210 protein-coding genes, 6 pseudogenes and 1 riboswitch (1 of these 217 running past the window's edge) are annotated in these 225,974 nt (G+C 73.0%); of the genes and pseudogenes, 77 read left to right on the forward strand and 139 right to left on the reverse strand.

Going from position 1 to position 225,974, the window contains the following annotated elements; all coding sequences use genetic code 11:
• Positions 1-501: 501 nt before the first annotated feature.
• The 3 genes from dapF to KBX43_RS04040 are packed head-to-tail and all read right to left on the reverse strand — an operon-like array spanning position 502 to position 3,006.
• Positions 502-1,377 (reverse strand): diaminopimelate epimerase, encoded by an 876-nt coding sequence (dapF, locus tag KBX43_RS04030; protein ID WP_210883298.1) that lies wholly within the window; start codon positions 1,375-1,377, stop codon positions 502-504.
• Between the two features lie 7 nt (positions 1,378-1,384).
• Positions 1,385-2,290 (reverse strand): tRNA (adenosine(37)-N6)-dimethylallyltransferase MiaA, encoded by a 906-nt coding sequence (gene miaA, locus KBX43_RS04035; RefSeq protein WP_104114425.1) that lies wholly within the window; start codon positions 2,288-2,290, stop codon positions 1,385-1,387.
• Positions 2,287-3,006, reverse strand: coding sequence for a hypothetical protein (locus KBX43_RS04040; RefSeq protein ID WP_210883300.1), 720 nt, complete (start codon positions 3,004-3,006; stop codon positions 2,287-2,289). Before KBX43_RS04040 ends, miaA begins: the two co-directional genes overlap by 4 nt.
• Before the next feature lie 205 nt (positions 3,007-3,211).
• Between KBX43_RS04040 and KBX43_RS04045 the strand changes: the two genes are divergently transcribed.
• The gene (locus KBX43_RS04045; RefSeq protein WP_064447113.1) at positions 3,212-4,420 is read left to right on the forward strand and encodes a DUF349 domain-containing protein; all 1,209 of its coding nucleotides are present in this window, start codon (positions 3,212-3,214) and stop codon (positions 4,418-4,420) included.
• Positions 4,421-4,751: 331 nt separating this feature from the next.
• Entirely contained in the window at positions 4,752-6,374 is a 1,623-nt protein-coding gene (locus tag KBX43_RS04050) for a cellulase family glycosylhydrolase (RefSeq protein ID WP_210883302.1), read from the forward strand.
• Positions 6,375-6,468: 94 nt separating this feature from the next.
• On the opposite strand, the gene miaB is transcribed toward KBX43_RS04050, so the two are convergent.
• A complete protein-coding gene (gene miaB / locus KBX43_RS04055; RefSeq protein ID WP_210883304.1) occupies positions 6,469-7,968 on the reverse strand; it encodes a tRNA (N6-isopentenyl adenosine(37)-C2)-methylthiotransferase MiaB in 1,500 nt (499 codons plus the stop codon).
• A 52-nt stretch (positions 7,969-8,020) separates the two neighbouring features.
• Here miaB and KBX43_RS04060 point away from each other — a divergent pair, with 52 nt between their 5' ends.
• Positions 8,021-8,248, forward strand: a complete 228-nt coding sequence (locus KBX43_RS04060) for a DUF2277 family protein (RefSeq protein ID WP_043325723.1) — start codon at positions 8,021-8,023, stop codon at positions 8,246-8,248.
• A gap of 79 nt (positions 8,249-8,327) precedes the next feature.
• Here KBX43_RS04060 and KBX43_RS04065 read toward each other — a convergent pair whose 3' ends face one another.
• Positions 8,328-8,807: a hypothetical protein gene (locus KBX43_RS04065; protein WP_043325725.1), complete on the reverse strand. Its 480-nt coding sequence runs from the start codon at positions 8,805-8,807 to the stop codon at positions 8,328-8,330.
• A 212-nt stretch (positions 8,808-9,019) separates the two neighbouring features.
• Positions 9,020-10,009, reverse strand: a complete 990-nt coding sequence (gene selD, locus KBX43_RS04070; protein WP_210883306.1) for a selenide, water dikinase SelD — start codon at positions 10,007-10,009, stop codon at positions 9,020-9,022.
• A 198-nt stretch (positions 10,010-10,207) separates the two neighbouring features.
• Here selD and KBX43_RS04075 point away from each other — a divergent pair, with 198 nt between their 5' ends.
• From KBX43_RS04075 to KBX43_RS04090, 4 genes are all read left to right on the forward strand, one after another.
• On the forward strand, positions 10,208-10,963 hold the full coding sequence (locus KBX43_RS04075) for an amino acid ABC transporter ATP-binding protein (RefSeq protein ID WP_030504151.1): 756 nt from the start codon (positions 10,208-10,210) through the stop codon (positions 10,961-10,963).
• Positions 10,964-11,013: 50 nt separating this feature from the next.
• Positions 11,014-11,949 (forward strand): glutamate ABC transporter substrate-binding protein, encoded by a 936-nt coding sequence (locus tag KBX43_RS04080; RefSeq protein WP_121685686.1) that lies wholly within the window; start codon positions 11,014-11,016, stop codon positions 11,947-11,949.
• A gap of 78 nt (positions 11,950-12,027) precedes the next feature.
• Positions 12,028-12,684, forward strand: a complete 657-nt coding sequence (locus tag KBX43_RS04085) for an amino acid ABC transporter permease (RefSeq protein ID WP_013284735.1) — start codon at positions 12,028-12,030, stop codon at positions 12,682-12,684.
• A complete protein-coding gene (locus KBX43_RS04090; RefSeq protein ID WP_209960448.1) occupies positions 12,681-13,553 on the forward strand; it encodes an amino acid ABC transporter permease in 873 nt (290 codons plus the stop codon). The genes KBX43_RS04085 and KBX43_RS04090 overlap by 4 nt, the downstream gene beginning before the upstream one ends.
• Positions 13,554-14,579: 1,026 nt before the next feature.
• Here the strand turns inward: KBX43_RS04090 and KBX43_RS04095 are convergent.
• From KBX43_RS04095 to KBX43_RS04135, 9 genes and pseudogenes are all read right to left on the reverse strand, one after another.
• Positions 14,580-14,756 (reverse strand): hypothetical protein, encoded by a 177-nt coding sequence (locus tag KBX43_RS04095; protein ID WP_209960446.1) that lies wholly within the window; start codon positions 14,754-14,756, stop codon positions 14,580-14,582.
• Between the two features lie 744 nt (positions 14,757-15,500).
• Entirely contained in the window at positions 15,501-17,267 is a 1,767-nt protein-coding gene (rny, locus tag KBX43_RS04100; protein ID WP_030504155.1) for a ribonuclease Y, read from the reverse strand.
• Positions 17,268-17,824: 557 nt separating this feature from the next.
• Positions 17,825-18,679 carry a 3-keto-5-aminohexanoate cleavage protein gene (locus KBX43_RS04105; protein WP_307851466.1) on the reverse strand — a complete coding sequence of 285 codons (855 nt, stop codon included), beginning with the start codon at positions 18,677-18,679 and terminating at the stop codon, positions 17,825-17,827.
• Positions 18,680-18,778: 99 nt separating this feature from the next.
• Positions 18,779-19,471, reverse strand: coding sequence for a regulatory protein RecX (locus tag KBX43_RS04110; RefSeq protein WP_210883308.1), 693 nt, complete (start codon positions 19,469-19,471; stop codon positions 18,779-18,781).
• Positions 19,472-19,482: 11 nt separating this feature from the next.
• Entirely contained in the window at positions 19,483-20,532 is a 1,050-nt protein-coding gene (recA, locus tag KBX43_RS04115; protein WP_013284729.1) for a recombinase RecA, read from the reverse strand.
• 185 nt (positions 20,533-20,717) lie between these two features.
• Positions 20,718-20,918 (reverse strand): DUF3046 domain-containing protein, encoded by a 201-nt coding sequence (locus KBX43_RS04120; RefSeq protein WP_030504158.1) that lies wholly within the window; start codon positions 20,916-20,918, stop codon positions 20,718-20,720.
• A pseudogene (locus KBX43_RS04125) lies at positions 20,909-22,221 on the reverse strand (MFS transporter). Before KBX43_RS04125 ends, KBX43_RS04120 begins: the two are co-directional and overlap by 10 nt.
• Before the next feature lie 67 nt (positions 22,222-22,288).
• A complete protein-coding gene (locus KBX43_RS04130; protein ID WP_043325741.1) occupies positions 22,289-23,431 on the reverse strand; it encodes an acyl-CoA dehydrogenase family protein in 1,143 nt (380 codons plus the stop codon).
• Positions 23,432-23,451: 20 nt separating this feature from the next.
• Positions 23,452-23,910 (reverse strand): hypothetical protein, encoded by a 459-nt coding sequence (locus tag KBX43_RS04135; RefSeq protein WP_210883310.1) that lies wholly within the window; start codon positions 23,908-23,910, stop codon positions 23,452-23,454.
• A 148-nt stretch (positions 23,911-24,058) separates the two neighbouring features.
• Between KBX43_RS04135 and KBX43_RS04140 the strand changes: the two genes are divergently transcribed.
• Positions 24,059-24,709, forward strand: a complete 651-nt coding sequence (locus KBX43_RS04140) for a 4a-hydroxytetrahydrobiopterin dehydratase (protein ID WP_210883312.1) — start codon at positions 24,059-24,061, stop codon at positions 24,707-24,709.
• Between the two features lies 1 nt (position 24,710).
• Here KBX43_RS04140 and KBX43_RS04145 read toward each other — a convergent pair whose 3' ends face one another.
• Positions 24,711-25,409 carry a UdgX family uracil-DNA binding protein gene (locus tag KBX43_RS04145; protein WP_210883314.1) on the reverse strand — a complete coding sequence of 233 codons (699 nt, stop codon included), beginning with the start codon at positions 25,407-25,409 and terminating at the stop codon, positions 24,711-24,713.
• A gap of 81 nt (positions 25,410-25,490) precedes the next feature.
• Entirely contained in the window at positions 25,491-26,828 is a 1,338-nt protein-coding gene (locus tag KBX43_RS04150; protein WP_210883321.1) for an aminotransferase class I/II-fold pyridoxal phosphate-dependent enzyme, read from the reverse strand.
• Between the two features lie 38 nt (positions 26,829-26,866).
• Between KBX43_RS04150 and KBX43_RS04155 the strand changes: the two genes are divergently transcribed.
• Both KBX43_RS04155 and leuE read left to right on the forward strand, forming a co-directional pair.
• The gene (locus tag KBX43_RS04155) at positions 26,867-28,114 is read left to right on the forward strand and encodes a bifunctional pyridoxamine 5'-phosphate oxidase family protein/GNAT family N-acetyltransferase (RefSeq protein ID WP_210883323.1); all 1,248 of its coding nucleotides are present in this window, start codon (positions 26,867-26,869) and stop codon (positions 28,112-28,114) included.
• Positions 28,111-28,773 carry a leucine efflux protein LeuE gene (leuE, locus tag KBX43_RS04160; RefSeq protein ID WP_043325749.1) on the forward strand — a complete coding sequence of 221 codons (663 nt, stop codon included), beginning with the start codon at positions 28,111-28,113 and terminating at the stop codon, positions 28,771-28,773. The genes KBX43_RS04155 and leuE overlap by 4 nt, the downstream gene beginning before the upstream one ends.
• Before the next feature lie 61 nt (positions 28,774-28,834).
• Here the strand turns inward: leuE and KBX43_RS04165 are convergent, their stop codons facing one another.
• The 10 genes from KBX43_RS04165 to KBX43_RS04210 form a co-directional block, all read right to left on the reverse strand.
• Positions 28,835-29,764: a sporulation protein gene (locus KBX43_RS04165; protein ID WP_043325751.1), complete on the reverse strand. Its 930-nt coding sequence runs from the start codon at positions 29,762-29,764 to the stop codon at positions 28,835-28,837.
• Between the two features lie 101 nt (positions 29,765-29,865).
• Positions 29,866-30,930 carry a hemolysin family protein gene (locus KBX43_RS04170; protein WP_209960432.1) on the reverse strand — a complete coding sequence of 355 codons (1,065 nt, stop codon included), beginning with the start codon at positions 30,928-30,930 and terminating at the stop codon, positions 29,866-29,868.
• Positions 30,927-32,282 carry a hemolysin family protein gene (locus tag KBX43_RS04175; protein WP_210883331.1) on the reverse strand — a complete coding sequence of 452 codons (1,356 nt, stop codon included), beginning with the start codon at positions 32,280-32,282 and terminating at the stop codon, positions 30,927-30,929. Before KBX43_RS04175 ends, KBX43_RS04170 begins: the two co-directional genes overlap by 4 nt.
• A 163-nt stretch (positions 32,283-32,445) precedes the next feature.
• On the reverse strand, positions 32,446-32,781 hold the full coding sequence (gene mnhG / locus KBX43_RS04180; RefSeq protein WP_166455486.1) for a monovalent cation/H(+) antiporter subunit G: 336 nt from the start codon (positions 32,779-32,781) through the stop codon (positions 32,446-32,448).
• Positions 32,778-33,041, reverse strand: a complete 264-nt coding sequence (locus KBX43_RS04185) for a monovalent cation/H+ antiporter complex subunit F (protein ID WP_043325758.1) — start codon at positions 33,039-33,041, stop codon at positions 32,778-32,780. Before KBX43_RS04185 ends, mnhG begins: the two co-directional genes overlap by 4 nt.
• The gene (locus KBX43_RS04190) at positions 33,038-33,688 is read right to left on the reverse strand and encodes a Na+/H+ antiporter subunit E (protein ID WP_209960431.1); all 651 of its coding nucleotides are present in this window, start codon (positions 33,686-33,688) and stop codon (positions 33,038-33,040) included. Before KBX43_RS04190 ends, KBX43_RS04185 begins: the two co-directional genes overlap by 4 nt.
• Positions 33,685-35,190 carry a Na+/H+ antiporter subunit D gene (locus KBX43_RS04195; RefSeq protein WP_043325762.1) on the reverse strand — a complete coding sequence of 502 codons (1,506 nt, stop codon included), beginning with the start codon at positions 35,188-35,190 and terminating at the stop codon, positions 33,685-33,687. The genes KBX43_RS04190 and KBX43_RS04195 overlap by 4 nt, the downstream gene beginning before the upstream one ends.
• On the reverse strand, positions 35,187-35,666 hold the full coding sequence (locus tag KBX43_RS04200; RefSeq protein WP_043325764.1) for a Na(+)/H(+) antiporter subunit C: 480 nt from the start codon (positions 35,664-35,666) through the stop codon (positions 35,187-35,189). Before KBX43_RS04200 ends, KBX43_RS04195 begins: the two co-directional genes overlap by 4 nt.
• A complete protein-coding gene (locus tag KBX43_RS04205) occupies positions 35,663-38,497 on the reverse strand; it encodes a Na+/H+ antiporter subunit A (RefSeq protein ID WP_166455487.1) in 2,835 nt (944 codons plus the stop codon). Before KBX43_RS04205 ends, KBX43_RS04200 begins: the two co-directional genes overlap by 4 nt.
• Positions 38,498-38,731: 234 nt before the next feature.
• The gene (locus tag KBX43_RS04210; RefSeq protein ID WP_030504176.1) at positions 38,732-39,052 is read right to left on the reverse strand and encodes a hypothetical protein; all 321 of its coding nucleotides are present in this window, start codon (positions 39,050-39,052) and stop codon (positions 38,732-38,734) included.
• Between the two features lie 178 nt (positions 39,053-39,230).
• Here KBX43_RS04210 and KBX43_RS04215 point away from each other — a divergent pair, with 178 nt between their 5' ends.
• Genes KBX43_RS04215 through KBX43_RS04225 form a run of 3 tightly spaced genes read left to right on the forward strand, consistent with a single transcriptional unit; the run spans position 39,231 to position 45,349 of the window.
• Positions 39,231-43,982, forward strand: a complete 4,752-nt coding sequence (locus KBX43_RS04215) for a DEAD/DEAH box helicase (RefSeq protein WP_210883344.1) — start codon at positions 39,231-39,233, stop codon at positions 43,980-43,982.
• Positions 43,983-44,012: 30 nt separating this feature from the next.
• A complete protein-coding gene (locus KBX43_RS04220) occupies positions 44,013-44,516 on the forward strand; it encodes a GNAT family N-acetyltransferase (RefSeq protein WP_210883346.1) in 504 nt (167 codons plus the stop codon).
• Positions 44,513-45,349 (forward strand): S-adenosyl-l-methionine hydroxide adenosyltransferase family protein, encoded by an 837-nt coding sequence (locus tag KBX43_RS04225; protein WP_247677160.1) that lies wholly within the window; start codon positions 44,513-44,515, stop codon positions 45,347-45,349. Before KBX43_RS04220 ends, KBX43_RS04225 begins: the two co-directional genes overlap by 4 nt.
• Before the next feature lie 103 nt (positions 45,350-45,452).
• On the opposite strand, the gene KBX43_RS04230 is transcribed toward KBX43_RS04225, so the two are convergent.
• Positions 45,453-46,703, reverse strand: coding sequence for a hypothetical protein (locus KBX43_RS04230; RefSeq protein ID WP_166455490.1), 1,251 nt, complete (start codon positions 46,701-46,703; stop codon positions 45,453-45,455).
• Positions 46,704-46,811: 108 nt separating this feature from the next.
• Between KBX43_RS04230 and KBX43_RS04235 the strand changes: the two genes are divergently transcribed.
• Positions 46,812-47,603, forward strand: coding sequence for a DNA-formamidopyrimidine glycosylase family protein (locus KBX43_RS04235; RefSeq protein ID WP_064447098.1), 792 nt, complete (start codon positions 46,812-46,814; stop codon positions 47,601-47,603).
• Between the two features lie 169 nt (positions 47,604-47,772).
• Complete coding sequence (locus tag KBX43_RS04240; RefSeq protein ID WP_210883349.1) at positions 47,773-51,399, forward strand: multicopper oxidase domain-containing protein; 3,627 nt, start codon at positions 47,773-47,775, stop codon at positions 51,397-51,399.
• 309 nt (positions 51,400-51,708) lie between these two features.
• On the opposite strand, the gene KBX43_RS04245 is transcribed toward KBX43_RS04240, so the two are convergent.
• The 7 genes from KBX43_RS04245 to KBX43_RS04275 all read right to left on the reverse strand — a co-directional run bounded on the left by KBX43_RS04245 (position 51,709) and on the right by KBX43_RS04275 (position 57,851).
• Positions 51,709-52,482: a hypothetical protein gene (locus KBX43_RS04245; RefSeq protein WP_043325768.1), complete on the reverse strand. Its 774-nt coding sequence runs from the start codon at positions 52,480-52,482 to the stop codon at positions 51,709-51,711.
• A gap of 16 nt (positions 52,483-52,498) precedes the next feature.
• A complete protein-coding gene (locus KBX43_RS04250; protein ID WP_030503385.1) occupies positions 52,499-53,350 on the reverse strand; it encodes a PspA/IM30 family protein in 852 nt (283 codons plus the stop codon).
• 127 nt (positions 53,351-53,477) lie between these two features.
• Positions 53,478-53,918 (reverse strand): helix-turn-helix domain-containing protein, encoded by a 441-nt coding sequence (locus KBX43_RS04255; protein WP_043325770.1) that lies wholly within the window; start codon positions 53,916-53,918, stop codon positions 53,478-53,480.
• 210 nt (positions 53,919-54,128) lie between these two features.
• Positions 54,129-54,674: a CinA family protein gene (locus KBX43_RS04260; protein ID WP_043325772.1), complete on the reverse strand. Its 546-nt coding sequence runs from the start codon at positions 54,672-54,674 to the stop codon at positions 54,129-54,131.
• 71 nt (positions 54,675-54,745) lie between these two features.
• Positions 54,746-55,327: a CDP-diacylglycerol--glycerol-3-phosphate 3-phosphatidyltransferase gene (pgsA, locus tag KBX43_RS04265; protein ID WP_187693674.1), complete on the reverse strand. Its 582-nt coding sequence runs from the start codon at positions 55,325-55,327 to the stop codon at positions 54,746-54,748.
• A 47-nt stretch (positions 55,328-55,374) separates the two neighbouring features.
• On the reverse strand, positions 55,375-56,877 hold the full coding sequence (rimO, locus tag KBX43_RS04270) for a 30S ribosomal protein S12 methylthiotransferase RimO (RefSeq protein WP_043325775.1): 1,503 nt from the start codon (positions 56,875-56,877) through the stop codon (positions 55,375-55,377).
• A 50-nt stretch (positions 56,878-56,927) separates the two neighbouring features.
• On the reverse strand, positions 56,928-57,851 hold the full coding sequence (locus KBX43_RS04275; protein ID WP_210883351.1) for an ornithine cyclodeaminase family protein: 924 nt from the start codon (positions 57,849-57,851) through the stop codon (positions 56,928-56,930).
• A gap of 96 nt (positions 57,852-57,947) precedes the next feature.
• Positions 57,948-58,013, forward strand: a riboswitch (guanidine-III (ykkC-III) riboswitch).
• Between the two features lie 57 nt (positions 58,014-58,070).
• On the opposite strand from KBX43_RS04275, the gene KBX43_RS04280 reads away from it, so the two are divergent.
• Both KBX43_RS04280 and KBX43_RS04285 read left to right on the forward strand, forming a co-directional pair.
• Positions 58,071-58,385 carry a multidrug efflux SMR transporter gene (locus KBX43_RS04280; RefSeq protein ID WP_043325778.1) on the forward strand — a complete coding sequence of 105 codons (315 nt, stop codon included), beginning with the start codon at positions 58,071-58,073 and terminating at the stop codon, positions 58,383-58,385.
• 88 nt (positions 58,386-58,473) lie between these two features.
• Positions 58,474-58,716 carry a hypothetical protein gene (locus tag KBX43_RS04285; RefSeq protein ID WP_043325780.1) on the forward strand — a complete coding sequence of 81 codons (243 nt, stop codon included), beginning with the start codon at positions 58,474-58,476 and terminating at the stop codon, positions 58,714-58,716.
• A 64-nt stretch (positions 58,717-58,780) separates the two neighbouring features.
• Here the strand turns inward: KBX43_RS04285 and KBX43_RS04290 are convergent, their stop codons facing one another.
• On the reverse strand, positions 58,781-61,237 hold the full coding sequence (locus KBX43_RS04290; RefSeq protein WP_043325782.1) for a DNA translocase FtsK: 2,457 nt from the start codon (positions 61,235-61,237) through the stop codon (positions 58,781-58,783).
• 113 nt (positions 61,238-61,350) lie between these two features.
• Here KBX43_RS04290 and KBX43_RS04295 point away from each other — a divergent pair, with 113 nt between their 5' ends.
• Both KBX43_RS04295 and KBX43_RS04300 read left to right on the forward strand, forming a co-directional pair.
• A complete protein-coding gene (locus KBX43_RS04295; RefSeq protein WP_043325784.1) occupies positions 61,351-61,830 on the forward strand; it encodes a YbjN domain-containing protein in 480 nt (159 codons plus the stop codon).
• Positions 61,827-63,473 carry a YbjN domain-containing protein gene (locus KBX43_RS04300; protein ID WP_124779015.1) on the forward strand — a complete coding sequence of 549 codons (1,647 nt, stop codon included), beginning with the start codon at positions 61,827-61,829 and terminating at the stop codon, positions 63,471-63,473. Before KBX43_RS04295 ends, KBX43_RS04300 begins: the two co-directional genes overlap by 4 nt.
• Positions 63,474-63,560: 87 nt before the next feature.
• On the opposite strand, the gene KBX43_RS04305 is transcribed toward KBX43_RS04300, so the two are convergent.
• The 6 genes from KBX43_RS04305 to KBX43_RS04330 all read right to left on the reverse strand — a co-directional run bounded on the left by KBX43_RS04305 (position 63,561) and on the right by KBX43_RS04330 (position 70,689).
• On the reverse strand, positions 63,561-65,111 hold the full coding sequence (locus KBX43_RS04305) for a S1 family peptidase (RefSeq protein WP_210883353.1): 1,551 nt from the start codon (positions 65,109-65,111) through the stop codon (positions 63,561-63,563).
• A 174-nt stretch (positions 65,112-65,285) separates the two neighbouring features.
• Positions 65,286-66,974: a ribonuclease J gene (locus tag KBX43_RS04310; protein WP_043325788.1), complete on the reverse strand. Its 1,689-nt coding sequence runs from the start codon at positions 66,972-66,974 to the stop codon at positions 65,286-65,288.
• A 51-nt stretch (positions 66,975-67,025) separates the two neighbouring features.
• Positions 67,026-67,952, reverse strand: coding sequence for a 4-hydroxy-tetrahydrodipicolinate synthase (dapA, locus tag KBX43_RS04315; RefSeq protein ID WP_043325790.1), 927 nt, complete (start codon positions 67,950-67,952; stop codon positions 67,026-67,028).
• A 52-nt stretch (positions 67,953-68,004) separates the two neighbouring features.
• The gene (gene thyX, locus KBX43_RS04320; RefSeq protein ID WP_043330542.1) at positions 68,005-68,742 is read right to left on the reverse strand and encodes an FAD-dependent thymidylate synthase; all 738 of its coding nucleotides are present in this window, start codon (positions 68,740-68,742) and stop codon (positions 68,005-68,007) included.
• Positions 68,743-68,876: 134 nt separating this feature from the next.
• Positions 68,877-69,470, reverse strand: a complete 594-nt coding sequence (locus KBX43_RS04325) for a DUF2752 domain-containing protein (protein ID WP_307851468.1) — start codon at positions 69,468-69,470, stop codon at positions 68,877-68,879.
• The gene (locus tag KBX43_RS04330; protein WP_043325793.1) at positions 69,460-70,689 is read right to left on the reverse strand and encodes a winged helix-turn-helix domain-containing protein; all 1,230 of its coding nucleotides are present in this window, start codon (positions 70,687-70,689) and stop codon (positions 69,460-69,462) included. Before KBX43_RS04330 ends, KBX43_RS04325 begins: the two co-directional genes overlap by 11 nt.
• Before the next feature lie 79 nt (positions 70,690-70,768).
• Here KBX43_RS04330 and KBX43_RS04335 point away from each other — a divergent pair, with 79 nt between their 5' ends.
• Complete coding sequence (locus tag KBX43_RS04335) at positions 70,769-71,314, forward strand: GNAT family N-acetyltransferase (RefSeq protein WP_043325794.1); 546 nt, start codon at positions 70,769-70,771, stop codon at positions 71,312-71,314.
• Here KBX43_RS04335 and KBX43_RS04340 read toward each other — a convergent pair.
• Entirely contained in the window at positions 71,219-72,523 is a 1,305-nt protein-coding gene (locus tag KBX43_RS04340; RefSeq protein WP_140946192.1) for a glycosyltransferase family 87 protein, read from the reverse strand. The two genes, KBX43_RS04335 and KBX43_RS04340, sit on opposite strands and share 96 nt — an antisense overlap.
• 35 nt (positions 72,524-72,558) lie before the next feature.
• Here KBX43_RS04340 and KBX43_RS04345 point away from each other — a divergent pair, with 35 nt between their 5' ends.
• Positions 72,559-73,152 carry a GNAT family N-acetyltransferase gene (locus KBX43_RS04345; RefSeq protein ID WP_064447090.1) on the forward strand — a complete coding sequence of 198 codons (594 nt, stop codon included), beginning with the start codon at positions 72,559-72,561 and terminating at the stop codon, positions 73,150-73,152.
• A 191-nt stretch (positions 73,153-73,343) separates the two neighbouring features.
• On the opposite strand, the gene KBX43_RS04350 is transcribed toward KBX43_RS04345, so the two are convergent.
• The 7 genes from KBX43_RS04350 to truB all read right to left on the reverse strand — a co-directional run bounded on the left by KBX43_RS04350 (position 73,344) and on the right by truB (position 81,126).
• Positions 73,344-73,814, reverse strand: a complete 471-nt coding sequence (locus KBX43_RS04350; protein ID WP_210883355.1) for a GNAT family N-acetyltransferase — start codon at positions 73,812-73,814, stop codon at positions 73,344-73,346.
• Positions 73,815-73,889: 75 nt separating this feature from the next.
• Positions 73,890-74,651 (reverse strand): 4-hydroxy-tetrahydrodipicolinate reductase, encoded by a 762-nt coding sequence (dapB, locus tag KBX43_RS04355; protein WP_064447088.1) that lies wholly within the window; start codon positions 74,649-74,651, stop codon positions 73,890-73,892.
• A gap of 108 nt (positions 74,652-74,759) precedes the next feature.
• Positions 74,760-76,100, reverse strand: a complete 1,341-nt coding sequence (locus KBX43_RS04360; protein ID WP_199495900.1) for a pitrilysin family protein — start codon at positions 76,098-76,100, stop codon at positions 74,760-74,762.
• 153 nt (positions 76,101-76,253) lie between these two features.
• Positions 76,254-78,611 (reverse strand): polyribonucleotide nucleotidyltransferase, encoded by a 2,358-nt coding sequence (locus KBX43_RS04365; protein ID WP_043325800.1) that lies wholly within the window; start codon positions 78,609-78,611, stop codon positions 76,254-76,256.
• Positions 78,612-78,831: 220 nt separating this feature from the next.
• Complete coding sequence (rpsO, locus tag KBX43_RS04370) at positions 78,832-79,101, reverse strand: 30S ribosomal protein S15 (RefSeq protein WP_013284678.1); 270 nt, start codon at positions 79,099-79,101, stop codon at positions 78,832-78,834.
• 181 nt (positions 79,102-79,282) lie between these two features.
• Positions 79,283-80,209, reverse strand: coding sequence for a bifunctional riboflavin kinase/FAD synthetase (locus tag KBX43_RS04375; protein WP_210883363.1), 927 nt, complete (start codon positions 80,207-80,209; stop codon positions 79,283-79,285).
• Between the two features lie 32 nt (positions 80,210-80,241).
• Positions 80,242-81,126 (reverse strand): tRNA pseudouridine(55) synthase TruB, encoded by an 885-nt coding sequence (gene truB / locus KBX43_RS04380; RefSeq protein WP_043330544.1) that lies wholly within the window; start codon positions 81,124-81,126, stop codon positions 80,242-80,244.
• A 108-nt stretch (positions 81,127-81,234) separates the two neighbouring features.
• Between truB and KBX43_RS04385 the strand changes: the two genes are divergently transcribed.
• The 3 genes from KBX43_RS04385 (at position 81,235) to KBX43_RS04395 (ending at position 83,592) form a co-directional block, all read left to right on the forward strand.
• Entirely contained in the window at positions 81,235-82,230 is a 996-nt protein-coding gene (locus KBX43_RS04385; protein ID WP_209960415.1) for a hypothetical protein, read from the forward strand.
• Positions 82,231-82,272: 42 nt separating this feature from the next.
• Entirely contained in the window at positions 82,273-82,566 is a 294-nt protein-coding gene (locus KBX43_RS04390) for a hypothetical protein (RefSeq protein WP_043325804.1), read from the forward strand.
• Positions 82,567-82,650: 84 nt separating this feature from the next.
• Positions 82,651-83,592, forward strand: coding sequence for a hypothetical protein (locus tag KBX43_RS04395; protein ID WP_209960413.1), 942 nt, complete (start codon positions 82,651-82,653; stop codon positions 83,590-83,592).
• 7 nt (positions 83,593-83,599) lie between these two features.
• Here the strand turns inward: KBX43_RS04395 and KBX43_RS04400 are convergent, their stop codons facing one another.
• From KBX43_RS04400 to rimP, 12 genes and pseudogenes are all read right to left on the reverse strand, one after another.
• Positions 83,600-84,922 carry an MATE family efflux transporter gene (locus tag KBX43_RS04400; RefSeq protein WP_069089330.1) on the reverse strand — a complete coding sequence of 441 codons (1,323 nt, stop codon included), beginning with the start codon at positions 84,920-84,922 and terminating at the stop codon, positions 83,600-83,602.
• Positions 84,923-84,969: 47 nt separating this feature from the next.
• Positions 84,970-85,290: a hypothetical protein gene (locus KBX43_RS04405; protein ID WP_199495902.1), complete on the reverse strand. Its 321-nt coding sequence runs from the start codon at positions 85,288-85,290 to the stop codon at positions 84,970-84,972.
• Between the two features lie 475 nt (positions 85,291-85,765).
• Positions 85,766-85,975, reverse strand: a complete 210-nt coding sequence (locus KBX43_RS04410) for a DUF6186 family protein (RefSeq protein ID WP_176722875.1) — start codon at positions 85,973-85,975, stop codon at positions 85,766-85,768.
• Complete coding sequence (locus KBX43_RS04415) at positions 85,975-86,382, reverse strand: hypothetical protein (RefSeq protein WP_043325811.1); 408 nt, start codon at positions 86,380-86,382, stop codon at positions 85,975-85,977. Before KBX43_RS04415 ends, KBX43_RS04410 begins: the two co-directional genes overlap by 1 nt.
• Before the next feature lie 136 nt (positions 86,383-86,518).
• Positions 86,519-87,565, reverse strand: coding sequence for a bifunctional oligoribonuclease/PAP phosphatase NrnA (locus tag KBX43_RS04420; protein ID WP_210883365.1), 1,047 nt, complete (start codon positions 87,563-87,565; stop codon positions 86,519-86,521).
• A complete protein-coding gene (gene rbfA / locus KBX43_RS04425; RefSeq protein ID WP_113971781.1) occupies positions 87,562-88,044 on the reverse strand; it encodes a 30S ribosome-binding factor RbfA in 483 nt (160 codons plus the stop codon). Before rbfA ends, KBX43_RS04420 begins: the two co-directional genes overlap by 4 nt.
• Positions 88,045-88,224: 180 nt before the next feature.
• Entirely contained in the window at positions 88,225-88,518 is a 294-nt protein-coding gene (locus KBX43_RS04430) for a DUF503 domain-containing protein (protein ID WP_043325814.1), read from the reverse strand.
• Between the two features lie 41 nt (positions 88,519-88,559).
• Positions 88,560-89,603: a TRM11 family methyltransferase gene (locus tag KBX43_RS04435; RefSeq protein WP_210883367.1), complete on the reverse strand. Its 1,044-nt coding sequence runs from the start codon at positions 89,601-89,603 to the stop codon at positions 88,560-88,562.
• 82 nt (positions 89,604-89,685) lie between these two features.
• Complete coding sequence (gene infB, locus KBX43_RS04440) at positions 89,686-92,691, reverse strand: translation initiation factor IF-2 (protein WP_069089329.1); 3,006 nt, start codon at positions 92,689-92,691, stop codon at positions 89,686-89,688.
• Between the two features lie 93 nt (positions 92,692-92,784).
• Positions 92,785-93,121, reverse strand: a pseudogene (locus tag KBX43_RS04445) (YlxR family protein).
• A gap of 15 nt (positions 93,122-93,136) precedes the next feature.
• Entirely contained in the window at positions 93,137-94,180 is a 1,044-nt protein-coding gene (gene nusA / locus KBX43_RS04450) for a transcription termination factor NusA (protein WP_030503423.1), read from the reverse strand.
• Entirely contained in the window at positions 94,177-94,833 is a 657-nt protein-coding gene (gene rimP, locus KBX43_RS04455; protein WP_043325821.1) for a ribosome maturation factor RimP, read from the reverse strand. Before rimP ends, nusA begins: the two co-directional genes overlap by 4 nt.
• A gap of 263 nt (positions 94,834-95,096) precedes the next feature.
• Here rimP and KBX43_RS04460 point away from each other — a divergent pair, with 263 nt between their 5' ends.
• The 7 genes from KBX43_RS04460 (at position 95,097) to KBX43_RS04490 (ending at position 101,518) form a co-directional block, all read left to right on the forward strand.
• Complete coding sequence (locus tag KBX43_RS04460; RefSeq protein WP_210883583.1) at positions 95,097-95,546, forward strand: hypothetical protein; 450 nt, start codon at positions 95,097-95,099, stop codon at positions 95,544-95,546.
• Positions 95,543-95,986: a ferritin-like domain-containing protein gene (locus KBX43_RS04465; protein ID WP_166455505.1), complete on the forward strand. Its 444-nt coding sequence runs from the start codon at positions 95,543-95,545 to the stop codon at positions 95,984-95,986. The genes KBX43_RS04460 and KBX43_RS04465 overlap by 4 nt, the downstream gene beginning before the upstream one ends.
• A gap of 69 nt (positions 95,987-96,055) precedes the next feature.
• Positions 96,056-96,637 (forward strand): PadR family transcriptional regulator, encoded by a 582-nt coding sequence (locus KBX43_RS04470; RefSeq protein ID WP_030503427.1) that lies wholly within the window; start codon positions 96,056-96,058, stop codon positions 96,635-96,637.
• Between the two features lie 19 nt (positions 96,638-96,656).
• Positions 96,657-97,388: an ABC transporter ATP-binding protein gene (locus KBX43_RS04475; RefSeq protein ID WP_174533537.1), complete on the forward strand. Its 732-nt coding sequence runs from the start codon at positions 96,657-96,659 to the stop codon at positions 97,386-97,388.
• Positions 97,385-100,063 carry an FtsX-like permease family protein gene (locus KBX43_RS04480; protein ID WP_210883369.1) on the forward strand — a complete coding sequence of 893 codons (2,679 nt, stop codon included), beginning with the start codon at positions 97,385-97,387 and terminating at the stop codon, positions 100,061-100,063. Before KBX43_RS04475 ends, KBX43_RS04480 begins: the two co-directional genes overlap by 4 nt.
• A gap of 153 nt (positions 100,064-100,216) precedes the next feature.
• Positions 100,217-100,684 carry a nitroreductase family deazaflavin-dependent oxidoreductase gene (locus KBX43_RS04485; protein WP_043325828.1) on the forward strand — a complete coding sequence of 156 codons (468 nt, stop codon included), beginning with the start codon at positions 100,217-100,219 and terminating at the stop codon, positions 100,682-100,684.
• Between the two features lie 105 nt (positions 100,685-100,789).
• Positions 100,790-101,518: a nucleotidyltransferase domain-containing protein gene (locus KBX43_RS04490; RefSeq protein ID WP_187693830.1), complete on the forward strand. Its 729-nt coding sequence runs from the start codon at positions 100,790-100,792 to the stop codon at positions 101,516-101,518.
• A gap of 13 nt (positions 101,519-101,531) precedes the next feature.
• On the opposite strand, the gene KBX43_RS04495 is transcribed toward KBX43_RS04490, so the two are convergent.
• Together KBX43_RS04495 and map are read right to left on the reverse strand one after the other, a co-directional pair.
• Positions 101,532-102,248 (reverse strand): VIT1/CCC1 transporter family protein, encoded by a 717-nt coding sequence (locus KBX43_RS04495; protein ID WP_030503432.1) that lies wholly within the window; start codon positions 102,246-102,248, stop codon positions 101,532-101,534.
• A complete protein-coding gene (gene map, locus KBX43_RS04500) occupies positions 102,245-103,102 on the reverse strand; it encodes a type I methionyl aminopeptidase (RefSeq protein ID WP_043325831.1) in 858 nt (285 codons plus the stop codon). The genes KBX43_RS04495 and map overlap by 4 nt, the downstream gene beginning before the upstream one ends.
• A 94-nt stretch (positions 103,103-103,196) precedes the next feature.
• Between map and KBX43_RS04505 the strand changes: the two genes are divergently transcribed.
• Positions 103,197-103,511: an STAS domain-containing protein gene (locus KBX43_RS04505; RefSeq protein WP_187693829.1), complete on the forward strand. Its 315-nt coding sequence runs from the start codon at positions 103,197-103,199 to the stop codon at positions 103,509-103,511.
• Positions 103,512-103,533: 22 nt separating this feature from the next.
• On the opposite strand, the gene KBX43_RS04510 is transcribed toward KBX43_RS04505, so the two are convergent.
• The 6 genes from KBX43_RS04510 to KBX43_RS04535 all read right to left on the reverse strand — a co-directional run bounded on the left by KBX43_RS04510 (position 103,534) and on the right by KBX43_RS04535 (position 113,055).
• A complete protein-coding gene (locus KBX43_RS04510) occupies positions 103,534-104,688 on the reverse strand; it encodes an aromatic acid exporter family protein (protein WP_210883371.1) in 1,155 nt (384 codons plus the stop codon).
• Between the two features lie 147 nt (positions 104,689-104,835).
• A complete protein-coding gene (locus KBX43_RS04515) occupies positions 104,836-108,504 on the reverse strand; it encodes a SpoIIE family protein phosphatase (RefSeq protein WP_187693827.1) in 3,669 nt (1,222 codons plus the stop codon).
• 204 nt (positions 108,505-108,708) lie between these two features.
• Positions 108,709-109,419: a gamma-glutamyl-gamma-aminobutyrate hydrolase family protein gene (locus KBX43_RS04520; protein ID WP_043325834.1), complete on the reverse strand. Its 711-nt coding sequence runs from the start codon at positions 109,417-109,419 to the stop codon at positions 108,709-108,711.
• Positions 109,416-110,183, reverse strand: a complete 768-nt coding sequence (locus KBX43_RS04525) for a 3-oxoacyl-ACP reductase (RefSeq protein ID WP_043330553.1) — start codon at positions 110,181-110,183, stop codon at positions 109,416-109,418. Before KBX43_RS04525 ends, KBX43_RS04520 begins: the two co-directional genes overlap by 4 nt.
• A 5-nt stretch (positions 110,184-110,188) precedes the next feature.
• The gene (locus tag KBX43_RS04530; protein WP_369830124.1) at positions 110,189-111,535 is read right to left on the reverse strand and encodes an aldehyde dehydrogenase; all 1,347 of its coding nucleotides are present in this window, start codon (positions 111,533-111,535) and stop codon (positions 110,189-110,191) included.
• Between the two features lie 155 nt (positions 111,536-111,690).
• Complete coding sequence (locus tag KBX43_RS04535) at positions 111,691-113,055, reverse strand: glutamine synthetase family protein (RefSeq protein WP_187693654.1); 1,365 nt, start codon at positions 113,053-113,055, stop codon at positions 111,691-111,693.
• Between the two features lie 86 nt (positions 113,056-113,141).
• On the opposite strand from KBX43_RS04535, the gene KBX43_RS04540 reads away from it, so the two are divergent.
• Positions 113,142-114,314, forward strand: coding sequence for a sorbosone dehydrogenase family protein (locus KBX43_RS04540; protein ID WP_210883373.1), 1,173 nt, complete (start codon positions 113,142-113,144; stop codon positions 114,312-114,314).
• Between the two features lie 31 nt (positions 114,315-114,345).
• Here the strand turns inward: KBX43_RS04540 and KBX43_RS04545 are convergent, their stop codons facing one another.
• On the reverse strand, positions 114,346-114,594 hold the full coding sequence (locus tag KBX43_RS04545; protein WP_043325839.1) for a hypothetical protein: 249 nt from the start codon (positions 114,592-114,594) through the stop codon (positions 114,346-114,348).
• On the reverse strand, positions 114,594-114,887 hold the full coding sequence (locus KBX43_RS04550) for a hypothetical protein (RefSeq protein ID WP_307851469.1): 294 nt from the start codon (positions 114,885-114,887) through the stop codon (positions 114,594-114,596). The genes KBX43_RS04545 and KBX43_RS04550 overlap by 1 nt, the downstream gene beginning before the upstream one ends.
• Positions 114,888-115,257: 370 nt before the next feature.
• Here KBX43_RS04550 and KBX43_RS04555 point away from each other — a divergent pair.
• Both KBX43_RS04555 and KBX43_RS04560 read left to right on the forward strand, forming a co-directional pair.
• Positions 115,258-116,080 (forward strand): annotated as a pseudogene (locus KBX43_RS04555) (helix-turn-helix domain-containing protein).
• Positions 116,067-116,267, forward strand: a complete 201-nt coding sequence (locus KBX43_RS04560; protein ID WP_043325844.1) for a DUF397 domain-containing protein — start codon at positions 116,067-116,069, stop codon at positions 116,265-116,267. The pseudogene KBX43_RS04555 and the gene KBX43_RS04560 overlap by 14 nt, the downstream one beginning before the upstream one ends.
• A 13-nt stretch (positions 116,268-116,280) precedes the next feature.
• Here the strand turns inward: KBX43_RS04560 and KBX43_RS04565 are convergent, their stop codons facing one another.
• The 6 genes from KBX43_RS04565 to pcaF form a co-directional block, all read right to left on the reverse strand.
• Positions 116,281-116,658 (reverse strand): nuclear transport factor 2 family protein, encoded by a 378-nt coding sequence (locus KBX43_RS04565; protein WP_043325845.1) that lies wholly within the window; start codon positions 116,656-116,658, stop codon positions 116,281-116,283.
• A 30-nt stretch (positions 116,659-116,688) separates the two neighbouring features.
• Positions 116,689-118,263, reverse strand: a complete 1,575-nt coding sequence (locus tag KBX43_RS04570; RefSeq protein WP_043325847.1) for an amino acid permease — start codon at positions 118,261-118,263, stop codon at positions 116,689-116,691.
• A 262-nt stretch (positions 118,264-118,525) separates the two neighbouring features.
• Positions 118,526-119,026 (reverse strand): DUF456 domain-containing protein, encoded by a 501-nt coding sequence (locus KBX43_RS04575; protein ID WP_043325848.1) that lies wholly within the window; start codon positions 119,024-119,026, stop codon positions 118,526-118,528.
• Between the two features lie 90 nt (positions 119,027-119,116).
• Positions 119,117-121,267 carry a bifunctional diguanylate cyclase/phosphodiesterase gene (locus tag KBX43_RS04580; protein WP_210883375.1) on the reverse strand — a complete coding sequence of 717 codons (2,151 nt, stop codon included), beginning with the start codon at positions 121,265-121,267 and terminating at the stop codon, positions 119,117-119,119.
• A 4-nt stretch (positions 121,268-121,271) separates the two neighbouring features.
• Positions 121,272-122,090: an SAM-dependent methyltransferase gene (locus KBX43_RS04585; RefSeq protein ID WP_064447258.1), complete on the reverse strand. Its 819-nt coding sequence runs from the start codon at positions 122,088-122,090 to the stop codon at positions 121,272-121,274.
• 115 nt (positions 122,091-122,205) lie between these two features.
• The gene (gene pcaF, locus KBX43_RS04590) at positions 122,206-123,411 is read right to left on the reverse strand and encodes a 3-oxoadipyl-CoA thiolase (RefSeq protein ID WP_113971791.1); all 1,206 of its coding nucleotides are present in this window, start codon (positions 123,409-123,411) and stop codon (positions 122,206-122,208) included.
• A gap of 87 nt (positions 123,412-123,498) precedes the next feature.
• On the opposite strand from pcaF, the gene KBX43_RS04595 reads away from it, so the two are divergent.
• The 4 genes from KBX43_RS04595 to KBX43_RS04610 all read left to right on the forward strand — a co-directional run bounded on the left by KBX43_RS04595 (position 123,499) and on the right by KBX43_RS04610 (position 127,682).
• Positions 123,499-124,464 carry a glutathione S-transferase family protein gene (locus KBX43_RS04595; protein ID WP_043325853.1) on the forward strand — a complete coding sequence of 322 codons (966 nt, stop codon included), beginning with the start codon at positions 123,499-123,501 and terminating at the stop codon, positions 124,462-124,464.
• A complete protein-coding gene (locus tag KBX43_RS04600; protein WP_043325855.1) occupies positions 124,457-125,125 on the forward strand; it encodes a DUF998 domain-containing protein in 669 nt (222 codons plus the stop codon). Before KBX43_RS04595 ends, KBX43_RS04600 begins: the two co-directional genes overlap by 8 nt.
• Before the next feature lie 136 nt (positions 125,126-125,261).
• Positions 125,262-126,542, forward strand: coding sequence for a dicarboxylate/amino acid:cation symporter (locus KBX43_RS04605; protein ID WP_181373726.1), 1,281 nt, complete (start codon positions 125,262-125,264; stop codon positions 126,540-126,542).
• A 72-nt stretch (positions 126,543-126,614) separates the two neighbouring features.
• A complete protein-coding gene (locus KBX43_RS04610; protein ID WP_064447067.1) occupies positions 126,615-127,682 on the forward strand; it encodes an NADH:flavin oxidoreductase/NADH oxidase in 1,068 nt (355 codons plus the stop codon).
• A gap of 82 nt (positions 127,683-127,764) precedes the next feature.
• Here the strand turns inward: KBX43_RS04610 and KBX43_RS04615 are convergent, their stop codons facing one another.
• The 6 genes from KBX43_RS04615 to KBX43_RS04640 form a co-directional block, all read right to left on the reverse strand.
• Positions 127,765-131,250: an ABC transporter ATP-binding protein gene (locus KBX43_RS04615; protein ID WP_210883377.1), complete on the reverse strand. Its 3,486-nt coding sequence runs from the start codon at positions 131,248-131,250 to the stop codon at positions 127,765-127,767.
• A 90-nt stretch (positions 131,251-131,340) separates the two neighbouring features.
• The gene (locus tag KBX43_RS04620) at positions 131,341-131,934 is read right to left on the reverse strand and encodes a TetR/AcrR family transcriptional regulator (RefSeq protein ID WP_030504220.1); all 594 of its coding nucleotides are present in this window, start codon (positions 131,932-131,934) and stop codon (positions 131,341-131,343) included.
• A gap of 10 nt (positions 131,935-131,944) precedes the next feature.
• Positions 131,945-134,095, reverse strand: a complete 2,151-nt coding sequence (locus KBX43_RS04625; RefSeq protein WP_210883379.1) for a YhgE/Pip domain-containing protein — start codon at positions 134,093-134,095, stop codon at positions 131,945-131,947.
• The gene (locus KBX43_RS04630) at positions 134,092-134,808 is read right to left on the reverse strand and encodes an ATP-binding cassette domain-containing protein (RefSeq protein WP_210883381.1); all 717 of its coding nucleotides are present in this window, start codon (positions 134,806-134,808) and stop codon (positions 134,092-134,094) included. The genes KBX43_RS04625 and KBX43_RS04630 overlap by 4 nt, the downstream gene beginning before the upstream one ends.
• A 93-nt stretch (positions 134,809-134,901) precedes the next feature.
• Positions 134,902-135,741 carry a DUF4081 domain-containing GNAT family N-acetyltransferase gene (locus tag KBX43_RS04635; protein ID WP_043325861.1) on the reverse strand — a complete coding sequence of 280 codons (840 nt, stop codon included), beginning with the start codon at positions 135,739-135,741 and terminating at the stop codon, positions 134,902-134,904.
• A 76-nt stretch (positions 135,742-135,817) separates the two neighbouring features.
• A complete protein-coding gene (locus KBX43_RS04640) occupies positions 135,818-137,044 on the reverse strand; it encodes an MFS transporter (protein WP_064447064.1) in 1,227 nt (408 codons plus the stop codon).
• A 121-nt stretch (positions 137,045-137,165) separates the two neighbouring features.
• Between KBX43_RS04640 and KBX43_RS04645 the strand changes: the two genes are divergently transcribed.
• A complete protein-coding gene (locus KBX43_RS04645) occupies positions 137,166-137,753 on the forward strand; it encodes a PadR family transcriptional regulator (protein ID WP_030504225.1) in 588 nt (195 codons plus the stop codon).
• A 48-nt stretch (positions 137,754-137,801) separates the two neighbouring features.
• Here KBX43_RS04645 and KBX43_RS04650 read toward each other — a convergent pair whose 3' ends face one another.
• A complete protein-coding gene (locus KBX43_RS04650; protein ID WP_210883383.1) occupies positions 137,802-138,620 on the reverse strand; it encodes a class I SAM-dependent methyltransferase in 819 nt (272 codons plus the stop codon).
• 129 nt (positions 138,621-138,749) lie between these two features.
• Here KBX43_RS04650 and KBX43_RS04655 point away from each other — a divergent pair, with 129 nt between their 5' ends.
• Positions 138,750-139,424, forward strand: coding sequence for a helix-turn-helix domain-containing protein (locus tag KBX43_RS04655; protein WP_210883385.1), 675 nt, complete (start codon positions 138,750-138,752; stop codon positions 139,422-139,424).
• 57 nt (positions 139,425-139,481) lie between these two features.
• On the opposite strand, the gene ispG is transcribed toward KBX43_RS04655, so the two are convergent.
• From ispG to KBX43_RS04680, 5 genes are all read right to left on the reverse strand, one after another.
• Positions 139,482-140,657 carry a flavodoxin-dependent (E)-4-hydroxy-3-methylbut-2-enyl-diphosphate synthase gene (ispG, locus tag KBX43_RS04660; protein ID WP_030504228.1) on the reverse strand — a complete coding sequence of 392 codons (1,176 nt, stop codon included), beginning with the start codon at positions 140,655-140,657 and terminating at the stop codon, positions 139,482-139,484.
• Between the two features lie 9 nt (positions 140,658-140,666).
• On the reverse strand, positions 140,667-141,914 hold the full coding sequence (locus tag KBX43_RS04665; RefSeq protein WP_043325866.1) for an RIP metalloprotease: 1,248 nt from the start codon (positions 141,912-141,914) through the stop codon (positions 140,667-140,669).
• Positions 141,911-143,125 carry a 1-deoxy-D-xylulose-5-phosphate reductoisomerase gene (gene dxr, locus KBX43_RS04670; RefSeq protein WP_210883387.1) on the reverse strand — a complete coding sequence of 405 codons (1,215 nt, stop codon included), beginning with the start codon at positions 143,123-143,125 and terminating at the stop codon, positions 141,911-141,913. Before dxr ends, KBX43_RS04665 begins: the two co-directional genes overlap by 4 nt.
• 154 nt (positions 143,126-143,279) lie before the next feature.
• Positions 143,280-144,509, reverse strand: a complete 1,230-nt coding sequence (locus KBX43_RS04675) for a PP2C family protein-serine/threonine phosphatase (protein ID WP_210883388.1) — start codon at positions 144,507-144,509, stop codon at positions 143,280-143,282.
• Between the two features lie 62 nt (positions 144,510-144,571).
• Entirely contained in the window at positions 144,572-145,117 is a 546-nt protein-coding gene (locus KBX43_RS04680) for a GNAT family N-acetyltransferase (protein ID WP_043325869.1), read from the reverse strand.
• A gap of 51 nt (positions 145,118-145,168) precedes the next feature.
• On the opposite strand from KBX43_RS04680, the gene KBX43_RS04685 reads away from it, so the two are divergent.
• The gene (locus KBX43_RS04685; protein ID WP_043325870.1) at positions 145,169-146,011 is read left to right on the forward strand and encodes a YhjD/YihY/BrkB family envelope integrity protein; all 843 of its coding nucleotides are present in this window, start codon (positions 145,169-145,171) and stop codon (positions 146,009-146,011) included.
• Between the two features lie 10 nt (positions 146,012-146,021).
• Here the strand turns inward: KBX43_RS04685 and KBX43_RS04690 are convergent, their stop codons facing one another.
• Positions 146,022-147,191, reverse strand: coding sequence for an alkaline phosphatase PhoX (locus KBX43_RS04690; protein WP_210883397.1), 1,170 nt, complete (start codon positions 147,189-147,191; stop codon positions 146,022-146,024).
• A 104-nt stretch (positions 147,192-147,295) separates the two neighbouring features.
• On the reverse strand, positions 147,296-147,715 hold the full coding sequence (locus tag KBX43_RS04695) for a 50S ribosomal protein L7/L12 (protein WP_210883400.1): 420 nt from the start codon (positions 147,713-147,715) through the stop codon (positions 147,296-147,298).
• Between the two features lie 66 nt (positions 147,716-147,781).
• Here KBX43_RS04695 and KBX43_RS04700 point away from each other — a divergent pair, with 66 nt between their 5' ends.
• On the forward strand, positions 147,782-149,392 hold the full coding sequence (locus tag KBX43_RS04700) for an NAD(P)/FAD-dependent oxidoreductase (protein ID WP_210883401.1): 1,611 nt from the start codon (positions 147,782-147,784) through the stop codon (positions 149,390-149,392).
• A 56-nt stretch (positions 149,393-149,448) separates the two neighbouring features.
• Here KBX43_RS04700 and KBX43_RS04705 read toward each other — a convergent pair whose 3' ends face one another.
• A complete protein-coding gene (locus tag KBX43_RS04705) occupies positions 149,449-150,087 on the reverse strand; it encodes a TMEM175 family protein (RefSeq protein ID WP_210883585.1) in 639 nt (212 codons plus the stop codon).
• 107 nt (positions 150,088-150,194) lie between these two features.
• Positions 150,195-151,763 (reverse strand): Rieske 2Fe-2S domain-containing protein, encoded by a 1,569-nt coding sequence (locus KBX43_RS04710; RefSeq protein WP_166455525.1) that lies wholly within the window; start codon positions 151,761-151,763, stop codon positions 150,195-150,197.
• Positions 151,764-152,010: 247 nt separating this feature from the next.
• Between KBX43_RS04710 and KBX43_RS04715 the strand changes: the two genes are divergently transcribed.
• Entirely contained in the window at positions 152,011-152,235 is a 225-nt protein-coding gene (locus KBX43_RS04715) for a hypothetical protein (RefSeq protein WP_082931019.1), read from the forward strand.
• 69 nt (positions 152,236-152,304) lie between these two features.
• Here KBX43_RS04715 and KBX43_RS04720 read toward each other — a convergent pair whose 3' ends face one another.
• The 11 genes from KBX43_RS04720 to KBX43_RS04770 all read right to left on the reverse strand — a co-directional run bounded on the left by KBX43_RS04720 (position 152,305) and on the right by KBX43_RS04770 (position 173,185).
• The gene (locus KBX43_RS04720; RefSeq protein WP_069089228.1) at positions 152,305-153,495 is read right to left on the reverse strand and encodes a DivIVA domain-containing protein; all 1,191 of its coding nucleotides are present in this window, start codon (positions 153,493-153,495) and stop codon (positions 152,305-152,307) included.
• Between the two features lie 22 nt (positions 153,496-153,517).
• Positions 153,518-154,663 (reverse strand): 23S rRNA (adenine(2503)-C(2))-methyltransferase RlmN, encoded by a 1,146-nt coding sequence (rlmN, locus tag KBX43_RS04725; protein ID WP_104113933.1) that lies wholly within the window; start codon positions 154,661-154,663, stop codon positions 153,518-153,520.
• A 104-nt stretch (positions 154,664-154,767) separates the two neighbouring features.
• Positions 154,768-156,108, reverse strand: coding sequence for a phosphatidate cytidylyltransferase (locus KBX43_RS04730; protein ID WP_210883403.1), 1,341 nt, complete (start codon positions 156,106-156,108; stop codon positions 154,768-154,770).
• A gap of 251 nt (positions 156,109-156,359) precedes the next feature.
• Positions 156,360-156,917 (reverse strand): ribosome recycling factor, encoded by a 558-nt coding sequence (gene frr / locus KBX43_RS04735; protein WP_043325889.1) that lies wholly within the window; start codon positions 156,915-156,917, stop codon positions 156,360-156,362.
• An 87-nt stretch (positions 156,918-157,004) separates the two neighbouring features.
• Positions 157,005-157,772 carry a UMP kinase gene (pyrH, locus tag KBX43_RS04740; RefSeq protein WP_043325891.1) on the reverse strand — a complete coding sequence of 256 codons (768 nt, stop codon included), beginning with the start codon at positions 157,770-157,772 and terminating at the stop codon, positions 157,005-157,007.
• 158 nt (positions 157,773-157,930) lie between these two features.
• On the reverse strand, positions 157,931-158,758 hold the full coding sequence (gene tsf / locus KBX43_RS04745) for a translation elongation factor Ts (RefSeq protein ID WP_030504245.1): 828 nt from the start codon (positions 158,756-158,758) through the stop codon (positions 157,931-157,933).
• Between the two features lie 130 nt (positions 158,759-158,888).
• The gene (rpsB, locus tag KBX43_RS04750; protein WP_043325892.1) at positions 158,889-159,740 is read right to left on the reverse strand and encodes a 30S ribosomal protein S2; all 852 of its coding nucleotides are present in this window, start codon (positions 159,738-159,740) and stop codon (positions 158,889-158,891) included.
• A 328-nt stretch (positions 159,741-160,068) separates the two neighbouring features.
• Positions 160,069-161,133: a hypothetical protein gene (locus tag KBX43_RS04755; protein WP_210883407.1), complete on the reverse strand. Its 1,065-nt coding sequence runs from the start codon at positions 161,131-161,133 to the stop codon at positions 160,069-160,071.
• A gap of 292 nt (positions 161,134-161,425) precedes the next feature.
• Positions 161,426-161,758, reverse strand: coding sequence for a hypothetical protein (locus tag KBX43_RS04760; protein ID WP_158559959.1), 333 nt, complete (start codon positions 161,756-161,758; stop codon positions 161,426-161,428).
• Positions 161,759-161,790: 32 nt separating this feature from the next.
• Positions 161,791-172,602 (reverse strand): LamG-like jellyroll fold domain-containing protein, encoded by a 10,812-nt coding sequence (locus tag KBX43_RS04765; RefSeq protein ID WP_210883409.1) that lies wholly within the window; start codon positions 172,600-172,602, stop codon positions 161,791-161,793.
• A 79-nt stretch (positions 172,603-172,681) separates the two neighbouring features.
• Complete coding sequence (locus KBX43_RS04770; protein WP_210883413.1) at positions 172,682-173,185, reverse strand: hypothetical protein; 504 nt, start codon at positions 173,183-173,185, stop codon at positions 172,682-172,684.
• A 243-nt stretch (positions 173,186-173,428) separates the two neighbouring features.
• Between KBX43_RS04770 and KBX43_RS04775 the strand changes: the two genes are divergently transcribed.
• The 3 genes and pseudogenes from KBX43_RS04775 (at position 173,429) to KBX43_RS04785 (ending at position 176,659) form a co-directional block, all read left to right on the forward strand.
• Positions 173,429-173,788 (forward strand): YraN family protein, encoded by a 360-nt coding sequence (locus tag KBX43_RS04775; protein WP_069088764.1) that lies wholly within the window; start codon positions 173,429-173,431, stop codon positions 173,786-173,788.
• 1 nt (position 173,789) lies between these two features.
• A pseudogene (locus tag KBX43_RS04780) lies at positions 173,790-175,220 on the forward strand (YifB family Mg chelatase-like AAA ATPase); the annotation flags it as partial.
• Positions 175,221-175,240: 20 nt separating this feature from the next.
• A complete protein-coding gene (locus KBX43_RS04785) occupies positions 175,241-176,659 on the forward strand; it encodes a recombinase family protein (protein WP_210883416.1) in 1,419 nt (472 codons plus the stop codon).
• 125 nt (positions 176,660-176,784) lie between these two features.
• Here KBX43_RS04785 and KBX43_RS04790 read toward each other — a convergent pair whose 3' ends face one another.
• Positions 176,785-177,339 (reverse strand): hypothetical protein, encoded by a 555-nt coding sequence (locus KBX43_RS04790; protein WP_210883418.1) that lies wholly within the window; start codon positions 177,337-177,339, stop codon positions 176,785-176,787.
• A gap of 159 nt (positions 177,340-177,498) precedes the next feature.
• On the opposite strand from KBX43_RS04790, the gene KBX43_RS04795 reads away from it, so the two are divergent.
• The 16 genes from KBX43_RS04795 to KBX43_RS04870 all read left to right on the forward strand — a co-directional run bounded on the left by KBX43_RS04795 (position 177,499) and on the right by KBX43_RS04870 (position 188,307).
• Complete coding sequence (locus tag KBX43_RS04795) at positions 177,499-177,702, forward strand: helix-turn-helix domain-containing protein (protein WP_210883421.1); 204 nt, start codon at positions 177,499-177,501, stop codon at positions 177,700-177,702.
• A complete protein-coding gene (locus tag KBX43_RS04800; protein ID WP_210883424.1) occupies positions 177,692-177,841 on the forward strand; it encodes a hypothetical protein in 150 nt (49 codons plus the stop codon). Before KBX43_RS04795 ends, KBX43_RS04800 begins: the two co-directional genes overlap by 11 nt.
• A gap of 2 nt (positions 177,842-177,843) precedes the next feature.
• Positions 177,844-180,465 carry a phage/plasmid primase, P4 family gene (locus KBX43_RS04805; RefSeq protein ID WP_210883426.1) on the forward strand — a complete coding sequence of 874 codons (2,622 nt, stop codon included), beginning with the start codon at positions 177,844-177,846 and terminating at the stop codon, positions 180,463-180,465.
• Positions 180,462-180,668, forward strand: a complete 207-nt coding sequence (locus KBX43_RS04810; RefSeq protein ID WP_210883428.1) for a hypothetical protein — start codon at positions 180,462-180,464, stop codon at positions 180,666-180,668. The genes KBX43_RS04805 and KBX43_RS04810 overlap by 4 nt, the downstream gene beginning before the upstream one ends.
• Positions 180,665-181,285, forward strand: a complete 621-nt coding sequence (locus KBX43_RS04815) for a hypothetical protein (RefSeq protein ID WP_210883430.1) — start codon at positions 180,665-180,667, stop codon at positions 181,283-181,285. Before KBX43_RS04810 ends, KBX43_RS04815 begins: the two co-directional genes overlap by 4 nt.
• A complete protein-coding gene (locus tag KBX43_RS04820) occupies positions 181,282-181,704 on the forward strand; it encodes a hypothetical protein (RefSeq protein WP_210883433.1) in 423 nt (140 codons plus the stop codon). The genes KBX43_RS04815 and KBX43_RS04820 overlap by 4 nt, the downstream gene beginning before the upstream one ends.
• Positions 181,701-182,126 (forward strand): helix-turn-helix domain-containing protein, encoded by a 426-nt coding sequence (locus KBX43_RS32025; protein ID WP_210883436.1) that lies wholly within the window; start codon positions 181,701-181,703, stop codon positions 182,124-182,126. Before KBX43_RS04820 ends, KBX43_RS32025 begins: the two co-directional genes overlap by 4 nt.
• Positions 182,127-182,141: 15 nt before the next feature.
• The gene (locus tag KBX43_RS04830; protein WP_210883439.1) at positions 182,142-182,414 is read left to right on the forward strand and encodes a hypothetical protein; all 273 of its coding nucleotides are present in this window, start codon (positions 182,142-182,144) and stop codon (positions 182,412-182,414) included.
• 17 nt (positions 182,415-182,431) lie between these two features.
• Positions 182,432-183,292 (forward strand): hypothetical protein, encoded by an 861-nt coding sequence (locus KBX43_RS04835; RefSeq protein WP_210883441.1) that lies wholly within the window; start codon positions 182,432-182,434, stop codon positions 183,290-183,292.
• Positions 183,292-183,465 carry a hypothetical protein gene (locus KBX43_RS04840; RefSeq protein WP_210883443.1) on the forward strand — a complete coding sequence of 58 codons (174 nt, stop codon included), beginning with the start codon at positions 183,292-183,294 and terminating at the stop codon, positions 183,463-183,465. Before KBX43_RS04835 ends, KBX43_RS04840 begins: the two co-directional genes overlap by 1 nt.
• Complete coding sequence (locus tag KBX43_RS04845; RefSeq protein ID WP_210883445.1) at positions 183,462-183,632, forward strand: hypothetical protein; 171 nt, start codon at positions 183,462-183,464, stop codon at positions 183,630-183,632. The genes KBX43_RS04840 and KBX43_RS04845 overlap by 4 nt, the downstream gene beginning before the upstream one ends.
• A 3-nt stretch (positions 183,633-183,635) precedes the next feature.
• Positions 183,636-183,977, forward strand: a complete 342-nt coding sequence (locus KBX43_RS04850; RefSeq protein WP_210883447.1) for an HNH endonuclease signature motif containing protein — start codon at positions 183,636-183,638, stop codon at positions 183,975-183,977.
• A 178-nt stretch (positions 183,978-184,155) separates the two neighbouring features.
• Complete coding sequence (locus KBX43_RS04855) at positions 184,156-184,560, forward strand: hypothetical protein (protein WP_210883450.1); 405 nt, start codon at positions 184,156-184,158, stop codon at positions 184,558-184,560.
• The gene (locus KBX43_RS04860; RefSeq protein ID WP_210883452.1) at positions 184,547-184,861 is read left to right on the forward strand and encodes a hypothetical protein; all 315 of its coding nucleotides are present in this window, start codon (positions 184,547-184,549) and stop codon (positions 184,859-184,861) included. The genes KBX43_RS04855 and KBX43_RS04860 overlap by 14 nt, the downstream gene beginning before the upstream one ends.
• Entirely contained in the window at positions 184,845-185,129 is a 285-nt protein-coding gene (locus KBX43_RS04865; RefSeq protein ID WP_210883454.1) for a hypothetical protein, read from the forward strand. Before KBX43_RS04860 ends, KBX43_RS04865 begins: the two co-directional genes overlap by 17 nt.
• Before the next feature lie 298 nt (positions 185,130-185,427).
• Positions 185,428-188,307, forward strand: a complete 2,880-nt coding sequence (locus tag KBX43_RS04870) for a phage tail tape measure protein (protein WP_210883456.1) — start codon at positions 185,428-185,430, stop codon at positions 188,305-188,307.
• 3 nt (positions 188,308-188,310) lie between these two features.
• Here the strand turns inward: KBX43_RS04870 and KBX43_RS04875 are convergent, their stop codons facing one another.
• Entirely contained in the window at positions 188,311-188,781 is a 471-nt protein-coding gene (locus KBX43_RS04875; protein ID WP_210883457.1) for a hypothetical protein, read from the reverse strand.
• A gap of 153 nt (positions 188,782-188,934) precedes the next feature.
• Between KBX43_RS04875 and KBX43_RS04880 the strand changes: the two genes are divergently transcribed.
• Positions 188,935-189,441, forward strand: coding sequence for a hypothetical protein (locus tag KBX43_RS04880; RefSeq protein ID WP_210883460.1), 507 nt, complete (start codon positions 188,935-188,937; stop codon positions 189,439-189,441).
• 15 nt (positions 189,442-189,456) lie between these two features.
• On the opposite strand, the gene KBX43_RS04885 is transcribed toward KBX43_RS04880, so the two are convergent.
• The 10 genes from KBX43_RS04885 to KBX43_RS04930 form a co-directional block, all read right to left on the reverse strand.
• A complete protein-coding gene (locus KBX43_RS04885) occupies positions 189,457-189,633 on the reverse strand; it encodes a hypothetical protein (protein WP_210883462.1) in 177 nt (58 codons plus the stop codon).
• An 84-nt stretch (positions 189,634-189,717) separates the two neighbouring features.
• Positions 189,718-189,975: a hypothetical protein gene (locus tag KBX43_RS04890; protein WP_210883469.1), complete on the reverse strand. Its 258-nt coding sequence runs from the start codon at positions 189,973-189,975 to the stop codon at positions 189,718-189,720.
• A 78-nt stretch (positions 189,976-190,053) separates the two neighbouring features.
• Complete coding sequence (locus KBX43_RS04895) at positions 190,054-190,263, reverse strand: hypothetical protein (protein ID WP_210883471.1); 210 nt, start codon at positions 190,261-190,263, stop codon at positions 190,054-190,056.
• A gap of 147 nt (positions 190,264-190,410) precedes the next feature.
• Entirely contained in the window at positions 190,411-192,555 is a 2,145-nt protein-coding gene (locus KBX43_RS04900; protein ID WP_210883473.1) for an FtsK/SpoIIIE domain-containing protein, read from the reverse strand.
• A 73-nt stretch (positions 192,556-192,628) separates the two neighbouring features.
• Positions 192,629-192,778: a hypothetical protein gene (locus tag KBX43_RS04905; protein WP_210883475.1), complete on the reverse strand. Its 150-nt coding sequence runs from the start codon at positions 192,776-192,778 to the stop codon at positions 192,629-192,631.
• Entirely contained in the window at positions 192,775-193,629 is an 855-nt protein-coding gene (locus KBX43_RS04910) for an ABC transporter permease (protein WP_210883477.1), read from the reverse strand. Before KBX43_RS04910 ends, KBX43_RS04905 begins: the two co-directional genes overlap by 4 nt.
• Positions 193,626-193,973: a hypothetical protein gene (locus tag KBX43_RS04915; protein ID WP_210883479.1), complete on the reverse strand. Its 348-nt coding sequence runs from the start codon at positions 193,971-193,973 to the stop codon at positions 193,626-193,628. The genes KBX43_RS04910 and KBX43_RS04915 overlap by 4 nt, the downstream gene beginning before the upstream one ends.
• Positions 193,970-194,149: a hypothetical protein gene (locus KBX43_RS04920; RefSeq protein WP_210883481.1), complete on the reverse strand. Its 180-nt coding sequence runs from the start codon at positions 194,147-194,149 to the stop codon at positions 193,970-193,972. The genes KBX43_RS04915 and KBX43_RS04920 overlap by 4 nt, the downstream gene beginning before the upstream one ends.
• Positions 194,146-194,307: a hypothetical protein gene (locus KBX43_RS04925; RefSeq protein ID WP_210883483.1), complete on the reverse strand. Its 162-nt coding sequence runs from the start codon at positions 194,305-194,307 to the stop codon at positions 194,146-194,148. Before KBX43_RS04925 ends, KBX43_RS04920 begins: the two co-directional genes overlap by 4 nt.
• Positions 194,307-194,891, reverse strand: a complete 585-nt coding sequence (locus KBX43_RS04930) for a hypothetical protein (RefSeq protein ID WP_210883485.1) — start codon at positions 194,889-194,891, stop codon at positions 194,307-194,309. Before KBX43_RS04930 ends, KBX43_RS04925 begins: the two co-directional genes overlap by 1 nt.
• 80 nt (positions 194,892-194,971) lie before the next feature.
• On the opposite strand from KBX43_RS04930, the pseudogene KBX43_RS04935 reads away from it, so the two are divergent.
• From KBX43_RS04935 to KBX43_RS04945, 3 genes and pseudogenes are all read left to right on the forward strand, one after another.
• A pseudogene (locus KBX43_RS04935) lies at positions 194,972-195,082 on the forward strand (hypothetical protein); the annotation flags it as partial.
• Positions 195,079-196,257 (forward strand): DNA-processing protein DprA, encoded by a 1,179-nt coding sequence (locus KBX43_RS04940; protein ID WP_210883489.1) that lies wholly within the window; start codon positions 195,079-195,081, stop codon positions 196,255-196,257. The pseudogene KBX43_RS04935 and the gene KBX43_RS04940, both read left to right, overlap by 4 nt.
• A 259-nt stretch (positions 196,258-196,516) precedes the next feature.
• Entirely contained in the window at positions 196,517-196,903 is a 387-nt protein-coding gene (locus KBX43_RS04945; RefSeq protein ID WP_064447049.1) for a hypothetical protein, read from the forward strand.
• 33 nt (positions 196,904-196,936) lie between these two features.
• On the opposite strand, the gene KBX43_RS04950 is transcribed toward KBX43_RS04945, so the two are convergent.
• On the reverse strand, positions 196,937-197,278 hold the full coding sequence (locus KBX43_RS04950) for a hypothetical protein (protein ID WP_043325899.1): 342 nt from the start codon (positions 197,276-197,278) through the stop codon (positions 196,937-196,939).
• A 426-nt stretch (positions 197,279-197,704) separates the two neighbouring features.
• Here KBX43_RS04950 and KBX43_RS04955 point away from each other — a divergent pair, with 426 nt between their 5' ends.
• Positions 197,705-198,631 (forward strand): tyrosine recombinase XerC, encoded by a 927-nt coding sequence (locus tag KBX43_RS04955; protein WP_210883593.1) that lies wholly within the window; start codon positions 197,705-197,707, stop codon positions 198,629-198,631.
• Between the two features lie 49 nt (positions 198,632-198,680).
• Positions 198,681-199,862 (forward strand): aminotransferase class V-fold PLP-dependent enzyme, encoded by a 1,182-nt coding sequence (locus KBX43_RS04960; RefSeq protein ID WP_210883491.1) that lies wholly within the window; start codon positions 198,681-198,683, stop codon positions 199,860-199,862.
• Between the two features lie 57 nt (positions 199,863-199,919).
• Here the strand turns inward: KBX43_RS04960 and KBX43_RS04965 are convergent.
• A pseudogene (locus KBX43_RS04965) lies at positions 199,920-200,456 on the reverse strand (murein hydrolase activator EnvC); the annotation flags it as partial.
• Positions 200,457-200,650: 194 nt separating this feature from the next.
• Between KBX43_RS04965 and KBX43_RS04970 the strand changes: the two are divergent.
• Both KBX43_RS04970 and KBX43_RS04975 read left to right on the forward strand, forming a co-directional pair.
• Entirely contained in the window at positions 200,651-201,310 is a 660-nt protein-coding gene (locus KBX43_RS04970; RefSeq protein ID WP_210883493.1) for a methyltransferase domain-containing protein, read from the forward strand.
• Positions 201,307-202,413, forward strand: coding sequence for a sulfite oxidase (locus KBX43_RS04975; RefSeq protein WP_210883495.1), 1,107 nt, complete (start codon positions 201,307-201,309; stop codon positions 202,411-202,413). The genes KBX43_RS04970 and KBX43_RS04975 overlap by 4 nt, the downstream gene beginning before the upstream one ends.
• 25 nt (positions 202,414-202,438) lie before the next feature.
• Here KBX43_RS04975 and KBX43_RS04980 read toward each other — a convergent pair whose 3' ends face one another.
• From KBX43_RS04980 to proS, 12 genes are all read right to left on the reverse strand, one after another.
• Complete coding sequence (locus tag KBX43_RS04980; protein WP_011905215.1) at positions 202,439-202,762, reverse strand: DUF2469 domain-containing protein; 324 nt, start codon at positions 202,760-202,762, stop codon at positions 202,439-202,441.
• Positions 202,759-203,634: a ribonuclease HII gene (locus tag KBX43_RS04985; RefSeq protein ID WP_210869551.1), complete on the reverse strand. Its 876-nt coding sequence runs from the start codon at positions 203,632-203,634 to the stop codon at positions 202,759-202,761. The genes KBX43_RS04980 and KBX43_RS04985 overlap by 4 nt, the downstream gene beginning before the upstream one ends.
• A complete protein-coding gene (locus tag KBX43_RS04990) occupies positions 203,628-204,095 on the reverse strand; it encodes an NUDIX hydrolase (RefSeq protein WP_210883497.1) in 468 nt (155 codons plus the stop codon). The genes KBX43_RS04985 and KBX43_RS04990 overlap by 7 nt, the downstream gene beginning before the upstream one ends.
• 90 nt (positions 204,096-204,185) lie before the next feature.
• Positions 204,186-204,818, reverse strand: a complete 633-nt coding sequence (lepB, locus tag KBX43_RS04995; protein ID WP_043325910.1) for a signal peptidase I — start codon at positions 204,816-204,818, stop codon at positions 204,186-204,188.
• Positions 204,815-205,699, reverse strand: coding sequence for a signal peptidase I (lepB, locus tag KBX43_RS05000; RefSeq protein WP_064447043.1), 885 nt, complete (start codon positions 205,697-205,699; stop codon positions 204,815-204,817). The genes lepB (KBX43_RS04995) and lepB (KBX43_RS05000) overlap by 4 nt, the downstream gene beginning before the upstream one ends.
• Positions 205,700-205,867: 168 nt before the next feature.
• Entirely contained in the window at positions 205,868-206,227 is a 360-nt protein-coding gene (gene rplS, locus KBX43_RS05005; protein ID WP_013284591.1) for a 50S ribosomal protein L19, read from the reverse strand.
• Positions 206,228-206,370: 143 nt separating this feature from the next.
• The gene (trmD, locus tag KBX43_RS05010; protein WP_043325913.1) at positions 206,371-207,159 is read right to left on the reverse strand and encodes a tRNA (guanosine(37)-N1)-methyltransferase TrmD; all 789 of its coding nucleotides are present in this window, start codon (positions 207,157-207,159) and stop codon (positions 206,371-206,373) included.
• A gap of 27 nt (positions 207,160-207,186) precedes the next feature.
• Positions 207,187-207,726, reverse strand: coding sequence for a ribosome maturation factor RimM (gene rimM / locus KBX43_RS05015; RefSeq protein ID WP_043325915.1), 540 nt, complete (start codon positions 207,724-207,726; stop codon positions 207,187-207,189).
• A complete protein-coding gene (locus tag KBX43_RS05020; RefSeq protein ID WP_026268109.1) occupies positions 207,726-207,986 on the reverse strand; it encodes an RNA-binding protein in 261 nt (86 codons plus the stop codon). Before KBX43_RS05020 ends, rimM begins: the two co-directional genes overlap by 1 nt.
• Positions 207,961-208,416, reverse strand: a complete 456-nt coding sequence (rpsP, locus tag KBX43_RS05025; protein ID WP_013284587.1) for a 30S ribosomal protein S16 — start codon at positions 208,414-208,416, stop codon at positions 207,961-207,963. The genes KBX43_RS05020 and rpsP overlap by 26 nt, the downstream gene beginning before the upstream one ends.
• Positions 208,417-208,658: 242 nt before the next feature.
• Positions 208,659-209,306, reverse strand: a complete 648-nt coding sequence (locus tag KBX43_RS05030; RefSeq protein ID WP_064447254.1) for a DUF402 domain-containing protein — start codon at positions 209,304-209,306, stop codon at positions 208,659-208,661.
• Positions 209,307-209,382: 76 nt separating this feature from the next.
• Complete coding sequence (gene proS / locus KBX43_RS05035; protein ID WP_187692518.1) at positions 209,383-210,789, reverse strand: proline--tRNA ligase; 1,407 nt, start codon at positions 210,787-210,789, stop codon at positions 209,383-209,385.
• 92 nt (positions 210,790-210,881) lie between these two features.
• Between proS and KBX43_RS05040 the strand changes: the two genes are divergently transcribed.
• Complete coding sequence (locus KBX43_RS05040) at positions 210,882-211,457, forward strand: TetR/AcrR family transcriptional regulator (protein WP_043325918.1); 576 nt, start codon at positions 210,882-210,884, stop codon at positions 211,455-211,457.
• A 26-nt stretch (positions 211,458-211,483) separates the two neighbouring features.
• Here the strand turns inward: KBX43_RS05040 and KBX43_RS05045 are convergent, their stop codons facing one another.
• The 8 genes from KBX43_RS05045 to ftsY form a co-directional block, all read right to left on the reverse strand.
• On the reverse strand, positions 211,484-212,563 hold the full coding sequence (locus KBX43_RS05045; protein WP_064447040.1) for an amidohydrolase family protein: 1,080 nt from the start codon (positions 212,561-212,563) through the stop codon (positions 211,484-211,486).
• An 18-nt stretch (positions 212,564-212,581) separates the two neighbouring features.
• Positions 212,582-213,163 carry a Uma2 family endonuclease gene (locus tag KBX43_RS05050; protein WP_124778950.1) on the reverse strand — a complete coding sequence of 194 codons (582 nt, stop codon included), beginning with the start codon at positions 213,161-213,163 and terminating at the stop codon, positions 212,582-212,584.
• A 66-nt stretch (positions 213,164-213,229) separates the two neighbouring features.
• A complete protein-coding gene (gene ffh / locus KBX43_RS05055) occupies positions 213,230-214,783 on the reverse strand; it encodes a signal recognition particle protein (protein WP_043325921.1) in 1,554 nt (517 codons plus the stop codon).
• Positions 214,784-214,969: 186 nt separating this feature from the next.
• Positions 214,970-217,234, reverse strand: coding sequence for a [protein-PII] uridylyltransferase (locus KBX43_RS05060; protein WP_210883499.1), 2,265 nt, complete (start codon positions 217,232-217,234; stop codon positions 214,970-214,972).
• Between the two features lie 17 nt (positions 217,235-217,251).
• Entirely contained in the window at positions 217,252-217,590 is a 339-nt protein-coding gene (locus KBX43_RS05065; protein ID WP_174537509.1) for a P-II family nitrogen regulator, read from the reverse strand.
• A gap of 25 nt (positions 217,591-217,615) precedes the next feature.
• Entirely contained in the window at positions 217,616-218,911 is a 1,296-nt protein-coding gene (locus KBX43_RS05070; protein WP_231915538.1) for an ammonium transporter, read from the reverse strand.
• Between the two features lie 227 nt (positions 218,912-219,138).
• A complete protein-coding gene (locus KBX43_RS05075) occupies positions 219,139-220,002 on the reverse strand; it encodes an aminoglycoside phosphotransferase family protein (protein WP_174537508.1) in 864 nt (287 codons plus the stop codon).
• An 8-nt stretch (positions 220,003-220,010) separates the two neighbouring features.
• Entirely contained in the window at positions 220,011-221,192 is a 1,182-nt protein-coding gene (ftsY, locus tag KBX43_RS05080) for a signal recognition particle-docking protein FtsY (RefSeq protein WP_043325927.1), read from the reverse strand.
• A 148-nt stretch (positions 221,193-221,340) separates the two neighbouring features.
• Between ftsY and KBX43_RS05085 the strand changes: the two genes are divergently transcribed.
• From KBX43_RS05085 to KBX43_RS05105, 5 genes are all read left to right on the forward strand, one after another.
• Positions 221,341-223,053: an alkaline phosphatase D family protein gene (locus KBX43_RS05085; protein WP_069088767.1), complete on the forward strand. Its 1,713-nt coding sequence runs from the start codon at positions 221,341-221,343 to the stop codon at positions 223,051-223,053.
• Positions 223,054-223,066: 13 nt separating this feature from the next.
• Positions 223,067-223,492: a MarR family winged helix-turn-helix transcriptional regulator gene (locus KBX43_RS05090; RefSeq protein ID WP_043325928.1), complete on the forward strand. Its 426-nt coding sequence runs from the start codon at positions 223,067-223,069 to the stop codon at positions 223,490-223,492.
• A gap of 110 nt (positions 223,493-223,602) precedes the next feature.
• Complete coding sequence (locus KBX43_RS05095; RefSeq protein WP_069088753.1) at positions 223,603-225,192, forward strand: MDR family MFS transporter; 1,590 nt, start codon at positions 223,603-223,605, stop codon at positions 225,190-225,192.
• 2 nt (positions 225,193-225,194) lie between these two features.
• The gene (locus tag KBX43_RS05100; protein WP_043325931.1) at positions 225,195-225,683 is read left to right on the forward strand and encodes a universal stress protein; all 489 of its coding nucleotides are present in this window, start codon (positions 225,195-225,197) and stop codon (positions 225,681-225,683) included.
• A gap of 62 nt (positions 225,684-225,745) precedes the next feature.
• Positions 225,746-225,974 carry the 5' portion of a DinB family protein gene (locus tag KBX43_RS05105; RefSeq protein ID WP_064447034.1) on the forward strand. 299 nt of this gene lie beyond the right edge of the window, so the window shows 229 of its 528 coding nt (coding positions 1-229); the start codon lies at positions 225,746-225,748; its stop codon lies beyond the right edge, outside the window.

The following is a 225,974-nucleotide window of genomic DNA, read 5'->3' on the forward strand; positions in this document are numbered from 1 at the left end:
ACCCATCGGCTACCTCCACCTCAACCCCGACAAGAACTACATCCCCCTCACCCCCACCCCCACGATCCACAACCCCTGACACATCTATCGGGACTTCCCGTTGACACATGTCCCGGGACATGACAGCAGCCAGAGGGACCCTAATCTTCCAAGATCCACAACAGCGCCCCACCCCGAGGGGGACAAGTCGGACACATGACCCTTCACCCCGGCTTGCTCGACTCCACTTCCCCGAAGTGGCGGCATCATCACCCTTGATCAACACCAGTTCCCCGAAGTGGTGCCATCAGAGGCTCCGCGACACCACCACTTCGGCGAGCTGGTGTTGATCATGCCGGGCGGCAGCGCGCCAGGGCGGGATGGTACGGACAAGGCCCCGCGCGCCAGGGCCGCGAACATCCCAAGTTGACCAAGGAGTTCGTGTCACTGGGACGCCGGAAATCCCCCGCAAACTCCTTGATCAACCGCGAAGGGGAGGTGCCGCAGACGGAGAGGGCGCGGTCAGGGGGTCAGGGCGGACGGGGTCAGGGTGCCGGTGGCCACCAGGACCGCCGGGCCCGACAGCCAGCACGAGTCGGCTGTCACGGTGACCGTCAGGCGTCCGCCCGGTACGTCCACCGCCACCGTGCCGGTGTCGAGCCCGGCGTCGCGCAACGCCACCGCGCCGACCGCGCACGCGCCGGTGCCGCAGGACAGTGTCTCGGCCGAGCCGCGCTCGTAGACCCGCATCAGCACGTGCGCGTCGGCGCCGGTCACCGGCTCGCCGGGCGTGGTGAACTCCACGTTCACCCCGGCCGGGAAGGTCCCGGCGTCCACCTCGGGCGCGCGGGTCAGGTCGAGGCCGGTCAGCTCCAGCGCGGCGGGCAGCGCGCACACCAGGTGCGGGTTGCCGACGTCCACTGCGGCACCGGGCAGCGTCAGCCCGCCGAGCGTGGCGGTCGCCGTGTCGTACAGCCGGGGGCGGCGCATCTCGACCGCCACGTCCGCGCCCTCGACCCGGGCCCGCACCAGACCGGCGCGGGTGGCGATGGGCAGCGTCCCGCCCGACGAGGACGAGGACGAGGACGACGAGGACGAGGCCGCGGCCAGCGAACGGTCCAGCAGGTAGCGGACGAACACGCGGGCCCCGTTGCCGCACATCTCGGCGAACGAGCCGTCGGAGTTCCAGTAGTCCATGAACCACTCGGCCTCGCCGGCGAGCGCGACGCCCTCGGGGTGCTTGGCGGCGCGTACGACGCGCAGCACGCCGTCGCCGCCGAGGCCGCGCCGCCTGTCGCAGAGCGCGGCCACCAGGCCGGGTGTCAGGTCGAGCGTGCCGTCCGGGTCGGGCAGGATGACGAAGTCGTTGCCGGTGCCGTGACCCTTTGTGAACTCCACGCCCCCATCATGGCCGATGCTCGGCGACCACCCGCAGGGCAGTGTCGAGAAACCCGGGCGACGCCGAGTCCAGCCAGTGCACGCGCGGGTCACGCCGGAACCAGGAGCGCTGCCGGCGGACGAACCGGCGGGTCGCGCGGACGGTCTCCTCGTGCGCCTGCGCCTCGGTCAGCTCCCCGGCCAGGAACCGCAGCACCTGCTGGTAGCCGAGCGCCCGGCTGGCAGTACGGCCCTCGGGCAGCCCTTCGCCGACCAGCGCCCGCACCTCGTCGACCAGGCCGTCGGCCCACATCCGGTCCACCCGCAGCGCGATCCGCTCGTCCAGCGACGCGGTGTCCAGGTCGACGCCGAGCTGCACCGACGGGTAGTACGGCGTGGGCGACGGCAGCGACGCGGTGAACGGCGCGCCGGTCAGCTCGATCACCTCCAGCGCCCGCACGATCCGCCGTCCGTTCGTGGGCAGGATGCTCGCCGCCGCCCCCGGGTCCGCCTCGGCCAGCCGCGCGTGCAGCGGCAGCGGGCCGACAGCGGCCAGCTCCGCCTCGAGCCGCTGCCGCAGCGCCGGGTCGGTGCCGGGGAACTCGAACTGTTCGAGCACCGCCCGCACGTACAGCCCGGAGCCGCCGACCAGCAGCGGCACCCGCCCCCGGGCCAGGATGTCGTCGACGGCCGCGCGGGCCAGCGCCTGGTACTCCGCGACGCTCGCCGGCTCGGTCACCGGCCAGATGTCCAGCAGGTGATGCGGCACACCCTCGCGTTCGGCCGGCGTCAGCTTCGCGGTGCCGATGTCCATGCCCCGGTAGAGCTGCATCGAGTCGGCGTTGACCACCTCGCCGCCGAGCGCGTGCGCCAGCGCGATGCTCAGCGCCGACTTCCCGGCCGCGGTCGGCCCGACCACCGCCACGACGGTCATGCCCGCTCCCAGTTCGCCACGAAGTAGGCCACGCCGTAGGGCGCGCTGTGGTAACCCAGCTCACCCCGCCAGTCGCCGCCGGCCGCGTCGACCGCGCCGGCCAGCACCTGCCACGGCGCGCGCCCGGCAACCCGCAGCTGCGCCGACAGCACCGGGTCCAGGTCGCGCAGCGCCGCCGTGTCCGCGCCGGCCAGGGCAACCGCAACCCCTTCGTCGTACGCCTCGGCGCGCGGATCGTCGTACCCCGGCGCCTTGACGCCGCGGCAGGCGGACCCGTCACCGAGCACGAGCAGCGCGACCCGCGGATCGTCGTCGGCGATCAGGCTCGCGCCGAACGCCGCGCACTCCGCCGGTGTGGCGTCGTGGGCCACCGACCGGGCCAGGCGGGGCAGCTCGGTGCCGGAACGGTTGAGCAGCCAGGCGCCGACGGTCAGGCTCAGCGGCAGGCGCTCCGCGCCGGAGCAGGAGATCTTCCACAGCCGCACCGGCCGGTCCAGCCCGAAGCCGCGCAGGGAACCCCAGTCGGCGGCGTTGAACCGGACGGTCTCCGGCCCTGCTCCGACGAGCAGGACCGCCTCGGGCCCGGCGGCGAGCAGCCGCGCGACAGCGGCGTCGGCGGCGGCGCGCAGGTCGTCCAGCTCGGGCGCGGCGGCACCGGCCAGCTCGGGCACGATAAGCGGCGGATGGGGGCAGACTGCGGCGGCGACCAGTGGCACGCCCCCAAACCTATCGGGATCCGCCGGTGCGTCCCCGCGCCGATCCGGTCATCGAGGGCGTACGACACCGTATGGTCACGGTCGACGGCAGGCGCTCGACACGGACCGGGTCGGACCTGTGACAATGCCGGGAGAAAGTTTGCTGCGCCGTGGCGGCGATTCGAGGGGACTGTCCCCTCGACGCCGGGAGAACGAGGATGGGCACATGAGCGACTGGACTGCCTTCGGACGGGTGGACGAGGACGGCACCGTCTACGTCAAGACGACCGAGGGCGAGCGGGTGGTCGGATCCTGGCAGGCGGGCGCACCGGAGGAAGGGCTCGCCCACTTCGCCCGGCGCTACGCCGATCTGGTGACCGAGGTCGACCTGACCGAGGCCCGGCTCAACTCGGGCGCGGCTGATGCCGGCCACTCCCTGACCACGATCCGGCGGATCCGCGGTTCGCTGGCCGAGGCGCACGTGGTCGGTGACCTCGACGCGCTGGCCGCCCGGCTGGACAAGCTCGCCGTCGTCGCCGAGGAGAAGGCCGGCGAGGCCAAGGCGGCCCGCGAGGCCGCCCGCGGTGAGGCGCTGGCGCGCAAGACCGCCCTGGTCGAGGAGGCCGAGAAGCTGGCGGCCGAGTCGACCGGCTGGAAGACCGCCGGGGACCGGCTCAAGGAGATCCTCGACGAGTGGAAGACCATCCGCGGCGTCGACAAGAAGACCGACGGTGAGCTGTGGAAGCGGTTCGCCGCCGCGCGGGACGGCTTCACCCGCCGCCGGGGCGCCCACTTCGCCTCCCTGGACCAGCAGCGCAAGCAGGCGCAGACGGTCAAGGAGGAGCTGGTCGCCGAGGCGGAGAAGCTCAAGGACTCCACCGACTGGGGCGTCACCGCCGGGCAGCTCAAGGACCTGATGGCCCAGTGGAAGGCCGCGCCGCGCGCCGCCAAGGAGGCCGAGCAGAAGCTCTGGGAACGGTTCCGGGCCGCGCAGGACGAGTTCTTCAGCCGGCGCAGCGAGGTCTTCTCGGCACGCGACAACGAGCAGCGCGCCAACCTGGAGCGCAAGCAGGCGCTGCTGGCCGAGGCCGAGGCGCTCGACGTCGACGCCGACCCGAAGGGCGCCCAGGCGAAGCTGCGGGAGATCCAGGCGCAGTGGCACGAGGCCGGTCGCGTGCCCCGCGAGGCCGCGTCCGGGCTGGAGCGCCGGCTGCGGGCCGTGGACGACAAGGTCCGCGAGGTGATGGACTCGGCGTGGCGGCGTACCTCCAAGGAGGACAACCCGCTGCTGGCGCAGATGCGCGCCCAGGTCGCCGAGGCCGAGGACCGGCTGGCCCGGGCCCAGGCCGCCGGTGACGCCCGCCGGATCAAGGAGGCCGAGCAGGCGCTCGCGTCGAAGCGGCAGTTCCTCCAGCTCGCCGAGCAGGCCGGCTGACGCACGCACCCCGGCCGGGCAGGCCGGCGGACAGACACATCGGGTGAGCCCCCGGCCGTTCCGGCCCGGGGGCTCACCTGCGTCCGGGCCGGGTTGACGCATCGAGGCGGGCTGATCAGAATGAGCGGCGGAGCCAGGTTCAGGCACCGGCACGAGGGCACCGACGGCTGATCTCGCCGTCGACGGTCGCCGGTGCGACATCTCGCGGTTGGCCGTCCACACGACACGGCCCGGCGCGCGCTGCGCGCGTACTCGATGACGAGCGGGACGTGCCTCCTGGTCCTGCCGCCCGCGGCGCCTGCGCGGCGCGGGCATCCGAAGTGGAGCTCCCATGCACCGACGCACCGCCCTCGGCGGCGCCCTGACAGCGCTCGCCACCGCTGCGGCCGGCGTTCTCGTCGCCGCCGCCGTCTCCACCACACCGGCCGCCGCGGCGGCCGGTGGCACCGGCACCGGTTACCTGCACACCAGCGGCAACAAGATCGTCGACAGTACCGGCGCGACAGTCCGGCTGACCGGCATCAACTGGTTCGGGATGGAGACCGACAACAAGACGTTCCACGGGCTGTGGTCGAGCAACCCGTGGCGTGGCCAGCTCGACACCATGGCCCGGCTGGGCTACAACACGCTGCGGATTCCGTACTCGAACGACGCGCTCAAGTCCGGCGCGACAGCGACCGGCATCAACGACTTCGTCAACCCGGACCTGATCGGGCTCTCCCCGCTGCAGATCCTCGACAAGGTCATCGACTACGCGGGCAGCAAGGGGATGCGGGTCATCCTGGACCGGCACCGGCCCACGTCGGCCGGGCAGTCGCCGCTCTGGTACACCTCGACCGTCTCCGAGGCGACCTGGATCAACGACTGGAAGATGCTGGCCCAGCGGTACGCCGGCAACACCACAGTGATCGGCGCGGACCTGCACAACGAGCCGCACGCCGAGGGCACCAACCCGGCCGCCACCGGCGCCTGCTGGGGCTGCGGCGACACCGCGCGGGACTGGCGGCTGGCCGCCGAGCGGGCCGGCAACGCGATCCTCGGCGTGCAGCCGAACTGGCTGATCTTCGTGGAGGGCGTGAGCTGCCCGAGCGGCGGCCTGTCGAACGTCTGGGACAACGACCCCAGCAACGACGAGGACTGCGGCTGGTGGGGCGGCAACCTGTCCAAGGCCGGGCAGTTCCCGGTCCGGCTGAACGTGGCCAACCGGCTGGTCTACTCGCCGCACGAGTACGCCACGTCGGTCTACCGGCAGGCCTGGTTCGACGACCCGACGTACCCGGCGAACATGCCGGCCATCTGGGACAAGTACTGGGGTTACCTGTACAAGCAGAACATCGCGCCGATCATGATGGGCGAGTTCGGCACCACGCTGCAGGACCCCAAGGACAAGATCTGGCTGCAGAACCTGATGGCGTACACCGGCACCGGCGTGAACGGCATGTCGTTCACGTACTGGTCGTGGAACCCGAACTCCGGTGACACCGGCGGCATCGCCAACGACGACTGGACCACTATCAACCAGCCGAAGCAGGACATCCTCACGCCGTACCTGATCCCGCCGACCGGCGGTGGCGGCACCACCAGCCCGTCCCCGACCGGCACGCCGAACACGTCACCGGCGCCGACCACCCCGCCGCCTCCGGTGACCGGTGGCTGCACCGCCACCTACAAGCAGATCAACTCCTGGGCGGGCGGCTTCCAGGGTGAGCTGACGGTCAAGAACACCGGCACCGCCGCGGTGAACCCGTGGTCGGCCACCTGGACCTGGCCGTCCGGGGTGACGCTGGCGAGCGGTTGGAACGCCACCGTCACGCAGTCCGGCACCACTGTGACTGCCGCCGCGCCGGGCTGGGCGTCGTCGCTGGCGGCGGGCGCGTCGGTCACCGTCGGCTTCACCGCCAACGGCACCGCCGCCGCCCCCGCCACGGTCAAGCTCAACGGCACCGCCTGCTGACCGTGCAAGGAAGGGCCCCTTATTAACGCCTGCGGTAGAGGAAGGGCCCCCTTTTAACACCGAGTGTTAAAAGGGGGCCCTTCCTTGCATCCGGTCAGTGGGCGGCGCAGCCGCCGGTGGGAGCGGGTGCCGCGGCCGGCGCGCCGATCGTCGGCAGGCCCAGCAGCACCCCCGGGGTACGCGGAACCTGTCCCGCCTCGGCCGCGTCACCGGCCCGGGTACGCCGGTGTGCCAGCGGCGCACCGTCGGCGTTCAGGTGGTGCGGTGCGGCGTACGTGACGACTGTGTGCACGATGTCGCCGGGGCGGATCTGCCCGGCCAGCTCACCGGTGGCGAAGTGCACGAGCCGGCCGTCGCGGGCACGGCCGGACATCCGGCCGGTACGCTCGTCCTTGCGGCCCTCGCCGACCGCCACCAGCACCTCGACGGTCTCCCCGACCAGCTTCTTGTTCTCCGCCCAGGTGATCTCCTCGACGCAGGCGATCAGCCGCTCGTAGCGCTCCTGCACGACCTGCTTGGGCAGCTGCCCGTCCATGGTGGCGGCCGGGGTGCCGGGGCGCTTGGAGTACTGGAACGTGAACGCCGAGGAGAACCGCGCCTCCCGGACCACGTCGAGCGTGCGGGCGAAGTCGGCCTCGGTCTCGCCGGGGAAGCCGACGATGATGTCGGTGGTGATCGCCGCATCCGGCATCGCCGCCCGGACCTTCTCGATGATCCCCAGGTACTTTTCCGACCGGTACGAGCGGCGCATCGCCCGCAGCACGTCGTCCGAGCCGGACTGCAGCGGCATGTGCAGCGAGTGGCAGACGTTCGGCGTCTCCGCCATCGCGGCGATCACGTCGTCGGTGAAGTCCTTCGGGTGCGGGCTGGTGAACCGCACCCGCTCCAGCCCGTCGATGTCGCCGCAGGCGCGCAGCAGCTTGCCGAAGGCGTACCGGTCGCCGAACTCGACGCCGTACGAGTTGACGTTCTGCCCGAGCAGCGTCACCTCCAGCACGCCGGCGTCGGCGAGCGCGCGCACCTCAGCGAGGACGTCGCCGGGGCGGCGGTCCTTCTCCTTGCCGCGCAGGGAGGGCACGATGCAGAACGTGCAGGTGTTGTTGCAGCCGACGGAGATCGAGACCCACCCGGCGTACGTCGACTCGCGCCGGGTCGGCAGCGTGGAGGGGAACACCTCCAGCGACTCCAGGATCTCCACCTCGGCCGCGGCGTTGTGCCGCGCCCGGTCCAGCAGCGCCGGCAGCGCGCCGATGTTGTGCGTGCCGAAGACGACGTCCACCCAGGGCGCCTTGCGGACGATGTCGCCCCGGTCCTTCTGGGCCAGGCAGCCGCCGACGGCGATCTGCATCCCGGGGTGCTTGGCCTTCACGGGGCGCAGATGACCCAGGTTGCCGTAGAGCCGGTTGTCGGCGTTCTCCCGGACCGCGCAGGTGTTGAACACCACCACGTCGGGCTGCTCGTCGGCCTCGGCGGCGCGCACGTACCCGGCGTCCTCGAGGAGGCCGGAGATGCGCTCGGAGTCGTGCACGTTCATCTGGCAGCCGTACGTACGCACCTGGTAGGTGCGCGGGCTGCCCGCGGCTGCGGTAGTCATGACCCGGACAGCGTATCCGGGTGGAGCTGATCGGATCGAACGAGGAGGAGCCGTGTGCCGGAGCATCAAGACCCTGCGTGAGCCGTACGTCCCGGTGGTGACCGAGGAGGACATCCGCGCCGCCGCGTTGCAGTACGTCCGGAAGATCTCCGGATTCCGTACCCCGGCGGCGCACAACGCGGCCGCGTTCGACGCCGCGGTGGACGCCGTGGCCGCCGCCACCGCGACGCTGCTCGACCAGCTCGTGGTGCGGGGCCAGCAGCCGGCGACCCGGGACTGAGCCCGGGGCCGCCACGGCTCGCCGCCGGGCGGGGGCACGGCGGCGAGCGCCGGTCACCGCCTCCGGCCGGCGCTCGCGGTCAGGCGGCGGCGAGCGCCGGGGCGACCGTGTCGGGAGCCCAGCGGGAGCGGTGGCACTGCGACCAGCCCCGGCAGCGCGGGTCGGCCTGGGTGCAGAGCCGGTGGTGGCTGAGCACCTCGCCGTCGTCGGTGTCGGCCACGTCGAAGTGCACCGGGCGGATCGTGCCGTCCGGCGCGAACAGCAGGTGCCGGCCGGCGTCGAGGGTGTCGTCGCGCATCAGGCAGTTGCGGCCCAGCAGCCGGGCCAGCGCCGCGAGCGCGGGCAGCTCGGCCAGGCTCTCGGGCACGCCGTAACAGTCGACCACGGTGCCGTACAGCCCGGGCGCCTCCCACACGTCGCAGACCACCGCGTACGCGGGGAGCCGCATCGGGTCGGCGACGGCCATGGGCATCACCACCCGGCCGAGCGCCTCGGCCAGTGCCGGGTAGACCTCCACCGGCTCGCCGCCGTCGATTCTCCAGTTCCACAGCTCGGTCATGCCGCCTCCTCGCCGCGCTCGTTTCCACCGGCCTCCGGATCGGGCCCTACTGACGATGGTGGGGGGCATTTGCCCTCAGCCGGGCGCAAGTTACCGGTCTGTGACCATTCCGGGCAAAATTCCCTCGGGCGACGTTGCCCAGAGTAGCTGGAAGATGACAGTTTATCGGGTACGGTGCCGCGTTCGCGTTCCCGCCGCGCCCACCGGCGCGTTCAGCGAACCCGGATCAGGTGCTCCGAGGCCGGCAGCAACTCACCGATGACGGTCCCACCCGGCACCTCACCGGCGACCAGCAGGCCGCCCGAGGTCTGCGCGTCGGCCAGCAGCAGCCGCTCTCCCTCGTCCGCGTCGCCGAAGTCCGTCCACGGGTTGACCCAGTCCAGGTTGCGCCGGGTGCCGCCGCTGACGTACCCGTCGCGGATCGCCTCCCGCGCGCCCGGCAGGTACGGCACCGCCGCCGCGTCGATCGCCACCGTGAGGCGGCTCGCGCGGGCCAGCTTCGAGGCGTGCCCGAGCAGGCCGAAACCGGTCACGTCGGTGCCGCAGCGGATGCCGGCGGCCACCGCCGCGCGGGCCGCGTCCCGGTTGAGCCGGGCCATCGACTCGACCGCCTCGGGGAAGCGCTGGCCGGTCTGCTTGTGCCGGGTGTTGAGCACGCCCACGCCGAGCGGCTTGGTCAGCGACAGCGGCAGCCCGGCCCGCCCGGCGTCCAGCGTGATCAGCTCCTCCGGCCGGACCACGCCGGTGACCGCCAGGCCGTACTTCGGGCCGTCGTCGTCCACGCTGTGCCCGCCGGCCAGGTGGCAGTTCGCCTCCCGGGCCACGTCCAGACCGCCGCGCAGCACCTCCCGGGCCATCTCCGGCGGCAGCACGCCGCGCGGCCAGCAGAGCAGGTTGAGCGCGACGAGCGGGGTGCCGCCCATCGCGTACACGTCGGAGAGCGCGTTGGCGGCGGCGATGCGGCCCCAGTCGTAGGCGTCGTCGACCACCGGGGTGAAGAAGTCGGCGGTGCTGACCAGGCCCGTACGCTCGTCCAGCCGGACCACCGCGGCGTCGTCGCCGTTCTCCAGCCCGACCAGCAGGTCGGCCGAGCCGCCGGTCGCGCCGAGGCCGGCGACCATCGCCTCCAGCTCGCCCGGAGGGATCTTGCAGGCGCAGCCGCCACCGCGGGCGTAGTCGGTCAGCCGGATCGGGTCGGTCATCACCTCATGATCTCTGGCCAGCGCCTTCGGCGCCACTCGGCCCACCCGGACGGCGACAAAATTCGGACGTGCCGGTATGCAGGTGACCGGTGTTACCGCTCCGTGACCATCTGAGTTGCGTACTGCCACATCACCCCGCCTACAGTTGCCCAACCGGGGGTCGATCGACCCCCAATTCCGGCATGGACGACAGGGACGGTGGACGACGTGACGACGGGCGACCCGCTGATCGTGCTCGACGGGGTCAACAAGTGGTTCGGGCCGCTGCACGTGCTCGACGACGTGTCCCTCTCCGTCGGCCGGGGCGAGGTGGTCGTGGTGATCGGCCCGTCCGGCTCCGGCAAGTCGACGCTGTGCCGCACGATCAACCGGCTGGAGCCCATCGACAAGGGCACCATCACGTTCGACGGGCAGCCGCTGCCGGCCGAGGGCAAGCCCCTGGCCAAGCTGCGCAGCGAGGTCGGCATGGTCTTCCAGTCGTTCAACCTCTTCGCCCACAAGACCATCCTGGAGAACGTCACGCTGGGGCCGGTCAAGGTGCGCAAGGAGAAGCCGGCCGCCGCCCGCGAGCGCGGCCTGGCGCTGCTCGACCGCGTCGGCATCGCCAACCAGGCGGACAAGTACCCGGCGCAGCTCTCCGGCGGTCAGCAGCAGCGGGCGGCGATCGCCCGCGCGCTGGCCATGCAGCCCAAGGCGATGCTCTTCGACGAGCCGACCAGCGCGCTGGACCCGGAGATGGTCGGCGAGGTGCTGGACGTGATGACGTCCCTGGCGAGCGAGGGCATGACCATGGTCGTGGTGACCCACGAGATGGGTTTCGCCCGGCACGCCGCCAACCGGGTGGTCTTCATGGCCGACGGGCAACTGGTCGAGGACGCGCCGCCGGCCGAGTTCTTCGCGAACCCGCGCAGCGAGCGGGCCAAGGACTTCCTCTCCAAGATCCTCACCCACTGAGCGTCCGTAGTGGAGTCGTCCCGTCGACTCCGTCGAAGAAGGAGATGAGTATGCGTTACAAGCGCGTGGCGGCGGTGGCCATGATGGCCTCGCTCGCCCTGTCCGCGGCCGCCTGTGGCAAGGAGGGGGACCCCGCTCCCAGCGGCGGCGGCAACGCCAGCGGTGGAGCCCAGGGCGACAGCTGCAGCAGCTCGGGCGTGACCTTCACCCCCAAGACGGACGCCAACGTCGCCGGCAGCCCGGCCTTCGAGAAGATCAAGTCGGCCGGCAAGGTCGTCATCGGCGTCAAGTTCGACCAGCCGAACCTCGGCTACAAGGACGCCCAGGGCAAGCGCTGCGGCTTCGACATCGAGATCGCCCAGTACGTCGCCAGCACCCTCGGCGTCGACCCGGCGAAGATCGAGTACAAGGAGATCGCGTCCGCCAACCGCGAGACCGCGATCAAGGGTGGCGAGATCGACTACTACGTCGGCACCTACTCGATCACCGACAAGCGCAAGAACGACGTCTCCTTCGCCGGCCCGTACTTCGTCGCCGGCCAGGACCTGCTGGTCCGCAAGGACGAGTCGTCGATCACCGGCAAGGACACGCTCAAGGGCAAGAAGGTCTGCTCGGCCACCGGCTCCACGCCGATCCAGAAGATCCGCGACGAGGGCCTGACCGAGGGCGAGAACATCGTCGAGTTCAAGACCTACTCCGAGTGCGTCTCGCAGCTGCTCGACAAGAAGGTCGACGCGGTGACCACCGACGACGCCATCCTCAAGGGCTACGCCGCGCAGAACCCGGACGAGCTCAAGGTCGTCGGCCAGCCGTTCAGCACCGAGAAGTACGGCATCGGCCTGCCGAAGGACGACAAGGCGCTGCGTGACTACGTGAACGACCAGATCGAGGCGGCGTTCACCGACGGCACCTGGAAGAAGATCTACGACGGCACGCTCGGCAAGTCCGGCTCGCCGGCCACTGCGCCGCAGCTCGAGCGGTACTGACGGTCCGCACCGACGTCGGACCGGGCGGGGAGGTCCTCCTCCCCGCCCGGTCCCGTCTGGAGAGAGTGAGAGCGAGGTATGGGCGAGTTCTTCCGCGTCCTGACGGACAACGCGAGCCTGTTCCGCGAGGGGTTCTACAACACCGTCAAGCTGTTCCTGATCGCCGGCGTCGGCAGTCTCGTCCTCGGCATGCTGCTCGGCGCGATGCGGGTGTCCCCGGTCCCCGCGCTGCGGGCGTTCGGCGCCACCTACGTCAACCTGGTGCGCAACACTCCCCTGACGCTGGTGTTCGCGTTCCTCGTCTTCGCGGTGCCGAAGCTGGACGTCAACATCGACTACTTCAACAGCGCCTGCATCGCGCTGATCGCGTACACCTCGGCGTTCATCTGCGAGGTGGTCCGCTCCGGCGTGAACACCGTAGCCACCGGACAGGCCGAGGCGGCCCGCGCGCTGGGCATGACATTCGCCCAGGTGCTGACGCTGATCGTGCTGCCGCAGGCGCTGCGGGCCATGGTCCCGCCCATGATGAGCGTGCTCATCGCCATGCTGAAGAACACCACGATCGCCGCCGGCTTCTCCGTGCTGGAGGCCGGCGCCATCCCGGCGTACATGTCGGAACGGGGTGAGCCGCAGTTCATCGTGCTCACCTGGATCGTGATCGGCTTCCTGATCCTGATCATCCCGCTGGTGGTGCTCCAGCGGATCCTCGAGCGCAAGTGGGCGGTGGCCCGGTGAGCAGCAGCAGCGTCCTCTACGACATCCCCGGCCCGAAGGCCCGCAGGCGCAACCGGATCCTCGGCGTCGTCTCGATCGCGGCGATCGTCGCGCTGATCGCGTTCGTGGTCTACAAGTTCGACCAGACCGGCCAGTTCGAGGCCCGCAAGTGGGAACAGTTCCAGTACGCGGCCGTGCAGCGGGAGCTGCTGAACGGCCTCTGGGCCACGCTGAAGGTCGCCGCCGTCGCCACCGTGCTGGCACTGCTGTTCGGCGCGTTCTTCGCCAGCGCCCGGCTCAGCGACAAGGTGTTGTTCCGGGCGCCCGCCACGTTCGTGGTGGAGCTGTTCCGGGCCATCCCGCTGCTGATCCTGATCTTCTTCGGCTACTACGTGCCGTTGCAGTACGGCTGGCCGATCGACAAGTTCTGGGCGCTGGTCATCGGGTTGACGCTCTACAACGGCTCGGTGCTGGCGGAGATCTTCCGGGCCGGCATCAACGCCGTGCCGTACGGGCAGTCCGAGGGCGCGTACGCGATCGGCATGCGCAAGAACCAGGTGCTCCGACTGATCCTGCTGCCGCAGGCGTTCCGGTCGATGCTCCCGGCGATCGTGAGCCAGCTCGTCGTCCTGCTCAAGGACACCGCGCTCGGCTTCATCATCACGTACCCGGAGCTGCTCTTCGTGGGCAAGCAGATCGGCGGCCGGCTGGCGTTCGGTCTGCCGTACGTGCCGACGTACCTGGTCGTCGCGGCCATCTACATCAGCATCTGCGGCCTGCTGTCGGTCCTGGCCTGGTGGTTGCAGAAGCGGCTGACCCGGCTACCGAAAACGGCCGGCAAGGTTGTCGCGGCGCGAGACGCCAGCGCGGACGTCTCGCGCCCGGAATGATATGCCGCGCCCCTGCATTGATTCGATCGATGGCTACGTCCCATACGGCAGGGCCGACCTGTTCAGAGCATTCGACCGGCTGGTCAATTGCGAAAACGCATCCATGCCATCGTCAGCGGCGGCCGGCCGATCCGCTCGCTGGTGGGCGTGCAGTCGTTGTGGAGTGACAACTACGTCTGGAGGTTACCCAGCAACGCGCAGCGGCCGGGGCGGCGGTGGCCGACGCGGACGCACGGTAGTGCAGGCCGCCCGTGCCCACAGCATCTCCTCGCCGATTGTCGTAGCCGCTTCACCGCCCACGCCGCTGCGCTGTTGCCGACCGAGTCTGGGCCGGTCGTAGCGCTCGGCATCGACGAGGTCCGCCGAGGCAAAGCCCCGCTGAGCCTGGGATGAGCAGGCCGCCCTCGTGAACCACGACTGGGACCGGTGGCATGTGGGCTTCTCGGTCTGTCCGGCGGCCCTGTGTCGGCTCCGCCTGAAACTGGCGGAGCCGACACAGATTCTAGCGGCACCGAACCACAGGTCATGGCCGCCCTACGCAACGCGGCCATCAGCGCATTTCGCCTTAACGGATTCCATCATCGCCGCTGCCAATCGGCATCCGTCCGCCGACGGCACCCGCCCACTAGCCCTGCTCGGTAGCACGTAACGACAGCCAAGGCCCTGGCAACATAGAGACCACCAGCCCCATATCGACCGCCTGCCAACCGCCCCCTTCACGGCATCCAGACCACCGTGACCAGCAGATACTCGACTACGCGTGACCCTGACTCAAACGCCGCGGCCGAACCCAAGACGCGAAGCCGACGCCTTCCCTCAGCAACTTTCCGGAGTTGCTCCAGCTAGCAATCCCTTGACCCTGGCAAGTGCATCACATAGGCTCGCGTCAGTAGCTGTCAGTGCAGCCGAGAATTTATCGGCAGCAGCAAGCAGCGGCTAGCGTAAATACAACGGGGGTGGCAGCGGGAAAGTCTCAATCATTGCCCGGGTGCAGCGTCCGCAAAAGCAATGAGGCATTGGAGCCGATTAATCGATGGTGGTCAGAAGATTTCTCTTATCGTTAATTCGTATCTCAGCGGTGGCAACCGTCGCAGCCGGCACGGCATTTACGCTGTCTCCCTCAACAGCCAGCGCCGCTACTTCCTCTTCCTTCTGCGAGACCTGGGTTTCCAGCGACCGATTTGCGATGGCCCGGTGCAACACGCCGACAAGCTATCGAATCGAGGCGCGGTGCGAGGAGAATTCAGGCGCAACGTACACCGCTTACGGAAATTGGGTCTCCAACAACTCAACCTCCTATGCACAGTGCCACGAATATGCATGGGTGATTGAGCGCTGGGTCAAATTCGCCACCTAATCCCACTCAAGCCGACGAGAATCTGACGTGAGGACTTCCAATGAAGCTAAGAAGAATTCAACTCACAGCACTTTCAGCATTGACGCTTCTCGCCACCAGCGCCGCCACCGTCGTCACGACCTCCCCCGCCATGGCTGCGGGCTGCTACACGAGCCTTGTCAACGACAGGACCGCCAAAGGCTACTGCACTGGAACCAAAAGTTACCAGGTCTACGTCAGGTGTGAGGAGAATTCGGGACACGAATACACAGCTGCGGGCTCACTCGCCTGGGGTGGCACGGACTCGTACGCAACCTGCCATGAGTATGCCTGGGTGATTGACCGGTGGATGATTCAGCTCTGACGTCTCCCTACCCGCCTGCACCTGACAACGTCAAGTGACATCATCACGATCGCTGGCATCACGCAGATAGGCACGGGGCGGAAGGTGCAATTGCATCTTCCGCCCCGTGCGCCGGTCTACGGCGCCTTCCCTGGCTCCAGCCATTGGGGCCTATCGGAGCTACCAGATCGAACACCCAGTGCAACAATGCTATTCGTACGCTGCAACACAAGCGCGGCAATGCCCTGGCGTCTGTATCGTGTGTACCTCAGCGGGCGATCTCGGTGACCCGGGACTCGCGCACCACGGTCACCCGGATCTGACCCGGATAGGTCAGCTCCTCCTCGATCTGCTTGGCCACGTCCCGGGCCAGCACCGCCGCGCCGATGTCGTCCACGTCGTCGGGCTTGACCATCACCCGGATCTCCCGGCCCGCCTGCATGGCGAAGACCTTCTCCACGCCCAGCTTGCCGGCTGCGATCTCCTCGATCCGCTCCAGCCGCTTCACGTACGCCTCGAGGCTCTCCCGCCGCGCGCCCGGCCGCCCGCCCGAGCAGGCGTCCGACGCCTGCGTCAGCACCGCCTCGATGGTCTGCGGCGGCACCTCGTTGTGGTGTGCCTCGATGGCGTGCACCACGTCCTCGCTCTCGCCGTACTTGCGGGCCACGTCCGCGCCGATGATCGCGTGGCTGCCCTCCACCTCGTGGGTGAGCGCCTTGCCGATGTCGTGCAGGAACGCGCACCGCTTGATCGTCGGCACGTCCAGCCGCAGCTCGGCCGCCATCACGCCGGCGATGTGCGCGGTCTCCACCAGGTGCTTGAGCACGTTCTGCCCGTACGAGGTGCGGTAGCGCAACCGGCCCAGCAGCGTCACCAATTCCGGGTGGATCTCGGTGATGCCGACCTCGACCAGCGCGTCCTCGGCGGCCCGGTGGCACAGCTCCTCCACCTCCTGCCGGGCCAGGTCGTAGACCTCCTCGATCCGGTGCGGGTGGATCCGGCCGTCCAGGACCAGCTTCTCCAGCGTGACCCGGCCGACCTCCCGGCGTACCGGGTCGAAGCAGGAAAGCAGCACCGCCTCGGGGGTGTCGTCGATGATCAGGTTGACGCCGGTGACCGACTCGAAGGCGCGGATGTTGCGCCCCTCCCGGCCGATGATGCGCCCCTTCATCTCGTCACCGGGCAGGTGCAGCACGCTGACCACGCTCTCCGCGGTCTGCTCGCTGGCGACCCGCTGGATGGCGTCCACCACGATGTTGCGGGCGCGCTGCTCGGCGCTACCCCGCGCGTCCGCCTCGATCTCCCGGACCAGCAGCGCGGCCTCCCGCTTCGCCTGCCCCTCGATCGACTCGACAAGCTCGGCGCGGGCCGCGTCGGCGGTCAGGCCGGCCACCCGCTCCAGCTCCCGGCGGCGCTGCTCCTCCACCTCGGTCAGCGTCCGCTCCCGCTCGGCCAGGGCGGCCTCCCGGGCGGCGAGCGCCGCGGTGGCGGCGGTGAGCTGCCGTTCCCGCTCGGCCAGCCGCTCCACCTCCTCGGTGTGCAGCCGTTCCCGCTCGTCCATCCGGGCGGCCCGGCGTTCCACCTCGGCCGCCTGCTCCCGGGTGGTGGCGGCCAGCACCGCCACCTCACGCTCGCCGCTGCGCCGCGCGGTGGCGCGCAGCTGCTCGGCGTCCGCCTCGGCCTGCTTGTGCGCGCGCTCCAGCACGGTGTCCGCCTCGGCGCGGGCGTCGTCGAGCACCCGCCGCGCCTCGGCCCGGGCCGCCTTCGCCTCCGCCTTCGCGGCGGCCGCCTCGGCCCGCGCCGCCGCGGCCGCGGACTTCGCCACGTCGATGGTGCTGTTGGCCTCGCTGGCGGCGGTCCGCAGCGCCGCGAGGGACTGCTCCTGCCGGTCCTTCTCCGCGATGAAGGCCGGATCCTCCGGCGCGGGCGCCAGGCTGAGCCGCTTGAGGGTACGCACGCCGAACAGCACGGCGCCGACCACCACCACGACGAGCAGCAGCACCACCACGAGGAGAACGATGTCGAAGGCGCTCATCGAACCGCTCCGCCGGCCCGGCCGGCGTTGCCGGCTCGTCGATACCCGGTGGCCGGGCTGTCGCCCGCCGATGCGGGGTCGGGGCCGTGTGGCAGACCGCCGGTGAACCTGTGCCGCCCCGCCATGGCCGCCTCCCCCTGAACGTCGGCGCCGCAGGACACGCGCGAAGGACACGCGCCTGCGGCTCTGTACGCCCGACCGGAGCGGCTGGTTCTGGGCAGCTTTCCGTCGGCGGTGACCCGCGAGGGGCACCGCTGGCGGCCGGTTGCAGTTGTCGGAGGCTCCGAAAGGTTCCGGAGCTTCCGTCAAGGGCCGGTGTAGCTGGCCAAAGTGATGCTGTTCTGTTACGAGATCTATGTTGTGCGCTTAGCCTGCGCTGGTCGGGCAAAGTGAGCCTGTATGGCGAGGCTAGGTCGCGAGGGGCCGTTCGGTCAAGAAGTCATGATCAAACCACCCGGACGGAGAGAAGTTACAGCGTCACTCATTGGTGATCAGATGCCGGACAGGCCCGGACAAACCTCGCCGTCCGGCACCACCACTCGCCGCTCCCGACCTGCTCAGGCCACCTCCCCCATCGACGCCGCCCACCACTCCCCCGCACGATCATGAGGTTGACGGGCGCGATCATGAAGTTGGCCTGGACAAAACGGACGGCAAGTGCCGTCAACTTCATGATCAACGGGGCAGGGGCGGTCGGGGTGGGGGGGGCAGTGGGGGGCGAGGGTGCGGGCTGTGGTTACCAGGGTGGCGTTGTCGGGGGCCTGGGTGCCGTCGGGCAGCAGCAGCGTGTCCTCCAGGCCGATCCGGGTGTGCAGACCCCGGCGGACCGCCTCGGCGTAGACCGGCCAGGTGGCGGGCCCCTCGCCGTGCAGCAGCACCGGCGGGCGCTGGTCGGGCAGCGCGGCGAGGATCGCCGCCGCGTCGGCGAGCGCCGTCTCGACCTGTTCGTCCATGCACTCGACCAGGATCCGCCCGGTGGGCGCGGACCAGCGGCGCCAGGCGTCGACAGCCGCCGGCGTCCACAGGCCGGCCTCGACCATCACGCCGCGCTCGTGCAGGGCGGCGGCGACCTGGGCCGCTCCGGGTTCGTGGGCGTTGACCGAGGCGAAGTCGGGCAGCACCGTCCAGGCGCGGACGGCGGCGACCCGCTCGGCCGGGTCCGGGACGATCCAGGCGCCGGTGCTCACGCCCACCGGCAGGCCGGGACGGGAAGCCCGGATGGCGGTGACCGCAGCGGCGATCACCGCCGGGTGGAGCGACTCGGCGCCGGTGTCGTCGCGCGGGTGCACGTGCACCGCCGCCACCCCGGCGGCAGCGCAGCGCACCGCGTCGGCGGCCAGTTCGGCCGGGGTGAGCGGTACGGCGGGGTGCTCGTCCCGCCGCCGGGTGCCGTTGAGACATGCCTTCAGCACGGTGTGCGCCTCCCCTCGGGGCGGCGGCCGCGACACCGGCCGCCGGTCGGTCAGTCAGTCGACGGCCGGTCGGTCGGTCGACGGCCGGCCGGCGGTCGGTCAGTCGAGCCGGCGGGAGTCGAGATCGTGCTCGGCGTCGGCCATCGCGTCGGCGTCGATGTGCTCGGCGAACTCGGCCGCCTCGGCACTCTGCGCGGCCAGCGCGTCCTTCACCGCCCGGATCGCCACCCCGGCCGGATAGCCCTTGCGCGCCAGCATGCCGACCAGACGCCGGAACACCGCGTCCGGCTCACCCCGGGTGCTGCGCAGCTTGCGGTCCACCAGGACACGGGCGGTCTCCGCCTCGGTCTCCTCGTCCAGGTCGTCCAGTGCCGCGCCGGCCACCTCGCCGTCGACGCCGCGCTGGCGCAGCTCGTTGGCGAGCGCCCGGCGGGCCAGCCCACGACCGTTGTGCCGGCTGCTCACCCAGGCACGGGCGAAGGCGGCGTCGTCGACGATGCCCACCTCGTCGTACCGGTCGAGGACCTGCTCGGCGACCTCCTCGGAGATGCCGCGCCGGGCCAGCGCGCCGGCCAGCTCGGCCCGGGTACGCGGGCGCACCGCGAGCTGCCGCAGGCAGATCTCCCGGGCCAGCTCGGCCTCGTCGCGCGGCGGAGCCGGAGCCTCCCCTGCGTCGGGCTCCGCCGCGCGATCACGGCGTCCCCGGCGGGGCCGGGGCGTACCTGTGGCGTCGCCCGTACGGGGAGGACTGGCATCCCAGCCCCGGCCCGTACGGGCGCGTCGTCCTGCCACGGGTCAGCGGATCAGAAGTCGACCGGCGGCAGTTCCGGGCCACCGGCGGCGTCGCCCGCACCACCGGTGCCGACGCCGAGCTTCTCCAGGATCTTCTTCTCGATCTCGGCCGCGACGTCCGGGTTCTCGCGGAGGAACTCGCGGGCCTTCTCCTTGCCCTGGCCGAGCTGGTCACCGTCGTAGGTGTACCAGGCGCCGGACTTGCGGATGATCGCCTGCTCCACGCCGACGTCGATCAGCGAGCCCTCGCGGGAGATGCCCTTGCCGTACATGATGTCGAACTCGGCCTGCTTGAACGGCGCGGCGACCTTGTTCTTCACGACCTTGACCCGGGTGCGGTTACCGACCACGTCGGTGCCGTCCTTGAGGCTCTCGATGCGGCGCACGTCGAGCCGGACCGAGGCGTAGAACTTCAGCGCCCGGCCACCGGTGGTGGTCTCCGGGCTGCCGAACATCACGCCGATCTTCTCGCGGAGCTGGTTGATGAAGATCGCGGTGGTGCCGGTGTTGTTGAGCACGCCGGTGATCTTCCGCAGCGCCTGGCTCATCAGCCGGGCCTGGAGGCCGACGTGACTGTCGCCCATCTCGCCCTCGATCTCGGCGCGCGGCACCAGGGCCGCCACCGAGTCGATCACGATGATGTCGATCGCGCCGGAGCGGACCAGCATGTCGGCGATCTCCAGCGCCTGCTCGCCGGTGTCCGGCTGGGAGACCAGCAGGGCGTCGGTGTCGACGCCGAGGGCCCGCGCGTACTCCGGGTCGAGCGCGTGCTCCGCGTCGATGAACGCGGCGATGCCGCCGGCCCGCTGGGCGTTCGCGACCGCGTGCAGCGCGACGGTGGTCTTACCGCTGGACTCCGGACCGTAGATCTCGACCACCCGGCCGCGCGGCAGACCGCCCACGCCGAGCGCCACGTCGAGCGCGATGGAGCCGGTCGGGATGACAGCCGTCTGCACGACGGGCCGCTCCCCCAGCCGCATCACCGAACCCTTGCCGAACTGCTTGTCGATCTGAGCGAGAGCAAGGTCGAGCGCCTTCTCCCGGTCAGGCCCTGCTGCCATCGTTGCCACCCCTGCCTTCGCCGGCGTCTTTCCTGAGCTTCGCGTCACGCGGGACACGCTAGGCGCTGGGTCCGACAGAAAACCAGCCGACGGGCCGTGAGCTGTGGACGAGCACCCCGCTGTGGACAATAGCCGAACAGGTGTACGACTGGGCAAGCGACACGCGGGATCGATGAAAAGGCTGCTCAGCGTAGTCGGGCGGGCACCCGGTCGGGGTACGCGGCGACCACGGCGCGCCACACCACGTGCGTTTGCTCACCGGCCGCGAGCGCCTGCTCGATGGTCCGCCCACCGAGCTGGGACAGCACCTGGTCCCGGGCGATGCTGGCCGCGTAGCCGGGCCCGAACGCCTCCTCCAGCCGCGTCCAGAAGTCGGTCAGCCGCACGTGTTCAGTCCTCCTCGTCGAGTGGCGCCGGGCCGGGACGGCGCAGCGCCAGCGCCACCAGCGGCACCACGGCGATCGCCGCCAGCAGGGTGAGCGTCGGGTACCCCACGGCCCGCATCACGAACCCGCTCGCCGCCGCCGCGCCAGCCCCGGCCAGCCCCATGAGCAGGTCGGACAGCCCCTGCACACCGGGCCGGTCGGCGGTCGGCACCGACTCCGACAGCAGCGTCGAGCCCGCCACCATCGTGCCCGACCAGCCCAGCCCGAGCAGCGTCAGCCCCACCGACAGCGGCGCCGTGTGGTGCCCGGCGGTGCCGGAGACCGCGCACGCGGCCAGCAGCAGCGCCACCCCGCCGAGGATCACCGGCCGCCGGCCCACCCGGTCGGTGAGCCACCCCACCACCGGCGACAGCGCGTACATGCCGGCGATGTGCAGGCTCAGCACCAGGCCGACCACCGGCAGCACGTCCTCGTCGGAGTGCCACTCGCCGAGGTGCACCGGGGTCATCGACATGACAGCGACCATCACCAGGTGCCCCACCGCGACAGCGGCGATGCCGAGGCGGGCGGCCGGCCGCCCGCGTACCGTGCGCCACGCGGCGACCATGCCACCGCGGCGGGTGACCGCCGGCGCGGCGCCCGGCGCCGGCTCGGCCGCCGCCAGCCGGCGCGCGGTGAGCAGCGGGTCCGGCCGCAGCAGGACCAGGAGTACGACGGCGGTCAGCGTGAACGCGACGGCGCTGAACGCGAACGGGCCGGACAGCGCCGGCAGGCCCCAGCCCCGGGTGGTGTCGTCGGCGAGCGCGGCGAAGTTCGGCGCGGCCACCGCACCGATGGTGGTGGCCCACACGACCAGCGAGAGCTGCCGCCCCCGGCGCTGCGGCTCGGCCAGGTCCACCGCCGTGTAGCGGGCCTGGAGGTTGGCCGCCGTGCCGCCACCGAACAGCAGCATGCCGACGAAGAGCAACGGCACCAGGCGCGTCACGGTGGCGACCACCACCAGCACGCCGCCGACCGCGCCGACCGCGTACGCGAGAACCAGGCCCGGTCGCCGGCCACGCGCGGCCATGAGCCGGGTGACCGGGATGGCGAGCAGCGCGGCGCCGACCACCCCGGCGCTCTGCGCGAGCCCGGCCAGGGCGGTGCCGGCGACCCGGGCGGCGAGCAGCGCGCCCACCGAGATGCCGATGGTGACGCCGATGCCGCCGATGATCTGGGTGAGGAACAGCAGCCGGACGGTACGCCGCTGGATGCCGGCGACGTCGGGCCGGGGCGGGGCCGGCGCGGTCAGGTCGGTGGACATGCGCGCTCCTGGTGGGACGGGTGCCCCATCCTCCCGCACCGGCCCGCCCGGCCGGCACCCGGTTTCGCTACAGGCCGAGGCCCCGGCCGATGATCTCCTTCATGATCTCGGTGGTGCCGCCGTAGATGGTCTGCACGCGGCTGTCCAGCCACGCCTTCGCCACCGGGTACTCCGCCATGAAGCCGTAGCCGCCGTGCAGCTGCACGCACCGGTCGGCCACCTTGGTCTGCAGCTCGGTGGTCCACCACTTGGCCTTCGCCGCGTCGGTCACCGACAGGCGGCCCGCGTTGAACTCGGCGACGCAGTGGTTGACGAACGTGCGCGCGATGGTGACCTCGGTGTCCAGCTCGGCCAGCAGGAACCGGTTGTGCTGGAACCGGCCGATCGGCCGCCCGAACGCCTCCCGGGAGCGGGCGTACTCGATGGTGAGCGCGAGCAGCTTCTCGCAGGCCGCCACCGCGGCGACGGCGATGCTCAGCCGCTCCCGGGGCAGGTTGGCCATCAGGTGGTAGAAGCCGTGGTTCTCGGTGCCGATCAGGTTCTCCGCCGGCACCCGGCAGTCGTCGAAGAACAGCTCGGCGGTGTCGTTGGCCTTCAGGCCGACCTTGGCCAGCCGGCGGCCCCGGCTGAAACCCGGCGTGCCGCTCTCCACCACGACCAGGCTCACCCCGTGGGCGCCCTGGTCCGGCGCGGTCTTGACCACCACGACCACCAGGTCGGCCATCTCACCGTTTGTGATGAAAGTCTTCTGCCCGTTGAGGACCAGGCTGTCGCCGTCACGGACCGCGCCGGTGCGGATGCCGGCCAGGTCGCTGCCCGCGCCCGGCTCGCTCATCGCGATCGCGGTGACCAGGTCGCCGGAGCAGAAGCCCGGCAGCCAGCGCTTGCGCTGGTCGTCGGTGGTCAGCTCGGTCAGGTACGGCGCGACCACGTCGTTGTGCAGCCCGAACCCGAGGCCCGAGCACCCGGACGCGACGATCTCCTCGTCGAGCACCGCGTTGAACCGGAAGTCGCGCTGCCCGCCGCCGCCGTACTCGGGGTCGACGTCGGGGCCGAGCAGCCCGGCCGCGCCGGCGGCCCGCCACACCTCCCGGTCGACGATCCCGTCGGCCTCCCAGCGCTCGTGGTGCGGCACCGCCTCCCGGGTCAGGAACCGGCGGCACAGGTCACGGAACTCGTCGTGGACGGGTTCGTAGAGATGCTGCTCCATGCCGGCAAGTCTGGCACCGCTCACCCGCCCCGGACAGGGGCGAGCGCCGCTCGCAGCCGGCGCTCCCGCCAGCCGGTGCGTACGGCCACCGCCAGCACCACGACCAGGGCGAGCCCGAACCCGGCAGCGGTCGCTTCCCACCCGATGCGGACCGCGAGCACGATCAGCGGGCCGAGCAACACGACGCCACCGGCCGCCCCGAACAGCGCGCCCCGGCGTATCGCGGCGAGGTTGTCCGCCACCGCCGCACGCCCCTCCTCGTCGGCGGGCGGTTCGCCCCGCCGCAGCGCGGTCTCGGCGATCGCCCAGGCGGCGGCCCGCTCCGCCTCGGCGCCGCGTGGTTTCTGAAGCCAGTTCACCCCGAAGAACATGAACCCGTAAATCACCGCGCCCAGCCCGGCGCGGACCACCGCGACCTGCACGGACCCGTCCCGCTCCCAGAGCCGGATGGCCAGCCACACGGCTCCGGAGAACGCCATGGAGGTCACGTAGGGGCCGGGAGCGCCGAACCGGAGAAGCTCCACGCGAGGCCGGGGTTCCGCCATGCCGGAGCCGTACCCACACGCACCGTTGGGCAATCCTCTATGGAGGGTGGCGACCGGGCGAAGCGCAGGCCAGGATGGCCGGATGGGCACACTCACGGGGAAGCAGGTGGCCGAGGCCGGGCTGGACGGGTGGACGTACCTGCTGGGGGCATTGCAGACGCGCATCCGTACCCCCGATTTCGCGGCCGGGCTGGCGTTGGTGGCCGCGGTGGGCGCGGAGGCCGAGCGGGTCGATCATCATCCCGATCTGGACCTGCGCTACACCCACGTGGACGTGCGGCTGTGGTCGCACGACGTGGGCGGGGTGACGCAGCGTGACCTGCGGCTGGCCCGGTTCGTCTCGGGGCTGGCCGCGGACTCCGGGCTGACCCTGTCGGCCGCCGGGCTGGCCCGGCTGGAGCTCGCGCTCGACACCCCGGAGCACGCGGCGGTGCTGCCGTTCTGGCGGGCGGTGCTGGCGCCTGGCGCGCCGCCCGGCCCGGGCGCCGACGAGGTACGCGACCCGGACGGCGTGCTGCCCACGGTCTGGTTCCAGCGCTCCGGCCGGGACGAGCCCCGGCAGCGGTGGCATCCGGACGTGTGGGTCGACCCGGCCGAGGTGGACGCGCGCATCGCCGCCGCGCTGGCGGCCGGCGGGACGCTGGTCAGCGACGCGGAGGCGCCGAGCTTCTGGGTGCTGGCCGACCCGGACGGCAACCGGGTGTGCCTGTGCACCTGGCAGCAGCGCGCCTGACTCAGCGCAGCGCCTTGGCGGCCACCTTCAGGTCGGCGACCAGGCCCTCGTATGCGACGTCCTGGTTGTCGGCGCGCAGCACCGCCGACGGGTGGATGGTGGCGAGCAGCCGGGCCGCCGGGGCGTCGGCGACCGCGCCCGTCCGGTCCACCGGCACCCGTTCGAAGTCCTCCGGGCGCTGGGCGGCGGCGGGCCAGGGCAGCAGCTCGCCGCGTTGCTTCGTCACCCGGAAGCTCGGGCCGAGCAGCGCCTTGGCGGCGGTGGCGCCGAGCACCACCACGATCTCCGGGCGCAGCCGGGCGAACTCGGCGACCAGCCAGGGCCGGCAGGCGGTGACGTGCACCCGGTCCGGGGTCTGGTGGATGCGCCGATTGCCGCGCAGCTCGAACCGGAAGTGCTTCACCGCGTTTGTGAGGTAGATCTGGGCCGGGTCGAGCGCCGCGTCGTCGACGGCCTTGCGCAGCAGACGCCCGGCCGGGCCGACGAACGGCAGGCCCTTCTGGTCCTCGATGTCACCCGGCTGTTCGCCGACGAAGACCACGCGCGCGTGCTCGTCGCCGCGGCCGAAGACGGTCTGGGTGGCGTCCCGGTACAGCTCGCAGCCCCGGCAGTCGCCCGCCGCGGCGCGCAGTTCGTCGATGGTGTCCGCCGACGGCGGGATGAACTCCTGCGCTCCGGGTGCGCTCTCGGTCTCGGCCATGCCGATCGTTCTACCCCGTCCGGCGGCGCGCACGCGAGTGGCCCGCCGCGCTCGCCCGGAGGTGTTAAGAAGGGGCCCCTCCTATACCGAATGCGTTAAGAAGGGGCCCTTCCTTCCGGCGGTGAGCGCGTCGGCGAGCGCGGGGATGTCGGCCTCGTCCAGCGCGCTCACCGAGACGCGCACGGCGGGGCCGGCCGCGATCCGGTAGAGCCGGCCGGGCGCCACGGCCCATCCGGCGTCGCGCAGCGTCGTGACCGTCACCGTCTCGTCGGGCACCGGCACCCAGACGTTGATCCCGGTACGCCCGTGCGCGGCCACCCCGCGCGCGGCAAGCGCGGCCACCAGCCCGTCGCGCCGCCGGTCGTAGCTGTCCGCCGCGCGCCGTACCAGCCCGGCGGTGGCCGGGTCGCGCCAGAGCGACACGACCAGCCGTTGCAGCACCGTGGACACCCAGCCGGCGCCGACCCGCGCCCGGCCGGCCACCCGGGCCACTGTGGCCTCGTCGCCGGCCAGCACCGCGAGCCGCAGGTCGGGCCCGTAGGGCTTGCTCACCGACCGGACGAACGCCCACGCCGGGGTCGCCCCGGCGAGCGGATGCAGGGGTACGCGGGCCAGCTCGGCGGCGTGGTCGTCCTCGATCAGCAGCAGGTCGGCGCGGCCGTCCAGCAGTGTCCGCAGCGCGTCGGCCCGGTCGGTGGAGACGGCCGCGCCGGTCGGGTTCTGCGCCCGGCTGGTCACGACGAGCGCCCGGACCCCGGCGGCCAGCGCCGCGCGGACGCCGCCGACTGTGGGGCCGTCGTCGTCCACCGGCACCCCGACGGTACGCAGCCCGAGCGCGGCGATCAGGTCGAGCAGGTTGGCCCAGCCCGGGTCCTCCACCGCCACCGCGTCGCCGGGGCGCAGGTGCGCGGCGAGCAGCCGTTCGATGCCGTCGAGCGCGCCGCCGGTGACTGTGAGCTCGCCGGCCGGGACCCCGTCCGCGGCGAGCCGGTCCGTCGCCAGGGCGGCCAGGTCGGGCAGCACGGCGTCGGTGGCGTACCCGCCGGGGGGTCCGATGTCGGCGGCGAGCGCGGCGAGGTGCGGCCCGAGCGGGGGCAGCAGCCGGGGGTCGGGCTGGCCGGCGGAGACGTCGCGGCCGCCGGGCAGCGGCGGGGGCAGCAGCGCGGCGCGGCGGGCGGCCACCGGTGGGCGGGGGCGGACCCGGGTGCCGTGCCGGCCGGCGGTCGCGACCAGGCCACGTTGCCGCAGTTCCTGGTACGCCTTCGCGACGGTGGCCGGGCTGACGCCGAGGTCGGCGGCGAGCGCCCGGACGGCGGGCAGCGCGTCGCCCGGCGCGAGGTCACCGCTGCGGATGCCCGATTCGACGCTGGCCGAAATCGCGGCGGAGGTCGAGCCGGTGACCTGATAATGTGCTGCCACAGTTTTGGAATTGTACTAGAACAAAGGTGGGATGTCACATGTACCCTCCGACCCCCCGCACCACGGCCAGCCGCGTCCGCGACCGGATGCGCTACGACGCGGCCACCGCGCACGCGCTGCTCGACGAGGCGTACCACTGCGCGCTGTCGTTCACCGTCGACGGCGAGCCGCGCGTCCTGCCGACCCTGCACGTGCGCGTCGGCGACACGCTCTACCTGCACGGCTCCACCGGCAGCCGGCCACTGCTGGCCGCCCGGGGCGAGGCCGGGCTGCCGGTCTGCGTCGCCGTCACCCACCTCGACGGGCTGGTCTACGCCCGGTCGCAGTTCCACCACAGCGCCAACTACCGGTCCGTGGTGGCGCACGGCACCGCCCGGCTGGTCGAGGACGCGGACGAGAAGGCGGCGGTGATGACCGCGCTGATCGAGAAGGTGGCCACCGGGCGCTCCGCCGAGAGCCGCCCGCCGAACCGGCGCGAGCTGGCCGAGACGGCGGTGCTGGCGCTGCCGCTGCGGGAAGTGTCGGTACGGGTGCGCACCGGCGGAGTCAACGACGACCCGGCCGACGAGGCGCTGCCGTACTGGGCCGGTGTGGTGCCGCTGCGGCTCACGCCGGGCCGCCCCGAGCCCGCCCCCGGAGTGAGCGCGCCGGTGCCGGCGTACCTGCGGGCGGCCCGCTCGCCGTGGCACGAGCCGGCGGTGCTGCGCGGCGAGCACGTGGTGCTGGAGCCGCTCGACCTCGCCCACGCCGACGAGCTGCACGCCGCCACCGACGACCCGCAGGTGTGGCAGCACCTGGGCGGTACGCGGCCGGCCGACGCCGACGAGATGCGCCGGGTGATCGGCGGCTACCTGGACGCGCAGGAGCGCGGCGAGCAGGTGTGCTGGGCGCAGCGCTGCGCCACCACCGGCGCGGTCATCGGCACCACCTCGTACTACGAGATCGACCCGGTACGCCGGTCGCTGGCGATCGGCTACACCTGGCTGGGCCGCCCCTGGTGGCGTACCGGCGTCAACACCGAGGCGAAGCTGCTGCTGCTGGGCCGCGCCTTCGACGAGCTGGACGCGGTGCGCGTGGTCTGGCACACCGACATCCGCAACGAGCGCTCCCAGCGAGCCATCGAACGGCTCGGCGCGAGCCGGGAGGGCGTGCTGCGGCAGCACAAGCAGCGCGCCGACGGCTCCTGGCGGGACACCGTGCAGTACTCCATGCTCGCGCAGGAGTGGCCGAGCGCACAGGCCAGCCTGCGGGAACGTCTTCGCGCGGCGGCCCCCGTGGCGTCATGATGTCCGGCGTGCTGGGGATCACCGACATCTGGACGTACGTGCTGGGCACCGTGGCGATCGTGCTGCTGCCCGGACCGAACTCGCTCTTCGTGCTGGCCACCGCCGCCCGCCGGGGCGTGGCCACCGGTTACCGGGCCGCCGCCGGGGTGTTCGTCGGCGACGCGGTGCTGATGTTCCTCTCCGCCGCCGGGGTGGCCTCGCTGCTCCAGGCGTACCCGCCGCTCTACCTGGTGATCAAGTACGCCGGCGCGGCGTACCTCGGGTGGTTGGGGCTGGCCATGCTGCGCGGCGCGTGGCGGCGCTGGCGCGACCGCAACGACCCGGCCACGCCGCGCCTGATCGACGAGGTCGAGCCGGCCGGGCCGCAGGAGCCGTTCCGGCGGGCGCTGGTGATCAGCCTGCTCAACCCGAAGGCGATCCTGTTCTTCGTCTCGTTCTTCATCCAGTTCGTCGACCCCGGGTACGCCTGGCCGGCGCTGTCGTTCCTGCTGCTCGGGCTGATCGCGCAGGTCGCCAGCGCGCTCTACCTGACCGCGCTGATCTTCACCGGCACGTTCCTGGCGGCCCAGTTCCGGCAGCGCCGTCGGCTGGCCGCGACCGGGACCACGGCGGTGGCGATGCTGTTCCTCGGCTTCAGCCTCAAGCTCGCCGCCGGCTGAGGTGTAAGGAAGGGCCCCTTCTTAACGCCTCCGGCATAGGAAGGGCCCCTTCTTAACAAGATCACGTGCCGTCGCCCCCACCGCCACCGCCGCCGATGCCCGCGCCGCCGGCCGTGCCGCCGAGCCCGTAGCCGGGCGCGACCGGCCGGTCGGGCGGGCGGCTGACGTGCGCCGACTCGCGGATCGTGGCCGACCAGTCGGCGTGCGCCGCCGCTGCCGCGTGCCGGTCGATGGCGTGCCGCAGCCAGCCGTCCACAGTCGCCACCCAGTCCCGCTGGTCGGCACCGGCGTGCCAGATCCGGAACCGGCTGATGCTCTGGTGGGTGATCCCGGCCAGGGAGAGCCGCCGGTCCAGCCAGAGCAGCACCTCCATGCCGGCCGAGTCGGTCAGCATGATCATTTCGAGTTCGGTCATCGGGCCGGCGTAGAGCGGGGCGGCCCAGAAGCCGTACCACTGCTGGAACGGCAGCGTCTGCTCCACCCCCGGCAGGCGTCCCTCGCGCAGCCCGGCCTGCCGGATCGCGAAGCCGAGCGTGTCCAGCGCGGCGAGCACGTGCTCCTGGGAGGGCAGCGGGTGGATCAGCACCGGCACCATCGCGCCCTGGTCGACCTCCGGATCCACCGACACCTCGGTGCGCAGCCCGGTACGCAGGCTCAGCAGCGGCACCCCGCCGTACGTGGTCACCGGTGACTCCCACGGCAGCGGCACGGCGAACTCGACGGCGCGCCGTCGTCCGGCCGGCACCACGAACCGGCCCGCGATCGTCCACGTCTGGAACTGCACCAGGCGGCGCGGCGCCTCCGGGTCCTCCGGTTCGACCTGGGTGACCAGGCCGAGCCGGATGTGCCGGACCGGTACGTCCGATCCGCCGGCGCTGAGCGTCACCCGGCCCGGCAGGCGCAGGCCCGGCCGGGTGCTCGGATTGGGCAGCGTGGTGCTCACCGAGAGCCCCGTCCAGGCGGAGTCCCGCGACACCCCGGTCAACCGCATGCCGGGGCATTCCCGCTGCCCGCCGGGCCATGCCCGGCGGAACGGACGCCGGCCCGGCGAGGTGGTCTCCCACCTCGCCGGGCCGGTACGGATCATGACGGTCAGCGCATCCGGCGGCCTCGCGGCACCGGGTCGGTCTCGTCGTCGAACTCGCCGATGACCTCCTCCAAGAGGTCCTCCAGCGCGACGAACCCGATGGGCCGGGTCGGCCCGCCACCGTTGCTCACCAGCGCGAGCTGCGCCTGCTGCGCCCGCATGGCGGCCACCGCCTCGGTCACCGACGCCTCGGCCGGCAGCGTGAAGGCGTTGGTCATCAGCTCGTCCGCGGTCGCCGGGCGGCCGGTGGTGACGGCACGCACCGCCTCGCGTACGTGCACCAGGCCGCACACCTCGCCACCGGCGTCGACCACGGCGAGCCGGGACCGGCCGCTGTCGCGGGAGACGTGCTCGATCCGCTCGGCGGTCTCGCCGCGGCCCACCGTGACGATCCGGTCGAACGGCTCCATCACCTGCGCCACAGTGGTGCCCTGAAGCTCCAGCATGCTGCTGAGCAGCTGGTGCTGCTCGGCGCCGAGCAGCCCGTGCTCCCGGGACTGCTCCAGCAGGATGCGCAGCTCGTCCGGGCCGTGCACCTGGGCGAGCTGGTCCTGCTGCTGCACGCCGAACAGCCGCAGCATCGCGTTGGCGAGCCCGTTGAGCACGGAGAGCACCGGCCGGACGATCCGGGCGAAGGCCCGGAACGGCAGCGCCAGCAGCGTCGCCGAACGCTCGGCGTCGGTGATCGCCCACGACTTCGGGGCCATCTCGCCGACCACCAGGTGCAGGAACGTCACCAGGGACAGCGCGAACACCAGCGCGACCACGTGGCTGGCCGCGGTGGGCAGGCCGACCGCGTGCAGCAGCGGGCTGATGAGCCGTTCGATGGCCGGTTCGGCCAGCGCGCCCAGACCCAGCGTGCACAGCGTGATGCCGAGCTGCGCGCCGGCCAGCATGAGGCTCAGCTCGCGGACGCCGTCGAGCGCCGCGCGGGCGGCCCGGCCGCCACCGGCGGCCGACTGCTCCAGCCGGTACCGCTTGGCCGCGACGAGCGCGAACTCGGCGGCCACGAAGAATCCGTTGAGCGCGAGCAGCACCACGGAGAAGAACAACGCGAACCCGGGGGTCATGCCGCTCCCTCCCCGGACACGTCGGCGGTGGACCGCAGCCGTACCGAGTCGGCCACGTGCCGGTCCACGGCGAGCACCTCGACCAGCACCCGCGGGCCGGAGGCCGGCTCGTCGCCGTCGGCGGCGACCGCGATCTCCAGCCGGTCACCGACCTCGGGCACCCGGCCCAGCTCCCGCATCACCAGACCGGAGAGCGTGTCGTACTCGGGCGCCTCGGGCAGCTCGATGCCGGTGCTGTCGGCGACCTCGTCGATGCGCCAGCGCGCCGGGACGACCCAGGAGCCGTCCTCCTGCCGCGCCGCGGCCCGGTCCGGCGGGTCGTCCTCGTCGCGGATCGGCCCGACCAGCTCCTCGGCCAGGTCCTCCAGCGTGATCACGCCGGCGAAGCCGCCGTACTCGTCGACCACGCAGGCGAGCTGCCGGTGCCCGGACCGCAGCCGGTCGAGCACCGTCGGCAGCGGCAGCGTCTCGGGCACCAGCAACGGGGGTACGGCCACCGCGTCGACCCGGGTGGTCGCGCGCTGCGCCGGGGGCACCCCGAGCACGTCGGCGATGCCGACCACGCCGATCAGGTCGTCGACGCCCTCGGCGCCGCGCACCGGGAACCGGGAGTGGCCGGTGTCCAGCAGCTCGACGATGCGGCTGACCGGCTCGTCGGCCCGCACGGTGTGCACGTCGACGCGGGGCACCATCGCCTCGCCGGCGGTCAGCTCCCGGAAGTCCAGGCCCCGGTCCAGCAGGTCGGACATCTCGGCGTCGAGGTGCCCCTCCTCCCGGGACTCGGCGATGATCTGCTCCAGGTCCTGCGGGGTGGCGCCGCTGGGCAGCTCCTCGATCGGCTCGATGCCGATGCGGCGGAGCAGCCGTACCGCGGCCCGGTCGAAGAGCGTGATCAGCGGGCCGGCGATCTTCAGGTACATCAGGGTGGACCGGGACAGCGCCCGGGCCAGCGGCTCGGCGCGGGCGATGGCCAGGTTCTTCGGGGCCAGCTCACCCAGGACCATCTGCACCACTGTGGCGATGACCAGGGCCAGCGCCACCGACAGCGGCAACGCCACCGCGCTGGAGATGCCGGTGAGGCCGAGCAGGTCGGCCAGCCCGGCGCCGAGGAACGGCTCGGCGACGTAACCGACGAGCAGGGCGGTCACGGTGATGCCCAGTTGGGCGCCGGACAGCATGAACGAGAGCCGCGCGGTGACCTCCAGGGCCCGGGCCGCGGCACGATCGCCACCGTCGGCGAGCTGCTTGAGCTTGCCCCGGTCCACGGCGACGTAACCGAACTCCTGGGCCACGAAGTAACCGGTGGCGGCGGTGAGCACGATGATGAGAAGGAGACCGACGAGGATCAGCACGGGAGGTTCAGTGCTCCCGGGGTCGTCGGGGAGGGAATTCGCCGGGTATGACCCGGCCGGCTACTGCTGCCCTCCGGGGCAGGAGAGTCGATCATGCGGCCCATTTTATCGGTACCGGCTGGACGTCCGCTGAGGGTGCCGGGAACCCTCCCCCACGTCCGGTTCACCGCCCGGCGAGCTCGTCCACGTCCAGCAGGCTCCGGTCGACCCGGCCGGACCGGTAGGCCGCCCGGCCGATCATCTGCGCCGCCACCGGCGCGGTGGAGAGCTGGAAGATCGCCACCAGGACCAGCATGCCCAGGTCCGAGGGGGTACGCAGACGCAGCGCCAGCCCGGCCAGCAGCAGCAGGACGCCCAGCACCTGCGGCTTGGTGGCCGTGTGCATCCGGTCCAGCACGTCCGGGAAGCGGACCAGCCCGATGCCGGCGATCAGCCCCAGCACCGCCCCGGCCAGCAGCAGCGCTCCACCCGCCCAGTCCGCGACGGCAGCGACGCTCACGATTCACCCCGGACCGCGAAGCGCACCAGCGACACCGAACCGATGAAGCCGAGCAGGGAGAGCACCACGAGCACGGGCAGCGTGGTGGCATGCCGGTTCACGGCGGCCTCCGCCCCCACCGCGGCGAGCATCGCCGTCAGCAGCAGGTCGGCGCCGACGACCCGGTCGAGCAGGGACGGGCCGCGGTAGATGCGGGCCAGGGCGAGCAGCGCGGTGGCCGAGAGCAGCACGGTGAGCGCGACGGCGAGCAGGACTGTCACGGGTGGTTCCTCCGTTCGGCGGGTTCGAGGTCGAGCCGGCGTACCTCGGCGGGAGATCCGATGGCGCGGACGATGCGCCGTTCGACGGCGAGCACGCGCTCGCGGCTGCCGGTGATGTCCTCGGGGCCGCGCACGTCGAGCACGTGCACGTAGAGCACGCCCGCGGCCCGGTCGACGTCGATGATCAGCGTGCCCGGCACCAGCGAGATCACCTCGGCGGTGAGCGCCAGGTTGAGGTCGGTACGCACGCGCAGCGGCACCGCGATGATGGCGCCGCGCGGGCGGTAACCGAAGCGCAGCGCCACGGCGGCCACGTGCAGGCTGGCGCTCACCAGCTCCGCGATGAAGGTGATCAGGAAGACCAGCAGCGCGCGGGGGCGGAACCGGCCGCCGAACGTGACCGGCGGCAGCGGGAAGAACAGCAGCACGGCCGCGCCGACCACCAGCCCGGCGATGAGGTTGCCCACTGACACGTCGCCCCACAGCAGCAGCCACGCGGCGACCAGCCAGCCGAGCGCGAGCGCCTGGTCGCGGCGCCGCCCACCCCGGCCCACCACCTGAATCGGCACGTCGGGCTCGGGCGCGGCCCGGGGTACGCCGGTCGGCTCCCCGGTCGCGCCCCCGCCCGGGGGCAGGTCGTCGGTCATGGCACGTCCCGGGGCAGGACCGCCCGCACGTACGGGGTGCGTTCGCGCAGGTCGGTGGCCGCGTTCGAGGTGACCTGGAACAGCGGCCCGGCCGCCAGCGTGAACAGCACGCCGAGCGCGACCAGGGCGGTGGTGGCGCCGACCATCAGGCCGGGCAGCCGGGCCGGCACGGTGGTGGAGGCCAGCCGGGGCGCCCGCCAGAACGCGATGTTCCACACCCGGGAGGCCGCGTAGAGCGTGAGCAGGCTGGTCAGCGTGCCGGCCCCGACCAGCACGGCGGGCAGCGTCCCGCCCGCCGCCACGCCGGCCTGGAGCAGACCCAGCTTGCCGAGGAAGCCGGAGAACGGCGGGATGCCCGCCAGGTTCATCGCCGGGACGAAGAAGAGCACGCCGAGCATCGGGGCGACCCGCGCCAGCCCGCCGATACGGCGCAGGTCGGTGCTGCCCGCCCGCTCCTCGACCAGGCCGGCGACCAGGAACAGCGTGGTCTGGATGGTGATGTGGTGCACCACGTAGAAGATCGCCCCGGACAGGCCGGCGACGCTGCTCAGCGCCACCCCGAAGATCATGTAACCGATGTGGCTGACCAGCGTGAACGACAGCAGCCGCTTCAGGTCCGACTGGGCCACCGCACCGAGGATGCCGACCACCATGGTCAGGCCGGCCACCACCATCAGCAGGCCGGCGACCTGGCCGCCGGGGAACAGCAGCGTCTCGGTGCGGATGATCGCGTACACGCCGACCTTGGTGAGCAGGCCGGCGAAGACAGCGGTCACCGGCGCGGGCGCGGTCGGGTAGCTGTCCGGCAACCACGCCGACAGCGGGAACACCGCCGCCTTGATCCCGAACGCGAGCAGCAGCATCAGTTGCAGCGTCAGGCGTACGCCCGACGGCAGCGCGTCCAGCCGGCCGGCGAGCTGCGCCATGTTCAGCGTGCCGGTGGCGGCGTACACCAGCCCCACCGCGGACAGGAACAGCAGCGACGACAGGATGCTGACCACCACGTACGTCGATCCGGTGCGCAGCCGCACCTCGGTGCCGCCCAGCGTGATCAGCACGAAGCTCGCGGCGAGCAGGATCTCGAAGCCGACGAAGAGGTTGAACAGGTCCCCGGCCAGGAAGGCGTTCGTCACGCCCGCGGTGAGCACCAGGTACGTGGGGTGGTAGATGCTCACCGGCGCGGTCTCGCCGGTCTCCCCCCGGCCCTGGCCGATCGAGTAGAGCAGCACGCACAAGGTCACCGCTGAGGAGACCAGCACCATCAGCGCCGCCAGCTGGTCGGCCACCAGCACGATGCCCACCGGCGCCGGCCAGCCGCCCACCTGCACCACCACCGGCCCGAACCGGTACGCCTCGACCAGCAGCACCGCCGCCACCACCAGGACGCTGGACAGGCAGAGCACGCTTATCGACCGCTGCAGGCGGGGCCGCCCGGACAGCAGGAGGGTGAGCGCCGCGCCGAGCAGCGGCACCACCACCGGCAGCGGCACGAGCCCGCTCATGTCTCACCGTCCCGGCGCAGCCGCCGGCGGGCCGGCTCCGGGTCCACCTGCTCCGGGTCGTCGTCCGGGCCCTCGCCGCCGTGGTCCGCGGTCGACACCTCGTTACTCTCGGCGAGCCGGACGATCTGCCGGTCCTCCAGGTCGTCCTGCACCTCGTCGTCGCCGCTGGTGTACCAGCTGCGGTACGCGACGGCGAGCAGGAACGCGGTCAGCCCGAACGTGATCACCACTGCGGTGAGCACCATGGCCTGGGGCAGCGCGTCGCTCATCTCACCCTGCGGGGAGGAGCCCACGAACGGTGCGGCGCCGGCTCGCCCGCCGAGCAGGATGAGCAGGTTCACGCCGTTGCCGAGCAGGATGATGCCGAGCAGGATCCGGGTCAGGCTGCGTTCCAGCAGCAACGTGACACCGGCGGCGACGAGCACCCCGACCGCCAGCACCAGCACCAGCGTCGGACCGGCCGCCCCCCTGGTCATGTCGGGCCGTCCCGCTGGACGATCAACCCGCGCCCCGCCTCACCGGCGGCCTCCACGTGCCGGTCCACCTCGGCGCCCAGGCTGCGCAGGATGTCCAGCACCAGCCCGACCACCACCAGGTAGACGCCGATGTCGAAGAAGAGCGACGTGACCAGGTAGAAGTCGCCGATCACCGGCAGCCACAGGCCGACCTTGACGCTCTGCAGCACGTCGCCGGTCAGCGCCAGCCCGAGCACCCCGCTGCCGACCGAGATGCCCAGACCCGCGCCGAGCACGGTGCCGGCCCCGACCGGTGCCGCCTCGGCCAGCTCGTACCGGCCGCCGGCCAGATAGCGCAGGGCCAGCGCGAGGCCCGCCACCAGGCCGCCGGCGAAACCACCACCGGGGGCGTTGTGCCCGGAGAAGAGCAGGAACAGCGAGAAGATCAGTACGGTGTGGAAGATCAGCCGGGTGACCACCTCGAACACGATCGAGCGCCGCCGCTCCGGCAGCGTCTGCCCGCCGCGCAGCCACACCGTGCGCCGGTCACCGGCGCGCATCGCGACCGGCCGCGGGCGGCGCGGACGCGGCCCGGTGCGGGAACGCTCGTAGATCAGGCTGGCCACACCGGTCGCGGTCACCACGAGCACCGAGATCTCCCCCATGGTGTCCCAGGCCCGGATGTCCACCAGGGTCACGTTCACGACGTTGCGGCCGTACCCCTCGACGAGGGCGAGCTGGGGGAAGTCGGCGGAGATCGACGGCGCCCGGCGCGCTCCGGCCGCGGTCAGCGCCAGGCCGGCCATCACCACGCCGGCGGCGATCCCGATGCCGCGCCGCACCCAGCGGCTGCGGCGCAGCGGACGGGCCGAGAAGCGTTCCGGCAGCCGGCGCAGCACCAGCACGAACACGGCGATCGTGGCGGTCTCCACCAGGAACTGGGTCAGCGCCACGTCCGGCGCGCCGTAGAGGACGAACATCATCGCGGTGCCGTAGCCGGTGACCCCGACCAGCAGCATCGCGGTGAGCCGGCGACGCGCGCCGACCGCGAGCAGCGCAGCCACCGCGATCACCACGGCGACCACGAGCTGGGCCGGGTTGTCCCACACCGCCAGCTCGACCCGCCACGGCGCGGTGGCGAGCATCGCCCCGCCGGGCACGAACACCAGCGCGAGCAGCACCGTACCGAGGTACTGCGGCAGCGAGCCGCGCTGGGTGGCGCCGGTGACCTCGATGGCGAGCCGGTCGAAGCCGTGCGTCACCCACTCGTACCCCTGGTTGCCGCTCACCGGCGAGCGCAGCCGCGCCAGCGCGGGCGCGAGCGGGCCGCGGACCAGGTGCAGCGCCGCGCCGCCGGCCAGCACGAGGGCGGAGAGGCCGAGCGCCGCGGTCGGCCCGTGCCAGAGCGCCAGATGCTCCTCGACCGGTCCGAACAACTCCGCGTACGGCTCGAACAGGCCGCTCAGCCACCCGGCGGCCGGACCGGCGGCGAGCCCGGCCACGGCGAGCAGCGCCGGGGGTACGAGCATCACGGCCGGTGGCCGGGCCACCTCCGTGTCCGCGACGCCGGGCCGGGTCCCGAACGCGCCCCAGACGAACCTGATGCTGTACGCGACGGTGAGCGCGCTGCCGGCCACCAGCACGGCGAGCACGAACGGGTCGCCGGTGAACGCGGCGAGCACCGACTCCTTGGCCACGAACCCCAGCAGCGGCGGCACGCCGGCCATCGAGGCGGCGGCGAGCGTGGCGACGATCGCCAGCAGCGGCGCGGCCCGGCCCACCCCGGACAGGTCCCGCAGGTCACGGGTGCCCGCCTCGTGGTCGAGGATGCCGACGACCAGGAACAGCGCCGCCTTGAACAGCGCGTGCGCCGCCAGCATCGCCACGCCGGCCAGCGCCGCCTTCGGGGTGCCCGCCCCGAACAGCACGGCGAGCAGTCCGAGTTGGCTGACCGTGCCGTACGCCAGCAACAGCTTCAGGTCGGTCTGCCGCAGCGCCGCCCAGCCGCCCAGGACCAGCGAGAGCAGCCCGGCGACGACGGTGACCGGCCGCCACGGTCCGGCCGCAGCGAGCGCCGGGCCGAGCAGTCCGATGAGGAAGATGCCGGCCTTCACCATGGCCGCCGCGTGCAGGTACGCGCTGACCGGTGTCGGCGCGGCCATCGCCACCGGCAGCCAGGCGTTGAACGGGAACACCGCCGACTTCGCCAGCGCGCCGGCGAGGACGAGCAGCACCGCCAGCGCCAGGTATCCGCCGCCGGGCAGCGGCGCGGACGCCACCGACGACCAGCGGTAGCCACCCGCGTGGTGACCGAGCATCAGGAACCCGACGAGCATCGCCAGGCCGCCCAGCGTGGTCACGGTGAGCGCCTGCGCGGCCGCCCACCGGCTGGACCGGCGCTCGGTGCTGTGCCCGATCAGCAGGTACGAGAAGACGGTGGTCAGTTCCCAGAAGACGTAGAGCAGCAGCAGGTCGTCGGAGACGACGAGGCCGAGCATCGCCCCGGCGAAGGCGACCATGACGGCGGCGAACCGGGCCAGCCCGACCGACCCGGGTTCGAAGTAGCGGGCGGAGTAGACGAGCACCAGCGCGCCGACGCCACCGACCAGCAGCAGCATCAGCCAGGACAGCGTGGTGACCCGCAGCGCCACGTCGAACTGCAGCTCCGGGATCCACTGGTACGTCTCGACGACCGCGCCGCCGTCGCGTACCGCCCCGGTGTGGGCCGCCGCCCAGACCGCGGTGGCGGCCGGGGCGAGCGCGAGCAGCAGGCAGGCGCGTGGACCCCACCGGCGGACCAGCAGCGGGGCGAGCAGCGCCGCCACCAGGTGCACGATCAGCAGGACGAGCACGCGTACTCCCGGTCGAGGTGACAGCGCGCCGGAACACGCTGGGACACAACCGATCAGACGTCACAACCAACCCCAACCGCGCCCTTTTCCCCAAAAGCCACCCATCTCCCCCCCACCCACCCCACCCACCTTCTCGCGGTGATCAAGGAGTTTGTGTCCGGAGCAGGCTGGTGCGGTGACACGAACTCCTTGATCAACGCGGAGTTCGGGCACCGGTCAGGTCGGGTGGGCCGGTCAGGACAGGGCGGTGGAGTCCAACTGGCGGGCGGCCCGGTCGACGGCGCGCTGGGCGACGGCGAGGGACCGCAGCGGCAGCCGGGCGTCGCGGCTCTCCCGGCGCTGGACGAAGTAGTGCACGGCGGCCCGCACGCGCGCCCGGTCGGCGGCACTGGAACGGGCGGTGGCGAGGATCATCTCGCGCAGCCGCCGGGCCAGTTCCTCGGCCAGTTCGAGGTCGGGACCGCGCAGCCCGGCGCGGAGCGCGGCCAGCCGGCCGTCGACCTGACGGAGGAGCAGGTCGGTGCCGGGCCCGAAGCCTCGTTCCTCGACGGTCATCCACGCCTCCAGCCCACGCCGCATCGCGAGTGAAGTTACTTTATGTTGCAGTGCACAAGCAACCAGTTAAGTAAGACTTAACGGAATAACCACCCATTTCCCTCCCTGAGCGTCGTCGCCGGGACAGATCGCTCCGGCGAGGCGGCCGGATGTCACACCGGCGCGGCAGGATGGGGTCGTGGCGGACGAGGTGACCCGGTCGGGCGGGGTGCTCCAGGAGTTCGGCGCGGCGACCCGGGAGTGGTTCACCGCGGCGTTCGCCGCGCCCACCCCGGCCCAGCAGGGCGCCTGGCACTCGGTGGCCGCCGGGCGCAACGCCCTGGTCGTCGCGCCGACCGGCTCCGGCAAGACGCTCGCGGCCTTCCTCTGGTCACTGGACCGGCTCGCCAAGGAACCGCCGCCGGCCGACCCCCGCCGACGCTGCCGCGTGCTCTACGTCAGCCCGCTCAAGGCGCTCGCCGTCGACGTCGAACGCAACCTGCGCGCCCCGCTCACCGGGATCCGCCAGGCCGCCGCCCGGCTCGGCCTGGCCCCGCCCGACGTCACCGTCGGCATGCGAACCGGGGACACCCCGGCCGACGAGCGCCGCGCCTTCGCCCGCACCCCGCCGGACATCCTCATCACCACGCCCGAGTCCCTGTTCCTGCTGCTCACCTCCGCCGCCCGCGACTCGCTGCGCGGCGTGGACACGGTCATCCTGGACGAGGTGCACGCGGTCGCGGGCACCAAGCGCGGCGCCCACCTCGCGCTGTCCCTGGAACGCCTCGACGCGCTGCTGGAGCGGCCCGCCCAGCGGATCGGGCTCTCCGCCACGGTCCGGCCGATCGACGTGTGCGCCCGCTTCCTCGGCGGCGCCCGCCCGGTCGACGTGGTGCAGCCGCCGGCCGACAAGACCATCGAGGTGAGCGTCCAGGTCCCGGTGGAGGACATGACGCGCCTCGACGAGCAGGAGCCACCGGAGGACGACCTCGGCGGGCTCGCCCCCCGCCGCCCCTCGATCTGGCCGGCCGTCGAGGAACGCGTGTTCTCGCTGATCCGCGCGCACCGGTCCACGATCGTGTTCACCAACTCCCGGCGCAGCGCCGAACGGCTCTGCGCCCGCCTCAACGAGCTGGCCGCCGAGGAGTTGGAGGCGGCGTCCGCCCCGGATGGCAGCCGCGTGGCCCGGGGCGGGGAGCCGGTGCGCGTATCCGATCTGCTGCCCGGCGTCGACGGCCCGCCGGCCGGCGACGAGGCCGGGCTCGACGACGCCGACGGGCTCGGCCCGATGTCCGGCGGCGGGCCGGCCGACGGGAGCCGGGCCCGGCGCGGGGCGGAGGCGTTCGGCGGGCCGGTGGGGCCGGTGCGCGCGCCGCGGCAGCCGGCCGAGGTGATGGCGCAGTCCGGCGCGGCGACCGGGGCCCCGGCGGTGATCGCGCGGGCGCACCACGGCAGCGTGTCCCGGGAGGAGCGCAAGCAGATCGAGGAGGCGCTCAAGTCCGGGCGCCTGCCCGCCGTGGTGGCCACGTCCAGCCTGGAGCTGGGCATCGACATGGGCGCCGTCGACCTGGTGGTGCAGATCGAGGCGCCGCCGAGCGTGGCCGCCGGGCTGCAACGGGTCGGGCGGGCCGGGCACCAGGTGGGCGCGGTCTCGCGCGGCGTCGTCTTCCCCAAGCACCGGGGCGACCTGCTCTCCTGCACGGTGGTGGCCGAGCGGATGGGCGCCGGGGCGATCGAGGAGCTGCACTACCCGCGCAACCCGCTCGACGTGCTGGCCCAGCAGATCGTCGCGATGGTGGCGCTGGAGCCGTGGCGGCTCGGCGACCTGGCCGTGCTGATCCGCCGGGCGGCGCCGTTCGCGGAGCTGCCCGACTCGGCGCTGCACGCGGTGCTCGACATGCTCTCCGGGCGCTACCCGTCCACCGCGTTCGCCGAGCTGCGGCCGCGGCTGGTCTGGGACCGCGCCACCGACGTGCTGACCGGCCGGCCCGGCGCCCAGCGGCTCGCCGTGACCAGCGGCGGCACCATCCCCGACCGGGGCCTGTTCGGTGTGTTCCTGGCCGGCGCCGAGCGGGCCGCCCGGGTGGGTGAGCTGGACGAGGAGATGGTCTACGAGTCCCGGGTGGGTGACGTGTTCCTGCTCGGCTCGTCGTCCTGGCGGATCGAGGAGATCACGCCCGACCGGGTGCTCGTCTCCCCCGCGCCGGGGCAGGCGGCCCGGATGCCGTTCTGGAAGGGCGACCAGCTCGGCCGTCCGGTCGAGCTGGGCCGGGCGATCGGCGCCCGGGTCCGGGCGCTGCTGCGGCAGTCCGACGCCGACGCGGTGGCGGCGCTGCGCGCCGGTGGGCTGGACGACTGGGCCGCCGGCAACCTGATGAACTACCTGCGCGAGCAGAAGGCGGCCACCCGGTCGCTGCCGGACGACCGGACGGTGGTGGTCGAACGGTTCCGCGACGAGCTGGGCGACTGGCGGCTCGCCGTGCACTCGGTGCTCGGCGCGCGCGTCAACGGGCCGTGGGCGCTCGCGATCGGCCGCCGGCTGGCCGAGCGGTACGGCGTGGACGCCCAGGTCATGCCCTCCGACGACGGCATCGTGGTGCGCCTGCCGGACACCGCCGAGACGCCGCCCGGCGCCGACGTGGTCGTGTTCGAGCCGGACGAGATCGCCCAGCTGGTCGAGGAGTCGGTGGGCACGTCCGCGCTGTTCGCATCCCGGTTCCGCGAGTGCGCGGCCCGGTCGCTGCTGCTGCCCCGCCGTGACCCCCGGCGGCGGCAGCCGCTGTGGCAGCAACGCCAGCGGGCCGCGCAACTGCTCGACGTGGCCCGCGAGTACGCCGACTTCCCGGTCACGCTGGAGGCCGCCCGCGAGTGCCTCCAGGACGTCTTCGACCAGCCCGCTCTGGCCGAGTTAATGCGTGACCTGGCTGCCCGCAAGGTACGCCTGGTCGAGGTGGAGTCCGAGCGCCCGTCGCCGTTCGCGCGGTCGCTGCTGTTCGGGTACGTCGGCGCGTTCCTCTACGAGGGCGACGCCCCGCTGGCCGAGCGGCGGGCCGCCGCGCTGGCGCTCGACTCCGGGCTGCTCGGCGAACTGCTGGGCCGGGTCGATCTGCGGGAGCTGCTCGACCCGGAGGTGCTCGCCGAGACCGCCCGTCAACTGCGCTGGCGCACCGAGCAGCGTCGGCCCCGCGACCCGGAGGACGTGGTCGAGCTGCTGCGCGTGGTCGGTGACCTGAGCAGCGCCGAGCTGGCCGAGCGGGGCGTGCCGGAGTCCTGGGCCGACGAGCTGGCGGCGGCGCGGCGGGTGCTGCGGGTCCGGATCGCCGGCGAGGACCGCTGGGTGGTCGTGGAGGACGCCGCCCGGCTGCGCGACGCGCTCGGCGTGGCGCTGCCCGTCGGGGTCGCCGAGGCGTACCTCGCGCCGGTGGCCGATCCGCTCACCGACCTGGTCGCCCGGTACGCCCGCACGCACGGCCCGTTCGCGGCGGCCACCTGCGCGGCCCGGTTCGGGCTCGGCGTGTTCGTGGTGGAGCAGGCGCTGCGGCGGCTCTCGGCGAACGGCCGGGTGGTCTCCGGCGAGTTCGCCCCGGACACGGTGGGCACGCAGTGGTGCGACGCGGAGGTGCTGCGCCTGCTGCGCCGCCGCTCCCTGGCCGCCCTGCGCCGGGAGATCGAACCGGTGCCGCCGCGCGCGCTCGCCACGTTCCTGCCCCGCTGGCAGCAGGTCGGCTCGTCGGCCCGGGGCGTCGAGGCGGTCGCCGCCGCCCTCGAACAGTTGCAGGGCGTGAACGTGCCGGCGTCCGCGCTGGAACGCCTGGTGCTGCCCGCCCGGGTCGCCGACTACTCTCCCGCCCAGCTCGACGAGCTGTGCGCCAGTGGTGAGGTGGTGTGGGCCGGCGCGGGCGCGATCTCCGGCGGCGACGGGTGGGTGACGCTCGCGTACGCCGACGTCGCCCCGCTGCTGCTTCCCCCGCCGGACGAGGCGCTGACGCTGACCCCGCTGCACGAATCAGTGCTCGACGCGCTCGCCGACGGGCAGGCGCTGTTCTTCCGGTCGCTCTCCGACCGGGTCGGCGCCACCGACGACGCCGCCCTGTCCGGCGCGGTGTGGGACCTGGTGTGGGCCGGTCACCTCACCAACGACACGCTCGCCCCGCTGCGGGCCGCGCTCGGCGCGGGCGGGGCGCACCGGTCCCGGCCGTCGGCGCCGCGCACCCGCTACCGCCGGCCCGGCCGGGTGGCGCTGCCCAGCCGGGGCGGCCCGCCCACAATGGCCGGCCGCTGGTCCCGGCTGCCCGAACGCGACAGCGACCCCACCCGGCGCGCTGCCGCGCTCGCCGACCTGCTGCTGGAGCGGCACGGCGTGGTGACCCGGGGCGCGGTCGTGGCCGAACAGGTCACCGGCGGTTTCGCCGCCGTCTACCCGGTGTTGTCCGCGCTGGAGGAACGCGGGGCGGCACGGCGCGGCTACTTCGTGGAAGGGCTGGGCGCGGCACAGTTCGCGGTGCCCGGCGCGGTCGACCGGATCCGGGCGCTCGCCGACGACTCCCAGGGCCGGGGCGGCCCGGCGGTGGTGCTCGCCGCCACCGATCCGGCGAACCCGTACGGCGCGGCGCTGCCCTGGCCCGAGCGCGTGGTCGACTCGGGGGACGGCGCGGCACCGGCCACCGGGCATCGGGCCGGGCGCAAGGCGGGCGCGCTGGTCGTCCTGGTCGGTGGTGACGTGGTGCTCTACGTGGAGCGGGGCGGCCGGACGATCCTGTCGTTCACCGACGACACCGACACGCTCGGCGCCGCTGGCAAGGCGCTCGCCGACGCGGTGCACTCCGGAGCGCTCGGCGCGATCTCGGTGGAACGCGCCGACGGCGAGGCCGTGCACGCGTCCCCGCTGCGCGACGCGCTCACCGCCGCCGGTTTCCGCGCCACCCCGCGCGGCCTGCGGCTGCGCGGCTGACCGCCCGGCCGCCGCGGTTAGGGTGTGCCGGTGGCCTCGATCCGGGTACGCCAGGCGCGCGACGAGGACCGCGCGGCGCTGGCGGCGTTGCACGAGCGGGAGTGGGGCGGGCCGATCGTGGTGGTCCACGACACCCGCTACGACCTGAGTGACCTGCCCACGCTGGTGGCGGTGGACGAGACCGGCGGGTTCGCCGGGGCGCTGGCGTACCGGGTCGACGCCGACGGGCTGGAGGTGGTCAGCCTGGCCGCGGCGGCACCGGGCAACGGCGCGGGCACCGCCCTGCTGGCCGCCGCGCAGGAGACGGCCACCGCCGCCGGGGCGGACCGGATCTGGCTGGTCACGACGAACGACAACCTGGGCGCGCTGCGCTTCTACCAGCGCCGGGGGCTGCGGATCGTCGCTGTGGACGCGGGCGCTGTCGACCGGGCCCGCGCGGTCAAGCCGACGATCCCGGAGGTCGGGGCGGACGGCATCCCGCTGCACGACGAGTTGCGCCTGGCCCGGCGCCTGACCGGGGCGGACCAGCGATGAGCGGTCCGGGCCGCACGACGCCGGACGACACGCGACCGACGGGCGGCGGTCCGAACTGTGTCTCGCTGACCACCGACTACGGGCTGGCCGACGGGTTCGTGGCGGCGTGCCACGGGGTGCTGGCCAGGCTCGCCCCGGCTGTCCGGGTGATCGACGTGACGCACCTGGTGCCGCCGGCCGACGTACGCCGGGGCGCGGCCGTGCTCGCGCAGACAGTGCCGTACCTGCCGTGGGGCGTGCACGTGGCGGTGGTCGATCCGGGTGTCGGCACCGCACGCCGAGGCATCGCGCTGGCCGCGCCCGGCGGGCTGCTGGTCGGGCCGGACAACGGGCTGCTGCTTCCGGCCGCCGAGGCGCTCGGCGGGGTGAGCGCGGCGGTGGAGCTGACCAACCCGGACTGGCTCGGCCCGGCCGTCTCCCGCACGTTCCACGGGCGGGACGTGTTCGCGCCGGTCGCCGCGCGGCTGGCGCTGGGCGCGCCACTGGCCGAGGCCGGTCCGGCCGTGGATCCGGGCACGCTGGTCCGGCTGCCGGAACCGGTGGTCCGCGCCGAGCCGGGCAGCCTCACCGCCGAGGTGCTGACCGTCGACCACTTCGGCAACGTCCAGCTCGCCGCGCCGGGCACGCTGCTCGACGGCCTGCCGCCCCGGGTGCTGGTGAACGGCCGGGAGGCGGTCCACGGCCGCACGTTCGGCGACGCCCCGCCCGGCGCCCTGGTGGTCTACGTCGACTCCGCCGGCCTGGTCGCCGTAGCGGTGAACACCGGCCGAGCCGCAGAAACCCTCCACACCACCCCCGGCGCCCTCCTCACCCTCACCACCCCCCACCCTTGACCCCCGCGATCTTGCAGTTGGCGCCCCGGCACAGAGGACAAATGCCCCACCGAAAGGGCCGAAACTGCAAGATCAACGGGGGTCAGGGGGCGAGAGGGCAGGGTCAGCAGCGGGGGACGGTGCCGCCGTAGATCGAGGACAGGTACGCGTGGCTGACGTAGGTGCCGCCGACCAGGCGGTACCACCTCGTCGTGGTGCGATAGGTACCGGTGATCTTCTGCCCGGTCACGTAGCACTGCACCGGCACCTGGGCGTACGTGGCGGCCAGGCCGCGGCTCGCGTACGAGGTGCCCGCCCCGGCGCGCAGGTTCAGCGGCCCGGAGCCGACGATCGCTCGCGCCCCGCCACCTGTCCACAGCAGCGTCACGTCCACCCACGCGTTGTCGGTGAGCCGCAGCCCGTCCCAGAACGTCCCGTCGGCCAGGTCCAGCCCGGCCGGGTTGCGCACGGTGCGTCCGAACTGGTCCAGCCCGCCGTTGTAGTTGCTCTGGTACGCCGCCTGGGCCTCGGGCCGCCCGCGCGGCAGGTCCTTCCAGTTCTCCCGGATCGACGACGGGTTCCACCAGTCGTCGCGGGTGTTCCACGGGCCGACGTCCCAGACCGGGGCGTACTCGCAGCGGCTTCCGCTGGTGGTGCAGACCTTGACCGTGTAGTCGCCGGTGCCACGCGGGGACAGTCCGCGCCGGCTGGGCAGCGCCGCGAAGTGGTCCCGGGCGCGTACGGTGTGCCCGTTCGCGGTGGTGCCGCCGACCAGGCCGATCCGGGTCGCGTACACCCGGTAGGTGAGCGGGGCGGCCGGCTGGACCGCCGTGGTGGCGGCCGAGTCGGCGGCGAGCGTCAGCCCGGTGACGGTGGCCTCCGAGGCGGCGTCCCGGGTGGTCAGCACGACGCGCGCCTGCACCCGGCGGACCGGTTCGTCGAACACGGCCTCGGCGGCGTCGCGCCACTCGGTCCAGCCCCGGGCGCGCCAGCCGCGCACCTGGGCCACCGCCGTACCCCCGTCGCCGGTGCGGGCGGTGAGCCGGGCGCGTACCCGGGTGGCGGGCCGGTCCAGGACGCGCGGCGCGGAGAGCAGGATGCCCTCGGCGACCGGACCGCCCACGGCGGCCGGGCGGGTGCGGGCGGAGGGGCGGGGATCGGCCAGCCGGAGGCGGCCGGAACGCCAGGCGACGTTGACGTCGTCGCCACCGGCGACGGCGAGGTCGACGGACCAGCGTTCGGGGTCGGGCGCGCCGGCGCGAGCCGGCACGGCGGTGGACGGGTGCGCGGCCGACGCGGGCGTGCCGGGCAGTCCGGCGGCCACGGTGAGCAGGGCAGTCAGGGCGACGACGATACGACGTCCGGAATGAGCCATCAGCATTCTCCTCAGAACCCCCTGATCGTTGCGTTTCCGCTGATCAAGTGGAACCTCAGTACAAATGGCGACACATGCGAATTCTGTTCGGTAGGGAACAATGGCGGGGTGCCCGAAGGCGACACCGTCTGGAACACCGCGCGCGTCCTGGATCGCGCGCTGGCCGGGGCCCGGCTCACCGGGTCCGACTTCCGCGTGCCGCAGCTCGCCGCCACCGACCTGACCGGCTGGACCGTGCGCGAGTCGGCCAGCCGGGGCAAACACCTGCTGCTGCGCCTCACCGCGCCAACCGCAGCGCAGTGGACGCTGCACTCGCACCTGCGGATGGACGGCGCATGGCGCGCCTACACCCCGGGTGAGCGCTGGACGGCGCGACCGGCGCACCTGATCCGCGTGGTGCTCCGCTCCCCTGGCGCGGTCGCCGTCGGCTACCACCTGCACGAGCTGGCGCTGGTGCCGACAGCCGAGGAGCTGTCGCTCGTCGGTCACCTCGGCCCGGACCTGCTCGGCCCGGACTGGGACGCCGACGAGGCGGTACGCCGCCTGGCCGCCGAGCCGGAACGCACCATCGGTGAGGCGCTGCTCGACCAGCGCAACCTCGCCGGGGTGGGCAACCTCTACAAGTGCGAGGTGCTGTTCCTGCGCGGGGTGTCCCCGTGGACGCCGGTGGGCGCGGTGCCGGACCTGCCGGGCACCGTCGCGCTGGCGCAGCGGCTGCTCGCGGCGAACCGGGGCCGCTGGACGCAGAGCACGACCGGGGTGCTGCGCCGGGGCGGCACCAGCTACGTCTACGGCCGCCGGGCCCAGCCGTGCCGGCGCTGCGGGACGGCCATCCGCAAGGAGGAGCTGGGTGAGCGGGTCACCTACTGGTGCCCGGTCTGCCAGCCCGACCGCTCCTGACGTGGAACTTCCACGAAACGCCAAAGATCGCCGAGATAGGGACGATTGGGTACTTCCGTCCCACCCCCGTGGCGTCGCATGCTGCGATTGACCGCTCACCGATCGTCAGCAGCGCGTACGCCCGCCACGCCGGGGTGTCGGCCGGCGCGCCCCGACCCCGGGGAGAGCCATGGTGCTGTTCCGCAGACTCCGGCCGGGACGGCCGGACCGGGCCGGAGTCGCCGAGGAGACCGCGTTCGCCGGTTCCGCGGCGCGGGGCGTTCCCGCCGCGCGCGCCGGCGACGAGGAGCCGGGGACCACCCCGGCGAGCCTGGACCCGGCAGCCGTCCCGCGCCTGTTCGGCCCGGTGCCGAACACCGCCGCCAGCCCGCTGCCCACGCTCGACGCCGACGGCCGCCCGGCGCCGGGCACCGGCATCCGCAAGTTCGTCGACCCGCTGCCGCTGCCTGGGCAGCCCGCCACCGACGGGCTCGGCGCCCGCCTGCCGGTAGCGGTCCCGGACACCATCACCTGGCCGGGCTGCGACTACTACGAGATCGGCCTCCAGGAGTACGCGCAGCGCCTGCACCGCGACCTGCCGGCCACCCGGCTGCGCGGCTACCGGCAGCTCAACCTGGGCACCGACGCCGCCGGCCACAACACGGTCAGCCCACCGGACCGCCCCTGGCACCTCGGCCCGATGATCGTCGCGCGGCGGGGCCGCCCGGTCCGGATCAAGTTCATCAACCAGCTCCCCACCGGACGGGCGGGCGAGCTGTTCCTGCCGGTGGACGAGACTGTCGACGGGGCCGGCGCCGGCCCGCTGGACGGTCCCGCGCCGTACCCGCAGAACCGGGCCGTGCCGCACCTGTCCGGCGCGCAGACCGGGTGGATCAGCGCCGGCAACCCGTGGCAGTGGGTGACCCCGGCCGGCGAGATCACCCCGTACCCGGCCGGGGTGGGTGTCACCCCGGTGCCGGACATGCCGCCGCCCGGCGCGGGCGCCACCACGCTGTACTTCCCGAACGAGCAGAGCGGCCGGCTGATGTGGCTGCACGACAACACGCTCGGCCTGTCCCGGCTCACCGTCTACTCTGGGCAGATCGCGCTGTACCTGCTCACCGACCCCGCCGAGGACCGCCTCGTGGACGACGGCGTGCTGCCCGCGGAACAGTTCCCGCTGGTGATCGAGGACAAGACGTTCGTACCCGACGACGCGCAACTCGCCGCTCAGGACCCGACCTGGGACCGGGACCGCTGGGGCGCCAAGGGCAGCCTCTGGCACCCCCACGTCTACCAGCCCCGGCAGAACCCGTACCGGCTCACCGGCGGCAACCCCACCGGCCGCTGGGACTACGGCCCGTGGACCCACGACCCGGACGGCGGCGCCAGCCCGTGGGTCGCCCCGGTGCCGAACCCGCACCACGACCCCGACGCCGACCCGGACGAGCCGCCGCTGGCGCCCGCCGTGCCGCACCCGTCGGCGGTGCCCGAGGCGTACGGGGACACCCCGCTCGTCAACGGCGTGGCCTACCCGTACCTGGAGGTCGCCCCGCGCGCGTACCGGTTCCGGATCCTCAACGCCTGCGCGGACCGGGCGCTGAACCTGCAGCTCTACCGGGCCGCCTCGGACGGCCCGATGTGGGCCGACGACGGCAGCCCGGCCGACCCGGACGCCGGCGAGGTGCCGATGGTCGAGGCGGTACGCGCGCCCGGGCGGCCCGCGTACTGGCCGGTGGACGGGCGCGACGGCGGCGTGCCCGACCCGGCCGCCGCCGGACCCGACCTGATCCAGATCGGCAACGAGAGCGGGCTGCTCCCCGCCCCGGTGGTGCTGGCCAACCGGCCGGTGGACTACCGCTACGACAGGCAGGACCCGACGGTGCTCAACGTGGACGGCCACGCGCTGCTGCTGGCCCCCGGCGAGCGGGCCGACGTGATCGTGGACTTCGCCACCGTGCCGCCGGGCAGCACGCTCATCCTCTACAACGACTGCCCCGCGCCGCTGCCCCGGTTCGACACGCGCTACGACCACCACACCGGCGCGCCCGACCGGACCGGCTCGGGCGGGCTGCCGCCGACCCGGCCCGGCTACGGCCCGAACACCCGCACGCTGCTCCAGATCCGGGTCACCGGCACACCGGCCGAGCCGTACGACACGCGCCGGCTCGCCGACCGGCTACCAGGGGCGTACCCGCACAGCCAGCCGCCGCCGATCGTGCCGCAACCGGCGTACGACGCCGCGTTCGGCACCCACACCCCGCGTCCGACGCTCGTCGGCGCGCGGGACGGCTCGGTCACGTTCACCCCGCCCGGCGCGGCGGCCCCGGTCACGCTGCCGCTGGCGGTGAAGTCGGTCGGGCAGGTGTTCGAGCCCCGGCACGGCCGCGCGGTGGGCCGGCTCGGAGTCGGCCACCCGGTCAGCGGGCCGCTGCTGCCGGCCACGCTGCCGCTGGGCCCGGTGGAACCCGCCACCGAGGTGCTGCACGCCACCGACCCGGCCGTGCCGGTCGGCGCGCCGGGCGACGGCACGCAACTGTGGCGGATCGTCGGCGACGCGCCGCGCACCCATCCGGTGCACATCGAGGGCTGCGACGTGCAACTGGTCAACCGGGTCGGCTGGGACGGCACGCTGCGCCCGCCCGAGCCGGGCGAGCTGGGCTGGAAGGACACCGTCCGGGTCAACCCCCGGGAGGACGTCGTGGTGGCGCTGCGTCCCGTACCGCCGCCCCTGCCGTTCAAGATCAGCGACAGCGTACGGCTGCTCGACCCGTCCCGGCCCGCCGGCGCGCGGCTGGACGCGAGCCCGGTCAGCCCGGCCGACGGCCGCCCCGCCACGGTGGTCAACCAACTCGTCAACCTGGGCTGGGAGTACCGCTGGCAGACCCGCTCGGCGGGACTGCGCGACCAGGGCATGAGCCGTCCGCTGGTGCTGCGGGTGGCACCCAAGGCGCCCACCGGGCTGACCGCCACCCCGGCGCCCGGCAGCGCCACCGCGCTGCCCGCCATCGCGCTGACCTGGACCGGCAACGGCAGCCGCCCGGTGCCCACCAGCCACCTGCTGCAACGCGCCACCGACAGCGCCTTCACCGCCGGGCTGACCGAGATCACCGTGGCCGCCACCGCGACCCGCTACACCGACGCGACAGTCACCCCCGGCGTCACCTACCACTACCGGATCCGCGCCGAGAACGCGGTGAGCTGCTCGTCCTGGTCGAATGCCGTACCGGCGGCGGTGCGTCTGGCCGCGCCGGCCCGGCTCACCGCGGCGGTGCCGCCGACCGCGCCGCTGCGGGTGGCGCTGCGCTGGGCGAACCACTCCTTCGCCACCGGTGTGGACGTGCAGCGCGCCACCAACCCGACGTTCAGCAGCGGCCCGGGGACCACCGCCATCGCCGTGGGCGAGAACCACGTGGACCCGGCCGTCGCGCCGGACACCACGTACTACTACCGGGTACGCACGACGTACCTCGGCGCGGCGTCCCCCTGGTCGACAGTGGCCCGGGTGACCACCCCGGCCCGGCCGACGACGCCCACGGCGGTGAGCGTCATCGCGAGCGCGCCGGGACCGGACACCGCCACCGTGACGCTGAGCTGGTCGGCCGAGACGCCGGCCGGACCGGGCGCCGGCTTCATCGTGCAGCGCGCCACCGACGCCGCGTTCACCAGGGAGCCGGCCACGTTCCGCGTCACCGGCCGCGGCTTCACCAACACCGGCCTGGCGCGCTCCACCACCTACTACTACCGAGTACGCACGACGAACGTGGTTGGCACGTCCCCCTGGACCCCACCAACCCCCATAACCACCCCCACCTAGCCCTCCCTCTCAGGGTCGATCATGAAGTTGACGGCAGTTTCCGAGATCAACAACACCGCCAACCTCATGATCACCGGCGCTGGCGGGGCGATGGGCGGGTGTGGGGGTGCCTGACCGCGAGTTGCCCGCCCGGGCAGACCGAAGCCCTCCGCCCGCCCCCTGTCCGCGCCGGTGATCAAGGAGTTGGTGTACGGATTCGGCCCGCCTCAGGACACAAACTCCTTGATCAACGCGGGGGACGATCAGCGCGCGGGACGATCAGCGCGCGGGACGATCAGCGCGCGGACGATCGGCGTGCGGCGGGGGCGGTCAGCGTCCGGGCTGGGGGGCTCGGAGGGGGGTGCGGAGTTCGGCCAGGGCGGAGGCCACCCCGTGCAGCAGGTCGGTGGCCTCGGTCAGCCGCGCGGCGGCCGGGTGCGCGGTGTCGGGACGGGCGTCCTCGGCTACGTAGCCGGCGGCGGCCACCACCAGCCGCTCGTACGCGGCCACCCCGTCCTCCAACTGGGCCACCAGCGTGGCGTGCACCTCGTCCAGCGTGCTCTGCGGGGTCAGCTTCGCCGCGCGTTCCACGCCCGCCACCCGGTTCGCCAGCTCACGCAGCGAACGATCGGCCTCGGCCGCCTCCCGGACCGCCGGCTCGGCCAGCCCGGTCAGCCGTCCGGCGAGCCCGGCCAGGGTGAGCGCGGCCCGGTCCAGCCGTGCCCACGGCTCGGCCGCGGCGGTGCCGCGCAGCGCCATGCGGGAGCGGACCCGGCGTACCTCGGCCAGGACACCCGGCCCGACGGGCAGCCGCTCGACGGCGGCGACCAGCCGGGCGCGGGAGCGGGCGGCGGCCTCCGCCGGGTCGAGGGCGGGCGGCGCCGGCACTGCTGCGAGCGCCCGGTGGTCGGCCCAGCGCCAGGCGGCGATCGCGATGGCGCTGCCCGCGGCACCGGCCCAGGCCGCATCCGGCAGGCCCAGTCCGGCGTACGGGGTGAGCACCGCCGCGGCGCCGCCGAGCCCGCCGGCCAGCACGCTCCACCGTCGCGCCGAGTTGCGCAGCCTGCGCAACCTGCGGAAGTGTCGGGCCCGTTCGTCCGCCATGGTGTCCGCCCCTCCGTCAGCCGGTCGTGCTCTCCCCGGTGCCGCGTTCCCGGCTCATGCTGGCCCGGATCTCGTCGAGCCGGGCCGCGGCGGCCGGGTCGGCCGGCTGCCCGACGGCGGGGGTCTCCTGCCGGCCACCGAGCTGCTCGCCGGCCATGCTCGACCGGATCTGTTCCAGTCTCGCCGATCCGGCCGAGTCGAGCGTGGCCTTCTGGATCTCCAGCATCCGGCCCTCGACCGAGTTGCCGGCCAGCTCGGCGCGGCCCATGGCGGTGGCGTAGCGGCGTTCGATCCGGTCGCGGACCTCGTCGAGCGACGGGGTGTTGGCGGGCGCGGTGAGCGACGACATCGACTCCAGCGAGCGGGCCACGCTCTCCTGCATCTTGGCCTGCTCCAGCTGGCTGAGCAGCTTGGTGCGCTCGGCCAGCTTCTGCTGGAGGATCATCGAGTTGTTCTCGACCGCCCTGCGGGCCTGGGCGGCCGCGCCGAGCGCCTGGTCGTGCAGCGTCTTGAGGTCCTCCAGGGCCTGCTCGGCGGAGACCAGCTGGGTGGCCAGCATCTGGGCGGTCTGCTCGTAGCGCCCGGCCTCGGCCTCGTCGCCCCGGCCCCGGGCCTGGTCGGCCACTGCGAGCGCCTGCCGCGCGTTGCCCTGGAGCTGTTCCACCTCGGTCATCTGCCGGGACAGCTTCATCTCCAGCTGGCGCTGGTTGCCGATCACCGCGGCCGCCTGCTGCACCAGCGCCTGGTGCTGGCGCTGCGCCTCCTCGACGGCCTGCTGGATCTGCACCTTCGGATCGGCGTGCTCGTCGATCTTCGCGCCGAAGAGCGCCATCAGGTATTTCCAACCCTTGACGAACGGGTTAGCCATCTCCGCCTCGTCCCCTCAGTAGCGTCGCGCCTACATCGTTCCAGCCGGACGCCACTCCGGCACCCGTACGCTCCTGATCAACAGTACGACGCGGACGCCAGCACCGCCCACGACGCGACAGCCGGGGTCAGGCGGCGCAGACCACGTCCCGCTCCGCGGGGCGTACCCGGGTGCTGCGCAGCGTGGCCTTGAGCGGCGAGTCCTGCCGGACCTGGACGGCGACCGCGCCGTCGGTGGTGACCTGCCGGACACCGCGGTTGGTCGCCTTGCGCACGGCGGCCGTGGCCACCGGGGCCGGCTCGTCGGCCACCGGGACCAGCACGCCGGGCATCTGCTCGGCGAGGGCGACGGTGTCGCTCACCTCGCGCAGCAGTTCCGACAGGCGGGCGCCGAGCGCGTCGCAGATGGCGGCCAGCAGCTCGCTCGACGGTTCCTTCTGGCCGCGTTCGATCTCGGAGAGGTAGCCCAGGCTGACGTTGGCGGCGGACGACACCTCGCGGAGGGTGCGGTGCTGCCCCTGCCTGCGTGTCCGCAGCGCGTCACCGATCACCCGGCGTAGCAGGACCATCGCACCTCCCCCTGGACGGGACCACCATGCCCGGCCGAGCCGCGCCGGGCGCCGGACGCGGAAACCGCTCCGGCGCCGACGGCGACCGTCGGAGCCTTCCCGCAACCGTACCCGTTGGTTGCCACGACGACATCCCACCCCGCCTCTGAAAATCCGTGCGGATCGGCCGGCCGGCGGGCCCGCGGCCGGGCGTGTCGGCGCCGGGCCGGCTCATCGGGGGCCGACCCCCGCCGCCTCGGCGGCGTCGGCGTCCTCGGGGAGCTGGATGCGGTCGGCGAGCAGCCGCAGCGCCTCGATCACCACGGCCGAGCGGATGTGGTCGCGGCCGCCGTCGAGGTCGAGCCGGCGTACCTGCGTGCCGTCCGGCCCGGCGACCGCCACGTAGACCAGGCCGACCGGCTTGCCGTCCTGCGGCTCCGGCCCGGCGACGCCGGTGGTGGCCAGGCCCCAGTCCGCGCCGCACCGCTGCCGTCCGCCCTCGGCCAGGGCGGCGGCCACGTCGGGGTCGACCGGGCCGCGCTCGGCCAGCAGGTCCTCCGGTACGCCGGCGAGCGTCGCCTTGAGTTCGGTGGCGTAGACCACCATGCCGCCCCGGTAGATCGAGCTGACCCCGGCGATCTCCACGACCGCCGCGGCGAGCAGCCCGCCGGTCAGCGACTCGACGGTGGCCAGCGTCTGGCCGCACTCGTGCAGGCGGTGCACGACGGAGGCCGCCGGGTTGCCGGCGGGCCGCTGGTGTCTCTCGTCGGTGTCCATGCCCGCCCTCTCTTCCCGCGCCAGGGCGGCTTACTCTTCGGCCGCCCGGAGCGACGAGCCGGCTGCCCGGGTCAACGGGCCGGACGCCGCAGCCGCAACGCCTGGGCGATGTAGTCGAAACCGGTGACCACGGTGACCACCACCGCCGCGCCCATGATCCACGGACCGATCGCGGCGAGCGCCTCCGGCATCGGCCAGAGGTACCAGGTGATCGCCAGGATCTGCAGCGCCGTCTTGACCTTGCCGCCCCGGCTGGCCGCGATCACGCCGTGCCGGATCACCCAGAAGCGCAGCCCGGTGATGCCCAGCTCACGGGCGAGGATCACCACAGTCACCCACCAGGGCAGGCGGTCGTAGACGGAGAGCAGCACCAGCGCGGCGCCGGTGAGCGCCTTGTCGGCGATCGGGTCGGCGACCTTGCCCAGCGAGGTGACCAGCTCGAACCGGCGGGCGATCCAGCCGTCGACCAGGTCGGTCGCCGACGCCACCACGAAGATCAGGCAGGCGGCCATCCGCCAGCCCGCGTGGGTCATCGCGGACGCGACCACGGTGGCCGCGAAGACGGGCACCAGCACCAGGCGCGCGCCGGTCAGCACATTCGCCGCGTTGAGCAGCGGTACGGGGGCGGCCGCCGTCGACTCCGCGCCCGTCATGTCCCGCATCGCCCCACGTGGCTTCCCCGCTTCGTCCGGGCCCGCCGTCACCGTACCGCGCCGGGCGCCGCCGAGATCATCTCATCCGGTACGGCGACCAGGTCCACGCCCTCGGTGGCGGTGACGGTGGCCCGGACCAGGTCACCGGGGCGCAACGCGGCCAGGTCGACGCCGCCGCCGACCGGCGCGACGAGCGTGGTCGAGCCGTCGACCTCGGGCGCCTGGTGGGCGGCCCGCCCCTCCACCACACCGTCGGCGACCGAGTCCACCAGCACCTCCACCGTCGCGCCGAGGCGCTCCTCGGCGCGCTGCGAGCAGAGTTCGTCGGCCAGCGCGCTGAGCTTGTCGTACCGCCGCTTGATCGTGGCGGCGGAGACCTTGCCGGCCAGGCCGGCGGCCTCGGTGCCGTCCTCGTCGCTGTAGTCGAACATGCCGATCGCGTCCAGCCGCGCCTCGGTCAGGAACCGGACCAGCTCGGCCACGTCCTGCTTCGTCTCGCCGGGGAAGCCGACGATGAAGTTGCTGCGCGCGCCCGCGTCCGGCGCCAGCGCGCGGGCGGAGGCGAGCAGCTCCAGGAACCGGTCGGTGGAGCCGAAGCGCCGCATCCGGCGCAGCACCGGCTCGCTGGAGTGCTGGAACGACAGGTCGAAGTACGCGGCCACGCCGGGCGTGGTGGCGATCACCTCGACCAGGCCGGGCCGGGTCTCGGCGGGCTGGAGGTAGCTGGCGCGGACCCGCACGATGCCGTCGATCGCGGCGAGTTGCGGCAGCAGCTTCTCCAGCGCGCGCGGGTCGCCCAGGTCCTTGCCGTACGAGGTGGAGTTCTCGCTGACCAGCACCAGCTCGCGGACGCCGGTCTTGGCCAGCCACTCGGCCTCGGCGAGCAGCTCGTCCGGGGTACGCGAGACGAACGCCCCGCGGAACGCCGGGATGGCGCAGAACGCGCAGCGCCGGTCGCAGCCGCTGGCGAGCTTCAGCGAGGCCACCGGGCCGGTGTCGAGCCGGTGCCGCAACACCTGCCGCAGGTGGGCCGGGGTGTGCGCGTCGGTCTCCGGCGCGACCCGGGCCGGGGTGCCGTGCCCGGGCAGCGACACCGCCGCGTCGCGGCGCTTCACCGGGGTCAGCGGCAGCAGCTCCCGCCGGTCGCGGGGGGTGTGCGCGCCGATCGCCTCGCCGGCGAGCACCGAGTCGAGCCGGGCGGCGATGTCCGGGTAGTCGTCGAAGCTGAGCACGGCCTGCGCCTCGGGGAGGCTGTCGGCAAGCTCACGGCCGTACCGCTCGGCCATGCACCCGGCGGCGACGACCTTCGCGCCGGTGTCGGCGGCGGCCAGCAGCGTCTGGATCGAGTCCTGCTTGGCCTTCTCGACGAAGCCGCAGGTGTTCACCACCACCACGTCGGCGCCCTCGCCGTCGGTGGTGACCTGCCATCCGTCGGCGTGCAGCCGGGCGGCCAGCTCCTCCGAGTCGACCTCGTTGCGGGCGCAGCCGAGGGTCAGCAGGGCGACCCGGCGCCCGTCGGATTGCGGGGTGGAGGAGGTGGCAGACACCATCCGAGGGTACCGGGCCGGTTCCGTACCGCCACGCCGCCCGTCCGGCACGCTCAGCGGGCGGGAGCGGCCACGCGGGCCAGCCGGTCGAGCAGGAACACCTCGGTGCCGGCCAGGCCGGTGGAGCAGAAGACCGAGATCTGGTCCGCGCCGGTCCGGCCGGGGACCGCCCCGGCCAGCACCGCGCCCAGGTCGCGCAACCGACCGGCGTACGGCTCGACGGCGGCGAGCATCGGCGGCACGTACGCGGCGGCCTGCCCCGGCGAGTCGGTGACCAGCAGGTCGGCGGCGTCGAGCAGGTCGGGGCCGAACTCGTGCCGGTCGGTCTGCTTGAAGCCGACGGTGTTGACGTGCGTGCCGGGGGACAGGTCGGCGGCGTCGATCACCGGGACGGTGCTGGTGGTGGCGAGCACCACCACGTCGCGGTCGCGCACCGCGGCGGCGGCCGAGCCGACGGCGCGGGCCGGCAGGCCCAGCTCGGCGCGGACCCGGGCGGCGAACGCCTCCCGCCGGGCCGCCGAGCGGCTGTACACGGTCACCTCGCGCAGCGGCCGGACCGCCGCGGCGGCCCAGACCTGGGTCCACGCCTGCCGGCCGGAGCCCACCACGCCGAGCGTGGCGGCGTCCGCGCGGGCCAGGGCGTCCACCGCCACGCCACCGAGTCCTCCGGTACGCCGCGAGCCCAGCTCCTCGCCGACGGCGATGGCGCGTACCGCGCCGGTGGTGGCGTCGTGCAGCACGACCAGTTGACCGCTCTCCGGGTGGCCGAACGTGTCGTAGGAGCGGAAGCCGTACCACTGCCCGGTGAGGTGACCGGCGGTGAGCACCATCCGGCCCCCGCCCAGCGGCGCGGACGCCCGGGGCGGGGCGATGAGCCGCCCGGCGTATGCGGCCAGCAGCGCGTCCCGCATGGCCGCGACGGTGAGCGGGGCGTCCACGGCGGCCGCGACGTCGTCGTCGGAGAAGAGCACGGTCATGCCTTCCATCGTGCAACCTGAAGTTGACGTCAACTCCACCCATGGTGGGCTTTCTCACCCCGCCGCCCGTTCCGCCCGGCCGGTGCTACCGTCGGCCACGACGGCCCGCGGGCCGTCCCGGACGAGTGGTGGGCGTACCCGGTCAGGCCAAGACGCCCCGCGTGACCCGACCGTCGCCCGGCCCGCTCCACGCCGGGCCCGCCCGTCAGAGGTGATCTCATGGCCTGGCTCGTACTGGTGCTCTCCGGACTCCTGGAGACCGCGTGGGCGATCGCGCTCGATCGCAGCGCCGGCTTCACCCGTCCCCTCCCCTCCGCCGTCTTCGGCGTCACGCTCGTCGGCAGCATGGCCGGCCTGGCGTACGCGCTGCGCGACATACCGGTCGGCACCGGCTACGCGGTGTGGGTCGGCATCGGCGCGGTGGGCACCGCGCTGGTGGGCATGCTCGCGCTCGGCGAGCCGGTCAACCTGCCGCGCGTGGCCTGCCTGCTGCTGGTGGTCGCCGGCGTGATCGGATTGAAGTTGTTCGCCTGATCGATGCCGCATCCGGTTTGGACGACGCGGCGGCCGGGGTACCGGATCTTTCGTTGACCGGTAGCGAGATCACTCACGGAGGAACCCCATGGCCGACATCCACGCCAGCGCCCGTCCGCGTACCAACGCCGCCCGGATCTGCACGATCATCGCGTTCGTCTTCGCGGCTCTCGCGATCTTCCTGTCCCCGCTGATCTTCGGCGTCCTCGGCCTGATCCTCGGCATCGTCGGCGCCGTCCTCGGCGACAAGCCGCTGGGCTGGTACGCCGCCGCCGCGAGCGTGGTCGGCGCGATCATCGGCGCCGTGCTCGTCGCCGCGCTGCTCAACTGAGCCGGAAACCGCCGACGGCGGCTCCCACCTGACGGTGGGGGCCGCCGTCGTCCGTCGTGGGACGTCAGTCCTCGCCGCCGCGCAGGCCGGCCAGGACCTCCTCCAGCTCGTCCGGCTTGACCAGCACGTCGCGGGCCTTGGAGCCCTCGGACGGCCCGACCACGCCGCGGGTCTCCATCAGGTCCATCAACCGGCCCGCCTTGGCGAAACCGACACGCAGCTTGCGCTGGAGCATCGAGGTCGACCCGAACTGCGAGGTGACCACCAGCTCGACCGCCTGCACGAGCAGGTCCAGGTCGTCGCCGATGTCCTCGTCGATCTTCTTCTTGCTGTCCTGCGCCGGGGCGAGCACGTCCGGGCGGAACTCCGGCTCCCGCTGGTCCTTGCAGAACTTCACCACGTCGGCGATCTCGCGCTCGGTGACCCAGGCGCCCTGGATTCGCTGCGGCTTCGACGCTCCCATCGGCAGGAACAGGCCGTCGCCGCGGCCCAGCAGCTTCTCCGCGCCGGGCTGGTCCAGGATGACCCGCGAGTCGGCGAGCGAGGAGGTGGCGAACGCGAGCCGGGACGGCACGTTCGCCTTGATCAGGCCGGTGACCACGTCCACCGAGGGCCGCTGGGTGGCCAGCACCAGGTGGATGCCGGCGGCGCGGGCGAGCTGGGTGATCCGGACGATGGAGTCCTCCACGTCGCGCGGCGCGACCATCATCAGGTCGGCCAGCTCGTCCACGATCACCAGCAGGTACGGGTACGGCCGCATCTCCCGCTCGCTGCCCGGCGGCGCCTTGATCTCGCCGTTGCGCACCTTGCGGTTGAAGTCGTCGATGTGCCGGACCCCGTTGGCGGCGAGGTCGTCGTAACGCATGTCCATCTCGCGGACGACCCACTCCAGCGAGTCGGCCGCCTTCTTCGGGTTGGTCACGATCGGCGTGACCAGGTGCGGGATGCCCTCGTAGCCGGTCATCTCGACCCGCTTCGGGTCGATCAGCAGCAGCCGCACCTCGTCCGGCGTGGCCCGGGTCAAAATGGACACAAGCAGACTGTTGAGGCAACTCGACTTGCCCGCGCCGGTGGCGCCCGCGATCAGGATGTGCGGCATCTTCGCGAGGTTGGCCACCACGTAGCCGCCCTCGATGTCCTTGCCGAGCGCCACCACCATCGGGTGGTGGTCGCTGGTCGCCTCGCGGGAGCGCAACACGTCGCCGAGCGACACGTTCTCCGGGTCGGTGTTCGGGATCTCCACGCCGACCGCGCTCTTGCCCGGGATCGGGCTGAGGATGCGCACGTCCGGCGACTTCACCGCGTACGCGATGTTGCGGGACAGCTGGGTGATCCGCTCGACCTTCACGCCCGGGCCCAGCTCCACCTCGTACCGGGTGACCGTCGGGCCGCGGGTGAACCCGGTGACCGCGGCGTCCACGTCGAACTGCTCGAAGACGCCGGTCAGCGCGGCGATCACCTCGTCGTTGGCCTTGCTCCGGCTCTTCGGTTTGGCGCCGCTGCCGAGCAGGTTCGCCGGCGGCAGCGTGTAGTCGCCGGCCAGCCCGGTGAGCGCGAGCTGCTCGGCGCGGGTGGGCAGCGGCGAGTGCTCCGGCGGCTCGACCGGCTTGCGGTTCGCCGGCACCCGCGGCGGCTTGCGCGGCAGCACGAGCGTCTCCTGGAGGTCGACGCCGGCCAGTTCGTCGTCCGGGTCCAGCGGCTCCAGCGGCGACGGCATCCGCTTCGCCGGCCGCTTACGGGCCGGTTTCGCCGCCGCCTCGGCCTCGGCTTCCTCCTCATCGTCCTCGGGCGCGGCCGGGTCGGCGCGCAGACCGAGCCGCTCCGGGATCTTGTTGATCGGGGTCGCGGTGACCACGAGCAGGCCGAACACCAGCAGCAGGAGCAGCAGCGGCATCGCCACCCACGCGGTCACCGCCGACTTCAGCACGTCGCCCACGCCCGCGCCGATCAGGCCGCCGGCGTAGTCGCGCTGGACCTCGTCGACCGGGTTCTGCCCGATGTGCAGCATCGAGGCGGTCGCCAGCATCATCGAGCCCCAGCCGACCAGGCCGCGACCGCGGTGCTCGGGGTCGGCCGGGCTCCGCATCAGCCGCCACGCGCCGACCATGAACAGCACCGGAAGGATTATCGAGATGGCGCCGATGAACAGCCGTACGGTGTCGGCCAGGTGCCGGCCCACCGGCCCGGCGCCGCCGCCCCAGATGCCCACCGCGCTGAGGATGGCCAGGCCGAACAGCAGTAGCCCGGCGCCGTCGCGGCGGTGCTCCGGATCCAGCTCCCGGGTGGACGCGGCCTGCCGGCCGGCGGCCCGGAACGCCCAGCCCACCGTGTGGGCCAGTCCCATCCAGACGGCGCCCGCGGCACGGCCGACGAACGCGGCCGGGGCCGGCCCGCGGCGCGCCGGCCGCCGCGCCGGTTTCCGCGCCGCCGCCTTCTTCGCCGGTTGCCGGGCGCGGTTGTTCGTGGTGCCACGCGGCGACGCGCCGCGCCGCCGGCTCGCCTGAGAGGTACGGCCCGCCATAGAGTCACGGTAACGGCGGCACCCGGTGGAACGCCGCTTTTCCGGGTCGTGTCCGCGCGTCGCAGCACGGGTCGGACCGTCGTTTGTGTTATTCGCCTCAGAAGGGATGCCCGATGGCGTCGCCGGAGATCGAGGACGGTCCGGACGGTCCGCTGACCGGACACCCCCAGGCGCTGCGCCCGCTGACCGGCGAGCTGATCGCCGCCGTGCTGGCCCACCGGGGGTACGCGGTGGTCGAGGAGCCCGACGGCGCGCTCGTGGGCCGCTGGGAACGGAACCTGATCTGGTTCCACCGCCGGGGCGCGGCAGGTGAGCTGCTCCAGGTACGCACCGTCGTCGCGCCGCACTTCGGCATCGAGCACGTGCCCGAGCTGCACGCCTTCTGCAACAGGTGGAACCACGACCGGCTCTGGCCCAAGGCGTACGTGCACGTGGCCGACGACGGGTCGGCCCAGATCTGCGGCGAGGTCACCACCGACCTGGAGCGCGGCGTCACACCGCACCAGCTCGACCGGCTGGTCGACTGCGGTGTCACCACCGGCTGTCAGCTGGCCGCCGCCGTCGCCGAGCTGACCGGCGGGACGCTCCGATGACCACGGCACGCGACCGGGGGCTGGCCGCCGCGCTCGCCGACGCCCGGGACCGGCCCGACGGCGAGGAGCGCTGCGCCGAGCTGGAGCGGATCGCCTCCCGCGCGGACGCCACCGGTGACCCGCGTACCGCCCTGTCGGCGCGGTTCGCGCTGGTCGAGGCGTACCTGCACCTGGGTGAGCGGTGGCGCGCGGTGGAGCCGGTGCGGCGGATGCGGGAGACGGTGGCCCGGCACCCCGGGCTGCTGGACGCCCGCCCCGACGAGCTGACCCGGCTGCGCCGGCACCAGCGGCAGGCGGTGGAGGCGCTGTTCGGCACGCCCCGGGTGGGCCTGGATCAGGCCCGGTCCCTGTTGGACACGCTCGCCGGGGAGCTGGGCGAGGACGCCGCGCCGGTCGCGGAGCTGCGCTGCCGCGTCGCCGACCACCTCGGCGACGAGCCGGCGGCCCGGCGGGCGTACGAACGCTGGTCGGCCGCCGACGCGACGGACCCGGTGGGTGGCTGTGCGGGGTGCGCCCCGGCGCGGCGGGCCGACCTGCTGGCCGGGTGGGGTGACCCGGAGGCGGCGCTGGCGGCGCTCGCGCCGGCGCTGACCGGCTGGGTCGAGCCGCAGGGGCCACCGACCCGGCGGGCCGAACGGCAGACCGCCGCGACAGTGGCGACGACCTGCACCGACCAGCCCGAGCGGGCGCTCACCGTGGGACTGCTGCCGTGGCTGCGCACCGGCGCGGTGACCGAGGCGGCCCGGGCGCACGTACGCGCGTACCGCCGGCACCGCCGGGAACGGGCCGCGTTTCCGCTGCTCGCCGCGCACCTGCGCTTCTGCGCGCTGGGCGGCTACCTGCATCGCGGGCTGGAGGTGCTGACCGAGCAGCTGCCCCGGCTGGACCGCCCGGCCGACGACCTGTCCGCGATGGAGTTCGCCGCGGCCGGCGCGCTGCTCTGCGGGCTGGCCGCCGAGGCGGGGCTCGGCGGGCGGCGGATCCACCGCCCCGGGCACGGTTCCCGGCCGGCCGCCGAGGTGGACGTGGCGACACTCGGGGCGCAGCTCCAGGCGCTGGCCACGGCGCTCGCCGGCAGCTTCGACGCCCGCAACGGCACCGGGCACCAGTCCGGCCGGATCGCCTCGTGGCTGGCCGAGCGGCCGCTCGCCGCGCCGGTGTCGCTGGCCGCCGAGAGCGAGTTCGACGAGGAGCCGGAACCGGACCCGGCCGAGCCCGGCCCGCCCGGCCCGGAGGAGCCCGCCCCGCTGGACGCGGCGCTGCTCGCCGCCGCGCTCGACGCCCGGGGCGAGCCGTACTCGCCTGAGCCGGACGGCACACTCGTCGGGCGGTGGGGCGAGGCCACGATCCAGTTCCGCCTGCTCGGCCGCCACGGTGACGTGCTGCACGCCCGCGTGGTGGCGCAGCGGCGGCTGCCGGCCGAGCGGCGCGCCGAGGCGTACGCCTTCTGCAACGCCTGGAACCACGACCGGCTGCTGCCCGCCGCCTACGTGCACGAGCCCGGCGACGGAACGCTGGTGCTGGCCGCCGGCGTCTCCACGGACCTGTCCTGCGGGGTCGCCCCGGCGCAGCTGGAGGTGCTGGTGGCCGCGGCGGTACGCACCGGCGCGGCGTACGCCGAAGCGGTCGCCGCCCTGGCCTGAGCCGCCGAGCCGACCGGCCGGTCCGCGACGCGGCGCGGCCCCCGACCACCGGGCGGTGGTGGTCGGGAGCCGCGGTCGGTGCGGCGGTCAGCGGGCGGAGAACGCCAGCGTGTACTCGCCGGAGCCGGACAGTCCGGTCACCCGGTACCGGTAGGCGCCGGCCGGGCCCTCGACGGTCAGCCGGGCCACACCGTCGGCGCTGGTGGCGCGGGCGACGGTACGGAACGCGCCGTTGGTGAAGCGTTGCAGCTCCAGCGTCACCCGGACACCGTCCGGCGCGGCCAGGCACGCCTCCTGGGTGCCGCCCGGCACCCGGAAGAAACGCCCGTCCGGCTGCACCTGGACCCGCCCGGCGGCGATCCGGCCGCTCCGGCTCACCTGGCCGGCGCACTCGGTGTCAGCGGCCGGCGGGGTCGGCGGGACGGTCGCCGGCGGGGCGGTCTCCCCGCCACCGGCGGGCGGCTGCGTCGGGGCCGGCTGGCCACCGGCGGTGACGAGCGTGAGGTTGTTGCGCTGGAGGATCTCGTTGACCGGCTGGAAGAACGTGACCCCGCCCCGGGTGCAGTCGCCGGAGCCGCCGGAGGTGACGCCCTGCGCCTGGTCGCCGGAGAGCCACGCGCCGCCGGAGTCGCCCGGCTCGGCGCAGACGTTCGTCCGGGTCAGCCCGGTGACAGTCCCCTCCGGATAGTTGACAGTGGCGTTCTTGGCCTGGACCAGGCCGCAGCGGGTGCCGGTGGTGGAGCCGGACCGGCAGATCGAGGCCCCGACCGGCGCCTCGGTGGAGCCGTTGACCGCCACCGTGCGGCCGTCGCTGAAGTCGGTCACCACGCCCTGCGGCGTCCAGTCGCCGTTTACCCGCACGAACGCCCAGTCGTCGCCGGGGAACGAGGAGGCCGCGAACGTGCCCTGGGCGACCCGGTTGGATCCGGTGGTGCGGTCCCCCGGCCGGCCGCAGTGCCCGGCGGTGACGAATCCGCCCACCACCGAGAAGCCGACCGAGCAGCGGCCGGCGTTGTTGATGAAGAAGGCGTCGCCGCCCCGCACGTCGAACAGCGGGCGCGGGGCCTCGTCGGCGGTGCGTACCCGGACCATCGCGGTCTTCGACCCCGCGGTGGCGGCGAACCGGCGGCCGTCGGCCTCCGCGCCCGGACGGGCGACCACCACCACCGTGTTGTCGGTCACGTCGACGTACCAGCCGGCGATGTCCGGGCTGGCCGCGCCGCCCGCCGCGTCGAGCCGGGACTTCACCGCGTCCAGCTCGGCGACGCCCCGGGCGACCCGCTTCGGGACCGCGCCGGCCGCCTTGACCCGCGCCTCGCCGGCCGCGTCGGCCACCGCCACGGTGAGCGTCGCGCCGTCCGCGCTGAGCCAGCTGCCCCCGTAGCCGGCACCGAGTTCCGCACGCAACCGGGTGACCGTGCCGGCCGCCCACCGCTCGGTGCGCAGCCGCTTCACCGCCTGGTCACGGGTGAGGGAGAGGTCGCGGCCCATCGCGTCCAGGACCTCCGGGGCGACGCCGTCGGTGGCCGGCGCGGCCCGCCGGGGTTCCTCGCCGGCGAACGACGGTACGGTCACCGCCGCCGTCAACCCGGCCGCCGCCACCAGTACGCCGATGGCTGTCATCCGTCTGCGGTCCATCCGCCACGCTCCTCCCGGCCGGCGCAGGGGCACGCCGGCCGTCCCGGAGTACGGAGACGGACGCCGATCGGATGAGGGTTACCGGAGGGTTTCGACGCGGCGTGTCGGGACGTACCCGGAAAGCGACGGCGCCGGCCCACCGTGAACGGTGGACCGGCGCGCGGCGCGGTCGGGTCAGACCTCGACGACTGTCGGGACGATCATCGGCCGACGGCGGTACGCGTCGTTGACCCAGCGTCCGACGGTGCGGCGGACGATCTGCTGGAGCTGGTGCGGGTCGGTGATGCCGTCCGCGGCGGCCCGGTTCAGCGCCTCGGTGACCAGCGGAACCACCGCGTTGAACGCGGCCGGGTCCTCGGAGAAGCCCTTCGCCGAGACGGTCGGCCCGGCGACCACCTTGCCGGTGACCGAGTCGACCACGACCGTCGCGGCGATGAAACCGCCGTCGCCGAGGATCCGCCGCTCGGTGAGCAGCGACTCGCTGACGTCGCCGACGGCGAGGCCGTCGACGTAGACGTACCGGCTCTTGACCCGGCCGACCAGGCTCGCGCGGCCCTCGACCAGGTCGACCACGTCGCCGTCCTCGCAGAGCACGACCCGGTCCGGCGCGACGCCGGACTCGATGCCGAGCCGGGCGTGCGCCCGCAGGTGCCGCCACTCGCCGTGCACCGGCATCAGGTTGCTCGGGCGGACGACGTTGAGCAGGTAGAGCAGCTCGCCGGCCGGGGCGTGGCCGGAGACGTGCACCTTCGCCACGTCCTTGTGCACCACCACGGCGCCGGCGCGGGCCAGCCGGTTGATCACCCGGTAGACCGAGGTCTCGTTACCGGGCACCAGCGAGGACGCCAGCACCACGGTGTCGCCGGGCGCGATGGTGATGTGCCGGTGGTCGCCGCTGGCCATCCGGCCCAGCGCGCTCATCGGCTCGCCCTGCGAACCGGTGGACATCAGCACGATCTGCTCGGGCGGCAGGTTCGTGGCCTCCTCGATCCCGACCACCAGGCCGGGCGGGATGTTCAGCAGGCCCAGGTCGCGGGCGATGCCCATGTTGCGGACCATGGACCGGCCGATCAGCGCCACCTTGCGGCCGTGCTCGACCGCCGAGTCGAAGACCTGCTGCACCCGGTGCACGTGCGAGGCGAACGAGGCGACGATGATCCGCCCCTTGGCCTTCGCGAAGATCGAGTCGAGGACCGGGCCGATCTCCTTCTCCGGCGTGACGAAGCCGGGGATCTCCGCGTTCGTCGAGTCCGACAGCAGCAGGTCGACGCCCTCGGCGCCGAGCCGGGCGAACCCGGCCAGGTCGGTGATCCGCCCGTCCAGCGGAAGCTGGTCCATCTTGAAGTCGCCGGTGTGCAGCACCAGGCCGGCGGGCGTACGGATGGCCACCGCCAGCGCGTCCGGGATCGAGTGGTTCACCGCGAAGAACTCGCACTCGAACGGGCCCAGCCGTTCCCGGCCGCCCTCCCGCACGGTCAGCGTGTACGGCTGGATCCGCCGCTCGGCCAGTTTCGCCTCGACCAGCGCGAGCGTGAACTGGGAGCCGACGAGCGGGATGTCCGGCTTGTGCGCGAGCAGGTACGGCACCGCGCCGATGTGGTCCTCGTGGCCGTGCGTGAGCACGATCGCCTGCACGTCGGCCAGCCGGTCCAGGATCGGGCCGAAGTCGGGCAGGATCAGGTCCACGCCCGGCTGCTCGACGTCGGGGAACAGCACCCCGCAGTCGACGATGAGCAGCTTGCCGTCGTACTCGAAGACGGTCATGTTCCGGCCGATGGCGCCGAGTCCGCCGAGCGGGATGATCCGCAGGCCGCCCTCGGGCAGCGGCGGGGGCAGCTCACCCTCGATGTGCGCCTCGGTCACGCGTCACCTCATTCTGCGACGCCGTCGCGCGGCGTCCGTCGTGTCGTTTGTTCATTCGGGCAGGGGCAGGCCCGCCGCCGCGCAGTCGGCGCGCAGCTGGGCCAGTTCGTCGCCGGTGGCGTCCACCAGCGGCGGTCGCACCGGGCCGGCCGGGCGGCCCTGGGCCGCGAGACCCGCCTTGACCAGGATCGTGCCCTGGGTGCGGAAGATGCCGGTGTAGAGCGGCAGCAACTGCCGGTGCAGCGCGAGCGCCCGGGCGTTGTCGCCCGCCTCGAACGCCTCGATCATCTGCTTGGTCGGCGCGCCGGTGAAGTGGGTGGAGGTGCCGACCACGCCGACCGCGCCGATCGACAGCATCGGCAGGGTGAGCGCGTCCTCGCCGCTGTAGAACGCGAGGTCGCTGCGGGCCAGCACCCAGGAGGTGGCGGTCAGGTCGCTCTTGGCGTCCTTCACGGCCACGATGCGGCCGTGCTCGGCCAGCTTCACCAGCGTCTCGGTGGCGATCTCCACGCCGGAGCGGTGCGGGATGTCGTAGAGCATGACCGGCAGGCCGGTGGCGTCCGCGACGGTGGTGAAGTGACGCAGCAGCCCGGCCTGCGGCGGCTTGTTGTAGTAGGGCGTCACCACCAGCAGGCCGTGCGCGCCGGCCTTCTCGGCCTGGGTGGCCAGCTCGACTGTGTGCCGGGTGTCGTTGGTGCCCACCCCGGCGACGATGCGGGCCCGGTCGCCCACCGCCTCGGCCACGGCGCGGATCAGCGACTCCTTCTCCGCGTCGGTGGTGGTCGGTGACTCACCGGTGGTGCCGTTGAGGACCAGCGCGTCGTTGCGCTGCTCGTCCACGAGGTACTCGGCCAGCCGGGCGGCGCCGGCGAGATCGAGCCCGCCGTCCGGCGTGAACGGGGTCACCATGGCCGTCATCACTCGCCCGAACGGGCGCGACGCGCCCCGGCTCGGGGCGGCGGAGTGGTCGTGCGTCATGCTCACAACCTAGCGGACGACCACCGGTGACCCGGCGGCGAAGGGCGACAGGTCACTCGGCGTACGGGGACGCCGCCACCTCGGTGCCGTCGGGCAGGGTGGAGATCTCGAAGTCGGCGAACACGTTCGGCGCGACGCTCTTGAGCTGCCGCAGGCACTCCACCGCCAGCTCGCGGATCTCCACGTCGGCGTGCTCGGTGGCGCGCATCTTGACGAAGTGCCGCCACGCGCGGTAGTTGCCGGTCACCACGATCCGCGTCTCGGTCGCGTTCGGCAGCACCGCCCGCGCCGCTTGGCGCGCCTGCTTGCGGCGCAGCGTCGGGTTGGGCTCGTCGGTGAAGCGGGCCTCCAGCCCCTCCAGCAACTCGGTGTACGCCCGCACCGCCGCATCGGTGGCCTCGACGAACTTCTTGTGCAGCTCCGGGTCGTCGGCGATCACCGACGGCTCGACCATCGCCGCGTCCCGCTCCGGCACGTAGCGCTGGGAGAGCTGCGAGTAGGAGAAGTGCCGGTGCCGGATCAGCTCGTGCGTGAACGACCGCGACACGCCGCTGAAGTAGAAGCTCACCGAGCCGTGCTCCAGCACGCTCAGGTGGCCGACCTCCAGGATGTGCGCCAGGTAGCCCGCGTTGGTGGCGGTGGCCGGGTTCGGCTTCTTCCAGCTCTGGTAGCAGGCCCGGCCGGCGAACTCGGCGAGCGCCTGCCCGCCGTCGGCGTCGGTGGACCAGGGCACCTCTTCGGGCGCCTGGAACTGGGTCCACGCGATCAACTTGACCTGGGGCTGCACCATCTCCGGCATTCCTGGGACTGTAGTTGGCCCTCGCCCGGCGCGGAAATCGGGCGCGCGGCCGACCGGCCGCCCAGCTCAGCCCGGGTGTCCAAGATCTCCCGGCCCTCGCGTCAGCGCGGTCCCTCGGCGGGGGGCTAGACGTAGAGCGAGGTGAAGGGCGCCCACGGCAGGTTGCGGGCCACCGAGAAGACCCCCCAGGCGGCCAGGAACAACCCGATCGCCTTGGGGCTGAACCGCGGCTCGGGCAGCTTCCAGCCGAACGCCCGGTTGCCGGCCCAGGTCACGAAGAGCCAGGTCAGGAACGGCAGCGCGAACACGAACAGGAAGTGGTGCCGGACGGCGGCCGGCAGGTCGCCGTGCAGCACGTACCAGAGCGCGCGGGTGCCGCCGCAGCCCGGGCAGTCGAGCCCGGTGGTGAGCTTGAGCAGGCAGGTCGGGCGGGCGTCCGGGTCGCTCTGCGTCGGGTTGCTGATCATCGCGTACGCCAGGCCGAGGACGACGCAGCCGAGCGCGGCCAGCGGCACCGCCCAGCGCGGGGCGCGGGCGTGCAGGCGCAGGACCATACGGGTGAACCGGTCGGTCTCGACCGGCTGGTACGCGACCGGGTACGGCCCCTGCCACGACCCGTCGGGAGCGTGCGGCCCAGCGTGGACGTGCGGCTCACTGTGGGCGTGCGGGTCGGGCTCGGTGGCAGGCCGGTCAACGCTCGTCACGCGCTCACCGTACACCGGCCACGCCCACCAGCGCGGCGGCCAGCGGCCCCGCGAGGTCGCCTGCGGCGGGCGGGGCGACCGCGTCCAGGCCGAGCCACCCGGCCAGCCGGTACAGCTCGGCGGCGAGCGCCACAGCGGTCTCCCCCGGGTCGGCGCCCGGCTCGACCCAGGCGGCCGGCACCAGCAGCACGCCGGCCTTCCGGTCGGCCTTGAGATCGACCCGGGCGGTGAAGCGCTCGCCCTGGCGGAACGGCAGCACGTAGTAGCCGTACACCCGCTGCGGCGCGGGCACGTAGATCTCGATCCGGTAGGTGAAGCCGAACAGCCGCTCCGTGCGCGCCCGCTCCCAGACCAGCGGGTCGAACGGGCTGACCAGCGTGTTCCCGCGTACCCAGCGGGGCATCCGGGCGTCGGCGTGCAGATAGGCGGGGTGCCGCCAGCCCTGCACGGTGACCGGGGTCAGCTCGCCCGCCTCGACCAGGTCGGCCACCGCCTGCCGCGCCCCGGCCACCGGCAGCCGGAAGTAGTCGCGCAGCTCCGGCTCGGCGGCCACGCCGAGGCAGCGGGCCGCGATCGAGACGAGCGTCCGGTACGCCTCGGCGTCGGTCGGGGTGGGCGCGTCCAGCACGGCGGCCGGGAGCACCCGCTCGGGCAGGTCGTAGCGGCGGGCGAACGAGTTGGTGCGCTCGGCGGCGGTGACCTCGCCGGCCCAGAACAGGAACTCCAGCGCCCGCTTCACGGCGGACCAGTTCCAGCCCCAGTTGCCGGTCTCCCGGGGCGCGTCGTGCTCGATCTCGGCCGCGGTCAGCGGGCCCCGGGCGGCCACCTCGTCGCGGACCCAGGCGACCAGCCCGGGCTGCTCCTGGGCGATCCGGCGCATGCCGCCCCACGCCTCGTCGCGGGCCTTCGCCATCCGCCAGCGCAGCGCCGGGTGCAGCCCGACCGGCACCAGCGACGCCTCGTGCGCCCAGTACTCGAACAGCTCACGCGGGCGGCGGTAGGCGGCGGTGTCCAGCAGCGCGGTCGGGTAGGGCCCGAGCCGGCTGTAGAGCGGCAGGTAGTGCGCCCGCTGGAGCACGTTCACCGAGTCCATCTGGATCAGCCCGACCCGGTCGAGCACCCGGCGCAGGTGCCGCCGGGTGGGCACGCCGGCAGGCGCCGGGTCGGCGAAGCCCTGGGCGGCCAGGGCGATCCGGCGGGCCTGGGCGAGGGAGAGCGATTCCGGTACGGCCATCGCCGGCGACCCTAATCCAGCGGTACGACACCGGGAGCGGCGGCTGGACCGATCGCCCGTCGGGGCATAGAACGGACAGATGCTCTCCATTCGCCGGGAGGAACCGGACGACGCCGAGGCGATCGCCCGGGTGCACGTCCACGGATGGCAGTCCGGTTACGCCGGGATCATGCCCACGGAGGTGCTGGCCCGGCTGAACCCGGCCGCCTGGGCCCAGCGCCGCCGCGACCTCGGCACCGCCGACCCGGAGCACCCGTTCACCACGCTCGTCGCCGAGGACGGCGGCACGATCGTCGGGTTCACCACGTTCGGGCCGTACCGGAACAACCAGGACCGCGGCGACCTGGACCCGGCGCACGGTGAGCTGTTGGCGATCTACGTGGAGCCCGCGTACTGGGGTTCGGGTGTCGCCCGGACGCTGCTCGCGGCGGCCCGGGACGGCCTGGCCGAGCGGGGCTGGACCGGGTACCGGCTCTGGGTGCTCGCCGACAACGCCCGGGCGCGCCGCTTCTACGAGCGGGCCGGACACTCACCGGACGGCGAGGAGTCCACCTATCCGGTGCCGCTGTCCGGCGGACTCCCCCCGCTCCTGCTCCGCGAGCTGCGCTACACCGCCGGAGGCTGACCCGGCCGGGACCTCCCCGCCGGGACGCCCACCGCCGTCCGGGGTGAGCCAGCGCCGGATCGGCAGCCCCAGCAGCAACGCCAGACTGATCCACACGTACGTGTTGCTGCCGAGGAAGCCGTCCACGCCGGTGAAGTCCTTCTCCCAGGCCCAGACGATCCGGCTGCATAGCAGCGCGTACCCGACCAACGCGGCGGCCAGCAGCAGACGGCGCCGCCGGCGGCGCGCGGGCGCCGCCATGCCGTTGTCCACGAGCAGGATCAACCCGGGCAGCAGCCACACCAGGTGGTGCACCCAGGTGACCGGGCTGACCAGGCACATCACGGCGCCGGTCAGGGCCAGGCCGGTGGCCTCGTCGCCGGCGGCCACCGCCGCCCGCGACCGCCACGCCCACACCACGAGCGTCAGGAGTACGAGCGCCAGCCAGGCGATCGTGCTGGGGTGCTGCGGGTCGAGCCGGGCGACCACCCCGCGCAACGACTGGTTGGAGACGAACGCCAGTTCACCGACCCGGTCGGTGTTCCACAGCGCCTCGGTCCAGAACTCCCGGGAGGCGTCCGGGAAGAGACCGGCGGCCACGAGCGTGGCGACGGCAGCCGTGCCGACCGACGTGGCGGCGGCCCGCCAGCGGCCGGTGACCAGCAGGTAGACGATGAAGATGCCGGGCGTCAGCTTGATCGCGGTGGCCAGGCCGATGCCCACGCCCGCCCAGCGGCTGCGGGCCGGCAGCAGCCACAGCAGGTCCACCGCCACCAGGAACAGCAGCAGCATGTTGACCTGGCCGAAGTTGACCGTCTCGCGCATCGGCTCGTACGCGGCGGCCAGGCACAGCGCGACGGCGAGGGCGAACCAGCGGGTCCAGCCGGAGCGGCGGGCCACCGGGTCCAGCAGCCGCCAGATCACCACGGCGCTCGCCAGCACCGTGAGCGTCACGCTCACCACGATCGCGGCGTTCCACGGCAGGTACGCCATCGGCAGCATCACCAGCGCGGCGAACGGCGGGTAGGTGAAGCCGTACTGGGTGCCGGGGCGCAGGAAGTCGTAGATCTCCCCGCCGTCACGCGCCCAGTAGGTGAGCGCGCCGTAGTAGACCTGCAGGTCGAAGAAGCCGTGCCGCACCGCCGCCACGGACAGGAACACGGTGACCGCCGCGGCGAGCGCCGCCACGGCGACGGCCTGCGTGATCGTGCGCCCGGCACCCTGCGCCACCGTCACCCTCCTCGCCCTGCGTAGGCTCACGTGCCATGGCTGCAGGCTACGTCCGGCCCGCGCGTCCCGAGGACGCCGGCGAGATCGCACGCGTCCAGCTCGCGACCTGGCGGGTCGCGTACCGCCGGATCCTGCCCCGGCACGTGCTCGACAACCTGGACGAGGCGTACCTCGCCCGGCGGTGGAGCGCGGCGGTGCAGGAGCCCCCCTCGGGCGCGCACCGGGTGCTGGTCGCCGTCGAGGAGGCGGCGCAATCCTATCTGGTGGGGTTCATCGCCTCCGGTCCGGCCGACGCCGAGGCGCTGGCTCCCGGTGAGCCGGCCGATGCGCTCGCGTCGGGCGTCGCGGCGGTGACGGACCTGCTGGTGGAGCCCCGGTGGGGGCGGCGCGGGCACGGCAGCCGGCTGCTCGCCGCGGCGGTCGAGCACTGGCGCGCCGACGGGCTGACCCGGGCGGTGGCGTGGGCGTTCGACGCCGACGCGGCGACCCGCAACTTCCTCGGCTCGACCGGCTGGGAGCCGGACGGCGCGACCCGCGCGCTGGACGTGGACGACATGCTCGTCCCCCAGCTCCGCTTCCACGTGGCGGTCCCGGAATCCGCTGACGAAAATCCTTCAGCCGACCGATGAGTTCCCGCCCGGCCGCCGGTCCACCCTCACGTGGGTGGGCCGGCGGTCCCGGCACGGGGCAGGACCGCCACCCCACCCCCTCACCGCACCACCCCACCCCCACTGCGTCGATCATGAAGTTGGCGGCAGTCGGGGAGATCGAAAAGGCCGCCAACCTCATGATCGACCGGGGGCAAGCTCGGGGGTGAGGGTCAGGCTGGGGGGAGGAGCTCGGCTACCAGCTCGTCGTCCTCGAACGCGCCTGTGGGGTGAAAGCCCAGGGACGTGTAGAGGGCGGCGGCGGGCTTGTTGTCGGGGTGGTAGCTCAAGCGGATCGGCCGGCCCGCCTCGGCGAGCCAGTCGGCGATCGTCCGCACCGTCGCGCGGCCCAGCCCCCGGCCCTGCTCGGCGGCGTCGATCACCATGCCACCGATCCAGCGCGACTCGTCGTCGTCCACGCCCCACATGACATGGCCGACGACAGTCTCGTCGGCGTAGACGGCCAGCGAGTTCCAGACGTCCGAGCGTTCGGTGAGAAGCAGGTAGCGGGCGGCGAGCGCGGCCACGAAGGCGCGCTGGTCGTCGTGCGGCGCGACGTCCGCCACGGCCCGCCAGTTGTCGTCGTCCACCGGGCGCAGCGTCACCCGGCGGCCGGTGCGGTCGGATTGTCCGGAATCGATCATGGAAAGCAGCCTAGGTCGACGCCCCCGACCAGGCAAAACGGTTTCCCGCAGCAGGCCGGGGGCACACCGCGGCAGTCAGTCGAGCAGGGCGTCCAGGCCGACCGTGAGACCGGGCCGGCGGCCCACCTCGCGGACCGCGAGCAGCACGCCGGGCATGAACGACACCCGGTCGTACGAGTCGTGCCGGATGGTGAGCGTCTCACCAGTGGTGCCGAACAGCACCTCCTGGTGGGCGACCAGGCCGGTGGCGCGCACCGCGTGCACGCGTACCCCGTCGATGTCGGCGCCGCGGGCGCCGGCCACCTCGTCGCGGGTGGCGTCCGGCACCGGCCCGAGCCCGGCGTCGGCGCGGGCCGCGGCGATCAGCCGAGCCGTGTGGGTGGCGGTGCCGCTCGGCGCGTCCAGCTTGCGCGGGTGGTGCTGCTCGATGATCTCGACCGACTCGAAGTGCCGGGCCGCGCGCGCGGCGAACTGCATCATCAGCACCGCGCCGATGCCGAAGTTGGGGGCGATCACCACGCCCACGCCGGGACGGCCGGCCAGCCACTCGCGTACCTGGTCGAGCCGCTGCTCGGTGAAGCCGGTGGTGCCGACCACCGCGTGCACGCCGTTCTCGACGCACCAGCGCAGGTTGTCCATGACCGCGTCGGGAGTGGTGAAGTCGACGACCACCCCGGCGCCCGCCTGCGCCACAGTGGCCAGATCGTCGCCCTGGTCGACGGCCGCGACCAGCTCCAGGTCGGCGGCGGAGTCGACCGCCTTGCAGACCTCCATGCCCATCCGGCCCCGGGCGCCCAGCACACCGACCCGGGCCACCGTGTTCTGCTGCTCAGTCACGGGCCACAACCTATCCCAGCCCGCACGGCGCGGTCCGGCGGACCGCACCGACGCCCGGCATCCGGCGAACCGGCGCGGCCGACACCCGGCCGACCGGACCGCCGCCGCTCAGCGGTCGACGGTGAAGCTGCCGGAGTCGAACGGGCCCACCACGGCCAGCGACATCGGCCGGCCGAGCAGCTCGGCGGCGAGCGTGTTCACGTCGTCGAGGGTCACCGCGTCCACCCGGGCCAGCAGGTCGTCCACCGGCATCAGGTTGCCGTAGAGCAGCTCGCCCTTGGCGAGCCGGCTCATCCGCGAGCCGGTGTCCTCCAGCCCGAGCACGAACGAGCCCTTGCTCATCCCCTTGCCCCGGGCCAGTTCCGCCTCGGTGATCCCCTCGGCGGCGACCCGGGCCAGCTCGGCGCGGGTCAGGTGCAGCACCTCGTCCACCTTGCCCGGAGCGCAACCGGCGTAGACGGCGAACACGCCGCTGTCGGCGTACTGGCTGGCGTAGGAGTAGACCGAGTACGCGAGGCCGCGCTGTTCCCGGATCTCCTGGAACAGCCGGCTGGACATGCCGCCGCCGAGCACGTTGTTGAGCACGCCGAGGGCGAAGCGCCGCTCGTCGGTGCGGTCGATGGCCGGGCAGCCGAGGACGACGTGCGCCTGCTCGGTCTCCTTCGGCTCGACGAGCGTGGTGGCCGGCTTGGTGCGTACCCCCGGGGTGGACGGGCGGTGCGACGCCGGCGCCGCCGGGTCGGTGTCCAGCGGGGTGCCGCGCAGCGCCTGCCGGACCAGCTTGACCACCGCGGCGTGGTCGAGGTTGCCGGCGGCGGCGATCACGATCCGCGGCGGGGTGTAGCGGCGGCGGTAGAAGCCCTGGATCTGCCGCCGGCTCATCGGCGTGACGGTCTCCTCGGTGCCGGAGATGAGGCGGCCCAGCGGGTGGTCGCCGTAGACGGCGCGGGTGAACAGGTCGTGCACCTCGTCGCCGGGCTCGTCGTCGTGCATGGCGATCTCTTCGAGGATGACGCCGCGCTCGGTCTCCACGTCGGACGGGGTCAGCACCGAGTCGGCGACCAGGTCGCACATGACGTCGATGGCCAGCGGCAGGTCCTCGTCCAGCACCCGCGCGTAGTAGCAGGTGTATTCCTTCGTGGTGAAGGCGTTGGTCTCGCCGCCCACCGCCTCGATCTGGGACGAGATCTCCAGCGCGCTGCGCTTGTTGGTGCCCTTGAACAGCAGGTGTTCCAGGAAGTGCGCGGCGCCGGCCTGCGGGCCGGTCTCGTCGCGCGACCCGACCGCCACCCAGATGCCGAACGACACGCTGCGCATGGCCGGGATCGCCTCGGTCAGCACCCGCAGCCCGCTGGGCAGCACGGTACGGCGGACGGTGCCGCCGAGCGGGTCGTCGCTGAGCGTCCGGGTGACCGCGCGGGCGGCCGAACCCGGCCCGGTCGACGTCACCCCCCGTCCCGTCGAGGCGGCTGACGAACTCACGAGCACCTGCTCTCCGGATGACGAGGGACGGCGGGACGTACGACGGCTCCAGCTCGCGCAGGCGACCTGGAGCCGTGGTCCGGCCCGGGTGACGCGGACGTCACCCGGGCCGGCGGTGGATCAGCTGTGCCGGGTCCGGCGACGCGGACGGGACTCGCCGCCGCCCTCGCCGCCCTCGGAGCGGCGCTCGCCGCGCTCCCGGTCGCCACCCCGGTCACCCCGGTCACGCGGGCCGCGGTCGCCGCCGCGGTCCCGGCCCGACGGACGGTCGCCACCCTCGGCGGCGGCCGGCGCCTCGGCGCCCTCCGGGCGGATCTTGTCCAGGTAGATCTTGCCGCGGGCGTCGATGTCCGCGATCTCCACCTCGACCTTGTCGCCGACGTTGAGGAAGTCCTCGACCTTCTCGACCCGCTTGCCGTCGCCCACCTTGGAGATGTGCAGCAGGCCGTCGCGGCCCGGCAGCAGCGAGATGAAGGCGCCGAACGCGGCGGTCTTCACCACGGTGCCGAGGAACCGCTCGCCGACCTTGGGCAGCGTCGGGTTGGCGATGCCGTTGATCCGGTCCACCGCGGCCTGGGCCGCCGGCCCGTTTGTGGCGCCGACGTAGATCGTGCCGTCGTCCTCGATGGAGATCTCGGCGCCGGTCTCGTCCTGGATCGCGTTGATGGTCTGGCCCTTCGGGCCGATCACCATGCCGATCTTGTCGACCGGGATCTTCACGGTGGTGACCCGCGGCGCGTAGTCCGACATCTCGGCCGGCGCCTCGATGGCCCGCTGCATCACGTCGAGGATGGTCTGCCGGGCCTCGTGCGCCTGCTGCAGCGCGGCGGCCAGCACGTCCGACGGGATGCCGTCGAGCTTGGTGTCGAGCTGGAGCGCGGTGACGAAGTCACGGGTGCCGGCGACCTTGAAGTCCATGTCGCCGAACGCGTCCTCGGCGCCGAGGATGTCGGTCAGCGTCACGTACTGGGTCTTGCCGTCGACCTCGTCGGAGATGAGGCCCATGGCGATGCCGGCGACCGGCGCCTTCAGCGGCACACCGGCGGAGAGCAGGCCCAGCGTCGAGGCGCAGACCGAACCCATCGAGGTGGAGCCGTTGGAGCCGAGCGCCTCGGAGACCTGCCGGATGGCGTACGGGAACTCCTCGCGCGAGGGCAGCACCGGGATCAGCGCCCGCTCGGCGAGCGCGCCGTGGCCGATCTCGCGCCGCTTCGGCGAGCCGACCCGGCCGGTCTCACCGGTCGAGTACGGCGGGAAGTTGTAGTTGTGCATGTAGCGCTTGCGGTTCTCCGGGGACAGCGTGTCCACCATCTGCTCCATGCGCAGCATGTTCAGCGTGGTGACGCCCAGGATCTGGGTCTCGCCGCGCTCGAACAGCGCCGAGCCGTGCACCCGCGGCAGCACGCCGACCTCGGCGGTCAGCGGGCGGATGTCACGCGGGCCGCGGCCGTCGATGCGGACCTGCTCGCGCAGCACCCGGTTGCGGACCTCGGACTTGGTCAGCGAACGGAACGCGGCGGACAGCTCCTTCTCGCGGCCCTCGAAGCGGCCGGTCAGCTCCTCGGCGACCTTGGCCTTGATCCGGTCCAGGGCCTCCTCGCGGTCGGCCTTGCCGGCGATCTTCAGCGCCTCGGCGACCTCGGCGCGGGCCACCTCGGCCACCGCGTCGTACGCGTCGTCCTGGTAATCCAGGAAGATCGGGAACTCGGCGACCGGCTTGGCGGCCACCTCGGCCAGCTCGCTCTGCGCCCGGCACAGCTCGCGGATGGCCGGCTTGGCGGCCTCCAGGCCGCTGGCCACGATCTCCTCGGTCGGCGCGGTCGCGCCGCCCGAGATCAGGGTCACCGCGTTCGGGGTGGCCTCGGCCTCGACCATCATGATCGCGACCTCGCCGTCGGCCAGGGTGCGGCCGGCCACGACCATGTCGAACGTGGCCCGCTCCAGCTCCTCCAGGGTCGGGAAGGCGACCCACTGGCCGTCGACGTGCGCGACCCGGGTCGCGCCGATCGGGCCGGAGAACGGCAGGCCGGACAGCTTGGTCGACATCGAGGCGGCGTTGATCGCCACCACGTCGTACGGGTGCTGCGGGTCGAGCGCCAGCACCGTCTCGACGACCTGGACCTCGTTGCGCAGGCCCTTGACGAACGACGGGCGCAGCGGCCGGTCGATCAGCCGGCAGGTGAGGATGGCGTCCTCGCTGGGCCGGCCCTCACGGCGGAAGAACGAGCCGGGGATCCGGCCCGCGGCGTACATCCGCTCCTCGACGTCCACGGTCAGCGGGAAGAAGTCGAACGACTCGCGCGGCTGCTTGCCGGCCGTGGTGGCGGAGAGGACGACCGTCTCGCCGAGCTGGGCGACGACGGAGCCGGCGGCCTGGCGGGCCAGGCGGCCGGTGGAGAAGGTGATCTCACGGGTGCCGAAGGACCCGTTGTCGATCACCGCGGTGCGGGATTCGGTGCCGAGGTTGGTCTCGGTCATGTGCTGTGGTGCTCCTTCGCGTCGTCGGCCGACGACACGGGAACTGCTCAGGCGGCCGGTCTTCGATCGAAGCGCCCGGGTGGGCCGGCGTCGTGCCGGGATGCCCGGGGGCCACTACCGGAGACCGGTGCTGACCGGCTCCCTCTTCGGGTGTCGCGCGGCCGGGTTCTTCGGTGGTACTGCAACGGGGGAGCGGCCAGGCGGCCACTCCCCCGTCAGGTCATCGGCGCAGGCCGAGCCGCTCGATGAGCGACCGGTAGCGGTTGATGTCCTTCTTCTGGACGTAGTTCAGCAGCCGGCGGCGCCGGCCGACCAGCAGCAGCAGCCCACGGCGGCTGTGGTGGTCGTGCTTGTGCACCTTCAGGTGCTCGGTGAGCTCAGCGATCCGCTTGGTCAGGACCGCGACCTGCACCTCGGGCGAGCCGGTGTCGCCCTCGGCGGTCGCGTACTCCTGGCGGATCTTGGCCTTGGCTTCCTGGTCGAGCGCCATGTTCTCCCTGTTTCGTGGGTCATTCGATGAGGTCCGGAGCGGTCGTGGTGACCGGTGCAACGGACCGGTTCCTCGCACCCGCGGCGTCGTGCAGGCACGCGAGGCCCCCGTCGGTCAGCCGACGTCTCCGCCAGCCTACCAGCCCTCGGGCCGGACGGCCGGTCAAGGTCGCCCGAGCGGGTCAGGACACCGCCCGGCGGGTGCGCTCCACGTCCTCGGCGATCTGGGCCACCAGCGGCTCGATCGCGTCGTACGTCCGCTGCTCGCGCAGGTGCGCCACGAAGTCCAGGGCCAGCCGCTCGCCGTACAGGTCGCCGGTGAAGTCCAGCGCGTACGCCTCCACCCGCCGTTCCCGGCCGGAGAACGTCGGGTTGGTGCCGATCGACACGGCCGCGGCGAGCGGTTCGCCGTCGCGGCGCACCAGGCGGGCCGCGTACACGCCGTCGGCGGGCACCGCCGCGTACCTGTGGGTCAGCAGGTTGGCGGTGGGGTAACCCAGCTCACGTCCGCGCTGGTCGCCGCGGACCACCACGCCCTCGACCCGGTGCGGGCGGCCGAGCGCCGCCGCCGCCGCGCCCACGTCGCCCGCGTCGACGCAGGACCTGATGTACGTGGAGGAGAAGACCGTCCCCGCCTCGGCGACCAGCGGCGCGCCCTCGACGGCGAAGCCGAAGGTGCGGCCGAGCCGTTCCAGCAGCGGCACGTCCCCGGCCGCCCGGTGCCCGAACCGGAAGTTGTCGCCGACCACCACGAGCGCGGCGTGCAGGTGCTCGACCAGGACGTCGTGCACGAACGCCTCGGGTGGCAGCCGGGAGAACTCGACCGTGAACGGCACCACGCAGAGCACGTCCACGCCGAGCGCCTCGATCAGCTCGGCCTTGCGCGCCGGCTCGGTGAGCACCGCCGGGTGCGAGCCCGGGCGCACCACCTCGGCCGGGTGCGGGTCGAACGTCACCACCACCGACTTGACGCCCAGCTCCCGGGCGCGCGCCACGGTGTGCCCGATGGTGGCCTGGTGCCCCCGGTGCACGCCGTCGAAGACGCCGATGGTGACCACTGAGCGTCCCCAGCCGCCGGGCGCCGCCTCGTACCCCCGCCACTGCTGCATGCCGTTCCTCCCCCTGTCCGCCCGCGCGCCGTTCAGGCCGGGGCCAGCACGATCTCCGCGCGGGCCCGACCGTCCCGCTCGCTGACGATAGCGATCAGCCCGCCCGCCGGGTCGAAGACCGCGTACGGCCCGGTGATCCCGGCCGGGGTCAGCGGCCCGCCGTGGGAGAGCACCCGGGTCTCGTCGGCGGTGGCGTCCCGGCGCGGGAAGAACCGCGCGGCGGCGGCGTCCAGCGGCAGGTTCACCACGTCCGGCGCGCGCTGCTCCAGCTGGTCGAGCGTGGCCGCCTCGGCGAGCGTGAACCCGCCGACCGCGGTGCGGCGCAGCGCGGTGAGGTGGCCGCCGACGCCGAGCGCGGCCCCCGCGTCGCGGGCCAGCGCCCGGATGTACGTGCCGGACGAGCAGGTCACGTCCACGTCCACGTCCACCACGTCCGGGGCGTCCCGGCGGATGTCCCGCACGTCCAGCCGGGAGACGGTGACCCGGCGGGCGGGCAGCTCGACCGTCTCGCCGTCACGGACCCGCTTGTACGCCCGCTGGCCGTTGATCTTGATGGCGCTGACCGCGCTCGGCACCTGGTCGATCTCGCCGGTGAGGGCGGCCAGCGCGGCGCGTACCCCGTCGTCGGTGACCGCGCCGGCCGGGGTGGTCGCGACCACCTCGCCCTCGGCGTCGTCGGTGACGGTGGCCTGCCCCAGCCGGATCGTCGCGGCGTAGCTCTTGCCGGCGCCGATCACGTACGTGAGCAGCCGGGTCGCCCGGCCCACCCCGATCACCAGCACGCCGGTGGCCATCGGGTCCAGCGTGCCGCCGTGCCCCACCCGGCGGGTACGGGCCAGCCGGCGGATCCGGGCCACGACGTCGTGCGACGTCATGCCGCCGGGCTTGTCGACCACGATCAGACCGTCTGTGCTCACGACCGCCAAGCCTGCCAGACGGCGCCGATCCTCCCTGCGGGGGATACCGCCCTGCTTCGGCGGGGTGTCAAGATCGTGCGCCCCCGCCCCGTCTGCCCGGGAAGTCCGATGACCGATCACCGTTCCGTCCCCGATCCCCACGCCACCGATGGCCCGTCGGAGGACACGCTGGGTCGGGTACCCGAGTGGCTGCGCCAGCCCGCGCCCGAGGTCGAGCCGGGCCGCGGCGACCGCCTGCGGATCGCGCTCGGCGGGCACTCCGGCAAGCTGCTCGGCGGCGTGGTCGTGCTGGCGCTGCTCGCGTTCTTCGGGCTCGTCGGCGGCCTCGGCTACCAGGGCTTCCAGCGCTGGCGGGAGCCGCCCGCCGAACACCCCACGGTGAGCCTGCCGGTCGGTGAGCAGGCGTCCTCGTCGGCCTCGCCGCCACCGGCCGCCGGCCCGTTCGACGGCACCCCGGCAGCCGGCTTCCCCGAGGGCACGGCCGGGATCGCGCTGCCCCGGGCCAAGCGGACCGGCGCGTTCACCGAGAAGCAGGTGGCAGACACGCTGGCCAAGGTACGCAAGGCGCTGATCACCGCCCGGCTGGACCGCACGTTCTTCACCGCGAAGGACCCGGAGCGGCTGGTCCGCCAGTTCGCCCCGGACGCGCGGGCCGGCGTACGCGACGACTTCCCCACCGGCGAGGCGGGCACCTACTCGACCCGGCTCGCCCCCGGCGCCCGGCTCACCGACGACGAGCCCCGGGTCAAGGGCCGGATCAGCTACCGGGCGACGAAGGACCGGGACGGCATCCGCATCCTGGAGGTGACCACGAACTTCGTCTGGGCGTACGCGTTCTCCACCACCCGCCCCGCCCCGGGCGCCGGCGTGGTGGTGGTCCACGACACGGTGAAGTGGAGCGTGCCGCACCCGGCCGACGTGACCACCGCCTCCGCCGGGCTGTGGATCGAGCGGGCCGACTCGTACGCCTCCAACATCGACTGCGTCGCGCTGGACAAGGGGCTGCTCGCGCTGGGCCGGCCCTCGCTCGCCGGTCCGGCCGACCCGGACCCGGACGCGGTCTTCGACCCGGACAAGACGGTCGACCTGCCGGACACCTGCTGACCCGCCCACCTCACCACGCCACCCCGCGGTAGGAGCCTTTCGATGAGCGACGCCCCGCCACCGCACCGCGCCCGGGTCGACCTGCCGGACTGGATGCGCAATCCGGAGCCGCCCCGCCGTACGCTCGGCCGCCGCCTGTCCGGCCTGGTCGACGGTGTGCCGGCGCTGGCGGCGGCGCGCCACCGGATGTGGGCCTGGCAGGGCCGGACCCGGTTCGGCGAGCGGCACCCCACGATGGCCGCGATCGGGTCGTTCGTGTTCGTCCTGGTGACCGCGACGCTGCTGGTCGTCGGCACGCTCTACCTCGGGTGGGCGATCCGGCAGGGGCGGATCTGACCGGCACGGAAACGGGACAGCGGGATCGGCGGCCGGGTGCGATGATCATGCGCCCCCTGCCCCTGCACCCCTCTGGAACGCCGCATGAGCACCGAAGACGGGACCACACCGCCCGAGCCGGATCCCTACGCCGTCGCCTCCCGGGGCGCGGAGATCCAGCTGCCGAGCTGGATGACCGGCGCGGACGCGGACGTCCCGCTGACCCGCGGCGAGCGCTTCCGCATGGTCTGGTCGCGGCAGCGCGGCAAGCGCCGCGTCGCCTTCGTGGTGGTGCTGGCGCTGGCGCTGATCGGCGGCACGGCCGTGCTCGGCCGGGTCACCGTCGACCGGGTACGGTCCGGCACCGCCGCCGCGGCGTCGGCCGAAGCCAGCCCGTCGCCGGTGCCGCTCAGCCGGGTGGGCGAGCCGCGCGACCTGTTCGCGGGGACCATCGGCGCGGACTTCGCGGTGGGTGAGGCCGGGATCGTCCTGCCGGAGGCCACGGCGCGGCCCCCGTTCACCGCCCGCGAGGTGGCCGCGGCGCTGACCCGGGTCCGGGCCGCGCTGGTCCAGGCCCGGCTCGACCTGTCCATGATCCTCGGCGACACGGAGCCGTTCCTGGCGCTGCTGGCGCCGGCCGCGCGCGCTCAGCTGCGTACCGACTTCGAGGACTTGTCGTTCGTGAACTACGCCACCCGGATCGGCTCGCAGGACAGCGCGGACGAGATCCGGGTCCGGGGTGAGATGCGCTACCGGGCCGTCACCGGCGACGACGGCCGGCCGATCCTGCGGATCACCACAGAGTACGTCTGGATGTACGCGTTCGACGTGCCGCGGACGACACCGGGCCGGGCCGGGATCGCCGCCATCCGTGACCGGGTCGTCTGGGAGGTCCCCCACCCCGAAGGGTTGCCGGCGGCGAAGCGCGGGCTCTGGCTCGTCTCCGCGCAGGCGAGCACGAACAACGTCGACTGCGCCCGGCTGGACGAGGGCTTCTTCGTGGTCGAGCCGTGGATGGGCGGCCCCGGTTCGTTCCAGCCCTGCTGACCCGGCGTCAGCGGACCGCGCCGACCACCGCCCACGCGCCCGAGCGCATCCGCAGCAGCAGGCCGGCCAGCCGCAGCACCACGAACAGCGTCAGCCCGGCCCAGATCCCGCCCAGCCCGAGTTCCAGCCCGTACGCCAGCCAGATCGCCGGCAGGAACCCGCCGAACGCGCACACGATGGTGAGGTTGCGCAGGTAGCGCACGTCGCCCGCGCCGATCAGCACCCCGTCGAGCGCGAACACCACGCCGCCGATCGGCTGGAGCGCGACGAACCAGGGCCAGGCCGTCATGGCCTGCTCGCGTACCTGCGGATCGGAGCTGAACCACGACGGCACGACGCCGGCGCCGGCGGCGATCAGCACCGCGAAGGCCACGCCGCACAGCCCGCCGAGCAGCGCGACGCGGCGGGCCAGGAACCGCGCGCCGGCCGCGTCGCCGCCGCCCAGCGCGGCGCCGACCAGCGACTGCGCGGCGATGGCCAGCGCGTCGAGCACCAGCACGGTGAAGAACCACAGTTGCAGGGCGATCTGGTGCGCGCCCACCGCGGCGGCGCCGAAGCGGGCCGCGACGGCGGTCGCGGACAGGAAGCTGGCCTGGAACGCGACACCGCGCACCAGCAGGTCCCGGCTGAGCACGAGCTGCTGACCGATCACCCGGGGCCGGGGCCGCAGCGAGACCCGCTCGCGCACCAGCGCGGCCGCGAACAGGACGCCGGAGAGCGTCTGCGCGATCGCGTTCGCCACCGCCGAGCCGACCAGCCCGAGCCCGGCCGGATAGACCAGCAGCGGGCAGAGCACCGCGGAGAGCAGGTTGGGGCCGAGCACGAACAGCAGCGGCCGGCGGGTGTCCTGGATGCCGCGCAGCCAGCCGTTGCCGGCAGCGGCGAGCAGCAGGCCGGGCGCGCCGAGCGCCGCGACCCGCAGCCATCCGGCGGCGGCGTCGGCCACCTCGCCGGGGCCGCCGACGAGGGTACGCGCCAGCGCGCCCCCGCCGATGCCGATGGCGACCGCCACCAGCACTCCGGTGGCCAGCGCGAGCCAGGACGCCTGCACGCCCTCGGCCACCGCGGCGGCCCGGTCCCCCGCCCCGAAGCGGCGGGCCGAGCGCCCGGTGGTGCCGTACGCGACGACGGTGCCGACCCAGGCGGTGAGCGTCATGACGGTGCCGCCGACGGCGAGCGCGGCCAGCGGCACCCGCCCGAGGTGACCCACCACTGCGGTGTCGACCAGGACGTAGAGCGGCTCGGCGGCCAGCACCACGAGGGCGGGCAGCGCGAGCGTGGCGATCCGCCGGGGTGTGGCGGCGGTGGCGGGGGCGGCAGTCGTGCTCATCGACGCCGATCCTGGCACGCTCCCGGTAAGGTCCGCAAGGCGGGGGGCTACTTACTTGCGTCGGCCAGGAACCGGGCCGTGTCACGCCGCAGGCAGCGCAGCCGGGAGGTGTCGCAGAGCACCAGCAGGTCGGCGCGGGGCAGCCGGAGGTCGAGCGTGCTCGCGTAGTTGCCGTCCATCACCCAGGCCGGGCGGGCGGCGAGCGCTGCCACCTCGGCGCGGAAGTCCGCCGGGGCCGGTGCGGTCCAGCCGGGGCGCCAGTAGTGCCGGTCGAGGTGGATCAGCGGAAGGTCGAGTCGCCGGGCCAGTTCACCGGCGAGCGTGCTCTTGCCGGCGCCGGAGGCGCCGACGACCAGGATGCGTCGCACCGGGTGACGGTAGCGCCGTCCGGCACGGCGGTCGGTCCCGAGCGGCGGTGACGTCGGCGTCGGGCCACGGGTGCGGCCCGGCCGGCGTCACCGCCGGACGGCGTACGTCACTGACGGGTGTCCATCGAGGTCTGCAGCGCGCGGCGCATCTGCTCGCGCGCCTCGTCGGTGGTGGTCTCGGTCTGCGGCTTGCGCTTGCTGGGCATCTGAGGTCCTTCCAGGGTGCGGTCCGCCGGACACGGCGGCCCTACGGGCGCCCGGCTGCGGTCCGGGATCACCGGAGCGGCTCGCCTGGCAGCGTGAGCCCGGGTCGGTCTGACCCTGGAGGGAGGCGAGGCCGGGTGCGGCAGCACCGCCCGTGACCAGCGCCGCGAAGCGCCGGCCCTCACCCAAATTAACGTTCACTTTCCAGATGCTGCCCACAGTTCCCGAAATGCGGAAAGATCAACCTCGTCGTCCGGCTCGGCCGGCCGCGTCAGCGCGCCAGGAAGTGCCAGCCCAGCCACCACCAGAAACCGAACAGGCCGATCCGCCCGACCGGCACCGGGCCCACCTCGTACCGCATCACGAAGGCGCAGACGTCGGCCAGCGACGGGACCCGCGAGCCCTCCCGGCGCGCCACCCATTCGACGACCGCGAACAGCACGAGCGAGACCAGAAACCCGCCGATCGCCAGTGCCCGCATCATCGGCGCACCAGTCCCCAGAACGTGGACAGCCACGCGAACCAGGCCGCCGAACGGATCACGCTGTCCTCCAGCAGCGGATCGGCCAGCCGGGAGAGGGTGGGGAAGTCGTCACCCGCCGCCGCCATGAACGTCGCCCCCTCGAAGACCCCGAAGACGGTCACCGGCACCAGCCACCAGAGCGCGACCGACGGCAGCCGGCGGGGCGCCGGGCGCCGGGGCACCCGGTTGCTCAGGCCGACCCAGATCAACCCTCCGCCGGTGGTGAGGATGTAGAGGTTGGCCGCGGTCGAGAAGGACGGAAGTTGACCGCCGACCAGGGACAAGCAGATCAGCACCGGCACGGAGACGACCGGCCGGTCCCAGGCCCGGGGCGCCTCGACGGTGAGCTCACGGGGATGATCCATCACCCGATTGTCCCCAGCGTCACGCACGGCGGAAAGGCTGGCACGCCTCGTAATCCCTGGAAAAGCCGCCGATCAGCTCACACTTCCGATCATCGCCGCGCCTCGGCCCGGCAGAAATATCAGCACAATTCCTCTTTTAGGGGGCTACCAGCGTTGCGGTAGCGAGTTCGGCCCGGATCCGTCCGACCAGCTCGTCGAGCGCGCCCCGCCCGGTGAAGCCGGCCGCGAACCGGTGCCCGCCACCGCCCAGCGCCACCGCCACCGCGCTCACGTCCACCGCGCCCTTGCTGCGCAGCGACACCGCCCACTCGGCCTCGCCCGCCTGCTTGATCACGCAGCTCACGTCCGCCTCCTCGGTGCACCGCACCGAGTCGATGAGCGCCTCCAGCACGTACGCCGGCTGGTCGTGCCGGACCAGGTCCTCGCGGGTCGCGTACGTCCAGACGAGCCCGTGCCCGGCGGCGGCCGCCGGTTCCAGCGTGGCCCGGCCGAGCACCTCGCCGAACAGGCGGACGGCGCCGAACGGGCGGGTGTCGAACACCCGCCGGGAGATGTCGCCGGGCCGGATGCCGGTAGCCAGCAGACGCGCCGCCATCCGGTGCACGGCAGGCGTGGTCGCCTCGAAGCGGAACGAGCCGGTGTCGGTGGTCAGCGCAACGTAGAGCCCGGTCGCCACCTCCGCGTCGAGCGTCGCCCCGAGCCGGTCCAGCAACTCCAGCGCGACCACCGAGGTGGCGGCGGCGTGCGGGTCGACCAGGTTGATCCGGCCGAAGCCGGTGTTCGAGGCGTGGTGGTCGAGCACCAGCGAGGTGCCCGCCGTGTCCAGCCGGCCCACCAGGTCACCCAGCCGCGACTCGCTCGCCGCGTCGAAGCAGATCACCAGATCCGGATCGGGGTACGTGTCGTCCTGCGGCACCAGCAGTTCCACGCCGGGCATCCAGCGGAACGGCTCGGGCACCTCCGGCGGGCCGGGGAAGGTCGCCTGGAGATCGCGTACGCCGAGCCGTCGCAGACCCAGCCCGAAGCCGAGCATGCTGCCCAGCGCGTCCCCGTCCGGGTTCACGTGGCAGATCAGCAGCACCCGCGCGTCGGCGGGAAGGTCGCGTACCGCCGCGACGGCCGCCGCCCACTCCGCTTCGGCCGGGCCGGCCGGCAGGCCACCCGCGACGGCGACCTCGGTCACCGGCGGTCGCCCTCGCGCGGCTCGTCGGCGGCGGCCGGCTCGTCGTCCGCGGCGTCCTCGTCGTCCTCGACCCGGTACGGCTGGGCGTCGCCCGCGTACGAGGACTTGGCGGCCAGCCGCTGCACCTCGGCGTCGGCGGTACGCGCTGCGGCGAGCAGGTCGTCGATGTGCTTGACCTGGTCCTGCACGTCGTCGAGGACGAAGGTCAGCGTCGGCGAGTGCCGCAGCCCGAGGGCCTTGCCGACGGTGCTGCGCAGCATGCCCTTGGCGCTCTCCAGCGCGGCGGCGGTGCTCGCCTGGGCCGCCGCGTCACCGAGCACCGTGTAGAAGACGGTGGCGTCGCGCAGGTCGGCGGTGATCCGGGCGTCGGTGATCGTGATCATGCCGAGCCGGGGGTCCTTGATCTGGCTGCGCACCACCGACGCGACGAGTTCCCGGATACGCTCCGCGTGCCGGCGAACCTTTGCCTGATCCGTCATGTCCCCACCTCCGGGATCACCTGTACCGATGACGGCGCCGGGTCACCGTGCGACCCGGGCCGTCGGCCGGAGACGGCGGGCGCGTGGGCGCCGCCGGGTCCGACCGCCCAACGCTGAAGAACACTACCCGCGTCCCACCGGACCTCACGCGGCACGGGCGGAGTACCGCGCGACGCGCCGTCAGTCGTCCTCGCCGTGCAGGCGACGGCGCACCGACAGCAGTTCGGTCTCCGGGCGGGCGGCGACCAGCCGCTCACAGGAGTCGAGCACCTCGCGGACGTGGGCCGGCTCGGCGGCCACCACCGCCACCCCGATCTCGGCCCGGCCGTGCAGGTCGAGCGCCCCCACCTCGGCGGCGGAGACCTCGAACTTGCGCAGCGCGGCGACGATCGGCCGGACGTAGGACCGCTTGGCCTTCAGGGACCGGGAGTCACCCGGGAGCAACAGGTCGAACAGTGCGGTTCCGGTATACACGGCGAGCAACGGTACGCCGGGTGGCGCACCCCGGCACGCGATTAAGGCGCGACCGCCACCAGCACGTCCCGCTCGATCGCCTGGTCGACCCGGTGGGCGAAGTCACCGAAGCCGGGGCCGTCGAGCACGCGCAGCCCGGCGTCGGCCAGCACCGCCTCCGCCTGCGCCCGCGGCGCCACGTGGGTGTTCCAGGACAGCCCGAGCGCGCCACCGGGGCGCAGCAGCTCCCGCCACACCGGCACGGCCGCGCTGAGCAGTTCCAGCGGGCTGCGGGACAACCCCTGATCGGTACGGCTGCCGTGCGCCACCCCGTACGGCGCGTCGGTCACGATCACGTCGGCGCAGCGGGGGCGCAGCGCCTCGCGGGCCCGGGTGGTGTCGGTGTTCAGCACGGTTACCCGCTGGGTGGCCCCGGCCCGGTGCTCGTCCCGCGACGGCGCGAGCACCGCCTCGAACCGGCGGGCCACCAGCTTGCGGTCCCGGCGCACCGACGTCGACTCGGTGGTGTGCTTGAGCCGCTTTCGGCGCAGCCAGGTACGCAGGAACGTCGCGTACGCGTCGACGTCCTTGCTGTCGCGCTCGACCCCGATGCCGTCGTAGCCGTACATCAGCGCCTGGTTGAGCGTGGTGCCCCGGCCGCAGAGCGGGTCCAGCACCACCACCGGCCCGTCCAGCATCCGCGGCGCGGCGGCGGAGGCGAGCACTGTGACGTTGAGCAGCAGCCGGGTGAACTGCTCGTTGGTCTTGCCGGCGTACTTGGGGATGGTGATCAGGTCGGAGTCGTACCGGGCCAGCGGGCGCAGCGGCACCGGCCGCAGCAGGTCGTCACCGACCCGCTCGAACAGCGCGTACGCCGCCGACAGGTTCGCCAGGTGGGCCAGGTCCCGCTCGCCGAGTCCGGGTTCGGGGGCGGTGAACGTCAGGTACTCCACCCCGCCGATCCGGGTGGCCTCGGCGTCGCCCGGCACCACGTCGAGCACGCCGGAGCCGGCGAACACGGCCAGTTCGGCGCGGGCCAGCCGGGCCGCCGCGTCGGCGTAGACGCGGTTGGCGGAGGGGGCGAGGAGCAGCGCGTACCGGATCACGCCGCAGATTGTCGCAGCCTGCGGAAACGGCGACGGCCGGGGCCCGAAGGCCCCGGCCGCCGGCCGGTCGTACGTGTGGAACTCAGGCGCGCGGCTTCTCGCGCATCTCGAACGTCTCGATGACGTCGCCGACCTGGACGTTGTTGTAGCCGCCCAGCGTCAGACCACACTCGAAGCCCTCGCGGACCTCGGTCGCGTCGTCCTTGAACCGCTTCAAGGAGCTGATCGTGAGGTTGTCCGCCACGACCGCACCGTCCCGCAGCAGCCGCGCCTTGGCGTTGCGGCGGATGAGGCCGGACCGGACGATACAGCCGGAGATGTTGCCGATCTTGGACGAGCGGAAGACGTCGCGGATCTCCGCGGTGCCCAGCTCGACCTCCTCGTACTCCGGCTTGAGCAGACCCTTGAGCGCGGCGTCGATCTCCTCGATGGCCTGGTAGATGACCGTGTAGTACCGGATCTCCACGCCCTCGCGGTCGGCCATCTCGCGGACCTTGTTCGAGGCCCGCACGTTGAAGCCGATGATCGTGACCGCCTCGGACGAGGCGCTCGCGAGCATGACGTCGCTCTCGGTGATCGCGCCCACGCCCCGGTGGATGATCCGAAGCTGGACCTCCTCCGGGATGTCGAGGTTGAACAGCGCGTCCTCGAGCGCCTCCACGGAACCGGAGACGTCGCCCTTGAGCACCAGGTTGAGCGAGGTCTTCTCGCCCTCCTTGAGCTGCTCCATGAGCGTCTCGAGGGTGGCCCGGCCACGGGAGTTGGCGAACGACGCCGCCCGCCTCCGCGCCTGCCGCTGCTCGGCGATCTGCCGCACGGTGCGGTCGTCCTCGGCGGCCAGGAAGGTGTCACCCGCACCCGGCACCGTGGTCAGACCCAGCACCATGACCGGACGCGCCGGACCGGCCTCGTCGACCGGCTTGCCGTTCTCGTCCAGCATGGCCCGCACGCGGCCGTGCGCCCCACCGGCGACGATCGAGTCACCGGCGCGCAGGGTGCCCTTCTGCACCAGCACGGTCGCCACCGCGCCACGGCCCTTGTCCAGGTGCGCCTCGATCGCGACACCCTGCGCCGGCCCGTCGATCGGAGCGGTCAGCTCCAGCGACGCGTCGGCGGTCAGCAGCACGGCCTCGAGCAGTTCCTCGATGCCGATGCCGGGCTTGGCCGCCACGTTGACGAACATGGTGTCGCCGCCGTACTCCTCGGCGACCAGGCCGTACTCGGTCAGCTGCTGGCGGACCTTGTCCGGGTTCGCCTCGGGCTTGTCGACCTTGTTGACCGCGACCACGATCGGCACGTCCGCCGCCTTGGCGTGGTTGAGCGCCTCGATGGTCTGCGGCATCACGCCGTCGTCCGCCGCCACCACCAGGATCACGATGTCCGTGACCTGGGCGCCACGGGCACGCATGGCGGTGAACGCCTCGTGACCCGGGGTGTCGATGAACGTCACCGCGCGGTCCTCGCCCTCGTGCGGGACGTGGACCTGGTAGGCGCCGATGTGCTGGGTGATGCCACCCGCCTCGCCGGCCACCACGTTCGCCTTGCGGATCGCGTCGAGCAGCTTGGTCTTACCGTGGTCGACGTGACCCATGACGGTCACGACCGGCGCACGGCTGACCAGGCGGTCCGCCGCGACCTCGGCGTCGAGGTCGATGTTGAACTGCGCGAGCAGCTCGCGGTCCTCGTCCTCCGGGCTGACGATCTGCACGTCGAAGCCGAGGTGCTCACCCAGCAACTGCAGGGTCTCGTCGGAGCACGACTGGGTCGCCGTCACCATCTCGCCCAGGTTGAACATCTCCTGGACCAGCGAACCCGGGTTGGCGTTGATCTTGTCGGCGAAGTCCGACAGCGAGGCGCCACGGGACAACCGGACGACCTGACCCTGACCGCGGGGCGCGCCCGAGGACATGGTCGGGGCCGACAGGTTGTCGAACTCCTGTCTGCGCTGCTTCTTGGACTTGCGACCGCGGGTCGGGCGACCGCCCGGACGCCCGAAGGCACCCGCAGCGCCACCGCCACGGCCACGACCGCCGCCACCGGGACGGCCACCGCCGCCGACCGGACCACCCGGACGGAAACCACCGCCGGGAGCACCGCCACCGCCGCCGGGACCGCCGCGGTAGCCACCGCCACCGCCGCCACCACCGGGACCGCCGCGGTAGCCACCGCCACCGCCGCCACCACCGGGTCCGCCGCGGTAGCCACCGCCACCGCCACCGGGACGACCGGCGCCACCACCGGGTCCGCCACGACCGCCACCGGGGCCGCCGGGACGGCCGGTGGTCGGACGCTGGCTCGGCATCGAGGCCGGGCTCGGCCGCGGCGGCATCGACGCCGGGCTGGGCCGCGGCGGCATGCCGGCCGGGCTGGGACGGGGACCGCCCGCACCGGCGGCCGGGGGCCGCTGCTGCTGGCCGCCCTGGATGCCGAACGGGTTGTTACCGGCGCCGCGCGCCGGCGGACGACCGCCGGGCCGGGCACCGGGGCCCTGACCCTGGCCCGGACCGCCGGGGCGACCGGCGGCCGGGGAACCCGGACGCGGCGGCATGGCGTTCGGGCCGGGACGCGGGCCGGGACGGGGACCGCCCTCGGCCGGAGGCTCCCGGCGTACGGTCTCGCGCTGCTGCTGGCGGGCGGCCTGCGCGGCCTTGACCGCGGCCTCCTGCTCAGCCTTCAGCGCGGCGGCACGCGCTTCGGCGGCCGCCACTTCGATGTCGTGCGCGCTCGCCGGCTTGGCGACCGGAGTCGCCGGCTGCGGCGGGCCGGGGACCGGGCCCTTGGGCTTCGGTCCAGGGGTCGGCGCAGCCGGACGCCGGGGCGGCATCGGCTTGGCCGAGACCCGGGGGGCACCCGGGGTCGGGGTGGGCGTCGGGGTCGGTGCCGGACCGCTGGGCGCGGCAGCCGGCGGGCCGGCGGGCGCCGACGAACCGGCTACGAAGGCGCTACGCAGCCGCCGGGCGACAGGCGCCTCGACGGTGCTGGACGCGGACTTCACGAACTCGCCCATTTCCTTGAGCTTGGCGAGAACGGTCTTGCTTTCGACCCCGAGCTCCTTGGCAAGCTCGTGTACGCGGGCCTTTCCTGCCACTGCACTCCTCACTCCGAGGTCGTGCGGGCAGCACCCGCAGCGACCTCACTCGTGCACTTGAAGCCTGGTCATTTCAGGGACTTCATCGTGTGCTCATGTCGGTCGTCCTACCTTGCTAGCGACCCTCGACCGGTCGGGCTTGACCGGTCGTCGGGGGTTGCGCGTCGACGTGCTCCGCAAGCGCACCGTGGTCAGGAACCCCGGTGAGGCGCAGTGCCCGCCCGAAGGCGCGACGCCGCACCGCCTGCGCGAAGCAGGCCGGATCAGGGTGCATGTTCGCTCCCCGACCCGGCAGTCTGCGGGCCGGATCGGGCCTGAGACTGATGTGACCAGCCTCGTCACCGATCGCGACAACCCGCAACAACTCGCTGGCCGGCGCCCGTTTCCGGCAGCCCACACAGGTGCGCTCCGGAATCGCGCGTCGTGCCACTGAGTAAGTCTACCCCTAGCCGCCGGAGATCGCGCCGCCCGGCTCCGGGACGTGATCAGCTCCGCCCCGGCTCTGCGGGGCCGCGGTCTCCGCGTCGGACCGGATGTCGATGCGCCAACCGGTCAGGCGGGCCGCCAGGCGGGCGTTCTGCCCTTCCCGGCCGATCGCGAGCGAGAGCTGGAAGTCCGGGACCGTCACCCGGGCGGTACGGGAGGCCAGGTCGACCACCTCGACCCGCAGCGCCTTGGCCGGCGACAACGCGTTGCCGACGAACGTCGCCGGGTCGTCCGACCAGTCGATGATGTCGATCTTCTCGCCGTGCAGCTCGCTCATCACCGCGCGGACCCGCTGCCCCATCGGGCCGATGCAGGCGCCCTTGGCGTTGACTCCGGACGCGGTCGAGCGGACCGCGATCTTCGTACGGTGACCTGCCTCACGGGCGATCGCGCCGATCTCCACGGTGCCGTCGGCGATCTCCGGCACCTCCAGCGCGAACAGCTTCTTCACCAGCGCCGGATGCGACCGGGACAGCGTGATCTGCGGGCCGCGCATGCCCTTGGCGACGTGCACGACCACGCAGCGGATCCGCTCGCCGTGCTCGTACCGCTCGCCCGGGACCTGCTCGGACTGCGGCAGGACACCCTCCAGCTTGCCCAGGTCGACGCTGACGATGCCCTTCTCCCGGCGCGTCTCGTGCGCCTGCACCACGCCGGTGACCAGGTCACCGTCGCGGCCCACGTACTCGCCGAAGTGCACCTCGTCGGTGGCCTCCCGCAGCCGTTGGAGGATCACCTGCTTGGCGGTCATGGCGGCGATCCGCCCGAAGTCGTGCGGGGTGTCGTCCCATTCCCGGGTGACGGTGCCGTCGGCGTCGAGCTCCTGCGCGAAGACCGAGGCGGCCCCGCTCTTGCGGTCGATCTCCACCCGGGCGTGCGACTCGGCGCCGTCGGTGTGCCGGTAGGCGGTCAGCAGCGCGGTCTCGATCGCCGCGAGGATCGTGTCGAACGGGATCTCCCGCTCGCGCTCCAGGGCGCGCAGCGCCGCGAGGTCGATGTTCACCTCTCCTCGTCCTCCAGATCTTCGTCGTCGTCGGTGTCTGTGTCGTCGCCGAGGTCCTCGTCGGCCAGGTCGTCCAGGCGGCTGAACTCCACCTGGACCCGGCCGGGCCCGAGCTCGGCGTACGGGTGTGCCACGGGGCCGGCGTCGGTCTCCAGCTCCACGCGCTCGTCGTCGGCGGCCGTGATCCGGCCGGTGAGCTGGCGGTCCCCGGCGTCGCCGCGGACGGTGACCTTGACCAGCCGGCCCACGTTGCGCCGCCAGTGCCGGGGCAGGGTGAGCGGGCGGTCCACGCCGGGCGAGCTGACCTCCAGCTGGTACTCGCCGGCCACGATGTCGCCGCCGGACTCCTCCGCCGCGTCCAGGGCCGCCGACACCGCGCGGGAGATGTCCGCCACGGCGTCCAGGTTGATCCCGCCGTCGGCGTCCACGATCACCCGGACCACGTGCCGCCGTCCGGCGCGGGAGACGGAAAGGTCCTCCAGGTCGTAGCCGGCCGCGGCGACGACCGGTTCGATCACCTCGCGCAGCCGGTTGCGGCGCGCGTTCAGATCGCCACGGGGTGCGCCGCTGCGCTCCGCGCCGCGGGGGCCGTCGGACCGGCGGGGCCGCCCGGCGGGCCCCGTCGGCCGGGTGGCACGGCCACGCTGCGTCATTCCGCGCACCTCTCCTGCTGTTGCCACGACCCGCGGGCCGTGTTGTCCCGGGCCGGTGCGGGCGGTCGGCCCGCCATACCGGCACGCCACCGGGGCGTCCGCGCCCGGTGGTTGCGCAGAGCGTAACGCTAACGGCCGCGGACGGACCCGGCGGCGCACCGAGACCCTGACCCACGAGGCGGCGCGAATGGTGTTGACTCTGTCAGGTGGGGACCGGCAGAACACCATCCGACCAGGTCAGAGCGGGGCATTCCCGGCGCTGGCTGCTGCGCGCCGGAGGGCTCGTGGCGCTCGGCGGCGCGGCCGCGCCGCTGACCGGTTGTGATCTTTTCGACCGCGACCAGGAGCCACCGGCGCCTGATGCGCTGGAGCCGCTGGCCGCCGAGGCGCTGGCGCTGGAGGCCCGCTACCGGGCCGCCGCCACCGCCGCCCCGGCGCTCGCCGAACGGCTCACCCCGATCGCCGACGCGCACAAGGCGCACGCCGAGGAGCTACGCCGGGTCATCGGCCGACCGGCTCCCTCCGGCACACCGGCGGCCGCCGGCTCGGCGAGCGCGCCCGCGCCCGACGCCGTGCTCACCGAGCTGCGTCAGGCCGAGCAGGAGGGCCGGACCAACGCGGCGAAGGCCTGCGCCGAGGCGCCGGCCGAGCGGGCCGCGCTGCTCGGCTCGATCGCCGCCGCGCGGGCGACCCACGTGGAGGCCCTGAAGTGAACAACCCGACGACCGGCCCGGCCCAGGCCCTCGCCGACGCGCTCGCCGCCGAGTACGCGGCGATCTGGGCGTACGGGGTGATCGGCGTGCACCTCACCGGCGCGGCGCGGACGGCGGCCCGGGCCGCCGAGGCGGCGCACCGGTCCCGCCGCGACGCGCTGCTCCTGCAGCTCGCCGAGGGCTCCGGGCAGGTACCCGCGGACCGGGCCGGGTACGCGCTGCCCTATCCGGTCACCGACCGGGCGGGAGCGCTGCGGCTGGCGGTGGAGATCGAGGAGCGGACCGCCGGGCACTGGCGGGCCGCGCTCGCGCACACCAGCGGCGTGGAGCGGAACACGGCGCTCGCCGCGCTCACCGACTGCGCGCTGCGGGCCAGCCGCTGGCGGCGTACGGCGGGCGTGACACCGGTCACCGTTCCGTTCCCGGGCCGCCCCGCCTGAGCGCGACGCCGGTCACCCGGCGAAGCTTCCCGGTTGCGCTGCGCATACCAGGTATGCATACTCGCGGTCATGTCCATCCGTCACGGCCTGCTCGCCCTTCTCGAACGCGGCCAGATGTACGGCTATCAGCTCCGTGCCGCGTTCGAGGAGTCCACCGGGTCGACCTGGCCACTGAACATCGGGCAGGTCTACACCACGCTGGCCCGGCTGGAACGCGACGGACTGGTGCGCCCGCTGCCGGAGAACGAGAGCGGGCAGCGGCCGTACGAGATCACCGACGCCGGACGGGCGGACCTGGCGATGTGGTTCGCCACCCCGATCAGCCGCGCCGACCGTCCCCGCGACGAGTTGTCGATCAAGCTGGCGCTGGCGTTGACCACGCCGGGCGTCGACGTGCGGGCGGTGGTGCAGACCCAGCGCACCGCCACCATGCGCGCGCTTCAGGAGTTCACCCGGTTGAAGTACACGAGCGACAAGCCGGAGGATCTACCCTGGCGGCTGGTGCTGGACGCGATGATCTTCCAGACCGAGGCCGAGGTGCGGTGGCTCGACCACTGCGAGACCAGCCTGGTCCGGCACCGCCCGGCGCCGATCCGGGCGGTCGACCACCCCGAGGCGGTGGACCGGGCCGGCGACGAAGCCCGCCGGTGAACCGGCACGGGAGGCGCTGATGGACCCGATCGACGGGGTGCTGGAACTGCGGGACGTACGCCGTACCCACGGCGCCGGTGAGGCCGCCGTGCACGCGCTGCGCGGCGTGAGCCTGACCGTGCGGGCCGGGGAGCTGGTGGCGGTGATGGGCCCGTCCGGGTCCGGCAAGTCCACGCTGCTGGCGCTGGCCGGTGGCCTGGACCGGCCCACCGGCGGCGAGGTGGTGGTCGAGGGCGAGGCGCTGGTCGGGCTGTCCGCCCGGGAGCTGGCCCGGCTGCGCCGCCGCCGGATCGGGTACGTCTTCCAGGATCTGAACCTGCTCGGCAGCCTGACCGCGGTGGAGAACGTGGCGCTCCCCCTGGAACTGGACGGCGCCGGCGTACGGGCGGCCCGCCAGTCGGCCCTCGACGCGCTGCGCGAGGTCGACCTGGAGGACCTGGCCGACCGCTTCCCGGACCAGATGTCCGGCGGCCAGCAGCAGCGGGTGGCGATCGCCCGGGCCCTCGTCGGCGAACGCCGCCTGGTCCTCGCCGACGAGCCGACCGGCGCGCTGGACTCGCAGACCGGTGAGGCGGTGCTGCACCTGCTACGCCGCCGGGTCGACGCCGGGGCGGCCGGGGTGCTGGTCACCCACGAGGCCCGGCACGCCGGCTGGGCGGACCGGGTGGTCTTCCTGCGCGACGGGGTGATGGTCGACTCGACCGCCCCGCTGATCGGCGTCGACCACCTGCTCAGCGGCAGCCTCCGGTGACCGGCGGCCGCCTCGCCGCCGTACGCGGATCGTGGCGGACCGCGCTGCGGATCGCCCGCCGGGAGGCCCGGCGGTCCCGGCGGCGCACGCTGCTGGTGCTGGTGATGATCGCGCTGCCGGTGCTCGGCCTCAGCTTCGCCGCGGTCAGCTACGACATGTCGGATCTGACCCGCGCCGAGCGGATCGAGCGCCAGCTCGGCGGCGCCGACGTGGCGCTGCGCTGGGACAGCCTGACGGCGGTGACACAGGACGCCTGGGGCGAGTCGGCCTGGCCGGTCCAGGGCGAATGGGTCGGCCGGACCCGTCCGGCGACCGCCGAGGAGGTGCGCGCGCTGCTGCCCGAGGGCAGCCGGGTGGCCCGAACGCGCTGGTGGATGACGTTCTCGACGCGGATCGCCCGGCACGTCGAGTCGCTCGACGCGCGCGCCCTGGACCTGACCGACCCGCTCACCCGGCCGCTGGCCCGGGTCCTCGACGGCCGGCCGCCGGTGCGCCCGGACGAGATCGCGGTCAGCCCGGCGGCGCTGCGCCGGCTCGACACCCGCATCGGCAACCCGGTACGCACCATCGACGGCGCCACGTACCGGGTGGTCGGGGTGGTGGAGTACCCGGACAACCTCCGGGAGGTGATCACGCTGGCCGGGGTGACCCCGGAGACCGCGGCCGGCAGCGACACCTGGCTGGTGGACCTGCCCGGCCCGCTCGACCCGGGGCTCGCCGACCGGCTGAACGCGCAGGGCATCCAGATCGTCGTCCGCGACCCGCTGCCCGGGCGGGAGGAGCTCACCCGCGGTATGCGCGTGCCGGACGCCGACGAGGCCGGCGTCGTCGGCGTGGTCGGCGGGCTGGGCCTGCTGGAGGTGGTGCTGCTGGTCGGCCCGGCCTTCGCGGTGAGCGTCCGCCGTCGGCGGCGCGACCTCGCGCTCGTCGCGGTGGCCGGTGGCGACGCCTCCCACCTGCGCCGGATCGTGCTCGCCGACGGGGTGGTGCTCGGCGCCGGCGGGGCCGCCCTCGGGCTGCTGCTCGGCATCGGCGCCGCGTTCGCCGGCCGGCCGCTCGTCGAGCAGTACCTGCTCGGGGAGCGCCTCGGGGCGTACCGGATCTTCCCGACCGCGCTGGTGGCGATCGCCGCGACGGCGGTGCTGGCCGGGGTGCTGGCGGCGATGGCGCCGGCCTGGACGGCGGCCCGGCAGGACGTGGCGACCGGCCTGGCCGGCCGGCGCGACGGGTCCCGGCCCCGCCGCCGCTGGCTGCTGATCGGGGTGGCGCTCACCGTCGCCGGGACCGCGATCGCCGCGTTCGCCGCCGGCCGCACCTCGCAGACCGGCGTGCTGGCCGGTGTCGCCCTGGGCGAGCTGGGGCTGGTGTTCTGCACCCCGACGCTCGTGGGCGTGCTGGGCCGGGCCGGCCGGCTGCTGCCGCTCACCCCCCGGCTCGCGTTGCGCGACGCCAGCCGCAACCGGTCGTCGGCCGCGCCGGCCATCTCGGCGGTGATGGCCGCCGTCGCCGGAAGCGTCGCGCTCGGCGTCTACGTGGCGAGTGATGAGACCCGCTCCCGGGAACTCTGGCAGCCCGGCCTGCCGCCGGGCAACGTGCTGCTCACCCACTCCGGGCCGACCCCGACGGGCCCGCCGTCGGCCGAGGTCGTCGCCGCCCGGGCCCGCACGGTCCTGCCCGACGCCACAGTGGTGTCGGTTGCGACCCCCGGGTGCGCCGGCGACGTCCGGGACAAGAACGACTGCGCGGCGTACGCGCTCGTTCCGCCGGAGCGGCGCTGCCCGTACACCTCCTCCGACCCGGTCCCCGACTCGGCCCGGCGCGATCCGCGCTGCGTGAGCCCCTTCCAGGAGCCGGTCGACGTCTACCTGCCGGCGCTCGTGGACGACGGCGCCGCGCTGGCCGCGCTCACCGGCGCGCCCGCCGACGAGCTGGCCGCCGCGCGCCGGACGCTCGCCACCGGCGGCGTGGTGGTCACCGACGCCCGGCGGGTGGTGGACGGGCAGGTCCGGGTGGAGGTCAACTACAACTCCGGCGGCCCGCCCACCGGGCGTCTCCTGCCCGCGTACGCGCTGCGCGGCGGTCTCAGCGTCGACCGGCTGGTGCTCTCCCCCGCCGCCGCGGACGCGCTCGGCCTGTCCGCCGTACCGCTTGGCTACCTGCTGGACACCGCCGGCTCGCCCACCGATCGGCAGATGGAGATGCTGACCGACGAGCTGTACGACATCGGGCCCATGTCGGCGCAGGTGGCGACCGCCGACCCGCCGTCGGACCAGCGCCCGATGCTGCTCCTGCTGGCGGTGGCCTCGGGGGTGATCACGCTGGGCGCCGCCGCTGTCGCCACCGGCCTCGCCGCGGCCGAGGGCCGCCGGGACCTGTCCACGCTCGCAGCGGTGGGCGCCGATCCCCGGGTACGCCGCCTGCTGTCGCTCTGCCAGGCCGGGGTCATCGCGGTGCTCGGCTCCGCGCTGGGCATCGTCGCCGGGCTCGGCTCCGCCGTGGTCGTCCTGGCCGCGCTCAACCAGCGGTACGCGGACTCCTGGCCGGTGCAGCCGCCGTACCCGGTGACGGTGCCCGGCGTGACGCTCGCCGCGCTGGTCGTGGTGCCGCTGGTGGCGATGGGCGGCGCGGCGCTGTTCACCAGGTCCCGCCTGCCGATCGAACGCCGGCTCGACTGAGCCGGCCACCCATGCATGATCCACACCATTTCCCCGGAGTGGCGGCATCGCGGTGGGGTGGATGCCACCACTTCGGGGAAATGGAGTCGACCTTGGGGCGGACTGACCGTCCGAGGGGGTGACGGGGCGCGGTGCGGGCGGCACACTTGTCGGATGTCAGCCCTGGGAACCCTCACCCGCCGTCTCGGTCACCAGCGTTGGTTCGGCGCCACCATGCGCCTGCTCGTCCCGGCCGACCGGCTGGTCGGCCGGATGACGAAGGGCCGAGTGGTCGCCTTCGGGCTCGTGCCCACGCTGGTGCTCACCTCCACCGGCCGCCGCTCCGGCAAGCCCCGCAGCAACCCCCTGGTGTACGTCCCCGACGGCGACGCCTACGTGGTGATCGGCTCGAACTGGGGGCAGCAGCACCAGCCGTCCTGGACGTTCAACCTGATGGCTAATCCGGCCGCCGAGGTGGACGTCAAGGGACGCCGGATCCCGGTCACCGCCGAGCAGGTCACCGGCGAGGAACGGGAACGGCTGTTCCAGCGGCTGGTGCAGGAGTGGCCTGCGTACCGCACGTACGTCGAGCGCGCCGGTAACCGCGAGATCCGCGTCTTCCGCCTGGTCCCGAACGCCTGAGCGCCCCTGCCGCGGACGCGCACAATCCGACATCCGCGCCACCGGGGCCGCCCGGCCCGATCTGGCTAGGGTTGCCGCAGGCGAGCGCTCGGACGGAGGTGGACCGTGGCTGTCGACGTGAACGCCGAGCGGCGTCTGGACGACCCGCGGTGGCAGGTGGCCGAGCGCGTCGGTGACGCCGTCCTGCGGCGGTTCCCGGCCGATGTGCTGGCGGTCGCCGTACACGGTCCGCTCGCGCACGGCGACGACGACGGCGGCGGGGACCGCGAGGTCGGGTTGCTGGTCGTCACCTACCGGCCCGGCGCCGGGCCGCCGCCGGCCACCCGCCGGGTCGACGGGGTGCTCGTCGACCTGACAGTGGCCGGGGCGGACGACTACCTGCGCCGGGCGACGACGATCACGTCCCGGTGGCCGCTGGCCGCTGATCGGTACGTCACCACCCGCGCCCTGCACGACCCGACCGGCTGGCTGCCGAAGCTGCGCGACGAGCACCTGGCACGACTGGCGCGGGCCCGGCCGGCGGAGTTCACCGGCGCCGCGCGGCAGGCGTGGTACCGGGGCAGCGCGGCGCACGCCCGGGCGTTGCGGCTGGCCGAGTGGTACGAGACGGACCAGGCGCTGCTCATGCTCGGCGAGGCGCGGCTGGCCGCGGCGACGGTGCAGGGGCTGTTCAGCCGCACCTACTTCCGCGACCCCGGGGACGCGGTGCGGCGAACCGGGCTGGCCGGAGCGGACATGACCGAGGTGGGCGCGGCGCTGACCCGCCAGGCCGAGGAGCTGGCCGCCCGGGGCCGGCCGGTCGACGGCACGATCGACGACCTGCTGTCCGGCTGAGGACGGCTCCGCCTCAGCCGATGCCGCCGCCGACGCCGATCAGCGCGCCGATCAGGTAGGTGGCGCCGGCCGCCAGCGCGCCGAGCAGCAGCTGCCGCAGACCGGCACGCCACCAGGCACGGTTGGTGAACCGGGCCACGATCGCACCGGCGACGAAGAGGCCGACGCCGCCGACGGCGAGCGCCAGCCAGAGGCTGGTGAAACCGAGCAGGTACGGCAGCAGCGGCACCAGCGCGCCGATCGAGAAGCAGACGAACGACGAGATCGCGGCGGCCCACGGGCTCGGCTGGTCGTCGGGGTCGACGCCCAACTCCTCCCGCACGTGCACCCGCAGCGCCTCCTCCGGGTTGGCGCGTACCGCCTCGGCGACCTGCGTCGCCAGCTCGCGGGGCAGTCCACGGGCGACCCAGGCGTCGGCCAGCTCCCGGGCCTCGGCCTCCGGGTGGCGTTCCAGCTCGCGCCGCTCCTTGGCCACCTCGGCGGCGACCTGCTCGTTCGCGGACCGGACGCTCGTGTACTCGCCGAGACCCATCGAGATGGCGCCCGCCACCAGGCCGGCCGCGCCGGTGAGCACCACGTTGCGCGGGGACACCCCGCCGCCGCCCACACCGGCGATCAGCGCGATGTTGGTGACCAGTCCGTCCATCGCGCCGAAGACGGCCGGCCGCAGCCAGCCGCCGGAGACGTCCGCGTGGTGCGCCTCGCGCAGCGCCGCCGGGGTGTCGGTCACGGCAGCGTCAGGATCTCGTAGCCGTCGTCGGTGACGACGATGGTGTGCTCGAACTGGGCCGTCCACCGGCGGTCCTTGGTGACCACGGTCCAGCCGTCGTCCCACATGTCGTACTGGTAGGTGCCGAGCGTGATCATCGGCTCGACGGTGAACGTCATGCCGGGCTCCATCACGTCGGTGGGGCGCGGACTGTCGTAGTGCGGCACGTAGAGGCCACTGTGGAACGCCTCGCCGATGCCGTGCCCGGTGAAGTCGCGGACCACGCCGTAGCCGAAACGCTTCGCGTACGACTCGATCACCCGGCCGATGACGTTGATCTGCCGGCCCGGCGCGATGGCCTTGATGCCGCGCATCATCGCCGTGTGGGTCCGCTCGACAAGCAGGCGGGCCTCCTCGCTCACCTCGCCCACGCAGAACGTGGCGTCGGTGTCGCCGTGCACGCCGTTCAGGTACGCGGTGACGTCGACGTTGATGATGTCGCCGTCCTGGAGCACCGTCGAGTCGGGGATGCCGTGGCAGATCACCTCGTTGAGGCTGGTGCAGCACGACTTCGGGAAACCCCGGTAGCCGAGCGTCGACGGGTAGGCGCCGTGGTCGCAGAGGAACTCGTGCACCACCCTGTCGATCTCGTCGGTGGTCACCCCCGGCTTGCAGTGCTCACCGGCGAGCTGGGTGGCCTGCGCGGCGAGGCGCCCGGCCACGCGCATCTTCTCGATGGTCTCCGGCGTCTGCACGTGCGAGCCGCGCCACTCCTGCGGGCGCTTCTTACCCACGTACTCCGGGCGCGGGATGTGGGCGGGAACCGCTCGCCACGGGGAGAGCGTGCCGGGGGTCAGCGGCGCACGGACGGTCATGGCCCAAGCCTATCGCCGGGGGTGGTGTGCCCCCCGCCACAGCCCGGCCGGGCAGGTTGTTGCCGTACCGCAAACGCTGTGCCATTGTTGCTCCGTGGATCAAGGGGGCGCGGCGCCCGTCTTCTCCGTGACGGCGCAGGTCGACGGCGACCAAGTGCGCGTCCAGGTGACCGGCGAGGTCGACATGGCGACCGCCGACACCATGTTCCAGACCGCGCTCCGCGAGCCTGCCAAGCAGCTCACGCTCGACCTGCGGGCGGTGACCTTCTTCGACTCGGCCGCCATCCACGCGGTGGTCCGGCTCGCCCAGCGGTTCCCGAACGCGCTCACCGTGCTGCCGTCCCCGCAGGTCCGGCGCGTGCTGGACATCTCCGGCCTGGGCGACCAGGACTGGCTCGCCCCCACCTGACCGACTCGGGTGCCCTTCGGGTCTAGAAGGCGTCTCCCATCGCCGGCGGCAGGGGCAGGTCCGGTCTCGGCTGCCCCTGATCCGACGCGGGGTGCCGCTTTCCCGACTCCCCGGCGGTATCCGGGGCGAGATCACGACGCAGCGACTCGGCGTCGCGCTTGCGCACCCCGCTCGCCCGGATCGTGTTCACCGCGATGATGGTGAGTTCGTTCGCCACGTTGATGCCGCTGACGCGCAGGCCGCTGCGCAACGCCTCCTGAACCAGGCGGAGGGCAGACATCGCGGCCCGCTGGGAACGGGAGGGCCGGCTGGCGGACGGGGACCAGCCCTTACCGACGGTGCGCGCGGCCTCGCCCAGGCACCGCGCGGCCTCGGCGAGCGACGGCGGAACGGGCTCGTCGTCACGGATCGCGCGTTCGAGGTTGAGCGCGACGTCGCGGCTGTGCAGCAGGGAGCGGATCATGAGGATGGCGCCGTGCCGCCATCCCTGCAACGCGCTCTGGTTGTGCCACCGCAGCGGCGAGATGCGGACGACCTCGTCGGCGCCCGACATTGCGGCCTCCACCTCCGAGGTGTCGAGCCGGCGCAGCCTGTCGAGACCCTGACGGGCCAGCTCGGCGTCCCGGGCCAGGGCCGCGTCGGCGAGGCGGTCCAGCTCGGCGGCCATCTGGTCGAGCAGTGGCCGGCCGGCCCGCCGGATCCGGTGGATCGGGTGCAGGGGCAGCACCACGACCGCGACCAGGATGCCGACCACTCCACCGACGACGCCGTCGAGGAAGCGGGGCAGCGCGATGTCGGTCCGGGCCGGGAAGAGCACGGCGATCACCAACGCGCTGCCGCCGACCTGGGTGACGAACGCGCCCTCGTCGCTGAGCAGGACGGCGACGAGGATCGCGGCGGCGACGATGACGCCGATCTGTACGTATCCCTGCCCGACCCAGGAGACCAGCAGGTCGCCCAGCGCGATGCCCACCGCCACGCCGGCGATGAGCAGCAGCGTACGGCGGAAGCGCTGACTCACCGAACTGGCGATGGTGCCGACCGCGACGGCGGGCGCGAACAGCGGTTGCGGGTTGTGGATCAGATCCTTCGCGACCCACCACGCGACTGCGGCGGCCACCCCGCACTGCACCGCCACGAGCAGGCTCAACCGCACCCGCCGCAGTCGCTCTCCCACGGTCGCCCGGCCAGTGCGGCGAATCGCCGTCCACGCCGCGCCAACCGGGTCGTTCCCGCTGTCCCGCGAAAGACGGAACGGCTCACGCCCCATGAGGCGATCCTAGGGACTTCGCCGCATTTGATCCGCTTTACGCTACAACAGCCCTCAGTCCCGGTCGGCCAGCCGGCGGCGCAGCGTCAGCTCGGTGCCCTCCTCGGTACGGGTCACATTCATCTCCCCCAGCGCCTGGATCAGCGCCAGCCCGCGCCCCCGGAAGCTCGACCCGCTCGACTCCCGCCAGCGCCCGGTGTCCCGGACGGTCGCGGTGACCGTACGGTCGGCGATCGTCACCTCGACCTCGATCGTCGGGTCCACCGGGTCGACCGGGTGCTCGATCGCGTTCGCCGCCGCCTCGGAGACCGCCACGGTCAGATCGAACAGGTCGGTCTCGCCGACCTGGTGGGCGACGAGGAAGTCCTCCAGCCGCTTGCGCAGCACGCTGAGCCGGGTCGGGTCGGCGGGCAGACGCAGCGCGAAGCGGTTCAACTCGGCCGCCTCCAGCGCGAGGACGGCCACGTCGTCGTGCCGGGACCGCCCGGCCACCCGCGCCATGACGGCGTCGACCAGGTCCGCCACGTGCTCGGCGCGGGCCGTCGCGTCCGACCGCAACTGGCCCAGCCCGGCGTCGATGCCCGCGGACCGGTCCTCGATCAGGCCATCGGTGTAGAGCAGTAGCCGGTTGCCCGGCGCGAGTTCGCCTTCGGCGGCCGGGTAGACGGTGCCGGGGATCGCCCCGATCGGCGGTCCGAGGGCCCGATCGTGCAGGAACGCCACGTCGTCTCCTCGGATCAGCAGGGGTGAGGGATGGCCGGCGCTGGCGTACCGGATCCGGCCGGTGCGCGGGGAGAAGCCGAGGCAGACGACGGTGGCGAAGGAGCCGCTGCCGGCGGAGTGGACCAGCCGGTTGAGGCGGGTCAGCGCCTCACCCGGGTCGTAGCCCTCCAGGACGTACGCCCGCAGCGCGTTGCGGAGCTGGCCCATCGCCGCGGCGGCCCGCACGCCCTTGCCCACCACGTCACCGATGACCAGCACCAGGTCGTCGTCGGCGGTGGCCATCACGTCGTACCAGTCGCCGCCGACCTCCACGTCGGCGCTGCCGGGCAGGTAGCGGCTGGCGACCACCGCGCCGGGCAGCTGCGGCAGCGTACGCGGCAGCAGGCTGTGCTGGAGCGTGGTGGCGATGTGGTGCTCGGCCTCGTAGAGCTGGGCGTTCTCCAGCCGGACGCCGACCAGCCGGGCCAGTTCGGTCAGCGCCGCCTGCTCGGTGCCGCCGCCCTCGCGCCGCCACACCCGCAGCTCACCGAGCTGCTCGCCGGACGTGCCGGTGAGCGGCAGCACCACTGTCGGGTCGGCGGGCAGGTCGCCGCCGGCGTCCTCCTCGTGACGGGCCCCGGTGGTGGTGACGCGGACCCGTCCGGCCTCGGCCAGGCGCAGCGCGTGCCGGGCGGCCACCCGCACCACCTCGGCTGTCGACCGGGCGGTGTTGATCTCCACGGCGGCGTCGGCGAGCGCACGCAGCCGGCGGATGATCTGCCCACGCAACTGGCCCAGCTCGACGTTGGCCCGGACCCGGGCCACCAGTTCCTGGCTGGAGAAGGGCTTGGTCAGGTAGTCGTCGGCGCCCGCGGACAGGCCGGCGACCTCCTCGGCGGCGCCGGCCCGGGCGGAGAGCAGCACGATCGGCACGTACCGGGTGGCCGGTTTGGCGCGCAGCGCGGCGACCAGCCCGAAGCCGTCCAGCCGGGGCATCATCACGTCCGTCAGCACCAGGTCGAACGGAGTCTCGACGGCCAGCCGCAGCGCCTCCGCGCCGTCCGGCACGGCGACCACCTCGTACGCCGGGGAGAGCAGCCGGACGACGTGCTCGCGCAGGTCGGCGTTGTCGTCGGCGAACAGGATCCGGCCCGCGCCGCCCGGCGTGCCGTTCGGCTCGGGCAACCCGACGGGCCGGGCCACCTCGTCGGTCCAGAGCGCCGTCTCGGCGACGTAGAGGCGGGCCTGCTCCGGCTCGGTCAGCGGCACCGGCGAGAGGGCGGACACCCGGTCGGCGGGCAGGTGCACGTACCCGAACGGCATGGTCACGGTGAACGTGGTGCCCCGGTCGACGACACTGTGCGCGGTGACGGTGCCGCCGTGCATCTCGACCAGCTCGCGGACCAGGGCCAGGCCGATGCCGGTGCCCTCGTGGGTACGCGAGCGGGCGCCGGCGACCCGGTGGAACCGCTCGAAGACCTGCGGCAGCTCCTCCGGCGCGATGCCCACGCCGGTGTCGGTCACCTCCAGGACGGCGGCCCGGTCGGTCGCGCGTACCCGGACCCGGATCTCGCCGTCGAAGGTGAACTTGACCGCGTTCGACACCAGGTTGAGGACGATCTTCTCCCACATGTCCCGGTCGACGTAGACCGGCGCGGGCAGCGGCGGGCAGTCCACCACCAGGCGCAGCCCGGCCCGCTCGGTGGCCGACCGGAACGTGCTGGCCAGCCGGGAGGTGAAGTCGGACAGGTCGGTGGGCTGGTAGCGGGCGGCCAGCCGGCCGGACTCCAGCCGGGAGAAGTCGAGCACCGTGTTGACCAGCTTGAGCAGGCGCAACCCGTTGCGGTGCATGACGGTGAGCCGGTCGATGTAGCGATCCGGCAGTTCCCGGTCGGCGAGCATCTCCTCCAGCGGCCCGAGGACCAGCGTGAGCGGGGTGCGGAACTCGTGGCTGACGTTGGCGAAGAAGTTGGTCTTGGCGCGGTCGAGCGCGGCCAGCTCGGCGGCGCGGGCGCGTTCCTGCTCGTACGCCCGCTGCTTGCCCACCGCCCGGCTGACCTGCGCGGCGACCAGGCCGACGAAGTCGCGGTAGTCGTCACTGAACGGCAGCCGGCGGGACACGCCGAGCAGCAGCACCCCGGCCGCCTCGTTCGTCGCGGTCAGCGGCAGCAGGAGCGCCTGGCCGGCGGCGTCCGGCGGCACCGCGCCGGGCAGCTCGGCGGTGGCGATCCAACGCGGCTCGGTGAGCGGCTCGCCGTCGGACACTCCGGGCGGCGGACCGGCGACAACGGCGGGGTCCACGCCCGAACAACCGCCCGCCACGAGATCGCCGCGCTCGTCGGGGAACCACAGCGCGCTGAACGGCACGTCGGCTCGGTGGGCGTCGAGCACCCGGGTGACCGCCCGGCCCAGTTCCCGCATGTCCGGCACTTCGCCCAGCTCGTTGCCCAGCTCGGCCAGGGCCCGCAGCCGGCGCTCGCCGAGCACCCGCCCGGTGGTCTCGTTGACGAAGCAGAAGATCCCGCTGACGGTGCCGTCGACGTCGCGGATCGGGTCGTACGAGACGTCGAAGTAGACGTCCTCCAGGAAGCCGTGCCGGTTCAGCACGAAGGGATGGTTCTCACCCCGGTAGGGCACGCCCGTGCGGCGCACCCCGTCCAGCAGCGGGCCGAGCACGTCCCAGGTCTCGGCCCAGTGCCGGTGCGCGGCCTGCCCGATCACGGCGGGGTGCTTGTCGCCGATGGTCGGCCGGTAGGCGTCGTTGTAGAAGGCCAGGTGCTGCTCGCCCCAGAACACCACCATCTGGGCGCGGGACGACAGCATGGTGCTCATCGCGTGGGAGAGCGCGGCGGGCCAGCGGTCCGGGCTGCCGAGCGGGGTGGCGGCCCAGTCGAAGGCGCGCAGCCGCTCGCCCATCTCGCCGCCGGCCGCGAACGCCGCGGCGAGCAGCGGCGACAGTGACGCCTCGCCGGCCGCCGGGGACGAACGACTGTCGTCCCCGCCCCCCTGGGCCGAGCCCATGCAGCCTCCCGCTCCGGCCATGATCACGACGGTCGGCGCTGTCACGCCGACCGTCCCCGCCTACTACCCCGACGGACGAGCAACGTAACGCACCCGCACCGTTCGACGCTGGTTACCTCCGCCTCATCCTGGCGTAACAGACGGGCCGGGGCGACTCGGGCGGTCCGGCCGGGATGACCAGGCCGGAGATTCGGCTGTCCCCACCTACGAAATGTGAGTGTGTGATCTGGCCGACACCACGGACCGGACCAGCGCGGCCACCGGTCGCGGGTCCGGCTCGTTCTCCGGATGCCACTGCACCCCGAGCACGAAGCGCCGCGCCGGATCCTCCACCGCCTCGATCACCCCGTCGTCGGCCCAGCCGGTCACCGCCAGGCCGCCGGGGTCGGCCACCGCCTGATGGTGGTACGAGTTGACCCGGTCCACCCCGGCCATCACCTCGGCGGTCCGGCTGCCGGCGGCGAAGCGCACCGGGTGCGACCCGTACACGCCCGGCGCGGGACGGTGCCCGTCGTGCCCGACCACGTCCGGCAGGTGCTGGTGCAGCAGGCCGCCGTACGCCACCGCGAGCAGCTGCATCCCCCTGCACACGCCCAGCACCGGCAGGTCGGCGGCGAGCGCGGCGCTCAGCAGCGTCGTCTCCCCGGCGTCGCGCTCCGGCCGGCTCTCGGTGCGCGGGTCGGGCGGCTGCCCGTACCGCTCCGGTCCGACGTCCGCGCCGCCGGCCAGCAGCAGCCCGTCCAGCATCCCCAGCACGTCCGCGTCGGCGTCGTCCGGGGGCAGCACCACGGCCCGGCCGCCCGCCGCGGTGACCGCCCGGACGTACGCGTGCGGCACGAGCGTCGCCGGCACGTCCCGCCACACCGCCCAGCCGGCCGGCTCGACGTACGCGGTGATGCCGATGACCGGCCTCATAGCGGTGTGACGTAGGCGCCGGTGATCCCGCCGTCGACGACGAACTGCGCGGCGGTCATGAACGAGGCGTCGTCGCTGGCGAGGAACGCCACCGCGGCGGCGATCTCGGTGGGATCGCCGAACCGGCCCATCGGCACGTGCACCAGCCGCCGGGCCGCCCGCTCCGGGTCCTTGGCGAACAGCTCCAGCAGCAGCGGCGTGGCCACCGGACCGGGGCACAGCGCGTTGACCCGGATGCCCTCGCGGGCGAACTGCACGCCCAGCTCCCGGGTCATCGCCAGCACCCCGCCCTTGCTCGCCGTGTACGCGATCTGCGACGTCGCCGCGCCCATCAGCGCCACGAACGACGCGGTGTTGATGATCGAGCCCTTGCCCTGCCGCCGCATGTGCGGGATGACGTACTTGCAGCACAGGTAGACGCTCGTGGTGTTCACCCGCAGCACCCGTTCCCAGGCGTCCAGGCCGGTCTCCAGGATGGAGTCGTCGTCCGGCGGCGAGATGCCCGCGTTGTGGAACGACACGTCCACCCGGCCGTGCCGCTGCACCACCCCGTCGAACAGGTCGCGGACCGCCGTCTCGTCGGCCACGTCGGCGGCGACGAACTCGCCGTCCACCTCCTGCGCGGCCCGGGTACCGGCGTCGGCGTCGATGTCCACGCACACCACCCGGGCGCCCTCGGCGGCGAAGCGCCGCACGGTGGCCAGCCCGATGCCGCTGCCCGCGCCGGTCACGACCGCCACCCGGTCGGAAAGCCGTCCCTGCACTGTGATCACTCCTCGGTGCCGATGAACACGTTCTTGACGTCGGTGAAGGCGTGCAGCGCGTCCGGACCCAGCTCCCGGCCCAGGCCGGAACGCTTCATCCCGCCGAACGGGGTCCAGTAGCGCACCGAGGAGTGCGAGTTGACGCTGAGGTTGCCGGCCTCGACCGCGCGGGCCACCCGCACCGCCCGCCCGACGTCCCGGGTCCAGATCGAGCCGGAGAGGCCGTACTCGGTGTCGTTGGCGAGCCGGATCGCGTCCGCCTCGTCGTCGAACGGCAGCACCGAGACGACCGGGCCGAAGACCTCCTCCCGCCAGTGCCGGTCGGCCGGGGAGCCGGCGAGCAGCACCGTCGGGGCGTACCAGAAGCCGGGGCCGTCGGGGCAGGAGCCGGTGAACGCGACGTCCGCGCCGTCGACGTACCCGGCGACGCGGTCCCGGTGCGCGGCGGAGATCAGCGGGCCCATCTCGGCCGTGTCCCGGGCCGGGTCCTCCACCCGCACCGCCCGTACGGCCGGTTCGAGCAGTTCCAGGAACCTGTCGTACACCTGACGCTGGACCAGGATGCGGGAGCGGGCGCAGCAGTCCTGGCCGGCGTTGTCGAAGACCGCGTACGGCGCGGTGGCCGCCGCCTTCTCCAGGTCGGCGTCGGCGAAGACGATGTTGGCCGACTTGCCGCCCAGCTCCAGCGTCACCCGCTTCACCTGGGCGGCGCAGCCGGCCATGATCCGGGTGCCGACCTCGGTCGAGCCGGTGAAGCAGATCTTGCGGACCGCCGGGTGGGTCACGAACCGCTCGCCGACCACGCTGCCCCGGCCGGGCAGCACTGTGAACACGCCGTCAGGCAGGCCGGCGTCGCGGGCCAGGTCGGCCAGGCGCAGCGCGGTCAGCGGGGTCAGCTCGGCCGGTTTCAGCACGACCGTGTTGCCGGCGGCGAGCGCCGGGGCGAACCCCCAGCCGGCGATCGGCATCGGGAAGTTCCACGGCACGATCACGCCGACCACGCCCAGCGGTTCGTGGAACGTGACGTCGAGCCCCCCGGGTACCGGGATCTGGTGCCCGGTCAGCCGTTCCGGCGCGCCCGCGTAGTAGTCGAGCACGTCGCGGACGTTGCCCGCCTCCCAGCGCGCGTTGCCGATGGTGTGCCCGGCGTTGCGCACCTCCAGCAGAGCCAGCTCCTCCAGGTGCGCGTCGACCTGGGCCGCGAACCGCCGCAGCAGCCGCCCCCGATCCCCCGGCGCCACGTGACGCCACGTCTCGAACGCCGCGGAAGCCCGCGCGACAGCCGCATCCACGTCCTCAACGGAGCACCCCGGAACGACCCCGATCCCCGCCCCGTCAACAGGCGAGATCACCTCACCCACGCGGTCCCCCTCCCCTCAGCTCGGCGATCTTGTAGTTGCTGCCCCGGCGAAAGCCGCACAACGCCCGCGTCGAGGGCTGTAAGTGCAAGATCGGCGTCGACAGCGGGGGCGCGAGGGCGGGCGCGGGGGCGAGGGAGGGCGGCGGGTCAGAGGCGTTCGAAGCCACGGGTCAGCTCCCAGTCCGTCACCGCGGCGTCGAAGGCGGTCAGCTCGACCTTCGCCTGGTTGGCGTAGTGGTCGGCCACCTCGTCGCCGAACGCCTCCCGGGCCACCTCGGAGCGCTGCCACAGGTCCAGCGCGTCACGCAGCGTGGTTGGCACCCGCTCGGCGTCCGGGTCGTCGTACGCGTTGCCGGTGCACTCGTCCGCCAGCTCCAGCTCGTTCTCGATGCCGTGCACCGCCCCGGCCACCAGTGCGGCGATCGCCAGGTACGGGTTGACGTCGGCCCCCGGCACCCGGTTCTCCACCCGCATCCCCTGCCCGTGCCCGACCAGCCGCAGCGCGCAGGTGCGGTTGTCGGTGCCCCAGCGCAGCGCGGTCGGCGCGAACGAGCCCGGCTGGTAACGCTTGTACGAGTTGATGTTCGGCGCGAAGAACAGGCTGAACTCGCGCATCGTGGCGAGCAGCCCGGCCAGCACCCGCTGACCGGTGACGCTCAGGTGCGCGGGCCCGTCCCCCAGCATCGCCGACGAGCCGGAGGCGTCACGCAGCGAGAAGTGGATGTGGCAGGAGTTGCCCTCCCGCTCGTTCGGCTTCGCCATGAACGTGATCGCCATGCCCTCCTGGGCGGCGATCTCCTTCGCGCCGTTCTTGTAGATGACGTGGTGGTCGGCGCAGCGCACCGCCTCGTCGTACCGGAAGGCGATCTCGTGCTGGCCGAGGTTGCACTCGCCCTTCGCGCTCTCCGGGGTGAGTCCGGCGCCGGCCATCTCGGTGCGAATGCGGCGCAGCAGCGGCTCGACCCGGGCGGTGCCGAGCAGCGAGTAGTCCACGTTGTACTGGTTGGCCGGCGTGAGATCGCGGTAGCCGCGCCGCCACGCCTCCTCGTACGAGTCGCGGTAGAGCACGAACTCCAGTTCGGTGCCGGCGTACGCGGTCAGCCCGTGCGCGGCCAGCCGGTCCAGTTGCTTGCGCAGGATCTGCCGGGGCGAGGCGACCACCGGGCCGGACCCGTCCAGCCACTCCAGGTCGGCCAGCAGCAGCGCGGAGCCGGGCTGCCAGGGCATCCGGCGCAACGTGTCCAGGTCGGGGCGCATGGCGAAGTCGCCGTAGCCGCGTTCCCAGCTCGACATCGCGTACCCGTCGACGGTGTTCATGTCGACGTCCACGGCGAGCAGGTAGTTGCAGCCCTCGCTGCCGTGCGTGACCACCTGGTCGAGGAAGTAGGGCGCGTGGAACCGCTTGCCCTGCAAGCGCCCCTGCATGTCGGTGAGAGCGAGCACCACCGTGTCGATCTCACCCTCGGTGACGGCGACCCGCAACTGTTCCAGCGAGAGCGGCGTTGGTTTCATCAGGGGCCTCCATCACCAAGGTCTACTGGCAAACCGGATCACCGTCAATGCCCCGGCGAGGCCGGGTGCGAAACCGGGGAGAGCACATGCGCCGTCGTACCGTCGCGGTCGTCGCCGCCGTCCTCGCGATCGTGCTGGCCGCCACCGACGCGCACGCCGACCGCAGACCCGCCGAGGGACGACCCGCTGCCGGGCCGGACCGGCCGGCGACCGCCGACGCGCGACCGGTCATGCTCGACCTGCACGGCTTCGACGGACGCTCCGGCTGGTCCGGCTACGACCTGAGCCGCCCGCACGTCGTCGCCACCGGCCTGGAGGCGCCGTGGGGCCTGGGCTTCCTGCCCGACGGCAGCGCCCTGGTCGCGCAGCGGGACCGGGGCACGATCCTGCGCGTACGCCCCGGACGCCCGGCCCGCGAGGTGGCGCGGATCGCCGACGTGGTCGCCGGTGGGGAGACGGGCCTGCTCGGGCTGGCGGTCTCCCCCACGTACCGCCGGGACCGGTGGGTCTACGCCGCCTACACCACCGCCACGGATCTGCGGATCGTCCGGTTCCGCCTCGGCTCGTCCCGCGCGCCCCGGGTGCTGGTCAGCGGCATCGCCCGCAGCTCGGTGCACGCCGGCGGGCGGATCGCGTTCGGCCCCGACGGCATGCTCTACGCCGGGATCGGCGACGCCGGGGTGGCCGCCCGCGCGCAGGACCTGACCAGCCGCAACGGCAAGATCCTGCGGCTCCGCCCGGACGGCCGGACGCCCGCGGACAACCCGTTCCCGGGCTCGCTCGTCTACAGCTACGGCCACCGCAACGTGCAGGGCCTCGCCTGGGACCGGCACGGCCGGCTCTTCGCCACCGAGTTCGGGCAGAGCACCTGGGACGAGGTGAACCGGATCGTGCCCGGCGGCAACTACGGCTGGCCGGTCGTCGAGGGCGCCGCCGGTGACCCCCGGTTCCGCGACCCGGTCGTCGTCTGGCCGCCCGCCCAGGCGTCCCCGAGCGGCGCCGCTTTCGCCAGGGGCACGCTCTACGTCGCCGCGCTGCGCGGCGCCCGGCTGTGGGCGGTGCCCGTCGACGCCGCCGGCCGCGTCGGCGTACCGGTGGCGGAGCTGGCCGGCACGTACGGCCGCCTGCGTACCGTCGAGGTGGCCCCCGACGGCGCGCTCTGGGTCGCGACCAGCAACCGCGACGGCCGCGGCACCCCGGCGGCCGGCGACGACCGCATCCTGCGCTTCCCGCTCACCCACCGCCGCCCCACGATCTGACCCCCGGGGTACGCGGACAGCCCGCGCCGCGTCAGCCACGAACCCGCGCCCAGGCCAGGAATCGGCTGTGCAGGTCCGGCGCGTGGTCGGGATTCAGTTGGGCGAGTTGTTCCCGCGCCTCGGTCATCAGCCCGCCGAGATAGAGCAGCAACGCGGTACGGTCCTCCCGGTACTCGACGAGCAGCGACAGCCGGGCCGGCTGGCAGGGCCACTCCGCCCCGCAGTTGCGGCACCGCCAGAGCGGGCGCACAGGCAGGTGCGGAACCACGCGCCGGCCCATCACCGCAACCTTCGAGCGATTGCACGCGCCTCGTCGTCGCTGAGCGGAAGGAACCAGAAGAACCGCCGGACGATCTCGGGCGGTTCCGGCCCCTCGACGCGGCCACGCAGATCCCGGATCGCGCCGCGTACGAGGAACGCCATCATCCGGATGAGCGCAGCCGGATCGAGCTGATCGCGCGGAATGCGACGCAGGGTGGGACACGGCCACGGCTCCCGGCAGCGCTCGCATGTCCAGTCCGGCTGATACCCGACGTGCCCGATGGCGCTGAGGACACCGACCAGAGCCGTCACCAGCGGCCCCCGTTCGCCCGCCACTCCTGCGCCGGTGTCAGACGACCTGGGCTGCCCGGGCGAACCGTGGGAAACACCCGGGTCGGCTCGCGCATCCACGCCGGCAGGTTGCTGCCGGGGTCTCGCTTCGGCAGGGTGGGCAGCTCCCGGGTACGGCACCGGAACCATCGGACACGCACATCGGCCTCCTCGTTGATGGAGGGGGCCGCCCGGCATCGTCGGGACCGGGCGGCCCCGGGCTGGAATGCCGCCCGTGCTCGCCTGCGACGAGCGGATCCGCATGCGTGACAGTCTGGTGAGGGCACCGCTACGGTCGGAAGGCATCGAGCCTGGTCACGGCGCACGAGTGAAGCACCGGGCCGGTCGGCGGATGTCGAATGAAATTCACGCACGGACTGTGGAGGAACCGACAGCCGATCTCATCCGATCGCAGCTCCGCCGGATGCGCTCCGCCGCCGGTCTCAGTCAGGAGGAGTTCGGCAGGCTTCTGCACTACTCCGCGTCCATGGTCTCGGCAGTGGAGACTGGGGCCCGTCCGCTGGATCGCGTGTTCCTTGCGCGAGCAGATGAGGCGCTGAAGACCGGCGACCTGCTGACAACGCTGCTGAAGATGGCCGAACGGGAGAGCCAGCCTTCGTGGTTCCGTCCCTGGCTGGAGGCCGAGCGCTCGGCCCGTCAGCTTCGGTATTTCAATCCGTCCCTGATCCCTGGCCTGCTTCAGACGGCGAACTATGCCCGGATGGTGCTGCGCTTCGACAGCACGAGACCCCACGAGGAAGTGGAGAAGCAGGTAGCTGCACGATTGGAGCGGCAGGAGATCTTGCTTCGCGACCGTCCCCCGCTCGTCATCGCAGTGACTGATGAGTCAGCGCTCCGCCGCCGTGACGCCATCATGGCCGAGCAGCTCGCGCACCTGCTGCACATGGCCGAACTGCCGCACGTCCAACTACACGTTATTCCAGCCGATGCCGGTCATCACGTCGGCCTTTCCGGGCCCGCTGGCGCTGGCCCACTCGGCGGAAGGCGGCTGGGTGGGGCACCTGGAGAACCAGCTTGCGGGTCTGGTCGTCGATGGCGAGGATGCGATGGCGACGCTCCTGGCACGGTGGGAAGGCGTCCGCAGCGTAGCCTTGCCGCAGACCCTGTCGGTCGCCCTGATAAAGGAAGTAGAGAGTCAGCATGGACCTCAGTAGCGCGATCTGGAAGAAGTCCACCCGCAGCGGCACGAGCGGTGGTGACTGCGTGGAGGTGGCCGACAACCTGCCGGGAGTCGTACTCGTACGCGACAGCAAGGACCGCGACGGCGGCACCCTCCACGTCACCCCGTCCTCGTGGCGGTCATTCATCGCCCTGGCCAAGCAGACCGGACCCGCAGCCTGACCAACAGGCCACTTCACATCGGCTGGACCCAGGCCGCTCGCCACTGCGGGGACGGGTCCTGGCCGAGGCTGGTCCAGTACTCCCGGCCCTCGACGATCCGCCCGTCGCGCACGGTCCAGAACGACGCGACCCGGTGCACACCCATCCCCTCGTGCGGCACCTCCACCTCGGACACCACCGTCTCGCCCGACGCCACCACCCGCAGCACCCGGATCGACCAGCCCTCCGGGTACTCGGCGTTGATCTTCACGTAGTTGTCGCGACCCACGATCCGCTCGGCGCTGGCCGGCCACTCCACCACCACGTCGTCGGCCAGCAGCTCGCCGACGCCGGCCCAGTCGCGGGCCTGCATGCGATCCCACAGCGCGCGTACCACCGCTTCCGCATTCATGGGCCGGATCATGGCAGGCCCCACCGACAGCTACGACGGCTCGGCGGGCTCGGGCTCCGGATCGGCCTGTTCGACGGTACGGCGCGGGCCGGTGAACCACTTGCGGGCCGAGGCGTACCACCAGATGGCGACGCCGAGCAGCACGCCACCGATCGCGATGGGCGCGTAGTTGACAGCCGTCCAGCTGAAGTCGGGGTTGCCTGGTACACCCGCCGGGACGATCGGCAGCACGAAGTAGATCGAGATCACGGCGATCTCGACCACCGCGATCCAGCCGAGCAGCTTGTAGCGGCGGCCGAGCGTCCACGGGCCCGGGGTGAACCGGTCGCCCATCCGCAGCCGCAGGAAGATCGGGATGATGAAGGACAGGTACAGCCCGATCACCGCCACCGACACCACCGCGTAGAACGCGACAGGGATGCCGCCGCGCTGGTAGAGCGCGGGCAGCGTGAGCACCAGCCCGGCCAGCGTCGCGCCGATGATGGCGTTCACAGGCGTGCCGTTGCGGTCGACAGTCGACCACAGCCGCCAGCCGGGCACGGCCCGGTCGCGGCTGAACGCGTACGCCATCCGCGACATCGACGTCACGCAGCTCATGCCGCAGAAGAACTGCCCGATGGTGGAGATGATGATGACGGCCTTGAAGAAGAACGGCGTCAGCGCGGTCTCGAAGATCGCCCCGGAGAAGCCGCCCGCCTCGTTTATCGCGTCCACGTCGGTGGCCGCGAACAGGAACGCCAGCAGCAGGATCCAGCCGCCCACCGCCGAGTAGAAGATCGACCGCCACAGCCCCTGCGCGGCGGCCTTGGACGCGCCGCGGGTCTCCTCGGAGACGTGCGCGCAGGCGTCGAAGCCGGTGATCGTGTACTGCGTGAGCAGGAAGCCCAGCGGCAGCACGTAGAACCAGAACGCCAGCCCGCCGGTGTCGCCGTCACCGAAGCCGGAGTTGTTGAACCGCTCGGTGAACACGAACTGGAAGCTCTGGTGGTTGTCCGGGACCAGGACCAGGATCAGCACCACGGCGGCCGCGCCGGCCACGTGCCACCAGACCGAGACGTTCTGGAGTACGTCGATGATCCGGTGCCCGTAGATGTTGATCAGACCGTGCAGCGCGAGGATCACCACGAACAGCCCGAACGTCTGGTGCCCGGTGCCGGCCCAGCCGTCGAACAGCGCCGACAGCGTCAGGTTGAGGAACGTGGCGCAGCCGTAGTCGACAGAGGCGGTCACCGCGACCAGCCCGATCAGGTTGAGCCAGCCGGTGAACCAGCCGTGCACCGGCCGGCCCATGGTCGCCGCCCACCAGTAGATCCCGCCCGCCGTCGGGTACGCGGAAACCAGCTCGGCCAGGCAGAAGCCGATGATCAGGATGAACAGCGAGATCAGCGGCCAGCCCCAGGAGATCGCCACCGGGCCGCCGTTGTTCCACGCCTGGCCGAATGTGGTGAAGCAGCCGGCCAGGATCGAGATGATGGAGAACGAGATCGCGAAGTTGGAGAAGCCGCTCCACTTGCGGCGCAACTCCTGTTTGTAGCCGAGTTCGGCGAGTCGTCGGGCGTCGTCGTCCATCGGCTGCTCGGCGGTCGGCGCGGGCGTCGTGGCCACTGCACACCTCCTCGAGGCGATGCTCGTGCGAGTGCTCGCAGTGTGCTCCCGGCCGATCAAGGTGGTCAATACGTACCCCGGTAATTGCGTTGTCGCCGGATCCCACCGGGGGCATCATTGTGGGCGTGACCAGGCCCGACCCGACGGGCCGGCGCCGGGCGCTCGGCAACGCCCGGTCCGCGGCGGCGCGCGGCGTCCACCTCTCTCTCACTGAAGTACGGCGATCGGCCGTACCCTCCGGACGCCCCGCGCCGCCGCACCTCTAGACGAACAGCAACCCGGCGACCCAGAGCGCGGCGATCATCAGGCCGGCCATGAACTCCAGCAGCATGGACAGCCCGGCCGCCTTCAGCGCCTGCACGGTGGCCGGCCAGGCGAGCCGGGTGTCGCCCAGCCGCAGCCGCTCCGCGCCGAAGATCCCGCCGACGAAGCCGATCGGCAGCCCGACCACCGGGATCACGAAGAAGCCGACCACCCCGAGCAGCCCGCCGACCAGCAGCGACGACGTGGGCACGCCGGTCCGCTTCAGGTTCCGCCCGGGCCACAGGTACTTGAGCACGGTGCCGCCGGCGGCGATCACTGTGGCGGCGGCGAGCACCGCCCAGCGGCCCGGCCCGGCGCCGCCGAACAGCGCCCACACCAGTACGCCGCCCCAGCACAGCGGCAGCGCCGGCAGCCCGGGCACTACCACTCCGGCCAGCCCGGCGATGATCGCCAGCGCGGCGACCACCGACACCACGGCCTGCGAATCGGTGAGGCTCACCGTTCTCCCTTCCTCGCCTGCCGCCGCGTGAGCGGGAGGTGTTAAGCGGGGCCCCCTGCTCTACCGGAGGCGTTAACAGGGGGCCCTTCCTTACCCGCCCAGGCGGGCGCGGATGCCGTCGGCGGGCATCGGGGCGCCGAACAGGCGGCCCTGCCCGGTGTCGCACCGCAGCGCCCGCAGCCGCTCGGCCTGCACCTCGGTCTCCACCGCCTCGGCCGTCACCGACAGCTCCAGCGCGTGCGCCAGCCGGACCAGCGCGTCCACGATCCGCTCGTCCCGGTGGTCGGCGACCGCGTCCCCGCCGTCACCCTTTATCCCCTCGACGAACGGGCCCGCCAGCTTCACGCAGTGGATCGGCAGCCGCCGCAGGTACGCCAGGTTCGAGTACCCGGTGCCGAAGTCGTCGATGGCCAGCCGCAGCCCCAGGTCGGCGAGCTGGTGCAGGGTCCGCAGCGGCTCACCCGCGCTGCCCATGACCGCGCTCTCGGTCAGCTCCAGCTGCAACAGCTCGGCCGGCAGGCCGGTGTGCTGCAACGCCTCCGCGACCGTCTCCACGATGGCCGGGTCGTCCGCCTGCCGGGCGGCCAGGTTGACGCTGACCACCAGCGACGTCTCCGGGTACGCGCGCCGCCACGACTCGGCGTCGCGGCACGCCTGACGCAGCACCCACGCGCCGAGCCGGACGATCAGGCCGGTCTCCTCGGCCAGCCCGATGAACCGGTCCGGCCCGATCAGGCCCAGCTCGGGGTGCTGCCAGCGCACCAGCGCCTCGACCGCCACCATCGTGCCGTCCAGCAGCGACACGATCGGCTGGTAGTGCAGCACGAACTCGTCCCGGTCCAGCGCGGCGGGCAGGTTCGCGGCCAGCGCCGAGCGGGCGATGTCGGCGGCGCTGCGCTCCGGGTCGTACACCGCCCAGCGTCCCCGGCCCTCCGCCTTGGCCCAGTACAGCGTGGTGTCGGCGGCCTTCATCAGGTCACCGACGCTGGTTTCCGCCGCCGGGCACTCCACGATGCCGATGCTCGCCGACACGGCGAGCTGCTGGTCGGCGACGTGCACCGGCGCGGAGACGGCGGCCAGCGCCAGTTCGGCGACCTCCACCGCGTCGTCGATGCCGCCGTCGGAGTCGACCAGGATGACGAACTCGTCGCCGCCCATGCGGGCCACCAGGTGACCGCGCCCGGCCACGCAGTCGCTGAGCCGGCGGGCGATCACCTTGAGCAGCCGGTCGCCCAGGTCGTGGCCGAGGCTGTCGTTTATCGCCTTGAAGCCGTCCAGGTCGATGAAGCAGAGCCCGACGCGCTGGTCGTCGCCCGCCCCGTCGAAGACGGTGCCGAGCGTCTCGAAGAACAGCGTCCGGTTGGGCAGGCCGGTCAGCGGGTCGTGCAGCGCCTGGAAGCGCAGCCGCTGCTGCAGCTCGTACCGCTCGGTGATGTCCTCGACCATGGCGACGGTGAACCGGGGCCGGCCGTCGTCGTGCCGGATCAGCGAGACCGCGAGGTCGGTCCAGACGACGCTGCCGTCCTTGCGGTAGTAGCGCTTCTCGACCCGCGCGCTGTCCCGCTTGCCCTCGATCAGCTCCTGGTACAGCTCCCACATGCCGGCCGCGTCGTCGGCGTAGGCCAGCGCCGACACGTTCATCCGCCGCATCTCCGCGACGGTGTAGCCGAGCATGTCCGCGAAGGACTGGTTGACCTCGATGATCTGCCCGTCCACACCGGCGATGCCGATGCCGATGACGGCGCCGGTGAAGACCGCCCGGAAGCGGGCCTCGCTGTCCCGCAGCGCCTGCTCGACGGTGTCCCGCGCCTGCCAGGCGGAACGGGAGATTCGCTCCTGCTGGCTGAACACCCGGTCGCGCAACGCGCGGGCGAACCCGGCGGCGAACGCGCCCTGCAGCAGCGCGACCCGCTCGCGCAGTTCGGGTGACTCCGCCCGGCCGGGCAGCACCCACTGCAGGAACCGGTCACCGAGCGCGTGCACCGACCAGTCGAGCACGCCGGGCTCGGTGAGATGCGCCTGCACCAGGGCCCGTCCCACCTCCTCCGCCGGGCGGGCGGAGAAGGTGGGGGCGAGCAGGGCCTCGCCGAGCCGCTCGGTGAGCGGCACCAGCAGGCGCTCGGTCTCGGCCGCGGTCAGCGGCACGAATCCGATGCGGCGCACCGCACGAGCCCACTCGGCGGCGTACGCGACGGCGCCGGGCCGGCTGACGTCTCCCCCGTCGATGTCCGGGGCGCGCATGGGATCAGCCGAGGGCGCGGTCGTGCCGGGCGACGCCGCCGAAGGCGCCGAACCGCTCCGGGTGCTCGTCCACGTCCGACGGTGACTCGGGCCGCCACAGCGGCATGTGCACCACGCCCGGTTCGAGGATCGTCCAGTCGCCGAAGAAGCCGGTGATCTCGGCCCGCGAGCGCAGCGTGATCTCGGTGGCGGTACGCGCGGACAGCCGCTGCGCGTCCAGCATCTCCTGCGGCTGGTCCTCGAACGTGGAGTGGGAGATGACCAGGTAGCTGCCCGGGGCGGCGGCCGCCCGCAGGGTGGCCAGGATGTCGGCCGGGCGGTCGGCGTCCGGGACGAAGTGCACGACGCCGGCGAGCAGGATGCCCAGCGGCCGGTCGAAGTCGATCAGCCCGCTGGACCGGGCGTGGTCCAGGATCAGCTTCGGCTCACGCAGGTCGGCCAGGACCGCGGTGGCGCGCTCGTTGCCGGCGAGCAGCTCGTGGCTGTGCGCCACGGCGACCGGGTCGATGTCGACGTACACGATGCGGGCGTCCGGGTTCGCGGCCTGGGCGACCTCGTGCACGTTGCCGACGGTGGGGATGCCGGAGCCGATGTCGAGGAACTGGTCGATGCCGGCGTCGAGCAGCACCCGTACCGCCCGGCGCAGGAACTCCCGGCCCGAGCGCATGGTGGCGGCCAGGTTCGGTGTCATGGCCGCGATCTGCTCGGCCAGCTGCCGGTCGATCTCGAAGTTGTGGGCCCCACCGAGGAAGTAGTCGTAGACCCGGGCGGCGCTCGGCCGACTCAGGTCGATCTCGGTGGGCGCGCCGTCCGGCGTCTGCATCGCTCGGTCCCCCAGGTCGTCGCCGCCGTCGCTGGCGGGTCGTGTGGTGCAGACCACTCTAGGCCGGTACGGCCAGGTATGGGAGATCCACAACGGGCGATGCTGCCGGCCCGCGTCAGTCGGCCGACTCCAGCAGCAGCGAGATGCCCTGGCCGACGCCGACGCACATGGTCGCGAGCGCCCGGCGGCCGCCACGGCGGCGCAGTTCCAGCGCGGCGGTCAGCGCCAGCCGGGCGCCGCTGGCGCCGAGCGGGTGGCCCAGCGCGATCGCCCCGCCGCCCGGGTTGACATGCTCGGCGTCCTCCGGCAGGCCCAGCTCGCGCAGCACCGCCACGGCCTGCGCGGCGAACGCCTCGTTCAGCTCGATCACGTCCACGTCGGCGAGCGACAGGCCCGTCCGGTCGAGCAGCTTGCGGGTGGCCGGCACCGGGCCGACGCCCATGATCCGCGGCGGTACGCCGGCCGCCGCCGCGCCGCGTACCCGGGCCAGCGGGGTGAGGCCGTAGCGTTCGACGGCGGCCGCGGAGGCGACGAGCAGCGCGACCGCGCCGTCGTTGACGCCGGAGGAGTTGCCGGCCGTCACCGTGCCGCCCTCACGGAACGGGGTGGGCAGCGAGGCGAGCTTCGCCAGCGTCGTCTCGCGCGGGTGCTCGTCGGCCTCGACCAGCTTCGTCTCGCGCTTGCCGGCGGGCACCGTCACCGGGACGATCTCCTCGGCCAGCCGGCCGTCGGCCTGCGCCTTGGCGGCCCGCTGCTGCGACCGGTACGCGAAGGCGTCCTGCGCGGCCCGGTCCACGCCGAACTCGGCTGCCACGTTCTCCGCCGTCTCCGGCATCGAGTCGACGCCCCAGCCCTTGCGCATCAGCGGGTTGACCAGCCGCCAGCCGATGGTGGTGTCGTACACCTCGGCGGTGCGGGCGAACGGCGTGGCCGCCTTCGGCATGACGAACGGCGCGCGGCTCATGCTCTCCACGCCGCCGGCCACCACCAGGTCGGCCTCACCGGCGACGATCGCGCGGGCGGCGGAGGCGAGCGCGTCCAGGCCGGATCCGCAGAGCCGGTTGACGGTGCTGCCCGGCACCTCCTCCGGCAGCTCGGCGAGCAGCGCGGCCATCCGGGCCACGTTGCGGTTGTCCTCGCCGGCCTGGTTGGCGCAGCCCAGGATCACGTCGTCGGTACGCGCCCAGTCGACCGACGGGTGGCGGGCCACCAGTTCGCGGACGACGTGCGCGGCCAGGTCGTCGGGGCGGACCCCGGCCAGGGCGCCGGCGTACCGGCCGATCGGGGTGCGGACTCCGGCAACGAGATAGGCCACTGTCATCGCGCGTACGTCCTTCGGGGGTGGGAAGGGGTCGGTGGGGGTACCCGGCGCCAGGATATCCGTGACCGGAGCGGATAGGTTTGCCGCATGTCCGGGGCCCAGTTCAGCGCAGAGACAAGCGGCGGCGGCGCGTTCGTCCGCCAGCCCAACCGGTTCACCGGCCGGGTCACCCCGCACTCCACCTCCCCGGAGGGCGGCGGGCCGGACGATCAGGGGCGCTGGCCGCTGGAGGCGGGCCGCTACCGGCTGATCTGGTGCCGGGCCTGCCCGTGGGCGCACCGGGCCCGGATCGTGCGCGGCCTGCTCGGGCTGGACGAGGTGATCTCGCTGGGCACCGTCGACCCGATCCGGGACGAGCGGGGCTGGCGGTTCGCGCTCGACCCGGACGGCTTCGACCCGGTGCTCGGCATCGGCTTCCTGTCCGAGGCGTACCTGTCCACCGACGCGGACTACACCGGCCGGGTGACCGTGCCGGCGCTCGTGGACACGCTCACCGGACGGGTGGTCACGAACGACTATCCGCAGCTCACGCTCGACTTCTCGACCGAGTGGCGGCGGTTCCACGCGCCGGACGCGCCGGATCTGTACCCGGTCGAGCTGCGCCCGGAGATGGACGCGCTGATGGCGGAGATCCACCGGGACGTCAACAACGGCGTCTACCGATGCGGGTTCGCCACCTCCCAGGAGGCGTACGACGAGGCGTTCACCGCGCTGTTCGCCCGCCTCGACGCGCTGAGCGAGCGGCTGGCCGGCCGGCGCTACCTGATGGGCGACGCGATCACCGAGGCGGACGTGCGGCTGTTCACCACGCTGGTGCGCTTCGACGTGGCGTACCACGGGCACTTCAAGTGCAACCTGCGCAAGCTGACCGAGATGCCGGTGCTCTGGGCGTACGCGCGGGACCTGTTCCAGACGCCGGGCTTCGGCGAGACGGTGGACTTCGACCACATCAAGCGGCACTACTACGCCACCCACGACATGATCAACCCGACCCGGATCGTGCCGCTGGGTCCGGATCTGTCCGGCTGGACCACCCCGCACGGACGTGGCTGAGGACACCGGCCGCCGGATCTCCGCCGCGTTCGCCGCCGTCTGCCTGGCCGCCGGCGCGGCGGCGGTGACTGTTGCGGTGGTCGCCGGTCCCGGTCCCGGACCCGTCGCGTACGTGAGTGAGGCGGGCATCGCGGACAGCGGGTACGCCGGGGCGTACCGGATCGGGATCTTCTCGGTGGCCGCCTCGCTGCTGCTGCTCGCCGGGGCGCTGCCGCCGGGGTTGCGGGCGGCGGCCGGGCTGCTCGGCATCGGCGCGGTCGCGACTGTGCTGTCCGGCGCTGTCACGTGCAGCGAGGGCTGCCCGTTGCCGCCGTTCGAGGCCCCCACGGTGGCGGACCTGGTGCACGGCGGGGCCAGCATCGCGGCGACCGCCGCTGTGGTGCTCGCCATGCTCGTGGTGCTGTTCTCCCGGGCGGCGGACCAGGGGCTGCGGCGGATCGCCGCGGTCGGCGCGGCGGTGGCGCTGCCGGTGGCCGTCGTGGTCGCGCTGGCGCTGCTGCTGGTCGGCCGCAGCACGCTGCTCGGGCTGTCGGAGCGGGTGCTGCTGGTCGTGGTCGCCGCCTGGGGACTGGTCACCTCCGGATACCTGGCTGTAAGGAGCCTCACCGGCGACGGTCCTTCCGTTCCCACCCGCGACGGGAGTAACGTGTCGCGACGATGACCAATGTCTGGTGCCTCACCGAGCGCCTGTACGTCGATCTGCGACGGCAGGCCAGCGGCGTCTGTCCGGCGTAGCTCCACGCCCTGACGCCCGCCTTCCCTCTCCAGACCTTGGACCCGTCCTCATGGCTTCCGCCCTGCGCAGAATTCCCTTCTCCGTCCAGATCCTGCTGGGCCTCGTGCTCGGTGTGGCGCTCGGTTTCCTCGCCCGCGCCGCCGACCTCGCCTGGCTGACCAGCACGCTCGACACCGTCGGCGGCCTCTTCGTCCAGCTGCTCAAGCTGGCCGTGCCGCCGCTTGTCTTCACCGCCATCGTGGTCAGCGTGGTCAGCCTGCGCGGCGTCGCCAACGCCGCCCGGCTCGCCGTCAAGACGCTGCTCTGGTTCGCCGTCACCGCGCTCATCGCGGTGAGCATCGGCATCGGCCTCGGCCTGCTCACCGACCCCGGCCGCGGCGTCAACCTGGACCCGGCCGGCGCCACCGCGCCGAAGACCACCGGCTCCTGGATCGACTTCCTCACCGGCATCGTCCCGACCAACCCGGTCGGCGCGTTCGTCGAGGGCAACGTCCTGCAGATCGTCTTCCTCGCCCTGGTGGTGGGTGCCGCCGCGCTGCTCGTCGGCGACGCCGCCGAGCCGTTCGTGTCGCTCAACCGCTCGCTGCTGTCGATCGTGCAGAAGGCGCTCTGGTGGGTCATCCGGCTCGCCCCGATCGGCACGCTCGGCCTGATCGGCAACGCCGTCGCCTCGTACGGCTGGGACCTGCTGGCCCCGCTCGCGAAGTTCACCACGGCCGTCTACGTCGGCTGCGCGCTGGTGCTGTTCGTGGTCTACCCGGTGCTGCTCGCGGTGGCCGGCAAGCTCAACCCGCTGCGCTTCTTCGCCGGCGCCTGGCCCGCCATCGAGCTGGCGTTCGTGTCCCGCTCCTCGGTGGGCACCATGCCGGTGACCCAGCGCTCGGTGGAGCGCCTCGGCGTCCCCCGCGAGTACGCCTCCTTCGCCGTGCCGTTCGGCGCCACCACGAAGATGGACGGCTGCGCCGCCATCTACCCGGCGCTCGCCGCGATCTTCGTGGCGCAGGTGTTCGGCGTGAACCTGGGCGTCACCGACTACCTGCTGATCGCGTTCGTCTCGGTGGTCGGCTCGGCCGCCACCGCCGGCCTGACCGGCGCGATCGTCATGCTCACGCTGACCCTGAGCACGCTGGGCCTGCCGCTGGCCGGGGCCGGCCTGCTGCTGGCCATCGACCCGATCCTGGACATGATCCGCACCGCCACGAACGTGGCCGGTCAAGCGGTGGTGCCGACCATCGTGGCCGCCCGGGAGGGCACGCTCGACCGGGCCGCGTACGACTCGGCCGGCAAGCGCGACCTGATCGAGCCGGTCGAGACCGAGCGGCTCGACCCCGTACCCGCCTGATCCACACTTCTTCGGGTGCGTCTTCCGAAAGCGGGAGGCGCACCCGAAGCCATGACCGGAGGATCTTCGACAATGAGCGCCCTGTTCACCCCGCTCGCCCTGCGCGGCGTCACGCTGCCCAACCGGATCGCGCTGGCGCCCATGTGCCAGTACAGCGCCGGGCCCGACGGCCTGCCCACCGACTGGCACCGCGTCCACCTCGGCTCCCGCGCGGTCGGCGGGGCCGGGCTCGTGATCACCGAGGCGACAGCTGTGGTGCCCGAGGGCCGGATCAGCCCGCAGGACACCGGCCTCTGGTCCGGCGCGCACGTCGACGCCTGGCGGCCGATCACCGCGTTCGTCGCCGACCACGGCGCGGTGCCGGCCGTGCAGCTCGCGCACGCCGGGTTCAAGGCGTCCACGTACCGGCCGTGGGCGCCCGCGCGCGGCGGCGTGCCGGACGCCGAGGGCGGCTGGACCCCGGTGGGCCCGGGCGACCAGCCGTTCGTGCCGGAGTACCGCACGCCCACCGCGCTGGACGAGGCGGGCATCGCCGCCGTGGTGGACGCCTTCGCCACCGCCGCCGGGCGGGCGCTGGACGCCGGGTTCGCCGCCGTGGAGATCCACGCCGCGCACGGCTACCTGCTGCACGAGTTCCTGTCCCCGCTGACCAACCGGCGCACCGACGGCTGGGGCGGCGACCGGGCCGCCCGGATGCGGCTCACCCTGGAGGTGGCCCGCGCGGTACGCGCCGCCGTCGGCGAGTCGGTGCCGGTGCTGACCCGGATCTCCGCCACCGACTGGACCGACGACGGCTGGACCGTCGAGGACAGCGTGGTGCTCGCCGGGGAGCTGGCCGCCGCCGGGGTGGACCTGGTCGACACGTCCTCCGGCGGCGCGGCCGTCCGGGCGTCCATCCCGGTCGGACCCGGCTACCAGGTGCCGCTGGCCGCCCGGATCCGCCGCGACGCCGGGGTGCCGACCGGTGCGGTGGGCCTGATCGTCGAGCCCGAGCAGGCCGAGCAGATCGTGGCCGGCGGCGAGGCGGACCTGGTGCTGCTGGGCCGGGAACTGCTGCGCGACCCGTACTGGCCGCGCCGCGCCGCCGCCAAGCTCGGCACCACCCCCGCCTGGCCCAACCAGTACGCCCGAGCCTTCTGACCGTGCGCGTCGATCATGAAGTTGGCGGTGTTCCGCGTCCGTTTTGTCGCCGCCAACTTCATGATCAACCGGGAGAACGCGGTCAGCCGGCCAGGTGGCTCCAGCGGGGTTCCAGGTCGGTCCAGGCGCCCTGGTCGGCCACCGTGCCGTCGATCAGCACCACCACGTGGTCGGCCCGGACCAGCGCGGCCCGCTTCGCGGTCGAGCCGACCACAGTCACCCCGTGCTCGCGCAACGCCGCCCACAACGCCAGCTCCGTACTCACGTCCAGCGCCGACGACACGTCGTCGGCCACCAGCAGCTCGGTACGCGGCGCGAGCGCCCGGGCCAGCGCCAGCCGCTGGAGCTGACCACCGGAGAGCCGGGTGCCCTTGTGCCCGATCAGCAACCCGAGCCCGCCTCCCGCGGCGGCCAGGTCGTGTTCGAGCTGGGCGGTCGAGACCGCACCGGCGGCGTCCACCTGGTGCCCGAGCGCGATGTTGTCGGCCACCGTGCCGGAGAGCACCCGGGGCAGCTGACCCACGTACCCGACCTGGTTGGGGCGTAGGAACATCTCCGGCTCGGTCACCGGGTCGCCGTTCCAGCGCAGCTCGCCGACGTGGTGCACGATCCCGGCGAGTGCGCGCAGCAGCGACGACTTGCCGGACCCGACCGGGCCGACGACGAGCACCAGCTGCCCGCGCTCGACCACCAGGTCGACGTCGCGCACGGCCAGCGTGCCGTCGGAGTGCAGCGCGCCGAAGCCGGCCAGTTCCAGGCGGCGCAGCGGGTGCCGGGGCGGCGGCTCGGGCGCGGGCGCGGTGCCCGCGACCAGATCCAGGCCGGGCACCGGCGCCGCGTACACGGCCTCGCCGGTCATCGCCACCGTCCGCTTCGTCCACACCCGCGCCGACGGGTACTGCGACACCAGTGACGCGGTGGTCCACGCGAACCAGCGAGCCGCGCCGAGCGTGGAGACGGCCACCAGCGTGGCGCCGGCGGACAGCCCGCCGGCCAGGTAGAGCGCCCACGCGCCGATCGGCAGCAGGCCGCTGGCCACCGACGGCGTGGACCGGGCCCACACCTGCATGGCGATCTCACGCCGCTGCCGCTCGCTGCGTACCTCGTCGAGCCGGGCGAGGTGCCGCAGCACCGGGCGGGTGGCGCCGGCCAGCTTGACCGTACGGGCGGCGGACAGCGCGGAGACCAGCGCGGTGGCGAACGCGGCGCGCGCCTTCACCGTGCCGGCGGCGGTGCGTTCCAGCCGCGGCCCGAACAGCGTCGCCGCCAGCCCGGAGACCACCATCGTGCCGACGAAGAACAACGCCGGTACGAAGCTGCCGGTCACCAGCGTCATGGTGACCACGATGACCAGCGAGATGAACTGGTCCATCAGGTTGTCGGCCAGGTGCACCACCCGGTCGGTGTCACCGCCCTGGGCCACCACCTCGGCCGGGGTGTGCCCGCTGACCCGGCGCGCGCCGGTCTGCCCGTGCACCAGCCGGGCGCTGATCCGCAGCATCTGCCGGATCCACCACTGCGGGAACCACAGGTTCGTCAGGTACGGCAGCGGCAGCACCACGAGCAGCGCGGCCACGATGCCCAGCGCCGGCAGCCACGGGTCGCCGCCGCCGACCAGGTCGGCCCAGAGCCAGGGCAGCACCGCGCCGTCCATGCCGAGCACCGTCATCACGATGAACAGGCCGACCGAGATCAGGCCGTACCGCGGGTCGTTGAGGCCCAGCCGGAGGATCTCCCGCATGGTCCGCGCGGGGGGCGCGGGCGGCGCGGGTGGCGGGTCGGAGCGCGGCACGGCGGCCGGCCGCGTCGCGGGCGCGGTCGGCGTCGCGGGCGCGTCGTCCCAGGCGGGCGCGTCGAGCAGGTCGACGCCGCCGCGCCGGGCGCCCACTCCGGCGTACGCCCCGGCGTGGCTGGTGGCGAGCAGTTCGGCGAAGCGGGCCGACTCGCGCAGCGGACCGGCCTCCAGCACCGCTCCGTCGGCCATCACGACCACCTCGTCGCAGCGGCGCACCGAGGAGAGCCGGTGCGCGATGACGATGCCGATCCGGTCGGTGAGCAGCCGTTCGGTGGCCTCGCGTACCCGGTTCTCGGTGACCGGGTCGAGCCGCGCGGTGGCCTCGTCGAGGATCACCACGTGCGGGTCGCGGACCAGGATGCGGGCGAACGCGACGAGCTGCTCCTGCCCGGCGGAGAGCACGTAGCCGCCGTCGCCGAGCCGGGTGTGCACGCCGTCGGGCAGCTCGGCGATCCAGCCGGACAGGCCCAGCTCGGCCAGCGCCCGCTCGGCGGCGTCCAGCAGCTCCGGGTCGAACAGCGCCACGTTCTCGGCGAGCGTGCCGGCCAGGATCTCGGTGCGTTGCGGCACCACGGCGATCCACCGGCGCAGTTCCTCGACGTCCAGGTCGACCAGGTCGGTGTCGCCGAGGAACACCGTGCCGCGGGGCACGTCCACCGCCCGGGTGAGCACCTTTGCCAGCGTCGACTTGCCCGAGCCGGTACGCCCGACGAGCGCGTACGAGCGGCCCCGGACGAAGTCGAGGCGCACGTCGCGCAGCGCCGGCCCGCGCTCGTCCCCGCCGGCCGGGTAGCGGTAGGTGAGCCCGCGCACGGTCAGGTCGCCGTCGACCGGGGTGGCCCCGCCCTCCGGCTCCTGCGGCGACCCGGCGAGCAGTTGCACCCGGCCCCACGCGCCGAACGCCTGCTGCAGGTGCGGCACCCAGCGGGCGATGTGCTCGACAGTCGCGCCGAACGCGATGGCCAGCAGCCAGATCCCGGTCAGCCGGGCGGCGTCGACGCGGCCGGTGGCGAGCGCCCACGCGCCGCCCAGCACCACACCGGCGATGCCGACCCGGACCGCGCCGGCGGCGGCCGCGGTGACCCGGGCGGAGAGCCGGAACACCCGGACGCACCGGGCGATCACCTCGGCCGCGCGGCGGGCGTAGAGGCGCAGCACGTACGGCCGGGCGAGGCTGGTGCGCACGTCGTCCTGCCCGTGCACCGCCTCCTCCATCACCGCCGCGAGGTCGGACCACGCCTCCTCCTCGGCCATCCGGGCCGGGGCGATCCGGGCGGTCGGGCGGCGCAGCGTCACCGCGAGCAGGGAGGTGAGCACGATCATGCCGACACCGGCGGGCCACCAGACGATCAGCGCGCTCACCGTCGCGAGGACGCAGACCGCGAGGCCCTGCGCCAGCCGTACGCCGGTGTTCCGCATCTCGGCGGCGACCTGGTAGACGTCGTTGTCGATCCGGTCGAGCAACTCGCCGACCGGCGTGGTCTCCAGGGTGGGCAGGTCCTGGCCGAGCGCGACCCGGCAGAGCCGCCGCCGCACGTCGGCCGACCAGTCGGCGGTGAGCCGCGCCATGATCAGGCCGATCAGCAGGTCGGTGACGACAGCGGCGACGAGCGCCACCGCGAGCGCGACGAACCAGCCGGACGAACGGTGCACCAGCACCGGCCCGGCCAGCGCGGACGCGGCCGCCTGGCCACCGGCCCCGAGCACGATCAGCAGCAGGACCGCCGCCATCCGCCGGGGCGCCGTGGCCCAGAGATCTCGGAGCAGGCGCATGGAAGGTCCTCCGGACTCGGATCGGTGGGGGCGGTGACCTCACCCTCACCCTTCCGGCGGCCCGGAATCAACCGAATTACCGACCGCTGGTCAGGTCCGCGCGACCCGCCGGACGATGCCGAGCAGCGACTCCTGCACCTCGTCGATCGAGCGGTCCGGCGAGAAGACGAGCCAGTCCACCGCCACCACCAGCCCGACGCCGAACAGCGCCGAGCTGGCGGTACGCACGTCCAGGTCGGCCGGGAGGTCGCCGCTGTCCACGCCGGCCTGCACCGTGTCGGCGATCACCGCGATGGCCTCGCCGCGCAGCAGCCGCAACGTCTGCTGCCACTCCCGGTTGGTCCGCCACATCTCCGAGAGCAGCAGCTGGGCGAAGGCGCGGTAGCGGCGGATGTACTCCAGTTGCGCGCGGACCAGCGCGCCCAGCGCCTCCAGCGGCGGCAGCCCGTCCACGGCGGCCCGGAACTCGGCGGTGAGCAGGCCGATGCCGTGCCGCAGCAGCTCCTCGAACAGGACGGTCTTGGACTCGAAGTTGTAGTAGACGGTCCCTTTCGCCACGCCGGCCCGGGCCGCGATGTCGTCCACCGTGGTGGCCGAGAATCCCTGCTCGGCGATGAGGTCCACCGCCGCCACGAAGAGGCGCTGGCGGGTGTCCTCGCGCCGGCGTGTCCGTCCGTCCGTCACCGGCTCATCCTCACATGGTCAGTTCGGGGTGCAGCTTGGCCGGGGTCAGCCGGCGGGAGCGGCGGGCTGCGCCGACGGTGAGCGCCATGGCGCCCAGCCCGAACGCGAGCAGCACCAGCGCGCCGGTGACCACCGGGGCGGTGGTGCCGCCGTTGATGGTGTGCCGCAGGCCGTCCACCACGTACGTCATCGGCAGCCAGGGGTGGATCGCCTGGAAGAAGCCGGGCGACGTCTGCACCGGGTAGGTGCCGCCGGACGAGGTGAGCTGGAGCATCAGCAGCGCCAGCGCGGCCAGCCGCCCGGCCGGGCCGAGCGCCACGCCGAGCAGTTGCATGATCGCGGTGAACGCCAGCGAGGTGAGCGCGAGCAGCCCGAACGTGGCCGCCCCGTGCCGCGGGTCGAGCCCGAGCGCCAGCGTCACCACCGTGTAGAGCACGGTGACCTGGGCCAGGCCGATGCCCGCGGCCGGGAGCCACCCGGCGAGCACGACCCGCCAGCCGGGAGCGCCGGACATCACGTGCCGCCGGTTGACCGGCCGCAACAGCATGTACGTGATCATCGCGCCGACCCAGAGCGCCAGCGACAGGAAGTACGGGGCGAAGCCCACGCCGTACGAGCCGGCCGGGTTCTGCGAGTCGCGGATCAGGCCGACCGGGTCGCCGAGGACGCCGGCGCGGGTGGTCGCGTCGTCGTACCCGGGTAGTTTCCGCTCCCCGGCGGCGAGCCCGTCGGCGAGGTCGCCGGCGCCGCCCTCCAGCCGGGTCAGCCCGTCGACCAGCCGGTTGCTGCCGCTGCCGAGCTGGGCCAGGCCGCCGTCGAGCTGGCGGGCGCCGGTGGCGAGCCGGTAGAGGCCGCCGCGCAGCTCGGTCGCGCCGGTCGACGCGTCGCCGAGGCCGTCGCGGAGCTTGGCGCTGCCCTGGGCCAGCGTGGCGAGCCCGCCGGCCAGCTCGTTGACCTTGGCGCGGGCGGAGGCGACGTCGTCGGCCAGGTGCGGCGCGGCGGCGGCGACCTCCCGGGCGGTCTTCGCCACGTCGGTCATCTGCTTGCGCAGCGTGGCCATGTCGGTCTCGTCGAGCGCGGCCACCACGGAGCGGGCCTGCGTGACGGCCCGGTCGGCGGCCTTGCGGGCGGCGGCGAAGTCCGGGTCGTCCGCCAGTTCGGGGTGTTCCTTCGCGACCGCGTCGAGCCGGTCACGGATCTCCTCGGCGGTCGCCACCACCTCGGCGGCCTTGCCGGGGAGCGCGTCCAGCCCGGCGGCGAGCTGCTGCGCGCCGTCGGCGACGAGCGTGGCCGCCTTCTCGATCTTGTCGGCGTTGCGGCGCAGCACCGGCTCGTACTTGTCGGCGGCGGCGTTCACCGTCGCCGCCGCGGCCTTGGTCTCGGTGGCGGCGCGCCCGGCGCCGTCGGCGAGCTGGGCGGCGCCGGTACGCAACTGGTCGAGGCCCTTGGCGAGCTTGTCCGCGCCCTGGACGGACTGGTTCAGTCCACCGGTGAGCTGCCCGGCGCCGTCCGAGGCGTCACCGAGCCCGTCGGCGAGCTGATCGGCCCCCCGCTGGGAGCTGCCGAGCCCGTCGGCGATCTTCCCGGCGCCGTCGGCGGCGCGGCCGGTCTCGGCCTTGGCGTCGGTGAAGCCGATCAGCATCCGGTCGAAGTACGTGGCGGCGGTGCTCTGCGCGGCGGCGGCCCGGATCTCGCTGAACGCCGACCGGGCGAGCAGGCCGGAGAGGTAGTTGGTGGCGTCGTCGTTGACGACCTTCAGCTCACCCTGCCGGGCCGGGCGGTCCGGTTCCGGGGCGGCGGCGAGCGAGGCGGAGAAGTCCTCCGGGATGGAGAAGACCAGGTGGTAGCGCCCGTCGCGCAGCCCGTTCGTGGCGTCGGCCTGGTCGGTGACGGTCCAGCCGAACACCTTGCGGTCGAGCAGCTTCTCGGTGAGGTCGCGCCCGGCGTGCACCTCGCTGCCGTCGCCGGCGGTGGCCGGGCGGTCGGCGTTGACCAGGGCGACGGGGATCCGGTCCATCTTCCCGTAGGGATCCCAGAACGCGTACAGGTAGAGCGCGCCGTAGAGCAGCGGGACGATGGTGAGCACGGCCAGGGCGGCGCGCGGCAGCCGGCCCCGGGTCATCCGGCGCAGCTCGAACAGGGCAAGTCGCAGGACGCTCATGCGGGCACCTCGGCGGGACGGTCGGGAGCGGGCTCGGCGGGAAGGGCGGGGGCGGGCACTGCCGGGTCGCCGATGCGGTGCGCGGTGGCGGCGACGCCGGGTTCGACCGCGCGGGCGCTGGCGACCACCGCGTACCCCTGATCGGCGAGGCGTTCCAGCGCGCCCCACATCCACTCCCGCTCGGGGCGGTCGGCGCCGGCGTCCACGTCGTCGGCGACGATCAGGCTGGGGCCGCCGAGGCTGGCCAGCACCAGCCCGAGCACCTGCCGTTCGACGGGGGTGAGGTCTCTGCCGTACCGGTCGGGGTCCAGCGGCGCGTCGGTGAGGCCGGCGCCGGCGACGGCGGCGGCGTAGGCGTCGCGGCGGTAGGCCCGGCGGGCCCGCACGGCGGCCACCGGCACCAGGCGCCGACGGCGGCGCGGTACCGGGCCGAGCAGCAGCAGCCGTTCGGTGATGTGCTCGGCGACGGTGAGCGTCGGGTCGGGCTCGTGCACGCCGGCCACCTGGCCGAGCGCGGCCGGACCCCGGCGGCGCAGCTCGCCGTGGCTGTGCGGGAAGCGCCCGGCCAGCGTGAGCAGCAGCGAGGTGCGTCCGCTGCCGGGCGGGCCGGTGACCGCGACCAGCTCACCGCTCGCGGCGGTGAGGTCGACGTCCCGGTAGACCCAGCCGCGGCGCGTCCGCAGCCCCAGGCCGCTGGTCTCGACGATGTTCATCAGACCCCGAATTCCGAACTGACTAGTCAGTATAAAAACATGCCCAGCCTAGCGCCGGGTGTCCGGTTCGGGACCTCCGGCGGGACGTGATCCTCAGAACAGCACTGTGGCGAGCGTGCCGACCGGGCGGAAGCCGCAGCGCTCGTAGACCCGGCGGGCGGGCAGGTTGAAGTCGTTCACGTAGAGGCTCACGGTGGGCGCGACCCGGTCCAGCGCGTCGCGCACCACAGCGGCCATCGCGGCGGTGGCGATGCCCCGGCCCCGCCACTCGGGCGCCACCCAGACGCCCTGCACCTGCGCGGTCCGGCGGGTCACCACCGCCAGCTCCGCCTTGAAGACCACCCGCCCGTCGACGAAACGGGCGTAGGCGCGGCCGGCGCGCACCAGCTCGGTCACCCGGCGCCGGTAGCCGCGCCCGCCGTCCTCGGCCAGCGGCGACACCCCGACCTCCTCGGTGTACATCGCCACCGCGGCCGGGAACAGCCGGTCGACCTCACTGCCGCGCACCCGCCGCACGTCCGGGTCGGGCGCCACGGCGGGCAGCGCGTCAGTCGCCAGCAAGGGCTGGTTCGGGCGTACGTCCCGGGCCGGCCCCCAGTACGCGGAGAGGCGGTCCCAGAGCCCGAGTACGGCGTCGGCGCGGCCCACGATCGAGGAACAGAGTCGCTCCTGCCCGCTCAACTGCTCGGCGAACGCGGTCACCGCCGGCTCGGACGCGAGCACCGGGGTCAGGTTGCCACCCAGCCAGCAGATCGACTCCAGGTTGCGGCGGGAGCCGTAGCCGAGGATCCGCGCCTCGGCCCGCCACCAGGCCAGCCCGCGCGCCGCCACCCGCTCGGCGACCTGCGCGCCGGCGTACGGGTCGAGGTCGAGCAGCCGCTCGACCGCGCGGCGCTCCGACTCCCCGAGTTGGCGTACCGGCATCGTGAGCACGGTTACCAGCCTGCCAGATCCGCGCCGGGGCGCGCGGGCCGACCGGGCACCCCGGACCGCTCCGGTGAGCGGCGGCTCAGCCGACCGTCACGGGCGCCGGTTCGGGCACGGGCGGCCGGGTCCGGGCGGCCCACCGCACCACCGGCGGCACGAGTGCGCCGAGCAGCAGGAACACCCCGCCGAGCACCAGCCAGCCGGGCACGCCCCAGCCGATCGCAAGCGTGGTCACCACCACCGGGGCGACCATCGAGCCGAGCTGCATGCCCATCCCGTACGCCCCCTGATACTGGCCGTGCGCGTGCGCCGGGGCCAGCCCGAACGAGATGCCCCAGCCGGCCGCCGCGTGCCACAGTTCCCCCACGACGTGCACCAGCGCGCCGGCCAGCAGCAGCGGCACCGCCACCGCGACCGGTACGCCGCCACCGGCGGCGAACAGCGCGCAGGCGCCGGCGAGCAGGACGCCGGCCCGGCGGGCGGCCCGGCCCGCGCCGGTCAGGTCCTCGGTGCCCCGCGAGGCGCGGACCTGGAACAGGATCACCACCACCGTGTTGACGAGCAGGCAGACGGAGATCAGCCAGTTCGGCGCGGTGGTGTGCCCGGCGATCCAGAGCGGCAGGGCGATGTTGATCAGCGAGAAGTGCATGGACATCAGCCCGTCCAGCACGGTGAAGGCGAGGAACGGGCGGTCCCGCAGCGCGATCAGCCGCGGTCCGTGCGCCGGGGCGGGCACCGGCGGGACCGGCGGGAGCCGCAGCAGCACCGCCGCCGCCAGCACGTAGGTCGCGGCGTCGAGCAGGATCAGCGTGACGTACGCGCCGCGGGTGTCGGCGGCGAGCGCGAACCCGGCCAGCACGGTGCCCACCGAGATGCCGACGTTGGTGACCGCGCGCAGGTAGGCGCGGGTGCGGACCCGCTGGTCGGGTGGGACGGCGCCGGCGATCAGCGCGCCCCGGGCGCCCCGGGTGCCCGCGTCGGCGAGCGCCATCAGCACGCCGACGGCCAGGAAGCCGGGGAACGAGCGCACCGCTACCAGCGCGGCGGTGCACCCGGCCGAGGCGAGCAGCGCGGCCATCTGGAGCCCGCGCGGGCCGAGGCGGTCGGCCAGGTAGCCCATCGGCGTGCTCGCCACCAGGCTGACCAACGCGGTGAGGGTGAGCGCCACGCCGACCTCGGCCACCGTGAGCCCGACCGAGCGGGTGAGGAAGAGCGCGCTGGCGGTGAGCCAGGTGCCCCGCCCGACGGTGTTGACGAGCGTGGAGAGGGCGAGGGTCCGGGACGGGCCCGGTTCGGGAAGCAGGCGCACGCCGGCAGCCTAACAGTACGAACGTACGGTTTGCAGCCGAGTTCCATCCGCGTCTTGTCGGCGATGCATTGCCGATATATCGTTGATGCATCAGTGATACGACGACAGAAGGAGAGCCCTGATGGGTTTCCACCGACGCATGCACGCCATGCACGACGAGATGCGCCGCCGGGGCGGCTTCGGCTTCCCGCCCGTACCCCCGGGTCCGCCGCCCTTCCCGCCCGGACCGCACGGCCACGGGCGGGGCCGCGGCGGGCGCGGACGAGGCCGGCGGCCCAACGTGCGCGGCGCCGTGCTGGCCCTGCTCACCGAACGTCCGATGCACGGCTACGAGATGATCCAGGAGATCGACTCCCGCACCGGCGGGGCCTGGCGGCCCAGCCCCGGGTCGATCTACCCGACGCTGCAACTGCTGGAGGACGAGGGCGTCATCGCGACCGCCGCCGACTCCGAGGGCGGGCGCAAGCGGTTCGCGCTCACCGAACAGGGCCAGGCCGAGGCGACCGCCGCGGCGCAGACCCCGCCCTGGGCGGAGTTCGCCGAGCAGACGGTAAACAGCTGGCACGACATCCGCGACGCCGGCGCACAGGCCATGCAGGCGCTGCGGCAGGTGATGACCACCGGCACCGACGACCAGCGCGCCCGCGCCGCGCAGGTGCTCGACGAGACGCGGCGCAAGCTCTACGCCATCCTCGCCGAGTCCGAGTGAGCGCTGCCGTCGCGACGGCACGCCGGCCGGACCACGACCGGCGTGCCGTCAGGCCCGGCGCGCGGTGACGAGCAGGTACTCCCAGCGCATCACGCCGCCGTCCAGGTGCCGGGCGGCCAGGTCGGTCAGCGCGCGGTCGAGCCCGGCCGTACGCTCCGGATCGCCCGCGTTCGCCCGGTAGACCGCCACCGTGGGCCCGTAGTGGGTCGCGAAGAAGTCCCGGAACTGCCCCGGCGTGGCGAACCGGTCCACCACCACGGCGTCGCGCCCCAGCGTCAGCGCGTCGACCCGGTCGCCGAACAACTCCCGGACGTGGTTCTCGTCGCCCCAGAGCGGGGGCGGCTGCGCGCCCGGCGGCGGTGGCGGCGCGTACGGCCGCATGGCCGCGAACAACTGGCCCACGAAGCCCTCCGGGGTCCAGTTGACCAGGCCGATCGTCCCGCCCGGCCGGCACACCCGCAGCAACTCGTCGGCGGCGACCCGGTGCCGGGGCGCGAACATCACGCCCACACAGGACAGCACCGCGTCGAACGCGCCGTCGGCGTACGGCAGCGCCTCCGCGTCCGCCTCCTCCCAGGTCAGCGTCACGCCCTCCCGCTCGGCTGCCGCCCGCCCGATCGCCAGCAACTCCGGGGTGAGGTCCCCGGCCACCACCTGCGCGCCGGTCCGGGCCGCCGGCAGAGCCGCATTGCCGGTCCCGGCCGCCACGTCCAGCACCCGCATGCCCGGTCCCACTCCGGCGGCCCGGACCAGCGTCGCCCCCAACTGCGGGATCACCTGCGCGGCCACTGCGGAGTAGTCGCCCAGCGCCCACATCGCGCGGTGCCGGGCCTTCACCGCCGCGTCCTGTTCCCGTTCCTCGATCATCTGTCGCTCCTCAGCTGTCGTCCCTGCACAGGACGCTAGGCAGCGGACGACACGGCCCCCAGTACGAGATCTGTACCGCTCCCGACAGGCGCCTGGCCGGGCCGCCGGGCCGGGCGTAGCGTGCCCGCCATGGGGGCCTCCTACCACCAGTTCTGCCCCGTGGCGAAGGCCATGGAACTGCTCGACGAGCGGTGGACGCTGCTCGTGGTCCGGGAGCTGGTCAGCGGCTCGGAACGCTTCAACGAGCTGCGCCGGGGCCTGCCCCGGATGTCGCCCACGCTGCTGTCGCGCCGGCTGCACCAGCTCGTCCGCGCCGGGGTGGTGGAGCGGCGGGTCGACGGCGCCGACGTGCGCTACGTCCCGACCGCCGCCGGGCGGGAGCTGCGGCCCGTGCTGGAGGCGCTCGGCGCCTGGGGCGTGCGCTGGATCGGCGAGCTGGGCGACGCCGACCTGGACCCGAAGCTGCTGCTGTGGGACATGCACCGGCACGTCGACCACGACGCGGTCCCGCCGGGGCGTACCGTCGTGCGGTTCCGCTTCCGGGACGTGCCGGCGGCGCAGCGCGACTGGTGGCTGGTGATCGCCGCGGGCGAAGCCGACGTCTGCGACATCGACCCCGGGCACGACGTGGCGGTGACCGTCACCGCGGACCTGCGCGCCCTGGTCCAGGTCTGGATGGGCGACCTGGGGTGGGCCGCGGCGCTGCGCGGCGGCGCGGTGGAGGTGAGCGGGCCGGAGGCGCTGCGGCGTGCCGCGCCCGGCTGGTTCACGCTCTCCCCGTTCGCCGCCGTGCCCCGCCCCTGAGACGGCGCGTGCGGCCGCCCCCGACGGGGACGGCCGCACGGCGACGCGAAAAGCAGATCAGTGCACGGTGACGGTGGCGCCGCCCGGCACCAGGTCGCGCAGCTCCTCGGGGATCTCGGCGCCCATCTCGTCGGCGATCCGCAGCGCCTCCTCGATCAGCGTCTCCACGATCTGCGCCTCGGGCACGGTCTTGACGACCTTGCCCTTGACGAAGATCTGGCCCTTGCCGTTGCCCGAGGCCACACCCAGGTCTGCCTCGCGGGCCTCACCCGGACCGTTCACCACGCAGCCCATGACCGCGACGCGCAGCGGCACCGGCAGCCCCTCCAGACCGGCGGTGACCTCCTCGGCCAGCTTGTAGACGTCGACCTGCGCCCGCCCGCAGGACGGGCAGGAGACGATCTCCAGGCCGCGCTCGCGCAGGCCCAGCGACTCCAGGATCGCGGCGCCGACCTTGATCTCCTCGACCGGCGGGGCGGACAGCGAGACCCGGATGGTGTCGCCGATCCCCTCGGCCAGCAGCGCGCCGAACGCCACCGCCGACTTGATCGTGCCCTGGAACGCCGGGCCGGCCTCGGTGACGCCGAGGTGCAGCGGGTAGTCGCACTTCTCGGCCAGCAGCCGGTACGCCCGGATCATCACCACCGGGTCGTTGTGCTTGACCGAGATCTTGATGTCCCGGAAGCCGTGCTCCTCGAACAGCGAGCACTCCCACAGCGCCGACTCGACCAGCGCCTCGGCGGTGGCCTTGCCGTACTTGGCCAGCAGGCGCTTGTCGAGCGAGCCTGCGTTGACGCCGATCCGGATCGGCACACCCGCGTCGCCGGCGGCCCGCGCGATCTCCTTGACCTTGTCGTCGAACTGCCGGATGTTGCCGGGGTTCACCCGCACCGCGGCGCAGCCGGCGTCGATCGCCGCGAAGACGTACTTCGGCTGGAAGTGAATGTCGGCGATCACCGGGATCTGCGACTTCTTGGCGATCGCGGGCAGCGCCTCCACGTCGTCCTGCGACGGCACGGCGACCCGGACGATCTGGCAGCCGGACGCGGTCAGCTCGGCGATCTGCTGGAGCGTGGCGTTGACGTCGGCGGTGAGGGTGGTGGTCATGGACTGCACCGAGACCGGCGCGCCGCCGCCGACCGGCACCGAACCGACCATGATCTGGCGGCTGGCCCGGCGCGGGGCCAGCGGCGGCGGCGGTACGGGGGGCATACCGAGACTGACAGCGGTCACTTCAGGCACTCACCTTGAGAAGAGCGTGATGGGGTTGATGACATCGGCGGTGACTGTCAGCAGCGTGAACGCGCCACCGATCAGGATCACCGCGTACGTGAACGGCATGAGTTTGAGGTAGTCGACCCGGCCGGGATCCCGGCGGCCGATGCGCGCGTACAGCCAGGAGCGCGCCCGTTCGAACCAGGCGATGGCGATGTGCCCGCCGTCCAGCGGGAGCAACGGCAGCAGGTTGAACACGCCGATGAAGAAGTTCAGCGACACGAAGAGCATGAAGAACACCAGCCAGGCGTTGTTCTCCACGGCCTCGCCGCCGAGCCGGGTGGCGCCGACCACGCTGATCGGGGTGTCCATGTCGCGCTCGCTGCCGGTGATCGCGCTCCACAGCGCGGGCACCTTCTGCGGGATGCGCTGCATGGCGTGCGCGGTCTGCACCGCCATGGTGCCGGTGAAGTCGGCGGTGGCGCCGAACGCGGCGATCGGGCCGTACTCGACCCGCGGCGGGGTGCTCGGCCGCAGGGCGACGCCGAGCGCGGAGACCGACGAGGTGGCGCCCTTCGGGTCGTCCAGCGGCGGGCGCTGCACCGCGGCCAGGTCGACCCGGGCCTCCTGCGGCCGGCCGTCGCGCTCGAAGGTGACGGTGGCCGCGCCGGGCGGGGTGGCCCGGACCACGTCGAGCATGTCGCCCCAGGTGGAGACCGGCCGGCCGTTCACCGCGGTGATCCGGTCGCCGTCCTTGAGCTGGGCCTTCTCGGCCGGGCTGGCCGGGTCGTCGGCCTGGCAGGCGCGGGCCGCGTTCTCCACCACGACGCAGGGGGCCAGCGCGATCACGGCCGGCTCCGCCTTGAAGCCGTCCTCGGTGGAGGGGAACTTCGGGTTCGGCAGGCCGGCGGTGATCGCGATGATCCAGAGCGCGATCAGGGCCAGTGCGAAATGGGTGATCGAGCCGGCGGACATCACGATCGTCCGCTTCCAGACCGGGTAGCGCCACATCGCGCGCTTCTCGTCCCCGGGCTCGACGTCGTCGTCCTGCGGCGTCATGCCGACGATCTTGCAGAACCCGCCGAGCGGAATGCCCTTGATGCCGTACTCGGTCTCGCCCCGCTTGAACGACCACAGCGTCGGGCCGAAGCCGACGAAGTAGCGGGTGACCTTCATCCCGAACGCCTTGGCGGTCAGCATGTGCCCCGCCTCGTGCAGGCTCACCGAGATGAGAATCGCCAGGGCGAACAGCACCACCCCGAGCAGATAGCTCATCGAGCTCCTTCCACCGACCCGACGATGATCTCCTGGGCGTGCGCCCGTGCCCACGACTCGGCGGCGAGCACGTCCTCGACGGTACCTGGTTCGTCGAAATCGGGTGCGTCCTCCAGCACCCGCTGGAGGGTGTCGACGATGCCGAGGAACGGCAGCCGGCCCGCGACGAACGCGGCCACGCACTCCTCGTTCGCCGCGTTGTAGATCGCCGGGCGGCAGTGTCCCGCCTCACCCGCCGCCTTGGCCAGCGCGACCGCCGGGAACGCCGCGTCGTCCAGCGGGAAGAACTCCCAGGTGTGGGCAGTGGTCCAGTCGACCGCAGCGGCCGCCTCGGGCACCCGGTCCGGCCAGCCGATGCCCAGCGCGATGGGCAGCCGCATGTCCGGCGGGCTGGCCTGGGCGAGCGTGGACCCGTCGGTGAACTCGACCATCGAGTGGATCACCGACTGCGGGTGGACCATCACCTCGATGTCGGCGTACGGCACGTCGAACAGCTCGTGCGCCTCGATCACCTCCAGCGCCTTGTTGACCATCGTGGCGGAGTTGATCGTGACGACCGGGCCCATGTTCCAGGTCGGGTGCGCCAGCGCCTGCTCCGGCGTGACGGCGGTCAGCTCGTCGCGCCCCCGCCCCCGGAACGGGCCGCCGCTGGCGGTGACCACCAGCCGCCGCACCTCACCCCGGGCGCCGCCGCGCAGGCACTGCGCCAGCGCGGAGTGCTCGGAATCGACCGGGACGATCTGCCCCGGTCGCGAGACGGCGGCCTTGACCAGCGGGCCGCCGGCGACGAGGGACTCCTTGTTGGCCAGGGCGAGGGTACGCCCGGCGTGCAGCGCGGCCAGCGTCGGCGGCAGGCCCAGCGAGCCGACCACCCCGTTGAGCACCACGTCGCACGGCCACTGCGCCAGCTCGGTCATCGCGTCCGGCCCGGCCACGATCTTGGGCAGTTTGAAGTCGCCGGTGGCCCAGCCGCGCTTGCTCGCCTCGGCGTAGAACGCGAGCTGAAGGTCCTGCGCGGCGGATGCGCGGGCCACGCCGACCGCCTCCACGCCCAGCTCCAGCGCCTGCGCGGCGAGCAACTCCACGTTGCCGCCACCCGCGCCGAGGGCCACCACCCGGAAGCGGTCCGGGTTGCGCTTGACGATGTCGATGGCCTGGGTGCCGATCGAGCCGGTCGAACCGAGCAGCACGAGATCTCGGGGAGTGGTCACCGGACCATTGTTCCCCAGCGCCTCACCGCGGTTCGTCCCGGAGTGCCCGGCGGCATGATCGACTCCACTTCGCCGAGATGGTGGCATCCCAGGCGCCGCGATGCCACCACTTCGGCGAACTGGTGTCGATCACGCCTCGATCGCCTCCTCGACGCTACGGGGACGCGATCGTCCCGTCTGGCGCGGTGAGGTGCTCCAGGTGCGCCAACGGCAGGTGCGAGGGCTGCCACTCCAGGAACAGCGCGGTGGCGTCGTCGTCGAGCTGGTCCTGCTGGTAGGCGAGGACGGCCCGCACCAGTCGGCGCATCGTCTCCGGGCTGGGCAGCCGCTCGTTGAGGGCACGCTCGACGAAGTCGACAAGTCGGTCCAGCCCGAACCGTTCCCCGTCGTCGCCCCGGGCGTCGGTGATGCCGTCGGTGTACGCGAGGACGCGGTCGCCCGGGTGCAGCGCCTCCTCGTGCGCCCGCGGGCGCCGCGTCGACAGGTTGCCCAGCCCGAGCGGCAGCGCGGTCGGTCCGGGCAGTGCCCGGACAGCCTTGCCGTCCCGCAGCAGCATGGCGCCGGGGTGGCCGGCGTTTATGGTCCGCAGCACGCCGGTCCGCCGGTCGAGTTCGGCGAGCAGCGCGGTCGCGAACAGGCCGGGGTGTTCGGAGCGGACCCACCTGTCGATGCTGATCGCCGTGTCGACCAGGTCGAGACCGGTACGCCGGGCGTTGCGGTACGCGCTGACCACGAGCGAGGCCATCGCGCTCGCCTTGATCCCGTGCCCGCAGGTGTCGAAGAGCCCGACGCTGAGCACGTCACCGTTGAGCGCGTAGTCGAAGATGTCCCCGCCGACGTCGTAACACGGTTCGAGGATGGCGGTGATCACCAGCTCGTCCGTTGCGAAGGTCAGCGGCGGCAGCAGCCCCCACACGGTCTCGGCGGCGACCTGCATCGGCAGGCGGCGGCGAATCCGTTCCACGACGTCGCCGTAGAGCCGGCGGTTCACCAGGACCTGAGCGACGGCGACCGCAACCTCCCAGGCCGGCCGGTCCAGCGCGGGGTCGCCGGCGCGCGACGACACGATCTCCAGTGCCCCCAGCCGTTCGCAGCCGAGCAGCAGGGGCACCCAGAGCCGGTCCGGGCGGTCGGGAGCGCGCTGCACCTGGAGGCAGGTGAACGCCCGGCCGGCCAGCGTCGTCTCGATCGTGAGTTCGTCCCGAGGCGCGCCCGCGCCGACCAGGGGTACGAGCGAGGACTGCGTGTAGTCGGCCAGGTAGATCACGATGTCGGTGGCCCCGATGGCGGGCGCGACCCGGTTCACCAGGAGCGACAGGTCGTCCGGGCCGCCCCGGGCGGCGTGGAGGTGCAGCCAACGCGCTGCGTCGCCACCGTCGACCATCAGTGCCTCCCCCGTATCCCCACCACCGTAGGAGGCCGAGGGCGAACTGCCAACGGCACGGCTCAGGCCGGACGTTCCAGGACGAACGTTTCAACCTCGGCACCGCCGTACCAGTCGGTGCGCACGCCCACGTGCGTCATGCCGAGGCGCCGGGCCACCGCCATCGAAGGGTCGTTCCCGGCCATCACCACCGCGTACACCCTCGGGGTGCCGGTGGCGAACTCGCGCTCCAGCACCGCGCGGGCCGCCTCGGTGGCGTAGCCGTTGCCCTGGGCGTCGGGGTGCAGGTGCCAGCCGACCTCGATGTCGTCGGTCAGGGTGACGCCGTCGCGTCCCGGGAGCGGCTTGAGCAGGATGCTCCCGGCCACCGGCCCGCCGGCGCGCGGCTCGATCGCCCACAGGCCCCAGCGGCCGCCGTACGGCGCCCAGCGTTCGTGCCAGGACCGGACCCGCTCGCGCGCCTCGGACGGGTCGGTCATCCGGCCCTTGCCGCCGCCCAGCCAGCGCATCACCTCGTCCCGGGAGTAGATGTCGTAGATCCGGGCCAGGTCGTCCGGGGACTCGGTCCAGTCCCGGAGCACCAGCCGGTCGGTCGTGGCGATCGTCATGCCGCCGGATCGTAATGCGTGGCGCGGGGCCGTACGGGGAACGAGAGGGCGATGGGCGACGGGTGGGATCGGGCGAAGCGGATCACGGCTGCGGCGTTCCGGCCGGTCCGCGGCCGGGATCTCTCCCTGCACGCCGCCGCGATCACGTTCTACGGCGCGATCGCCGTGGTGCCGGTGGCGCTGCTGGCGATCTGGCTGACCGGGCTGCTCGCCGGGGCGGACCGGGTGCGGCGGCTGACCGGGTACGCGATCGAGACGCTGCCCACCGAGATCGGCGCGCACCGGGCGGCGGCCGCGCTGGTCGAGGCCGGGCTGGGGCTGACTCCGCTGCTGGCGCTGGCCTCGCTGCTGCCGGCCTCGCTGTACGGCGAAGGGCTGCGCCGCGCGTTCGTCTCGGTGGCCGAGCCGCGCGCCGAGTCCGGTGCGCTGGTCGGCTGGCGGGGTCGCCTGCTGCTGCTCCCGCTGCTGGCGCCCGCCCCGGCGCTGCTGCTGTCGATCCTGCTGGGGCTGCCGCTGACCACCCGGCTGGTACGCCAGGGCGGCTGGATCGGCGCGCTCGGCGTCGTGCTGTCGTTCCTGGCCGTGTGGCTGGTGCTCACGCCGGTGCTGATCTGGGTGTTCCGGGTGGTCGGCCCGGCCTCCCCGGACTGGCTCGCCACCGTCGTCCTGGGCTCGTTCACGGCGGCGAACCTGTCCGGTTTCCTGCACGGTTTCGTGCTGTTCTGCTCGCTGCCGCTGGACCTGGGCGTGCCGTTCGGCGGGTTCGACGAGATCGGCGGCGGCGTGGCGGTGCTGCTGTGGCTGTACCTGTTCCACGTGATCGTGCTGTCCGGCTATTCCGCGACGCTGGCGGCGAGCCGGTGGCGGGCCGCCCGGGAGGCGGCCCGCGCCTGACGGCTGCGGGTCAGCGCCGGAACGGGCCGCGCACCTCGTACGTGATGCCGCCGGTGCCGGCCCGGGCGCCGCTGGTGCCGCGCTGGGAGGAGAAGTAGAGGCGGCTGCCGTCCGGGGAGAACGCCGGCCCGGTGATCTCCGACTCGGACTGCCCGAGCAGCCGCAGGAACGGGGTCACCACACCGGCGGGCGTGATCACGTTGATCTCCATGTTGCCGCCGTCCTCGGCCACGTAGAGGTCGCCGCCGGCGGTGCCGGTGATGTTGTCGACGCCGGTCAGCGGCGCGGCGCCGGCCGGCACCAGCGAGTCGTCGTACGCGAGGTCGAGCCGCTGGTTCACCGCGTCGTACGCCCACACCCGGTTGTCGCCCTTGGTGGTGAACCAGCAGGTGTCGTCGGCGTACCAGCAGCCCTCGCCGCCGTCGAACGTCTGCGCGGCACCCACCTGGTGGCGGGTGGGCACCGGGAACCCGTCCCGGTCCGGCAGGTCCCGCCAGGTCACCGGGCCGGTGACCTGGCCGTCCGGGGCGCAGAGCACCTGCACCCGGCCGGTGCGCAGGTCACCCCAGCTGTCCGGCACGAACCGGTAGAAACAGCCGTCCGACTCGTCCTCGGTCAGGTAGACCACCCGCCGCCGGGGGTCGCAGGCCGCCGCCTCGTGCTTGAAGCGGCCCATCCGGGTCCGCTCCTCGCCGGCCCGGCCGCCCTCGGGCCAGGTCTCGAAGACCCGGCCCAGCGGCACCTCCTCGCAGGACAGCCACGTCCCCCACGGGGTCGGCCCACCGGCGCAGTTGACGTTCGTGCCGCCGAGGATCCGGTACGCGGCGGCGATCGCGCCGTCGGCGGCGAACCGCACCGCCGACGCGCCGCCGACGAGCGGCACCTCCGAGTTGGAGACGTAGATCCAGCCGTCGCCGGACGGGAAGCAGGCGCCGCCGTCCGGCGCCGGGTGCCAGGTGTACGAGGTGCCGGCGACCCGCTGCCCGGACCGCGCGATCACCCGGCTGGTGAAGCCGGTCGGCAACTGGAGACCGTTGACGTCGGCGGACAGCAGGTCGCCGTACGGGCCGGGGCCGGGCTGAGCGGGCTGGGCCGGTGCGGCCGCGGCGGCCCAGAGACCACCGGCGAAAGCGGCGGCGCCGCCGACGGCTGTGGCACGCAGGACGGTACGACGATCCATCGGGGGTTACCTCCCGGAGGCGGTGGGTGTCCCGTCGACGGTAGGACGGAAATGCATCGACAACTGCCACTATAAGGTGAACGCCCGGTGACGGCCGTCCGGCGTCAGAGGCCCTCGACGTACCGCTTCGCGTCGGCGAGCGACATGTGCGTGTGCTCGCGTACCACCTTGATCGCCTGGATCTTCTCGCCCCGGTGCAGCAGCCGCGCGGCCTCGGCCCGCACCGCGTCGTCGACGCCCTTTCCGGGCACCGGAGGGCCGGGCGACCAGGACCCGCCGGCCGCCAGCGCGTCCACCGCCTGCTTCGCCTCCAGCAGCGACAGGCCGGTCTGCTCACGCAGCACCTTGACCGCCTCGACCCGGCGCCCCGCGTGGATCAGGCGGAGCACCTCGGCCTGCCCGCCGCCGGCCGGGCGATCCGGGGCGACCAGGTCCCGGGGGCGGTCGCGCCGCAGCACGAGCAGGAGCAGGAGCACCACCACGACGAGCGCCACCGCGAGCGCGATCTGGACAGCCGGAGACATGCCGGGAACGGTAGCGCCCCGCTGCGAACCCTCCCGCCCGTGCCCGGCCGCCGCTAGGGTCGCGGCATGAGCGAACGCACCGGGAGCGACGCGAGTGAGCTGCCGTCCCGCGCCGACGTCGTGGTGGTCGGCGCCGGGCACAACGGCCTGGTCTCGGCGATCCTGCTGGCCCGCGCCGGCCTGGACGTGCTGGTGCTGGAGGCGTCCGGGGTGATCGGCGGCGCGACCCGCACCGAGAACCCGTTCCCGAAGGTGCCGGGGCTGCGTCACTCCACCGGGTCGTACCTGCTCGGGCTGATGCCCCCGGAGCTGCTGGCCACGCTCGACGTGACCATCCCGGTACTGCGCCGCGACCCGCACTACTTCCTGCCCACGCCGGGCGGGCTCGGCTCGCCGTACCTGCTGGCGGGCAGCGACGTGGCGGCGAGCCGGCGGCAGCTCGCGGAGATGTTCTCCCCCGCCGACGTGGCAGCCGACGACGCGCTGCACGCCGAGCTGGCCCAGCTGCGGGAGGATCTCGCCCCGGCGTGGCTGGCCGAGCCGCTGCCGGTCGAGGAGACCGCCGAGCGCTACGTGCGGCCCGCGCTGCGGCAGGTCTTCGTCGACCTGGTCCGCGGCTCGGTGGCCGACCACCTGGCCCGCTTCGACTTCCGCTCCGAGCTGCTGGTCAGCATGTACGCGGTCACCGACGGCCTGTCCGGGCTCAACGCCGGCCCGGACGACCCCGGCACCGGGCACAACTTCCTGGTGCACAACATGTGCCGGCTGCCCGGCGCGGACGGCACCTGGATGATCACCCGGGGCGGCATGGGCATGGTGTCGCGCACGTTCGCCGAGGCCGCCGTGCGCGCGGGCGCGCGGATCGTGGCCGACGCGCCGGTCACCGCCATCCGGCTGACCGGGGGCGCCGCCGCCGGAGTGACACTCGCCGACGGGCGGGAGGTGGACGCCCCGGTGGTGCTCGGGGGCTGTGACCCGTACCGGCTGATGGAGCTGCTGCCCGACGGCGCGCTCCCGGCGGAGCTGAGCGCGCGGATGGCGGCGGTCCGCCGCCCCGGCACCACGCTCAAGCTCAACCTGGCGCTGACCGGGCTGCCGCGCTTCTCCTGCCTGCCGGCGGACGCGCCGAGCCCGTTCGGGTCGACCATCCACCTGCTGCCCGGCTCGGCCTCGCTCGTCGGCGACGGCGGCGAGTCGCCGATGGCGGCGCTGCGCGGCATGTGGGCGGACGTGCGGGCCGGGCGGCTGCCGGACGAGCCGACGATCGAGTGGTACCTGCACACCACTGTCGACCCGTCGCTGTCCGACGAGGCGGGGCACCACTCGTCGGCGCTGTTCGTCCAGTCGGTCCCCTACGAGCTGGCCGGCACCACCTGGGACGCGGCGCTGCCCGGCTACGTGGAGCGGCTGCTCGCGATCTGCGAACGGTACGCCCCGGGCGCCGGTGACCTGGTCGCGGACGCGGTGCCGCTGCCGCCGCCCGGCATCGAGGCGCACTTCGGCATCACCGGCGGGCACATCCACCACGTCGACAACACGGTGTCGTTCACCGACCGGATGCCGTACGCGACGGGTGTGGACGGCGTGTACGCGGGCAGCGCCGGCTGCCACCCGGCGGGCAGCGTGATCGGCGCGGCCGGCCACAACGCCGCCCGCCGCATCCTCGCCGAGATGTAAGGAAGGGCCCCTTATTAACGCCTCCGGTAGAGGAAGGGCCCCTTCTTAACAACCGCTCACGGCGTGTCGGGCGCCTCCTGGCCGGCGGGCGGGAGATCGCCCGGACCGCGCACCAGGTAGACGCCGACCAGCAGCAGGTACGCCAGCAGGCTCAGCAGCGGGTCGATGAACACGATGGCGAACGCGACCAGGTAGAGCAGCGGGCCGAGCCGGAACCGGCGGGCCACCGCGCTCGCCAGCCTCGGGTCCAGATCCGCGTGCAGCAGCCCGCGGCGGCGCGCCCACCACCAGCTCAGGTTGAAGAAGAGCGCCTCGCCGAGCACCACGCCCACGTACAGCGCGGCGGTCAGCCGCTGGTCGCGCACGGTGCCGCGCAGGTTGTCCGCGAGCAGGTCGGCGGTGAACGGGATCGCCGCCACGAACATCAGCAGCAGCAGGTTCAGCACCAGCAGCATCTGGTCGACCCGGCAGACGTAGCGCCACATGTTGTGGTGGGTCAGCCAGACCTGGCCGACGATGGCGAAGGTGATCACGTACGCCAGGTAGGCCCGCCACTCCTGCACGAGCACCGCGGCCAGCCCGTCGTCCTGCGGCAGGTCCGGGTCGAACGCCAGCAGCTCGACGGCCATCAGGGTGAGCACGATGGCGATCACCGCGTCGCTGAACGCCTCCACCCGCGAGGCGTCCCGCGCCATCTCGCTGCCGCGCCCGAACCGGTACACCGGTTCCCTGTCCGCACCCGTCACGCCGCCCCCTCACGACCGATGGTCGCGTGCCGGGGGCGGCGTGCGGGGCGAAACCGTCAGACGGCCGGCGTCGAGGTCTCCGCGTCCGCGCGGTGCGCCCGGATCTTGTGCCCGACGCTGGTCAGGCAGCGGCCGCTGGCCAGGTCGAACTTCCAGCCGTGCAGCTGGCAGGTCAGCTGGTCGCCGTCGACGATGCCGAACCGGCTCAGGTCCGCCTTCAGGTGCGGGCAGCGCCGCTGCACCACCCAGCCGTCGAGCGTGATGTCCTCGGCGTCGACGGCCCGCTCGTGCTCGTCGTACCAGCCCTCGGCGTACTGGAGGCGCTCCTCGGAGAGGCACTTGAAGAAGGCGTAGACGAACTCGTTGTACTGGCCGATGCGGGCCGCCGAGAAGCGGCACGACAGGAACAGCGAGTTGACCCAGTCGACCTCGCCGATGTGCAGCAGGTGCTCGATCAGCGCCCGCTCGGTACGGAAGCGGTAGCGGACCTTCTCGTCCGCGTACGGCCGGACCTCCTTGCCCGGGAAGTCCACCACGATGGATTCGACCTCGGAGCCGTCGTAGCCGACCAGGTCGAAGCGGACCGGCCCGCCGACGCCCTTGGCCAGGTAGATCGACTCGTCCAGCAGCGGCTCGATCCGGCGCTTCATCTCACCCAGCACGTCGACCTCGGGGTGCCGCCAGGACGCCTTCTCGGCCTCGATGACGCCGCGCTTGCGCTCCCGCATCTCCTCCAGGTGGGCGACCTTGTTCGCGAAGAACTCCTCCACCGGCACCGGGTGCGTGGTGGTCGCGCCCTCGGTGGTGATCTCCGAGACGCTGCCCGGCAGCAGCACGATGCCGTTGGTGCCGCCGACCTTGGCGTACTCGGACAGGAACACCGACTGGTCGGGGAAGATGTTGCCCTCGTCGCCGAAGATGTCGTTGAACTGCCACAGCTCGTCGTCGAGGAAGCACGGCGGGCCGGCGATCGGGAAGACGTGGTCGGCCTTCAGGTCGTCGATGTAGCGCCACGTGCGGTCGAACTGCCGGTCCCGCTTCTGCTTGCCGAACGCGGTCTTCGCCGACTGCGGCAGCTCGTAGACCATCGGGTACCAGATCGCGCCGGAGAACTGCAGCATGTGCGCGTGCACGTGGCCCAGCTCGGCGAAGACGCTCAGGTCGGTCGGGCGGGCGTCGTTCTGGTTGAGCAGCCGGACGCCGTCGTACTCGACCCAGAGCGAGGAGTCGCCGATCGGGCCGTCGGTCGGGCTGGTCAGCGCCTGGATCATGATCTTCAGGCCGCCGGGCAGCTCCACGACCTGCTCGTTCGGGGCCTTGAGGAACTTGGTGAAGCCCAGCTCCCGGAACTCGTCCTCCATCTCCGAGGTGGGGAACTCGGGGAGCAGGACGGTGGCGTCCTTGGACACGAAGTCGCGCAGGTGCTTGGCGTCGAAGTGGTCCCGGTGCAGGTGCGACACGTACAGGTAGTCGACCTGGCCGAGGGTCTCCCAGTCGAGCAGGGAATTGTCCGGGAAGGGGAACCACGAGGCGAAGTAGGCGGGATTGACCCACGGGTCGCACAGGATGCTGCCCGCGGCCGTGTCGATCCGCATGCTGGCATGGCCCGTACCGGTCACTCGCACCGCAGTCCCCCTCAAAAAGGCATCAGGTGTACGTCAAGACGCTACCGGAGGCAGTGTGCTCGCCGTCCCGCGACGCCGGTAGTGCCCAACCGCCCCGACCCGGACGGGACCTACGGCCCGGGTCATGCGACAACCACGCTGTCGCCCGCCCGGGTCATCAAGCGCACCGGAGGCCGGACCCTGCGCCGGGGCCGGTTGAGGGCGTGCCAGACTGATCGGAGATCCGATCGCGAGGGAAGGACCGACAGTGGCAGGAGACGAGCCGGTAACCGCGCCAGATCAGCACAAGCCCGGGCACCGCAAGTCCGGACGGATCGGCGCGTTGCTGTCGGCGCTGGTCTTGGTTCTGATGGCGCTCTGCGGGATCGAGGAGGGCCGGGTGGAGCACATCTGGCTGTTCGGGATCGCCGGGCTGCTGGTCGCCATCGTCATCGGCGACGCCGTGCTGCGCCGCAACGGCCTGCGGTCCTGACGAGCGGCGCAAACGGTACGCGGAAGGGCCCACCCCTCGCGGGGTGGGCCCTTCGTCGTCGGGTGCGGGTCAGCGGCCGAGCAGGATGTCCTGCACGTCCTTGAGCGCGGCGTCGACCTCGGCCTCGAAGTAGCCGCCGGGCACCAGCCCGAAACGCAGCGTGTCGAGGTCCTTCGGGTTCACCGGCATCGGGTTGCGGCCCTGCATGCCGCCGAGCAGCGTGTCGAAGAACCGGTCGACCTGGTCCGGGTCGTACCCGCTGCCGAACCGGCGGACCTGGAAGCTGCGCCGGATCTGGTCGACCCGGTAGAGGTCGCTGCCGGGCGGGCCGGCCATCGGCGGGCCCACCATCGGCGGACCGGCGACCGGCGGGGTCACCAGCGGCGGGCCGGTCATCGAAGGGCCGGGGCCGTAACCCTGGTCCGGCGGCCCGTAACCGGGCTCCGGCGCGCCGTAGCCCTGCTGCGGCAGCGCGGGCGGGCCACCCGGGCCACGACCACGCAGCTCACGCTCGGGCATGCGGATCTCGGCGGTCATGTCGGCACGCCCGCGCCGGCCGGCCTCGAAGCCGTCGAAGCGCTCCTCCTGGCCGTACCCGCCGGGGCCGCTGTCCTGGCCGTACCCGCCGCTGTCCTGGCCGTAGCCGCCCGGACCGGTGTCCTGGCCGTACCCGCCGGGGCCGCTGTCCTGGCCGTAGCCGCCGGGGCCGGGCGGCAGGCCACGCGGCGGCGGGCCGCCGTGCCCGATCGGCGCGCCCGGGCCCATCGGGCCGGGGCCGCCCGGGCCACGCGGGCCGTCGTAGCCACCGCGCGGGCCGTCGTACCCGCCGGCGAACGCGCCGGTCGGCTCGTCGTAGCGGCTGCCGTAGCGGTCGGCGGGCGGGCCGGGCTGGGCCGGCATCTGCCGGGGCGGCATCGGCGGCTGCGGCACCGGCGACATGCCCCTGTCGTCGCGCATCGGCGGGCCGAGCCGGTCGGGAATCCGGGGGTCGCCACCGCGCCCGGCGGGGGCGCCACCGCGCTCCTCCAGCTCGGCGAGCTGCCGCTCGACCCGGTCGAGGTGCAGGTCCACCTGCCACTCGTCGTAGCCGTTGAAGCGGACCCGGAAGACGACGTCGTGGACCTCCTGGGAGGCCACGGGCGCGCCGACCGGCTGACCGGCGAGTGTCGCCTCGACCCGGTCCAGGAAGGCGTCGACCTCGTCGACCTTGTATCCCCGGCGGAGCGCCTTACGCCGGAAACGCTGACCCTGACTCGCCACTATGTCTCCTGGTCTCGTACCGCTACGCCGTTGCCGCGCGTGAGTCGCCGTCCGTGTCCCCGGCGGCGGCGAGCTGGCCACACGCCCCGTCGATCTCGCGTCCCCGGGTGTCCCGCACGGTGGTCGACACCCCGGCGTCGCGCAACCGCCGGACGAACTCCCGCTCGACCGGCTTCGGGCTGGCGTCCCAGCGGCTGCCCGGAGTCGGGTTGAGCGGGATCAGGTTCACGTGGGCCAGCTTGCCGGCCAACAGCCGCCCGAGCAGATCTGCTCTCCACGGCTGGTCGTTCACGTCCTTGATCATCGCGTATTCGATGGACACGCGACGCCCCGTCGTGGCCGCGTAGTCCCACGCCGCGTCCAGCACCTCGGACACCTTCCAGCGCTGGTTGACCGGGACGAGTTCGTCGCGCAGCTCATCATCGGGGGCATGCAGCGACAACGCAAGGGTCACGGAGAGGTCTTCGCTGGCCAGTCGCCGGATCGCCGGGACCAGCCCGACCGTGGAGACGGTGATGTGCCGCTGCGACAGGCCCAGGCCCTCCGGCGCCGGAGCGACCAGCCGGCGGATCGCCGCCACCACCCGCGAGTAGTTGGCCAGCGGCTCGCCCATGCCCATGAACACCACGTGCGACAGCCGCGGCGGCGAGCCGGACACCGCGCCGGAGGCGGCCACCCCGGCCAGGTAGACCGCCTGGTCGACGATCTCGGCGGTGGACAGGTTGCGGGTCAGCCCGGCCTGGCCGGTCGCGCAGAACGGGCAGGCCATGCCGCACCCGGCCTGGCTGGAGATGCAGACGGTCACCCGGTCCGGGTAGCCCATCAGCACGCTCTCCACGAGCGAGCCGTCGTGCAGCCGCCAGAGCGCCTTACGGGTCGCGCCGTCGTCGCAGGCCAGCTCGCGTACCGGGGTGAGCAGGGTGGGCAGCAGCTCACCCGCCAGCCGCTCCCGGGTCGCCGCCGGCAGGTCGGTCATCCGCTCCGGGTCGCGCACCAGGCGGCCGAAGTAGTGGTTGGAGACCTGCTTGGCGCGGAACGCCGGCTCGCCCAGCTCGGTGACGAGCGCCTGCCGGCCGGACAGGTCCAGGTCGGCGAGGTGGCGCGGAGGCATCGAGGGTCGGCGGCCGCGGGCGTCGGGGTCTACGGAGATCAGCGGGAGACTCGTCATGGCGCGTCCAGTCTGACACGCTCCCGCCCGGACGCACCCGTCCGTACGTGTCGAATCGCCCCCGGCCGCCCGGCCCGCCGCGGGTCCCCGCCGTGACGCATACCTCAGCTCACCACCGGGACGAACACGGCGAGCAGAAGGTAGGCCACCGGGACCGCGAACAGGATCGAGTCGAGCCGGTCCATCAGACCGCCGTGCCCGGGCAGCAGGTTGCTCATGTCCTTGACGCCGAGATCCCGCTTGATCATCGACTCGGCGAGGTCGCCGAGCACCGCGGAGACCGAGATCGCCATCCCGAACAGCGCGCCCCACCAGGGCGCCACGTCGAACAACACCCACAGCAGCACCGCGCTGCCCGCCGCCGCGGCGGTCACCGAGCCGGCGAAGCCCTCCCAGGACTTCTTCGGGCTGATCGTGGGTGCCATCGGGTGCTTGCCGAACGACACGCCGGCCGCGTACCCGCCGGTGTCGGAGAGCACCACCGCGACGAGCGTCACCAGCACCCGCAGGTGCCCGTCGCCCGGTGCCGCCGCGAGCATGGCCGCGAACCCGGCGAGGAACGGCACGTACACCGCGATCAGGGTGGCCGCGGTGAGGTCGCGCTGGTAGTTGCCCGGCCCGTCGCCCAGCCGCCAGATCATCGTGCCCAGCACCGTGACCAGCAGGCCGAGGCAGAGCGCGTCCGGGCCGGCGAACCAGGCCAGGCCCACCGTGATCACGCCACCGGCGACCAGCGGCGCCAGCGGCGGGTGGGCGCCGCTGCGGCGTACCGCCCGGGCCATCTCCCAGATGCCGATCCCGACCGCGGTCGCCAGCACGGCCAGGAACGCCGGCATGAAGAAGAACAGCGGCACCACCACCGCGGCGCCGAGGGCCACCCCGACGCCGATCGCGGCCGGCAGGTTGCGCCCCGCCCGGGACGTCGTCGGCGTGGTGGTCGGCGGACGCTCGGCGCTCGCCCGCCGTCGCCCCCGACCCCGGCGACCGGGCGGCGGCTCGGGCTCGGGCTCGTCGCGTACCGCCGGGATCTGGTCGGTGGGCTCGTCGCGCACCGGCGCGATCTGCGCGGTCGGGTACTCGTCGTCGCGGGCCGGCTCACCCCACGGGCCGCGGTGCTCCGGCCCGCCGGGCCGGCCGCGGTCGCCGGCCGGCGGTCCGTCGTACCGGCCCGGTCCGTCGTGGCGCCGACCGCTGTTCGGGTACGGCCCGGCGTACGTGTCCGGGCCGGCATAGGTGTCCGGGGCGGCGTACGTGTCCGGGGCGGCGTACGTGTCCGGGGCGGCGCCGGGGCGGGCGTAGCCGCCCGGCTCGGTCGGGTGGGTGGGCGCCGCCGGGGCGGGCCGCCAGGGGCCCGGCTCCAGATCGGTGTCCGGCCAGGGCAGAGCGGGGGCCGGACGGTCCCAGCCACGCGGCTCGGTGCTGCCGTAGGGGTCGGGGTGGGACATCACGCACCGGCAGCCGGTACGAGAGCCACCACATGACGCAAGACCAAAACCATCCCCTACCGGCGTGAGACTTCTGTTGACCGACCGACGGCCGGGCGACCCCCGCCGTTCACCCCGTGGTGGCCGGGAATCGTGCCGAGCCTACTGCACCCGCCGGAGCCCCGAGGGTCTGCGCCGCCGGGCACGACGACGGCACCGGGCCGCCGCCCGTGCGGGCGACGGCGGCGGTGCCGTGCGGGGTACGCGCGCGCTCAGACCTCGAGCAGCTCGTTCTCCTTGTGCTTGACCAGCTCGTCGACGGTAGCGACGAAACGCTGGGTCAGATCGTCCAGCTCCTTCTCCGCGCGCCGGCCCTCGTCCTCGCCGACCTCGCCGTCCTTGACCAGGCGGTCCAGCTCCTCCTTGGCCTTGCGGCGGATGTTGCGGACGGCGACCTTGGCCTCCTCGCCCTTCTGCCGGGCGACCTTGATCATCTCCCGGCGCCGCTCCTCGGTCATCTGCGGCAGGACGATGCGGAGCTGGTTGCCCTCGTTGTTCGGGTTGGCCCCGAGGTCCGAGTCGCGGATCGCCTTCTCCATGGCGCCCAGCTGCGAGTTGTCGTACGGCTTGATGATCACCATGCGGGGCTCGGGCACCGCGATGGAGGCCATCTGCGGCAGCGGGGTCGGGCTGCCGTAGTAGTCGATGACGATCCGGGAGAACATGGCGGCGTTGGCGCGACCGGTACGGATCCCGCCGAACTCCTCCTTGGCGTGCTCGATGGCACGCTCCATCTTCTCCTCCGCCTCGAGGAGGGTGTCGTCGATCACCGGTCTCCTCGCCTCCTTCTGTCGCTCGTCGTGGGTAGTGCGGGTGCCGCCGTGGCAGAGGGACCGCTTGTCGATCCGGCGGGCCGGTCAGGCGGTGATCAGGGTGCCGATCTTCTCACCGGCGACGGCCCGGACGATGGTGTCGTCGCCCTGGGCGCCGAAGACCAGCATCGGCAGGCCGTTCTCCATGCAGAGGCTGAACGCGGCGGCGTCGGCCACCCGCAGGTTACGGCGCAGCACCTCGGAGAAGGTGATCGAGTCGAGCTTGCTCGCGGTCGGGTCGATCCGGGGGTCGGCGGTGTACACCGCGTCCACGCCGTTCTTGCTCATCAACACCACGTCCGCGCGGATCTCCAGCGCCCGCTGGGCGGCCACCGTGTCGGTGGAGAAGTACGGCATGCCGGCGCCCGCGCCGAAGATGACCACGCGGCCCTTCTCCAGGTGCCGGATCGCCCGCAGCGGGATGTACGGCTCGGCGACCTGGGCCATGGTGATCGCGGTCTGCACCCGGGTCTCGATGCCCTCCTTCTCCAGGAAGTCCTGGAGGGCCAGGCAGTTCATGACCGTGCCGAGCATGCCCATGTAGTCCGCGCGGGCCCGGTCCATGCCCCGCTTCTGCAGCTCGGCGCCGCGGAAGAAGTTGCCGCCGCCGACCACCACGGAGACCTGCACACCACGGCGTACGACGGTGGCGATCTGCCGGGCGATGCCCTGCACGACGTCGGGGTCGACGCCGATCGCGCCGCCGCCGAAGACCTCACCGGAGAGCTTCAGCACCACCCGGCGGGACCGACCGGGAGGAGGCGCGGTCGGATCCTCCATCGCCAGGCTCCGGTCACTCACAACCTGCGTCATCCGCCCCGCCCCTTCTCCCCGCGCATAGCGCGGGCGTCGCGTACGTGCCCTTGCCGACCCTATGTGACGAGGAGGCCGCGGTGCCTGTCGCGTACACCGGCGGCCTCCTCGTCGACGTTCTCCCCTGTGCCCGGGCCCGGAAGGCCCGGCGCGGCGGCTCAGGCCTGGCCGACCTCGAACCGCAGGAAGCGGGTCACCTCGATGCCGGCGTCGGCCAGCACCTGCTTGACGGTCTTCTTGTTGTCGGCGACCGACGCCTGCTCCAGCAGGACGAAGTCCTTGAAGAAGGCGTTCACCCGGCCCTCGACGATCTTCGGCAGCGCCGCCTCGGGCTTGTTCTCCTCGCGGGCGGTCTGCTCGGCGATGCGCCGCTCCGACTCGACGGTCTCGGCCGGCACCTCGTCGCGGGTGAGGTACTTCGGCCGCATCGCGGCGATCTGCATGGCCACGGCGCGCGCGTCGGCGTCCGCCGCCTCGTCGGTCTTGCCGGTGAACTCCACGAGCACGCCGACCGCCGGGGGCAGGTCCTGGCTCTTGCGGTGCAGGTAGACCGCGGTGGTGCCGTCGAGCTTGGCGAAGCGGTTGAGCACCAGCTTCTCGCCGATCTTGGCGGACTGCTCCTGGATCAGGTCGGCCACGCTCTTGCCGTCGATGCTGCTGGCGAGCAGCTCCTCGGCGTTGGTGGCGCCGCTGGCCACGCCGTGCTCGACGAGCTGCTGGGCCAGCGCGATGAAGGCGTCGTTCTTGGCGACGAAGTCCGTCTCGCAGTTGAGCTCGAGCAGCGCCTGGCCGGAGTGGGCGACGAGCCCGTTGGCGGCGGTGCGGCCGGCCCGCTTGCCGACGTCCTTGGCGCCCTTGACGCGCAGGATCTCGACGGCCTTGTCGAAGTCGCCCTCGGCCTCCGTCAGCGCCTTCTTGGAGTCCATCATGCCGGCGCCGGTGAGGTCGCGGAGCTTCTTGACGTCCGCGGCGGTGAAGTTGGACATGACTCTCTCTTCGGTGTCAGTGAGGTGGTCTGGGGTGCTGGTTACCCGGTTCCGGGCCGGTGCTGCCGCCCGGCGTACCCGTCGCGCCCCACCGCCGGGAATCGCCGACGGTGGGGACGCGACGGCGAGATCACTCGGCGGCGGCGGTCGCCGGCTGCTCGGCAGCGGCGGCGGCGGGCTGCTCGTCGGCCTTCTTCGGCTCCTCGAGCAGCTCACGCTCCCACTCGGCCAGCGGCTCGTCGGCGGCGACCTGGCCGGCCTCGGGCTTCTCGTCCGCGCCCCGGTTACGGCCGGAGCGGGCGATCAGACCGTCGGCGACGGCGGCGGCGACGACCTTGGTCAGCAGCTCGGCCGAGCGGATGGCGTCGTCGTTGCCCGGGATCGGGAAGTCGACCTCGTCCGGGTCGCAGTTGGTGTCGAGCACCGCGATCACCGGGATGCCCAGCTTGCGGGCCTCGTCGACGGCGATGTGCTCCTTCTTGGTGTCGACGATCCACACCGCGGCCGGGAGCTTCTGCATGTCCCGCAGACCACCGAGGGTCTTGGTGAGCTTGATCTTCTCACGGGAGAGCTGGAGCGTCTCCTTCTTGGTGTAACCGGCGGCGGTGCCGCTCAGGTCACCCAGGGCCTCCAGCTCCTTCATCCGCTGCAGCCGCTTGTACACGGTCTGGAAGTTGGTCAGCATGCCACCGAGCCAGCGGTGGTTGACGTACGGCTGGCCGACCCGGGTCGCCTGCTCGGCGATGGCCTCCTGGGCCTGCTTCTTGGTGCCGACGAACAGGATGCTGCCGCCACCGGCGACGGTGGTGCGGACGAACTCGTACGCCTTCTCGATGTAGTCGAGCGTCTGGCGCAGGTCGATGATGTAGATACCGTTGCGCTCGGTGAAGATGAAGCGCTTCATCTTCGGGTTCCAGCGCCGGGTCTGGTGCCCGAAGTGCACACCGCTTTCCAGCAGCTGACGCATGGTCACGACGGCCATGGTGGGTTACTCCTACTGTGTCCCTGGTTGTCCGTCCGGCCGGCGGCCGGACGCCTGGCGCCCGGTCGGCGGCCGGGGTGGGCCCGGGTGAAGAACCGGGACCAGGGAGGCCGTCGCCCCACGGAGGAGACCGTGGAGAGGGCACGCGAGGTCGACCGCACGAGGCGGTCGCCAGTCGACCAGTGTACGCGCCCTGTCCGCCGCACGGCCCTCGGGTGCGGGAGGCCGGCTCGATCGATTCGGGCCTTGATCGACTCCGTTACGGCGAAGTGGCGGTGTCAACCTGTCGGTGACACCGCCACTTCGGGGTGGATGGGCGTTTCCCCGCTCAGCCCGCCGCGAGGGCTGCGGCGAGGAAGAGGACCAGCCCGACCGTCAGGTACGCCGTCGGCGGGCGCAGCCAGCCCCGGCTGCCGTCGGCGAGCGCCAGCCCGCCGGTACGCAGCCCGTACAGGCCGGTGCCGAAGATCGGCAGTCCGACGGTCAGGAACATGCCCACCACCACGTGCGACGTCGACACCGGGTCGCCGAACAGGCCGTGCAGCAACACCCGTACCGCCGGCACCTCCAGCACCAGCACCATCACCGCCAGCAGCACCGCGAGCGCCGGACGCCGGGTCCGGTAGACGCCGTCACCGGGCGGCGGACCGTCCGGCCGGGGCATGAGTGCCGGCATCGGGCCGGTCGGCATCTCCAGCGGATTCGGGGTCGCCGCCGGCTCGGCCGGACCGGCCGGGCGCTCACCGATCCGCAGCGGAGTCGCCTCGCCGGGGTTGAGCCGCGCCGCGGCCGACGGGTCCGTCCCACCGGTCACCGGCGGCTCGGCCGACCGGCCGGTGTCCACGATCGGGTAGCCGCCGAGCGGCCCCGGACCGGCCTGGCCGGCAGCGCCGCCGAGGGCCAGCGCGTTGCCGCCACCGCGCGGATCGGCGTTGTGAGCGGCCAGGCCGTACGGGTCGCCGCCGGTACGGGACGCGCCGTCGGAGGCCGGGGCGCCGAGCGGGCTCGCCGGCACCGCGCTCAGCGGGTTGCCGTGCGCGGCGGTGCCGAGCGCGTCCACACCGCTGCGGGACACCGCGGCGAGCGAATCGTCCGCGGACTCGCGGGCTGCCCGCCGGCCGGCCCGCGTCCCGGGTAGCTCACCGGAGACCTCCGGGTCGTCGGGCCGCTGCGACCGCCAACTGCTCGTGTCGTCCACCAGCGGGTCGGCGGCGGAGTACCGGCCCGGCTCGGCGTACCGGCTCTCACCGGCCCGCTGCTCCGGCATGCGGTAGTCGTCGTCGCGGTAGCGGGGCTCACCCGCGGCGCGCCAGTCCGACTCGTATCCGCGGTCGCCCCATCGCGACCCCTGCTCATCCTCGGGATAGCTCCGTCGTCCGTCCACGACCGGCACGGTATGCGACCGGCTCCAGCCGCGCCATTCGGGTCACCCGGGGATCGGCCCAGGTCAGCGCCTACGCCGCCAGAAGGCCCACCCAGCGTCCGTTGCGGATCAAGCAACAGACTCAGGAGCAGCCCGTAAGGCTCGAACACGAGCCGTCATCGAATCGACACGAACACCGCTCACACGTGGTCGCGCCGACCGTCCTCAACGAGTCGTGAGACCTGACAGGGCTCGACCTTCCGAGCGAACCCAAGGAGCGGGGTAACCCGCCCAAAGGATGAAGGCGGCGATCGGACAGTCTTTATTCAACAACATATTCGCTGAGACTGGGTTCCACCCACGCCGCATACCCAAGGATCGGGCGCTGCTTGAGTTCACCCTCCGAATCATCGATCAAGTCTCGGCGCACCCGCAGGCCATAATGGACAGAATACTTGATTCCTTCGATAAAGACAGATCCACACTCAGTGGAGCCGCGAGGATCGCGATAGCTTGATTCAGCTAACTCCCACCCCGCCTTACGAATCTTGTCCAGCACAACTTCAAACGCTCTCTCGCTGCCACCGATACCGGGCAGAACCCCTCCAACCCGGGCCAGAATCTCTACCGGATCTACACGGCTCTCGTTAGTCATATCCCGCCTCCGAACAGTTGTTCTGGCGCAGTCTATCTGGTGCTCTGCCACACTCGGACTTCACCTTCATGCTCCCAGAAGTACGTAAAGGTTGCGCCGGCATCCTCCGCTGCACGATTCATCGCGCCTTGACAACTCGAACACGGCGCCCTCGTACCCTGGATCACCACATGCCCATCCAGCGGCACTGGCTTCTCCATGAAGAACTCATCATCACGAATAACCCGCAAACCGTAACTCGGAACACCACCAGACATTCTCGCCACGCGGTTTTCGGTATGACTCAGCGTCTCCCCGCCTCGACCAATGGCCGCCTCCGACGGCCGCTGCGCGCCACTACGTATTGAGTAATCGTGGACGACTTTTCCCTTAGAATCCGTTACGGTCACGTCCGCCCAGTGAGTTGTAGGCGAAACGGGGCAAGAATTCAGTGCACCTAGATCAACGTTGTGTACGAGAACCGGCTCGTCGTCGGCGAGCACGTAGTACGTGTGGATGTCCGCGACCGTCAGGTCGCGCATCTCCTCGTCGCCGGCGAAGTTGTCGACCGCGACGACGGTGACCTCGCGTCCAGGTCCACCGCCACCCATGCCCGCGCCGGTACCGTCACCCTCCAGCCGCTTGTCGTCGTGGACGAGCAGCCGGTGGCCCACGGCGAGCTTGGCGGCGTCCACCCACGCGCTGTCGGTAGCGTCCCAGAACGGATGGTGCTGCGTGGTCTTCAGCACCGTTGTCTTGCCGGCGCTGTCCTTGACGGTGACGTCGGTGAGGTCGCGGTCCCGGTTCTGGTGCAGGGCGGTGACCGGCTTCGCCGCCGTCTGTCCGGCCTCCGGATCGGTCGCCGCGACCTTGTCCCCGAGGGCGACGTCCTTGATCGCCTTGCTGGACCCGTCTGCCATCAGCACCCGGGTCTCCGGGTCGAAGCTGTGCCTGGTGCGGCAGCCCGGCGACCCACCGGACGAGGAGGCCCGCTCCTCGGTGCTCGAGCGCGGCCGGGCGGCCGGGTTCGGTCCGCCCGCGCCGTGCAGGTCATTGCCGCGGCCCAGCGACGGCAACTTCCCGCCGAGACCCGGGGCGCGGCTGGCCCCGCCGGCGAGCATCTTGCTCGCGCCGCCGGTGAACTTGCTGATGCCGGCCGACAGCGCGCCGTCCAGGCCGCCCTCGATCATGGTCCCGGCCAGGCCGCTCCAGGAGAACTCCTCGTCACCCCGGGCGACGTCGACCATGTAGCCGGCGCCGGAGGACATGGCCCCGGCGACCGCGCCGGCCAGGATCAGGCAGCCGACCCCGGTGGCGCAGAGCGCGCCGACCGCGACCGTGGCCGCGACCGCCACCGCTGCCGTGGCGACGAACTTCCACGGGTCCTTCTTGATCGCCGCCACCGTGGACTTCACGCTCGCCACGGCGCGTTTCACCGTTTTCTTGGCAGCCTCCCGCACACATTTGGAGGTGCCCTTCTTCAAACATTTCTTCGTGGCGTTGTAGGCGTCGGCGACCTTCTGGACCTTCTTCTTCGCCCAGCGTTTGGTCGAGTCCCAGGCGACCTTTCCGGCCTTCTTGATTTTCTTCTGGACCTTCTTGGCGCCCTTCTTGACGTCCTTCCACGCCTTGCCGGAAGCGACGTAGTGGTAGGTGTTCACCGTCGCGCGGTACGTGCTGACGGCTGCCTTGTAGCTGTAGTTGACGACCTGTTGCGCGGCCGCGACCGGGCGGGTCACCACGTTGACCACGGACTTCCAACTCGGCAGGCCCCAGTGACCCGTCGGGTCGGTGGTGGTCAGCGGGTTCCCGTCGCCGTACTGGAAGCGGTTGGCGGCCACGGAGTCCGGGACCGGGTCGTTGGCCGCGGTGTCCCGGGTGTCGAACTGTCCGGTCGCCGGGTTGTACCAGCGGGCCAGCATGTTGACCCGGCCCGTGGCCGAGTCGGTCCACTCGGACTGGTAGCCGAGGTTGCCGAGCAGCCCGGAGCCGGCGACGACAGTACCCAGGGGGTCGTAGGTCCGGGAGCCGCTCAGCGCCGTGCCCGTGGCGGTGAACTGCCCCACCACGTCGTCGTGCTGGTCGGTCCAGGTGTAGACGGAGTTCGCGCCGTTGCCGGCACCGGTGGCCAGCAACTCGCCGTTCGTCCCGCGGGTGTAGGTGGTCCCGGAGTCCTGGGCCAGGTCGTTGCCGAGGCCGCTGTAGCGGAATCCGGGCTGGATCGCCCGGCCCTGCGCGTCGTAGGTGTAGGTGCTGGTCCCGGTCGCGGACTGCTGCGACAGCACCTGTCCGTACGCGTCCGCGACGGTGGTGAGGACGCCGCCGCCGGATGACGTCTGCCGGAGGGTGCCCCGCGCGGTGTAGGCGTACGTCGCGCCGTCGCTGGCCGTCGCCAGTTGGTTGCGGGCGTCGTACGTGAAGGTCCGGGAACCGGCCTGGGTCCGGTTGCCGGCGCCGTCGTAGGCGTACCCGATGGTGGTGCTGCCGTTGTTCCAGGACGTCAGCCGGTCGGCCAGGTCGTAGGTGTAGGTGTTCGAACCCGACCCGGCGAAGCCGGTGGTCACCTTCGACGTCTCGTTGCCGTTGTTGTCGTAGCCGTACGTGATGGAGGCCAGCGTCGTGGTGCCCGCTGCGTTCTTGAGCGTGTCGGTCTTCAGCCGTTGCAGGTAGTCGTAGCCCAGCGTCCGCACGTTGCCGGACCCGTAGGTCATGGTGGCGATCTGCGACATGGCGTTGTAGCCGACCGTCAGGTTGACGCCCGTCGTGGTGTTGGCGGCGGTCCGCAGCCGGCCCGCGCCGTCGTAGCCGAACGTGGTGGCGCCGGCCGCGTCGCTGCGCGAGGTGACGTTGCCGTCGCGGTTGTACGCGTACGAGACGTTGTCCTGCGGGCCGGTGATGGACAGCGGGAGGCCGCGGTCGTCGTACGTGATGGTGTTGGTGCCGGCGGGAACCGACAGCGACGTGATCCGGCCCGCGTCGTCGTAGCCGAAGCTGCGGCTCGCGGTGGCCGCCTCGGCGCCGGTACCGGTCTGACCGGTCAGCCGGCCGAGGTCGTCGTAGTCGTTGTGCACCCGCACGCCGCCCGGCGCAAGCTGGTCGGTCACCCGGCCGGCCGCGTCGTAGACCAGGCTGAAGGTGCGGTCGGCCGCGTCCGGGAACGCCGGGGTGGCCGGCTCGATCTGGGACTCCGGCTTGCCCCACGAGTTGTACGTGGTCCAGAACGCCAGTGCCCGGCCGTTTGTGAACCTGGTGCGGTTGCCGGCCGCGTCGTAGCCGAACGAGGTCTGGATCGACGTGGTGGGCGTGGTCGGCTGGTTCTCGCCGGTCATCCGCCCCATCGCGTCGTACGTGAACGTGGTCGTGGTGGTGCGGGCGTCGGTGGCCGAGGTGAGGTTGCCGTTGTCGTCGTAGCCCGCCGACTGGGTGGTGAGCACCGCGTTGGCCGGGTCGAGCCGCTGCACCCGGGTCTGCCGGCCCGCCGCGTCGTACGTGACGACCTGCTTGCTGGAGTCCGGGTTGGTGGTCTTGACGACCTGGCCGAGGCCGTCGTACTCCAGCAGCGTGACGTTGTTCGCGCCGTCCTTGACGCTGATCGTCTCACCGGCGGAGTTGTAGCCGTACGAGGTGACGACGCCCTCGGGGGTGGTGGTCTTCTGCAGCCAGGGACCGGTGCCGTACGCGCCGGTGCCGTAGTCGTTGACGCTGGTGTTGGTGGCCGGGGCGGGTTGGCGGACCACCTCGCTGCTGGTCAGCGTGCGACCGAGCATGTCGTAGGTGGCGGTGGTCTTCGCGCCCGTCGCGTCGACCGATTCGAGCAGGTCACCGACCTTGTCGTATAGGGCGGTCGCGGAGCGGCCGGTCGGCCCGGTCACCTTCGTGACGTTGCCGAACATGTCGTACTCGAAGGCGGTGGTCTTGTCGAGCGGGTCGGTGCTGGCGATGACCTGGCCCAGCTTGTCGTAGGTCGTCACGGTGCGGGCGCCCACGATCGGCGCGCCGCCGCCGGGCGGCGTGTAGTCGGGCAGGATCATCTGGTGCGGGCGGCCCAGCGCGTCGACCCGGCTCTGGGTGACGTTGCCGAGCGGGTCCTGCACCTCGACCTGCTCGCCGAAGGTGTTGTAGCCGATCCGGCTCACCGGGCGGGAGTTGACCGTCTCGGCGCCGTACGACTCCGTGGTGACGGTGGGCGCGACGGTCTGGACGGCCTGGTCCGCCTCGTCGTAGTCGTAGTTGGTGACGTTGTTGAGCGGGTCCTTGACCGCGGTGGTGAGACCGCGCTTGTCGACCGTGTTGACGGTGGTCATCTCGTTGGTCCACAGCGCCGCCGCGGTCCGGCCGTTGCCGCCGTTGTAGAGGGTGGACACCTCGGCGGTCGACAACGCCCGCTGGTACGCCTGCACGTTGTCGACCGAACCGACGAAGGTGCTGCCGCCGGTGCTCCAGGAGTTGCCACCGATGGTCATTCCGGTGGCCGAGGCGAACGGGGTGGGATTGGTGACCGAGGTGCCGGCGACGTTGTTGACGTACAGCGACATCCGCTTGGTCGGGGCGTCGAACACCGCCACCATGTGCACCCAGGTGTTCGCGGCGACAGCGGTCGCCGACGTCGCCGAATAGGTGGTCGACGGCGAGGCGACGTCGGTGGCCGGAGCGCTGAACGCCCACTTCGCGAGGCTGCTGTTGTACTGGAGGGAGAACGCGGCGTTCTTGGTGCCGCCCTGCCCGAGCGCGGTCTGCGTGGCGGTCAGGTTCCCGGCCCGGACCCAGGCCGACACCGAGTACGAGGCGGTGGTGTCGAGCACCTTGTTCGGGGTCTGCATGTATCCGGCGGTGGTGAACGTCGCCACGCCACCGCTCGTGGTCACGTCGGATGCGCGGAACTCCATGTCGTTGTGCGACGGGGAGGAGTCGTAGCTGATGAACGGGCGCAGGGCGAGGAAGCCCGCGTTGTCGTTGTAGCTGGTCTCGTCGAGCTTCCACCAGCCCGCCGGTCCGCTGTCGGCGCTGCGGCCCACGCTGCTCGACGTGGGCCGGCCCATCGGGTCGTAGCCGGTGCGGGTGGTGCTCAGCACCGTGCGCTTCGCACCCGACATGGTGCGCGTCGCCGTGACGCGGTCGTCGCCGTCGTAGGCGTACGTGCTGATCCGGTCGACGCCGTCCGGGCTGACCGTCGACGAGACCACCCGGCTGGCCGGGTCGTAGAGGTAACTGGTGGTGGTGGCGCCGTTGTTCTCCTTCTTGACGGCGAGGTTGCCGGCCTCGTCGTAGGTGTTCTCCTCCAACACCTGAGTAGTGGTGCCGTCCGTGCGGCTGACCTTCTTCAGCTTGCCGTCGCTGTAGTAGTCGTACTTCGTGGTCCAGTTCATCGCGTCCGTCTCGGACGCCAGGTCGCCGTTGGCGTAGTAGGCGCGGGAAAGGATCTGCGTGGTGGTGCCGTCCTTGCCGGTCAGCGTGGCGGTGAGAACCTGGCCCTCGCCGTCGTACGTGGTGCGCAGCCGGCGCAGCACGTCACCGCTGGGGCACTGAGACGACGGGGCGGGGTTGCTGTCACAAATCGTCTCGGTGGTCTGGTTGCCGTAGGCGTCGTACTCCTGGAGCGTGACGACGCCGACCGGGTCGACCACCTTGACCAGCCGACCGCGCTCGTCGTAGCTGTTCGTCACGGTCCGGCTGGCGTCGCCGCCGGTGAGGTCCTGCTGGGTGCGGGTCAGCACGTTGCCGTCGGCGTCGAACGTGTCGACGGTGCGCAGCGTGTGCACCGCGCCGGTCACCCGGTTGGTCACCGCCGGCTCGGTGGACTCCGTCACCTGCCCGTCGGCGTCGTAGCGGAACGTGGTGACCAGCCCGGCCGGGTAGGCGTCCGAGATCACCTTGCGGCTCGTCGCACGCCCGAGACCGTCGTACGCGAACTCGGTGACCAGCCCCGCCGCATCCGTGATCTTGACGGCGTCGCCGGCGGCGTTGTACTCGGTCCGCTGGACCGACCCGGCGGCCGAGGTGGTGGTGAGCGGCAGTCCGGGCGGGGTGACGCCGCCGCCCACCGCGGGCGTGGTAGCCGTCGTGTACGTCATCGACACGGTACGACCGGCCGGGAAGTCGGCCACCGGCGGCGACACCATCGAGGTGCGGTTGCCGGCGGTGTCGTAGGTGAACTTCGTGCGGTAGCGCTCGTCCTTGTCGTTGCGCGAGCGCGGATCCCGGATGTCGGTGATCTGGTCGTTGCGCGCGTCCGGCGTGAGCTGGGTGGTGGTCGCGTCCGGCCAGTAGCTGTAGTAGGTGGTGTCGCACTCGCTGAGCCAGTCGTCGTGCGGTCGCGCGCAGGTGGTCGAGCGGATCGTGTTGCCCCGCACGTCCTTGCCCGACTCGGTGAGCTGGCCCAGCGGGTCGTACTCGATGGAGGCGAAGCCGCCCACGTCGTAGCCGTAGCTCGTGGTGTTGCCGAGCACGTCGGTCTCGGCGATCAGGCGGTTACCGTTTACCAGGTCGAAGTAGCGGCTGGAGACCTTGTTGCCCGGATCCGTCACGGAGACCTTGGAGACCGGGGTCAAGGTCGGGCCGGTGGTGTCAGCAGTCGGCGACCCGACCGCCTTCGACGCCTCGTAGTGCGCGTTGACCTGGGCGGCGGTGAGCAGCTTGTCGTAGAACGCGAACTCGGCGATCTCACCGGTGAAGTAACTCGTCGCGCCGGACGACCCCGGAAGCCCTGAGGTATAGCCGGCGCCGATGTAGGCCGGACGAAAGCCGCCCTGGTATCCCTCGTTCTTGGTCGCCACGAGCTTGTTGTCCAGGAAAAGCGCCTGCCCGTTGGGCCAGTGCTTGCCCAGCACGACGTGGTGCCACTTGCCGTCGTTGACCTTGGTGGTGCCCGAGGTCATCGTGATGGCGGCTCCGATTTGCTCCAGGCCGCCGCGCAGCACACCGTCCGAGCCGACGTACAAGGCGGGGATGTTCGACGATCCGGTGGGCGTGCTGTCGATGCTGTACAGCACGCCGCTCTTGGTGGTGCCCGCCGGGATCCGGAACCACATCTCCACCGACGCGGGGAACTCCACGGTTCCGACTGCGGTATCGCCGGTGCCGCTGAGGTACGACGAGGTGCCGTTGAACCTCGCGCCGAACCGGTCCGGGAACGGGCTCGTGGTGTTCGGCTGCGAGGTGTCGAACGTGACGTTGTGGTACTGCATCGAGCCGCCGACGACCTCGTTCACCGCCTGGGCCGGGGCGTCGATGTCACCGAGGCGGAAGTAGTCGCGCGGGCGGGTGCCGAGGACGGCGGAAACGTAGCCCTGGCTGGACGAGATGCCCTGCGGCACACCGATCTTCCAGGTGCCGCCGTTCTCGTCGGTGACCTGGCTGACCCGGCCGGAAACCGGGTCGTATGTGACCTGCGCCTGCACCCGGCCGGCCTCGCTGGTGATCTTCGACATCGAGGGGGCCGCGGTACGGCCGCTGTTCCACATCGCAGTCACGGTGCTCGCGGTCACCGCGGTGTTGAACATCGCCACCTCGGCGACCGACCCGTTGAAGAACGAGGCCGTACCCGTGGTGTTCGGCTGCGCGGGCCACGCGCCGCCGAGGAACCCGGCACCCACGTAGACGTTCGGCACACCGGTGAAGGCCATGTTGATGGCACCGGTCAGCGTGCCGGCGACGGCGCCGTCCAGGTACAGCGTCTGGCCGCCGCCGTTGCCGGCGAGCACCACGTGGTGCCAGCGGTCGTCGGTGACCACCGCCGCCGAGGCCATCGCCGACGCCGGGCTCACCAGGTACTCGCCGCGCAGCTTGCCGTCGGTACCGATGTACAGCGCCGGGACGTACGCCTTCGTCGTCGTGGCGCCCGGCGTGACCAGATCGTCGGAGTAGCCCAGCAGCACCCCGCCGGCCGTGCCGGTCTTGAACCAGAGGCTGACCGACTGGTACGACGCCTCGTTGATCGCCTTCTGCCGCAACTGCACGCTGGAGGTGGTGCCGTTGAACCCGGCCGCCGTCGCCGACGAACCCGCGAGCGGGCCCGGCGAGCCGAGGGTGACGTTCGTGTACGCGGCGTTGTCCGCGCCGTCGTTCGACAGCACCGTGCTCATCGCGCTGGTCGCGCCGGCCGGCTCGTTCAGCCTCCAGTACGAGTACGGCCCGGCGTTGAGCGTGGTCGCCTCGTACTGCGAGGAGGTGGTGTAGTCGTACCGGGTGCAGTCGGTTGTCGTGCCCGGCGGGCACACCGTCCTCAGCAGATCCTTGTCGTAGCTGTACTGCCAGGTCAGGCGAGTGGTCGCATCGCCGGCCGTCACCGGGTCGGAGGTCACCTGCGTGACGTGCGGATACCCCGCGTCGGCCGGGGTCGACCATCTGACCGCCAGCGTCCGACCGGACGAGACGGAGGTGAGCAGGTCGACCAGCCCGTTCGCGTCGTACCGCAGGGTCTCCGCGCGCCCGGAGGAGTCGGCGATCCGGGTCAGCCGGTAGACGCCACCACCGACCGAGCGGGTGAACTCGTACGCGGTGGCGTCCTTGTCGGTCAGCGAGTAGCCGCCGGTGATCGGCTTGAACACCGAGAATCGGCCGGACGGGGGAACGAAGACGCCGTCCGCGTTGCGCCCGAACGCGACCTCCTCACCGGAGGGATAGCGGACCGCGACGGTCTGCACCGCGCCGGAGGCGTCGGGTTGCTCCCGCACCTGCATGTCCAGCAGCGACGACCAGCCCTGACCGAACGCGCTGTCGGCCCGTACGTCGCGGCTGTTGTAGTCCCGCGTGATCGACAGCGCCGGACCGGCGGTGGCGACCTCGGCGTCGCTGTCCGAGATGGTGTAGTTGCCGGTGCTCGGCTCGAACCCCTTGCCGCCGTTCTGGCCGAGGTCCGCGCTGATCATCGGTTGCGGAACGGCCGTGGTGAACGCGTACGCCACGGGCGTGGCAGGTGCCGTGGAGGACCAGTCGTTCACCTGAACCGTGTACGTGTAGGTCTTGCCCCAGGACAGCGCGCCGGCGGGTACCTTCCACACCCCGCTCGTCACCCACCCGGAAGCGGCCACCTGCGTGCCGGCGGAGTCCTTCACCACGAACGTGTAGCGCAGCCCCTTGTTCGGCCAGGCATCCGAGTCGCGGCCGCTCGCGGCCAGCTCCGGGGTCAGCGTGGAGACCGTGTAGTTGTCCGCCGGGTACCGCACGTCGATCTGCGGCGCGACGTTGTCGGTGTAGGTGACGTCGATGAACGGCGTACAGGAGATCGTTCCGTACGTGGAGTGCGCGCAGTTCAACGGCGAGTTCGCCGAGGTGAACCGCTTCCAGGCCGTGGAGTCGGTCTCGCTGGCCTTGATCGCCAGCCCGTAGGTGCCGGCGCCGGTGACCCACTCGTTGACCTCGGCGGCGTTCAGCGGCACCGAGACCCACGTGCCCACGTTCCGGGTCTTGGCGGTGTTCCCGCAGGCAGCCGTGTTCGAGGGTGAGGCGTTGCCGATCGAGGCGGACAGGGTGGGGAACGTGCCGAACTTGACGGTGGAGGCGGCCCAGTTCTGCGTCACCCGGTAGACGTCGAACCGGCGGGCGACACAGCCGGTTCCGACGCCCTGGTAGCTCATGAAGACGTTCAGGTCGGCCGCGCTGAGCCTCTTGCCCGCGTAGGTGCTGCCGAAGGTGGAGAACGGCAGCAGGGCCCGCGCCTTGCCGGTGGCGGTGCCGTCGAAGGTGCCGGCGGCCACGTTGTCCTCGCCGGAGCGCTGGGTCTCCGTGACGTCGGACTGCACGTACGTGTCACCGGTCGCCGTCTTGATCGTGCCGGTGGACGGGTCGAGCAGCACCGGGAACTTCCGCTTCGGGTCGCGCAGCCACGCGCCGTCGATCGTGACCTTCAGCGCCTGCCCGGTGCCGTGCGGGACGAGGGTGTAGTGCACCGAGTGCGAGATCGCACCCGTGCCGGACGCGTCCACGGTCGCGTCCTCCAGGTAGCCGACCGGCATCCGGGCCGCCTCGGTGCCGTCCGCCCGGAGGAAAACCGCGTCGCCGTCGGTGTCGATACCGGCGGTCAACCCACGCAGGCGCAGCGGGTAGACGTACTCGGTGGGTGCCTTCGCCGAGTGCAGGACCAGCGTTTCCTTGACGTCGGTTCCGGTCACGGCCATCGTGACGTCCACGTCGGGCAACGCGCGTTCGTAGGTGAGTTCGTTGCCGTTCACCCGGGCGGTGGGCGCAACGGCGCCGGCCAGGTCGAAGCCGAGGCTGCGGTCGTCGTCGAGCCTCAGGTCGACCAGGGGTTGCCCGGGCTCACCGGCGGCGGCGAAGGTGACGCCGAGAGGATGCGCCTTGACGGTGAAGCGCCCGTCGGGCCGCCGGACGATCGCCGGGTCGATGGAGCGCCAGGTGCCGTCGGCGTCGCGCCAGTTGACCGGCCGCTGGTAGACGCGCCGGGTGACCGACCCGTCGGCGTTCTGGAAGACGTCCGATGTGGTGGTCGACGCCGCGGGCAACCGCTTGCTGGTACGGGGCTGGTAACCCTGCCGTCCGGGACCGGTCTGGCGCACCTGTCCGGCCGGCCGGTGGGGCTGGAAACGGGGCAGCTCCCCCTTGGCCCGCTCGCCGCTGGGCCGGGCGCGGTCGCGCGCCGCAGCGACGTAGTGCCCGCCGGGCGCCCGGCCCGCTCTCTGCTTCGGGGTGGGTGGTTCGGCGCCCCACGACGGACGCAGCGACAGCATGTCGGTGAGCCAACTGGTCGGCCATCCGTCTCCGGCGATCGGCGGCAGCGGCTCACGTGGTGCTGCGGTGAGCAGCGCCAGCGCCAGGATCAGCACTGTCGCGACTCGGCGCACGCCGCTTCGCACCGAGATCTGCCTGGCCGCCGTCGGGCGCAGGGCAGGATCGTATTGACCGCCCATGGCAGCCTCCCCCGTGGTAATCGAACCCAGCGGAAGCTTCCTGGACGTTTACTGAAAAAGCAATGGTCAATCTTGAAGATCATCGATCGGCGGCGGCGGAGGCCACCTGGCGCTCCACGCCCGCCGCCAGATCCTCGGCCGATTCGCCGGACACCGCCGGAACGGCCGGGTCCGGCGAAACGCCGACCACGAGGTACTGCACGTCGGGGAAGCGCTTGTGCCCCGCGACCAGGGCCGCGACCGGGGCTGCGCCCACCGCGACCACCATCCGGCAGCGCTGGACGCCGAGCGTGTTGAAGAAACCCTCGGCATTCTCCGGCGTCTGCTTTCCGACCACCGCCAAATGCTGGATCTTGATCGAGGTGGCCGACGACGCCCGTTGCATCCCCTGCCAGCTGGCCGCCGCCTCGGGCCCTGCCAGACCCCGGTCGTCGGTCAGCATGCAGGCCGTGAACGCCCGGTACTGCCGTTCCCGGGGCGGCGGGGCGGGCTCGGGCCAGAGCAGCCACGCAAGCGCCGCGACGGCCAACAGGCCCGCCGTCACCACCGCTACCAACCGCCACCGCCTGTCCACTGCGAACACCGCGAGACTCCCTCCGCCGTTGCCGGCTGCGACACCCGGCGGGAGCAAGATACGGCGCGCGGCCCCGGGCCGGGGCCCGGTCGCCCAGGAACAGGACCGCCGTATACCTGGCGGCAGCGGGTCGCAGACGCAGCCGTAGCACGTCGGGCGCATGATCGTGAGCCCGTCCACAGAACGGTCCTCGTCCACAGGCCGAATCCGCGCATCCCCTCCGCCGGACCCGCCGCACGCATCCTGGCCGGCATGACGAACCGGAACCGAGCCGTCGGCGCGTACGGCGAGCGGTGCGCGCTGCGGCACCTGATCGAGACGGGCCTGCGCCCGGTCGCCCGCAACTGGCGCTGCCCCGAGGGCGAGATCGACATCATCGCCTGGGAGGGCCCGGTCCTCGCCATCTGCGAGGTCAAGACCCGCCGCAGCGAGCAGTTCGGCTCCCCCGCCGAGGCCGTCGTCCCGGCCAAGGCCCGCCGGCTGCGCGGCCTGGCCGCCCGGTGGCTCGCCGAGACCGGCACCACCGCCGACGAGGTCCGCTTCGACGTGCTGTCCGTCCGGCTCCCGCTCACCGGCCCCGCCCGGGTCGAGCACCTGCGCGGCGCGTTCTGACATGGGGTACGCGAAAGTGCTGAGCGTGGGCCTGGCCGGAGTCGCCGGGCACCTCGTCGAGGTCGAGGCCGACCTCGCCCCCGGCCTGCCCGCCGTGATCATCTCCGGTCTGCCCGACACCGCGCTGCACGAAGCGCGCGACCGGGTCCGTGCCGCGATCGTCAACTCCGGCCAGAAATGGCCGAACCGGCGGATCACCCTCAACCTGCTGCCCGCCACCCTGCCCAAGTACGGCTCGGCGTTCGACCTGGCCATCGCGGTCGCCGTGCTCGCCGGCTCGGGTGAGCTGCCGCCCGTCGCCCTGGACGCCACTGTCGTGCTCGGCGAACTCGGCCTCGACGGCGCGGTGCGCCCGGTACGCGGCACGCTGCCCATGGTCGCCGCCGCAGCCCGCGCCGGGCACACCCGGGTCGTCGTACCCGCCGGCAACGCCGCCGAGGCGGCAGTCATCCCCGGCGTACGGGTGCACGCCGTCGACACGCTGCACCGGCTCGTCGCACACGTCCGCACCGGCGCGCCACTGCTCGCCCCGCCCGCTCCGGCCCCGGCCGAGACCCCACCCGGGCCGGATCTCGCCGACGTGGCCGGCCAGCCGCTCGGGCGGCGCGCGCTGGAGATCGCCGCCGCCGGCGGTCATCACCTTGCGCTGCTCGGCCCGCCCGGCGCCGGCAAGACCATGCTCGCCGAACGGCTGCCGTCGGTGCTGCCCGAGCTGGACGACGAGGCCGCCCTGGAGGTGACCGCGCTGCACTCGATCGCCGGCCTGCTGCCGCCCGGCGGCGGGCTGCTGCGCCGTCCTCCGTTCCAGGCGCCGCACCACACCGCCACGGTGCCCGCCCTCGTCGGTGGCGGCTCCGGGCTGGCCCGTCCCGGCGCGGTGTCGCTGGCCCACCGCGGGGTGCTGTTCCTCGACGAGGCGCCCGAGTTCGGCAAGGGCGCGCTGGAGGCGTTGCGGCAGCCGCTGGAGAGCGGCCGGGTACGTGTGGCGCGCACGCGCGGCGCGACCGAGTACCCGGCCCGCACGCAACTGGTGCTGGCCGCCAACCCATGCCCCTGCGCGAAGCCGTCCGGCGACGTCGACTGCGAGTGCACACCGCTGGCCCGGCGGCGCTACCTGGGCCGGTTGTCGGGGCCGCTGCTCGACCGGGTGGACGTGCAGGTCCGGCTGCAGGCGGTACGCGCGGCGGAACTGTTGCGGACCGACGCCGAGCACGAGTCCTCGGCCACCGTCGCCGCCCGGGTCGCCGCCGCACGACGAGCCGCCGCCGACCGCTGGGCGGCCACCGGGCACCGGGTCAACGCCGACGTCCCCGGCCCGTACCTGCGCCGTCCGCCGTGGCACCTGCCCGCCCGGGTCACGACGGACCTGCGGCACCGGCTCGACACCGGTTCGCTGTCCGCGCGCGGCTACGACCGCGTACTGCGGCTAGCAAGTATGCAATACTCGCCGATGTGAAGGCTCTTATCTACGTTCGACAGTCGCAGGATCGGTCCGGCGAAGAGCTGGGGATCGCCCGACAGCTCACGGACGCCCGCCAGCTCGCCAAGCTGCGCGGATGGGAGGTGGTCCGTGAGTTACCGGAGAACGACACGAGCGCAGCGGGCAAGCGACGCCGGCCACAGTTCGAGGCTGTCCTCGCCGCCATCGAAGCGCAAGAGGTTGATGCCGTCATCGCGTGGGACATGACTCGGCTCAGCCGCAACCGGCGCGACACCGTGCGCCTGCTCGAAGCCGGCGAGCGCGCCGGAATCACCCTCGCCTTCGTGCGCGGGACTGACCTTGATCTCTCCACTCCGGCCGGCGGGCTGATCGCCGACATCCTCGCCGGTGTGGCGCGCAACGAGATCGCGGTGAAGTCCGACCGCCAGCGCCGCGCCGCCCTCCAGGCCGCCGAGCAAGGGCGGTGGGTCGGTGGTCGTCGGCCGTTCGGTTACGAGCCCGACGGCATCACGATCCGCGAGACTGAAGCCGCGGCCCTCCGGGACGCCTACACCGCGGTCCTGACCGGGGCTTCGCTCGGCGCGGTGGCCCGCGACTGGAACGGCCGCGGACTCCACACGCCGCAGGCGAAGCGCGACGGCACCCTCTCGACGTGGACCTCGCAGACCGTCCGACCGACCCTGCTCAATCCCCGATACGCCGGCCTGCGTGCCCGAGGCCGCGGCCGGCAGCAGCAGGTGATGTCTGCTGCAGAATGGCCGCCTATCGTGCCGGAGTCGACCTGGCGGGCAGCCGTCGCGGTGATCGCCGATCCCTCCCGCGCCAACCCGGCGCGTGGAGGGAAGGCCCTGCTCACGGGCCTTGCGCTGTGCGGCGTCTGCGGCACCGAGACACCCTCAACCGTTCACGCTGGCGCCGCGCCGAGCCGCAAGGGTCGCGAGGGATACCGCACGTACCGATGTCGGGCGGCCTACGGCCATGTCGGGCGCGCCGCCGAGCCGGTCGAGGACTTCATCGTCGCCGTCGTGCTGGACCGGCTCAGCCGCCCGGACGCACGCGACCTACTTGTCGACCATGACCGGCCCGACGTTGACCAGCTCCGACAGGAGGCCGTCGCGCTGCGTCAGCGGCGAACCTCTCTACTGGGGCTCGCCGAGGACGGCACCTACACCGAGGCCGAGGTGCGGGAGCGGGCCGCCCGGCTCGCAGCGCAGATCGCCGACGTGGAGGCCAAGCTCGCCGACGCGGGCCGAGTCGACATCCTCGGCCCGCTGATCGAAGCCGACGACATCCGCGCAGCGTGGGAGATCCTCGACGTCGAGCGGCAGCGGGCCGTCATCGACACCCTGATGACCGTGCGCCTGCACCCGCCAGGGCGGGGAACGCGAACGTTCCGACCGGAGACGGTCGAGATCGAATGGAAGAACTGACCCACAACTGAATGCGCCCCGGGCGAGGCGATTCCAGCGCCTGCCCGGGACGACTTGATCCGCTCCACCTCCCTAGAAGGGTGAGCAGACCCATGCAGGATCTTAGGCCCTGCCGTGCGCGCGCATCAGCCGGCGCGACCCTTGCGAGCTGGCGGCAGGAATCCCCGCCGCCGCGCCTCAGCGATCCACCGATGCACCGTCGCGACCGGAACCTCGCTGCTCTCGGCGATGACGGCCGCAGGCTTCCCCGAGCTGGCCACGGCCGACACGTAGGCCGCCGCCACCAAGCGGTAGAAGCCTTCCGGGTTCGTGCCGTCCGGGCGAGTGAGCTTCGGCATCTCCTCGGCGACGAACGGCCGGAGCTGCTCGAAGTACTCGCGCTTCCGCTCCTGCAGCGCCACGATCGTCGGGTCATCCTGGAGCTTCTCTACGTCCCGCTCGGCGAGCCAGGCCAGCGCCTCCGGCGCGTTGATCGCGCTCTCGATCCAGCCCACCGGGATGGACTTCAGCGTCGCCGCTGTGACGCCCGGCGCCCAAGGGTCGGTCGTCACGACCAGGTCGATGATGACCCGCCGGCCTTCCCACTCGCGCGTCTTCGCGTGCACGAGGAACTTCTCATCACCGTCGCTCAGGCCGTTCACGCGCACCCAGCCCTGCGAACCGAACTCCACCCAACGCATGCGCGCCAGCATGGCACTTCGCGGCTTCACCGCACAAGCACCGCCGGACATGCGCGTAAGCCCGTCGACTTGCGCACCCAGGGGCGGACATGGTTATCTACCCCCGAAGATCAGCGCGGCTTACTCGGTCAAGTCGCGCATCCCCTCGGAGGTACGGACGTGGCACCCACGGAAATCCGGCTCTACACCGTCGATGAGGTCTGCAAGCTCTTCCAGTGCGGCCGGAGCACCGTCTACAAGCTGATGGACTCCGGCGAGCTCCAGTCGGTCAAGATCGGCGCGTTGCGGCGCATCCCACCGGAGGCCGCTCGGGCGTACCTCGCCCGGCAACTCGGCGAGGTGGTGACCACCGATGCAGCCTGAGCACCCGCAAGGCGAGTACGTCCGCCGCCTGGTCGACGCCGCGCCGCCGCTGAGCGAGGCCCAGCGATCCCGGCTCGCCACCATCCTGCGGCCCGCCGCCAGGAAGCCGGCGCCCGCCCAGCGACGGGAGGCGGCATAGGCATGACCACCATGCAGAACGCCCGCCCCCGGGGTGACGGCCGGGAAGCGGGCGCGGAGCAGGTCAGCGGGACCTACGAGGATGGTACGACGCTCGACGGCGCGCTGGCGATGGTCGAACGCGGCTGCTACGTCTTCCCCGTCGACCACCCCGACCTCCCGAAGTGCGCCGGGATCCGGACGCCGGAACACGACCCCGACAGCTGCACCAAGCGAGGCAAGCACCCGGCGGTCAAGTCGTGGTCGATGGAAGCCACCGCGAAGGTCCCCGACGTCGCCGCGCACTTCGCCGGAGTGACCCGGAACTACGGGATCGACTGCCGAGCGTCCCGGCTGCTCGTCATCGACGAAGACGAGCCCGGCGCGTTCCAGCGCTACGCCGACGAGCACGGCCACACGATCCCCCGCACGTTCACCGTTACCACCGGCCGAGCCGGCGGCGGGCGGCACCTGTACTTCCGCGTGCCGCTGGACAGCCCGTTCACCACCGCGACGGGCGACCTGCCCAAGGGAATCGACGTGCGAGGGCGCAAGGGGTACGTCGTAGGCCCCGGCAGCGTCCACGAGACCGGCGCGGTCTACGCCCCCGAGGACTGGGACGCGCCCTTCGCCGACCTGCCCGACTGGCTCGCCCAGGCCCTGACCGTGAAGGCAGCGCCGCCACTGTCCGCTGCCGCCGCCGAGCCGCTGGACGGCCCACTGCCCCAGCGAATCGCCGACCTGATCGACGGCGACCCCGGCGACCGGTCCGAGCGGTTCCACCGCATCGTGCGGGAACTGGCCGAAGCCGGGCTTACCCAGGGCCAGGCCGTCACCGTCATGACGCCCTGGTGCGCGCGACACGGCAAGTACGTCGGGCGCGTCGAGGCGGAGGTCGCCCGGTCGTGGGGCAAGCCCGGCCGGAAGGCCACTGTCCCCGCCCAGCGTCAGCCGGCCGACGACGACCTCTCCGACGCCCGGATGGCCGAGACGGTCAGCGCGGACGTACTCGGTAGCCGGTTCTGCTGGACGGCCGCGCTCGGCTGGCTGGAGTGGGACGGTCAGGTCTGGGCGCGCAGCAACGAAGCGGCCGTCGTCGAGGTGGTCCGCCAGTACGTGCTCGACCTGTTCACCAGCGAAGTGCAGGCCGGGGCCAGCGGCGAGCGCCGCCGCGGACTGTCCGCGCTGCTCGGCCGAGGACGCATCGGGGCCATCGCGTCGCTGGCGCGCGGCATCCTGCTCCAGGACGCCGCGCACTTCGACCAGCAACCCGACCTGCTCAACACCCCCTCCGGTGTGGTCAATCTGCGCACCAAGGAACTACTGCCGCACGACCCGGCGCTGCTGCTCACCAAGATGACCGCCGTCGCCTACCGGCCCGGCGCCGTGCACGACGACTGGACCACCGCGCTACAGGCCATCCCGTCCGACGTGCGGAACTGGTACCAGGTGCGGCTCGGCCAGGCCATCACCGGCCACATGACGCCCGATGACGTGCTCGTGGTCAACCAGGGTGGTGGGGAGAACGGGAAGACGACCGTACTCGGCACTGCGGGCAAGGTGCTCGGCAGCTACTACGTGCTCGTCTCCGACCGGGTGCTGCTCGCCGACGCGGGCGCGCACCCGACCGAGCTGATGGAGTTGCGAGGCGCGCGGCTGGCCCTGATCGAGGAGACGCCCGAGGCCCGTCGGCTGTCCGTCGGCCGGCTGAAGAAGGTAGTAGGCACGCCGGAGATCGAGGCCCGGTACATCCGGCAGGACTCGGTCACCTTCAAGGCCACGCACAGCCTGTTCCTCTCCACGAACTACCGGCCGCTCGTAGAGGAGACGGACCACGGGACATGGCGGCGGCTGGCGCTCGCGCAGTTCCCGTACCGCTTCGTCAAGCGCGAGAGCGACCTCACCGGCCCCGATGACCGGCTCGGCGACCCGACCCTGCGCGAGCGCCTGGCGGCCAGCGAGCAGGCACGAGAGGCCGCTCTCGCATGGATGGTCGAGGGCGCGCACCGGTGGTACCAGGACGGCCGAATCATGCCGGAGACGCCGCAGCGCGTCATCGAGGCGACCCGGGCATGGAGGGCCGAGTCCGACCTCGTGCTGTCCTACCTCGACGAGCGCCTGGTGCCCGACCGCGACGTGCACGTCATCTCCACGGAACTGCTGGCCGACTTCACGGACTGGCTGACCGCACACGGGCACCGCGCATGGTCCGACAAGGTGTTCACCAGCCGCTTCGGCGAGCACGACGAGGTGAAGAAGAACCACATCGAGAAGCGGCAGATCACTCATCGGGGTGGGCTGTCCCGTCGTCCCCTGCCCACCGGCTTCGTACCGCCGAGCGGCGTCCCCAACCGGTATATGGCCTGGCTCGGGGTCCGATTCGCCACCGACAACGACAAGACCCCTGAGCAGGCCGAACCCGCCGCGGGTTCGGCTCCTGCAAGGCATGCAAGGCAAGTTCCGGTGAACGGAGATTGCTATACGCGCGTGAGTTCACCGGATTCTGCCTTGCATGCCTTGCAGGATCGGCCGTCGTCGATGGCGGGCTCTGCCCCCCTGTGGCCCGAGGCCGACGACACCTGCCCGTCCTGCGGCTGGCCGATCGACTCCACCGCCCACTTCCAGAACTGCGAGGCAGTCCAATGACGACCATCCGACCCGAGCAGATCCGTGAGGGTGTGGGCGAGGCGTTCGGCTTCTGGCTCAGCCAGCACGACGTGACCGTTCCGACCGTCATCGAGGACGCCGCTGAGCGCGCCATCACCAACTGGCTGAACGCACACACCGAGGAGCTGATCGAAGCCATTGCCGCGAAGCTGCGGCCCATCGACCCGGAGGCCACCCGATGACCACCACGCTGGCGCTGGAGCAGATCATGCTCTCCCCGCAGTACGGGGAGATCCTCGCCGCCGTCCGTGCGGCCACGCCGGTGGCGATGCTCGACCAGCTCGACGCCGCGACCACCCACGCCACGAGGGCCGCCGTTGAGGCGGCGGCCCTCACCGGCGGCGCCGCAGTGACCGCCTCGCCGCCCTCGGCCGTGCCGGGCTGGCTGCGCCTCGGGCTGCTCGACGCCCTCACCCGCTGGGCGGACGGCACCGGATCGACCTGCCGGCACAGCCCCCGCCCCGACCGGCCCGAGCCCGTGCTCGCCGCCGCGTGGCGGCCCGGGCTGGTGACGTGCTGCCAGTGCACGCACCTCTGGCGGGTCAGCCGGGAGGCCGGCCTGACGTGCGACGGATGCGGCCGGGTGTGCGAGCCCGACTCCATCCACCCGGCGATGGCGCAGATGGCCGGGCTGATCTTCATGTACGGAGCCTGTGGCGACTGCCGCCCGGCGATCACCCCGGAGCCCGGCCCGCTGAGGCGGCCGGAGACGGCCGAACAGGACTACCCGAGGGGTACGGGAAGGGTCCGCCCGCGAGGCTCACGCGGACGCGGCCGGGGGCGGGGGGTCCGGCGGTGACGATCGACTGCGTCCTGTGCGCTACCACCGCCGACGAACCTGCCGCCGGCTGGACGGTGCGCACGCTCTCCCGGCCGGTCACGTGCCGCAGCACCGTCGGCGGCCCAATGCCGCCCACGCCGGCCGGCGAACACCAGGTGTGCCCCACCTGCTCCGCATGGCTCACGGACCACCGGGACCGGATGCTGCCGGCCGCCGCGCTCGCCGTCATCGAGGCCGCCCTCACCAACACCCCCGGGCTACACCCGACCACCGAGCGCCGGTTGCGGCTGGAGCTGGTCGGCATGGTGCGCCACCTCGCCGACGCCCTTACCGCCCCTGGCACCCTCCCCGAGGCCACCCACCCCCGACCTGACCACCGGGGAGAGCTGCGCGGACGGCCGCAACCTGGCGACTTTGCGCGGGAGGTGGACGAGTGAGCGCACCCCGGTTCCGGCCGCCGGAGACCTACGTACACGGGCTCGAAGGGCCGTCGGTGGTCGTACCGGCCCGAGTCGCCGCGTGGCTGGAGCGCTACGCCGGGCTGCGGGATCTGCGCACCGCCCACCGCGGCGCCGACGCCGAGGTCGACGCCGTGCTCGTCGCCCTGGCTCTCGCCGCGCAGATGTGGCGCCAGCGGACCGGCGTGAGTTCCGATCAAGGAACTGACCAGCGGAACCAGCCCGACCAGGGTCCATGCTGCGACCTGTCCACGACGGAAGCGGCTGACCGGCTCAACATGACGGACCGGGGAGTCCGCGCCGCCATCGCCCGCGGCAGCCTCACGGCACACCGCGACGGCGACCGGTGGCGCGTCGCCCCGGAAGACCTCGAGCACTACCGGGCCGGCCGCGCAGCCTGACCAGCAGGGAGCGCCATGCCACCCGACCCGCGCAGCCTCCAACGCCGACTGTTCGGCCTGCCCTCCGGCGCCGACGCCACCACCGCCATCAGCTACCGCGACGCCGCGGATCGCGTCGCCGGCATCGACGACCCCGTCCAGCTCGACGAGCTGATGAACCGGGCCGCCACCGCCGGCGACGCGATGCTGCTGCGCGCCGCCCTCGCTCACGCCTACCAGCACGGCTGGCGTTCTCTCGTGACCACCTACGGCGGCGATGCTGCCGACGAGCTGCTCAACGCGGCATGACCCCGAACGGAGACACCGTGACCACCACGACCAGCACGCCCGCCGACGACCTGCTCGCCGCCGTGCGTACCGCCACCCGGCGGCCCGTCGTCGACCAGGCCGCCATCGACAAGGCACTCGACGCCTTCGCCGAGGCCACCGACGGCGACATCAGCGACGTACGCGCCGCCGCCCGGGAGATCGTCCGACGCCACAAGCAGGGACTCGGCTACGGCGGCAACCTCGGCGGCCCCCGCATGGCCGCGCAATACCTCTGGCAGCTCGCCATCGCCGCCGACCAGGTCGGGCAGACGTGGGAACGACACGACGAGCTGGCCGCCGCCGAGCAGGAACTCGCCCAGCGGGAGCAGGGCCACCGCGACGCGCTCGCCGCGCTGGAGCAGGCCGTGAAGTCCGGCGACGTCGACCGGGTCATGAAGCTGCGCGGCGAGGTGGAGGTGAAGCACCCGACCCGCATCGCCGAAGCCCGTACGGCGGTGCTGGAGCTGCGCATCGAGCAGGCCCGCGCGCGGCAGGGCGGCGGCGCCGAGCGGGGAGCCCGTGCACGCCGGCTGCTGACCGAGGCGCAGGAGCGCCACAACCAGCTCGCCGCGCAGATCGCGCAGGCCGCCGAGGACATCAACCTCGCCCGGCTGGAGCACTCCGAGGGCATGCAGGCCGCGGCCCGACTCGACAGCGAGGCCAGCGCCCTCCAGGCCGAGCTGTCCACGCTGAAGACCACCCACGAGCGGGAGATGCAGGCCCGACTCCGGCGCATCGCCGGGCTGCCCGAGCCGGAGGTGGAGTCGACGCCGGAAGACCGGCAGGTGCTCGTGCTCGGCACCACGGTCCGCGCCGACGCCCACGACTTCACCCCGAGCACGGCGGGCAGCCTCTGATGCCCGGCGACAAGGCACGAGCCCAGGCCAACGCCAGGCTGAGCCGCCTCAGGCTCCCCGAGATCCCGGCCCCGCCCACCACCAAGCAGGAGCGGGCCGCCGCCCGCGTCCGGCGCATGGGCCTGGTGCCCGTGTGCGACCAGCAGCAGACCACCGACCAGGAGGCGTCATGAGCAGGTGCCCGCACTGCGGCCGAGACACCACCACCGAGCCCGCCGCGCCGGCCGGGAGCCTCGCCCGCGGCGAACAGCTGTTCCGGCAGCGGCGGCAGGGCGTACGCATCGAGCGCGGCGCCGATCTGCCGCCCGACGTCACCTCGCAGCGTCCGGATGCGGCCTAACCGATGCCCCGAGCGCTGAAGGTGTGTCCGGTCGCCGGTTGCCCGGAGCTGGTCGCCGAGGGCCGCTGCGCCCGCCACCGCAGGGAAGCCGACCAGCGGCGAGGCACGGCCGCCGAGCGGGGCTATGACCACCGCTGGCGGCAGACCCGGGCCCAGGTGCTGCGCCTGTTCCCGACGTGCACCGAGGACGGCTGCGCCGAGACGGCGACGGAGGTCGACCACATCGACGGGCTCGGCCCGCGCGGTCCACGTGGCCACGACCTGACCAACCTGCGGGCGTACTGCAAGCCGCATCACTCGCGCCGGACTGCCCGGGATCAACCGGGCGGGTGGGCTCGGCGATGACTACGCAGCGTGAACTACTCAGGGTCACGTCGCATAGCCTCCGGTCGATACACCCGGGGGGTAACCCCCAATACCCCCAGGTCAGAAAGACCGCCGGGAAGGGCAAGCGCTGTTCGCGTAATGCCCGAGCCTTCATTTTCCCAAGATCGCAAAGTGCCGACCACTACGGAGGGTGAACATGGATGACGACGGCGACAAGCCGACCCCGCCGGCCGACCTGCGTCCCGGCGGGCTCGCCCTGTGGGCCGAGGTCACCGAGGACTTCACCCTGGGGCCCGATGAGGTCGGCGCGCTGCGCGAGGCGTGCCGCACGGTCGACGAGCTGGACGACCTGCGGACCGCGCTTCACGGGCAGCCGATGACCGTCTCCGGCTCGCAGGGTCAGCCGGTGGCCCACCCGCTGCTCGCCGAGGTTCGCCGCCACCGGGAGACGTTGGCGAAGCTGCTCGACGCGCTGGCGCTTCCCGCCGGCGATGAGGATGCGGGCATGACGCCCGCTCAGAAGCGGGCTCAGCGGGCCGCTCAGCAGCGCTGGCGGGACCGCCAGGCCGTGAAGAAGGCCGGGGCCGGTGGCGCGGCGTAGGGGCGCGCCGGAGGCGGCCGGCGCGGGCATGCCGCCCGAGCTGTGCACGCCGCCCGTGACCGGCGAGCAGGTGGCCGCCTGGTCCGAGGGCGAGCAGCCGGGCGAGTCGTGGGCGTTCGGTGAGGCGATGTGGCGCCGCATCCAAGCCGATGCCCGCTGGTCGGCTGCTCGCCGCCGCTGGCGCACCACGCACGACCGGTCGTACTGGTGGTACTGGCGCAGTCGCGGGTTGACCCCGCCGTCGCGCGCTCAGCTCCGGGCGTACGCGCGGGAGGTGACCGCCGATGGCGCGACGACGTGACCTGGCTGCGGAGGCAGCTCGGGGCAGTGAGGAGCCGCCGGAGTGCCTGCGGTCGATGAGGGGCGTCAACGACTTCCGTGAGCAGGCGTATGCCGAGCCGATTCCGGAGTGGGTGCAGCCCGGCGAGGTGAAGGGGCATCGCGCCCTCCGCGCGTACGTGCTGTGGCACGAAGCGCGGAAGGCGTGGTGCGTCGAGCGGGGGCTGGACTGGTACGCGACCTTCCACAGCAACCGCGAGGTCGTCGACCGGCCGGCGGGGGTGCGGTGATGGCGCGACGCCGGGAAGCGGCCACCAGGCGGCCGGAGACGGCCCGCGACGTGCCGCTGTGGGTGCGGAACACCAACGCGGGCATGGCGCACGTCTCGGGCCGTTCGCTCATGGGCTCGATCGCGTCGGACGACCTGAGTCGCGACCGGGCACTGCTCGCCGCCGCCCGTGGCCGCTGGTGCGCGGAGAACGGGTGTCACCGGGGCAGCCGGTCGTGTCGGGACGTCTATCGGGGACGCATCCCGCAGGAGTGTGCGGCGGCCGGGGGCCCCGCTGGCGAGGGAGAGGGGTAACGGCGATGGGTTTGCGCATCATCGGGGTGAAATTAACGGCTGAGGTCGGCGGCTACATGAACAGCCTCAAGCAGGCTGGCGTCGCCACGCGGGGTCTCGTGGGCGAGATGGACAAGGCCGCGAAGGGCGGGCACCTCGACCGGGTCGCCGACTCCGCCGCGGTGGCGGGTGTCGGGCTGCTCGGGCTCGCGGGTGCGGCGGCGAAGTTCACCATGGACTTCGACAAGCAGATGAGCGAGGTCTCGGCGGTCTCCGACGCCTCTGCCGGCGACCTGGAGCGGCTGCGCCAGGCGGCCCTTCAGGCCGGCGCGGATACGGCGTTCAGTGCCACCGAGGCGGCGCAGGCTGAGGCGGAACTGGCCAAGGCGGGCCTCCAGACCGCCGACATCCTCGGCGGTGCGCTCAACGGGTCGCTGGCCCTGGCCGCCGCCGGGTCGCTGGACCTGGCCGAGGCAGCCGACATCAGCGCGAAGACCATGAACGTGTTCGGCCTGGAGGGTGCCGACGTCGGGCACATCGCCGACGTCCTCGCCTCGGCCGCGAACAAGAGCGCCACCGACGTGCACGAGATGGGCGAGGCGCTGAAGATGGGCGGTCTCGCGGCCAACGCCGCGGGCATGTCGCTGGAGGAGACCGTCGGCACGCTGGCGGCGTTCGCTGACCGGGCGCTGGTCGGCTCGGATGCAGGCACGTCGCTGAAGACCGCCATCATGATGTTGCAGGCCCCCACCGACAAGTCGACCGCCCTGATGCAGGAGCTGGGCATCGCGGCGTACGACGCGAACGGCGAGTTCATCGGCACCACGAAGCTGGCCGGTCAGCTCCAGAAGGCGCTCGGTTCCCTGACGCAGGAGCAGCGCAACGCGGCGCTGGCGGCGATCTTCGGCGCGGACGGTATGCGCGCCGCGAACGTGCTCTACGAGCTGGGCGAGAAGGGCGTCCGCGAGTACGTGACCGCCGTCGACGACCAGGGCGCCGCCGCCGAGGTCGCGGCGAAGAAGATGGACAACTTGGCCGGCGACGTCGAGAAGTTGAAGGGCTCGCTGGAGACCATGGCCATCGAGGCGGGCTCCGGTTCCACGTCGGGCCTGCGTCTGCTGGTGCAGACCGCCGACGAGCTGGTGGGCGCGTTGTCGTCCATCCCCGGCCCGGTGCAGCAGGGCGCGGTCGCGCTGGCCGGCATCGCCGGGGCGACGCTGCTTGCCGGAGCGGGCGCGGCGAAGCTGCGCGCGGCGACCGCGGCGATGGGTGAGGAACTGGCGGCGACCGGGCCGCGCGGTGAGCGGGCCGCGCGCGGCCTGGAGCGTGCCTCTCGTGCGGCCACCCGGGCGGGGGTGGCGTTCGTCGCGCTGGAGGTGGCCGGCGCCGCCGTCAGGGCCACACAGGAAGACCTCAACCCGCAGATCGAGGCGATGGCCGACGGGCTGGCCGAGTGGGGCAAGACCGGCAAGCTGGCCGGCGAGTCGTCGCGGGTGCTCGGCGCCGACCTGAAAGACCTCGGCGTCGGCATGAAGTTTCTGGCCGACACCGACAACGGCCGCCGTCAGACCGTCAAGTTCCTCCAGACCATGCTGGAGTCTGCGCCGCTGCTCGGCGACGCCCTGCAGGGCACGAACACGTCGCTTGCGCGCACGAAGGAGCGGGTGGAGGCGATGGACGCGGCGCTTGCCCAGCTCGTGCAGGGCGGGCAGATCCGCGAGGCTACGGCCGCTTTCAACCGGCTCGCTGAGCAGGCCGCGAAGGACGGCGTCTCCGTCGACGAGCTGCGCGCGCTGCTCCCGCAGTACTCCGGCGCGGTGGAGTCGGCCGGCAAGGCGTCCGAGAAGGCCGCTGGCGGGATCGGGAAGACCGGCGAGGCCGCGGCCACGGCCGCCGCCGACGTGAAGAAGCTGAACGACGCCTTCGATGAGCTGTTCGGCCAGTACATGAACGCGGACACGGCGGCGATCAAGGCCACGCAGGGCCTGCAAACGCTGCGCAGCGAGCTGTCCTCCGGCGCGCGCAGCCTGAACACGAACACCAAGGCAGGGCAGGACAACGCCCTGGCGGTGCTGGAGCAGGTGGAGCGGGTCAAGGAGCTGCGCGATGCCCGCTACGCGGAGACGGGCTCGCTGGAGTCGGCGAACTCCGCCTACGACCGGGGCCTCGCCGCGCTGCGCCGCACCCTGATCCAGATGGGTTTCAACCGGACCGCCGTGGACGAGCTGATCGGTAAGTACCGGGAGATCCCCTCGGACGTGTCCACGCAGGTCAGCGCGCCGGGGGCGAAGCAGGCGACCGGGGACGTGAAGGCGCTCAACTACAACCTCGGCCTGGTGCCGTCCAAGAAGCTCGTGGGCATCTGGGCCAACACCAGCTCGGCGAGCGCCGCGATCGACGCGGTCAACACGAAGATCCGGCAGCTCCGTGACCGGCACCTGGCGATCACCGCCTCGGTGTACTGGACGAGCCGCGGCGACCTGAAGGTGCCCGGCGGTACCCAACTGAAGAACCGGTGGGGTGGCCTCTACGAACACGCCCGCGACGGGCTGCTGCGTGAGGCTGCGATCTACAGCCCGATGGGCCCGGCGCGGTATGCGTTCGCCGAGCCAGCCACCGGCGGTGAGGCGTTCGTGCCGAAGTACGGCGACCCGGCCCGGTCGCTCGGGATCCTCGACCAGGCCGCGAGCTGGTACGGGGCGACGGTCCGGCCGCAGGAGCCGACGACCTACGTCATGCCGGACTCGACCATCGGCGCGGGTGTGCGCGGCGGGGGCGGCGGTACGACGACGGTCATCGAGAACCACTTCCACGGGCACTTCTCCGGCCCGGTCGGGTCGCGCGTCGAGCTGGAGAACTGGTTCGTTGGCATGAACGACGCCTTGAAGAACCAGGGCCGGGTGTAGGGCTCAGTTCAGGGTGAGGGCGATGACGTCGCCCAGGTCGGACTCCTTGAACTGCACCTTCCCCCGGTTGGCGACCTCGACGCCGTAGATGCCCTTCCCGCTGGGCACGTCGGGCACCTGGAAGGTGAACAGGCATTCGGTTGCCCGGTGCGGGTCTTCCGGGTCGACCTGCGGCTGCCCGGTCTCCAACCGGCCGATGCCGAGATTCACGCCGGCCGGGTCGGTGACGATCACCTGGGTACCGGCCTGAAGGTCGCTGTACCCGCCCCGGCCGGCGCACTGGAGCGTCTTCTCGGACCATCCGAAGTCGGGCAGGGTCAGGGTGAACGTGCCGCGCACAAGCAGGTTCGCCCGGGGCGGTGGCGACGTTGCGGGCGCGCTCTCGGCAGCCGGCTCGCCGCCGCCGTCGGCGCACCCGGTCAGGGCGAGCAGCAGGGCGGCGGACAGCGCGACGGCGGTACGTGCTCGGGTCATCCCGGCAACGTACCGCCGTCGATCAACGGTCCGGCTGTTTCGTCGGCTGGCGGACAAGGGGCGCATGATGCCAGCCCCGTCTCGGGCTGTCGGCTGCCTGACACACGCCGCGCCGTGGACCTATCTGGTCACACCGGCTTTTAGCGTCTGAGCATGGAAATCCTGAAGCGTCTCGGCGACGCCTGGATGTATGTGGTTGACCACAAGGATGTGGCGTTGGCGCTGGCCGCCATCGTGATGAGCGGCACGTCGCTGGGCTGGCAGGCGATCACCTGGCGCCGTAGCGGCGTGGTGGTCAAGGTGTCCGTGACTCAGGCAGTTGCAGCTTTTCCGACCGGTGCCGAGGTGCTTACCACCGTCACCGCGACGAATGCAGGCCGGGCATCGACGACGGTCACGGGGTGGGGCCTGCGGCTGCCTGGCGGCACCTCAGTGGTGATGCCCAACCCGCTGCCGATCTCTCACCCGCTCCCGCGCCGGCTCGACGGCCACGACGAGGGCAGTTGGTACATCAAGACCGAAGACCTCCGCAGGCACTGCGCGGAGCACGGGACGACGGAACACGAGGCGCGGGGCTTCGTTCGGCTGGGCAACGGCAAGACGGTGCTCGCCAGTAAACGTGGCATCGGCACCGCAAAGGAGAAACAGCCGGCCGGATGATCACCCCGCCGGGCATCAACCAGCCGGTCGGTCATCGGTCAGTGCCCTGGCCGGGGCCACCTGCACGTCGGCGGCCACCGGGCCGATCAGGGTGACGAGCTGCTCCACAACGTGGTCGGGGATGTCCCAGCCGGTCACGGCTTCCGCGCCGGCGGCCTGGATCTGCTCGGCAGTACGCAGCATGTCGGTCACACCGATACAACGGACGGCGGTAGCTGCTGTGACACCAAACCGCCCGTCGGGCTCCTACCCGGCGGGCGGTTTGGTGGATCGGAGTCACTTGTTGGCGATGCGCTCAGCCCACTCGCTGATGGCTCGCAGGTGGTCGGCCGAGCTGTACCCGCCTTGGTCCAAGACCGACCTGCGGAGCTTGCCGACTGCCTCCCGCAGCGCGGATAGCTCTTTTGCCACGGCGATCGTGGCGTGCGCCTGGGCCATCTGAGCGAATGCTGCCACCCCGGCGATCGAGTCTTGCTGCGGGGCGTGGACGAGGTACTCGGCGGCGTGCTGAAGGTCGGTGCTCCTGTCCGTCATGCCCGCCGATCGTGGTGAGCGCTCCGCCTGTCCGCGAGGCTTCTGTCGGCTGGCGGACAGGCGTCGCGCTCATGCGGGTCACGCCGCCCGGCGCTTGGCGCGGAAGTGGTTCCACACGCGACGACCGATCCTGATCCTCTTGCCGGTCTGCCGGCACCACCGGCACGGCCGGGCGATACGCCGCGGCTTGCCGTTGTCGTCGGTGGGCCGGTGCACGCCGTGGCCCTTGCAGCACCAGCAGTCGCGTAGCGGGTGGATCCAGCACGACAGCGAGTACCCGATGATCATCGCTGCGGCGATAGCGCTAGCGGTCAGTGCGCCTCTCACAACGCCTCCAGGGGCCGTTTTCGGGGTTGGGCAGTGGTGGGGTCTAGCGGCTATTTCCCTGCTCAGCCGGGCTAGCCCAGGGCCTAGCGCTAGACCCCACCGGGGCTATCAGGAGTCGGTTTCGGCGAGGTCCGTTCCGGCGATCGTTTCGGCGTTGCGCTCGGTGATCCGGGCCTCCAGGGCGGCCAGTTTCACCCCGGCGCGGGTGGTCGCCTTGCCGTCGATGCGGCGGCCGATCTTCTCGGTCTTCACGCCGGCGCGGGCCATCCACGCGCCGAACACCTCGACGGTGAGGTCTCCGTAGGCGTCGGGGTCGAGCTGCTGGAGTCGCGGAACGATCAGCTCCGACCAGATGGCTTCCTCGCCCTCGTGCCACACCTGCCGGACGTCGGCGAGCAGGTTCCGCAGCGCGATGCGCGGCACCTCGACGGGCTGCTCGCCGCGGCGCATCTCGATGGCGCGCTGCACGACCCGCTCGGCGGCGGGGTTGTCCACGTACGACGACCGGCACGGCCGGGTCGGGCCGGCGCCGGCCCGGTAGCCCCAGCCGGAATCCTTCGGCCCGGTGGAGTCGCCCGGCTCGAACTCGGTGGGGCGGGCGCCGCGGGCGTAGCTGCCGGTGCCGAGCACCAGGTCCGTCTCGGTGTGCGAGGTGACCGCCAGGCAGGTGCGCAGCGCGATGTTGGAGCTGATGCCGCGGGGCACGCTCTCCTTGTCGATGCGCTGCGTGGCGAAGATGACGTGGATGCCCAGCGCCCGGCCGCGCTTGATGATGGACGTGAGCAGGAACTTCGCGCGCTTGCCGTGGTTCGGGTCGGTCAGCAGCTCCTGCAGCTCGTCGAAGAACGCCACCAGCGGGCGCAGCTTCGGGTCGTGCTCGGCCATCCGCCGGTTGACCTTGTTGACGGTGTTCATGCCCTGGCCGGCGTACTTGCGGACCAGCGGCGCCCGCTCGTCGCACTCGGTCAGCAGCCACTCCAGCGCGGCCAGGCCGTTGGCCTTGGTCACCTCGTCGGCGCCGGAGCCGTACAGGCCCTCGGGGCACAGCGGCTCGAAGCAGTCGACGTCGCCGGACCCCTTGAAGTCGAAGACCACGGGCACAACCAGCGGGTCCAGGACGGCGGCGAGCAGCACCACCCGCGCGGCGAGGGTCTTCCCCGAGCCGGGGATGCCGGCGAACAGGCTGTTTTTCTCCGCGAGGCTGTACTGGACCGGGCGCATCCGCTCGTCGTGGCCGTAGACGAACGTGCCGGTGAAGTAGTCGAAGGTGCCGTCCTCGAGGAGCGGCCACGCGGGGGCCTTCATGCTGCTGACCGGCTTGTCGGCCACCCAGATGGACAGCACGCCCGGGTGCTCGCCCTCGACGGTCGACGGCCACACCTGCGACTTCGGCAGCCGGAACCCGGAGGCGAGGCGGTCGCGCTCGTCGATGACGTCGGTGGCCAGCACGCCGGCGGGCAGCAGCACCAGGGCCTCGTGTCCGGGTCCGGCGCGGTAGATGTCGCGGACGAACTTCACGTCCTTCGCGTCCTTGATGCCCTTGACGTTGCAGGCCATGATCGCCGCCCGGGTCAGCCCGGCGGTGAGCCGGATGAACCGCTCGGCGTTGAACACCCGATCCACGATCGGGGAGTCGATCGGCCGGCCGACGTGCGCCAGCAGCGGCACCAGCACCGCCGCGGCGAGGGCCTGCGCCCACCAGGGGGCGACGAACACCAGCAGCCCGGCCAGCACGACCAGCAGCAGCACCACCGGCACCGCGAGCCAGGCGCGGGCGCCGACGCGGCGGTCCCGCTGCCGGGACAACGCCAGGTAGTCGGCCACGTTGTTGCGGCTGGCGGCGTCCTGCCGGATGCCGAACCCCTCCAGGTCCAAGCACCAGTAGATGCCCTTGCCGGTGAGCCGGAACATGCCGATCGGCGCGTACCAGGCCGTCTTGACGGCGTACTTCGGGCTGCGGGTGGCGTGGATGGCCAGCGAGTACGTCAGGAACGACACCGCCTCGACCATCAGGGCGTGCCGGCCCGCCTTCGAGCGCAGCGACGCCGGCACGATCGGCTTCCGGTCGCCGGAGTAGCGGCTCGTAATGTCGGCGAACGTGGTGGACGTGCGCGGCGGGTCGACCGGCGGCCCGTCCTCCCGGCCGGCCTCGATGGCGAGCTGCTCGCCGCGGGGCTCGAAGAACTCCGGTGCGCCCCGGCGCGGGGCCGGGACGACCGGCTCCAGGTCGTCAGTGTGGATGGGCTCTGTCATGCTGATCTTTCCTCCTTGGTGGGGATGCGGGCCCCGGCCGGGCGTCGAGTGCTGAGGCCGGGGCCCGCGCTGGTTACTCGGACCGGCTGCCCCGGTGCCGGCGGACGTGGAAGGCGACACTGGCCGCCGCCGCACCGATGCCGGTGACGATCGCGGTGGTGGTGTGCCCGGTCAGGAGGGCCGCCACGGAGACGGCCGCGAGGATCGCGGCGAGGGCGCTCACTCGGTCACGTCCTCTCGCACGAGGTGCGCCAGCGCGGCACCCATGCCGAGCACTGCGACGGGCAGGCACGACACCAGCGTGGTGATCCACCAAGGGGCGGACGTCCACCCGGCCGCAACGAGCAGGTGATACGCGACCTGGCCGAGCGCGCCGACGACCAGCGAGCCGATGGCCGACCACTTCGCGAACGTGCGCGCCCGGGCCGGCACCCGCCCGGACAGCCACACGTACAGGGCGTACGCGCCGTACGTCTCCACTCCGATCGGGAGAGTGATCGCTGTGTTCAGGCTCACCGAGTCGGCGATGCCGGGCAGCGGGTGCACCACCCCGAACCCAGTGAGTCCGCCGAGCCCGACCCACCCCGACCAGATGGCCACGAACGCGGGGAGCGCGAGCAGCACCACCGGCCACACGGCCGCCCGGCGGCGCGGCTTGTCGGCCTCCGGCGTACCCGGGTGACCGGAGGCCGTGACCTGCTCGACCGGCTCGACGGCCGGGGCCACCGGAGCGGGGGCCGGGTCCGGTACGACGAGCGGCGCGGACTCGGGTACGACCGGGGCCGGAAGCGGGTCCGGGCCGATCGGCTCGGCGTATTCCCCCGGGTCCACCGGCGACTCGTCGGCGACCAGCCCGGCCTTGCGGACAGCCGCCGCCGCGATGGCGAGCTGGTGCCACTCCTGCGCGAGCAGGTCGCGCAGCTCGGTCGCCTTCGGTGCCCCGATCCGGTAGGTCTGCATCAACCGGTTCCGGCTGGGCAGCTCACCCAATTCGATAGTCAGGTTCCTCGCGGCCGGGAGCAGCTCGTCGACGGGCTGCGGGTACCGGGTGCCGTTGATGGTCGGGGCGGTCATCGGGTCGACTCCTTCACGTCAGCGGGGGCGGGCACGGTCACGTGCGACTTCACCCAGACAGTCCGGCCGGTGTCCGGGTGCTGGCCCACCACCTCGAACGGCTGCCACCACCGGTTCCCGGAGCGCATCGGCTGGAGGCTGAGCGCCGGCCGCGGCATGCTCAGCCAGGTCGCCCACCGCTCGACGCCCGCCCGGTCGTCGTCGGCGAGCTGGATCAGCGTGGTCGCCCGGCTGACGTCGTCGTCGCGGCCGACCTGGACGAAGAACGGAACGGGCAGCCCAGCGTCGATGCCCTCGGCGGCGAGAGCGAACGCGGCGCGGCGCGGGTCGATGTTGCTGCTCATCGGGTCAGCTCCTTCGGCCGCTCGGCGACCTGCCGGCCCTGCTGGGCCCGGATAGCGGCGGCGGTGGTGTTGGCGTGGCTCTCGCTGCTCCGGCGGGCCAGCCAGAACGGGGTCAGCATCACGGCCGGGCCGCCCACCAGGACGGCGACCAGGACGGCGGCGGCGGTGTCGTTCATCGGCCACCCGCCCACGTCGTCGACACGCACATGCCCGCGGCGCCGACCTGCTCGCCGGTGCACGGGTTGTCGTGGTGGTTCTGCATCGCGGCGAGCCCGGCCAGGGCCGTGCACACCAGAACGGTGCGCACGACCAGGCGGTTGATTCGGGCGGCCATCAGCGGTCGGCCTTGAGGATGCGAGCGGCGGCCAGCAGCGCGTGGGCGAGCTGCTCGGCCTCCTCCGGCGTGCCGGTCCACCCGCCCGTGTCGATCGAGCCGTGGTACTGGCCCTCGGCGCCCTCGGCCACGGTCATCACGATGCGGGCGGGGTCGGTGGGCTCGCCCGCCTCGGTGGACGACTCGATGTAGACGCTGACCGTCGCCGGCTGCGGGCGGAAGTGCTGCGGGTCCAGCGCGGTGATCTCGGCCAGGTTCAGCTCGTGCACCAGGCCGATCGTGAACCCGTCCTCCTCGGTGATCTGCCCGCGGTGGTCCTGGCTGCACCAGGCGGGGCAGGCCGGCGGGCGGTTCCCGGCCTCGCGCTCGCGGATCGCCTCGGCGAGCCGGTGCACGGCCTCGGGGTTGCGCAGCCGGGCCAGCTCGACCAGCTCCAGGTCACCGGCGGCGCGGCCGGTGTACGGCTGGTTGGTCGGGAAACGGCCGGAGTTGGTGCCCGCCCGCCGGATGGCCGCCAGGTCGGCGGTGTCGGCGTCGGTCAGGCGGGACGACTCGGGGACGGGCGCAGAGGCAGTGATGGTCATGGGACCAGCCCTTCTAGGGAGGGTTGACGGCCGGAAGCGCTGGAATCGCCGAGCCGACCGTTGATGTTGAGTTACGCCCTGACTATAGGCTCGCTCTCGCCTGGACCATCGCCGACCTGGACGGGCGGGACCGTCCCGGCCGCGACGACGTCGCGGAGGCCATCCAGCTGCGGACGGGAGAGGCCCCGTGAGCACCGAAGAAACCAAGCTGGCGCGGGTCGCGCTCACCTGGCTCGCCGAGCCCGGCACCCGATCCGTGTACGCCCTGGTGCAGCGGATCGGCCCGGTCGCCGCGCTCGACCTGCTGCTGTCCGGCGGCGCGCCGGAGCAGGCCCTGCGCTCGGCCGTGGCGGCGCGGGCCGCTGCAGGTGACGCCCGGGCGGTCGCGGCCGAGGCGCTGGCCCGTGGCGAGCGGCTGGGCGCCCGGCTGGTCACCCCGGACGACGACGAGTGGCCGGTCCAGGTCCGTGACCTGCGGCGGCTCGCGCTGCCCGGCGCCACCCGCCGGGTCGATGTGGAGACCGACCCGCCGCTCTGCTTCTGGGTACGCGGGGCGTGGCCGCTCGGCGAGACGCTGGCGCACTCGGTGGCGGTGGTCGGCGCCCGGGCGGCCACCCCCTACGGCTCACACATCGCCACCGAGCTGGGCTACGGCCTGGCCGACCGGGAGTGGACTGTGGTGTCGGGCGGGGCGTTCGGCATCGACTCCGCCGCCCATCGCGGCGCGTTGACAGCGGGCGGGCGCACCGTCGCCGTGCTGGCGTGCGGGGTGGACCGCCCGTACCCGATGGGCAACGCCGCGTTGTTCGACCGGATCGCCGAGACCGGCCTGCTGGTGAGCGAGTGGATGCCGGGCGCGGAGCCGCTGCGGCCCCGGTTCCTCATCCGCAACCGGGTGATAGCGGCGGCGACACGCGGCACGGTGCTGGTGGAGGCGGCGGCGCGCAGCGGCGCCACCCAGACGCTCAACCGGGCGCTCGGCCTCCGCCGCCACGCGATGGTGGTTCCCGGGCCGGTCACCTCCGCGATGTCGGTCGGCGGGCACGAGGTGCTGCGCGAGCGGCCGGACGCGCGGCTGGTCACCGGCCTCGCGCACGTGCTGGAGGAGGTGGGACGGATCGGCTACGACCTGGCCCCGCCGGCCCGTGCGCCCGAGCGCCCACGGGACCGGCTCGACGAGGAGGCCACCCAGGTGCTGGAGGCGTTGCCCCGTCGCCGGGCGCTCGACCTGGAGAGCGTGGCCGCCCGGGCCGGCGTGGATCTGCGTACCGCGATGCGCAAGCTGTCCCTGCTGGAGGAACTGACGATGGTGGTTCGTCGCGACGGCGGCTACGCGCTCGCCCCGCCAGCGGCCGGCCCGACGTGACAGGCGGCGCGTACCCCCTCGCAACCGCCCGGCGACGGGGCCGTGGGACCGGCCCCGGTCTTCTAGGATCACCATTTCGCGCGCGGCGGAAGCCGTTGCGGGAACGATCGCGCCCCGGCCGGACGCCGGGTGCCGTCACGGGGAGAAGGATGACTGGGGCAGCGAACCGTCGCACATGTCCACAATGGTCGGAGTCCGATGCCGCGGTGCGGCTCGCCGGGCCGACGTCGGCCATCCCGCCGGCGCGCGGAGGCGGCCGATGAGCACGCAGGAGACCTCGCGCCGCAACCCGGCGGCTGGCCCACCCGGGTCGGGGCGTCGTGCGTTCGGCGGCATGCTGGTCGTGGTCAGCCTCTTCGTGGTGTTCTTCGCGATCCTGTCCCACCGCGACATCGGCGACTACGACCCGAACGGCCCGACGATGTGCGGCGAGGATGTGATGACGCCCCGGGACCGGTGCATGTTCGGCGCGGGCGACGGCTCCTACGAGGCGCAGAAGGCCGAGGCGGAGAAGCAGCACGACATCGACCTGATGATCCGGGACATTGGCTTCGTCGCCGGTCCGGCGCTGTTCGTGGCCGGAGTCCTGCTGATCGTGTGGGGCACGCGCCGGATCCGGGCCACGCGGCAGCCGGCCGAAGCCTGAGCCGGCACGGCACGGCGACGGGACGCGCGATCGTCAGTCGCCCTCGAACCGGATCTCGGTGTCTCGGCGCTCCGCGCAGCGGCGGGCCAGCCGGGCCAGCCGGCGGATGTGGTCGGCCTCCGCCGGCGCCCCGGCCACCTCGGCCAGGCACCGCAGGTCGGCGAGCAGCTGCGACATCCGATCGGTGTCGACGGTCAGCTCGCCGAGGGGATCGACGCGATCCAGCAGCGGCGTCCGGCCGCCGCCGCGGACCCGCGCCAGCAGACCGAGCAGCACGTCCTGCGGATCCGCGACGACCTCGATCGAGACGTACGCGGGCCGGCGACGACTGCTGCCCGCCGATATCTGTCGGTAGAGGACCGCGTCCACTCCCACTGTCGGCCCCTTTTCGTACCGGGCGTCACCGTCGCGGGACGCGGCTGTCCGATCGCGGCCGGATCGGCCACCCGTGGGGCGCGCCGGCTCAGCCACGCTGCCGTCCGGTTGCCGCCCTGTGCCTGGCCGCAGCATGAGTTTCCTCTGTCCAGGCCCGGTTTAGCCACCCTGCTCGGCGCGGCGCGATCGTCACGCCGGAAGGCACTGGCGCGGCGGCGCACGGCACACCGCGGCCACGGCGGCGCCGACGGCCCGGCCGGCGCGGTGAAGGCGTGCGGCGGCTCAGCGCGCGGCGGCGCTCCGGCCGTACGCTGGACCGGTGATCGCTGTCCGCCTCCGTTACGACCGCGGGCGCCAGGTCGGGGCGCCGCGGTGAGCAAGCGGCAGCGCGGCACCCGGGACGCGCACGAGGAGCTGCCCGCGTCGATGCGGGAGGCGGTGGACGACTTCGCCGACCACCTGTCGCGGGTGCGCAACCGGTCCGTCCACACCGTTCGCGCGTACGTCACGGATCTCGTGTCGCTGCTCGACCACGCGGTCCGGATGGGCTGCGCCGAGCTGCCGGAGCTGGACCTCGCCGTGCTGCGCAGCTGGCTGGCGAAACAGCGGACCATGGGCGCGGCCCGGACGACGATGGCCCGCCGCGCCGCCGCGGCCCGGACGTTCAGCGCCTGGGCGCACCGCGCCGGCCTGCTCGCCGACGACATCGCCGCGCCGCTGGCGAGCCCTCGGGCCCGGCGGGAACTGCCCACCGTGCTGCGGGCCGACCAGGCCGCCGCCCTGATGGAGGCGGCCCGGCCCGCCGACGCCCCGCAACCCGGGGAAGCACCGGGCGCGGATACGCCCGAGGCCGTGCTGCTGCGTGACCGGCTGCTGCTCGAACTGCTCTACGGCACCGGGGTACGGATCAGCGAGGCGTGCGGCCTGGACGTGACCGACGTCGACCAGGGCCGCCGGGTGGTGCGCGTACTCGGCAAGGGCGGCCGGGAGCGGTCGGTGCCCTACGGGGTGCCGGCGCAGCGGGCGCTCGATGCGTGGCTGAGCGTCGGGCGGCCGGCTCTGGCGACGCCCGGCTCGGGCCGGGCGCTGCTGCTCGGGGCGCGGGGCGGGCGGCTCAACCCGACCACCGCGCGGCGGATCGTGGCCGACTGGACCGAGGCCGCCGGGGTGCCCCGGGTGACGCCGCACGGGCTGCGTCACTCGGCCGCCACCCACCTGCTCGAAGGCGGCGCGGACCTGCGGGCGGTGCAGGAGCTGCTCGGGCACTCGTCGCTGGCGAGCACGCAGATCTACACGCACGTGTCGGTGGAGCGGCTGCGCGCGGCGTACCGGCAGGCGCACCCCCGCGCCTGACCGGCGGAGTCCGGCCGGGTGATGATCCATCTCGGGCTAGGATCGACGGATGACGGTGCCGCAGCCGCCCGAGCCGATTCCCGGTGCTCGGCTGCTCTTCTCCCTCGATCCCTCCGTCAGCCACCTCAACCACGGCTCGTTCGGCGCCGTGCCGATCGCCGTGCAGCGCGCCCAGCAGCGCCTGCGCGACGAGATGGAGGCCAACCCGCTGCGGTTCTTCACCCAGGGCCTGGTCGACCGGATCGCCCACGCCCGCCGACACCTGGCCGCGTTCCTCGGCGCGGACCCGGACGGCACCGCGCTGGTCGGCAACGTCACCGCCGGCGCGGCGGTCGTGTTGCAGTCGCTGGCGCTGCGCCCCGGCGACGAGATCCTGACCACCGACCACGGCTACGGGGCAGTGGCTCTCTCGATCGCGCGGGAGTGCGCCCGCACGGGGGCGGTGTCGCGCACCCTGCCGGTGCCGTTGGCCGCCACCGACGAGGAGGTGGTCGAGATCGTCCGCGCCGGGTTGCGCCCCGGGCGTACCCGGCTGCTCATCGTCGACCAGCTGACCTCGCCGACCGCCCGGCTGTTTCCGGCCGCCGCGCTCGTCGCGGTGGCCCGGGAGCAGGGCGTGCCGGTGCTGGTGGACGCCGCGCACGCGCCGGGCATGCTGCCGGCTACCGTCGCGTCGATCGGCGCCGACTTCTGGGTGGGCAACCTGCACAAGTGGGCGTACGCGCCGCGCGGCACCGCCGTGCTCGTGGTGGCGCCGTCGTGGCGGGAGAAGATCCAGCCGCTCGTCGTCTCGTGGGAGCAGGACAGCGGCTTCCCGACCCGGGTGGAATGGCAGGCGACGCTCGACTACACCGGCTGGCTGGCCGCCCCGGTGGGCCTGTTCACACTGCGCAGCCTCGGCGTGGACCGGGTACGGGCGCACAACGCGGCGCTGGCCGCGTACGGGCAACGGGTCGTCGGGGACGCGCTGGGGGTGGCGCCCGAGCGGCTGCCGGAGCCCGGCGGACCGGCGGTCGCCATGCGTCTGGTGCCGCTGCCGCCGGGTGTCGCGACGACACTGGACGCGGCCCGGGAGTTGCGGGCCCGGATCGCCGACCGGCTCTCCGCCGAGGTGTCGGTGGCCGGCTGGAACGGGCGCGGCTACCTGCGGCTGTGCGGCCAGGTCTACAACACCCCCGACGAGTACGACCGCCTGGCCGTCCGGCTGCCCACGCTGCTCGCCCAGCGCTGAGCGGCGCATCCGGCCGAAGCCGGCGGCGGCGCCACGACTCAGGGGACCGGCGTCGGCTCCCGGGTCGAGCGGCAGCAGCCGGACCCGGCCGAGCCCGAGCAGCGCCAGCGGATCCAGGTACTCGGCGCCGCGTCGCAGCCCCCAGTGCAGGCAGGCCGCCTCGGCGCAGCCGGGATGCCCGGCGAGCAGGTCACCGATCGGGGTGCCGGCGTCGACCCGGGTGCCGGCGGTGACCCGGGACCGGACCGGCTCGTAGGTGGTGCGCAGCCCGTCGTGGTGGCCGACGGTGAGGACCGGCCGGCCGGCGACCGAGCCGGCGAACAGGACGGTCCCGGCGCCGGCCGAGCGGACCTGCGCGCCGGGCGCGTCTGCCAGGTCCACGCCCCGGTGCCCGGACATCCACGGCTGCGGCGGCGGGTCGAACCCGCGTGCCACGCGGGGTGGACCGGGCAGCGGCCACCGGAACCGTCCGGCGGTCGCCGACCCGCCGGGCGCGCCCCGGTATCCCGTCGTGACGTCCGGCCCGTCAAGGACCGCCGCCGAGCCGCCCGCCGCCACCGGCCTGTCAAGGCTCGCCGCGGGGACGCCCGGCAACCAGAAGGCGAGCACGAGCACAAGCAGCAGGCCCCTGCCGGCCCGACCGATGGGGATACGCACACCGCGTACCCTGACCGTCCGCGCGCTGCCCCGCGCGCGCCACGCGGTCGTCCTGTGGACGACGCCCCCACTGTGGACGAGCGCCGAAATCGGGGCGGATCTGCTACGGCCGGGACGCCTATGCTGGCCGGGTGACGAAGGACTGGTACGCCTGGCACCGCGACTACGACCAGCCCGAGTCCGCACTGGCCCGGCGGCTCGCCGAGGTGCGGCGGCGTGTCGCCGACGCCCTCGACGCCGCGCCGCCCGGTCCGCTGCGCGCGCTGAGTCTCTGCGCCGGTCAGGGCCGTGACCTGATCCCGGTGCTGGCCGCTCACCCCCGGGGCGCCGACGTGACCGCCCGCCTGGTCGAGCTGGACCCGCGCAACGCCGATCTGGCCCGCCGCGCCGCCGCCGACGCGGGGCTCACCGGCGTGCAGGTGGTGACCGGGGACGCCGCGCTGACCAGCGGCTACGCCGATCTGGCCCCGGCCGATCTGGTGCTGGTCTGCGGCATCTTCGGCAACATCACCGACGACGACATCCGGGCGACGGTGCGGCACTGCGCCTCGCTCTGCGCCACCGGCGGCATGGTGCTGTGGACGCGGCACCGGCGCGAGCCGGATCTGGTGCCGGTGATCTGCGAGTGGTTCGCCGAGGAGGGCTTCGAGCCGGTCGCGGTGGGCAGCCCGGCCGACGGTGTGGGGGTCGGCGCGCACCGCTTCACCGGCACCCCGCGCCCGCTGGTGCCGGGTGCACGGATGTTCACGTTCGTGGGCTACGACGTGCTGGAGCGGACGGAGCAGGAATGACCACAGTGGACGACGCGAGCCGACCCGCCCGGGTCGCCGGGCCGGACGAGGCGATCAGCGCCGAGGAGCTCCAGCTCGCCGCGCGCAACCACGGCATCCCGCTGGAGGCGCTGCGCTACGACGTGACCCCGGCGGGCCTGCACTACCTGCTCATCCACTACGACATCCCGGACGTCGACCCGGCCGCGTACGCGCTGAGCGTGTCCGGCGCGGTGCAGCGTCCACTGCGGCTGGACCTGGCGGCGCTGCGCGACCGGCCCCGGGTGACCCACCGGGTCACGCTGGAGTGCGCGGGCAACGGCCGGGCGCTGCTGCGGCCCCGCCCGGTGAGCCAGCCCTGGCTGGTGGAGGCGGTGGGCAACGCCGAGTGGACCGGTACCCCGCTGGCGCCGCTGCTGCGCGAGGCCGGGCTGTCCGGCGACGCGGTGGACGTGGTGTTCACCGGGGCGGACCACGGGATCGAGCGCGGCGTCGAGCAGGACTACCAGCGGGCGCTGCCGGTGGCCGACGCGCTGCGCGAGGAGGTGCTGCTGGCGTACGAGATGAACGGCGCTCCCCTGCTGCCGCAGCACGGCGCGCCGCTGCGGCTGATCGTGCCCGGCTGGTACGGCATGGCGCACGTGAAGTGGCTGCGCGACATCACGGTGACGACCGAGCCGTTCGACGGCTACCAGAACGCGGTGGCCTACCGGTTGCGGCGCGACGCCGACGACCCGGGCGTGCCGGTGACCCGGATCGAACCGCGTGCCCTGGTGCGCCCGCCCGGGTTCCCGGACTTCATGTCCCGGACCCGGGTGGTGCGGCCGGGGCTGTGCACGGTGGACGGCCGGGCCTGGTCCGGGCACGCGCCGGTGACGTCGGTCGAGGTGACGATGGACGGTGGCGGCACGTGGACGCCGGCGGTCCTGGACGAGCCGGCCGGCGGCGAGTGGGCGTGGCGTCGATGGTCGGTGAGCTGGACGGCGACCCCGGGGCGGTACGTGCTGGGCGCCCGGGCGACCGACGCCTCGGGGCGCACTCAGCCGGCCGAGCAGCCGTGGAACCGGGGCGGGTTCGCGAACAACCTGGTGCAGCGGGTCGAAGTGGTCGTGCCGGAGCGGTGATCCGGGCGGCGGGCCGCCCGGGGGATCAGCTCCCGAATCCGGAATCTGCGGGAAGCGAGATGTCGGGCTTTTCGAGCTCTTCCACATTGACGTCCTTGAACGTCATTACTCGGACGTTCTTGACGAAACGGGCAGGCCGGTACATGTCCCACACCCAGGCGTCGTGCATCTCGACCTCGAAGTAGACCTCACCGTCCGAGTTGCGGACGTGCAGGTCGACCTGGTTCGCCAGATAGAAACGGCGCTCGGTCTCCACCACGTAGGAGAACTGGCGGACAATGTCGCGGTACTCCCGGTAGAGCTGCAGCTCCATCTCGGTCTCGTACTTCTCGAGATCTTCCGCGCTCATCGCACTCCGCCTTCCATGACCACATCTTCCCCCACCGACGCCGGAGGTCGCGGCTGCTCGCCCAACGCCACGCCGACGGTACCCCCTGGCGCGCCGGAGCGCCCCATCGGCTCGTCCGGGCGCCCGGCGAACGCGCCGGCCCCGAGTACCGGCAGCCCGGCCACGGGCTCGGGCGACACCACGTCGGCGCCCGCCGGGCGGCGGGCGCGGGGAGGCCGGCCGTCCCGTCCGGAGACGGCGGCCACGTTCACGTACGAGAAGCGGTGCTCCCGGCAGGGCCCGAGCGCGCGCAGCGCGGCGCTGTGCTCGGCGGTGATGTAGCCCTTGTGTTCGGCGAAGCCGTAGCCGGGGAACCGCCCGTCCAGTTCCACCATGATCCGGTCCCGGGTGACCTTGGCGAGCACACTGGCCGCAGCCACGCAGGCGGCCACCCGATCGCCCTTCCAGACCGCCAGCCCCGGCACGTCGAGCCCGTCGACGCCGAAGCCGTCGGTCAGCACGTACTCCGGGCGGGTGGTCAGCGAGGCGAGCGCCCGGCGCATCGCGGCGAGGTTGCACACGTGCAACCCGCGGGCGTCCACCTCCTCGGCCGGGATGACCACCACGGCGTACGCCAGGGCCCGCGCCACCACCTCGTCGTGGACGCGCTCCCGGGCGGCCGGGGTGAGCAGCTTGGAGTCGGCCAGCTCGTCGATCTCGCCCCGGCGCCCCTCGGGCAGGATCGCGGCGGCGGCCACCAGCGGCCCGGCGCAGGCGCCCCGGCCCGCCTCGTCGGCGCCCGCGACGTAGCGGAAGCCCCGCCGTTGCAGGGCCCGCTCCAGCGCGTAGAGGCCGCCGTCGCGGCGCACCACCGTGCGCGGCGGGGTCAGCATGCGCCGCCTCCCACCAGCGCAGCGCCGAGCCGGCCCGGCAGATCCGGCGGGTAGTAGCGCTCGGCGGTGGCGGCCAGGTCGGTCACCGTCCACCAGCGGTGCCCGTGCACGCTCGCGCGCTCGACGTCGTTGAAGCCGGTGGTGTCGACCTCCCAGCCCGCCACCCGGACCAGGTAGAACTGCTGCTCCTGGCGGTACCAGACGCCGTCGAACGGGAACTCGACGGTCTCCGACCAGACCGGCGCGCCCAGCTCGGCCGGGGCCAGCCGCAGGCCGGTCTCCTCGGCCAGCTCACGGGCCGCACCGTCGGCCGGGGCCTCCCCAGGGTCCAGCCCGCCGCCGGGAGTGAACCAGTAGCGGTGACCCGGCCGGGCCGGATCACCGCCCTCGAAGAGCAGCACCCGGTCGGACGCGTCGACCAGCAGCACCCGGGCCGCGCGACGAGGGGTGTAGACGGTCACCGCACCAGCCTGCCAGACGGCTGCGACGAACGACCACGCCCTCCCGCCGGCGGCCGGGGGTGGGCGTGGGGGCGCGCGGAAGCCGTCGGGTCAGGGATTGGGGATCCCCTCGAACTGCTTCGGCACGCTGAGCCAGGTGGCGCGGCTGACCGGCCAGAAGATGGTGAAAGCCCGCCCGACGACCTCGCCCTCCGGGATGGTGGCGACGGTGATGTCCTCGCCGGACTGCTGCCAGTGCTCCAGCGAGTCGCCGGAGGCCTCCCGGTGGTCACCCATGACCCACAGCCGGCCCTTCGGCACGGTGATGTCGAAGTCCTGGTCGGCGGGCTTGTTGCCGGGGAAGATGAACGGCTCGTCGACCGGCTTGCCGTTGATGACCAGCCGGTCCTGCCCGCCCGTACGGTCGCAGCAGACCACGTGATCGCCGCCGACGCCGATCACCCGCTTGATGAAGTCCTCACCGTCGGGGTTGCCGCTCCACTCGGTGGGCGCCTTGAAGACGATCACCTCGCCCCGGTGCGGCGAGCGGAAGTCGTAGACCAGCTTGTTGACCAGCACCCGATCGTCGATCTTGAGGGTGTTCTCCATGGACGGCGACGGGATGAAGAAGGTCTGCAGCACGAAGGCGCGAACCAGCACTGCGACCAGGATCGCCACACCCAGGAGGATGGGCAGCTCCTTCCAGAAGGAGTTGCGCGGCTTCTCGGTCTGCTCGTCGATCACGGGAGGAGCCTACGTCCCCGGGTGCGGCGCAGTCGCCCCGAACCCGCGAGAACCGTGAGCGTCGCCACGACCGGCACGATCAGGACGACTCCGCCCACCGGGTCGGGATCCACCGGGACCGGGCCGGAGGCGGCCGCGGCGTCCGCGCGCGGCACGTCCGCGAACGTCTCCGGTACGGGCAGGGTGGTCCACCGCTGCGACGGCCAGACGATCATGAAGGCGCGACCGATCACGTTCTCGATCGGCACCGGCCCCTGACATCGGGCGTCCTGCGAGACCAGCCGGTGGTCACCCATCACGAAGATCTGCCCCGGCGGCACCACCACCTCGGTGAACTGCCGGGACCGGCATTCCTTCGGATTGGGCGGAAGCTCGAGCGGGGAGTCCTCGGAGACGTACGCCTGCTCGTCCAGCGGCACCCCGTTGACCACCACGCGGCCGTCGTCGCAGCACCAGATCTTGTCGCCCGGCACGCCGATGACCCGCTTGATGAAGTCCTTCTCGCCGGGGCGGCTGACGCCCACCAGGTCACCGAGCGTGCGGCTCACCTGGCCGGCGAAGTTGGTGGGCGGCGCGGGCGCCTCCTGGGCGACCCAGCGGTCGGTGCCGCGGAACACCACCACCTCGCCGCGGACGGGGTCGCGGACGTCGTAGACGACCTTGTTGACGAGCACCCGGTCGCCGACGAGCAGCGTGTCCTCCATCGACCCGGAGGGGATGAAGAACGCCTGGAGCAGGAACGTGCGGATCAGCACCGCCAGGCAGAACGCCACGATGAGCAGCAGCGGAAGCTCCTGCCAGAGCGGCATCTGGCGACGCCCGCGCCGGGCCCGCCGGCGCCAGGGATCGACGGCGCCGTCCTCGTCAACCATCTGCACCATGCCACTCTCCGGTCCGCGGAAACGACACTACCGCCCGGGAGTCTCCTTCGAGACCCCACGGGCGGTAGTGGACCGTTTCGCACCGTCCGGCTGCGCCCGTACCGACCAGGGTAATGCGGTCTGGTCGATACGACATCCGCGCAGGCCGGGCGGCGTGGCGAACGCGAGTCAGTTCGCCGGCTGCTTCTCCCGCAGCTCCTTGATCTTGGCCTTCTTGCCCCGCAGCTCACGCAGGTAGTAGAGCTTGGCGCGACGCACGTCACCGCGGGTCACGACCTCGATCCGGTCGATGCCCGGGCCGTTGAGCGGGTAGGTCCGCTCCACGCCGACACCGAAGCTGACCTTGCGGACCGAGAAGGTCTCACGCAGGCCGTCACCCTGGCGGCGGATGACGACGCCCTGGAAGATCTGGACCCGGGAGCGGTTGCCCTCGACGACCCGCGCGTGCACCTTGACGGTGTCACCGGCACGGAAGTCGGGCAGGTCGGTACGCTTCGACTGGGCGTCAAGGGCGTCCAGGATGTTCATCGCTGCGTCCTCGTGAGGCTCACGGCGCATCGTCAGTCGATGCGCGGATGGGTGATTCTGACCCCCGGGTGGTGACCGGCGAGACCGGCCCCGGTCGAGGGTCCTCGCAGCCGCCCACGGCGTGGACGGATGCGGCAACCCCTCTACTTTGCCACATGCCCCGGTGGCGGGGAAAATCCGCCCCGGTCCAGCGTCGCCCGGTCCCGCTTGTCGAGCGTCTCCGGGGCCAGCGCGCCGATCATGTCGGGGCGGCGCCCGGCCGTGCGCAGCAGCGCCTCGTCCCGTCGCCAGCGGGCGATCCGGCCGTGGTCGCCGGAGCGCAGCACCTCCGGCACGTCCAGCCCGCGCCAGGTCGCCGGCTTCGTGTAGAGCGGGGCCTCCAGCAGCCCGTGCGCGTGTGACTCCTCGTCCAGCGAGCCGGCGTTGCCCAGCACCCCGGGCAGCAGCCGGGTGACCGCCTCCAGGATCACCAGCACTGCCACTTCGCCGCCGAAGAGCACGTAGTCACCCAGGGAGACCTCGGTCACCGGCATCCGGGTCGCCGCGTGGTCCAGCACCCGCTGGTCGATGCCCTCGTACCGGCCGCAGGCGAACAGCAGGTGCGACTCGGCGGCCAGCTCGTGCGCCAGGGCCTGGGTGAACGGGACGCCGGCCGGGGACGGCACGATCAGCCGGGGCAGCGTGTGCCCGTCCGGACTCAGCTCGCCCGGCGCCAGCGCGTCCAGCGCCTCACCCCACGGCTCCGGCCGCATCACCATGCCGGGACCGCCGCCGTAGGGCGTGTCGTCGACGGTGCGGTGCACGTCGTGGGTCCAGGTCCGCAGATCGTGTACGGCCAGCCGCAGCGTGCCGTTCGCGCGGGCCTTGCCGATCAGCGACAGGTCCAGCGGGGCGAAGTACTCAGGGAAGATCGACACGATGTCGACGCGCATGCGGTGGCTCCAGCCGGAGGTCGAGAGCTAGAGATCGAGCAGGCCGTCGGGCAGGTCGACGACGACGCGACCGCCGGCCAGATCCACCTCGGGCACTATCGCCTTGACGAACGGGACCAGCGCGGTACGCCCCTCGGGCCGCCGCAGCACCAGCATGTCGGACGCGGGCGCGTGGTCGATGCGGGCCACCTCGCCCACGTGCTCCCCGTCGCGGGTGACCACGGCGAGCCCGACCAACTGGTGGTCGTGGAACTCCTCCGGGTCCTCCGGCGGGGCGACGTCGGCGCTGTCCACGCCGAGCAGCGTGTTGCGCAGCGCCTCGGCGACGTTGCGCTCCAGCACGCCCTCGAAGGCGACGAGCAGCCGCCCCTGGTGCCAGCGGGCCGACTCGACGGTGAGCGTCGGCGGCACCCGCCAGGCGCCGGGCTCCGACGGGGTGACCCCCGGCTCGGTGGTCAACACCGAACCGGGGGCGAACCGTGCTTCGGGCTCGTCGGTACGCACCTCCACGGTGACCTCACCGCGGATGCCGTGCGGCTTACCGATCCGGCCGACGACGAGAAGCATCAGTACGAGTCGACGATGTCGACGCGTACCCCACGCCCGCCGATGGACCCGATCACCTGGCGCAGCGCCTTGGCGGTCCGGCCGGACCGCCCGATCACCGTGCCGAGGTCCTCGGGGTGCACGCGGACTTCGAGGCGCTTGCCCCGACGGGAGTCGACCATCCGCACCCGGACGTCGTCCGGGTGGTCGACGATGCCCTTGACCAGGTGCTCCAGAGCGGGACGCAGCGGCATGTCAGGCCTGCTCGCCGGACTCGGCACCGGTCTGCTCCTCGGCCTTGGCCTCGGCCTTCGGCTCCTCCGCCTTGGCGGCGGCCTTCTTGGCCGGCTTGGCCGGGGTGTCCGCCACGCCGGCGGCGGCCTTCGCCTCGGCCTCGTACGCCGCCTTGCGGTCGGCCCGCTCGGGGGCGACCTTCAGCGGCGGCGGGGCCGGCAGGCCCTTGAACTTCTGCCAGTCACCGGTCAGCTCCAGCAGGCGCTGCACGGCCTCGCTCGGCTGGGCGCCGACCGAGAGCCAGTACTGGACCCGCTCCGACTTGACCTCGATCACCGAAGGGTCTTCCTTCGGCTGGTACACACCGACGAACTCGATCGCGCGACCGTCACGCTTGGTGCGCGAGTCGGCGATGACGATGCGGTACTGCGGGTTGCGGATCTTGCCCATCCGCAGGAGCCGGATCTTTACGGCCACAGTTGTTTCGCTCCTGTTGCGATCTCACCGGCCCGTACGGGCGGTGTGGCGGGTGAGCGCCGACCGGCACAGTGGGGTTTGGGCCGGAGACTGCTCGGTGAACTGGCGACGCGCCCGGGTTAGAGGGCGCCGGACGCGCGCCGGATACCAGCGAACCATTCTGCCAGATCCGCCCCGGAACTCTCACACCGGACCCGGACACCACGCCCGCGGCGGGTCGGGCCGTGACGGACGACACCCGCTCAGCGCACCGGCGGGCGGTCCCACCCCGGCGGAAGTTCGTCCGGTACATCCCATTCCGCGGGCGGGGTGAAGTCGCACCAGGTGCCGTCGAACGGGAACGCGCCCGCCTCGGCGATCCGGATCACCCGCTCACCCTCGGCGCGTACCGCCTTCTCGTCTGTCACCCAGTAGTGCTCCGGGAACGCCAGCCGCTCGGCGAACTCGTCCTCGTCCTTCCACTCCCAGCTCAGGTCCGGGTACACCACCACGTCGAGGTCCTGGTCGACCATGTCGACACCGGCCACCGCGCCGTCGTCCCAGCGGACGCCGGGCTCCTCCAGGTTGACGTACCAGTTCTGGAAGCGCCCGTGCGCGTCGCGGAACCACCAGACCGAGTGGGCCGCGCCGGTGGGCAGGAACTTCAGCACCGGCGGACCGTTCCACCGGCCCTGCGCGAGCCGGTAGGACGACGTCACCCACTCGGCGAACGGCACGGCCCGCATGCCCAGGCCGGCGGCGTTCACCTCGTGCGCGACGGGCGCCGTCCGCGCCACCCAGAGCAGCAGGCCGCGCTCGTCGTCGGAAACCACGCGGGCCGACCGGACCCACCCGATCCGGCCATGCCGCACGTTCCGGTGCATGATCAGCCGCCCCGGCTCGAACCGCACGCTCACCCCCGCCGTCGTGTTAACAAGGGCCCCCGCCTATGCAGAATGCGTTAAGAAGGGACCCTTCCTTACACCCTCAGTAGGCGCGGGCGAGGATCGCCACCAGGTCGGGCTCGTCCTCCGAGTCCGGCACCGAGCCGTCGGCGCGCACCAGGCAGCGAACCGTCACGCCCTGACCGTTCGCCTCGGCCTCGCCCTCGACGCCGACCGCCGACCACGGCACCCGCGCCCAGCCGGTGGCGGACGCCTCGATCGCCTCGGCCAGCGTCGACACCTCGACGGTGCGGGACCGGCGGAACTCCAGCGCCTGGTCGTGCAGCGCCCGCTGGTCGGCCTCCAGCGCGGCGAGGACCGCGCCGACCACGTCGGCCACCGGGGTCGGGGCCTTCGACCCGTCCGTACGCCGGACCACCACCGCGTTGCCGGCGGCCAGGTCACGCGGGCCGACCTCGACGCGTACCGGGTAGCCGCGCAGCTCGGCGTCGACGGCCCGGCGGCCGAACGCGGTGTCGGTCCGGTCGTCGAGCGCCACCCGCACCCCGGCGTCGCGCAGCGCGTCGCACAGCTTGGCCGCCGCCTGGCTCACGCCGTCGCCGTCCTTGACGATCATCACGTACGCCTGGACCGGCGCCAGCTTCGGCGGCACCCGCAGCCCGTTGTCGTCGCCGTGGCACATGATCAGGCCGCCGAGCATCCGGGTGGACGTGCCCCAGGAGGTGGTCCACGCGTGCTCCCGGCCACCCTCGGCCGAGGAGTAGCTGATGTCGAACGCCTTGGCGAAGTTCTGGCCCAGCTCGTGGCTGGTGCCCAGCTGCAGCGCCTTGCCGTCGCCCATCATGCCCTCGCACGTGTACGTGGCGGTGGCGCCGGCGAAACGCTCCCGGGCGGTCTTCAAGCCGACCACGACCGGGATGCCGAGCACGTTGACCATCAGGTCCTCGTACGCCTCGTGCAGGATCCGCCGCGCGTAGGCGCGGGCGTCCTCACGGGTCGCGTGCGCGGTGTGCCCCTCCTGCCAGAGGAACTCGCTGGTACGGAGGAAGATCCGCGGGCGCAGCTCCCACCGGACCACGTTCGCCCACTGGTTGAGCAGCAGCGGCAGGTCGCGGTACGAGTCGATCCACTTGGCCATGAACTCGCCGATGACCGTCTCGCTGGTGGGGCGCACCACCACCGGCTCGGCGAGCTGCTTGCCGCCGCCGTGCGTGACCACCGCCAGCTCCGGCGAGAAGCCCTCGACGTGCTCGGCCTCCCGCTTGAGGTAGCTCTCCGGGATGAACAGCGGGAAGTATGCGTTCTCCGCGCCGGCCGCCTTGATCCGGGCGTCCATCTCGGCCTGCATCCGCTCCCAGATGGCGTAGCCGGCCGGTCGGATCACCATGGTCCCCCGGACCGGGCCGTTGTCGGCCAGCTTCGCCTTGGCGATCAGGTCCTGGTACCAGCGGGGAAAGTCCTCCGCACGGGGAGTGAGCACGCGTGCCATGACCGCACATCCTATGCGCCGTGCGGGGCGGGGGTTCGCCGGGGAGCCGGGCCGCGCCGTGTCGCCCGGCGCGGCCGTAGACTTCGACGGCGATGGGTGAGACACGGGACGCGATCGTGGAGGCCGCCCGGGCGCAGACCGTGGCCCTCGGGTGGGACCGTGTCCGGATGGGCGCGGTGGCCGCCGCCGCCGGGGTGAGCCGGCAGACGGTCTACAACGAGTTCGGCACCAAGGCGGGCCTGGGCGAGGCGCTGGCCCGGCACGAGGTGGACCGGTTCGTCGGCCAGGTCCGGTCCGCGCTCGGCGAGCACGACTCCGACGTGCGGGCGGCGGCGTACGCGGCGATCCACCGCACGCTCGCCTCAGCCGCCGAGAACCCGCTGGTCCGGGCGGTGCTGACCAGCACGCGGGGCGGCTCGGAGGAGTTGCTGCCGTACCTGACCACCCGGTCCGAGCTGGTGCTCGCCGAGGCCGCGGCGGCGCTGCTGGACTGGACGGGTGACCGCCTGCCCGACGCCGATCCGGCGGCCCTGGCGTTCGCGGCGGACAGCGTCGTACGCCTGGTGGTGAGCCACATCGTGCTGCCCGGCGGCCCGGTCGACGAGACCGCCGACCGGCTGGCCGACCTGGCGGTGCGCCTGTTCCTGATGGCGGCGACGGCGCGCTAGCGACGACGGCGGCCGGTCACGGCCCGTCAGCGGACGACCCGGCCGCGCAGGACGATCCGGCTGGGCGTCCGGACCACGCGCAGGTCACGGCGCGGATCTTCGGGGTAGACCACCAGGTCGGCGAGGCCGCCCTCGACCAGCCCGGGGAAGCCGAGCCACTCCCGGGCCCGCCAGGAGGCGGCGGCCAGCACGTCCGGCGCGGACATGCCGGCCTGCTCGTGCAGCAGGAGCATCTCCTCGGCCGCGAGCCCGTGGTCGATGCCGCCGCCCGCGTCGGTGCCGACGTAGATCGGCACACCGGCCTCGTGCGCGGCGCGCACCACCTCGGGGAAGCGGTCGCGCAGGGCGAGCATGTGGTCGGCGTACCCGGGGAACTTGGGCCGGGCCTGCTCCGCGATGTGGCCGAAGGTCCGGATGTTGATCATCGTGGGAACCAGCGCGGTGCCCTGCCGGGCCATCAGGTCGATCAGGTCGAGGCTCAGCCCGGTGCCATGCTCCACCGAGTCCACCCCGGCCCGCACCATGATCTCCACCGCCGACTCGGAGAACGTGTGCACCGCCGCGCGTACCCCGGCGGCGTGCGCGGCGGCGACCGCCGCGGTCATGGTGTCGGCGTCCCAGGCCGGCGCCAGGTCGCCCACTCCCCGCTCGATCCAGTCGCCGACCAGCTTGACCCAGCCGTTGCCGGCCGCGGCCTGCGCGGCCACCGTCTCGGCGACCTCCGCCGCGCCGACCTCCACGCCGATGTCGCGCAGGTAGCGCTTGGGCGGCGCGACGTGCCGGCCCGCGCGGGCCAGTCGCGGCAGGTCCGGCTCGTCCTCCAGTTCGGGGTACGGGTACGGCGACCCGGCGTCGCGGATCGCCAGCACGCCCGCGTCCCGGTCGATCCGGGCCAGTTCCCGCGCCTGGTCGAGCGAGGTGATCGGGCTGCCGCCGCGGGCGATGCCGATGTGGCAGTGCGCGTCGGTCAGGCCGGGCAGCACGAAGCCGCCGTCGGCCACCGTCTCGGCGCCGGGCACCGGTTCGAAGGTGACCCGGTCGCCGACCAGCCAGACGTCCCGGACCTCGTCGTCGGGAAGGAACACACCGCGCACGTGCAGAGCCATGTGCACAGTCCTACCCGATCAGTCCTCCTCGACGGCGAGCAGGTCGTTGCGCCGCGCGGTCAGCGCCGGCAGATCGACCGAGACCTTCCAGGGCCGCTCGGTGACGAACAGGTCCTCGGTGTGTGCCAGTTGCTCGTACTCGCGGGCGGCGCCGTCGAGCGTGTACTCGGTCAGCGCGATCCGCTCGTGCTGCGGATCCACCACCCAGTAGGAGCGGACCCCGGAGCGGGCGTAGACCTTCGCCTTGTCGTACAGGTCGCGGAAGTGCGACGTCGGCGAGACGACCTCGACGGCGAGCAGCGCGTCCTCGACCGGGACCGGCGACCGGCCGGCGTGCTTGCGCCGGATCACCACCACATCCGGGCGCGGCTCGTTGCGGCGGTCCACCCGCATGGACAGGTCGATGCTCACCAGGAACTCAGGCGGGCAGTTGACCTCAAGCGCGAGTAGGAGACGGACACACAGATCCTGGTGCAGGGCGGTGGGCGACGGCACGATCAACCTTCCGTTGATCAGTTCGTACGGAAGGTCCTTGGGCAGGTCGCCCAGGTCGTCGACCGTCCACTCGTGCCGCTCGGGCAGGATCGGCGCCGCGGTCATGACATCTCCTTCCAGGGGGCGAACCGACCCTAGGTGATGATCACATCGCCCACCGTCACCGACACGCTAGCGGGGGCCCTTGTCGCCGCCCTTGCCCAGCTTGTTGAAGTCGATCTTCGGAAGCTTGAAGCCCGGCGGCAGACCCTGCCCACCCGCCAGATCACCCGGGTCCAGGCCCGGCGGGAGCTGCGGCATCCCGCCCGGGAAGCCACCCGGCATGCCGGCGCCGGTACGCGGCCGCCCGCCGCCCTTCGTGCCCTTGCGCTTGTTCTTCGGCGACTTGGTCGCCTTGCGCCGGCCACCGCCGGGCAGGCCCATCATGCCGCCCATCTGCTTCATCATCTTCTGCGCGTCGGTGAAGCGGTTGAGCAGCTGGTTGACGTCCATCACGGTGACGCCGGAACCATTGGCGATCCGGGCCCGGCGGGAGCCGTTGATGATCTTCGGATTGGTGCGCTCGGCCGGGGTCATCGACCTGATGATCGCGGTCACCCGGTCGAAGTGCTTGTCGTCCAGCTCGGCGAGCTGGTCCTTCATCTGCCCCATGCCCGGCATCATGGCCAGCACGTTGGCGATCGGGCCCATCCGCCGGACCGCGATGAGCTGATCGAGGAAGTCCTCCAGCGTGAAGGTCTCCCCGCCCATCAGCTTGGCGGTCATCTTGTCCTTCTGATCGGAGTCGAAGGCCGCCTCGGCCTGCTCGATCAGAGTGAGGACGTCGCCCATGCCGAGGATCCGGCTGGCCATCCGGTCGGGGTGGAAGACGTCGAAGTCCTCCAGCTTCTCGCCGGTGGAGGCGAACAGGATCGGCTGGCCGGTGACCTCGCGGACGGAGAGCGCGGCGCCGCCGCGGGCGTCGCCGTCGAGCTTGGACAGCACCACGCCGGTGATGCCCACGCCGTCGCGGAACGCCTCTGCGGTACGGACCGCGTCCTGGCCGACCATCGCGTCGATGACGAAGATGACCTCGTCGGGCTGGACCGCGTCGCGGATGTTCGCGGCCTGCTGCATCATCTCGGCGTCGATACCGAGCCGGCCGGCGGTGTCGACGATGACGATGTCGCGGGCGGCGCGGCGGGCGTGCTCGATCGAGTCGCGGGCCACCTGCACCGGGTCGCCGACGCCGTTGCCGGGCGCCGGGGCGTACACCTCGACGCCGGCCCGGCCACCGAGCACCTGGAGCTGCCCGACGGCGTTGGGACGCTGGAGGTCGGCGGCGACCAGCAGCGGCTGGTGGCCCTGGCTCTTGAGCCAGCGGGCCAGCTTGCCGGCGAGCGTGGTCTTACCGGAGCCCTGGAGGCCGGCCAGCATGATCACGGTCGGCGGGTGCTTGGCGAACTGGAGCCGCCGCCCCTCGCCGCCGAGGACGTTGATCAGCTCCTCGTTGACGATCTTGATGATCTGCTGGGCCGGGTTCAGCGCCTGGGAGACCTCGGCGCTGCGCGCCCGCTCCTTGACGTTCGCGATGAAGCCCTTGACCACCGGCAGGGCGACGTCGGCCTCCAGCAACGCCATCCGGATCTCGCGCGCGGTGGCGTCGATGTCGGCGTCGGTGAGCCGGCCCTTGCCGCGGAGCTTGGTGAAGATCCCGGACAGGCGGTCACTCAAGGTGTCAAACACGCGAACATCCCGTTTGTCGTTTTCGGCGGGCACATGCTGGCGGGCCGATGGTCCAGCCCACCGTTAGGGTAGCCCGCCGCCCGCACCCTCGCTCCGGCCCGGCCGTCCACGGGCCCGCGCCGCTCGTCGGCCGGGTGTTAACAGGGGTCCCTTCCTCTACCGGAGGCGTTAACAAGGGGCCCTTCCTTACACGGCGGCGAGCACGGCGGCCTCGATGCGCGCCCGTTCCTCGTCCGAGGGCCAGCCGCCGACCAGGTAGAAGGCGTCCACCACGTCGCCGCCGAGCGTGGAGATCCGGGCCGCCCGCACCTGGGCGCCGGTCTCGTCGAGCGCGCAGGTGACCCGGTAGAGCAGCCCGGCCGCGTCCGCGGCGCGCAGTTCCAGCAGCACCGCGTCGGTGGCCGCCTCCCGGTGCCAGACCACCCGGGGCGCGGCGCCCTGGCTGCGGGCGGCGAGCGCCCGGCCACGCAGCCGCTGGATCACCGAGACGTCGCCGCCGACCGCGCGGCGCAGGTCGGCGCTGAGCGCGATCGGGTTCGGCGCCAGCCCGTAGCGCGGCTGCACCCGGCACTGCACCAGGGCGCGGCCGTCCACGGTGGCGGCGTCCGCGGAGATCACCTCGAGGCGGTGCAGGGCCAGGCAACCGGCGACCGTGGCGAGCAGTCCGCGCCGGTCCGCCGCGGCCACCGACACCCGGTCCTCCCCCAGGTGTACGACAGGCAGCGGCCCGGCCACGAGCGCCGGGTCGGGGGCCGGCGGGGCGGGCACCACGCCGGTGTCCAGGGTGGTGCGTACCCGGGCCACCAGCTCGGCGATCAGCCGGCCCTTCCAGGCGGACCAGGCGGCCGGGCCGGTGGCGGCGGCGTCGGCGCGTACCAGGGCGTGCAGCAGTTCCAGCGTGGCGGTGTCGCCGACCCGCTCGGCGACACCGGCGACTGTCTTCGGGTCGGACAGGTCCCGGCGGGTCGCCACGTCGGGTAGCAGCAGATGCAGCCGGACCAGCGTGCCGATCAGCTCCGCCTCGGCTGGTGGCAGCCCGACCCGGGTGGCCACCGCCTCGGCCAGCGGCGCGCCGACCGTCGAGTGGTCGCCGGGTAGTCCTTTGCCGATGTCGTGCAGGAACGCGCCGAGCAGCAGCAGGTCGGGGCGTTCCACGTCGCGGGTGTGCCGGCTCGCCTCGTACGCGGTCTGCACCAGGTGCCGGTCGAGCGTGAACCGGTGCACCGGGTTGTGCTGGGGCAGGCTGCGCATCCGGGTCCACTCGGGCAGCCAGCGGTCGATCAGCCCGTACCTGTCGCAGGTCTCCCAGGCGGGCACCAGGCCGGGACCGGCGCCGAGCAGCGTGATCAGCGCGGCCCGTGCCGCCGGCGGCCAGGGCGCGGGCAGCGGCGGGCAGTACGCGGCCAGCCACTCGCAGGTGGCCCGCGCGATGGGCAGCCGGGTGGTGGCGGCCGCGGCGGCCACCCGCAGCGACAGGCTCGGGTCGGGGCGGGCCCCGATGGCGGTACGGGCGAGCACCAGTTCCCCGTCCTGCTCGACCACGTCCCGCGCGACCGGGCGGCGCAGCGGCCGGCCGGGGGCGGCCCGGTGGCGGCCGGAGCGGAGCCGGTCGGCGGCCCGCCAGGCGTCGTCCAGGGCGTGGCTGACGGTGCGGGCGTCGCCGGCAACGAGCCGCAGCAGCGCGTCGCCGTCCTCGGCGCCGAGCAGCCGCGCCACGCCGTCGCGTTCCTGGGCGACCAGGCGGTCGACCCGGCGGCCCACCTGCTGGTGCAGCGCGTCGCGGGTGTCCAGCAGCCGCCGGTGCGCGGCGTACACGGCGGGGCGGAGCGCGTCGGTGACCCCGGCGGTGGCGATGGCGCGCAGGATGCCCACGTCGCGCAGCCCGCCGGCCGCCTCCTTGAGGTCGCCTTCGAGCAGGAACGCCAGTTCGCCGTGCGCCTCCCAGCGCGCGGCGGTGATCTCGCGCAGGCCGGGGAGCTGGCGGATCGCGGTCCGCCGCCAGTGGTCGGTGGCGGTACGCGCGAGCTGGTCGGTGAGCGCCGGGTCGCCGGCCACGTGCCGGGCGTCGAGCAGGCCGAGGGCGACCTTGACGTCGTCCTGGGCCACCGACAGCGCCTCGGCGACGGTGCGTACCGAGTGGTCCAGCCGCAGTCCGGCGTCCCAGATCGGGTACCAGAGCGACGCGGCCAGCTCGTCGATGCCGGGCACCCCGGCGTGCAGCAGCACCAGGTCGAGGTCGCCGTAGGGGGCGCACTGGCGGCGGCCCAGCCCGCCCACCGCGACGAGCGCCACCCCGTCCCGGTCCCGGAAGGCCCGGCGCAGCCAGGCGTCGAGCGCCTCGGCCCGCGCGTTCCGGGCCGGCTCACCGATGCCCCCGGGTACGCCGACGACCTCGTTGACCACGGGCACGCCGTCCCCGGTGGGGGTGGCAGCCGTGGTCAACGAGGTCACGTCGGCAGGTCCGGCCGTCAGAGGGCGTCGAGCCCGCGCTCGCCGGTACGCACCCGGACGACCTCTTCGACGCCGGTCACCCAGACCTTGCCGTCGCCGATCTTGCCGGTCCGGGCGGCGCCGACGATCGCGTCCACGATCTTGTCGACGTCGATCTCGTCGGTGAGCACCTCGACCCGGATCTTGGGCAGGAACTCGACCGTGTACTCGGCACCCCGGTAGACCTCGGTGTGCCCCTTCTGCCGGCCGTAGCCCTGGACCTCGCTGACCGTCAGCCCCGCCACGCCGAGGGCGTGCAGAGCCTCCTTCACCGCGTCCAGCTGGTACGGCTTGATGACCGCGGTCACCAGCTTCATGTCCAACCCCTCCATCCCAGGAACGTTAACCGGCGACCTTCTCGCTGACCGGCGCGGACTCGTCCGACTCGGCGGCGGGCTCCGCGCCGGGCTTGCCGGCTCCGATCCCGGCCATCGCGAACGCGCCACCGCCGCTGCCCGTGGTGGGCGACAGGTCGTAGCCGCTCTCCGCGTGCTCGGCGATGTCGATGCCGTCGACCTCGGCCTCGGCGGAGACCCGGAGGCCGATCGTCTTGTCGATCACGAAGCCGAGAGCGTAGGCGACGACGAAGGAGTAGACGCTGACGATCAGCGCGCTGATCGCCTGCTTGCCGAGCAGGCTGGCGTCGCCGCCGACGAACAGGCCGTCGGTCTCCACCAGCGAGCTCACCGAGGCGGTGCCGAACAGGCCGATCCAGAGGCAGCCGATCCAGCCGCCGACGAAGTGCACGCCGACCACGTCGAGGGAGTCGTCGTAGCCGAGCCGGTACTTCAGACCGACCGCGAGGGCGCAGACCGCGCCGGCCACCACGCCCAGCAGCACCGCTGCGGCCGGGGTGATGAAGGCACAGGCCGGGGTGATGGCGACCAGACCGGCGATGGCGCCGGACGAGGCGCCGACCAGGGTCGGCTTGCCGTCACGCACCCACTCCACCACGATCCAGCCGAGCAGCGCCGCGGCGGTGGCGACCTGGGTGTTGATGAACGCCAGCGCGGTGACCCCGTCGGCGGTCAGCTCGGAGCCGGCGTTGAAGCCGAACCAGCCGAACCACAGCAGCGCGGCGCCGAGGGCGACCATCGGGACGTTGTGCGGCTTCATGCTCTCGCGCGGCCAGCCGACCCGCTTGCCGAGCACGAGCACCAGCGCGAGCGCCGCGGCGCCGGCGTTGATGTGCACGGCGGTACCACCGGCGAAGTCCAGCGCGCCGATGTCGCCGCCGATCAGCCCGCCGCCCCAGACCATGTGGGCGACCGGGAAGTAGACCAGGGTCGCCCAGCCGAACGCGAACAGCAGCCAGCCGGCGAACTTCACCCGGTCGGAGAGCGCGCCGCTGATCAGCGCCACGGTGATGACCGCGAACATCATCTGGAAGGCGATGAAGACGTAGATCGGGATTCCGGTCTCGCCCCACAGGTCGTTCTCGCCGACGAACGTCTTGGTGCCCAGGTACTGACCGAGGTCACCCCAGAACTTGCCGCCCTCGCCGAAGGCGACGGTGAAGCCGTAGAAAAGCCACAGGATGCTGACGAGCCCGATGGACGAGAAGCTCATCATCATCATGTTCAGAACGCCCTTGGACCGGTTCAGGCCGCCGTAGAACAGCGCGAGACCGGGGGTCATGAGCAGCACGAGGGCAGTCGAGACAAGCAACCAGGCAGTGTTCCCGGTGTCGATCTCCACGCTGCCTCCTCTCGTTGTCGTATTCCTCCCTCCGACTGAAGACCTGGCAGCATCGCCCGTCAGCCGGTTGCGCGGAAGCTTTGTCGCCGGCTGTTTCCTTCAGCGACACCCCGCGATTTCCGACACGTGACGGGTTGTTTCCGGCGTGTGAAGAACGCCGATCTTGCTCAGCGGAGCGCGTACTCCAACTGGTGCCGCTCGTAGTCGAGCAGCCGCAGGTCGCGCATGGGGCGACGCAGGTGGCCCTTGTGGACGATCCGGACGAAGGCCGGCTCACCGGCGGCGGCCATCCGCCGGATGCCCTCGACGTGGTCGACGATGCGCTTGCGGATGGTGCGGATGAGCCGGTGCCGGTCGCGCGGGATCAGCCCGTACGCGTCGGCGAACAGGCGCAGCCGGCGCGGCCGGTCGGGGCGCTTCCAGCCCAGCGTCACCGAGTCGCGGTCGGAGAAGATCGGCACCCAGGTCCAGGCCGCGTACGCCACGTCGTAGATGCGGGCGCCGGGCGAGGCGAGGTCGAAGTCGATCAGCCCGAGCGTGCCGTCCGGGCGCCAGATCACGTTGTGCGGCGCGGCGTCGTGGTGACAGATCACCTCGGTGTCCGGCGGGGGCGGCCCGAACGAGCGCCAGACCGCGCCGGGCGGCGGGGTGAAGCCGTACTGCGCGTCGTGGAACATCCGCAGCATGGTGGCCACCGTGACCAGGGCCTCGTCGGTGACCCAGTGCGGGGCCAGCGGGTACTCCCCGCACTCCCCCTCCAGGTACGACAGGACCTCGCGGTTGCGCTCGTCCATGCCGAGCGCGCGGGGCGCGCCGGTGAAGCCGACGTATTCCAGGTGGCGCAACAGCGCGTGCACGGAGGGCGTCCACGGGCCGGCGTTGCGCCGGACCGTGTCTCCGACACGGACCACTGTGCTCACGTTCCCGCCGTGCAGCGGGATCTCCTGCGAAGTCACGTACGGTCTCCCGAGGCGTGGCGACGGGTGGCTGGGGTCGCGCCACCCCGCGTAGGCGCGATCGTCAGTCGTCACGGGAGAGGTTACGCGTCCCGGGCGAGCGGCTCGGTGCCGAGCAGCGCGTCGACGAACTGGGCCGGGTCGAACGGGGCCAGGTCGTCCTTGCCCTCGCCGAGGCCGACCAGCTTGACCGGGATGCCGAGCTTGCGCTGCACGGAGATCACGATGCCCCCCTTGGCCGTCCCGTCGAGCTTGGTCAGCACCACGCCCGTCACGTTGACCACCTCGGTGAAGACCCGCGCCTGCTCCAGCCCGTTCTGGCCGGTGGTGGCGTCGAGGATCAGCAGCGTCTCGTCGATCGGGCCGTGCTTCTCCACGACGCGCTTGACCTTGCCCAGCTCGTCCATCAGGCCGATCTTGTTCTGCAGCCGGCCGGCGGTGTCGATGAGCACGGTGTCCACGCCGGTGTCGATGCCGCGCTTGACGGCGTCGAACGCGACGCTGGCCGGGTCGGCGGCCTCGGGCCCGCGGACCGTCTCGGCGCCCACCCGGCCGCCCCAGGTCTCCAGCTGGTCGGCGGCGGCGGCCCGGAACGTGTCGGCCGCGCCGAGCAGCACGCTGCGGCCGTCCGCGACCAGCACCCGGGCGATCTTGCCGCAGGTGGTGGTCTTGCCGGCGCCGTTCACGCCGACCACCAGCACGACCGCCGGGACGCCCTCCTTCGGGGCGGTCCGCAGCGAGCGGTCCAGGCTCGGGTCGAGCGCGTTCACCAGCTCGGCGGCGAGCAGCGCGCGCAACTCCTCCCCGGTGCGGGTGCCGAGCACCCGGGTCCGCTCGCGCAGCCGGTCGACGATCTCCCGGGTGGAGTCGATGCCGACGTCCGCGGTGATCAGGCTGTCCTCGATCTCCTCCCAGGTGTCCTCGTCCAGCCGGTCGCGGCTGAGCAGGCCGAGCAGGCCCTTGCCGAAGACGTTCTGCGAGCGGGACAGCCGGGAGCGCAGCCGGACCAGCCGGCCGGCGGTCGGCTCCGGCACCTCGACCGGGGGCGCCTCCACCGGGGGCGCCTCGACCACCACGCCGGTGGTGAGGTCCGCCTCCGGGGCCTCGACCGGCGGGCCGGCCAGATCCTCCTCGGCCCGGGTGTCGACCTCCGTGCGCGGCAGCGGAGGCTCCGGCCGCCGGCGCAGCCGGGGCACCACGAGGCTCAGGCCGCCGATGATCAGCACGCCGAGCAGGGCGAGAGCGACGAGGAGGTATTCCGTCATGCCCGAAATCCTGTCAGATGCCGGCGACGGCGTCCCACTCACCGCCTCGGCACGCGAACAACCTGCGGGTACGCTCACACCGGAAGGCGTACCGCAACCGCCGGCCGGGTAGGGAACAGCCGAAACGATCTTGTCGGAGGTGGATGTCGTGCCCGGTTCCCGCCTGCTCATCGGCCCGTTGCTGCGCCGGGTCGTCGACACGCGGGCGACCGTCTGGGTGGAGACCAGCTCGCCCGCCGTGGTCACCGTCCGCACGGCCGACGGCGCCACCGGCAGCGCGCCCACCTTCTCCGCGTACGACCACCACTACGCGATCGTGGTGGTGACCGGGCTCACCCCGGACAGCGCCACCACCTACGAGGTGCTGATCGACGACGAGGTGGCGTGGCCGCTGCCGGACTCGTCGTTCCCGCCCAGCGTGATCCGGACCCGCGCGCTCGACGACGCCGACCAGCCGGTGCGGCTGCTGTTCGGCTCCTGCCGGGAGACCACCCAGCACTCCACCGCGCGCAAGCTGCCGCCGGACGCGCTCGACGCGTACGCCCGGCGGGTGATGGCCGCGCCCGAGCAGGCCGTGCTGCCCGACCTGCTGGTGCTGCTCGGCGACCAGGTGTACGCGGACGAGACCTCGCCGACCGTGCGGCGGCTGCTCAAGCGCCGCCGCAAGCGGCCGAAGGACGCCCCGGCGACGCAGGTGGTGAGCTTCGACGAGTACACGAAGCTCTACCTGGAGTCGTGGCGTGACCCGGAGATCCGCTGGCTGCTCTCCACCGTGCCGAGTGTGATGATCTTCGACGACCACGAGGTGATCGACGACTGGAACACCTCGCAGTCGTGGCGCGCGGACATGCGCGAGCAGCCGTGGTGGGCCGAGCGGATCCGCAGTGGCCTCGCCTCCTACTGGGTCTACCAGCACCTGGGCAACCTGAGCCCGGACGAGATCGCCGCCGACCCGGTGTACGCGAAGGTCATCGCCGCCGAGGACGCCACCGGCGTGCTGCACGAGTTCGGCGAGCGGGTCGACAAGGAGGCCGACCTGGCGCACGACACCGAGCGCTGGCGGGCCGTGCAGTACCAGTGGAGCTACGCGCTGGACCTGGGCCGCACCCGCCTGGTGATGCTGGACAACCGGTCCAGCCGGGTGCTCCTGCCGGGCAGCCGGGCGATGCTGCCGCCGGGCGAGTGGTCGTGGTTCCTCGACCAGGCGCACGGCGAGTACGACCACCTGGTGGTGGGCAGCTCGCTGCCGTGGCTGCTGCCACCGGGTATCCACCACGTCGAGGCGTGGAACGAGCGCCTGGCCGACTCCGGCCGGCCCTGGGTGGCCCGGATCTCCGAGCAGATCCGCCGGGCCCTGGACCTGGAGCACTGGGCGGCGTTCCGGCGCTCGTTCGAGGCGCTGGGCGAGCTGTTCGCGCGGCTGGGCAGCGGCACCGCGCCGCGCACCGGTGCGCGGGTGGGCGCCGGGCCGGCGTACGCGCGACCGGCGTCGATCAGCGTGCTCTCCGGGGACGTGCACCACTCGTACGTGGCGCGGGCCCGGTTCGCCGACCGTGACGTCCGCACGCCGGTGCACCAGCTCACCTGTTCACCGATCCACAACCAGGTGCCCGCCGGCATGCGCCCGCTGATGACGCTGGGCTGGAATCCCGGCCCGGCCGGGGCGACCCGGGCGCTGGCCCGTGCGGCCGGGGTACGCCGCCCGCCGGTGCGCTGGCGGAAGCTGGCCGGGCCCTACTTCGGCAACGCGGTGGCCACGCTCACCCACCGGGGCCGTGAGGCCGCCGTGGTGATCGAGGGCACGACCAGCGACGGCGAGCTGCGCCCGGTGGCGCAACAGCAACTCAGCGACGGGGACTGAGTACCCTCTGAGCGTGGACGAGACGCTGCGCGCCGTGGAGCACGAGTTGACCGCGTTGCTGCGCAGGGGCCGGGCGCTGTCCTGGGAGATCGCCCGCGAGGTCCACCCGAACCTGGAGCCCAACGCGTACGGCCTGCTGCTCTGGCTGCGGCGGTCGGGGTCGATCCGGCTCACCGACCTGGCCGTCAAGCTGGGCATCGGCAAGGGCACGCTGAGCCGGCAGATCGGCGGGCTGGAGGCGCTGGGCCTGGTACGCCGCGACCCGGACCCCACCGACCGCCGGGCGGCCCAGCTGAGCCTGACCGAGGAGGGCACCCGGCGGTTCGACGCGGCCCGGGCGGCGCGACTCGGACAGATCAGGCGTTCGCTGGAGAGCTGGCCGAAAGAGGACGTGGCGGACCTCGCCCGGCTGATGCACCGCTTCAACGAGTCGTTCTAATCTTCCGGCGAGGGGGAACAAACCCGACCCGGCAAGAGTTGTTGCTCAAGGCAACGGCTTCTACGGTTGCCCAAGGCAACCTTTCTCCCCCGCTCCGGAGGCAATCCACGATGACCCAGGCGACTGCGCCCGCGCGGGCGACCGCCGTCGACATGTCCCACCGCCAGATCCTGGAGGCGCTCTCCGGCCTGCTGCTGGGCATGTTCGTCGCGATCCTCTCCTCCACGGTCGTCTCCAACGCGCTGCCGCGGATCATCACGGACCTGCGCGGCGGCCAGTCCGCGTACACCTGGGTGGTCACCTCGACGCTGCTGGCGACCACCGCGACCACGCCCATCTGGGGCAAGCTGTCCGACCTGTTCAGCAAGAAGCTGCTGGTCCAGATCTCCCTGGTGGTCTTCGTGCTGGGCTCGGTGCTCGCCGGGCAGGCCCAGACCACCGGCGAGCTGATCGCCTGCCGGGTGGTGCAGGGCGTCGGCGCGGGCGGCCTCACCGCCCTCGCCCAGGTGATCATGGCGACGATGATCGCCCCGCGCGAGCGCGGCCGGTACAGCGGTTACCTCGGCGCAGTGATGGCAGTCGGCACCATCGGCGGCCCGCTGATCGGCGGCGTGATCGTGGACACCTCCTGGCTCGGCTGGCGCTGGTGCTTCTACGTCGGCGTGCCGTTCGCCGTACTCGCCCTGATCGTGCTCCAGCGGACGCTGCGCCTGCCGGTGGTCAAGCGCGACGTGAAGATCGACTGGTGGGGCGCCACCCTCATCACCGCCGCCGTCTCGCTGCTGCTGGTCTGGATCACCCTGGCCGGCGACAAGTACGACTGGATCTCCTGGACCAGCGGCGCCATGGTGGCCGGCGCCGCGCTCCTCGGCGCGCTCGCCGTCCGGGTCGAGAAGCGCGCCGCAGACCCGATGATCCCGCCGCGGCTGTTCCGCAACCGCACCATCACGCTCGCCGTGATCGCCAGCATCGCCGTCGGCGTCGGCATGTTCGGCGCCTCGGTGTTCCTCGGGCAGTACTTCCAGATCAGCCGCGGCGCCAGCCCCACCATGTCCGGCCTGATGACGCTGCCCATGATCGGCGGCCTGCTGGTCTCCTCGACGGTGGTCGGCCGGATCATCACCAGCACCGGCCGCTGGAAGAGCTGGCTGGTCATCGGCTCGGTGCTGCTCACCGCCGGCTTCGCGCTCATGGGCACCATGCGGGCCGACACGCCGTACTGGCGCCTGGCCGTGTTCATGGCGCTGATCGGTCTCGGCGTCGGCATGAGCATGCAGAACCTGGTGCTCGCCGTGCAGAACACGGTCCGCCCGGACGAACTCGGCGCGGCCAGCTCGGTGGTGTCCTTCTTCCGCAGCCTCGGCGGCGCGATCGGCGTGAGCGCGCTCGGCGCGATCCTCGGGCACCGGGTCACCGGCTACCTGGCCGACGGTCTGAGCCGCCTCGGCGTCCCGGCCTCCGGCTCGGGTGGCGGCGGCTTGCCCGACGTGCACACGCTGCCCGGGCCGATCCGGGACGTGGTCGAGGCCGCGTACGGGCACGCCGCCGGTGACATCTTCCTGGCCGCCGCCCCGTTCGGGCTGCTCGCCCTGATCGCGGTGGTCCTCATCCGGGAGGTCCCGCTGCGCCGCTCCAACGCCGAGCCGGTCCCCGCCGGGCCCGAGAAGGCCGCGGCGATCCCGGCCGGAACGCGGGACTGACCATGGACGCCGCGGAACGTGAACGGTACGGCCCGCGGACCCGGCCGTCGCCCTACGAGCGGGGTACGGACGGGCCGCGGGTGGTGCTCGTCGGCGTGGACGGCAGCCGCACCTCGATGCGTGCCGCCGCGTACGCCGCCGGACTGGCCCGGCGGCAGGGCGCCACGCTGGTGGCGGTGTTCGTCAGCTCGCCGGCCTCGTACAGCGCGATGCTCTCCGGCGTGGTGGCCGGCGCGGTCCAGCAGACCCACGACGAGCTGGCCGCCGAACTGCGCGCGGAGTGCCGGCGCGGGGCCGAGGAACTGGACCTGCCGGTGACGTTCCTGTGCCGGCGCGGCGACGCCTACACCGAGCTGTGCCGGGCCGCCGACGAGCACCGCGCCGACATGGTGGTGGTCGGCTCGTCCGAGCAGGCCGGGCACAAGCTGGTCGGCTCGGTCGCCACCCGGCTGGTCCGTACCGGCCGGTGGCCCGTCGTCGTGGTGCCCTGAAAGGAAGGGCCCCCTGTTAACGCCTCGCGTTGTGCAGGGGGCCCCTCTTAACATCTGCGCCCATGACCTGGACCGTGCCTGAGATCGACCGCCGCCACGAGCCCTACGTCGCCGACGAGCGCACCATGCTCGAAGGCTGGCTCGACCACCATCGCGACACCCTGGTGCACAAGTGCGCCGGACTCACCGCCGAGCAACTGCGTACCCGCAGTGTCGAGCCCTCCGGGCTGACGCTGCTCGGCCTGGTCCGGCACATGGCCGACGTGGAGCGGTGGTGGTTCCGCATCCGCG

Source organism: Micromonospora sp. C41, from assembly GCF_018070485.1.
Classification (GTDB): Bacteria; Actinomycetota; Actinomycetes; order Mycobacteriales; family Micromonosporaceae; genus Micromonospora; species Micromonospora chalcea.

Bases quoted from the DNA above. Each gene is read 5' to 3' on its own strand.
- miaA (WP_104114425.1), bottom strand. From the start codon at position 2,290: ATGACCGTCGTGGCGGTGGTCGGGCCGACCGCGGCCGGGAAGTCGGCG.
- KBX43_RS04045 (WP_064447113.1), top strand. From the start codon at position 3,212: ATGAGCGACTGGACTGCCTTCGGACGGGTGGACGAGGACGGCACCGTC.
- KBX43_RS04050 (WP_210883302.1), top strand. From the start codon at position 4,752: ATGCACCGACGCACCGCCCTCGGCGGCGCCCTGACAGCGCTCGCCACC.
- miaB (WP_210883304.1), bottom strand. From the start codon at position 7,968: ATGACTACCGCAGCCGCGGGCAGCCCGCGCACCTACCAGGTGCGTACG.
- KBX43_RS04065 (WP_043325725.1), bottom strand. From the start codon at position 8,807: ATGACCGAGCTGTGGAACTGGAGAATCGACGGCGGCGAGCCGGTGGAG.
- selD (WP_210883306.1), bottom strand. From the start codon at position 10,009: ATGACCGACCCGATCCGGCTGACCGACTACGCCCGCGGTGGCGGCTGC.
- KBX43_RS04080 (WP_121685686.1), top strand. From the start codon at position 11,014: ATGCGTTACAAGCGCGTGGCGGCGGTGGCCATGATGGCCTCGCTCGCC.
- KBX43_RS04085 (WP_013284735.1), top strand. From the start codon at position 12,028: ATGGGCGAGTTCTTCCGCGTCCTGACGGACAACGCGAGCCTGTTCCGC.
- rny (WP_030504155.1), bottom strand. From the start codon at position 17,267: ATGAGCGCCTTCGACATCGTTCTCCTCGTGGTGGTGCTGCTGCTCGTC.
- recA (WP_013284729.1), bottom strand. From the start codon at position 20,532: ATGGCAGCAGGGCCTGACCGGGAGAAGGCGCTCGACCTTGCTCTCGCT.
- KBX43_RS04130 (WP_043325741.1), bottom strand. From the start codon at position 23,431: ATGGAGCAGCATCTCTACGAACCCGTCCACGACGAGTTCCGTGACCTG.
- KBX43_RS04135 (WP_210883310.1), bottom strand. From the start codon at position 23,910: ATGGCGTTCTCCGGAGCCGTGTGGCTGGCCATCCGGCTCTGGGAGCGG.
- KBX43_RS04140 (WP_210883312.1), top strand. From the start codon at position 24,059: ATGGGCACACTCACGGGGAAGCAGGTGGCCGAGGCCGGGCTGGACGGG.
- KBX43_RS04145 (WP_210883314.1), bottom strand. From the start codon at position 25,409: ATGGCCGAGACCGAGAGCGCACCCGGAGCGCAGGAGTTCATCCCGCCG.
- KBX43_RS04155 (WP_210883323.1), top strand. From the start codon at position 26,867: ATGTACCCTCCGACCCCCCGCACCACGGCCAGCCGCGTCCGCGACCGG.
- leuE (WP_043325749.1), top strand. From the start codon at position 28,111: ATGATGTCCGGCGTGCTGGGGATCACCGACATCTGGACGTACGTGCTG.
- KBX43_RS04165 (WP_043325751.1), bottom strand. From the start codon at position 29,764: ATGCGGTTGACCGGGGTGTCGCGGGACTCCGCCTGGACGGGGCTCTCG.
- KBX43_RS04170 (WP_209960432.1), bottom strand. From the start codon at position 30,930: ATGACCCCCGGGTTCGCGTTGTTCTTCTCCGTGGTGCTGCTCGCGCTC.
- KBX43_RS04190 (WP_209960431.1), bottom strand. From the start codon at position 33,688: ATGACCGACGACCTGCCCCCGGGCGGGGGCGCGACCGGGGAGCCGACC.
- KBX43_RS04195 (WP_043325762.1), bottom strand. From the start codon at position 35,190: ATGAGCGGGCTCGTGCCGCTGCCGGTGGTGGTGCCGCTGCTCGGCGCG.
- KBX43_RS04200 (WP_043325764.1), bottom strand. From the start codon at position 35,666: ATGACCAGGGGGGCGGCCGGTCCGACGCTGGTGCTGGTGCTGGCGGTC.
- KBX43_RS04210 (WP_030504176.1), bottom strand. From the start codon at position 39,052: ATGACCGTCGAGGAACGAGGCTTCGGGCCCGGCACCGACCTGCTCCTC.
- KBX43_RS04225 (WP_247677160.1), top strand. From the start codon at position 44,513: ATGAGCGGTCCGGGCCGCACGACGCCGGACGACACGCGACCGACGGGC.
- KBX43_RS04230 (WP_166455490.1), bottom strand. From the start codon at position 46,703: ATGGCTCATTCCGGACGTCGTATCGTCGTCGCCCTGACTGCCCTGCTC.
- KBX43_RS04240 (WP_210883349.1), top strand. From the start codon at position 47,773: ATGGTGCTGTTCCGCAGACTCCGGCCGGGACGGCCGGACCGGGCCGGA.
- KBX43_RS04245 (WP_043325768.1), bottom strand. From the start codon at position 52,482: ATGGCGGACGAACGGGCCCGACACTTCCGCAGGTTGCGCAGGCTGCGC.
- KBX43_RS04250 (WP_030503385.1), bottom strand. From the start codon at position 53,350: ATGGCTAACCCGTTCGTCAAGGGTTGGAAATACCTGATGGCGCTCTTC.
- KBX43_RS04255 (WP_043325770.1), bottom strand. From the start codon at position 53,918: ATGGTCCTGCTACGCCGGGTGATCGGTGACGCGCTGCGGACACGCAGG.
- KBX43_RS04260 (WP_043325772.1), bottom strand. From the start codon at position 54,674: ATGGACACCGACGAGAGACACCAGCGGCCCGCCGGCAACCCGGCGGCC.
- pgsA (WP_187693674.1), bottom strand. From the start codon at position 55,327: ATGACGGGCGCGGAGTCGACGGCGGCCGCCCCCGTACCGCTGCTCAAC.
- rimO (WP_043325775.1), bottom strand. From the start codon at position 56,877: ATGGTGTCTGCCACCTCCTCCACCCCGCAATCCGACGGGCGCCGGGTC.
- KBX43_RS04275 (WP_210883351.1), bottom strand. From the start codon at position 57,851: ATGACCGTGCTCTTCTCCGACGACGACGTCGCGGCCGCCGTGGACGCC.
- KBX43_RS04280 (WP_043325778.1), top strand. From the start codon at position 58,071: ATGGCCTGGCTCGTACTGGTGCTCTCCGGACTCCTGGAGACCGCGTGG.
- KBX43_RS04285 (WP_043325780.1), top strand. From the start codon at position 58,474: ATGGCCGACATCCACGCCAGCGCCCGTCCGCGTACCAACGCCGCCCGG.
- KBX43_RS04290 (WP_043325782.1), bottom strand. From the start codon at position 61,237: ATGGCGGGCCGTACCTCTCAGGCGAGCCGGCGGCGCGGCGCGTCGCCG.
- KBX43_RS04295 (WP_043325784.1), top strand. From the start codon at position 61,351: ATGGCGTCGCCGGAGATCGAGGACGGTCCGGACGGTCCGCTGACCGGA.
- KBX43_RS04300 (WP_124779015.1), top strand. From the start codon at position 61,827: ATGACCACGGCACGCGACCGGGGGCTGGCCGCCGCGCTCGCCGACGCC.
- KBX43_RS04305 (WP_210883353.1), bottom strand. From the start codon at position 65,111: ATGGACCGCAGACGGATGACAGCCATCGGCGTACTGGTGGCGGCGGCC.
- dapA (WP_043325790.1), bottom strand. From the start codon at position 67,952: ATGACGCACGACCACTCCGCCGCCCCGAGCCGGGGCGCGTCGCGCCCG.
- thyX (WP_043330542.1), bottom strand. From the start codon at position 68,742: ATGGTGCAGCCCCAGGTCAAGTTGATCGCGTGGACCCAGTTCCAGGCG.
- KBX43_RS04330 (WP_043325793.1), bottom strand. From the start codon at position 70,689: ATGGCCGTACCGGAATCGCTCTCCCTCGCCCAGGCCCGCCGGATCGCC.
- KBX43_RS04335 (WP_043325794.1), top strand. From the start codon at position 70,769: ATGCTCTCCATTCGCCGGGAGGAACCGGACGACGCCGAGGCGATCGCC.
- KBX43_RS04345 (WP_064447090.1), top strand. From the start codon at position 72,559: ATGGCTGCAGGCTACGTCCGGCCCGCGCGTCCCGAGGACGCCGGCGAG.
- KBX43_RS04350 (WP_210883355.1), bottom strand. From the start codon at position 73,814: ATGATCGATTCCGGACAATCCGACCGCACCGGCCGCCGGGTGACGCTG.
- KBX43_RS04365 (WP_043325800.1), bottom strand. From the start codon at position 78,611: ATGACCGAGACCAACCTCGGCACCGAATCCCGCACCGCGGTGATCGAC.
- rpsO (WP_013284678.1), bottom strand. From the start codon at position 79,101: ATGGCGCTCGACCAGGAAGCCAAGGCCAAGATCCGCCAGGAGTACGCG.
- KBX43_RS04375 (WP_210883363.1), bottom strand. From the start codon at position 80,209: ATGCAGCAGTGGCGGGGGTACGAGGCGGCGCCCGGCGGCTGGGGACGC.
- KBX43_RS04385 (WP_209960415.1), top strand. From the start codon at position 81,235: ATGACCGATCACCGTTCCGTCCCCGATCCCCACGCCACCGATGGCCCG.
- KBX43_RS04390 (WP_043325804.1), top strand. From the start codon at position 82,273: ATGAGCGACGCCCCGCCACCGCACCGCGCCCGGGTCGACCTGCCGGAC.
- KBX43_RS04395 (WP_209960413.1), top strand. From the start codon at position 82,651: ATGAGCACCGAAGACGGGACCACACCGCCCGAGCCGGATCCCTACGCC.
- KBX43_RS04400 (WP_069089330.1), bottom strand. From the start codon at position 84,922: ATGAGCACGACTGCCGCCCCCGCCACCGCCGCCACACCCCGGCGGATC.
- KBX43_RS04410 (WP_176722875.1), bottom strand. From the start codon at position 85,975: ATGCGGGCACTGGCGATCGGCGGGTTTCTGGTCTCGCTCGTGCTGTTC.
- KBX43_RS04415 (WP_043325811.1), bottom strand. From the start codon at position 86,382: ATGGATCATCCCCGTGAGCTCACCGTCGAGGCGCCCCGGGCCTGGGAC.
- rbfA (WP_113971781.1), bottom strand. From the start codon at position 88,044: ATGACGGATCAGGCAAAGGTTCGCCGGCACGCGGAGCGTATCCGGGAA.
- rimP (WP_043325821.1), bottom strand. From the start codon at position 94,833: ATGACGCAGCGTGGCCGTGCCACCCGGCCGACGGGGCCCGCCGGGCGG.
- KBX43_RS04470 (WP_030503427.1), top strand. From the start codon at position 96,056: ATGTCCATCCGTCACGGCCTGCTCGCCCTTCTCGAACGCGGCCAGATG.
- KBX43_RS04475 (WP_174533537.1), top strand. From the start codon at position 96,657: ATGGACCCGATCGACGGGGTGCTGGAACTGCGGGACGTACGCCGTACC.
- KBX43_RS04485 (WP_043325828.1), top strand. From the start codon at position 100,217: ATGTCAGCCCTGGGAACCCTCACCCGCCGTCTCGGTCACCAGCGTTGG.
- map (WP_043325831.1), bottom strand. From the start codon at position 103,102: ATGACCGTCCGTGCGCCGCTGACCCCCGGCACGCTCTCCCCGTGGCGA.
- KBX43_RS04515 (WP_187693827.1), bottom strand. From the start codon at position 108,504: ATGGGCTCGGCCCAGGGGGGCGGGGACGACAGTCGTTCGTCCCCGGCG.
- KBX43_RS04520 (WP_043325834.1), bottom strand. From the start codon at position 109,419: ATGAGGCCGGTCATCGGCATCACCGCGTACGTCGAGCCGGCCGGCTGG.
- KBX43_RS04535 (WP_187693654.1), bottom strand. From the start codon at position 113,055: ATGAAACCAACGCCGCTCTCGCTGGAACAGTTGCGGGTCGCCGTCACC.
- KBX43_RS04540 (WP_210883373.1), top strand. From the start codon at position 113,142: ATGCGCCGTCGTACCGTCGCGGTCGTCGCCGCCGTCCTCGCGATCGTG.
- KBX43_RS04545 (WP_043325839.1), bottom strand. From the start codon at position 114,594: ATGGGCCGGCGCGTGGTTCCGCACCTGCCTGTGCGCCCGCTCTGGCGG.
- KBX43_RS04560 (WP_043325844.1), top strand. From the start codon at position 116,067: ATGGACCTCAGTAGCGCGATCTGGAAGAAGTCCACCCGCAGCGGCACG.
- KBX43_RS04565 (WP_043325845.1), bottom strand. From the start codon at position 116,658: ATGAATGCGGAAGCGGTGGTACGCGCGCTGTGGGATCGCATGCAGGCC.
- KBX43_RS04580 (WP_210883375.1), bottom strand. From the start codon at position 121,267: ATGCGCGCCCCGGACATCGACGGGGGAGACGTCAGCCGGCCCGGCGCC.
- KBX43_RS04585 (WP_064447258.1), bottom strand. From the start codon at position 122,090: ATGCAGACGCCGGACGGCGCGCCCACCGAGATCGACCTGAGTCGGCCG.
- pcaF (WP_113971791.1), bottom strand. From the start codon at position 123,411: ATGACAGTGGCCTATCTCGTTGCCGGAGTCCGCACCCCGATCGGCCGG.
- KBX43_RS04595 (WP_043325853.1), top strand. From the start codon at position 123,499: ATGTCCGGGGCCCAGTTCAGCGCAGAGACAAGCGGCGGCGGCGCGTTC.
- KBX43_RS04610 (WP_064447067.1), top strand. From the start codon at position 126,615: ATGAGCGCCCTGTTCACCCCGCTCGCCCTGCGCGGCGTCACGCTGCCC.
- KBX43_RS04615 (WP_210883377.1), bottom strand. From the start codon at position 131,250: ATGCGCCTGCTCCGAGATCTCTGGGCCACGGCGCCCCGGCGGATGGCG.
- KBX43_RS04625 (WP_210883379.1), bottom strand. From the start codon at position 134,095: ATGAGCGTCCTGCGACTTGCCCTGTTCGAGCTGCGCCGGATGACCCGG.
- KBX43_RS04630 (WP_210883381.1), bottom strand. From the start codon at position 134,808: ATGAACATCGTCGAGACCAGCGGCCTGGGGCTGCGGACGCGCCGCGGC.
- KBX43_RS04645 (WP_030504225.1), top strand. From the start codon at position 137,166: ATGGGTTTCCACCGACGCATGCACGCCATGCACGACGAGATGCGCCGC.
- KBX43_RS04650 (WP_210883383.1), bottom strand. From the start codon at position 138,620: ATGATCGAGGAACGGGAACAGGACGCGGCGGTGAAGGCCCGGCACCGC.
- KBX43_RS04655 (WP_210883385.1), top strand. From the start codon at position 138,750: ATGGGGGCCTCCTACCACCAGTTCTGCCCCGTGGCGAAGGCCATGGAA.
- KBX43_RS04665 (WP_043325866.1), bottom strand. From the start codon at position 141,914: ATGAGCTATCTGCTCGGGGTGGTGCTGTTCGCCCTGGCGATTCTCATC.
- KBX43_RS04675 (WP_210883388.1), bottom strand. From the start codon at position 144,509: ATGGTCGACGGTGGCGACGCAGCGCGTTGGCTGCACCTCCACGCCGCC.
- KBX43_RS04680 (WP_043325869.1), bottom strand. From the start codon at position 145,117: ATGACGATCGCCACGACCGACCGGCTGGTGCTCCGGGACTGGACCGAG.
- KBX43_RS04685 (WP_043325870.1), top strand. From the start codon at position 145,169: ATGGGCGACGGGTGGGATCGGGCGAAGCGGATCACGGCTGCGGCGTTC.
- KBX43_RS04690 (WP_210883397.1), bottom strand. From the start codon at position 147,191: ATGGATCGTCGTACCGTCCTGCGTGCCACAGCCGTCGGCGGCGCCGCC.
- KBX43_RS04695 (WP_210883400.1), bottom strand. From the start codon at position 147,715: ATGTCTCCGGCTGTCCAGATCGCGCTCGCGGTGGCGCTCGTCGTGGTG.
- KBX43_RS04700 (WP_210883401.1), top strand. From the start codon at position 147,782: ATGAGCGAACGCACCGGGAGCGACGCGAGTGAGCTGCCGTCCCGCGCC.
- KBX43_RS04705 (WP_210883585.1), bottom strand. From the start codon at position 150,087: ATGGCGCGGGACGCCTCGCGGGTGGAGGCGTTCAGCGACGCGGTGATC.
- rlmN (WP_104113933.1), bottom strand. From the start codon at position 154,663: ATGACGAGTCTCCCGCTGATCTCCGTAGACCCCGACGCCCGCGGCCGC.
- KBX43_RS04730 (WP_210883403.1), bottom strand. From the start codon at position 156,108: ATGTCCCACCCCGACCCCTACGGCAGCACCGAGCCGCGTGGCTGGGAC.
- pyrH (WP_043325891.1), bottom strand. From the start codon at position 157,772: ATGACGCAGGTTGTGAGTGACCGGAGCCTGGCGATGGAGGATCCGACC.
- tsf (WP_030504245.1), bottom strand. From the start codon at position 158,758: ATGTCCAACTTCACCGCCGCGGACGTCAAGAAGCTCCGCGACCTCACC.
- rpsB (WP_043325892.1), bottom strand. From the start codon at position 159,740: ATGGCCGTCGTGACCATGCGTCAGCTGCTGGAAAGCGGTGTGCACTTC.
- KBX43_RS04760 (WP_158559959.1), bottom strand. From the start codon at position 161,758: ATGACTAACGAGAGCCGTGTAGATCCGGTAGAGATTCTGGCCCGGGTT.
- KBX43_RS04765 (WP_210883409.1), bottom strand. From the start codon at position 172,602: ATGGGCGGTCAATACGATCCTGCCCTGCGCCCGACGGCGGCCAGGCAG.
- KBX43_RS04775 (WP_069088764.1), top strand. From the start codon at position 173,429: ATGACGAACCGGAACCGAGCCGTCGGCGCGTACGGCGAGCGGTGCGCG.
- KBX43_RS04790 (WP_210883418.1), bottom strand. From the start codon at position 177,339: ATGCGTTGGGTGGAGTTCGGTTCGCAGGGCTGGGTGCGCGTGAACGGC.
- KBX43_RS04800 (WP_210883424.1), top strand. From the start codon at position 177,692: ATGCAGCCTGAGCACCCGCAAGGCGAGTACGTCCGCCGCCTGGTCGAC.
- KBX43_RS04805 (WP_210883426.1), top strand. From the start codon at position 177,844: ATGACCACCATGCAGAACGCCCGCCCCCGGGGTGACGGCCGGGAAGCG.
- KBX43_RS04810 (WP_210883428.1), top strand. From the start codon at position 180,462: ATGACGACCATCCGACCCGAGCAGATCCGTGAGGGTGTGGGCGAGGCG.
- KBX43_RS04815 (WP_210883430.1), top strand. From the start codon at position 180,665: ATGACCACCACGCTGGCGCTGGAGCAGATCATGCTCTCCCCGCAGTAC.
- KBX43_RS04830 (WP_210883439.1), top strand. From the start codon at position 182,142: ATGCCACCCGACCCGCGCAGCCTCCAACGCCGACTGTTCGGCCTGCCC.
- KBX43_RS04840 (WP_210883443.1), top strand. From the start codon at position 183,292: ATGCCCGGCGACAAGGCACGAGCCCAGGCCAACGCCAGGCTGAGCCGC.
- KBX43_RS04845 (WP_210883445.1), top strand. From the start codon at position 183,462: ATGAGCAGGTGCCCGCACTGCGGCCGAGACACCACCACCGAGCCCGCC.
- KBX43_RS04850 (WP_210883447.1), top strand. From the start codon at position 183,636: ATGCCCCGAGCGCTGAAGGTGTGTCCGGTCGCCGGTTGCCCGGAGCTG.
- KBX43_RS04855 (WP_210883450.1), top strand. From the start codon at position 184,156: ATGGATGACGACGGCGACAAGCCGACCCCGCCGGCCGACCTGCGTCCC.
- KBX43_RS04865 (WP_210883454.1), top strand. From the start codon at position 184,845: ATGGCGCGACGACGTGACCTGGCTGCGGAGGCAGCTCGGGGCAGTGAG.
- KBX43_RS04870 (WP_210883456.1), top strand. From the start codon at position 185,428: ATGGGTTTGCGCATCATCGGGGTGAAATTAACGGCTGAGGTCGGCGGC.
- KBX43_RS04875 (WP_210883457.1), bottom strand. From the start codon at position 188,781: ATGACCCGAGCACGTACCGCCGTCGCGCTGTCCGCCGCCCTGCTGCTC.
- KBX43_RS04880 (WP_210883460.1), top strand. From the start codon at position 188,935: ATGGAAATCCTGAAGCGTCTCGGCGACGCCTGGATGTATGTGGTTGAC.
- KBX43_RS04890 (WP_210883469.1), bottom strand. From the start codon at position 189,975: ATGACGGACAGGAGCACCGACCTTCAGCACGCCGCCGAGTACCTCGTC.
- KBX43_RS04895 (WP_210883471.1), bottom strand. From the start codon at position 190,263: ATGATCATCGGGTACTCGCTGTCGTGCTGGATCCACCCGCTACGCGAC.
- KBX43_RS04900 (WP_210883473.1), bottom strand. From the start codon at position 192,555: ATGACAGAGCCCATCCACACTGACGACCTGGAGCCGGTCGTCCCGGCC.
- KBX43_RS04910 (WP_210883477.1), bottom strand. From the start codon at position 193,629: ATGACCGCCCCGACCATCAACGGCACCCGGTACCCGCAGCCCGTCGAC.
- KBX43_RS04915 (WP_210883479.1), bottom strand. From the start codon at position 193,973: ATGAGCAGCAACATCGACCCGCGCCGCGCCGCGTTCGCTCTCGCCGCC.
- KBX43_RS04920 (WP_210883481.1), bottom strand. From the start codon at position 194,149: ATGAACGACACCGCCGCCGCCGTCCTGGTCGCCGTCCTGGTGGGCGGC.
- KBX43_RS04925 (WP_210883483.1), bottom strand. From the start codon at position 194,307: ATGGCCGCCCGAATCAACCGCCTGGTCGTGCGCACCGTTCTGGTGTGC.
- KBX43_RS04930 (WP_210883485.1), bottom strand. From the start codon at position 194,891: ATGACCATCACTGCCTCTGCGCCCGTCCCCGAGTCGTCCCGCCTGACC.
- KBX43_RS04945 (WP_064447049.1), top strand. From the start codon at position 196,517: ATGAGCACGCAGGAGACCTCGCGCCGCAACCCGGCGGCTGGCCCACCC.
- KBX43_RS04955 (WP_210883593.1), top strand. From the start codon at position 197,705: ATGCGGGAGGCGGTGGACGACTTCGCCGACCACCTGTCGCGGGTGCGC.
- KBX43_RS04960 (WP_210883491.1), top strand. From the start codon at position 198,681: ATGACGGTGCCGCAGCCGCCCGAGCCGATTCCCGGTGCTCGGCTGCTC.
- KBX43_RS04975 (WP_210883495.1), top strand. From the start codon at position 201,307: ATGACCACAGTGGACGACGCGAGCCGACCCGCCCGGGTCGCCGGGCCG.
- KBX43_RS04980 (WP_011905215.1), bottom strand. From the start codon at position 202,762: ATGAGCGCGGAAGATCTCGAGAAGTACGAGACCGAGATGGAGCTGCAG.
- KBX43_RS04985 (WP_210869551.1), bottom strand. From the start codon at position 203,634: ATGCTGACCCCGCCGCGCACGGTGGTGCGCCGCGACGGCGGCCTCTAC.
- lepB (WP_064447043.1), bottom strand. From the start codon at position 205,699: ATGGTGCAGATGGTTGACGAGGACGGCGCCGTCGATCCCTGGCGCCGG.
- rplS (WP_013284591.1), bottom strand. From the start codon at position 206,227: ATGAACATCCTGGACGCCCTTGACGCCCAGTCGAAGCGTACCGACCTG.
- trmD (WP_043325913.1), bottom strand. From the start codon at position 207,159: ATGCGCGTCGACATCGTGTCGATCTTCCCTGAGTACTTCGCCCCGCTG.
- rimM (WP_043325915.1), bottom strand. From the start codon at position 207,726: ATGCTTCTCGTCGTCGGCCGGATCGGTAAGCCGCACGGCATCCGCGGT.
- proS (WP_187692518.1), bottom strand. From the start codon at position 210,789: ATGGCACGCGTGCTCACTCCCCGTGCGGAGGACTTTCCCCGCTGGTAC.
- KBX43_RS05040 (WP_043325918.1), top strand. From the start codon at position 210,882: ATGGGTGAGACACGGGACGCGATCGTGGAGGCCGCCCGGGCGCAGACC.
- KBX43_RS05045 (WP_064447040.1), bottom strand. From the start codon at position 212,563: ATGGCTCTGCACGTGCGCGGTGTGTTCCTTCCCGACGACGAGGTCCGG.
- KBX43_RS05050 (WP_124778950.1), bottom strand. From the start codon at position 213,163: ATGACCGCGGCGCCGATCCTGCCCGAGCGGCACGAGTGGACGGTCGAC.
- KBX43_RS05065 (WP_174537509.1), bottom strand. From the start codon at position 217,590: ATGAAGCTGGTGACCGCGGTCATCAAGCCGTACCAGCTGGACGCGGTG.
- KBX43_RS05070 (WP_231915538.1), bottom strand. From the start codon at position 218,911: ATGACCCCCGGTCTCGCGCTGTTCTACGGCGGCCTGAACCGGTCCAAG.
- ftsY (WP_043325927.1), bottom strand. From the start codon at position 221,192: ATGACGGAATACCTCCTCGTCGCTCTCGCCCTGCTCGGCGTGCTGATC.
- KBX43_RS05095 (WP_069088753.1), top strand. From the start codon at position 223,603: ATGACCCAGGCGACTGCGCCCGCGCGGGCGACCGCCGTCGACATGTCC.
- KBX43_RS05100 (WP_043325931.1), top strand. From the start codon at position 225,195: ATGGACGCCGCGGAACGTGAACGGTACGGCCCGCGGACCCGGCCGTCG.